This window comes from Thioalkalivibrio sp. ALJ2 (genome assembly GCF_000378325.1).
Lineage (GTDB): Bacteria > Pseudomonadota > Gammaproteobacteria > Ectothiorhodospirales > Ectothiorhodospiraceae > Thioalkalivibrio.
This window is the reverse complement of sequence record NZ_KB899554.1, coordinates 113,827-341,437: the sequence shown is the minus strand read 5'-3', so window position 1 is coordinate 341,437 and position 227,611 is coordinate 113,827. Positions and strand designations below refer to the sequence as shown.

The 227,611-nt window shown below is 66.4% G+C and carries 212 protein-coding genes, 5 pseudogenes and 1 riboswitch (2 of these 218 running past the window's edge); of the genes and pseudogenes, 121 read left to right on the top strand and 96 right to left on the bottom strand.

The genetic code is table 11. The features are described 5' to 3' along the window. Positions 1 to 300 carry the 5' end (the start) of an inorganic phosphate transporter gene (locus F468_RS0101585; protein WP_012981557.1) on the bottom strand. Its footprint begins 957 nt before the window's first position, so the window shows 300 of its 1,257 coding nt (coding positions 1–300); its start codon is at positions 298 to 300; the stop codon falls past the left edge of the window. A gap of 27 nt (positions 301 to 327) precedes the next feature. Then, complete coding sequence (locus F468_RS0101580) at positions 328 to 1,008, bottom strand: TIGR00153 family protein (protein ID WP_012981556.1); 681 nt, start codon at positions 1,006 to 1,008, stop codon at positions 328 to 330. A 100-nt stretch (positions 1,009 to 1,108) separates the two neighbouring features. Beyond that, positions 1,109 to 1,207, top strand: a riboswitch (TPP riboswitch). A gap of 77 nt (positions 1,208 to 1,284) precedes the next feature. Between F468_RS0101580 and thiC the strand changes: the two genes are divergently transcribed. Next, positions 1,285 to 3,174, top strand: a complete 1,890-nt coding sequence (gene thiC, locus F468_RS0101575; RefSeq protein WP_018994496.1) for a phosphomethylpyrimidine synthase ThiC — start codon at positions 1,285 to 1,287, stop codon at positions 3,172 to 3,174. Positions 3,175 to 3,327: 153 nt separating this feature from the next. Beyond that, the gene (locus tag F468_RS0101570) at positions 3,328 to 3,987 is read left to right on the top strand and encodes a hypothetical protein (RefSeq protein ID WP_018994495.1); all 660 of its coding nucleotides are present in this window, start codon (positions 3,328 to 3,330) and stop codon (positions 3,985 to 3,987) included. A 59-nt stretch (positions 3,988 to 4,046) separates the two neighbouring features. Here the strand turns inward: F468_RS0101570 and F468_RS0101565 are convergent, their stop codons facing one another. Both F468_RS0101565 and F468_RS14615 read right to left on the bottom strand, forming a co-directional pair. Further along, positions 4,047 to 5,114 carry a diguanylate cyclase gene (locus tag F468_RS0101565; RefSeq protein ID WP_012981553.1) on the bottom strand — a complete coding sequence of 356 codons (1,068 nt, stop codon included), beginning with the start codon at positions 5,112 to 5,114 and terminating at the stop codon, positions 4,047 to 4,049. A 111-nt stretch (positions 5,115 to 5,225) separates the two neighbouring features. Further along, positions 5,226 to 5,513 (bottom strand): annotated as a pseudogene (locus tag F468_RS14615) (DUF5362 family protein); the annotation flags it as partial. A gap of 268 nt (positions 5,514 to 5,781) precedes the next feature. On the opposite strand from F468_RS14615, the gene F468_RS0101550 reads away from it, so the two are divergent. Further along, on the top strand, positions 5,782 to 9,813 hold the full coding sequence (locus tag F468_RS0101550) for an autotransporter outer membrane beta-barrel domain-containing protein (RefSeq protein WP_026296483.1): 4,032 nt from the start codon (positions 5,782 to 5,784) through the stop codon (positions 9,811 to 9,813). 34 nt (positions 9,814 to 9,847) lie between these two features. Here the strand turns inward: F468_RS0101550 and F468_RS0101545 are convergent, their stop codons facing one another. Then, positions 9,848 to 10,225 carry a DUF5362 family protein gene (locus tag F468_RS0101545; RefSeq protein ID WP_018994493.1) on the bottom strand — a complete coding sequence of 126 codons (378 nt, stop codon included), beginning with the start codon at positions 10,223 to 10,225 and terminating at the stop codon, positions 9,848 to 9,850. 131 nt (positions 10,226 to 10,356) lie between these two features. Here F468_RS0101545 and F468_RS0101540 point away from each other — a divergent pair, with 131 nt between their 5' ends. Then, complete coding sequence (locus F468_RS0101540) at positions 10,357 to 10,890, top strand: FHA domain-containing protein (RefSeq protein ID WP_012981551.1); 534 nt, start codon at positions 10,357 to 10,359, stop codon at positions 10,888 to 10,890. Between the two features lie 14 nt (positions 10,891 to 10,904). Further along, the gene (locus F468_RS0101535) at positions 10,905 to 12,593 is read left to right on the top strand and encodes a serine/threonine-protein kinase (protein ID WP_012981550.1); all 1,689 of its coding nucleotides are present in this window, start codon (positions 10,905 to 10,907) and stop codon (positions 12,591 to 12,593) included. Positions 12,594 to 12,609: 16 nt separating this feature from the next. Here the strand turns inward: F468_RS0101535 and F468_RS0101530 are convergent, their stop codons facing one another. From F468_RS0101530 to soxY, 12 genes are all read right to left on the bottom strand, one after another. Then, complete coding sequence (locus F468_RS0101530; RefSeq protein WP_018139867.1) at positions 12,610 to 12,966, bottom strand: cupin domain-containing protein; 357 nt, start codon at positions 12,964 to 12,966, stop codon at positions 12,610 to 12,612. 8 nt (positions 12,967 to 12,974) lie between these two features. Then, entirely contained in the window at positions 12,975 to 14,525 is a 1,551-nt protein-coding gene (gene gpmI, locus F468_RS0101525; RefSeq protein WP_018139866.1) for a 2,3-bisphosphoglycerate-independent phosphoglycerate mutase, read from the bottom strand. A gap of 138 nt (positions 14,526 to 14,663) precedes the next feature. Next, entirely contained in the window at positions 14,664 to 15,860 is a 1,197-nt protein-coding gene (gene tatC, locus F468_RS0101520) for a twin-arginine translocase subunit TatC (RefSeq protein WP_012981547.1), read from the bottom strand. Then, entirely contained in the window at positions 15,857 to 16,561 is a 705-nt protein-coding gene (tatB, locus tag F468_RS0101515) for a Sec-independent protein translocase protein TatB (protein ID WP_018994492.1), read from the bottom strand. The genes tatC and tatB overlap by 4 nt, the downstream gene beginning before the upstream one ends. Before the next feature lie 44 nt (positions 16,562 to 16,605). Next, positions 16,606 to 16,908, bottom strand: a complete 303-nt coding sequence (gene tatA, locus F468_RS0101510; RefSeq protein WP_012981545.1) for a twin-arginine translocase TatA/TatE family subunit — start codon at positions 16,906 to 16,908, stop codon at positions 16,606 to 16,608. 73 nt (positions 16,909 to 16,981) lie between these two features. Continuing rightward, entirely contained in the window at positions 16,982 to 17,359 is a 378-nt protein-coding gene (locus F468_RS0101505) for a phosphoribosyl-ATP diphosphatase (protein ID WP_018139864.1), read from the bottom strand. After that, entirely contained in the window at positions 17,359 to 18,150 is a 792-nt protein-coding gene (hisF, locus tag F468_RS0101500) for an imidazole glycerol phosphate synthase subunit HisF (protein WP_018994491.1), read from the bottom strand. Before hisF ends, F468_RS0101505 begins: the two co-directional genes overlap by 1 nt. A gap of 1 nt (position 18,151) precedes the next feature. Further along, positions 18,152 to 18,883 carry a 1-(5-phosphoribosyl)-5-[(5-phosphoribosylamino)methylideneamino]imidazole-4-carboxamide isomerase gene (hisA, locus tag F468_RS0101495; protein WP_012981542.1) on the bottom strand — a complete coding sequence of 244 codons (732 nt, stop codon included), beginning with the start codon at positions 18,881 to 18,883 and terminating at the stop codon, positions 18,152 to 18,154. A gap of 10 nt (positions 18,884 to 18,893) precedes the next feature. Beyond that, positions 18,894 to 19,550, bottom strand: a complete 657-nt coding sequence (gene hisH, locus F468_RS0101490) for an imidazole glycerol phosphate synthase subunit HisH (RefSeq protein WP_018139862.1) — start codon at positions 19,548 to 19,550, stop codon at positions 18,894 to 18,896. 15 nt (positions 19,551 to 19,565) lie between these two features. Then, on the bottom strand, positions 19,566 to 20,159 hold the full coding sequence (hisB, locus tag F468_RS0101485; protein WP_018994490.1) for an imidazoleglycerol-phosphate dehydratase HisB: 594 nt from the start codon (positions 20,157 to 20,159) through the stop codon (positions 19,566 to 19,568). Between the two features lie 150 nt (positions 20,160 to 20,309). Further along, positions 20,310 to 20,594 (bottom strand): thiosulfate oxidation carrier complex protein SoxZ, encoded by a 285-nt coding sequence (gene soxZ / locus F468_RS13705; protein ID WP_012981539.1) that lies wholly within the window; start codon positions 20,592 to 20,594, stop codon positions 20,310 to 20,312. Positions 20,595 to 20,640: 46 nt separating this feature from the next. Continuing rightward, positions 20,641 to 21,114 (bottom strand): thiosulfate oxidation carrier protein SoxY, encoded by a 474-nt coding sequence (gene soxY, locus F468_RS0101475; RefSeq protein WP_012981538.1) that lies wholly within the window; start codon positions 21,112 to 21,114, stop codon positions 20,641 to 20,643. A 312-nt stretch (positions 21,115 to 21,426) separates the two neighbouring features. On the opposite strand from soxY, the gene F468_RS14005 reads away from it, so the two are divergent. The 8 genes from F468_RS14005 to hslU all read left to right on the top strand — a co-directional run bounded on the left by F468_RS14005 (position 21,427) and on the right by hslU (position 28,120). Then, positions 21,427 to 21,561: a lipoprotein gene (locus F468_RS14005; protein ID WP_012981537.1), complete on the top strand. Its 135-nt coding sequence runs from the start codon at positions 21,427 to 21,429 to the stop codon at positions 21,559 to 21,561. Continuing rightward, positions 21,562 to 22,851: a diaminopimelate decarboxylase gene (gene lysA, locus F468_RS0101465; protein WP_018994489.1), complete on the top strand. Its 1,290-nt coding sequence runs from the start codon at positions 21,562 to 21,564 to the stop codon at positions 22,849 to 22,851. Beyond that, on the top strand, positions 22,848 to 23,522 hold the full coding sequence (locus F468_RS0101460) for a trans-aconitate 2-methyltransferase (protein WP_018994488.1): 675 nt from the start codon (positions 22,848 to 22,850) through the stop codon (positions 23,520 to 23,522). Before lysA ends, F468_RS0101460 begins: the two co-directional genes overlap by 4 nt. Continuing rightward, positions 23,522 to 24,358: a diaminopimelate epimerase gene (dapF, locus tag F468_RS0101455; protein ID WP_018175129.1), complete on the top strand. Its 837-nt coding sequence runs from the start codon at positions 23,522 to 23,524 to the stop codon at positions 24,356 to 24,358. The genes F468_RS0101460 and dapF overlap by 1 nt, the downstream gene beginning before the upstream one ends. Next, complete coding sequence (locus F468_RS0101450; protein WP_018139856.1) at positions 24,355 to 25,092, top strand: DUF484 family protein; 738 nt, start codon at positions 24,355 to 24,357, stop codon at positions 25,090 to 25,092. The genes dapF and F468_RS0101450 overlap by 4 nt, the downstream gene beginning before the upstream one ends. Beyond that, positions 25,064 to 26,017: a tyrosine recombinase XerC gene (gene xerC, locus F468_RS0101445; protein ID WP_018139855.1), complete on the top strand. Its 954-nt coding sequence runs from the start codon at positions 25,064 to 25,066 to the stop codon at positions 26,015 to 26,017. Before F468_RS0101450 ends, xerC begins: the two co-directional genes overlap by 29 nt. Positions 26,018 to 26,197: 180 nt before the next feature. After that, a complete protein-coding gene (gene hslV / locus F468_RS0101440; protein WP_018139854.1) occupies positions 26,198 to 26,740 on the top strand; it encodes an ATP-dependent protease subunit HslV in 543 nt (180 codons plus the stop codon). A 45-nt stretch (positions 26,741 to 26,785) separates the two neighbouring features. After that, on the top strand, positions 26,786 to 28,120 hold the full coding sequence (gene hslU, locus F468_RS0101435; protein WP_018994487.1) for an ATP-dependent protease ATPase subunit HslU: 1,335 nt from the start codon (positions 26,786 to 26,788) through the stop codon (positions 28,118 to 28,120). A gap of 103 nt (positions 28,121 to 28,223) precedes the next feature. Here the strand turns inward: hslU and F468_RS14720 are convergent, their stop codons facing one another. Then, positions 28,224 to 28,358: a hypothetical protein gene (locus tag F468_RS14720; RefSeq protein WP_019592270.1), complete on the bottom strand. Its 135-nt coding sequence runs from the start codon at positions 28,356 to 28,358 to the stop codon at positions 28,224 to 28,226. Between the two features lie 397 nt (positions 28,359 to 28,755). On the opposite strand from F468_RS14720, the gene F468_RS0101425 reads away from it, so the two are divergent. The 4 genes from F468_RS0101425 to ubiB are packed head-to-tail and all read left to right on the top strand — an operon-like array spanning position 28,756 to position 32,200. Continuing rightward, entirely contained in the window at positions 28,756 to 29,121 is a 366-nt protein-coding gene (locus tag F468_RS0101425) for a gamma-butyrobetaine hydroxylase-like domain-containing protein (RefSeq protein ID WP_018139842.1), read from the top strand. 2 nt (positions 29,122 to 29,123) lie between these two features. After that, positions 29,124 to 29,873, top strand: a complete 750-nt coding sequence (gene ubiE, locus F468_RS0101420; RefSeq protein WP_018139841.1) for a bifunctional demethylmenaquinone methyltransferase/2-methoxy-6-polyprenyl-1,4-benzoquinol methylase UbiE — start codon at positions 29,124 to 29,126, stop codon at positions 29,871 to 29,873. An 18-nt stretch (positions 29,874 to 29,891) separates the two neighbouring features. Continuing rightward, a complete protein-coding gene (locus F468_RS0101415; RefSeq protein ID WP_018139840.1) occupies positions 29,892 to 30,515 on the top strand; it encodes an SCP2 domain-containing protein in 624 nt (207 codons plus the stop codon). Next, a complete protein-coding gene (gene ubiB, locus F468_RS0101410) occupies positions 30,515 to 32,200 on the top strand; it encodes a ubiquinone biosynthesis regulatory protein kinase UbiB (protein WP_018994486.1) in 1,686 nt (561 codons plus the stop codon). The genes F468_RS0101415 and ubiB overlap by 1 nt, the downstream gene beginning before the upstream one ends. 142 nt (positions 32,201 to 32,342) lie before the next feature. Here ubiB and odhB read toward each other — a convergent pair whose 3' ends face one another. Together odhB and F468_RS0101400 are read right to left on the bottom strand one after the other, a co-directional pair. Then, a complete protein-coding gene (gene odhB / locus F468_RS0101405; protein WP_018994485.1) occupies positions 32,343 to 33,686 on the bottom strand; it encodes a 2-oxoglutarate dehydrogenase complex dihydrolipoyllysine-residue succinyltransferase in 1,344 nt (447 codons plus the stop codon). Between the two features lie 28 nt (positions 33,687 to 33,714). Continuing rightward, positions 33,715 to 36,513 carry a 2-oxoglutarate dehydrogenase E1 component gene (locus F468_RS0101400; RefSeq protein WP_018994484.1) on the bottom strand — a complete coding sequence of 933 codons (2,799 nt, stop codon included), beginning with the start codon at positions 36,511 to 36,513 and terminating at the stop codon, positions 33,715 to 33,717. A 177-nt stretch (positions 36,514 to 36,690) separates the two neighbouring features. On the opposite strand from F468_RS0101400, the gene uvrD reads away from it, so the two are divergent. Then, entirely contained in the window at positions 36,691 to 38,904 is a 2,214-nt protein-coding gene (uvrD, locus tag F468_RS0101395; protein WP_018139836.1) for a DNA helicase II, read from the top strand. A 46-nt stretch (positions 38,905 to 38,950) separates the two neighbouring features. Here the strand turns inward: uvrD and F468_RS0101390 are convergent, their stop codons facing one another. Next, complete coding sequence (locus F468_RS0101390; protein ID WP_038048854.1) at positions 38,951 to 39,481, bottom strand: DsrE family protein; 531 nt, start codon at positions 39,479 to 39,481, stop codon at positions 38,951 to 38,953. A gap of 160 nt (positions 39,482 to 39,641) precedes the next feature. Here F468_RS0101390 and rpsT point away from each other — a divergent pair, with 160 nt between their 5' ends. Then, positions 39,642 to 39,911, top strand: a complete 270-nt coding sequence (gene rpsT / locus F468_RS0101385; protein ID WP_018863226.1) for a 30S ribosomal protein S20 — start codon at positions 39,642 to 39,644, stop codon at positions 39,909 to 39,911. Between the two features lie 141 nt (positions 39,912 to 40,052). On the opposite strand, the gene ggt is transcribed toward rpsT, so the two are convergent. From ggt to coaD, 3 genes are read right to left on the bottom strand one after another with little or no spacing between them, the layout of a single operon-like run. Beyond that, a complete protein-coding gene (gene ggt / locus F468_RS0101380; RefSeq protein WP_018994483.1) occupies positions 40,053 to 41,756 on the bottom strand; it encodes a gamma-glutamyltransferase in 1,704 nt (567 codons plus the stop codon). A gap of 2 nt (positions 41,757 to 41,758) precedes the next feature. Further along, a complete protein-coding gene (locus tag F468_RS0101375; protein WP_012981508.1) occupies positions 41,759 to 42,007 on the bottom strand; it encodes a YfhL family 4Fe-4S dicluster ferredoxin in 249 nt (82 codons plus the stop codon). Between the two features lie 33 nt (positions 42,008 to 42,040). Next, a complete protein-coding gene (coaD, locus tag F468_RS0101370; protein ID WP_018139832.1) occupies positions 42,041 to 42,532 on the bottom strand; it encodes a pantetheine-phosphate adenylyltransferase in 492 nt (163 codons plus the stop codon). Positions 42,533 to 42,674: 142 nt separating this feature from the next. Between coaD and F468_RS0101365 the strand changes: the two genes are divergently transcribed. Continuing rightward, positions 42,675 to 42,902, top strand: a complete 228-nt coding sequence (locus F468_RS0101365; protein WP_018139831.1) for a hypothetical protein — start codon at positions 42,675 to 42,677, stop codon at positions 42,900 to 42,902. Positions 42,903 to 42,913: 11 nt separating this feature from the next. Here the strand turns inward: F468_RS0101365 and F468_RS0101360 are convergent, their stop codons facing one another. From F468_RS0101360 to F468_RS0101350, 3 genes are all read right to left on the bottom strand, one after another. Continuing rightward, positions 42,914 to 43,942 carry a PA2778 family cysteine peptidase gene (locus tag F468_RS0101360; RefSeq protein WP_038048851.1) on the bottom strand — a complete coding sequence of 343 codons (1,029 nt, stop codon included), beginning with the start codon at positions 43,940 to 43,942 and terminating at the stop codon, positions 42,914 to 42,916. Between the two features lie 7 nt (positions 43,943 to 43,949). Beyond that, positions 43,950 to 44,369, bottom strand: coding sequence for a PA2779 family protein (locus F468_RS0101355; RefSeq protein WP_018139829.1), 420 nt, complete (start codon positions 44,367 to 44,369; stop codon positions 43,950 to 43,952). 169 nt (positions 44,370 to 44,538) lie between these two features. After that, positions 44,539 to 44,976 (bottom strand): hypothetical protein, encoded by a 438-nt coding sequence (locus tag F468_RS0101350; RefSeq protein WP_018994481.1) that lies wholly within the window; start codon positions 44,974 to 44,976, stop codon positions 44,539 to 44,541. A gap of 156 nt (positions 44,977 to 45,132) precedes the next feature. On the opposite strand from F468_RS0101350, the gene F468_RS14000 reads away from it, so the two are divergent. After that, on the top strand, positions 45,133 to 45,396 hold the full coding sequence (locus tag F468_RS14000) for a GDCCVxC domain-containing (seleno)protein (RefSeq protein ID WP_081616835.1): 264 nt from the start codon (positions 45,133 to 45,135) through the stop codon (positions 45,394 to 45,396). Here F468_RS14000 and F468_RS0101345 read toward each other — a convergent pair. Further along, positions 45,383 to 46,648 carry a 6-phosphofructokinase gene (locus F468_RS0101345; RefSeq protein ID WP_018139827.1) on the bottom strand — a complete coding sequence of 422 codons (1,266 nt, stop codon included), beginning with the start codon at positions 46,646 to 46,648 and terminating at the stop codon, positions 45,383 to 45,385. The genes F468_RS14000 and F468_RS0101345 overlap by 14 nt on opposite strands. A gap of 220 nt (positions 46,649 to 46,868) precedes the next feature. Between F468_RS0101345 and F468_RS0101340 the strand changes: the two genes are divergently transcribed. Next, positions 46,869 to 47,882, top strand: coding sequence for a class 1 fructose-bisphosphatase (locus F468_RS0101340; RefSeq protein ID WP_018139826.1), 1,014 nt, complete (start codon positions 46,869 to 46,871; stop codon positions 47,880 to 47,882). A 71-nt stretch (positions 47,883 to 47,953) separates the two neighbouring features. After that, a complete protein-coding gene (gene chrA, locus F468_RS0101335; RefSeq protein WP_018994480.1) occupies positions 47,954 to 49,315 on the top strand; it encodes a chromate efflux transporter in 1,362 nt (453 codons plus the stop codon). Positions 49,316 to 49,330: 15 nt separating this feature from the next. Here chrA and F468_RS0101330 read toward each other — a convergent pair whose 3' ends face one another. Next, positions 49,331 to 50,326 carry a 2-hydroxyacid dehydrogenase gene (locus F468_RS0101330; RefSeq protein ID WP_018139822.1) on the bottom strand — a complete coding sequence of 332 codons (996 nt, stop codon included), beginning with the start codon at positions 50,324 to 50,326 and terminating at the stop codon, positions 49,331 to 49,333. Positions 50,327 to 50,485: 159 nt separating this feature from the next. On the opposite strand from F468_RS0101330, the gene F468_RS0101325 reads away from it, so the two are divergent. The 6 genes from F468_RS0101325 to F468_RS0101300 are packed head-to-tail and all read left to right on the top strand — an operon-like array spanning position 50,486 to position 55,528. After that, positions 50,486 to 51,598 (top strand): sulfite reductase subunit A, encoded by a 1,113-nt coding sequence (locus tag F468_RS0101325; RefSeq protein ID WP_018994479.1) that lies wholly within the window; start codon positions 50,486 to 50,488, stop codon positions 51,596 to 51,598. Continuing rightward, entirely contained in the window at positions 51,595 to 52,068 is a 474-nt protein-coding gene (locus F468_RS0101320; protein WP_018994478.1) for a cyclic nucleotide-binding domain-containing protein, read from the top strand. The genes F468_RS0101325 and F468_RS0101320 overlap by 4 nt, the downstream gene beginning before the upstream one ends. Beyond that, positions 52,058 to 52,933 carry an FAD/NAD(P)-binding protein gene (locus F468_RS0101315; protein WP_018994477.1) on the top strand — a complete coding sequence of 292 codons (876 nt, stop codon included), beginning with the start codon at positions 52,058 to 52,060 and terminating at the stop codon, positions 52,931 to 52,933. Before F468_RS0101320 ends, F468_RS0101315 begins: the two co-directional genes overlap by 11 nt. Further along, entirely contained in the window at positions 52,930 to 53,718 is a 789-nt protein-coding gene (locus F468_RS0101310; protein ID WP_018994476.1) for an oxidoreductase, read from the top strand. Before F468_RS0101315 ends, F468_RS0101310 begins: the two co-directional genes overlap by 4 nt. Next, positions 53,715 to 55,013 carry a Ni/Fe hydrogenase subunit alpha gene (locus F468_RS0101305; protein ID WP_018994475.1) on the top strand — a complete coding sequence of 433 codons (1,299 nt, stop codon included), beginning with the start codon at positions 53,715 to 53,717 and terminating at the stop codon, positions 55,011 to 55,013. The genes F468_RS0101310 and F468_RS0101305 overlap by 4 nt, the downstream gene beginning before the upstream one ends. Before the next feature lie 8 nt (positions 55,014 to 55,021). After that, positions 55,022 to 55,528, top strand: a complete 507-nt coding sequence (locus F468_RS0101300; protein ID WP_018994474.1) for a hydrogenase maturation protease — start codon at positions 55,022 to 55,024, stop codon at positions 55,526 to 55,528. Between the two features lie 120 nt (positions 55,529 to 55,648). Here the strand turns inward: F468_RS0101300 and F468_RS0101295 are convergent, their stop codons facing one another. The 5 genes from F468_RS0101295 to F468_RS0101275 all read right to left on the bottom strand — a co-directional run bounded on the left by F468_RS0101295 (position 55,649) and on the right by F468_RS0101275 (position 60,659). Further along, a complete protein-coding gene (locus F468_RS0101295) occupies positions 55,649 to 56,659 on the bottom strand; it encodes an MBL fold metallo-hydrolase (protein ID WP_018994473.1) in 1,011 nt (336 codons plus the stop codon). A 358-nt stretch (positions 56,660 to 57,017) separates the two neighbouring features. Continuing rightward, complete coding sequence (locus tag F468_RS0101290) at positions 57,018 to 57,434, bottom strand: CBS domain-containing protein (protein WP_018994472.1); 417 nt, start codon at positions 57,432 to 57,434, stop codon at positions 57,018 to 57,020. 270 nt (positions 57,435 to 57,704) lie between these two features. Continuing rightward, positions 57,705 to 59,054 carry an NADP-specific glutamate dehydrogenase gene (gene gdhA, locus F468_RS0101285; protein ID WP_018175114.1) on the bottom strand — a complete coding sequence of 450 codons (1,350 nt, stop codon included), beginning with the start codon at positions 59,052 to 59,054 and terminating at the stop codon, positions 57,705 to 57,707. 175 nt (positions 59,055 to 59,229) lie between these two features. Continuing rightward, on the bottom strand, positions 59,230 to 60,132 hold the full coding sequence (locus F468_RS0101280; protein ID WP_018139812.1) for a DMT family transporter: 903 nt from the start codon (positions 60,130 to 60,132) through the stop codon (positions 59,230 to 59,232). Positions 60,133 to 60,341: 209 nt separating this feature from the next. After that, entirely contained in the window at positions 60,342 to 60,659 is a 318-nt protein-coding gene (locus F468_RS0101275; RefSeq protein ID WP_018994471.1) for a hypothetical protein, read from the bottom strand. Between the two features lie 331 nt (positions 60,660 to 60,990). On the opposite strand from F468_RS0101275, the gene F468_RS0101270 reads away from it, so the two are divergent. From F468_RS0101270 to F468_RS0101245, 6 genes and pseudogenes are all read left to right on the top strand, one after another. Continuing rightward, positions 60,991 to 61,251 carry a hydrogenase maturation nickel metallochaperone HypA gene (locus F468_RS0101270; RefSeq protein ID WP_018139810.1) on the top strand — a complete coding sequence of 87 codons (261 nt, stop codon included), beginning with the start codon at positions 60,991 to 60,993 and terminating at the stop codon, positions 61,249 to 61,251. Next, positions 61,248 to 63,563 carry a carbamoyltransferase HypF gene (gene hypF, locus F468_RS0101265; RefSeq protein ID WP_018994470.1) on the top strand — a complete coding sequence of 772 codons (2,316 nt, stop codon included), beginning with the start codon at positions 61,248 to 61,250 and terminating at the stop codon, positions 63,561 to 63,563. The genes F468_RS0101270 and hypF overlap by 4 nt, the downstream gene beginning before the upstream one ends. A gap of 3 nt (positions 63,564 to 63,566) precedes the next feature. Then, positions 63,567 to 63,821, top strand: coding sequence for a HypC/HybG/HupF family hydrogenase formation chaperone (locus F468_RS0101260; protein WP_018175108.1), 255 nt, complete (start codon positions 63,567 to 63,569; stop codon positions 63,819 to 63,821). Then, a complete protein-coding gene (gene hypD / locus F468_RS0101255) occupies positions 63,818 to 64,906 on the top strand; it encodes a hydrogenase formation protein HypD (RefSeq protein ID WP_018994469.1) in 1,089 nt (362 codons plus the stop codon). The genes F468_RS0101260 and hypD overlap by 4 nt, the downstream gene beginning before the upstream one ends. Beyond that, positions 64,903 to 65,965 (top strand): annotated as a pseudogene (locus tag F468_RS13700) (AIR synthase related protein). Before hypD ends, F468_RS13700 begins: the two are co-directional and overlap by 4 nt. Before the next feature lie 141 nt (positions 65,966 to 66,106). Then, positions 66,107 to 66,319, top strand: a complete 213-nt coding sequence (locus F468_RS0101245) for a hypothetical protein (protein ID WP_018175105.1) — start codon at positions 66,107 to 66,109, stop codon at positions 66,317 to 66,319. A gap of 18 nt (positions 66,320 to 66,337) precedes the next feature. Here F468_RS0101245 and F468_RS0101240 read toward each other — a convergent pair whose 3' ends face one another. Further along, positions 66,338 to 66,841 (bottom strand): GNAT family N-acetyltransferase, encoded by a 504-nt coding sequence (locus F468_RS0101240; protein ID WP_018175104.1) that lies wholly within the window; start codon positions 66,839 to 66,841, stop codon positions 66,338 to 66,340. A gap of 136 nt (positions 66,842 to 66,977) precedes the next feature. Between F468_RS0101240 and F468_RS0101235 the strand changes: the two genes are divergently transcribed. From F468_RS0101235 to F468_RS0101225, 3 genes are all read left to right on the top strand, one after another. After that, complete coding sequence (locus F468_RS0101235) at positions 66,978 to 67,928, top strand: PDC sensor domain-containing protein (RefSeq protein ID WP_018139803.1); 951 nt, start codon at positions 66,978 to 66,980, stop codon at positions 67,926 to 67,928. 72 nt (positions 67,929 to 68,000) lie between these two features. Then, entirely contained in the window at positions 68,001 to 68,831 is an 831-nt protein-coding gene (locus tag F468_RS0101230; RefSeq protein ID WP_018139802.1) for a PP2C family serine/threonine-protein phosphatase, read from the top strand. 2 nt (positions 68,832 to 68,833) lie between these two features. Then, positions 68,834 to 69,850 carry a LysM domain-containing protein gene (locus F468_RS0101225; protein ID WP_038048847.1) on the top strand — a complete coding sequence of 339 codons (1,017 nt, stop codon included), beginning with the start codon at positions 68,834 to 68,836 and terminating at the stop codon, positions 69,848 to 69,850. Between the two features lie 5 nt (positions 69,851 to 69,855). Here F468_RS0101225 and pyrE read toward each other — a convergent pair whose 3' ends face one another. Then, positions 69,856 to 70,491 (bottom strand): orotate phosphoribosyltransferase, encoded by a 636-nt coding sequence (gene pyrE, locus F468_RS0101220; RefSeq protein WP_018139800.1) that lies wholly within the window; start codon positions 70,489 to 70,491, stop codon positions 69,856 to 69,858. Positions 70,492 to 70,594: 103 nt separating this feature from the next. On the opposite strand from pyrE, the gene F468_RS0101215 reads away from it, so the two are divergent. Next, positions 70,595 to 71,368 (top strand): exodeoxyribonuclease III, encoded by a 774-nt coding sequence (locus F468_RS0101215; RefSeq protein ID WP_018994465.1) that lies wholly within the window; start codon positions 70,595 to 70,597, stop codon positions 71,366 to 71,368. Between the two features lie 21 nt (positions 71,369 to 71,389). Then, positions 71,390 to 72,817, top strand: a complete 1,428-nt coding sequence (locus F468_RS0101210; RefSeq protein WP_018175099.1) for an AmpG family muropeptide MFS transporter — start codon at positions 71,390 to 71,392, stop codon at positions 72,815 to 72,817. Positions 72,818 to 72,958: 141 nt separating this feature from the next. Here F468_RS0101210 and F468_RS14540 read toward each other — a convergent pair whose 3' ends face one another. The 6 genes from F468_RS14540 to F468_RS0101180 form a co-directional block, all read right to left on the bottom strand. After that, positions 72,959 to 73,123, bottom strand: a complete 165-nt coding sequence (locus tag F468_RS14540; RefSeq protein ID WP_018139797.1) for a hypothetical protein — start codon at positions 73,121 to 73,123, stop codon at positions 72,959 to 72,961. Positions 73,124 to 73,214: 91 nt separating this feature from the next. After that, on the bottom strand, positions 73,215 to 73,727 hold the full coding sequence (locus F468_RS0101200; RefSeq protein ID WP_018139796.1) for a peptidylprolyl isomerase: 513 nt from the start codon (positions 73,725 to 73,727) through the stop codon (positions 73,215 to 73,217). A 16-nt stretch (positions 73,728 to 73,743) separates the two neighbouring features. Beyond that, the gene (locus tag F468_RS0101195) at positions 73,744 to 74,094 is read right to left on the bottom strand and encodes a hypothetical protein (RefSeq protein WP_018139795.1); all 351 of its coding nucleotides are present in this window, start codon (positions 74,092 to 74,094) and stop codon (positions 73,744 to 73,746) included. A 157-nt stretch (positions 74,095 to 74,251) separates the two neighbouring features. Beyond that, positions 74,252 to 76,150 carry an adenylyl-sulfate reductase subunit alpha gene (gene aprA / locus F468_RS0101190; RefSeq protein ID WP_018139794.1) on the bottom strand — a complete coding sequence of 633 codons (1,899 nt, stop codon included), beginning with the start codon at positions 76,148 to 76,150 and terminating at the stop codon, positions 74,252 to 74,254. Continuing rightward, on the bottom strand, positions 76,150 to 76,629 hold the full coding sequence (gene aprB, locus F468_RS0101185; RefSeq protein ID WP_038038494.1) for an adenylyl-sulfate reductase subunit beta: 480 nt from the start codon (positions 76,627 to 76,629) through the stop codon (positions 76,150 to 76,152). The genes aprA and aprB overlap by 1 nt, the downstream gene beginning before the upstream one ends. Positions 76,630 to 76,668: 39 nt before the next feature. After that, on the bottom strand, positions 76,669 to 77,445 hold the full coding sequence (locus F468_RS0101180; RefSeq protein ID WP_018139792.1) for a hypothetical protein: 777 nt from the start codon (positions 77,443 to 77,445) through the stop codon (positions 76,669 to 76,671). 524 nt (positions 77,446 to 77,969) lie between these two features. Here F468_RS0101180 and sat point away from each other — a divergent pair. Next, positions 77,970 to 79,160, top strand: a complete 1,191-nt coding sequence (gene sat, locus F468_RS0101175; RefSeq protein ID WP_018175097.1) for a sulfate adenylyltransferase — start codon at positions 77,970 to 77,972, stop codon at positions 79,158 to 79,160. 69 nt (positions 79,161 to 79,229) lie between these two features. On the opposite strand, the gene F468_RS0101170 is transcribed toward sat, so the two are convergent. Together F468_RS0101170 and F468_RS0101165 are read right to left on the bottom strand one after the other, a co-directional pair. Next, positions 79,230 to 79,835, bottom strand: coding sequence for a CBS domain-containing protein (locus F468_RS0101170; protein ID WP_012981477.1), 606 nt, complete (start codon positions 79,833 to 79,835; stop codon positions 79,230 to 79,232). Between the two features lie 126 nt (positions 79,836 to 79,961). Further along, positions 79,962 to 80,498 (bottom strand): metallophosphoesterase family protein, encoded by a 537-nt coding sequence (locus tag F468_RS0101165; RefSeq protein WP_012981476.1) that lies wholly within the window; start codon positions 80,496 to 80,498, stop codon positions 79,962 to 79,964. A gap of 225 nt (positions 80,499 to 80,723) precedes the next feature. On the opposite strand from F468_RS0101165, the gene F468_RS0101160 reads away from it, so the two are divergent. From F468_RS0101160 to F468_RS0101150, 3 genes are read left to right on the top strand one after another with little or no spacing between them, the layout of a single operon-like run. Beyond that, complete coding sequence (locus F468_RS0101160) at positions 80,724 to 83,588, top strand: molybdopterin oxidoreductase family protein (protein ID WP_018139790.1); 2,865 nt, start codon at positions 80,724 to 80,726, stop codon at positions 83,586 to 83,588. Next, positions 83,585 to 84,316, top strand: coding sequence for a 4Fe-4S dicluster domain-containing protein (locus F468_RS0101155; protein ID WP_012981474.1), 732 nt, complete (start codon positions 83,585 to 83,587; stop codon positions 84,314 to 84,316). Before F468_RS0101160 ends, F468_RS0101155 begins: the two co-directional genes overlap by 4 nt. Before the next feature lie 17 nt (positions 84,317 to 84,333). Then, entirely contained in the window at positions 84,334 to 85,317 is a 984-nt protein-coding gene (locus F468_RS0101150; RefSeq protein ID WP_012981473.1) for a DmsC/YnfH family molybdoenzyme membrane anchor subunit, read from the top strand. 71 nt (positions 85,318 to 85,388) lie between these two features. Here the strand turns inward: F468_RS0101150 and F468_RS0101145 are convergent, their stop codons facing one another. After that, complete coding sequence (locus F468_RS0101145; RefSeq protein ID WP_018139788.1) at positions 85,389 to 86,555, bottom strand: hypothetical protein; 1,167 nt, start codon at positions 86,553 to 86,555, stop codon at positions 85,389 to 85,391. A 151-nt stretch (positions 86,556 to 86,706) separates the two neighbouring features. Here F468_RS0101145 and adk point away from each other — a divergent pair, with 151 nt between their 5' ends. After that, positions 86,707 to 87,363, top strand: coding sequence for an adenylate kinase (adk, locus tag F468_RS0101140; protein WP_018649153.1), 657 nt, complete (start codon positions 86,707 to 86,709; stop codon positions 87,361 to 87,363). Between the two features lie 102 nt (positions 87,364 to 87,465). On the opposite strand, the gene F468_RS0101135 is transcribed toward adk, so the two are convergent. The 3 genes from F468_RS0101135 to F468_RS0101125 form a co-directional block, all read right to left on the bottom strand. Then, a complete protein-coding gene (locus F468_RS0101135) occupies positions 87,466 to 88,674 on the bottom strand; it encodes a 6-phosphofructokinase (protein ID WP_012981470.1) in 1,209 nt (402 codons plus the stop codon). Between the two features lie 237 nt (positions 88,675 to 88,911). Next, a complete protein-coding gene (locus tag F468_RS0101130) occupies positions 88,912 to 89,784 on the bottom strand; it encodes a dienelactone hydrolase family protein (RefSeq protein ID WP_018994464.1) in 873 nt (290 codons plus the stop codon). A gap of 118 nt (positions 89,785 to 89,902) precedes the next feature. Continuing rightward, positions 89,903 to 90,367, bottom strand: coding sequence for a tRNA (cytidine(34)-2'-O)-methyltransferase (locus tag F468_RS0101125; protein ID WP_018649151.1), 465 nt, complete (start codon positions 90,365 to 90,367; stop codon positions 89,903 to 89,905). Here F468_RS0101125 and F468_RS0101120 point away from each other — a divergent pair. Next, positions 90,366 to 91,358, top strand: coding sequence for a dihydroorotate dehydrogenase (locus tag F468_RS0101120; protein ID WP_018994463.1), 993 nt, complete (start codon positions 90,366 to 90,368; stop codon positions 91,356 to 91,358). The two genes, F468_RS0101125 and F468_RS0101120, sit on opposite strands and share 2 nt — an antisense overlap. A 6-nt stretch (positions 91,359 to 91,364) precedes the next feature. Here F468_RS0101120 and ntrC read toward each other — a convergent pair whose 3' ends face one another. From ntrC to F468_RS0101090, 6 genes are all read right to left on the bottom strand, one after another. Further along, positions 91,365 to 92,801, bottom strand: coding sequence for a nitrogen regulation protein NR(I) (ntrC, locus tag F468_RS0101115; RefSeq protein ID WP_018649149.1), 1,437 nt, complete (start codon positions 92,799 to 92,801; stop codon positions 91,365 to 91,367). Next, positions 92,801 to 93,898 carry a nitrogen regulation protein NR(II) gene (gene glnL, locus F468_RS0101110; protein WP_012981465.1) on the bottom strand — a complete coding sequence of 366 codons (1,098 nt, stop codon included), beginning with the start codon at positions 93,896 to 93,898 and terminating at the stop codon, positions 92,801 to 92,803. Before glnL ends, ntrC begins: the two co-directional genes overlap by 1 nt. A 176-nt stretch (positions 93,899 to 94,074) precedes the next feature. After that, positions 94,075 to 94,728: a DUF4124 domain-containing protein gene (locus F468_RS0101105; protein WP_012981464.1), complete on the bottom strand. Its 654-nt coding sequence runs from the start codon at positions 94,726 to 94,728 to the stop codon at positions 94,075 to 94,077. Between the two features lie 34 nt (positions 94,729 to 94,762). After that, positions 94,763 to 95,599 (bottom strand): hypothetical protein, encoded by an 837-nt coding sequence (locus F468_RS0101100; RefSeq protein ID WP_018139785.1) that lies wholly within the window; start codon positions 95,597 to 95,599, stop codon positions 94,763 to 94,765. After that, a complete protein-coding gene (locus F468_RS0101095; protein WP_012981462.1) occupies positions 95,599 to 95,997 on the bottom strand; it encodes a DUF2782 domain-containing protein in 399 nt (132 codons plus the stop codon). Before F468_RS0101095 ends, F468_RS0101100 begins: the two co-directional genes overlap by 1 nt. Positions 95,998 to 95,999: 2 nt before the next feature. Further along, positions 96,000 to 96,725: a TIGR00730 family Rossman fold protein gene (locus F468_RS0101090; RefSeq protein ID WP_012981461.1), complete on the bottom strand. Its 726-nt coding sequence runs from the start codon at positions 96,723 to 96,725 to the stop codon at positions 96,000 to 96,002. 118 nt (positions 96,726 to 96,843) lie between these two features. Between F468_RS0101090 and polA the strand changes: the two genes are divergently transcribed. Genes polA through F468_RS0101075 form a run of 3 tightly spaced genes read left to right on the top strand, consistent with a single transcriptional unit; the run spans position 96,844 to position 100,704 of the window. Beyond that, positions 96,844 to 99,546, top strand: a complete 2,703-nt coding sequence (polA, locus tag F468_RS0101085) for a DNA polymerase I (protein WP_026182239.1) — start codon at positions 96,844 to 96,846, stop codon at positions 99,544 to 99,546. Positions 99,547 to 99,551: 5 nt separating this feature from the next. Further along, positions 99,552 to 100,046 (top strand): hypothetical protein, encoded by a 495-nt coding sequence (locus F468_RS0101080; protein ID WP_018175092.1) that lies wholly within the window; start codon positions 99,552 to 99,554, stop codon positions 100,044 to 100,046. A gap of 10 nt (positions 100,047 to 100,056) precedes the next feature. Further along, on the top strand, positions 100,057 to 100,704 hold the full coding sequence (locus F468_RS0101075) for an SCO family protein (protein ID WP_018139782.1): 648 nt from the start codon (positions 100,057 to 100,059) through the stop codon (positions 100,702 to 100,704). Positions 100,705 to 100,958: 254 nt separating this feature from the next. Here the strand turns inward: F468_RS0101075 and yihA are convergent, their stop codons facing one another. After that, positions 100,959 to 101,570, bottom strand: a complete 612-nt coding sequence (yihA, locus tag F468_RS0101070; protein ID WP_012981457.1) for a ribosome biogenesis GTP-binding protein YihA/YsxC — start codon at positions 101,568 to 101,570, stop codon at positions 100,959 to 100,961. Between the two features lie 448 nt (positions 101,571 to 102,018). Here yihA and F468_RS0101065 point away from each other — a divergent pair, with 448 nt between their 5' ends. From F468_RS0101065 to F468_RS0101030, 8 genes and pseudogenes are all read left to right on the top strand, one after another. Then, a complete protein-coding gene (locus F468_RS0101065; RefSeq protein ID WP_012981456.1) occupies positions 102,019 to 102,642 on the top strand; it encodes a cytochrome c in 624 nt (207 codons plus the stop codon). A gap of 264 nt (positions 102,643 to 102,906) precedes the next feature. Beyond that, positions 102,907 to 104,965: pseudogene (locus tag F468_RS0101060) on the top strand (cytochrome c biogenesis protein ResB). A 25-nt stretch (positions 104,966 to 104,990) separates the two neighbouring features. After that, entirely contained in the window at positions 104,991 to 106,163 is a 1,173-nt protein-coding gene (gene ccsB, locus F468_RS0101055) for a c-type cytochrome biogenesis protein CcsB (RefSeq protein ID WP_012981454.1), read from the top strand. After that, complete coding sequence (locus tag F468_RS0101050) at positions 106,164 to 106,796, top strand: thiol:disulfide interchange protein DsbA/DsbL (protein WP_018994462.1); 633 nt, start codon at positions 106,164 to 106,166, stop codon at positions 106,794 to 106,796. A gap of 41 nt (positions 106,797 to 106,837) precedes the next feature. Then, entirely contained in the window at positions 106,838 to 108,481 is a 1,644-nt protein-coding gene (locus F468_RS0101045; protein WP_012981452.1) for an acetolactate synthase large subunit, read from the top strand. A gap of 47 nt (positions 108,482 to 108,528) precedes the next feature. Then, positions 108,529 to 109,401 carry an endonuclease/exonuclease/phosphatase family protein gene (locus F468_RS0101040; protein ID WP_012981451.1) on the top strand — a complete coding sequence of 291 codons (873 nt, stop codon included), beginning with the start codon at positions 108,529 to 108,531 and terminating at the stop codon, positions 109,399 to 109,401. A gap of 81 nt (positions 109,402 to 109,482) precedes the next feature. Beyond that, on the top strand, positions 109,483 to 110,784 hold the full coding sequence (locus tag F468_RS0101035) for a GGDEF domain-containing protein (RefSeq protein ID WP_018139780.1): 1,302 nt from the start codon (positions 109,483 to 109,485) through the stop codon (positions 110,782 to 110,784). Between the two features lie 34 nt (positions 110,785 to 110,818). Further along, positions 110,819 to 111,703 (top strand): carbohydrate kinase, encoded by an 885-nt coding sequence (locus tag F468_RS0101030; RefSeq protein ID WP_018139779.1) that lies wholly within the window; start codon positions 110,819 to 110,821, stop codon positions 111,701 to 111,703. A 58-nt stretch (positions 111,704 to 111,761) separates the two neighbouring features. On the opposite strand, the gene asnB is transcribed toward F468_RS0101030, so the two are convergent. From asnB to F468_RS0100990, 8 genes are all read right to left on the bottom strand, one after another. Further along, complete coding sequence (gene asnB / locus F468_RS0101025) at positions 111,762 to 113,780, bottom strand: asparagine synthase (glutamine-hydrolyzing) (protein WP_018139778.1); 2,019 nt, start codon at positions 113,778 to 113,780, stop codon at positions 111,762 to 111,764. Positions 113,781 to 113,869: 89 nt separating this feature from the next. Continuing rightward, a complete protein-coding gene (locus F468_RS0101020; RefSeq protein ID WP_012981447.1) occupies positions 113,870 to 114,952 on the bottom strand; it encodes an aspartate carbamoyltransferase in 1,083 nt (360 codons plus the stop codon). Next, the gene (locus F468_RS14715; protein WP_012981446.1) at positions 114,940 to 115,062 is read right to left on the bottom strand and encodes a hypothetical protein; all 123 of its coding nucleotides are present in this window, start codon (positions 115,060 to 115,062) and stop codon (positions 114,940 to 114,942) included. Before F468_RS14715 ends, F468_RS0101020 begins: the two co-directional genes overlap by 13 nt. After that, positions 115,059 to 116,525, bottom strand: a complete 1,467-nt coding sequence (locus F468_RS0101010; RefSeq protein WP_018994461.1) for a sodium:solute symporter family protein — start codon at positions 116,523 to 116,525, stop codon at positions 115,059 to 115,061. Before F468_RS0101010 ends, F468_RS14715 begins: the two co-directional genes overlap by 4 nt. Continuing rightward, positions 116,522 to 117,265, bottom strand: coding sequence for a cysteine hydrolase family protein (locus F468_RS0101005; protein WP_012981444.1), 744 nt, complete (start codon positions 117,263 to 117,265; stop codon positions 116,522 to 116,524). The genes F468_RS0101010 and F468_RS0101005 overlap by 4 nt, the downstream gene beginning before the upstream one ends. Before the next feature lie 36 nt (positions 117,266 to 117,301). Next, a complete protein-coding gene (locus F468_RS0101000; RefSeq protein ID WP_012981443.1) occupies positions 117,302 to 118,543 on the bottom strand; it encodes a Zn-dependent hydrolase in 1,242 nt (413 codons plus the stop codon). Between the two features lie 69 nt (positions 118,544 to 118,612). Next, positions 118,613 to 119,014: a hypothetical protein gene (locus F468_RS0100995; protein WP_018175089.1), complete on the bottom strand. Its 402-nt coding sequence runs from the start codon at positions 119,012 to 119,014 to the stop codon at positions 118,613 to 118,615. A gap of 26 nt (positions 119,015 to 119,040) precedes the next feature. Next, positions 119,041 to 119,559 (bottom strand): MarR family winged helix-turn-helix transcriptional regulator, encoded by a 519-nt coding sequence (locus tag F468_RS0100990; protein ID WP_012981441.1) that lies wholly within the window; start codon positions 119,557 to 119,559, stop codon positions 119,041 to 119,043. Between the two features lie 287 nt (positions 119,560 to 119,846). Between F468_RS0100990 and F468_RS0100985 the strand changes: the two genes are divergently transcribed. Together F468_RS0100985 and F468_RS0100980 are read left to right on the top strand one after the other, a co-directional pair. Next, positions 119,847 to 120,899, top strand: coding sequence for a porin (locus F468_RS0100985; RefSeq protein ID WP_012981440.1), 1,053 nt, complete (start codon positions 119,847 to 119,849; stop codon positions 120,897 to 120,899). A gap of 240 nt (positions 120,900 to 121,139) precedes the next feature. Continuing rightward, positions 121,140 to 122,759, top strand: a complete 1,620-nt coding sequence (locus tag F468_RS0100980; protein WP_012981439.1) for a BCCT family transporter — start codon at positions 121,140 to 121,142, stop codon at positions 122,757 to 122,759. Positions 122,760 to 122,869: 110 nt separating this feature from the next. On the opposite strand, the gene phnE is transcribed toward F468_RS0100980, so the two are convergent. The 3 genes from phnE to F468_RS0100965 form a co-directional block, all read right to left on the bottom strand. Beyond that, the gene (gene phnE, locus F468_RS0100975; protein WP_018175088.1) at positions 122,870 to 123,676 is read right to left on the bottom strand and encodes a phosphonate ABC transporter, permease protein PhnE; all 807 of its coding nucleotides are present in this window, start codon (positions 123,674 to 123,676) and stop codon (positions 122,870 to 122,872) included. A 30-nt stretch (positions 123,677 to 123,706) separates the two neighbouring features. Beyond that, positions 123,707 to 124,513 (bottom strand): phosphonate ABC transporter ATP-binding protein, encoded by an 807-nt coding sequence (gene phnC, locus F468_RS0100970; protein WP_018175087.1) that lies wholly within the window; start codon positions 124,511 to 124,513, stop codon positions 123,707 to 123,709. A 74-nt stretch (positions 124,514 to 124,587) separates the two neighbouring features. Further along, positions 124,588 to 125,442, bottom strand: coding sequence for a phosphate/phosphite/phosphonate ABC transporter substrate-binding protein (locus tag F468_RS0100965; RefSeq protein WP_231362268.1), 855 nt, complete (start codon positions 125,440 to 125,442; stop codon positions 124,588 to 124,590). A gap of 284 nt (positions 125,443 to 125,726) precedes the next feature. On the opposite strand from F468_RS0100965, the gene F468_RS0100960 reads away from it, so the two are divergent. Then, positions 125,727 to 126,878, top strand: coding sequence for an OprO/OprP family phosphate-selective porin (locus F468_RS0100960; RefSeq protein WP_018139771.1), 1,152 nt, complete (start codon positions 125,727 to 125,729; stop codon positions 126,876 to 126,878). 204 nt (positions 126,879 to 127,082) lie between these two features. On the opposite strand, the gene F468_RS0100955 is transcribed toward F468_RS0100960, so the two are convergent. The 3 genes from F468_RS0100955 to F468_RS0100945 all read right to left on the bottom strand — a co-directional run bounded on the left by F468_RS0100955 (position 127,083) and on the right by F468_RS0100945 (position 131,119). After that, on the bottom strand, positions 127,083 to 128,162 hold the full coding sequence (locus F468_RS0100955; RefSeq protein ID WP_020614806.1) for an ABC transporter ATP-binding protein: 1,080 nt from the start codon (positions 128,160 to 128,162) through the stop codon (positions 127,083 to 127,085). Further along, a complete protein-coding gene (locus tag F468_RS0100950; protein WP_018994457.1) occupies positions 128,159 to 129,925 on the bottom strand; it encodes an iron ABC transporter permease in 1,767 nt (588 codons plus the stop codon). The genes F468_RS0100955 and F468_RS0100950 overlap by 4 nt, the downstream gene beginning before the upstream one ends. Positions 129,926 to 130,033: 108 nt before the next feature. Then, on the bottom strand, positions 130,034 to 131,119 hold the full coding sequence (locus tag F468_RS0100945) for an ABC transporter substrate-binding protein (RefSeq protein WP_018994456.1): 1,086 nt from the start codon (positions 131,117 to 131,119) through the stop codon (positions 130,034 to 130,036). 213 nt (positions 131,120 to 131,332) lie between these two features. Here F468_RS0100945 and F468_RS0100940 point away from each other — a divergent pair, with 213 nt between their 5' ends. Both F468_RS0100940 and F468_RS0100935 read left to right on the top strand, forming a co-directional pair. Next, positions 131,333 to 132,742 (top strand): hypothetical protein, encoded by a 1,410-nt coding sequence (locus F468_RS0100940; RefSeq protein ID WP_018139767.1) that lies wholly within the window; start codon positions 131,333 to 131,335, stop codon positions 132,740 to 132,742. Between the two features lie 6 nt (positions 132,743 to 132,748). Further along, the gene (locus F468_RS0100935) at positions 132,749 to 134,863 is read left to right on the top strand and encodes a TonB-dependent receptor family protein (protein WP_369773892.1); all 2,115 of its coding nucleotides are present in this window, start codon (positions 132,749 to 132,751) and stop codon (positions 134,861 to 134,863) included. A 205-nt stretch (positions 134,864 to 135,068) separates the two neighbouring features. Here the strand turns inward: F468_RS0100935 and F468_RS0100930 are convergent, their stop codons facing one another. After that, positions 135,069 to 135,797 (bottom strand): rhomboid family intramembrane serine protease, encoded by a 729-nt coding sequence (locus F468_RS0100930; protein WP_018649136.1) that lies wholly within the window; start codon positions 135,795 to 135,797, stop codon positions 135,069 to 135,071. Between the two features lie 188 nt (positions 135,798 to 135,985). Continuing rightward, on the bottom strand, positions 135,986 to 137,491 hold the full coding sequence (locus F468_RS0100925; RefSeq protein WP_018994454.1) for a SulP family inorganic anion transporter: 1,506 nt from the start codon (positions 137,489 to 137,491) through the stop codon (positions 135,986 to 135,988). Between the two features lie 247 nt (positions 137,492 to 137,738). Between F468_RS0100925 and F468_RS0100920 the strand changes: the two genes are divergently transcribed. Further along, complete coding sequence (locus F468_RS0100920) at positions 137,739 to 138,227, top strand: universal stress protein (protein WP_018175079.1); 489 nt, start codon at positions 137,739 to 137,741, stop codon at positions 138,225 to 138,227. A gap of 42 nt (positions 138,228 to 138,269) precedes the next feature. On the opposite strand, the gene F468_RS0100915 is transcribed toward F468_RS0100920, so the two are convergent. Then, positions 138,270 to 139,772, bottom strand: coding sequence for a YdiU family protein (locus tag F468_RS0100915; protein WP_018175078.1), 1,503 nt, complete (start codon positions 139,770 to 139,772; stop codon positions 138,270 to 138,272). 139 nt (positions 139,773 to 139,911) lie between these two features. Between F468_RS0100915 and F468_RS0100910 the strand changes: the two genes are divergently transcribed. Beyond that, positions 139,912 to 140,415 (top strand): hypothetical protein, encoded by a 504-nt coding sequence (locus F468_RS0100910; RefSeq protein ID WP_018994453.1) that lies wholly within the window; start codon positions 139,912 to 139,914, stop codon positions 140,413 to 140,415. A gap of 49 nt (positions 140,416 to 140,464) precedes the next feature. Here the strand turns inward: F468_RS0100910 and argH are convergent, their stop codons facing one another. Continuing rightward, positions 140,465 to 141,901 carry an argininosuccinate lyase gene (gene argH / locus F468_RS0100905; protein ID WP_018139760.1) on the bottom strand — a complete coding sequence of 479 codons (1,437 nt, stop codon included), beginning with the start codon at positions 141,899 to 141,901 and terminating at the stop codon, positions 140,465 to 140,467. Between the two features lie 107 nt (positions 141,902 to 142,008). Between argH and F468_RS0100900 the strand changes: the two genes are divergently transcribed. The 4 genes from F468_RS0100900 (at position 142,009) to F468_RS0100885 (ending at position 145,624) form a co-directional block, all read left to right on the top strand. Continuing rightward, positions 142,009 to 143,049, top strand: a complete 1,041-nt coding sequence (locus F468_RS0100900; RefSeq protein WP_018994452.1) for a sensor histidine kinase — start codon at positions 142,009 to 142,011, stop codon at positions 143,047 to 143,049. Continuing rightward, positions 143,039 to 143,764: a LytTR family DNA-binding domain-containing protein gene (locus F468_RS0100895; RefSeq protein WP_018994451.1), complete on the top strand. Its 726-nt coding sequence runs from the start codon at positions 143,039 to 143,041 to the stop codon at positions 143,762 to 143,764. Before F468_RS0100900 ends, F468_RS0100895 begins: the two co-directional genes overlap by 11 nt. Positions 143,765 to 143,858: 94 nt before the next feature. Further along, positions 143,859 to 144,806 carry a hydroxymethylbilane synthase gene (gene hemC / locus F468_RS0100890; RefSeq protein WP_081616949.1) on the top strand — a complete coding sequence of 316 codons (948 nt, stop codon included), beginning with the start codon at positions 143,859 to 143,861 and terminating at the stop codon, positions 144,804 to 144,806. Between the two features lie 2 nt (positions 144,807 to 144,808). Beyond that, entirely contained in the window at positions 144,809 to 145,624 is an 816-nt protein-coding gene (locus F468_RS0100885; protein WP_018994449.1) for a uroporphyrinogen-III synthase, read from the top strand. A gap of 19 nt (positions 145,625 to 145,643) precedes the next feature. On the opposite strand, the gene F468_RS0100880 is transcribed toward F468_RS0100885, so the two are convergent. Then, on the bottom strand, positions 145,644 to 146,672 hold the full coding sequence (locus F468_RS0100880) for a CDP-6-deoxy-delta-3,4-glucoseen reductase (protein WP_018994448.1): 1,029 nt from the start codon (positions 146,670 to 146,672) through the stop codon (positions 145,644 to 145,646). 158 nt (positions 146,673 to 146,830) lie between these two features. Between F468_RS0100880 and F468_RS0100875 the strand changes: the two genes are divergently transcribed. Further along, positions 146,831 to 147,403, top strand: a complete 573-nt coding sequence (locus F468_RS0100875) for a hypothetical protein (protein ID WP_026296479.1) — start codon at positions 146,831 to 146,833, stop codon at positions 147,401 to 147,403. Between the two features lie 25 nt (positions 147,404 to 147,428). On the opposite strand, the gene ubiD is transcribed toward F468_RS0100875, so the two are convergent. The 8 genes from ubiD to dnaA all read right to left on the bottom strand — a co-directional run bounded on the left by ubiD (position 147,429) and on the right by dnaA (position 158,709). Next, positions 147,429 to 148,892, bottom strand: coding sequence for a 4-hydroxy-3-polyprenylbenzoate decarboxylase (gene ubiD / locus F468_RS0100870; protein WP_018139754.1), 1,464 nt, complete (start codon positions 148,890 to 148,892; stop codon positions 147,429 to 147,431). A gap of 33 nt (positions 148,893 to 148,925) precedes the next feature. Next, the gene (gene xth / locus F468_RS0100865) at positions 148,926 to 149,693 is read right to left on the bottom strand and encodes an exodeoxyribonuclease III (protein ID WP_018139753.1); all 768 of its coding nucleotides are present in this window, start codon (positions 149,691 to 149,693) and stop codon (positions 148,926 to 148,928) included. Then, a complete protein-coding gene (locus F468_RS0100860) occupies positions 149,690 to 151,738 on the bottom strand; it encodes a M3 family metallopeptidase (protein ID WP_026296478.1) in 2,049 nt (682 codons plus the stop codon). Before F468_RS0100860 ends, xth begins: the two co-directional genes overlap by 4 nt. A gap of 114 nt (positions 151,739 to 151,852) precedes the next feature. After that, entirely contained in the window at positions 151,853 to 152,383 is a 531-nt protein-coding gene (locus F468_RS0100855) for a hypothetical protein (RefSeq protein WP_018994444.1), read from the bottom strand. A gap of 6 nt (positions 152,384 to 152,389) precedes the next feature. After that, complete coding sequence (gene gyrB / locus F468_RS0100850; protein WP_018139749.1) at positions 152,390 to 154,822, bottom strand: DNA topoisomerase (ATP-hydrolyzing) subunit B; 2,433 nt, start codon at positions 154,820 to 154,822, stop codon at positions 152,390 to 152,392. Between the two features lie 66 nt (positions 154,823 to 154,888). Continuing rightward, the gene (locus tag F468_RS0100845; RefSeq protein ID WP_081616948.1) at positions 154,889 to 155,962 is read right to left on the bottom strand and encodes a DNA replication/repair protein RecF; all 1,074 of its coding nucleotides are present in this window, start codon (positions 155,960 to 155,962) and stop codon (positions 154,889 to 154,891) included. Between the two features lie 23 nt (positions 155,963 to 155,985). Further along, entirely contained in the window at positions 155,986 to 157,089 is a 1,104-nt protein-coding gene (dnaN, locus tag F468_RS0100840; RefSeq protein WP_018994442.1) for a DNA polymerase III subunit beta, read from the bottom strand. Positions 157,090 to 157,341: 252 nt separating this feature from the next. Beyond that, positions 157,342 to 158,709: a chromosomal replication initiator protein DnaA gene (gene dnaA / locus F468_RS0100835; RefSeq protein WP_012981417.1), complete on the bottom strand. Its 1,368-nt coding sequence runs from the start codon at positions 158,707 to 158,709 to the stop codon at positions 157,342 to 157,344. Between the two features lie 151 nt (positions 158,710 to 158,860). On the opposite strand from dnaA, the gene rpmH reads away from it, so the two are divergent. From rpmH to F468_RS0100735, 21 genes are all read left to right on the top strand, one after another. Beyond that, a complete protein-coding gene (rpmH, locus tag F468_RS0100830; protein ID WP_012983964.1) occupies positions 158,861 to 159,001 on the top strand; it encodes a 50S ribosomal protein L34 in 141 nt (46 codons plus the stop codon). Positions 159,002 to 159,023: 22 nt separating this feature from the next. Beyond that, entirely contained in the window at positions 159,024 to 159,374 is a 351-nt protein-coding gene (gene rnpA, locus F468_RS0100825; RefSeq protein WP_018994441.1) for a ribonuclease P protein component, read from the top strand. Then, complete coding sequence (yidD, locus tag F468_RS13990) at positions 159,371 to 159,628, top strand: membrane protein insertion efficiency factor YidD (protein ID WP_018649133.1); 258 nt, start codon at positions 159,371 to 159,373, stop codon at positions 159,626 to 159,628. The genes rnpA and yidD overlap by 4 nt, the downstream gene beginning before the upstream one ends. Before the next feature lie 8 nt (positions 159,629 to 159,636). Next, positions 159,637 to 161,340: a membrane protein insertase YidC gene (yidC, locus tag F468_RS0100820; RefSeq protein WP_018649132.1), complete on the top strand. Its 1,704-nt coding sequence runs from the start codon at positions 159,637 to 159,639 to the stop codon at positions 161,338 to 161,340. A gap of 7 nt (positions 161,341 to 161,347) precedes the next feature. Then, positions 161,348 to 162,661, top strand: coding sequence for a tRNA uridine-5-carboxymethylaminomethyl(34) synthesis GTPase MnmE (gene mnmE / locus F468_RS0100815; protein ID WP_018139743.1), 1,314 nt, complete (start codon positions 161,348 to 161,350; stop codon positions 162,659 to 162,661). Positions 162,662 to 162,772: 111 nt separating this feature from the next. Then, positions 162,773 to 164,647 (top strand): tRNA uridine-5-carboxymethylaminomethyl(34) synthesis enzyme MnmG, encoded by a 1,875-nt coding sequence (mnmG, locus tag F468_RS0100810; protein ID WP_018994440.1) that lies wholly within the window; start codon positions 162,773 to 162,775, stop codon positions 164,645 to 164,647. Continuing rightward, entirely contained in the window at positions 164,637 to 165,266 is a 630-nt protein-coding gene (rsmG, locus tag F468_RS0100805; RefSeq protein WP_018139741.1) for a 16S rRNA (guanine(527)-N(7))-methyltransferase RsmG, read from the top strand. The genes mnmG and rsmG overlap by 11 nt, the downstream gene beginning before the upstream one ends. Next, positions 165,263 to 166,018: a ParA family protein gene (locus F468_RS0100800; protein ID WP_018139740.1), complete on the top strand. Its 756-nt coding sequence runs from the start codon at positions 165,263 to 165,265 to the stop codon at positions 166,016 to 166,018. Before rsmG ends, F468_RS0100800 begins: the two co-directional genes overlap by 4 nt. A gap of 298 nt (positions 166,019 to 166,316) precedes the next feature. Beyond that, positions 166,317 to 167,159: a ParB/RepB/Spo0J family partition protein gene (locus tag F468_RS0100795; protein ID WP_018139739.1), complete on the top strand. Its 843-nt coding sequence runs from the start codon at positions 166,317 to 166,319 to the stop codon at positions 167,157 to 167,159. 132 nt (positions 167,160 to 167,291) lie between these two features. Then, on the top strand, positions 167,292 to 167,678 hold the full coding sequence (locus F468_RS0100790; protein WP_012983955.1) for an ATP synthase subunit I: 387 nt from the start codon (positions 167,292 to 167,294) through the stop codon (positions 167,676 to 167,678). 31 nt (positions 167,679 to 167,709) lie between these two features. Continuing rightward, a complete protein-coding gene (gene atpB, locus F468_RS0100785) occupies positions 167,710 to 168,552 on the top strand; it encodes a F0F1 ATP synthase subunit A (RefSeq protein WP_018139738.1) in 843 nt (280 codons plus the stop codon). A 51-nt stretch (positions 168,553 to 168,603) separates the two neighbouring features. Next, complete coding sequence (atpE, locus tag F468_RS0100780) at positions 168,604 to 168,840, top strand: F0F1 ATP synthase subunit C (RefSeq protein ID WP_012983953.1); 237 nt, start codon at positions 168,604 to 168,606, stop codon at positions 168,838 to 168,840. A gap of 53 nt (positions 168,841 to 168,893) precedes the next feature. Next, a complete protein-coding gene (locus F468_RS0100775; RefSeq protein ID WP_012983952.1) occupies positions 168,894 to 169,364 on the top strand; it encodes a F0F1 ATP synthase subunit B in 471 nt (156 codons plus the stop codon). A gap of 9 nt (positions 169,365 to 169,373) precedes the next feature. Continuing rightward, positions 169,374 to 169,910, top strand: a complete 537-nt coding sequence (locus tag F468_RS0100770; RefSeq protein ID WP_012983951.1) for a F0F1 ATP synthase subunit delta — start codon at positions 169,374 to 169,376, stop codon at positions 169,908 to 169,910. A 13-nt stretch (positions 169,911 to 169,923) separates the two neighbouring features. Then, positions 169,924 to 171,465: a F0F1 ATP synthase subunit alpha gene (atpA, locus tag F468_RS0100765; protein WP_018139737.1), complete on the top strand. Its 1,542-nt coding sequence runs from the start codon at positions 169,924 to 169,926 to the stop codon at positions 171,463 to 171,465. Between the two features lie 12 nt (positions 171,466 to 171,477). Next, positions 171,478 to 172,338, top strand: coding sequence for a F0F1 ATP synthase subunit gamma (gene atpG / locus F468_RS0100760; RefSeq protein ID WP_018139736.1), 861 nt, complete (start codon positions 171,478 to 171,480; stop codon positions 172,336 to 172,338). A gap of 58 nt (positions 172,339 to 172,396) precedes the next feature. Continuing rightward, complete coding sequence (gene atpD, locus F468_RS0100755) at positions 172,397 to 173,773, top strand: F0F1 ATP synthase subunit beta (protein ID WP_012983948.1); 1,377 nt, start codon at positions 172,397 to 172,399, stop codon at positions 173,771 to 173,773. A gap of 12 nt (positions 173,774 to 173,785) precedes the next feature. Beyond that, entirely contained in the window at positions 173,786 to 174,205 is a 420-nt protein-coding gene (locus tag F468_RS0100750; protein WP_018139735.1) for a F0F1 ATP synthase subunit epsilon, read from the top strand. 70 nt (positions 174,206 to 174,275) lie between these two features. Next, positions 174,276 to 175,655 (top strand): bifunctional UDP-N-acetylglucosamine diphosphorylase/glucosamine-1-phosphate N-acetyltransferase GlmU, encoded by a 1,380-nt coding sequence (glmU, locus tag F468_RS0100745; RefSeq protein ID WP_081616947.1) that lies wholly within the window; start codon positions 174,276 to 174,278, stop codon positions 175,653 to 175,655. A 33-nt stretch (positions 175,656 to 175,688) separates the two neighbouring features. Beyond that, a complete protein-coding gene (gene glmS / locus F468_RS0100740) occupies positions 175,689 to 177,539 on the top strand; it encodes a glutamine--fructose-6-phosphate transaminase (isomerizing) (RefSeq protein ID WP_018993355.1) in 1,851 nt (616 codons plus the stop codon). 109 nt (positions 177,540 to 177,648) lie between these two features. Then, complete coding sequence (locus F468_RS0100735) at positions 177,649 to 177,945, top strand: hypothetical protein (protein WP_018139732.1); 297 nt, start codon at positions 177,649 to 177,651, stop codon at positions 177,943 to 177,945. 77 nt (positions 177,946 to 178,022) lie between these two features. Here the strand turns inward: F468_RS0100735 and dtd are convergent, their stop codons facing one another. The 3 genes from dtd to F468_RS0100720 all read right to left on the bottom strand — a co-directional run bounded on the left by dtd (position 178,023) and on the right by F468_RS0100720 (position 179,812). Continuing rightward, the gene (gene dtd / locus F468_RS0100730) at positions 178,023 to 178,466 is read right to left on the bottom strand and encodes a D-aminoacyl-tRNA deacylase (protein ID WP_018994438.1); all 444 of its coding nucleotides are present in this window, start codon (positions 178,464 to 178,466) and stop codon (positions 178,023 to 178,025) included. Then, positions 178,463 to 179,449, bottom strand: a complete 987-nt coding sequence (pip, locus tag F468_RS0100725; RefSeq protein WP_018139730.1) for a prolyl aminopeptidase — start codon at positions 179,447 to 179,449, stop codon at positions 178,463 to 178,465. The genes dtd and pip overlap by 4 nt, the downstream gene beginning before the upstream one ends. A 72-nt stretch (positions 179,450 to 179,521) precedes the next feature. Further along, complete coding sequence (locus F468_RS0100720; RefSeq protein ID WP_018139729.1) at positions 179,522 to 179,812, bottom strand: hypothetical protein; 291 nt, start codon at positions 179,810 to 179,812, stop codon at positions 179,522 to 179,524. A gap of 210 nt (positions 179,813 to 180,022) precedes the next feature. Here F468_RS0100720 and F468_RS0100715 point away from each other — a divergent pair, with 210 nt between their 5' ends. Both F468_RS0100715 and F468_RS0100710 read left to right on the top strand, forming a co-directional pair. Beyond that, positions 180,023 to 180,817 carry an ATP-binding protein gene (locus F468_RS0100715; protein ID WP_026296476.1) on the top strand — a complete coding sequence of 265 codons (795 nt, stop codon included), beginning with the start codon at positions 180,023 to 180,025 and terminating at the stop codon, positions 180,815 to 180,817. Continuing rightward, the gene (locus F468_RS0100710) at positions 180,792 to 181,688 is read left to right on the top strand and encodes a lysophospholipid acyltransferase family protein (RefSeq protein WP_018139727.1); all 897 of its coding nucleotides are present in this window, start codon (positions 180,792 to 180,794) and stop codon (positions 181,686 to 181,688) included. Before F468_RS0100715 ends, F468_RS0100710 begins: the two co-directional genes overlap by 26 nt. A 98-nt stretch (positions 181,689 to 181,786) precedes the next feature. On the opposite strand, the gene glnA is transcribed toward F468_RS0100710, so the two are convergent. Then, positions 181,787 to 183,196 (bottom strand): glutamate--ammonia ligase, encoded by a 1,410-nt coding sequence (glnA, locus tag F468_RS0100705; protein ID WP_018175062.1) that lies wholly within the window; start codon positions 183,194 to 183,196, stop codon positions 181,787 to 181,789. Positions 183,197 to 183,392: 196 nt separating this feature from the next. After that, positions 183,393 to 184,667, bottom strand: a complete 1,275-nt coding sequence (locus F468_RS0100700) for a cation diffusion facilitator family transporter (protein WP_018994436.1) — start codon at positions 184,665 to 184,667, stop codon at positions 183,393 to 183,395. 86 nt (positions 184,668 to 184,753) lie between these two features. Here F468_RS0100700 and glyQ point away from each other — a divergent pair, with 86 nt between their 5' ends. Genes glyQ through F468_RS0100680 form a run of 4 tightly spaced genes read left to right on the top strand, consistent with a single transcriptional unit; the run spans position 184,754 to position 189,235 of the window. Beyond that, on the top strand, positions 184,754 to 185,698 hold the full coding sequence (gene glyQ, locus F468_RS0100695; RefSeq protein ID WP_018994435.1) for a glycine--tRNA ligase subunit alpha: 945 nt from the start codon (positions 184,754 to 184,756) through the stop codon (positions 185,696 to 185,698). Positions 185,699 to 185,757: 59 nt separating this feature from the next. Further along, positions 185,758 to 187,839 (top strand): glycine--tRNA ligase subunit beta, encoded by a 2,082-nt coding sequence (gene glyS / locus F468_RS0100690; RefSeq protein ID WP_018994434.1) that lies wholly within the window; start codon positions 185,758 to 185,760, stop codon positions 187,837 to 187,839. A 9-nt stretch (positions 187,840 to 187,848) separates the two neighbouring features. Then, positions 187,849 to 188,604, top strand: a complete 756-nt coding sequence (locus tag F468_RS0100685; RefSeq protein ID WP_018175061.1) for a 1-acyl-sn-glycerol-3-phosphate acyltransferase — start codon at positions 187,849 to 187,851, stop codon at positions 188,602 to 188,604. Further along, on the top strand, positions 188,594 to 189,235 hold the full coding sequence (locus F468_RS0100680; protein ID WP_018139721.1) for a hypothetical protein: 642 nt from the start codon (positions 188,594 to 188,596) through the stop codon (positions 189,233 to 189,235). The genes F468_RS0100685 and F468_RS0100680 overlap by 11 nt, the downstream gene beginning before the upstream one ends. A gap of 71 nt (positions 189,236 to 189,306) precedes the next feature. Here the strand turns inward: F468_RS0100680 and F468_RS0100675 are convergent, their stop codons facing one another. The 7 genes from F468_RS0100675 to F468_RS0100645 form a co-directional block, all read right to left on the bottom strand. After that, positions 189,307 to 190,038, bottom strand: coding sequence for a ThiF family adenylyltransferase (locus tag F468_RS0100675; protein ID WP_018139720.1), 732 nt, complete (start codon positions 190,036 to 190,038; stop codon positions 189,307 to 189,309). Next, on the bottom strand, positions 190,035 to 190,817 hold the full coding sequence (locus F468_RS0100670; RefSeq protein ID WP_018993349.1) for a TatD family hydrolase: 783 nt from the start codon (positions 190,815 to 190,817) through the stop codon (positions 190,035 to 190,037). The genes F468_RS0100675 and F468_RS0100670 overlap by 4 nt, the downstream gene beginning before the upstream one ends. 11 nt (positions 190,818 to 190,828) lie before the next feature. Further along, positions 190,829 to 191,863 (bottom strand): NADP(H)-dependent aldo-keto reductase, encoded by a 1,035-nt coding sequence (locus F468_RS0100665; RefSeq protein ID WP_018139718.1) that lies wholly within the window; start codon positions 191,861 to 191,863, stop codon positions 190,829 to 190,831. Positions 191,864 to 191,877: 14 nt separating this feature from the next. Then, positions 191,878 to 193,005, bottom strand: coding sequence for an FIST C-terminal domain-containing protein (locus tag F468_RS0100660; RefSeq protein WP_018994433.1), 1,128 nt, complete (start codon positions 193,003 to 193,005; stop codon positions 191,878 to 191,880). Between the two features lie 284 nt (positions 193,006 to 193,289). Beyond that, complete coding sequence (locus F468_RS0100655) at positions 193,290 to 193,751, bottom strand: hypothetical protein (RefSeq protein WP_018993347.1); 462 nt, start codon at positions 193,749 to 193,751, stop codon at positions 193,290 to 193,292. A gap of 109 nt (positions 193,752 to 193,860) precedes the next feature. Continuing rightward, the gene (locus tag F468_RS0100650; protein ID WP_018137575.1) at positions 193,861 to 194,751 is read right to left on the bottom strand and encodes a phosphoribulokinase; all 891 of its coding nucleotides are present in this window, start codon (positions 194,749 to 194,751) and stop codon (positions 193,861 to 193,863) included. 49 nt (positions 194,752 to 194,800) lie between these two features. Further along, complete coding sequence (locus F468_RS0100645) at positions 194,801 to 196,639, bottom strand: SLC13 family permease (RefSeq protein ID WP_018137576.1); 1,839 nt, start codon at positions 196,637 to 196,639, stop codon at positions 194,801 to 194,803. 250 nt (positions 196,640 to 196,889) lie between these two features. Between F468_RS0100645 and F468_RS0100640 the strand changes: the two genes are divergently transcribed. The 3 genes from F468_RS0100640 to F468_RS0100630 all read left to right on the top strand — a co-directional run bounded on the left by F468_RS0100640 (position 196,890) and on the right by F468_RS0100630 (position 201,939). Beyond that, complete coding sequence (locus F468_RS0100640) at positions 196,890 to 197,738, top strand: universal stress protein (protein ID WP_018175057.1); 849 nt, start codon at positions 196,890 to 196,892, stop codon at positions 197,736 to 197,738. A gap of 104 nt (positions 197,739 to 197,842) precedes the next feature. Further along, a complete protein-coding gene (locus F468_RS0100635) occupies positions 197,843 to 199,756 on the top strand; it encodes an ATP-binding cassette domain-containing protein (protein WP_018994432.1) in 1,914 nt (637 codons plus the stop codon). A 167-nt stretch (positions 199,757 to 199,923) separates the two neighbouring features. Beyond that, on the top strand, positions 199,924 to 201,939 hold the full coding sequence (locus F468_RS0100630) for a methyl-accepting chemotaxis protein (RefSeq protein WP_018139567.1): 2,016 nt from the start codon (positions 199,924 to 199,926) through the stop codon (positions 201,937 to 201,939). A gap of 11 nt (positions 201,940 to 201,950) precedes the next feature. On the opposite strand, the gene F468_RS0100625 is transcribed toward F468_RS0100630, so the two are convergent. After that, complete coding sequence (locus F468_RS0100625; RefSeq protein WP_018994431.1) at positions 201,951 to 203,918, bottom strand: GNAT family N-acetyltransferase; 1,968 nt, start codon at positions 203,916 to 203,918, stop codon at positions 201,951 to 201,953. Positions 203,919 to 204,142: 224 nt separating this feature from the next. On the opposite strand from F468_RS0100625, the gene F468_RS0100620 reads away from it, so the two are divergent. From F468_RS0100620 to purU, 22 genes and pseudogenes are all read left to right on the top strand, one after another. Further along, the gene (locus F468_RS0100620) at positions 204,143 to 204,442 is read left to right on the top strand and encodes an STAS domain-containing protein (protein ID WP_018994430.1); all 300 of its coding nucleotides are present in this window, start codon (positions 204,143 to 204,145) and stop codon (positions 204,440 to 204,442) included. Positions 204,443 to 204,453: 11 nt separating this feature from the next. Beyond that, on the top strand, positions 204,454 to 204,816 hold the full coding sequence (locus F468_RS0100615; protein ID WP_018139564.1) for a response regulator: 363 nt from the start codon (positions 204,454 to 204,456) through the stop codon (positions 204,814 to 204,816). A 2-nt stretch (positions 204,817 to 204,818) separates the two neighbouring features. After that, positions 204,819 to 205,536 (top strand): annotated as a pseudogene (locus tag F468_RS14760) (Hpt domain-containing protein); the annotation flags it as partial. 92 nt (positions 205,537 to 205,628) lie between these two features. Beyond that, positions 205,629 to 206,840, top strand: a pseudogene (locus F468_RS14755) (chemotaxis protein CheA); the annotation flags it as partial. A gap of 20 nt (positions 206,841 to 206,860) precedes the next feature. Continuing rightward, complete coding sequence (locus F468_RS0100605) at positions 206,861 to 207,382, top strand: chemotaxis protein CheW (RefSeq protein ID WP_018139562.1); 522 nt, start codon at positions 206,861 to 206,863, stop codon at positions 207,380 to 207,382. A gap of 19 nt (positions 207,383 to 207,401) precedes the next feature. Continuing rightward, positions 207,402 to 208,181 (top strand): ParA family protein, encoded by a 780-nt coding sequence (locus tag F468_RS0100600; RefSeq protein WP_018994428.1) that lies wholly within the window; start codon positions 207,402 to 207,404, stop codon positions 208,179 to 208,181. 17 nt (positions 208,182 to 208,198) lie between these two features. Beyond that, positions 208,199 to 210,433: a methyl-accepting chemotaxis protein gene (locus F468_RS0100595; RefSeq protein WP_018994427.1), complete on the top strand. Its 2,235-nt coding sequence runs from the start codon at positions 208,199 to 208,201 to the stop codon at positions 210,431 to 210,433. Between the two features lie 20 nt (positions 210,434 to 210,453). Beyond that, positions 210,454 to 211,275 carry a protein-glutamate O-methyltransferase CheR gene (locus tag F468_RS0100590; protein WP_018139559.1) on the top strand — a complete coding sequence of 274 codons (822 nt, stop codon included), beginning with the start codon at positions 210,454 to 210,456 and terminating at the stop codon, positions 211,273 to 211,275. Continuing rightward, the gene (cheD, locus tag F468_RS0100585; protein ID WP_018139558.1) at positions 211,275 to 211,898 is read left to right on the top strand and encodes a chemoreceptor glutamine deamidase CheD; all 624 of its coding nucleotides are present in this window, start codon (positions 211,275 to 211,277) and stop codon (positions 211,896 to 211,898) included. The genes F468_RS0100590 and cheD overlap by 1 nt, the downstream gene beginning before the upstream one ends. Further along, positions 211,899 to 212,972 (top strand): chemotaxis response regulator protein-glutamate methylesterase, encoded by a 1,074-nt coding sequence (locus tag F468_RS0100580; protein WP_018994426.1) that lies wholly within the window; start codon positions 211,899 to 211,901, stop codon positions 212,970 to 212,972. Between the two features lie 13 nt (positions 212,973 to 212,985). After that, the gene (locus F468_RS0100575; RefSeq protein WP_018994425.1) at positions 212,986 to 214,185 is read left to right on the top strand and encodes a methyl-accepting chemotaxis protein; all 1,200 of its coding nucleotides are present in this window, start codon (positions 212,986 to 212,988) and stop codon (positions 214,183 to 214,185) included. A 43-nt stretch (positions 214,186 to 214,228) separates the two neighbouring features. Continuing rightward, positions 214,229 to 214,534, top strand: coding sequence for an STAS domain-containing protein (locus F468_RS0100570; RefSeq protein ID WP_018139555.1), 306 nt, complete (start codon positions 214,229 to 214,231; stop codon positions 214,532 to 214,534). Continuing rightward, a complete protein-coding gene (locus tag F468_RS0100565) occupies positions 214,531 to 216,258 on the top strand; it encodes a SpoIIE family protein phosphatase (RefSeq protein ID WP_018994424.1) in 1,728 nt (575 codons plus the stop codon). Before F468_RS0100570 ends, F468_RS0100565 begins: the two co-directional genes overlap by 4 nt. Before the next feature lie 72 nt (positions 216,259 to 216,330). Further along, complete coding sequence (locus F468_RS0100560) at positions 216,331 to 217,056, top strand: SDR family NAD(P)-dependent oxidoreductase (RefSeq protein WP_018994423.1); 726 nt, start codon at positions 216,331 to 216,333, stop codon at positions 217,054 to 217,056. 257 nt (positions 217,057 to 217,313) lie between these two features. Then, entirely contained in the window at positions 217,314 to 217,517 is a 204-nt protein-coding gene (locus F468_RS0100555; protein ID WP_012983920.1) for a cold-shock protein, read from the top strand. Between the two features lie 212 nt (positions 217,518 to 217,729). Further along, on the top strand, positions 217,730 to 219,298 hold the full coding sequence (gene murJ / locus F468_RS0100550) for a murein biosynthesis integral membrane protein MurJ (protein WP_026296475.1): 1,569 nt from the start codon (positions 217,730 to 217,732) through the stop codon (positions 219,296 to 219,298). Between the two features lie 54 nt (positions 219,299 to 219,352). Then, the gene (locus tag F468_RS0100545; protein WP_018175044.1) at positions 219,353 to 220,315 is read left to right on the top strand and encodes a bifunctional riboflavin kinase/FAD synthetase; all 963 of its coding nucleotides are present in this window, start codon (positions 219,353 to 219,355) and stop codon (positions 220,313 to 220,315) included. 32 nt (positions 220,316 to 220,347) lie between these two features. Then, on the top strand, positions 220,348 to 223,194 hold the full coding sequence (gene ileS, locus F468_RS0100540; RefSeq protein WP_018139550.1) for an isoleucine--tRNA ligase: 2,847 nt from the start codon (positions 220,348 to 220,350) through the stop codon (positions 223,192 to 223,194). Continuing rightward, positions 223,194 to 223,703: a signal peptidase II gene (gene lspA / locus F468_RS0100535; protein WP_018139549.1), complete on the top strand. Its 510-nt coding sequence runs from the start codon at positions 223,194 to 223,196 to the stop codon at positions 223,701 to 223,703. Before ileS ends, lspA begins: the two co-directional genes overlap by 1 nt. A 3-nt stretch (positions 223,704 to 223,706) precedes the next feature. Continuing rightward, entirely contained in the window at positions 223,707 to 224,141 is a 435-nt protein-coding gene (locus F468_RS0100530) for a peptidylprolyl isomerase (protein WP_018139548.1), read from the top strand. A 15-nt stretch (positions 224,142 to 224,156) separates the two neighbouring features. Continuing rightward, a complete protein-coding gene (gene ispH / locus F468_RS0100525; protein ID WP_026296474.1) occupies positions 224,157 to 225,107 on the top strand; it encodes a 4-hydroxy-3-methylbut-2-enyl diphosphate reductase in 951 nt (316 codons plus the stop codon). Positions 225,108 to 225,224: 117 nt separating this feature from the next. Beyond that, positions 225,225 to 226,079 carry a formyltetrahydrofolate deformylase gene (gene purU, locus F468_RS0100520; RefSeq protein WP_026296473.1) on the top strand — a complete coding sequence of 285 codons (855 nt, stop codon included), beginning with the start codon at positions 225,225 to 225,227 and terminating at the stop codon, positions 226,077 to 226,079. A 773-nt stretch (positions 226,080 to 226,852) separates the two neighbouring features. Here purU and F468_RS0100515 read toward each other — a convergent pair. Beyond that, a protein-coding gene (locus F468_RS0100515) for a toxin-antitoxin system YwqK family antitoxin (protein ID WP_018994419.1) crosses the window boundary here: on the bottom strand, positions 226,853 to 227,611 show its 3' portion. Its footprint extends 219 nt past the window's final position; the window shows 759 of its 978 coding nt (coding positions 220–978); its start codon lies beyond the right edge, outside the window; the stop codon is at positions 226,853 to 226,855.

The following is a 227,611-nucleotide window of genomic DNA, read 5'->3' as shown; positions in this document are numbered from 1 at the left end:
TAGCCAGGTGCCCGCCGCCGCCAGCGCCGCGAGCATGCCGTAGACCAGCAGCGAAGGACTGTCCGCGAGCAGTGCCGAGTCCACCATCCCGCTGCGGATGGTCTGCGTCACCTCGCCGCCCGCCAGCCACGCCCCGGCAAACACGAACACCGCGGCCACAAAGACCGCCTGGCGAATGTTGAGGGCCCGCGAGCCGACCGAGGTACCCATTGCGTTGGCGACATCGTTGGCGCCAATACCCCAGGCCATGAAGAGCCCGAAGATGACTGCAAGGCCGAGCAACAGGGTGCCGTATTCCATGCGGTCCTCGGTACGTGGTGCGAGTGGTTACTTGGCCAGCATCAGCTGCAGGCGGCTGCCCACGCGCTGGGCCAGATCGGCCAGCTCGCCTATGGAATCAATCACGCGATACATGAAGATCACGTTCACCGGGGGCAGCTCCGCCTCCTGGGCAAACAGGATCTCGCGTACCTCGCGCTGGGCCTCGTCGGATTCGTGCTCGATCTGGTCCAGCTCGGTCAGGATGTCGTTGACCACCTCGACCTCGTGTCCGCGAAAGCCCGCCTCGACCAGCTCGTCCAGCTCGTTGACCGCGCGCCCGGCCTGATTGACCGCATCCACACTGCGATCCAGAAAGCGCTGCAATGGACCCTGCATATTGGCCGGGAACTGCATCTGGCGGCCCAGCATCAGCCCCGCGATGTCCTTGGCCATGTTTGCGATGCGGTCCTGGATCAGCAGGGTGTCGAGCACGTCGCGGCGCGACATCGCCAGCATCATGCCCTTGGGCAGGTGCAGCCGCAGGTCCTTCTTCAGGCGGTCGGCTTCGTGCTCGAGCTTGACGATCTTCTTCTGCTGAACGCGCGCGGTGTCCCAGTCGTCCCGGGCCATGGCCTCGATGAACGGCGGGAGCTCGGCGATGCAGGCGCGCACCTTCTCCATGTGCGCCTGCAGGGGGCGCACCGGCGAACGGCCAAACAGTTCGAAGACGAAGTTCTTGGGGCTCATGGCGGCGCGAAGAATGTCACAAAGGCGCAATGTACCGCAAAACAACCCTCGATACCCTGTCGCCTGCAGGCGAATGTGTGCCGCGTGCGCTACAATCGTGGCCCAGAGCTGGGGGTGCCCGTACCACATGTCGGGCTGAGAGAGTCCCCTTGAACCTGAACCGGTTAACACCGGCGGAGGGAAGCTCGGTCAACGGTCTGCTGTACCTGGGGTTCCTGCCCCCGCGATCGCCCTGCCCGCGCTCCCTTCGCCCCACGCGTCAGCAGAGGTCCGATCATGAGCGCCATCCCCGAGTCGTTTGCCCGCAAGACCGCCGAGGTCTCCGCGGAGGTCACCCGCCCGTTCCCGAACTCCGAGAAGCGTTACGTCGAGGGTTCGCGCGCGGACATCCGCGTGCCGTATCGCGAGGTCGCGCAGACGCCGACGATGACCTCCGGCACCCCCGAAGAGAACCCGCCGATCCCGGTCTACGACACCTCCGGCCCCTACACCGACCCCGACGCAAGCATCGACCTGCACCGGGGGCTGGCGGACCTGCGCGGCCCCTGGATCGACGAACGCGCGGACACCGAGTGGCTGGACGGCCCGAGCTCCGAGTACGGCCGCGCCCGCGCCGCCGATCCGGAACTGGCCCGCCTGCGCTTCGGGCACATCCGCCCGCCGCGCCGCGCGCAGGCCGGCGCGAACGTCTCGCAGATGCACTACGCCCGGAAGGGCATCATCACCCCGGAGATGGAGTACGTCGCGATCCGCGAGAACAACCGCCTGCAGGAGCTGCGCGCCGACCCGCGCTACCAGAAGCTGCTGCGCCAGCACGCCGGCGAGTCGTTCGGCGCCTCCATCCCGGATGAAATCACCCCCGAGTTCGTGCGTGACGAGATTGCCCGCGGTCGCGCGATCATCCCCGCCAACATCAACCACCCCGAGCTCGAGCCGATGATCATCGGCCGCAACTTCCGGGTGAAGGTGAACACCAACATCGGCAACTCCGCGGTCACCTCGTCGATCGAGGAGGAGGTAGAAAAGCTTGTCTGGTCCGCGCGCTGGGGCGGCGACACCCTGATGGACCTGTCCACCGGCAAGAACATCCACGAGACCCGCGAGTGGATCCTGCGCAACTCGCCGGTACCGATCGGCACCGTGCCGATCTACCAGGCGCTGGAGAAGGTCGACGGCAAGCCCGAGGACCTGACCTGGGAGCTGTTCCGCGACACCCTGATCGAGCAGGCCGAGCAGGGCGTGGATTACTTCACCATCCACGCCGGCGTGCGGTTGCAGTACGTGCCGCTGACTGCTGACCGCGTGACCGGCATCGTCTCCCGCGGCGGTTCGATCATGGCCAAGTGGTGCCTGGCGCATCACCAGGAGAACTTCCTCTACACCCACTTTGACGAGATCTGCGAGATCATGAAGGCCTTCGACGTCTCGTTCTCGCTGGGGGACGGCCTGCGCCCCGGCTGCCTGGCCGATGCCAACGACGCCGCCCAGTTCGGCGAGCTGGAGACCCTGGGCGAGCTGACGCAGAAGGCCTGGGCGCACGACGTGCAGGTGATGATCGAGGGCCCCGGCCACGTCCCGCTGCAGAAGGTGAAGGAGAACGTCGACAAGGAGCTGGAGGACTGCTTCGAGGCGCCGTTCTACACCCTTGGCCCGCTGGTGACCGACATCGCCCCGGCCTACGACCACATCACCTCCGGTATCGGCGCGGCCAACATCGGCTGGTACGGCACCGCGATGCTCTGCTACGTGACGCCGAAAGAACATCTGGGCCTGCCCAACAAGCAGGACGTGCGCGACGGCATCATCACCTACAAGATCGCCGCCCACGCCGCCGACCTGGCCAAGGGCTTCCCCGGCGCGCAGCTGCAGGACAACGCCCTGTCCAAGGCACGCTTCGAGTTCCGCTGGGAGGACCAGTTCAACCTGGCACTGGACCCGGAGCGCGCGCGCGAATTCCACGACGAGACCCTGCCGAAGGAGGCGCACAAGGTCGCCCACTTCTGCTCCATGTGCGGCCCGAACTTCTGCTCCATGAAGATCACCCAGGACGTGCGCGACTATGCCGCGGCCCAGGGCATCAGCGCTGACGAGGCCCTGCAGAAGGGCATGCAGGAGAAGGCGGTGGAATTCGTCGAGAAGGGCGCGGAGATCTACCGCAAGACCTGAGGCCCCAACAACGAAACCCGGGTGGCAGCCCGGGACACGCTGATTCAATCGCAATAGGCGATCATGGCGGCGTTATCGGCTGACGGGGAGGCGGGTTCTGTGACGAGCCACTAACCGATCGCTCGCCCCGCGCAGAATGGGCGTCTACGCTTGTTGTACTGCGCCCAGCACAAGTACCGCCAGGAGGACCACGGCATCGCGACCGCCAGCCGCTATCGCAGCGCCAGCGCCCTCGCCGCGTTGCTGGCCGCCTGTCAGATTGGGGCGGCCACAGCCCGAGACGACGGAGCGGCCGTGCAGCAGCGGCCAGACATCTCGGTCTTCGCCTATGGCGCTCGCTGGACCGACACCCGCTTCGTCGAGATCCTCCAGTTCCAGACCGCGATGCAGGACTCGCACCTGGCGGCCGTGGGCATCTCTCGCCGCCTCCACCGCTTCAGTGACCATCTGCATCTCGAAGGCGAGATCAATGTCGCCCGGCACTGGGGTCAGCAGGATCACTTCGAACTAAACGCGGCCGCCAACCTGCGCTGGACCCGCTTCCCCTGGGACCACCTGGTGGACACCTCGGCCGCTTGGGGCATCGGCCCCTCGCGTGCCTTCGGCGATCCGGTCATCGAGGATCGCCGCCCCAGCCGCACCCAGGCGTTCATGATGGCCGAAGTCACCTTCGCGCCGTCCGCGTCACGAGACAGTTCCTGGGAGGCCTTCCTGCGTATCCATCACCGCTCCGGCGTCTTTGGTGTGGTCAGCGATGCCAGCGGTTCCAATTTCATCGGCACCGGTGTCCGCTTTCACTTCGGCCCTCGATAACACGCTAACCGGCCACACCAGCGGCCGTCGGAAAACCACTACTGTGCCCTTGTCCGGGCTCAACGCACCTCGATGCGGTTGCGTCCGTTCTTCTTGGCCGCGTACAGGGCCTGGTCGGCCCGGTCGAAGGTATCGACCCGGCGCTCGCCCGGGCGGTATTCGGTCACACCGAAGCTCGCGGTGCGCCGCCCGACGGCGTCAAAGTCAAAGGCGTTGATCCGGGCCTGCAGGTCGCGGGCCGCCGCCTGCGCCTGCTCGGCGTCGGTCTGTGGCAGCAGCACGAAGAATTCCTCGCCGCCAATACGCCCAATGGCATCCACCTTGCGCAGGTTCTGGCGCAGAAGCTCGGCGAACTGTTTGAGGACCGTGTCACCGGTCCTGTGGCCCCAGGTATCGTTCACGGCCTTGAAGTAGTCGATGTCGATCAGGATCACAGAAAATGGCTGGCCATAGCGCTCGGTGCGCGCACACTCCTCCTCGAACAACTGCTCGATATGCGCACGATTCGACAATGAGGTCAGCTCGTCGACCTGCGCCGAATGCGCCAGCTCCCGTTGCTGCAGGAAGGTAAGTTTCAGGGCCCGTTCCAGCACGAAGGCACTCAGGCAACCAAACGAAAACGCCGCCAGCACCCACAGCAGGTGCAGCTGTAGCAAGCCGGTCTCCAGGGTCTGGAGGAGACTGGCCGCCACGACCAGCACCACGATCCCGGTAGCGGCCAGTGCGGCCTGACGCAGGGCCAGGCCCGAGATCGCAAAGGTCCACATGATGCTCAGATAGATCTCGGGGGCGAACACCAGAAACTGTGGCGAACCGGCATTCAGGTAGAGGTTGGCGGCATTCGCGACCACTGGCGCGATAATCAGCAAGGCCCACATCGGACGCTGGAGCGACGCGCGGAAAGTCATCGCCGCCACGGCCAGCAACATGCCGGGCACCAGCAAGCCATGGGCCAGCAGCCGCTGGCCCGACGCATCGACGGCTACCGTCTGCTCGATGGCGGCATACAACAGATATAGCGCAGCGGTCAGAAACGCGATGTAGCGCACCTGCGGAATGCGCGTGGCACGCAGCCAGGCCGCAAACCCTCGCCGTGTGTCCTCGCCCTCCGCGTATAGCGGATCCATCCGTCCCCGCAGTCGCCTTGCTATATCCAAGATCCTGTTCCTTGCTTGCCAGGGTCGGCCGTTATGACCCCGGCTTGCGGAAGCCGTTCCGGGCGGGAGATGGCCCTGCGGTTACTGCATGTGTTCGCCCATGGCGCCGAGGCCCATCATGCCAGCGCCAATGCCGAACAGCATGCCGACGATCATCAGGGCCAGGTAGATCAGCAGCAGCACGCCGAAGATGGTGAAGTAGATGCGCAGTCGGCTCAGCGCGTATTAAATCTCTAACGGGTCCTTGCTGTCGAATGCGCACTGCCAGACACCCGCCGCCCGCATGAGCATCACACCGGCCCAGATCGGGGTCCAGGCGATGATGATGCCGACAATGGACAGGGCGGTGAGCACGTCCGAGCGGATCAGCCTTTCGCACCGTGCTACGGCTCGCCCACGCGTACGGGGGGTACCCCAACGAGCGGTCGCTGCGAAACCTAACGCCGGACTCACGCGTCACCTTTCACTCGAATACCTATTTATGGGACTTGTAGGCTCGAGAACCCGCCTCAAGCGGGCCGGGCCGACTGTCACAAATAGGGGGACCAGCATGCGCGTCATTTCCGAACAAGGGTTCGCATGTTGTCGGACATCATTTCAGCGAGTCCTTGGCGCTTACCCGCAGCCCCGGACGCTCGTGCTTGCGGTTGCTGCCGCGCTTGGTGCCAGTATCGCAGCCCCACTGCATGCCGATGACGAGACGATCGAGATGGTCCTCCAGATTAACGATGACCGGATGGAAGCCCGGATCGTCGAACAGTCGGAGGGGTGGCTGACCCGCCGCAACAGCCTGCCTCTCACCCGTGAAGCCACAGGCATCGAGCTCGTGCACGACTGGATCGAGTCGCAGGAGGACCACGAGCCCCAGCAAGAGAACGCGGCCTTCATGGTGGGGATGGCATCCACCGTGTCCGAGGTGGATGCGACGGCGCTGGTCATTCAGGACGTGGATCAGGAAAACCACATTGAACGCGACCTGATGGTCGTGCAAAGCCAAGCCGGCTGGACGTCCCTGGAAAACACCGGGCATGCCGTAGCGGGTGACGACGGCCTGCGGCTGATCTCCCGCGCACGGGCCCTGCAGACGCAGGGCGCCGGTCAGGTCAACGTTGCGGAACTCGAAGCGCAGGCCGAGGCGGGCGAGAACAGCCTCTCTGCAGGCATTCAGTCCAGCCTGCAGCGAAATACCCTGAGGCAGCACCGGGTGGTGTCGGAAAGCACGGTCGGGCGCTCCCGCCTGGTGAATAAGGGCCGTATAACGGCCGGAGGTGCCGGACTGCGCGCCGACCATTCGGCGTCTCGGGTCCAGGTCTTCGACACGGACCAGGTCAATACTTCGGGGCAGGACTTCGTGGGAACGGGCACCGAAATCACCGGGGACGGCTCGGGAGTGATCCTGGGTGATGTCTCAGTCGAGCAGGCCAACGAGCTGGGCCAGACCCATGTGGCCGCGGATTCTCGGTTGGGCGAACTTGCGATCGAGAACCACGGCGATATAACCAGCGGCGATCACGGAGTCGCAGCAATCCTGACCACCCCCGACACTCAGATCATGGATGCCATCCAGGAAAATACCTGGCAGGGCACGGCCGAACTGAGCGCGCCCTCGGGCGAGGTGGATGATTCGGGCAGCACGGGCACGCCTGGCGGTCTTGCCCTTTCCACTCGGTATGTTGAGCAATCGAGCGAGGCCAGCCAGACCGACATCGCGACCGCGACCAGCGTGGGCCATGGAAGGATCCACAATACCGGAAGCGTATCCGCAGAAGGATACGGGCTGGCCCTAGAGGTCGATGCGAGCCGGGTCCAGGTGCAACAGGTCGAACAGATCAACGACGTGACAGGCGACGCCAGCTCGGTGGCCGGGTCGGGCGGTGACGGTGGTGCCGGCGATCCAGACACGGGTGCAGACGGTGGCGCCGGGGGCAATGCGCTGGCAGAGCTGCGCCTGAATCAGTCCAACGAGCTGGCTCAAACCCTTGTACTGACTGATTCGCGTATCGGCCAGGCCGAGGTACGCAACGCGGGATCGGTCCAGGCGGGAGGGGGCGGCATCGTCGCACGCGTCTCTACCGACATCGTACAGGTGCAGGAAGGGGAGCAGGCCAATCAGGCAATGGATGCGTTTGACGCGACCGCGGGCGATGCTGGTGCCGGAGGCGCCGGGGATGTCGACGGTGGCGCCGGTGCGGATGGTGGGGACACTCTGGCAGAGCTCATCTGGTCGCAATCCAACGAGGCAGGCCAGATCGTGTTGTTGTCGCATAGCCGTCTTGCCGAAGTCGAAGTGGAGAACTCCGGTCGCGTGTTTGCCGGCGGCCGCGGCATCACCGCCGAAAGTGGGGTGTCACTGGTACAGGTACAGATTCTCGATCAGACCAACTCGGCAGAAGTCGAAACCAGACTTGTGGGCGGAGACGGAGGCGAAGGAGGCATCGGGTCGGACGGCAACGATGGTGACGGAGGAGCCGGAGGCTCCGCCGAATACCACCATCGGTTGGGTCAAGAGAACGAAAGCGAGCAGATCCTCCTGATATCCGGGGGATCGCTGGCCAGCACGAAAGTTTCGAATCACGGGGACATCCGTGCCGGGGGTGACGGCATCGTGGCGCGTGCGAACGCCGAGGTCGTCCAGAAGGAGCATGTCAATCAGGCCAATACCGATGAGATGCAGGAAGCAGGAGACGGCGCAGGCGGCGAGCCCGATGGGGAGGCCATAAACGACATATCGGTCGATCAATCCAATCACCGGGCCGGGATCATGGTGATCGATGCAGTGGAGGTCGCGCGGGTCCGGGTGGAACACCACGGCGAGATTGACGCGGACGGCCGAGGTATCGTCGCCCATTCCTCGATCAGCGGGGTGTCGGATTCCGCGACTGCCGTGTCTGTCCTGAGCTCCGGCCACATCCGGGCCGGGCAACAGGCGATCCATGCCATCAGCGACGGCGGGTCGGCGCGCGATATCGAGGTACGGATCACGGATGGGTCGGTGATCGGGGGGCCGGGATACTATGGGCTACAACTCGAGGGGTCGGGCAGCAACACGGTCTGGAACGACGGGGTGCTGACCTCGATGTCGCGGCGCGCCGTACTCGGTGGTGATGGCGACGACACGATTTACAACACGGGGTTGCTGGCAGGGGACGTGGACCTCGGAACTGGCAGTAACGCCCTGTTCAATCAGGAGGCCGGCCGGTTCGAGAGCGAGGCCATCGTCGACCTAAACGGCGGCACGCTGGAGAACCGCGGTTGGCTCAACCCGGGTGGCACAAATCGGATCGTGACCACCCAGGTCGCCGGTGACTGGACCAACACCGCTACTGGGCGCTATCAGGTTTCCCTGGACATGGTTTCCGGCGATTCCGATTTCCTGGATATCTCCGGAACCGCCTCCCTGAATGGCGAGGTCGTCCCCCGAATCCTGGTTCCGGACGATTCCGGAAGCTTCACCATCGCCGCGGCAACGGGCGGGGTCACGGACGAGGGGATGAATGTTCAAGATACGCTCTTCGTGGACTACAAACTGGACTTCTCCTCGGCCAGCGAGCTGGGCCTGAGCGCGGAAATCGACATCCCCGAAACGGTAACCGGACTGAACTCCAACCAGCAGTCCGTGCACGGGGTTATCGAAGGGCTGTGGGCGACGGGGTCAACAGGAGACCTCGACACCGTGTTCGGCGCCCTGCTCTCTGTCTCGGATGTTGCCGAATTGGCACAGGCCTACGAACAGCTCAGCCCCGAGCCCCATATGAACAGCGCCGCCAGCGCGACCCACGCGGCCGGCGTGTTCGCCAGTGACCTGCTTAGCTGCAGCGTGGACTCCGGCGCACATGTCCATGTGCGCCAGGGCGAGTGCGCCTGGGTACGGCTCGGACGGCGGAATCTGGACCAGGATTCCACCTCGCGCCAGGCTGGATTCGAGGAAAACAGCATCTCGGTATCCACCGGCGTGCAACGCGCACTTGCCAACGACTGGCATCTCGGAGGCGGAGTGGGATTCGAACGCGGCGATGTACAGTCGGATTCCGGCGCGCAGACAGAAGTGGACCGCATGCATGCCGGCGCTGTACTCAAATATGCTCCAGGGCCGTGGATGGTTTCTGGGTCAGTGTCGGGCGGTTACGGCTGGCATGACAGCACGCGCGTCGTCGACTTCACCGGCGAACCATCCGAACTCACTGCCGACTATCGCGTACGCCACCTGGGGATCGACCTCCATGCGCAGTACGAGATCGATCTAGGTGGGTCCTACCTCAAGCCCTATGCCGGGCTTGGCTACCGGCAGGTCCGCCTGGGTGGATTCTCCGAAAGCGGTGGGCCCGAGGCACTGGACGTGGACAGCGAGCGCGACCGCGCCGGCAGTATCGCGCTGGGTACACGCTGGGGTACCGAATTCGAGACCGGAAATGACACACTTGTACGCCCCTATCTCTCGGCGGGCGCCACTCGGTATACCTCGGACGAGACCCAACTTACAGCCTCGTTCCAGGGGGGCGGCGATTCGTTTCGAATCAGCCGAAGCCGTGACCGCACAGTGGCGGACATGGGCGCTGGTCTGGAAATTCTCGCTGGGGACTCCGGTTCGGTTCGCGTGGACTACCGCGGCCGCTTCTCCAACAACATGACGGATCACGCCATCGGGATGCGGGTGCAGATCCCGTTCTAGCCGCCGACCAAATGACCGGGGGCCTGCTGCGCACCTACATGTGTTCGCCCATGGCGCCGAGGCCCATCATGCCAGCGCCAATGCCGAACAGCATGCCGACGATCATCAGGGCCAGGTAGATCAGCAGCAGCACGCCGAAGATGGTGAAGTAGATGCGCAGTCGGCTTAGTGCGTACTTGATCTCCAGCGGGTCGGCGCTGTCGAAGGCGCGCTGCGAGGCGCCCGCCGCCTGCATCAGCACCACCCCGGCCCAGATCGGGATCCAGGCAATCAGGATGCCGACAATGGACAGGGCAGTGAGCACGCCCGAGATGACCAGCATGATACCGATCAGCTGCATCCAGAACTTGCCGCGCACCAGTGGTTCGATCAGTTCGCGAAGCTGCGGGTTGCCTGTCGATTCTGCTTCCATGCGAATACTCCTGTCCGTTGGGTTGGGAACGGTTCCGAGCATAGCAGCCTGACCGGGGCACCGTGCATTGTTCGCCATTGGGGCGAAAGGCATACTCGGGCGGTACACCGCAGCTGCGCAATGGAGGCCGCATGAGCGATCAGGGACGAGACAGTGAACGCGAGCGTAGTGGGCCGCAAGGGACCATGCTGTTCCAGGGCGCGACTTTGCCCGAGACGGAAGCCACCGCAGAGCAGTCGCGAACGCCCCCCGGTGGACACCCCGTCCTGGTGGGCGTCGCCGAACCCTTCCGCCAGCAACGCCTGACCCTCAAACCCGGCAAGCAGTCCGTCGGCCGACAGGGCGACAATGACATCGTGCTGCAGGAAGGCAGTGTCTCGTCGCAACACGCCTGGCTGGTCAACGACGGCGGGGCCTGCCGCGTGGTCAACCTTCTCTCGACGAACGGCACCTGGGTGAACGAGCGCAAGGTGCACGAGGCCACGCTGAATGACGGCGACCATGTCCGTTTCGGGCGCGCGGAGTTCATCTTCCGGCGCCGGGATGACGGCTCCGAGGCCGTGCCCGTCGGTGGCGTCCGGCGGTCCTCCTGGCGCTGGATCGGCGTGGCAGTGGCGATTCTGGTGCTCGCCGCGGTCGCGCGCATCCTGCTCGAAAACACCTGAACGAGCCGTCCGGCGTGCAGCGCATCGGTCGCTATGGCGTAGGCGAGGAGATCGGTCGCGGGGCGATGGCCGTAATCTATCGCGGCTTCGACCCGGAGATTCGCCGCGAACTTGCGATCAAGTGCCTGCAGGATGACTACGCACGCCGGCCCGAGTATCGCCGCCGGTTTCTGGTGGAGGCGCGCGCAGCCGGCACACTGACCCACCCGGGGATCGTGACGATCTTCGACGTCGGCGAATCCGGGGACCGCCCGTTTATCGCGATGGAACTGCTGGACGGGATTACGCTCGCCGCCTTCGCCGAGCAGTTCCGCCCGCTGCTATTGCGCAACGTACTCAAGATCGCGATCCAGCTGACCGAGGCGCTCGATTACGCCCACCGCAATGGTGTGGTGCATCGCGATATCAAGCCGGAGAACATCATCGTCACCAGCGCCACGGTGAACATCAAGGTGATGGACTTCGGCATCGCCCAGACCCTGAATGATCCTGCCTGGCGGGCCGATTCGGATGGCTACGTCGCCGGCTCGCCCCACTACATGGCTCCGGAACAGATTCGTGGCCTGTCCACCGACGCCCGAGCGGACCTCTACTCGGTGGGGGTCGTCCTGTATGAACTGCTCACCGGCTCGACACCCTTTCGCGGGCACGAGGTCGAAGGGCTGCTGACCCGAGTGGTGCGCGACCCGCCACCGCCCTTGCGCCCGATCGTCCGGGATTGCCCCCCGGAGCTGATCGAGCTGGTCGAACGGCTGCTGGAGAAACAACCGGACCAGCGCTACCAGTCAGCCGGAGAGCTGCTAGTAGAGCTGCAACGGATCGACGAAGAGCGCATGGAACGCGAACGCGCCGGCGCCGGACGGCGGATCATCCCGCTGCGGTGGCGCTGGCCGGCAATCCTCGGAGCGACCGTGGCCATCACGCTGGCAGCCGCCGGCGCCCTGGTGCAGAAAAAACAGAACGAGGTGATCACGGACCTGGCCTTCGACTACGGGTCCACGCTGGCGCAGATCATCTCGGTGGAGAGCGCGGAGGACCTGCTGCTGGAGGACACCATCGCCGTACAGGGGCGGCTGCAGGACATGCAGGACAATCGCGAGATCGCGCTATTGAGCGTGGCGGACCACCAGGGGCGCGTGGTGGCGAGCAGCGATCGCGCATCGCTTGGCAGCCCATTTGAATCGCCCCCGGAGGAGCACCTGCTGACCCGTCGCGGGGGCCAGGCGATCTGGTCTCTGGAGGACCCGGACGGGCGCGAGATGTTCCTGTTCGAGGCACCCGTGCGCTTTCAGGAGATCGAGATCGGGCGGCTGCAGGTGGGCCTCTCGACCCGCTCGCTGCGTGCCGCCAATCAGACCACACTGCTGGCCCTGACGCTGCTCGCGTTGGTGACGTTGCTCGCCGTTTCGCTGGGTGCTTACGTACTCGCACGACGGCTGCAGGCGCCACTGGACACTCTGCGCGGGGCCCTCGATCAGATCGGACAAGGCCGGCTGGACACGCGCATCCGCGCCCGGCGACGCGATGATTTCGAACGGGTATATGCCGCCTACAACGCGATGGCGGACTCGCTGGAGGCGCGCATGAAGCAGCGCCCGGCACCCCAACAGCAAGCCCCGCAAGCGGAATCCGACAGCGAGCGGACGCTGATACTGGAGGAGGATACGGAGGCGGACCGCCCGGAACGGACGCCCCCCGCCTGAGCAAGCCGAGCCCCGGCTACAAGAGCTCGGTGTCGCCGTGCGAATAGGGTGGCGCGCAACTGCACAGGATATGCAGCGGCTCGGTCCCGGTATTGCGGATGTTATGCGGGGTACCGGGGTGGATGCAGACGGTATCCCCGACCGTCACCTCGAAGGTCTCCCCCCCGAGCCGCATCTCTCCGCGCCCGCGGGTGATGTGGTAGAGCTCCTCGGTCTGCGCATGGCGATGCAGGTGCGTGGTCGCGCCCGGGGCGACCACTGCCTCGGCGAGGCTCTGGGCCGCATTGCCATGGGAATCCGGGTGCATCAGCTCGCGGATTTCGGAGCCGTCCTTGGTGTCATAGGCCGGGATGTCGTCGTAGCGCGTATACATGATCGGCCTCATGCCGGCTCGGGGACTTCCTCGAGCAACAGGCTGCAGCCACCCATTGCGGCGGGCTTGGGTACCCCCATCAATTCCAGCACCGTCGGGGCCACATCGGCCAGACCGCCGCCGGTACGCAGACGCCAGCGCTGCGAGTCGGTAATCATGCACATCACCGGGTAGATCGTGTGCTGGGTGTGCGGGTCGCCGGTCACCGGGTCGATGTACTCGTCGCAGTTGCCGTGGTCAGCGGTCACGATCACGGAATAACCCGCATCCTTCGCGGCATCCAGCACGCGTCCGACCTCGCGATCCAGCACCTCGACCGCCTGGAGCAGGGCCTCGCGCTTGGCCGTGTGGCCCACCATGTCGCCATTGGCAAAGTTCACCAGGATGAACCCGTAGCGCCCGCCTTCCATGGCTTTGATGGTCTCGTCGGCCACCTCAACCGCGCTCATCTCCGGCTGTTCGTCGTAGGTATCCACTGGCGGCGAGGGCACCATCACGCGCTGTTCTCCGGCGTAGGGCTCTTCCTTCCCGCCATTGAAGAAAAAGGTGACGTGGGCGTACTTCTCGGTCTCCGCGCAGTGGAACTGCGGGATACCGGCAGAGGCGATCGTGCTCCCCAGGGTGGTCGAGGGGCGCTCGGGCGGGAAGGCGATCGGCGACAGGAAGCGCGGGTCGTACTCGGTCAGACAGGTCTCGGCCACCGGGCGGAATTCACCACGGTCAAAGCCGTCGAAGTCGTCCAGCCCCAGCGCGGCCGTCAGTTGACGCGGCCGGTCGTTGCGGAAGTTGAACAGCACGCAGACCGCGTCCTGCCCGAGCGGGGCACCGCCGTTGATGATGCGGGGATTGATGAACTCGTCGTCCTCGCCGGCGGCGTAGGCGGCCTCGATGGCCTCGCGCGCCGACCCTGCGGGCTCGCCCTCGGCGTAGGCAATCGCGCGGAAGGCCTTTTCGGTGCGGCTCCAGCGCTTGTCGCGATCCATGGCGTAATAACGACCGCATACCGTGGCAATGGCGCCGCCGGCGCTGGCCAGCTCCTCTTCCAGCGGGTCGAGGTAGTTGAGCGCGGAACGCGGGGCCGTGTCGCGACCGTCGGTGATCATGTGCACCATCGGCCGGGCGCCTTCGCGCTGGCAGATCTCGACCAGCGCGCGCAGGTGGCGGATATGCGAATGAACGCCACCATCGGACACCAGGCCAATCAGGTGCAGCGGCAGGTCATTATTCGCGGCCGCGCGGGCGGCACTGACCAGGGCGTCGTTCTCGTAAAAACTGCCATCGGCGATGGAGTCGTCGATGCGCACCAGATCCTGGTTGATCACGGTCCCCGCACCCAGGGTCAAATGGCCCACCTCGGAGTTGCCCATCTGGCCATCCGGCAGGCCAACGGCGCGGCCACAGGCATCCAGCGTGGTATGCGCATGGGTAGACAGGTACTCGTCAAGGCGCGGCGTGTTGGCCTCGGCGTAGGCGTTGTTCACCTTGGAGGGGTTTACTCCGACCCCGTCCATAACGATCAGCAGGACGGGGCGGCGGGGGGTCGGACGCGGGTCGGCCATCGCGGGTTCATTACCTGGGTCAATGGGTTATCCGGGCATTTTAGCAAGTTCCAATGCGCAGATGGACACCGCGGGGATCCAGTAGACGCTGGCGTGTGAAACAGTCAGCGTCTACCGGGAAACACCGATCAATGTTTCCTAGCGAAAACGCCCCTCGTCATAGTCTTCCTGCGAGGGCCCCTCGTCGGCCCGGGCATCGTCACGGGCAGGTTCCTGAGGCGTGTCATCTTGCGACAGATCGGTGCCTGGAGTTTCGTCCGTCTGCGATTCCGAGGACTTGCGCGCCTCTTTCTGGCGCTGGAGCTCGGCCTGTTCCGCCTCGATGCGGTCGAGTTCGGCATCCATCTCCTCGTCGGTCATCGGGGTGTAGCCCGCGCGCGCGGAGGCCGGGGTCTCCCGAGCCCCGGCGCTGGAGCTGGAGCTGGCCGCTCCAGCCGTGGCCGTGGCGGCTGCGGCCTTGCGGCTAGAGGTGCCAGACGCACCCTTGCCGCCACCACCAGGCCCACCGTCCGGGTCGTCGGGCCCATCGCCGGAGTCATCGCTCAGGTCATCGGGCTCATCGCCCCCTTGCGCGCGACGCTTCTCGGCCTTCTTGCGCTCCATGATGCGCGAGAGGATCAGGCCAATCTCGAACAGCAGCCACATCGGCAAGGCCAGCAGCGTCTGCGAGATGATATCCGGCGGCGTGAGCACCATGCCGATCAGGAACACCCCCACGATCACGTAGGGGCGCTTCTTGGCCAGCTTGTCGGGTGTGGTCGCCCCCAGCGAGACCAGAAGAATCGTCGCCACCGGCACCTCGAATGCGATGCCGAACGCGATGAACAGCATGATCACGAACGAGAGATAGCGCGAGATGTCGGTCATCACCGAGACCCCCTCGGGGGCGGTCGCGGTGAAGAAGGCGAAGATCAGCGGAAAAACCACGAAATACGCGAAGGCCATCCCGAGGTAGAACAGGATGGTGGACGAGGCCACCAGCGGAAGGGCCATGTTCTTTTCGTGGCTGTACAGCCCCGGCGCAACAAACGACCAGACCTGATAGAGCAGGTACGGGATGCTGATCACCACCGCCAACAGCAGGACCAGCTTGAACGGGATCAGGAACGGCGCGGCGACGTCGATCGCGATCATGCTGGTGCCTTCCGGCAGGTGCTGCATCAGCGGATCCGCCAGCCACGTGTATATCGGGTTGGCGAACGGGAACAGCACCAGGAACACCACCAGAATGGCGATGAACATCCTGAGGACACGATCACGCAGCTCGATCAGGTGCGTGAGCAGGGTTTCGGTGGCCTCCGGACTCGGTTCGACCTCCGGCTTGGTCTTGCTCATGAGTGCTTGTCGGGGGCCTGGTCGTCGTGAGTGGAGTCGCTTGACAGGTCCGGGGCGGCATCCTGGCGGTCCGCGGACTCGGGGGTATCCGACTTCGCGGTGCGACGCGGGCGCACAGCCGGCTTCTTGCGCTTGGGTCGATCCGCCTCTCCAGCGCGTGCCTTGCGTTCGGCTTCCAGCGCCGGGTCGTCGGTCATCAGGTTGCCGTCTATACCCGAGCGGGTCGGCACCCGACGCACTTCAGCCTGCTCGGGATCGGCCTCGTCCTGGGCGTCGTCCGCATCCGCCGGGCGGCGCTCACGCACGGCCGGCTTCTTCGTCTGTTTATCCGTTGCAGCGCGCTTGTCGTCCAGGGCCTTCAGGTGGTCCTGCGTCAGGCCCTTGCGGGCGGCGGGCTTCCCCTCGATGTCCTCGCGCAGATCCTTTTCGGTTTCCTCGATGTCCTCGCGGAGATCCTTCTCGGTCTCCTCCATGGTGCCCTTGAGCTGACGGATCTCGCGCTCCTGGCTCTGGAGCATCTTGCGCAGCTCGTCGGTCTGTAGTTCCTGCTCGAAATCCGAACGCACGCTGTGCACGAAACGCCGGGTCTTGCCCACCCAGCGGCCGATCTCGCGCGCAAGGCCGGGCAGCCGCTCCGGTCCGACGACCAGGAGCGCGACCAGCACGATGATGATGATCTCCCAGAAACCGATGTCGAACATGCGCTAGCGCCGCCCGAGTCCGGCCGTTCCGCGCGGGGCGCGGATCAGGATTTCTTGTCCGACTGCGAGGTCTCGGTTTCCTGCTCCGAGCTGTTCTTCACCTCGCCGTCGACCACACGCCCCTTGTCGCCGGTCTGGTCCTCGACCTCAGGGGTCTCGCCATCCTGGCCTTCCGCGTTGTCATCCTGCTTGTTCTGGCCGTCCGGGTCCTTGACCGCCTGACGGAAGTTCTTCAGCGCGGAGCCGACGTCACCGCCCATGTTGCGCAGTTTCTTCGTGCCGAACAGCAGCACGACGATGAGCAGGATAATAAGAAGTTGCCAGATGCTGATGCCACCAATACCCATGGACTCTCTCCAAGATCATTCAACTTTGGGATAAGCCTGAACGGCGCCAGGCCCATAATCAATACGCAGCGTTTTATTTATCGTTTTTATCAGAGCGCTGCCCACTGGCCCGGCGCGCGGCCTTTTCCGCGATACCGGACAACCCGAAGCGCCGAGCCAGCTCGTCGAGGACGTCGTCGGGGTGGCGGCCCCGGGCCGCGAGCACAATCAGGCTATGAAACCACAGGTCCGCCATCTCCGACACCAGCGCGTCGCTGTCGTCGTTCTTGCCGGCGATAATGGTCTCCGCCGACTCCTCGCCGAGCTTCTTCAGCATTTCGTCGAGCCCCCGGGCGTGCAGCTTCGCCACGTAGGACTGCTCCGGGTCGGCCTGGCGCCGCTGTTCGATCACCTCGGCCAGCGCGCTCAGGAGTTCGGCACCCGCCAGGGCATCTGACGCACGCCCGGCCATCAGGCGGCCACCCCGGCGTCGTTCGGCCGTACGGGCACACCTGCCGCGGCCATCGCGTCCTTGGCCTCGCCCACCGTGTGCTGACCGAAATGGAAGATGCTGGCCGCCAGCACTGCGTCGGCATGGCCTTCGGTCACGCCCTCGACCAGGTGCTGCAACTCGCCCACGCCGCCGGAGGCAATGACCGGGATACCCACCGCATCGCTGACCGCCCGGGTCAGTTCCAGATCGAACCCGATCCGGGTGCCATCACGGTCCATGCTGGTCAGCAGGATCTCGCCGGCCCCGAGGGACTCCATCCGCTGCGCCCACTCGACGACTTCCAGATCGGTCTCGTGGCGCCCACCGTGGGTGAACACCTCCCAGCGAGGGGACTCGCCTTCCGCGCTGACGCGCTTGGCGTCGATCGCGACCACGATGCACTGGCTGCCGACCCAGTCGGCCGCCTCGCGCACCAGCTCCGGGCGGTGCACGGCGGCGGTATTAATAGAGACCTTGTCGGCCCCGGCATTCAGCAGGCGGCGGATATCCTCCACCGCCCGCACGCCGCCACCCACGGTCAGCGGGATAAAGACCTCGCGCGCGACCTCCTCGACCACATGCAGGATGGTGTCGCGATCATCACTGGAGGCCGTGATATCGAGAAAGGTGATCTCGTCCGCGCCCTGCGCGTTGTAGCGCCGCGCGATCTCCACCGGGTCGCCGGCATCGCGGATGCCGACAAAGTTCACGCCCTTGACGACGCGGCCGGCATCGACATCCAGGCAGGGGATGATGCGCTTGGCCAGCATCTCAGCCCCCGGACGCCGCCTTGCGCGCCTCTTCGAGCGTGAACGCGCCCTCGTACAGCGCGCGTCCGACGATGGCCCCCGTGATGCCCTCTTCCTCGTTCTCGGCGAGCTGGCGCAGGTCATCCAGCGAGCTGATCCCGCCAGAGGCGATCACCGGCACGCGCACGTTGCTGGCCAGGCGGGCGGTGGCCTCGACATTGGGGCCCTTCATCATCCCGTCGCGGGCGATATCGGTATAGACGAAGGCCACCACACCATCGGCCTCGAAATGCTGGGCCAGATCAATCACATCGTGGTGCGACAGCTTCGACCAGCCATCCACCGCCAGTTTGCCGTCCTTCGCGTCCAGCCCGACGATAATGCGCCCGGGAAACTCCAGGCACAGGTCATTGACGAAGTGCGGCGCGCTCACCGCGCGGGTGCCGATGATCACGAACTCCACCCCGGCATCCAGATAGGCCTGCACGGTGTCCTCGTCGCGGATTCCGCCGCCGATCTGGATCGGCAGGTCGGGGAAGGCCTCGGCGATCGCATGCACGGCCTCGGCATTACGCGGATGGCCCGCGAAGGCGCCATCCAGGTCGACGATGTGCAGGCGCTCCGCCCCGGCATCCACCCAGCGCTTCGCCATCTCGACCGGGTCTTCGCCGAACACGGTGGAATCCTCCATCTTGCCCTGGCGCAGGCGCACGCATTTGCCTTCCTTCAGATCGATTGCAGGAATGACCAGCATCTTGGACTCCTCACGCAGCCCCGGGACCCTCACCGTCCCAGCGCAGAAAGTTATGCAACAGGCGCAGCCCGCAGGCGGCGCTCTTCTCCGGGTGGCACTGCATGGTGAACAGCGAGCCGCGCGCCAGTGCCGAGGCAAAGGTCTCGCCATAATCGGTGCGCCCGGCGATATCCGCCTCATTCTCCGGCAACACGCGATAGCTGTGTACAAAATAGAACCACGGCGTCTCGGGCAGGCCGTGCCACAGGGGGTGCTCGCCCGTCGGCAGGACCCGGTTCCACCCCATGTGCGGGATCTTCAGGCGCCGGCCGTCCGGGCCATCGCATTCCGGGAAACGTGCGACCCGCCCCGGCAGTATGCCCAGAAGATCGACCCCGCCGCTCTCTTCGCTGTGCTGCATCAGGATCTGCTGCCCCAGGCACAGGCCAAGGAAGGGCCGATCCGCAGTCAGCTCGGGCAACAGGCGATCGAGCCCCCGCGAGGCCAGCGCGCGCATCGCATCACCGGCCGCCCCCTGCCCCGGGAAGACCAGGCGATCGGCCTCACGCAGGGTGTCGGGATCGTCCGTCAGCAGGATGCGCTGGCCGGCACCGGACTCGTGTTCGAGCGCGCGAACGACCGAGTGCAGGTTACCCATGCCGTAGTCAATGACGGCAACTGTTTCCATGGCCGGGAAATCCCTTTAAAGACTGCCCTTGGTCGACGGGGTAACCCCCTGCGCGCGCGGGTCGGCCTCGGCCGCCATGCGCAGCGCGCGCCCAAAGGCCTTGAAGATGGTCTCGGCCACGTGGTGCGCGTTGTCTCCGCGAAGACTGTCGATGTGCAGGGTCATCCAGGCGTGGTTGACCAGCCCCTGGAAGAACTCGTGAAAGAGATCCACATCGAACTCGCCGATGTGCGAACGCCGAAAGTCCGCGTGCATCTCCAGCCCCGGGCGCCCTGAAAAATCGATCACTACCCGCGCCAGGGCCTCGTCCAGCGGGACGTAGGCATGGCCGTAGCGGCGGATGCCCTTCTTGTCCCCCAAGGCCTTGGCCAGCGCCTGCCCGAGCGTGATGCCGACATCCTCGACCGTGTGATGCGCGTCGATATGCAGGTCGCCCTGCGCACGCACCGAGAGATCGACCATGCCGTGGCGGGCCACCTGGTCGAGCATGTGATCGAGGAACGGGACACCGGTCTCCAGCTGGCTTGTGCCCTTGCCATCAAGGTTGAGCTCGACGGTGATCTGGGTCTCGAGGGTGTCGCGGCGGATGCTAGCAGTACGTTCAGTCATGATTCCGATTCAAGACGACAAAGGCTCAGTGTAGCAAGGCTGGCCACGGCCCGGTACGCACACCGGATCGGGGCACTCGCCTGCCATGCAATTGGCAAAAAAAAGCCGGGACCCGAGGGCCCCGGCTGGACGTCAGGAAGCGAGGCTTCCTTAGCCGACTTCGACTTCGGTCGAATCGGATTCGCCCTTGTTGTCCGTCCAGGAGACGGACACGGTGTCGCCGGCGGAACCGTCGAACTCGACCTGCAGGAACGGGTTACGAGAGACAGTGAAGTTCCAGTAGGCGGTAATGGCGTCTTCGCCGTTACGCTTGATTTCCACGGTTTCGATGAAGTGCGGACCACCATCATCATCCGGGACCAGCATGTCGTGGCTCATCAGAGCGCGGACGTTAACAACGCCGTTGCTTTCTTGGGCGCGAACTCGAATAGACATATCTTATTCCTCCAATAGGGTTCGATCAGCGATTGGGGCGCGCGGCTTAACCGCCGCAGCCACCGACCGTGACCTTCACTTCGCGGACCGTCTTGTACCAGCTGTCGCCAGACTTCACGGCGGCCACGACGTTCGAGGACTCACCCAGACGGATGCGGCTGGACACTTTCGGCTTGGTGCCGGAGGCCAGGATGTAGTGGGCGGTCGCGGCGAAGTCGTTTTCCTCGGCGAACAGGGCGATCTCGGTGACGTCGTCCAGGCTGGTTTCGATCGAAACCGGGACCACGGCGCCGTTCTCGGCGATTTCCGGGGCGCTCAGATCGATGTCGTCGCTATCCGGGATGTCGGTGGAGCCGAGCGCAGCTTCCATCGCGGCGTCCAGGCCCTCGGCCTCGAACGTGGAGGACGGCCAGGCGGCCAGCAGCTTGCTCGGAGCCAGCAGGCCAGCCCCAACGGCCACGCCGACGGTGCCGGCGGCGAGAGTGCCTTTCAGGAAGACACGACGCTTGGTGCTAATCATGGAGATCTCCTCTCATCTTTTTGGGTCAGTTCCGGGTTATCCGGCGGCGTTTTAGCGGTTGCCCGCGTTTACGCCTGTTGCTTTGGACGGCGACCCCCGGGGATCTATTCCTTGGGGTCGGGCTCCATCGCTGACCAGCTTCAGTGGTCTTCTGCTGGTCTGGCAGGTTCATCCTCCCAAAGTTCGCTGAATCGATGATGAACAGATCACCAAGGGTTCAAAATCGGGTGAATGACAACGGATGGACCTGAAGCCAGCGCCGTATCAATGGCACACTATTGCCCTTCATTGCAACGACACCCCGGAACGAACATGCGTTCATGCAAGGCCCAGTGGCTCCTGATTGCGGTCGTGGTCGTGCTCGGCACGATGCAGATGCTCGCCTCCTGCGGACAGAAGGGTGATCTCTACCTGCCCGATGACGACGAAACCGAGGAGCGCCGCTGAATGGACTACTTCGACTACCACGGCAACACGCTGCATGCCGAAGGCGTGGCGCTGGACCACCTCGCCCAGCTGGTGGGTACGCCCGCCTACGTGTATTCGCGCGCCACCCTTGAGCGCCACTACCGCGCGTTCAGCGAGGCCCTGATCGGCACGCCGCACCAGGTCTGCTTCGCGGTGAAGGCGAACTCCGCGCTGGGGGTGCTGAACGTGCTCGCGCGCCTGGGCGCCGGCTTCGACATCGTCTCCGGCGGCGAACTGGAACGTGTACTGCGCGCCGGCGGCGACCCGGCGAAGGTCGTGTTCTCGGGCGTCGGCAAGACCGCGGCCGAGATGCGCCGGGCACTCCAGGTCGGCATCCATTGCTTCAACGTCGAGTCCGCCCCGGAGCTGGAGCGGCTGGAGTCCGTTGCGGCCGAGATAGGCGTGACCGCACCGGTCTCGATCCGCGTGAATCCGGACGTCGATGCCGAGACCCATCCCTATATCGCCACCGGCCTGCGCGAGAACAAGTTCGGCGTTGCCATCGAGGAGGCGCCGGCGCTGTATGCCCGGGTACGCGACAGCCAGCACCTGGAGGCCACCGGCGTCGATTTCCACATCGGCTCGCAGCTGACCCGGATCGACCCGTTCACCGATGCCCTGAAACGCGTGCTGACGCTGGTCGACCAGCTGGCCGCAGACGGCATCGAACTCGAACACATCGATGTCGGCGGCGGACTGGGCGTGCGCTACCGCGACGAGACGCCGCCGGAGCCGGACGCCTGGGCCAGCGCCCTGCGCGAGGTGATGGGCGAGCGCACACTAAAGGTTCTGCTCGAACCGGGGCGCGCGATCGCGGCCAACGCCGGCGTGTTCCTGACCCGGGTGGAATACCTCAAGCACACCGAGGCCCACGACTTCGCGATCGTCGACGGGGCGATGAACGACCTGCTGCGCCCGGCCCTGTACGGCGCCTGGCAGGAGATCATCCCGGTCGTGCGGCGCAAGGACACCGAGCCCCGCACCTACGACATCGTCGGCCCGGTCTGCGAGACCGGCGACTTCCTCGGCCGCGAGCGCGAACTGGCGCTGGCCGCGGGCGACGTGCTCGCCGTGCGCTCGGCCGGGGCCTACGGCTATGTGATGGCGGGCAACTACAACTCGCGCCCGCGCCCACCGGAGATCATGGTCGACGGCGACCACTTCCAGATCATCAACCGCCGCGAGCAGGTCGATCACCTGATGATGCGCGAGAGCATGCTGCCGCAAGACCCGGACGATAGCGATCCGCCCGGAAGCGTGGACCCATGATCCCGCGCCGCCCCGAACCGGAGCTTATGCTGGAGCCTGCGCAGGCCCGCGCCTATGCCGAGGCCGACTTCGCCGCGCCGCACGAGGGCTTCGTGGACGCCTTCGCCGAGGCCTTCCCCGGCCCGGTCAGCGGACCCGTGCTCGACCTCGGCTGCGGGCCGGGCGATGTCTCGCTGCGCTTCGCCGCACGCTATCCGGCCTGCGAGGTCGACGGGCTCGACGGCGCGCCCGCGATGCTGGCCGCCGGTGACGCGCTGATGGCCGGCCACCCGGCCGCGCCGCGCGTGCATCTGACCGAGGGCTGCCTGCCCGAAGCGCGCGGCCCGCGCGCCCCGTACGCCGCGATCATCAGCAATTCCCTGCTGCATCACCTGCATGAGCCCGCGGTGCTTTGGCAGGCCATCGTGCGCGATGGCGCGCCCGGCGCGGCCGTGTTCGTGATGGACCTGCGGCGCCCGGACTCGGAGCAAACGCTCAAGGCCCTGGTCGCGCAGTACGCGGCCAACGACCCGGACGTGCTGCGCCGCGACTTCGAACACTCCCTGCATGCCGCCTTCACACCCGACGAGGTGCGCGCGCAGCTGGCCGATGCCGGACTCGACGGCTTCACCGTCCGCGCCACCTCGGACCGGCACATGGTCATCTTCGGGCAGCTGCCGGAGGCCACCTGATGCGCCTGGAATTCACCAAGATGCACGGGCTGGGCAACGACTTCGTGGTCATCGACGGCACGCGCCAGACCGTCCGGCTCGACGAGGCGACGCTGCGCCATCTGGCGGATCGCCACTTCGGCATCGGCTGCGACCAGATCCTGCTGGTGGAGCCCCCGGGCGACCCGACGCAGGCCCTGTTCCGCTACCGCATCTTCAACGCCGATGGCTCCGAGGTGGAGCAGTGCGGCAACGGTGCGCGCTGCTTCGCCCGCTTCGTGCGGGAGCAGGGCCTGACCGAGGCCCGCGAGATCCCGGTCGAGACCCTGGGCGGACGCATCGTGCTGCATGTCGAGGACGACGAGCGCGTGCGGGTCAACATGGGGCGGCCGGTGTTCACGCCCGAACAGATCCCGCTGGTCGCCGAACACGAGGCCGACGCCTACACCCTGGACGTGCAGGGCCATGCGCTCACGCTGGGCGCGGTGTCCATGGGCAACCCGCATGCCGTGCTGCTGGTCGACGACGTCGCGAGTGCGCCCGTGGCCGAGGTCGGGCCGCTGATCGAGCGGCACGAGTGCTTCCCACGCCGCGTGAATGTCGGCTTTGCCGCGCTGCGCAACCGCGGCCATGTGAACCTGCGGGTCTTCGAGCGCGGGGTCGGCGAGACGCTGGCCTGTGGCAGCGGCGCGGCCGCCGCGATGGCCATTCTGCGCCGCCGCAACCTGGTCGACGACGAGGTTGAAGTCTCGCTGCCGGGCGGTACCCTTGTGCTAAGCTGGAACGCACAGGCCGAGGCCCCGGTTTGGCTAACCGGACCGGCCACCACGGTTTTCAACGGCTGGATCGATCTATGACTGGGCAATCCTCCAACGCCTCTGCTGCAAACACCCCCAAGCCGCAGGCGACGGACGACAAGAACAACAAAACGCTTACTGCGGCCGACGTCGAGGCCTATCTGCGCGATCACCCGGATTTCTTCCAGGACCACCTGCCGCTGCTGGACATCCTGCGCCTGCCACACCCGGCCGGCGGGGCGGTGTCGCTGCTGGAGCGCCAGGTCGCCCTGCTGCGCGAGAAACACCGCGCGATGGAGCAGCACATGGGCGAGCTGGTCGAACGCGCCCGCGACAACGAGCGCATGGGCCAGCACCTGCACGAACTGGCCAAAACCCTGATGCGCGCCGAAAACCTGGATGCCGTACTGGCGCTGACCCAGGACGCCCTGCGCAACGAGCTGGGTGCCGAGCGCGTCAGCATCCGCCTGGCCGACCGCGAGGTGGACGACCTGCACGCCCTGGAGTCCGGCGAGCTGAGCACGTTCGATCCGCTGTTCGCGCGCGGCAAGGCCCAGTGCGGCCGTGTGCCGGGCGAGATGCTGGACGTACTGTTCGATTCGGCCGACGACATCGGTTCCGCGATCCTGATGCCACTGGGTGACGAGTCCGACCGCATCGGGGTGCTGGGCCTGGCCAGCGACTCTCCGGACCGTTTCCAGCCCGACATGGGCATCTATTTCGTCACCCATATCGGCGACCTGCTGGCCGAATCGATCCGCTGCCATGTCGAGCGGACCCACGCCGCCGCCTGAGGCGGCGACTGATTCCAGCCCGCCGCAGGATGCGGATATCGCGGCCTTTCTCGGGCATTTAAGCGATGTTCGCGGCCATTCACCGCATACCGTCAACGCCTACCGGCGCGACCTGAACCGCCTGCGCGGCCTGCACACGGGCCCGTGGGCCGATCTCCGGGCCGCGGACATGCGCCGCATCGCCGGGCAGCTCGCCCGCCAGGGCCGCCACCCGCGCTCCATCCAGCGCTTTCTGTCCGCCGCGCGCGGCTTCTTCGCCTTTCAGGTCGAGCACCGCCGCATGCCGGCCAACCCCGCCGCCGGCCTGCGCGGACCGCGCGCGGGGCGCGCCCTGCCACGCGATCTCGACGTCGACCAGACCCAACAGGCCCTCACCCCGGCCGAGGACCTCGATCCGACCCTGGCCGCCCGCGACCAGGCCATGCTGGAGCTGCTGTACTCCTCCGGGCTGCGCCTGTCCGAGCTGACCGGGCTGGACCTGACGGATCTCGACCTCGATACCGGGCTGGTGCGGGTACTCGGCAAGGGCCGGCGCGAGCGCAGCGTCCCGGTGGGGCGGGTCGCGCGTGATGCGATCCGCAGCTGGCTTGAGCGCCGTGGGGACTGGGCCGCGCCCGGGGAACGTGCCCTGTTCGTGACCCGCCGCGGCGCCCGCATCGGCAACCGCGCAGTCCAGCGCCGCGTGGCCGAGGCCGGCCGGCGCGCCGGGCTGGACGTGCGCCTGCATCCGCACCGGTTGCGCCATGCCTTCGCCAGTCACCTGCTGGAATCGAGTGGCGATTTGCGAGCCATTCAGGAACTTCTTGGTCACGCCAACCTTGAAACCACCCAGATCTATACCCATCTCGACTATCAGCACCTGGCACAGGTGTATGATGCCGCCCACCCGCGTGCCCGGAGAGACCGTTCGCCAGGCAAACGCTGAATCCAGCTTTCTCCGGGCGGGGAACCAACAGCAACGACCGGGACCCAACCGCTTCCGGACCGCAAAAACCTCGGACGTCGGCACAACCTGACCCCCTAGTGCCTGCGAGCAGCCCCTGGCGGTCTCGCAATGCAGCAAGGCGGGCGGCCGGCCCCGACCGCAGCACAAAGGAGAGCGCCCGTGGAACAGTTTCGCGGCACCACCATCGTCTGCGTCCGCAAGGACGGCGCCGTCACCCTCGGAGGCGACGGCCAGGTATCGCTTGGCAACACCGTGATGAAGGGCAACGCGCGCAAGGTGCGCCGCGTCTACCACGACCGCATCCTGGCTGGCTTTGCCGGCGGGACGGCCGATGCCTTCACCCTGTTCGAGCGCTTCGAGGGCATGCTGGAGAAACACTCCGGCAACCTCACCCGCTCCGCGGTCGAGCTGGCCAAGGACTGGCGAACCGACCGCGCCCTGCGCCGGCTGGAGGCCCTGCTGGCCGTGTCCGACCGCGAGAACTCCTTCGTGATCTCCGGCAACGGCGACGTAATCGAACCGGAAAACGCGCTGATCGCGATCGGCTCCGGCGGCCCCTATGCCCAGGCCTCCGCCCAGGCCCTGCTGCAGAATACCGACCTGTCGGCCCGCGACATCGTGGAGAAGTCGCTGAACATCGCCGCCGACATCTGCGTGTACACCAATCACAACCTCACGCTGGAGAGCCTGGACGCGGAATAACGCGCCCGGCCCCGCACGAACGATTCGACCAAGGCCCCTTTTGCCATGACCGACATGACCCCCCGCGAGATCGTCCAGGAACTGGACCGTTACATCATCGGCCAGGACGAGGCCAAGCGCTCCGTCGCCATTGCCCTGCGCAACCGCTGGCGCCGCCGCCAGCTCCCCCCGGAGCTGCAGCCGGAGGTCACCCCCAAGAACATCCTGATGATCGGCCCGACCGGCGTCGGCAAGACCGAGATCGCCCGGCGCCTGGCCAAGCTCGCCCGCGCGCCGTTCATCAAGATCGAGGCGACCAAGTTCACCGAGGTCGGTTATGTCGGCCGCGATGTCGAATCGATCATCCGTGACCTCGCCGAGGCCGCGGTCAAGCAGCTGCGCGACGAGGCCATCAAGGAGAACCGCGTCAAGGCCGAAGACGCGGCGGAGGAGCGCATCCTCGATGCCCTGCTGCCCCGCCCGCGCAACGCCGGCTTCACCGAATCCGCGCAGGACGATTCCAACAGCGACACCCGCCAGAAGCTGCGCAAGCGCCTGCGCGAGGGCGACCTGGACGAGCGCGAGATCGACATCGAGGTGCAGCAGAACCCGCACGGCGTGGAGATCATGACCCCGCCGGGCATGGAGGAGATGGCCAGTCAGCTGCAGTCGATGTTCCAGAACATTGGCGGCCAGAAGACCCGCTCGCGCCGGCTGCAGATCGCCGAGGCACGCAAGCTGCTGGTCGAGGAAGAGGCCGCACGCCTGATCAACGAAGAAGAGCTGAAGCTGCAGGCGATCGACCGCGTCGAACAAAGCGGCATCGTCTTTCTCGACGAGATCGACAAGGTCGCCAAGGGCAGCGACAAGGGCAGCAGCGGCGAGGTCTCGCGCGAGGGCGTGCAGCGCGACCTGCTGCCTCTGATCGAGGGCACCACCGTCTCCACCAAGCTGGGCATGGTGCGCACCGACCACATCCTGTTCATCGCCTCCGGCGCCTTCCACCTGTCCAAGCCGTCCGACCTCGTGCCGGAGCTGCAGGGCCGACTCCCGATCCGCGTCGAACTGGGCCCGCTGTCGGTGGACGCCTTCGTGCGCATCCTGACAGAACCCACCGCCTCGCTGACCGAGCAGTACACCGAGTTGATGAAGACCGAAGGCGTGGAACTGCGCTTCGAGGAAGACGGCGTGCGCCGCCTCGCCGAGATCGCCCATGACGTGAACGCGCGCACCGAGAACATCGGCGCCCGCCGCCTGCACACCGTGCTGGAACGCCTGCTGCAGGACGTCGCCTACCGCGCCCCGGACGTCGACGGCGCCGTCGTAGTCGACCGCAGCTTCGTCGACGAACGCCTCGGCGACCTGGTCGAAAACGAAGACCTCTCCCGCTACATCCTCTAAAGCCGGCCCTGCCGCCTGCCACCCCGCGTACCGGTTGCAGAAGGCCTTCTTCAAGGAGCACGCGGGTGAACCGTGCGGCCGTTTGTCGGGGAATCCGGGTGCTTCAAGTGAGGCGACTGTTGGGAAATACCGTCCAGGTAACCAGATAGTCCAGGGCGAGGACGAAATACCGCGAGCCGAGCACCTCGGCAAAACGCACCTTCATCGCCTCGTAGTGATCGCGGATGGAGCGAGCCACGTGCATGCTGCTTTGGGCCTGTTCGCTTACGGCATCCAGGAAGAAACAGGACCATCCGTCCCAAGTGCCGTTGGCGTCAACAAATCGCCCCAAATGGTGGCACTTGTGTTCAAAAAATCCCCGCAAATTAACACCAAGGTTCCTTGCATTTGTTCCGTTAACATCAACCCAGCTTGTTTCCCATTCACCCGGAACTACGGGTAACAAGCAGCGCTGGCCTCAGTGTTCGTTCAGGCTTTCGCGCGCGACCGGCCGTTCCGTCAGGCCCGCGCTGCGCGTGGGAGATGCCACGCTAGCGTGCTGGGCTGGTATCCTCGCAGTCCTTTGACGATGGCCGCCTTGGGCGGTTGCGCAAGATCTTTCCGGGCTCGCCCCGACCGAGGATTCTGGAGGCCGCATGAGCAGTAAGCACCGACCCACCGATATCCAGTTGCATCAGAAGTCGCGCATCCTGGAGCTGACCTACTCCGATGGCTCGCATTTCGAGCTGCCCTGCGAGTTTCTGCGCGTGTACTCGCCCTCCGCCGAGGTGCGCGGGCACGGGCCGGGCCAGGAGGTGCTGCAGGTGGACAAGGAGGATGTGAACATCACCGGCATCGAGCCGGTCGGTAACTATGCAGTGAAGCTGGAGTTCTCCGACGGCCACGACACCGGCATCTACGACTGGGATTACCTGCACAAGCTCGGCACGGAGCAGGAAAGTCTGTGGCAGGATTACCTGGATCGGCTGAAAGAGGCCGGCCACGAGCGCAAGACGCACTGACAATGAAAGAAGAACCCGGCAAGACCCACTTCGGCTACCAGAGCGTCCCCGAGTCCGAAAAGGCCTCACGGGTCGGCGAGGTCTTCCACTCGGTCGCCTCGCGCTACGACGTGATGAACGACCTGATGTCGATGGGCGTCCATCGCATCTGGAAGCGCTACACGCTGGAGCGCACCGGCGTGCGCCCGGGCATGAAGATCCTGGACCTGGCCGGGGGTACCGGGGACCTGGCCGGGGCCTTTGCCCCACGCGTCGGGCCGAAGGGGCAGATCGTGGTCTGCGACATCAACGCCTCGATGCTGGAGGCCGGGCGCGACCGCATGCTGGACGAGGGCCACGTGGGCAACCTCGACTTCGTGCAGGCGGACGCGGAACAGCTCCCCTATCCGGATGACTACTTCGACCGCGTGACCATCGCCTTCGGCCTGCGCAACGTGACCCGCAAGGAACGCGCGCTGGCCGAGATGCGCCGGGTGATCAAGCCCGGCGGGCGCGTGCTGGTGCTGGAGTTCTCGCAGCCGATGGCACCGCTGCGCCCGATCTACGATATCTATTCGTTCAAGATGCTGCCGCTGATGGGCAAGCTGGTCGCCAACGATGCCGACAGCTACCGCTACCTGGCGGAGTCCATCCGCATGCACCCGGATCAGGAGACCCTGGCCGGCATGATGCGCGACGCCGGTCTGGAGCGCGTCGAGTACGACAACCTGACCGGCGGAATCGTCGCCCTGCATCGCGGCACAAAACTCTAGGGAGATGCGGGCCTCACCATGACCGAACCCCTCGCCCTGCCCAGCCCGCTCACGGCCTTGATCGAGGCCACGCTCAACGAGCACCTGGCGAGCGCGCCGGAGAAGGACCGCGCACGCCTGGCCGGGCGTGCAATCGCCATCGTGATCGAGCCCCCGGGGCTGGCCTTTTCGCTGGTCGGGGCCGCCGACCGGCTGCAGGTCATCGGCGGTGTCGAGGAACCGGTGGATGTGCAGCTGGCGGGATCGCCGCTGTCGCTCGCCGCGGCCATGGGCCGGGACGACCGCTCCGGGCTGACCATCACCGGTGAGGCCACCGTGCTCTCCGATCTGCAGCATGCGCTGCGCGACTCCGGGGTCGACTGGGAGGGGCTGTTCGAGCGCTTTGCCGGCGTCGGGGCCGCTGGGCCGCTGCGCCACCTGCTCGATCAGGCTCGTGGCAGTCTGCGTCACCTCGGCCGCCGCTCCGCCGAGGACACGGCCGACTATCTGCGTGACGAGCTCGAGTGGCTGCCAGCAGGCGGGGCCTTCGAGGCCTTTGCCGAGGACGTCTCCGACCTGCGCGACGGCGTCGCGCGACTGGATGCACGCCTGCACCGGCTGGAGGCCGGGGCCGCCTCCGATACCGACGACCGGCAGGCCTGATGCGCCGCGCGCTGTACCGGGGGCTGCGGCTGTGGACCATCGCGCGGGTCCTGGTGCGCTATCGCCTCGATGTCATCCTGTTTACGCTGAAGCCGCTGCGCCCGCTTAGCTTCCTGCTCTATCTCGCACCCTGGAATTGGTTTCGCCGCACCGAAGGCACACGCGGCGAGCGCATCCGCCGCGCGCTGGAAGACCTGGGGCCGATCTTCATTAAATTCGGGCAGATGTTGTCCACCCGGCGCGATCTGCTGCCGGACGACATCGCGGTGGAGCTGGCGCGGCTGCAGGACCGGGTACCCCCGTTCCCGTTCGAGCAGGCGCGCGCCCTGATCGAGGCCGAGCTGGAACGTCCGATCGAGATCGCCTTCGCCACGTTCGAGGACACGCCGATCGCCTCGGCCTCCATCGCACAGGTGCATGCGGCCACGCTGCAGGACGGGCGCGAGGTCGTGGTCAAGGTCGTGCGCCCCGGCATCCTCAAGACCATCCGTGCGGATCTCGAGGTGATGCACCTGATCGCGGATCTGGCCGATCGCTACTGGTCCGAGGCCAAGCGCCTGCGTCCGCGCGAGGTGGTGGACGAATACGAAAAGACCGTCACCGACGAGCTGGACCTGATCCGCGAGGGCGCGAACGCCGCCGCGATCCACCGCAACTTCGAGGACAGCCACCTGCTGTACATCCCGGAGATCATCTGGGACTACACGCGCCGCAGCGTGCTGGTGATGGAGCGCATCGGCGGCATCCCGGTGGCGGATATCGCGGCACTGCGTGAACGCAACGTGGACCTGAGGCTGCTGGCCGAACGCGGAGTGGAGATCTTCTTCACGCAAGTGTTCCAGCACAACTTCTTCCACGCCGACATGCACCCGGGCAACATCTTTGTGGACGCCACCCACCCGGACAACCCGACTTATCTGGCGGTGGACTTCGGCATCGTCGGCTCGCTGCTCGACTCCGACCAGCGCTACCTGGCAGAGAATTTCCACGCGTTCTTCAACCGCGACTACCGCCGCGTGGCCGAGTTGCACGTGGAATCCGGCTGGGTGCCGAAGGACACCCGCGTGGACGAGTTCGAGGCGGCGATCCGCACCGTCTGCGAGCCGATCTTCCAGCGCCCGCTCGAGGAGATCTCCTTCGGTCAGGTCCTCCTGCGCCTGTTCCAGACGGCCCGGCGCTTCAACATGGAGGTCCAGCCGCAGCTGGTGCTGCTGCAGAAGACCCTGCTGAACATCGAGGGTCTGGGCCGCCAGCTCTATCCGCAGCTGGACCTGTGGACAACCGCCAAGCCGTTCATCGAGGACTGGATGCACGAGCGCATGGGCGTGCGCGCATTCATCCGCAATGCGCAGCAGCACCTGCCGCGCCTGCTCGCCCAGCTGCCCGAAATGCCCATGCACCTGGAAAAGGCCCTCACGGTGGAGGAACAGCGCGCCGAGCGCGACGCCGCCCTGCGCCAGCAGATCCGCGATCTTGAAGAGGGGCTGCGCCGCCAGAACCGCAGGCGGCACGAGGCCTGGGGAGGCGCGGGTCTGCTCGCCCTGGCGGGGCTGGCCACCCAGCTCGACGTGTCCACCTGGCTCGGACTGGCCTGGCCGTCCTGGCCGCTCGGCCTGGTCGGCGCCGCCATGCTGCTATTCGGGCTGCGCCCGGGCCCGTACCGCCGCCCCGTCGATCCCACCTGAACACCACAGGCAGCGTCGCCCGTTCATTCATGGGCCGTGTCGCCGCAGACAGCAGGAGACCAGCCCTCTGGCCGATGGGGACCTGTCCATCGGCCAGAGGGCTGGCCTCCTACAGAGGGCGGGGTTCGGGGCCGACGCGGGGTCAGACGTCGAGGAGCAGGCGTGCCGGGTCCTCGATTGCGTCCTTGATCGCGACGAGGAAGCGTACGGCATCGGCGCCGTCGACCAGGCGGTGGTCGTAGGAGAGGGCGATATACATCATCGGCCGGATCACCACCTCGCCGTCCACCGCAACGGGGCGCTCCTTGATCGCGTGCATGCCGAGGATGGCGCTTTGTGGCGGGTTCACGATCGGGGTGGAAAACAGCGAGCCGAATACACCGCCGTTGGTGATCGTGAAGGTGCCGCCGCGCAGCTCGTCGATGTCCAGCTTGCCGTCGCTGGCGCGTTCCGCGAAGTCGCGGATGCGTCGCTCGATGTCGGCGACGCTGGCGTTGCCGGTATCACGCAGCACCGGCACCACCAGCCCGCGCGGCGAGGACACGGCGATGCCGATGTCGCTGAAATGGTGATAGACGATCTCCTCGCCATCCAGCGCGGCATTGATGATCGGGAAGCGCTCCAGCGCACGACTGGCAGCGGCCACGAACAAGCCCATGAAGCCCAACTTGATCGAGTGGCGCTTCTCGAAGGTCTCCTTGTAGCGCGCGCGCAGGTCCATCGCCGCGGACATGTCGATCTCGTTGAAGGTCGTCAGCATCGCGGTGGACTGCTTGGCCTCCAGCAGCCGCTCGGCGATGCGCGCACGCAGGCGCGTCATCGGGACGCGTTCGATACTGCCGGCGGACGGCGCCCGCTCGCGCTCCGGGGCACGCCCCTGAGGCGACGCCGAAGAAGGCGCCTCGCTGCGGCGCGATCGGTCCGTCTGCACTCGCTCAACGTCCTCGCGCAGGATACGGCCGTCCTCGCCCGTGCCCTCGACGTCCTCGGCCTTGAGCCCGGCCTCCTGCAACAAGCGCCGCACGGACGGGCTGGGGGGCGGGGCGGCGCCACCGGAGCCGCCTTCGGGCACAACGTTCGCGGTGTCCCGGGCCTTGCCCCTGTCCTCGGCACGGGGTGACGAGGTCTTGTCATCGGACGATTCCCGAGCAGCCGGCTGTGAAGGTATCGAGGCCTCCTCCCCTTCCGCCTCGGAGTCTTCCTCGGCCGCTTCATCGGCCGCTTCATCGGCCGCTTCATCGGCCGCGCCCAGGTAGGCGATCACCGCGTCGGTCTTCACGGTATCGCCCTCGCTGACCTCCAGCGCTGTCAGGGCCCCCGCAGACGGGGCGGAGACCTCGAGCACGACCTTGTCGGTCTCGAGCTCGGCGATCAGTTCATCGCGCTTGACCGTGTCGCCTGCCTTTTTGTGCAGGGCGACCACGGTCGCATCGGCAACGGACTCCGGGAGTTCGGGGACCTTGATCGGGGTGGGGTCGGGTGCCATCTCGCTTCCTTGTGCTGTGCGTCAGTGTTCAGGGCGTGGGGTGCGGGGTGTCGCGCGAGCTGATCGGGCCGAATGCCCGCTCGAGCAGATCCTTCAACTGCGCCTTGTGGACCTCCGGGTAGCCGACCGCCGGCGCGGCGGCCGGGGGTCGTGCGACCGCGTGCAGCGTCTGACCACGCACCGTCAGCAGTGGATTGATGCGCGGCGCCAGGAATCCCAGATAGCCCTGATTCTCCGGCTCGTCCTGCACCCAGACGAACTCCTCCGCGTGTGGGTAGCGCCCCAGCAGTTCGGTCAGGCGCTCCTCGGGGAACGGGTAGCTCTGCTCCAGGCGCAGGATCGCGACACCCCAGTGCTGGCCCTCGGACTGGCTTGCAGCCAGGTCATAGTAGATGCGGCCACTGGTCAGCAGCACCCGCTTGACGGCCTTGGGGTCCTCAATGCGCGCATCGTCGATCACCGTCTGGTACTGCCCGTGCGCCAGCGCCTCGAGATCGGAGACCGCATCCTGGTGCCGCAGCAGGCTCTTCGGCGTCATCACGATGAGCGGCTTGCGATAGGGGCGCACCATCTGCCGACGCAGCAGATGGAAGATCTGCGCGGGCGTGGTCGGCACGCAGACCTGCATGTTCTCCTGAGCCGCCAGTTGCAGGAAGCGCTCGGGCCGGGCCGAGGAGTGCTCCGGGCCCTGACCCTCGTAACCATGCGGCAATAGCAGCGTCAGCCCGCACAAACGGCCCCATTTCTGTTCGCCGGAGGAGATGAACTGGTCGATCACCACCTGCGCGCCGTTGACGAAGTCACCAAACTGCGCCTCCCAGACCACCAGGGCCTCCGGCGCGGCCGTTGCATAGCCGTACTCGAATGCGAGCACGCCTTCCTCGGACAGCAGCGAATCGATGACCAGGAAGCGCGGATGATCCGGGTCCAGCCGACGCAGCGGCACCAGCGCCTTCCCTGTCTCCTGGTCGTGCAACACCGCGTGGCGGTGGAAGAATGTGCCGCGCCCGGAGTCCTGGCCGGACAGGCGAATACGGTAGCCATCCTGGATCAGCGTGCCGTAGGCCAGCGTCTCGGCCGCGCCCCAGTCCAGCAGCTGATCGCCCGCGGCCATCGCCCGGCGGGCGTCGAGGATCTTCTGCACGCGCGGGTGGACCTGAAAGCCCTCCGGCGGTGTCGAGAGCTGGTCGAGCATACGCGACAGGCGCGCGCTCTCCACGCCCGTCTCCACGTCCTGATCCCAGGTCTGGTTCACATAGGGCGCCCAGTTGGTCGTGGTGCCATGCCCGTCGTCGTGCAGCGACAGGGCCACGGGCTCGCCGGCATCCAGGCGGCCGCGATAGGCCTCGACCGCCTCGTCCTGGGCCTTCTCTTCGGTCAGCCCGGCCTCGATCAGTGAGCGCGCGTATAGCTCGCGGGTGGTCGGCAGGTCGCGGATACGGCGGTACATGTGCGGCTGCGTGGCGGCCGGCTCGTCGGCCTCGTTGTGTCCTTGGCGGCGGTAGCAGACCAGGTCGATCACCACGTCCTTGCAGAAGCGCATGCGGTAATCCAGCGCGACCTGGGTGACAAACACCACAGCCTCGGGATCGTCGCCGTTCACGTGCAGGATCGGCGCGTTCACCATTTTGGCGACATCGGTCGCGTAATGCGTCGAGCGGGCGTCTTTCAGGGTCGAAGTGGTAAACCCGACCTGGTTGTTCACCACCACGTGCACCGTGCCCTTGGTGGAAAACCCCCGGGTCTGGGACATGTTCAGGGTTTCCATGACCACGCCCTGGCCGGCGAACGCGGCATCGCCATGGATCACCACGGGCATCACCCGGTTGCCCTTCCGATCGGCTATGCGGACCTGGCGGGCGCGCACCGAGCCCTCGACGACGGGCGTCACGATCTCCAGATGCGAGGGGTTGAACGCCAGCGCCAGATGGACCGGACCGCCGGGCGTCTCGACATTCGAGGAGAAGCCCATGTGGTACTTGACGTCCCCGGTGCCACGATCGTCGCGCGGGCGGCCCTCGAACTCGCCGGCCAGATCCGCGGGGGCCTTGCCGAACAGGTTGACCAGCACGTTCAGGCGCCCGCGATGCGCCATGCCCAGCACGACCTCCTGCAGCCCGCGCGCACCGCCGCGCTGGACCAGGGCATTCAATAGCGGAATCAGGCTCTCCGCGCCTTCCAGGGAGAAGCGCTTCTGTCCGACATAGCGCCGGTGCAGATAGCGCTCCAGCCCCTCGGCCGCCGTCAGGCGCTCGAGGATGGCCAGCCGCGTCTCGTCGCCAAAGCCGAAGTGACCATGGGCCGACTCCAGCCGCTCCTGCAGCCAGCGTTTTTCCTCGGTCGCCGCGATGTGCATGTATTCGGCACCGATGCTCGCGCAGTAGGTCTCGCGCAGCACCCGCTCGATCGTGTCCAGCGACACCGGGCCCTCGATGAACAGGGAACCGGGATCGAACAGGATCTCCGGGCCGACCCGGTCCAGCCCGTGATACCCCCGACTCAGCTCCACCGGCGGCTCGGGGGCCTCCCGCTCCAGCGGATCCAGACGCGCCCCGAAGTGGCCCAGATAGCGATAGGAGTTGATGAACTGAAGCACCCGGATCTGCAACTGCTCATGGGCCAGGTCCGGGCGATCGGTCGAACGACGCCGTTCCAGCCGCGGCGCACCCTCCAGCGAGCGGAAGTAGTCGGCCCAGGCCGGCGGCACCGACTCCGGGTCCTCGCGGTAGCGTTCCAGCAGGGTCTCGGCGAAAAGCAGGTTGTCCGGGTGCAGCTCCTGTCCGGAGACCGGCGTATCCAGCCGGTGCAGCGAGGGCATGTCATTCATTCGCGATGTTCCGATTGCGCGTGCGCGGTGTTGTTACTTGGGACCGTTCTCGGCTGCGAGGTTCCCCGCGCGGGGCCGATGAGGACTTTGCCCGAGAGTAGCGCGTTTGCGCGGCGGAAGGCACACGCCCCGCGTGCACAACGTGCGATTCCGGCCGGGTTTCCCTACCATTCACGCATGGATGTCTCCCCCCTGCTCGATTCCCTGAACCCGGCCCAGCGCGAGGCCGTGGCGGCCCCGCCACAACCCCTGCTGGTGCTGGCCGGCGCCGGCTCCGGCAAGACCCGCGTGCTGGTGCACCGCATCGCCTGGCTGATCGGTGTGGAGGGCGTGGCCCCGCACAGCCTGCTGGCGGTTACCTTCACCAACAAGGCGGCGGCCGAGATGCGCGGGCGCATCGAGGCGCTGCTGGGCCACCCGGCGACCGGGCTGTGGGTCGGCACCTTCCACGGGCTGGCCCACCGTCTGCTGCGCCAGCACTGGCAGGACGCGCGGCTGCCGCAGGGCTTCCAGATCCTCGACTCCGACGACCAGCTGCGCATGGTCAAGCGCGTGCTGCGCGGCCTGGAGCTGGACGAGGCGCGCTGGCCGCCGAAACAGGCGCAGTGGTACATCAATGCGCGCAAGGACGAGGGCTCGCGCCCGGAACACCTGCCGGATACCGGCGACCCGGTCGCCCGCCAGTGGGTGCGCGTCTACACCACCTACCAGCAGGCCTGCGAGCGTGCCGGGGTGGTGGATTTCGCCGAACTGATGCTGCGCTCGCTGGAGCTGCTGCGCGACAACAAGGCGCTGCTGGAGCACTACCGCACGCGCTTTCGCCATGTGCTGGTCGACGAGTTCCAGGACACCAACGACATCCAGTACGCCTGGCTGCGCCTGCTGGCCGGCGACAGCCCCGTGTTCGCGGTCGGCGACGACGACCAGTCCATCTACGGCTGGCGCGGCGCGAAGATCGAGAACATCCAGCACTTCCAGCAGGACTACCCGGGCACCCAGGTCGTGCGCCTGGAGCAGAACTACCGCTCCAGCGCCAACATCCTGAACGCCGCCAACGCACTGATCCGCCACAACTCCGGGCGTCTCGGCAAGGAGCTTTGGACCGAGGACAAGGAAGGCGCCCCGGTGCGCCTGTACACCGCGCTGAACGAGCAGGAAGAGGCGCGCTTCATCGCCGAGACCATCGCCCGCCATGTGGACCAGGGCGGGCTGCATCGCGAGTGCGCGGTGCTGTATCGCTCCAACGCCCAGTCACGTGTACTGGAGGAGACCTTCATCGGTCGGCGTATGCCCTACCGGGTCTACGGCGGCCTGCGCTTCTTCGAGCGCCAGGAGATCCGCGACGCCCTGGCCTACCTGCGCCTGGCCGGCAACGGCGATGACGACGCCGCCTTCCTGCGCGTGGTCAATCAGCCGCCGCGCGGGATCGGCGAAAAGACCCTGGAGGGCCTGCGCGGGGCGGCCCAGGCGGCGGACACCAGCCTGCTGAAGGCGGCTGTCCATGCGGTCGACGCCGACGCGCTACCCGGCCGCGCGCGCAACGCGGTCGCCGGCTTCATCCAGCTGATCCACAGCCTGCAGCAGGAGCTGCCGCGCCAGCCGCTGGCCGATCAGGTGGAACAGGCGATCGAGCGCGCGCAGCTGCGCGAGCACTACAAGAAGGAGAAGGGCGAGCGCGGCGAGGCCCGCCTGGAGAACCTGGACGAACTGGTAGGCGCGGCGCGCGCCTTCGACATGGAGCCCACCGCCGAGAGCGAGGAAGGCGAAGGCAACCGCCTGACCGAGTTCCTCGCCCACGCCGCGCTGGAGGCCGGCGAGGGCGCAGCCGACCCGCACGAGGACGCGGTGCAGATGATGACCCTGCACTCCGCCAAGGGCCTCGAGTTCCCGCTGGTCTTCCTTACCGGCCTGGAAGAGGGCCTGTTCCCCAACTCGCGCTCGCTGGAGGAGCCGGGGCGACTGGAGGAGGAGCGCCGCCTGGCCTACGTCGGCATGACCCGCGCGGAGCAGGAGCTGTACCTGATCCACGCCGAGACCCGGCGCCTGTACGGGCGCGAGTCCTACAACGTTGCCTCGCGCTTTATCAACGAGATCCCGGAAGAGGCCCTGGAGGTGCTGCGCCCGCAGGCCTCGCCGTTTGGTGCGGGGCGCTTTGCCGCCAGCCGCCAGCGCACCGCGGGCTTTGGGTCGCTGGATACCTCAGATGCCGCGGCCCGCGACAATGGTCTGTCGATCGGAGCCCGCGTGCACCATGCGAAATTCGGCGAGGGCCTGATCACCCAGTTCGAGGGCTCGGGCAACTCGGCACGGGTGCAGGTGAACTTCGCCCACGCGGGTTCCAAATGGCTGGTACTCGGATTCGCCAAGCTCGAGGTCCTGGGCCAGCACTAAAAAGCCCCGCCGAGGCGGGGCTTGAGACTGCCTTCAGCGGCGCCGGTTACTCGATCTTGATGTAGGCGAATCCCTTCTCGTTCTGCAGCTCGGCGATACGTACCACGCCCGAGGGCACCATCTCGACGTTGTCGTACACCAGGTCTTCGTCGAGATTGATCTGACTACGGGTGATCTCGCACAGCTCCAGTTTCACTCCGTGAGAACTGACCAGGCTGGACAGGCGACCACGCAGCTCATCGCGCTGCTCCTGGAGCTCCTCATCAGCCTCGAAGGGCGAGCCGTCGAGGTCGTCATCGGTCAGGAAACGGATGCCGTGTGCGACGAACACGATGCGCACATCCACGTCCATGAACTCGTCCTGGTAGTGCGTCATCATATTGTTGATGCTGGTCAGCATCGCGGAGAAACGCCGGGGATCGGCGAAATCGGCGTGATATACCACCTTGGCCTCGGGCTCCATGGCCTCGGCACGGGGCGTGAACGCCAACGCGGCGAACAGCAGACCCGTCAGCATCAGGGCCATCGCAAAACCGGGCAGGCGTGCCATTCGAGCGGCGCGGGGGAGCGGAAACATCGTGGTTCTCCTTGTGGGGTTGTCGTGTCTTATACAGTAGACGCCACGACCCCGCGACGCCATCCAGAACCCCAGCGGCACAAGGTTGACGCGAACCGGGGCCAGCGGTATGCTCTGCCGCCTTTTCCAGAACCTAGCGCATCAACGCGAGGGAAGTACTTTGGCGAATATTGCTTCTGCCCGTAAACGGGCCCGTCAGGCGGTCAAAAATCGCGCTCACAACGTGGCGCTTCGCTCCCGTTTCCGTACGGCCATGAAGGCCGTACTGAAGCCGCTGCAGCAGGGCGATGCCCAGGCAGCCAGCGAGGCCTACAAGAAGGCCGTGCCGGTCATCGACGCGACCGTGAGCAAGGGGCTGATCCACCGGAACAAGGCGGCGCGCCACAAGAGCCGCCTGAACGCCCGCATCCGCGACCTGGCCCAGGGCTAAATGCCCCGGCCGTTCGGGGCCCAGCCCCGAACGGGATTGCCTGCCAAGCCGCGCCCGGACATGATCCGGGCGCGGCTTTTTGCGTGGCTCGCTTCAGGAAAACATGGCAGCCGCGGCAGCTGGGCGCGAACCGCGAACTGGTTACTCGGAGAGCACGCGGGCGCCACCCTCGCCACGCGGGTCGGAGGCTGCCTCCAGCCGCCCTTCCCCGCGCTCCCACAGGATCGCCTGCATGTCGCCGAAGGGGCGCACCTGAGGCACCAGGCGGTGGCCGCGCGACACCAGTTGCCCGCGCGTTTCCATATCGAATGCACTGGTCTCGTGTTCCACGCGATCCGGCAGGTACTGGTGGTGATAGCGCGGCTGCTCCACGATCGCCTCCGCATCCAAGCCCTCCACCACACCCAGGATGCCGTGCAGCACCATGGTGATGATACGGCTGCCGCCCGGGGTGCCCAGGATCGCAACGCGATCATCGGTCTCGACAAAGGTCGGGCTCATGCTCGACAAGGGCCGCCGATACGGGGCAATCGCATTCGCCTCAAAACCGATCAGCCCATAGGCATTGGGCTCGCCCGGCTTGGCCGAGAAGTCGTCCATCTCGTTGTTCAGCAGGACCCCGGTGCCGGGCACCACATAGCCGGAGCCGAACGGGTAGTTCAACGTCAGCGTGGCGGCCACGCGGTTACCGTCGGCGTCGATCACGGAGAAATGGGTCGTCTCCGGGCTCTCGTTGGCCTGCGCCGGGTCCGGGACATCCGCCTGCGGGTCCACCGATAGCGGCAGGTAGCGGCTGGGCGTGGCCTCGTCCGGGTGGATGGTCGCGCGCAACCCTGCCGCGTAGTCGCGCGACAACAACCGCTCCAGCGGCATGTCGACATGGTCCGGATCGCCCAGGTACTCGGCACGATCACGGTAGGCGCGGCGCATCGCCTCGATGGTCAGATGCGCGCGCAGGTCCGGGGCCAGCTCTTCGAGGTCGTAGAACGAGAGGATGTTCAGGATTTGCCCCAGGGCGACGCCGCCCGAGGACGGCGGCGAGGCCGTGGTAATCCGTGCACCCCGATATTCGATGTGGATCGGGTCGCGCTCGACGGCCTCGTAGCCCTCAAGGTCTTCCAGCGTCCAGATGCCGCCGGCCTCGCGCACCCCTTCGACCAGGCGCCCGGCCAGGGCGCCGGTATAGAAACCGTCGCGACCCTCTTCGGCCAAGAGACGCAGGGTGTCGGCCAGATCCGGCTGCACCAGGCGCATGCCCGCGTCGGGCACGCCGCCGTTGTCGAGGAAAATCTGCGCCGCATCGGCGCCGTCCCGCAGCGCCTGGTGGCGGAAGCTGGCCATCTGGTTGTAACGGCTGCCCACCTCGACCCCGTCCTCGGCCAGGCGGATGGCCGGCTCCAGCGCATCGCCAAGCGGGAGGCTGCCGTAGTGGCGGGACAGGTGGTCGATCCCGGCGGGCATGCCGGGGATCCCGGCGGCGAGGACCCCGTCGAGCGAAAGACCCTCGACCACCTCGCCATCGTCGTCCAGGTACATGTCGCGATGCGCCTCGCCCGGAGCGGTCTCGCGGGCGTCCAGCATCACGCTGCGATCATTCGCCGCGTCGTAGAGCAGAAAGAACCCACCGCCGCCGAGGCCGGAACCATAGGGCTCGGCCACGCCCAGGGCCGCTGTTACAGCGACGGCGGCATCGAACGCGTTGCCCCCGGCGGCGAGGATACGCTCGCCCGCCGCAGTGGCCTCCGGGTGGGCGGAGGCCACCGCCCCCTGGCCGGGCCCCTCGGCCTGAACGGGTGCCGCCAGCAGGGTGGCAGCCAGGGCGGCGGGGAGCAGGCGCGCGAGCATCGTTACGCGCCCATCAGCTTCTCGTACTTCGCCTGTAGCTGCTCGCGTGTTTCCTTGCGGTCAGGGTCCAGCGGGATGCAATCGACCGGGCAGACATCCTGGCACTGCGGTTCGTCGTAATGCCCGACGCACTCGGTGCAGCGCTCCGGGTCGATCTCGTAGATCTCGTCACCGGGATAGATGGCCTCGTTCGGGCACTCGGGCTCGCAGACATCGCAGTTGATGCATTCGTCGGTGATCATCAGAGCCATGGGGTTGTCCTCGTATCCAGTCGCAGGGCCCGGCTAGCGGGTCTCGCCGTTTTGTTCGGCCAGCATGCGCGCCACGCCGGGGCTTACGAATTTTGAGACGTCACCGCCCAAACGGGCGATTTCCCGTACCAGACTGGAGGAGACAAAGCTGTATTCCTCCGCCGGCGTCAGGAACAGCGTTTCGACCTCGGGGGCCAGCTGACGGTTCATGGCCGCCAGCTGAAATTCGTGCTCGAAATCGGATACCGCGCGCAGGCCGCGCAGGATCACGTTGGCCCCCTGGGCATGAACGAACTTGGCCAGCAGCACGTTGAAGCCCTGAACCTCGACCCCGTCGATCCCCTTCACTGCCTCTTCGGCCAGCGCGACGCGCGTCTCCAGCGGAAAGGCTGGCCCCTTGTTCGGGTTGGCGGCCACCGCGATCACCACACGATCGAACAGACGCGCGGCTCGGCGCACGATATCCGTGTGCCCGTGGGTGATTGGGTCGAAGGTGCCGGGGTAGATCGCAGTGACTTGGGACATGCCAACAGCCAGCAGGGAACAAGGCCCGTATTAGACCGCAAGGGGTGGGGGCAAACCAAACACCCCCACCCGGGCATGTTCGGAAATCGCCGGGCCAGGCTTTACACTGCCCCGTCTCGTCCACCGCCGCCAAGGGCTACCGATGACCGATGACTACCGTCCGCCGCTCGCCGATTACTGGGACCAGCTCGAGGCCCGCTACGGGGGCGGGTTCAACTTCCACCAGATCTCGCGCGAGGAACTGGCGCAACTGGTCGAGCACCTGCGCCACGCCGTGAAGGAAGACCCGCAAGTCACGGACGTCGAGAAACAGAACCTCGGGCTGGTCCTCAAGCACGCCGAACAGACCCTGGAGAAGCGCAAGGCCTGACGGGCCGCCCGCTACTCCTGCGGCGCGCGTGCTTCCAGCGCCGCGGGGCAGGGCGGAAGGGCGCGACACTGATCGCCGTCGTCAGGCGCCCCGGCCGCCGCCCCCAGGGTAGGCGCATAGCTCCCGGGACCGGCCAGTTCACCCGCGCAACTGGCAGCCTCGCGGGCCTGCTCGCCGCACTGGCGGGCAATCAGCACATGGGCCAGGTTGTTCCAGCCCTCGTGCCGTTGCGGGTCCCGTTCGATCAACTGGCGCAGCGTGTCCTCCGCCGTTAGCAGGTCGCCCTGGGCGAAGGCCACATTCGCCCGCCCGACATAGCCGATCGGGTGTTCCGGCCAGCGCTCCATCGCGGTCTGATATCCCGCGGCGGCCGGGCCCAGACGCCCCACCTGCTCCAGTTCGTTCACGGCACGCAGCCAGCGCAGCGGCTCGGCCGTGGCCGGCAGCTGATCCGGCTCGGTCACCAGGAAGGCCCAGCGATCGCCGCGCGCCCAGGTGCGCTCGAAGCGGGCGAACGAATTCACGTGGCGCTCGATAGGCCCGCTGCGCAGATACACCTCGCGCTCCTCCAGGTCGTAACCCATCACCACGGCAAAGTGCCATTCGGGGAACATCGCGACCCCGAGGTTCTGGAACACCACCACCGGGTTACCCTCGGCCACCTCGCGCAGGATGGACTCCAGCTGCGGCTCGACGCGGTAGGCGACCAGGTCACGGGCACGCGCGGCGGCACGCATCTCGGCCTGCAGACTGCCCTCGCGAGCCGGTATGTAGACCTCGTCGATCAGTTCTTCCAGCGAGGCGTCGATCCCGCGCGCACCCAGTACGGTGGCCAGCGCCGCCGGACCACACTGGTAATCCTCCTGCGGGAAGAACGGGGTGTCTTCCAGCTCCACGCGGGTCGGGATGTCTTCCGGGACCTGACTGGAGAGCTGCGCACTCTGTGGCGCCGTGGCGCAGCCACTGAGCCAGAGCACGGCCACCAGGCCGCAAACGAGTGCGGCGAGCCCGGGGGCTCGCCGCCAGTAAACAGGTGCCATAAGAGACCTAGCGTTCGCGGGCGGGGCCAACGAACGAGAAGATGTCGGTCACGCCGACCGCGTCCAGAATCACGAGCACGACGAACACGATGGCAACCACGCCGACCACGCCGGCGGCACCGGCCGGATCGGTTTCCATGCGGGCCTCGAGGTGGGCCAGCTCTTCAGGGGTCAGGCGGGCGACGCGCTCCTGGGCCCGGTCGGGGTCCACGCCCATCTCGACCAGCTTCTCGCGAACGGCCTGATCATCCAGCTGCTTGAGCAGCTGTGCGCGGGTGTCATCCGCGCTGGCCTGCTGGATCATGGAGCCGGTGTCCAGCATTCCCGCACCGGCAAAGGCCGGGGTCGCGGGCAGCAGGGCCAGCGCCATTGCGATCAGGAAAGCGGCCGGGGCGGACAACCAACGACGATGCGGTGCGTGGGACATGGTCGAACTCCTTTTTCGATTGAACAGGGCCGGCAATCCGCCGGGGTGACACCACTTAAGTGTACCCGCCGGCACCTGCTCGCCAAGCCCCGGGCTGCTCTTTTTTTCGCGCCCGGTCACGCTATCAAGCCCCGGTCAGGGAAACGCGGACCACTAAACGCGAGCTGGCTCAACTCTCTTCGGGCGGATCGACCTGTTCGATCTCGTACTCGAGCACTTCGACCGAACGCGCCCAGGCCCCGCCGCAGACGCTGTCGTCACGCGTGCGCTCACGCATGTCGCCCGGCGCAATCGTGCCGAAGCGACGCACCGTGGTGCGTACGTCATCGTCGAGCTCGCCGGGGCAGGTGTAGGCCGTCTTGGTCACGGTTACATCGACGTAGTCATCGCTCTCGTTCACGACGCGCCACTCACCGCGGACGTTGTCGCAGCCATGATCGCGCAGCCGGTATTCGACCTTGATGTCGTCGGGCGAACCGTCGGCCGCCAGCCAGTAAGCACCTTGGGCCGACACCGTGCCCGGGGCGGCGAAAGCCCCCATCAAGGCGACGGCCGCACAGCCCGCCAGCGTCCGGTTCAGGGTTTGGCTCTTCATGATCTCCTCCACAGTCTCTGGACTTCGGCTGGCCCTCTTGCGTGGCCTTTATCACAGATTAGACGCCCGGCTTGCACTGGCTACTCCGTTTCCGGGTAGCACACGGGGTTTTTCCGCCCACAGGCGCCTTGTACATTGCTCATCATGCCGCCTTCGCCTGAAACGCAGATGAATGAAGTCGTCCTGGAGTCGACCCTGACCTGCCCCGAATGCGGGCACGAGAAAGGGGAAATCATGCCTACCGATGCCTGCCAGTGGTTCTACGAGTGCACCGGCTGCGGTGCCCTGCTGAGGCCGTTGCCGGGCGATTGCTGCGTCTTCTGTTCCTACGGAACCGTGCCCTGCCCACCCATCCAGCAAGAAGGCCCCGGCGGCTGCTGCGGGCCGAACAAAGCACCCGAGCAGCAGGCAGGCGACACTAGTCGGTGTTGACCTCGTACGGCGGGCAGCGCTTGGGCAAGAGCTCACCGCGGATGCGCGGGTAGCAGGGCAGGCCGCGCTCGAACGGCGGGGCGTCCTCGCCCTGGATCAGCGGGCGCAGGTAGTCGCGTGCGTCCTGAGTAATGCCGTAGCCATCCGGGGTGATGTAGTTGCGCGGCATGCCCTGCTCGATATCGGCGACGGTCTCCAGCGGGGTAAAACCGATGCTCCAGCGATAGGGCTTGCTGGAATCACGCCGGATGATCGGCATGAAGGCATCCTCGCCGGCGACCACCCCCTCCACCGCCGCGCGGCCACAGGCATAGGCCTGCTCCACGTCCACCTTCGACGCGATATGGCGCGCGGCACGCTGGATGTAGTCCACCACCGCCCAGTGCAGCTTGTGCCCGGTCTTTTCGCGGATCAGCTCGGCAAGGCGCGGGGCGGCACCGCCGAGCTGGGTGTAGGCATAGACATCGTGGCTCTGCGCGACCGAGAACAAGCCACCGTCGGGATTCTTCAGCCCCTCGGAAACGACCACCACACAATACCCGTGACGTTCGATGGTGCGGTTCAGATGATCCAGGAAGTCGTCCTGATCGAACGGGACCTCGGCGAACAGGATCAGCATCGGCGGCTGGCCGTCGAACTCCTGCGCCAGCGCCGCCGCGGCCGCCAGCCAGCCAGCATGGCGCCCCATCACCTCCATCACGAACACCTTGGTGGAACTGGTGTGCATGGACTCGACGTCCAGGCTGGCCTCGCGCACCACGGTGGCGATGAACTTGGCGGCGGAACCAAAGCCCGGGCTGGAGTCGGTCACGGCAAGGTCGTTGTCGATCGTCTTGGGCACGCCAATCGCCTTGATCGGAAAGCCCATGCGCTCGCCCATCTTCGCGATCTTCAAGGCGGTATCCATGGAGCCGCCACCGCCGTTGTAGAAGAAGGTGCCGATGTCATGGGCGCGGAAGACCTCGACCAGGCGCTCGTATTGTTGCGGGTCCTTGTCGGGGTCACCCAGATCGAAGCGGCAGGAACCGAACGCACCGCCCGGCGTATGGCGCAGGGCGGCCAGGGTCAGCGGGTCCTCGTGGTCGAGGTCGATGATCTCTTCGCGCAGGACGCCCAGGATGCCGTCCCGCGCCGCATAGATCTTGCCGAAATGGGCCGGGTGGGCGCGGACCGCCTCGATTACCCCCCAGGCGCTGGCGTTAATGACAGCGGTGACCCCGCCCGACTGGGCGTACAGCGCGTTCTGGGGCATGCGAATCCTCCATGTTTTTGTTGGACCCCGAAGGCCGAGCAAGCACAGTGCCAGGCCGGTCACGCCACGATCAGTGCTGCGGATCGGCCCCTCCGGGTGCTTTTGCTACACTATGCCGCCTTTGACACCCGGCGCGCCGGGGCCGTTCGCCCCGCGACGGGGCTGCTGTGCCCCATTTCGCGCCGTGTCGCCCGATTCACAACAGCATCAGGATTGCATCATGCATATCGGCACCACTCTGACCAACTGCATCATCGAAACCCAGCGCGGCATCCAGGGCGCAACCGGCGAATTCACCGGTCTGCTGAACGACATCTCCGTGGCGTGCAAGAAGATCTCCGACCTCGTCGACAAGGGTGATCTGGTCGGCGTGCTCGGCTCCGCCGGCTCCGAGAACGTGCAGGGCGAGACGCAGAAGAAGCTCGACATCATCACCAACGAGGTGTTCATCGAGAGCCTGAGCCACAACGGCCACGCCGCCGGCCTGGCCTCCGAGGAGATGGACGAGATCTGCGAGATGCCGGCCAACGAGCCGCGCGGCCACTACCTGGTCCTGTTCGATCCGCTGGACGGCTCCTCGAACATCGACGTGAACGTCTCCGTCGGCACGATCTTCTCCATCCTGAAGGCCCCGGAAGGCGTCACCGATCCCAAGACCGAGGACTTCCTGCAGCCGGGCACCAAGCAGGTCGCCGCCGGCTACTGCCTGTACGGCCCGTCCACCATGATGGTGATGACCACCGGCCAGGGCGTGAAGATGTTCACCCTGGACAAGGACTTCGGCGAGTTCCTGCTGACCAAGGACAGCGTGCAGATCCCGGAAGACACCCAGGAGTTCGCGATCAACATGTCCAACAGCCGCTTCTGGGAGGCCCCGGTCAAGCGCTACATCGACGAATGCCTGGCCGGCAAGGAAGGCGAGCGCGGCAAGGACTTCAACATGCGTTGGGTAGCCTCCATGGTCGCCGAGGTGCACCGCATCCTGTGCCGCGGCGGGGTGTTCATGTACCCGATGGATACGAAGATGCAGGCCAAGGGCACGACCGGCAAGCTGCGCCTGATGTACGAGGCCAACCCGATGAGCTTCATCGTCGAACAGGCCGGCGGTGCCGCCACCACCGGGCGCGAGCGCATCATGGACATCAGCCCCGAGGGCATCCACCAGCGCGTGCCGGTGGTCCTGGGCGCGAAGAACGAAGTGGAGCGCATCACCGGCTACCACAACGAGGGCTGATCTCCACGCCCTTTGTAGTCCGAGGCCCGGCCCCGCAAGGCGCCGGGCCTTTTTGATGAAGGCAATCGACCATGACCGACTATCGTAGCCGGCAAGACGTCCAGCCCGGGCCGCCGCCTGCACCGAGCCGGGGCGAGGCCTTTCGCTACTGGCTGAAACTCGGTTTCATTTCGTTCGGTGGCGCCGCCGGGCAGATCGGGATGATGCACGAGGATCTGGTCGAGCGGCGGCGCTGGGTCTCGGAGAAGCGTTTTCTGCATGCGCTGAACTACGCCATGGTCCTGCCGGGTCCCGAGGCGCAGCAGCTGGCAACCTATCTGGGCTGGCTGCTGCATGGCACCTTGGGCGGCTTGATGGCCGGACTGCTGTTCATCCTGCCTTCGCTGTTCCTGATCGCCGGGCTGTCATGGGTCTACCTGGCCTTTGGCGATGTACCTGCGGTGGAAGCGGTGTTCTACGGTATCAAGCCGGCGGTGGTCGCGATCATCGCCTATGCCGGCTGGCGCATCGGTGGACGGGTGCTCAATAACGGCCTGCTGTGGCTAATGGCGATCGCCGCCTTCCTGGCCATCTTCGCGCTCAACATCCCGTTTCCCTACATCATCATTACGGCAGGAATCCTCGGCTGGCTGGGCAGCCGCGTCTGGCCGGAACGCTTCCAGAATGGCGGATCTCACGGGGCCGGCAATGTTGAATCGCGTGGCCCGGCAGTGGTGAATGACGACACGCCGCCCGCCCCCTGGATGCAGTTTCGCTGGTCGCGGGTGATTCGCTTTCTGGTGGTGGGTCTGGGGCTGTGGGCCGCCGTGTTCGGGGTCCTGCTCACGGTGTTCGGCTGGGACGCCACGTTGACCCGCATGGGGCAATTCTTTACCCAAACGGCGCTCGTGACCTTCGGTGGGGCCTACGCGGTCCTGCCCTATGTCTACCAGGGCGGGGTGGAGACCTATGGGTGGCTGAGTCCCACGCAGATGATCGACGGGATCGCACTGGGGGAGGCCACGCCCGGGCCGCTAATCATGGTGGTCACGTTCGTGGGCTTCATTGGCGGCTGGACCCAGGCCTTCCTGGGTCCGGATCAGGTCTTTCTGGCGGCCGTGCTGGGTGCGTTGGTCGCGACCTTCTTCACCTTCCTGCCATCATTCCTGTTCATCCTGGTCGGCGCACCGCTAGTCGAACGCACGCGCGGGGATCTGCACTTCACGGGACCGCTGACCGGCATCACCGCCGCAGTGGTCGGGGTGATCGTGAACCTCGCGGTGTTCTTCACCTGGCACGTGCTGTGGCCGGGCGGCTTTGACGGCGCCTTCGAATGGTTCTCCGCCCTGCTGGGCATCGCCGCCTTCATCGCCCTGGCCCGCTTCCGGGTCGGGATCATCCCGCTGATCCTCGCCTGTGCGGGGCTGGGGGCGGGCTTCCAGCTCGCGTTCTGATCGCGGGCAGACGCCTCAGACGACGCGGCCTTCGGGTTGCGCGTCCGGATCCCGGTGCAGGGTGGTCAGGTTGGCCACGGTGGTGTCGGCGATGTTGGTAAGCGCCTCGTGGGTCAGGAATGCCTGGTGGCCGGTGACCAGCACATCGTCGCGCTGCATCAGCCGCGCCAGGCGCCGGTCTGGCAGACCGGCCAGCGACCAGTCGTGGAAGAACAGCCCCGCCTCGGCCTCGTAGACGTCCAGCGCAAATCCGCCCAGCTGACCCGAGTCCAGCGCGACCTCGGCGGCATTGGTATCCACCAGCGCCCCGCGCGCGGTATTGATCAGAAAGGCCCCGCGCGGCATCCGCGCCAGGGTGTCGGCATTGATCATGTGCCGGTTCTCCGGCGTCATCGGACAGCTCAGGCTCAGCACCCAGGACTCGGCCAGCAGCGTATCCAGGTCCCGATACTCCACCCCCGCCGCCTGCAGTTCCGCATTCGGGTAGGGGTCGTGCGCGAGGACGCGGCAGCCAAAGCCGAGCATGATCCGCGCGAAGGCCTGGCCGATGCGTCCAGTGCCGACCACCCCCACGGTGCGCCCGACGAGATCGAAGCCTGTCAGGTGGTCAAGGCGAAAATCGCCGCGCCGAGTCCGGTCCCAGGCCCGGTGCACCTGACGGTTCAGGGTCATCAGCAGGGCGACCGCATGCTCCGCGATCGCGTTCGGCGAGTAGGCCGGCACCCGCCCCACGCGCACCCCGCGCTCGCGGGCCCGCGCGACATCCAGGTTGTCGTAGCCGGAGCAGCGCAGCGCCACCACATGGACACCCTGGTCCGCCAGCCCGTCGATCACCCGCCGGTGCAGGTCGTCGTTGGTGAACACGCAGACCGCATCCGCGCCCCGCGCCAGGTGCACCGTCTCCGCAGTCAGGCGCTCGGCGTACACCACCGGCACCATTCCGGCGGACACCAGAGCGGGTACCAGGGACTCGCGATCATGCTGCTGGATACTAAAGACGGCGACCTTCATCGGTTCTCCCGGGTGTTGTCTGGATTCCGTCCCAGCATAACCGGGAAGGGGCCCCTTCGGGATGGATCACGATCCAGGGTTGGCGCACTATAATTTCAGCCACGGTCGCCCATCGAACGAAGGTCGATGCAGGTTGCGGCGAGCGTTCGAGGATGACCCATGCACGTGATCGCACCACAAGTCGTGGATACGCTGATCCGCCTGCTGGCCGGCGACGGCTACGAGGTGGTGGGTCCGACGCGGCGCGACGGGGCGATCGTCTACGATCGCGTGCACGGTCTCGACGACCTGCCGGCGGGCTGGACCGACGAGCACGCCCCCGGCCACTACCGCCTGCGCGCGCGTGACGACGCGGCCCTGTTCGGCTACGTGGTCGGGCCGCACTCCTGGAAGAAGCACCTGTTCCCGCCCGAGGAGACCCTGTTCCGGCTGACCCGTCAGCCGGACGGCAGCTTCGTGACCGAGCCGGGCGAGCCGGCACCGCCCCGGCGCGCGTTCATCGGCATGCGTGCCTGCGAGCTGGCGGCGATCGGCGTGCAGGACCGGGTGTTCCTCGGCCAGGTGGTGCAGGATCGCGGCTATGCGGCGCGGCGTCGGGACGTGTTCATGGTCGCGGCCCACTGCGCCGAGCCCGGCGGCACCTGCTTCTGCGCCTCGATGGACACCGGGCCGCGCGCGCGGGAGGGCTTCGACCTGGCCCTGACCGAGGTGATCGACGGCGCCACGCACTTCCTGGTCGTCGAGGCCGGGAGCGAGGCGGGACGCGCGATGTTCGAGCGGCTGGAACCGCGCCCCGCCAGCGCTGCCGAACAGGCGGCGGCCGAACGCGTCTGGGCCGAGGCCCCAGACAAGATGGGCCGGCAGATGCCGGGCGACGCGCGCGAGGTGCTGAACCGGGCCTTCGAGCACCCGCGCTGGGAGGAGACGGCCGAGCGCTGCCTGTCCTGCTCCAACTGTACGCTGGTCTGCCCCACCTGCTTCTGCTCGCAGGTCGAGGAGGTGCCCGATCTGGAGGGCCAGCGCACCGAGCGCGTGCGGCGCTGGGATTCCTGTTTCAACCAGGAGCACTCGCACCTGGTCGGCGGGCCGCACCGCGACTCGGTGGCCGCGCGCTACCGCCAGTGGATCACCCACAAGCTGGCCACCTGGCACGACCAGTTCGGCACTTCCGGCTGCGTCGGCTGCGGACGCTGCATCACCTGGTGCCCGGTGGGGATCGACATCACCGAGGAGGTGACCGCGGTGCGCCCTGATGCGGGGGACTCGCCATGAAGGAACTGCTGGCCATCCTCGAAGACCAGCCGTTCTTCGAGGACTTCGACCCGAAGCATCTGCACCTGCTGGCGGCCTGCGCCGCGAAGCTCAGCTACCCGGCGGACACGCGGCTGATGCGCGACCACGAGCCGACGGAGACCTTCTGGCTGATCCGCGAGGGCCAGGTCGCGCTGGAGAGCCCGCTGCGCGAAGGCTGCGTGACCTTTCAGACCCTGGGGCCCGGGGACATCCTCGGCTGGTCGTGGCTGCTGCCGCCGTATCGTGCCAGTTACGACGCCCGCGCCCTGACCGAGCTGCATACCCTGCGCTTTGATGCCGGCGTGCTGCGCGAACACATGGAGGCCGATCCGGCCTTCGGCTACATGCTGATGAAACACTTCTCCGCGCTGATCGTGCAGCGGCTGCAGGCCGCGCGATTGCAGGCGCTGGACATCTACAGCCACGGAGGGCCCGGGCATGGCACCTGAGACCCTGCAGCCCCGCACCGACAGCGCCCTGCCGGAACAGGCGATGGCGCCGCAGCCCTGGCGCATCCGTTCGGTGCGGCCGGATGTCGCCAGCAACGAGGTGTTCAGCTGGACGCTGTACCCCGAACCGGGGGTGGAGCCGGGGCCGCTGCCGACCCCCGGGCAGTTCAACATGCTCTACCTGTTCGGCGTGGGCGAGGTGCCGATCTCGGTGTCCGCGATCACCGCGGACGGCGGCATCGTGCACACCACCCGCGCGGTGGGCAGCGTGACCCGCACGATGCAGGATCTGGGGCCTGGCGCGGTGGTCGGCCTGCGCGGCCCGTTCGGTACCGCGTGGCCGGTGGAGCAGGCCCGAGGCCGCGACCTGGTGCTGGTGGCCGGCGGCATCGGTCTGGCCCCGCTACGCCCGGTGATCCATGCGGCGCTGGAACGGCGCGACGACTTCGGCCATATGGTGATCTGCTACGGCGCCCGCTCGCCCGGGGACATGATCTTTCGTGACGAGCTGGAGGCCTGGGGCGCGCGCGACGATCTCGACCTGCGCATTACCGTAGACCGCGGCACCGCCGCATGGCGCGGCGATGTTGGCGTGGTCACCCAGCTCGTTGATCGCGGCGGCTTCGACCGCCGCAACACGCTGGCGATGACCTGCGGCCCGGAGGTGATGATGCGCTTCGCCGCCGCCGCGCTGGAGCGCCGCGGGCTGAAGCCGGGAGACATCTTTGTCTCCATGGAGCGCAACATGCGCTGTGCGGTGGGCTTTTGCGGGCACTGCCAGATCGGGTCGCAGTTGGTCTGCCGCGACGGACCCGTGTTTCCCTACCCGGTGATGGAGCCGGCCTTCCGGATACGCGAGCTATGAGACGGGAACAACCCACCCTGGCGGTGTTCAAGTTCGCCTCCTGCGATGGCTGCCAACTCTCGCTGCTCGACTGCGAGGACGAGCTGCTGGCGGTGACCGACCGGATTCAGCTCGCGCACTTTCCCGAGGCCACGCGCACTCGCATCGACGGGCCCTGGGACCTGACGCTGGTGGAGGGCTCGATCACCACGCCGGAGGCGGCCAAAGAGATCCGCGAGATCCGCCGCGCTTCGAAGTTCCTGGTGACCATCGGCGCCTGTGCCACCACCGGCGGCATCCAGGCCCTGCGCAACTTTGCCGACGTCGAAGAGTTTACCCGCCAGGTCTACGCCCACCCGGAGTACATCTCGACCCTGGCCACCTCGGATGCGATCAGCCAGCACGTGCCGGTGGACTTCGAACTGCGCGGCTGCCCGATCGACAAATACCAGCTGCTGGAGGTCATCAGCGCGTTCCTCTACGGCCGCCGCCCGCAGGTCTCCAGCGCCAGCGTCTGCGAGGAGTGCAAGCGGGCGGGACAGGTCTGCGTGATGGTCGCCCACGGCACGCCCTGCCTGGGTCCGGTCACCCATGCCGGCTGCGGCGCGCTGTGCCCCGGCTGCCACCGCGGCTGCTACGGCTGCTTCGGCCCCAAGGAGACGCCCAACGCGCCCGGTCTGTCCGGGCAGCTGGAGGCCCTCGGCATGGAGCGCGCCACCCGCGTGCGCTTCTACCGCACCTTCAATGCCGGCGCCGACGCCTTCCGCGAGGAGAGCGAGCGCGAAGAATCAGGAAACGGACCATGAGCGAGACCCGCACCATCGAAGTCGACTACCTGGCGCGCGTGGAGGGCGAGGGCGCGATGTACGTGCGCACCGAAGGCGACCGTGTGGAGGAGGTGAAGCTGTCGATCTTCGAGGCCCCGCGTTTCTTCGAGGGCTTCCTGCGCGGGCGCGACTTCCGCGAGGCACCCGACATCACCGCGCGCATCTGCGGCATCTGCCCGATCGCCTACCAGCTGGGCGCCTCGCTGGCGATGGAGGACGTCTGCGGCGTGACCGTGGATGGCGTGCTGCAGGACTTGCGCCGGCTGGCCTACTGCGGCGAATGGATCGAGAGCCACGCCCTGCACGTGTTCATGCTCCACCTGCCGGACTTCCTCGGCTATCCCGACGCGGTCACCGCCGCGAAGGACCACCCGGACATGGTGCGTAACGGCCTGCGCATCAAGAAGACCGGCAACTCCATCCTGCGCCTTCTGGGCGGGCGCGAGATCCACCCGGTCAACCTGCGGGTCGGCGGCTTCTACCGCACGCCAACGCCCGACGAGGTCGCCGGGCTGCGCGAGGAGCTGGCCTGGGGCCTGGAGGCTGCCTCCGAGGTGGCCGAATTCCTCGCCACCCTCGACTACCCGAACCTGGAGCGCGACTACGAGTTCGTGTCGCTGGTGCACCCGGACGAATACCCGATCACCCACGGCCGGCTCGGCTCGAGCAGTGGTCTGGACGCCGTCATCCGCGACTACGACGACGTCTTCACCGAGGAGCACGTGGCCCACTCCAACGCCCTGCACAGCCACCGCTCCGACAGTGGCGAACCGGTGTTCATGGGCCCGCTGGCGCGCTTCGCCCTGAACCGCGAACGCCTCACCCCGCGCGCCGCCGAGCTGGCCGAGCGCGCCGGGCTGGGCGCGGCCTGCCGCAACCCGTTCCGCAGCATCCAGGTGCGCATGCTCGAGATCGTGCTCGCCTTCGAGGAGGCCCTGCGTCTGGTCGACGGCTACCGGGCCGCACCGGCCGAACCCGCGCGGCCGGTCACCCCGCGCGCCGGCACCGGCTTCGGCGCCACCGAGGCCCCGCGCGGCATCTGCTACCACCGCTACCGCATCGACGACGCAGGCATCATCACCGACGCCAAGATCGTCCCGCCCACCTCGGTCAACCAGCCCACCATCGAGGCCGACCTGCGCGAACTGGTGCAGACCCACCTCCACCTGCCGGACGACGAACTGCGCCACCACTGCGAGGTCGCCATCCGCAACTACGACCCCTGCATCTCCTGCGCCACCCACTTCCTCGACCTCACCGTCGAGCGCCAGTGAGCGGGGGCATGGATCGCGCGCACAAGGGGCCGCTGGTCATCGGCATCGGCAACCCCTGGCGCGGCGACGACGGCATCGGCCACGCGGTGGTGGACGCGCTGGTCGACACCCCGGGCCTCGCCACCGCGAAAAGCCACGGCGAACCCGCCGAACTGATGGCGCTGTGGCAGGGTCATGATCCGGTGATCCTCGTGGACGCCATCGTCACCGGCGCCGCCCCCGGCACACTCCACCGCCTGGACGCCCGCGAGCCGCTGCCGCGCGGCGCCCGCTACTCCTCCCACGGCATCGGCCTCGCCGAGGCCGTCGAACTGGCCCGCTCCCTGGGCGAGCTGCCGGACACCCTCATTGTCCACGGCATCGAACCGACGTGCCTCAAGGACGCCGCCGATCTCTCGCACGAGGTCCGCGAGTCCATTGCCTCAGCCGTCTCCCGAATCACCGACGACCTCGCGGCGGCCATGCACGGGCAACCTCCGTGCACCAACAGAGCAGGGGCACAGCACTCGAACTGATTGAACGTGCTGGCGAAAGACGCGATATGGAGACCGCTCAGGACCTTGGAGGGCCGGCTATGGTGGCCAAATGGCGGGTCAAGGTGACCTGCCGGCGACAGTCTGGAGCCCGAGGCACTGTCAGCGTCCCTCGAACGCGGCGAGGATTTCGGCCTCCAGCAGGGATTCATCGCCGCTGTGGCGAGGGGAGAAGTGGAACGGGATGACCCGCCGCGCACCGGCCTCGCGGGCCAGCTGACCCGCCTGACGCGCGGTCAGATGGGCCGTGGTGGCGGCACGCTGTCCCGCGGCGTGGAGGAACGGGGCCTCGATGTAGAACAGGTCCGCGTCCCGGGCCAGTTCCACAATGGCGCGGCGGTTGGCCTCGTGGAAGGCGACATCGGTCACGTAGGCGATCTTCTGCCCGCGAGTCTCTTGCAGTACCTCCCGGCGCAGGCGCCCGAGCGGGAGTTCGCGCCGGTGCTCGCCGTGGCGGTCGTGCCAGGCGACCTCCACCGGGGTGTCGTCCGCCGCCTGCTCCCGCACCAGGCGCTTCAGGTGCGCGAGCCACGGACCGGTCGGCAGGCCGAGGGCCTCGAGTCGGTTGCGCCAGACGTTGATGTGGGTCTTCTCCTCCAGCACAAAACCGAGACAGGGGATGCCGTGATCCAGGTGCACCGCACGGATGCGGAAGCCGGGTTCGTCGAGCAGTACGCCATCGTCGGGTGCCGGCGGAGTGGCGTCCTCGCGGCGAAAGCTGTCGCCGGAACGAAACCGTGCGCGGGCATGGCGACCATCGGCGCCGAACTCGGTTACCTCGAACACCAGTTCGGTCGCGTAGTGGTGCAGCAGATTCCAGGTGTAACCCTGCAGGTGGTGGCCGGCACGTTCGATCAGACCCGGCGGTCCGTACAGCCGCAGGTGCGCATCGCGGCCCAGTAGCAGCCGTAACAGGGTGTCGAAGCCGATGAAATGGTCCATATGGGCATGCGAGACGAACACGTCCGACAGGCGCAGGACCCGGCGCGGAGGCAGGCGACTCATCTCGCCAAGGTCGAACAACAGCGCGCGGCGCTGGAACAGGCAGTCGATATAGAGCGCCGGGTCGCCGCAGGGTCCGTTGACCAGATGGGGGTGGAACAGTGGCGTCACCAGCGAACCCCCTCGCGAATGGCCCCGACATGGCCTTCGGGGCCTTTTGCTCCAGTGTCGCAGGAACCGCTAACCGGACGAACCGGGGTTGGAGTTCGGCAACCGGCTGAACGGGGACGAGAATGCACAGCCACGACGACGTTCAGGCGCTTGGAGGCGCGGTTTCGGCGTTGCAATGGGGCTCCACGATGCCCTGCGAACGAGAGGCCGGACCCGGGCTCACGGGCCTGGCAGGCGGTAGCCCAAGAGGATCCGCCAGCACAACGGAACCGCAGCATCGGGCGCGCCCGTTTTCGTCAACAACGGGCGGCCGGGCGCCTGCTGGCAATGGCTTGTGGGGTTGGCACCCCAGGTTTCCCTAATGGTGTGCGGAAACCGCAGCCGCAAACTCGCCGCAAAGCTCGTGGGTGGCCGAGTGGGAAATGTCTCCGAGGGACAGCATGCCCACCATCCGCTTGTCCTTGTTCATAACCGGCAGACGGCGGATCTGGCGCTCTTCCATAAGGTGTACGGCGTGTTCGAGGTCATCGTCCTCGAAGCAGTAGACGACCCCCGCTGTCATGACATCACGCGCCGTTAGGGACGCCATCTCTTTGCCCTCGGCGATGCCACGGCAGACGATGTCGCGATCGGTCAGCATGCCGATCAGGCGATCGTTCTCGCCAATCGGGACTGCGCCAATATCCTTCTCGCGCAGGAGCTTTGCGATTTCGATGATGGACGTGTCCGGAGCGCACCACTCCACTCCGCGGTGCATGGCTGATTTGATGTCCATGGCCCTGACCTCGCTGTATGAGTAATTACTCTTGTATAGCCAAGGCTTAGGGCACTGGCCAGGCGAATAATTTCATCATGCGGGCGAAGCGGAGGAATGGGCTCCGAACGACGAGGTCGATTGAGAAGGCCACAGCCATTCGACCGAGGACGGACCCGGGGGAGACACTGAATTAATCGCGCGTGCCCGCTCGGACGGCTCGGCGCACCCCTCACGACCGCACCAGGACTCCGCGGCGTGAAGCCCCGGGCGGTACTGGCATTCCCTGGCTCAGATGTGACCCAGCGCCTCCATGGCGCGCGCCACCTTGACGAAACCGGCGATGTTGGCACCCACCGTGTAGTTGCCGGGTGCGCCGTACTCCTCGGCCGTCTCGTGGCAGGTCCGGTGGATGTTGGACATGATCTCCTGCAGGCGGGCCTCGGTGTGTTCGAAGGTCCAGGAATCCCGGCTGGCGTTTTGCTGCATCTCCAGGGCGCTGGTGGCCACACCGCCGGCGTTGGCCGCCTTGCCGGGCCCGAAGGCGATTCCGGCCTCGCGGAAGGTCTGGATGCCCTCCGGCGTGACCGGCATGTTGGCGCCCTCGGCCACCGCAATGCAGCCGTTCTCGACCAGCGTCTTGGCATTCTTGCCGGTCAGTTCGTTCTGCGTGGCACAGGGCAGGGCCACTTCGCAGGGGATATCCCAGATACAGCCGTTCTCGGTGTACTTCGCGCTCTTCTTGCGCTCGGCATAAGCACTGATCGGGCCACGCTCGCGTTCCTTGATCTGGCGGACCAGCTCCAGGTCCAGACCGTTCTCATCGAGCAGCACCCCACGCGAGTCGGAACAGGCAACCACCCGGGCGCCCAGTTGCTGGGCCTTCTGGGTCGCATAGATGGCCACGTTGCCGGCCCCGGAGATCACCATGCGTTTGCCGTCCAGCGAGTCATTGCGGGCCTTGAGCATGTCCTCGGTGAAGAATACGGCCCCGTAGCCGGTGGCCTCGGTGCGAGCACGGCTGCCGCCCCAGTCCAGACCCTTGCCGGTGAATACGCCGGACTCGAAGCGGTTGGTCAGGCGCTTGTACTGCCCGAACATGTAGCCAACCTCGCGCTGGCCCACACCGATGTCGCCCGCGGGGACGTCTGTGTATTCGCCCAGGTGGCGGTACATCTCGGTCATCAGGCTCTGACAAAAGCGCATGATCTCCGCGTCGGAGCGGCCCTTGGGATCGAAGTCGCTGCCACCCTTGCCGCCACCAATCGGCAGTCCGGACAGGGCATTCTTGAACACCTGCGAGAAGCCCAGAAACTTGATGATCCCCAGGTATACCGACGGGTGAAAACGAATGCCTCCCTTGTACGGCCCCAGGGCACTGTTGAACTGCACGCGGAACGCACGATTGATGTGCAGCTCGCCGCGGTCGTCCTGCCAGGGGACACGAAAGATGATCTGGCGCTCGGGCTCGCAGATCCGCTGAATGATCTTCAGCTCGGCGAATTCCGGGTACTTCACCAGGACCGGGCCCAGCGTATCCAGCACGCCGTGTACCGACTGGTGGAACTCCGTCTCGCCCGGGTTGCGGTGCAGGACTTCCTGATAAATGGGTTCAAGCTTCTCGTCGAGACTTCCGTTCATTGGGTCGTATCCTGATGGTCAGATTCACGCGAATTTAGGCGCGGAGCAGCAGGAAAACAATCCCGACCGCCCCATGCCGGGGCTGCGCGGCTGTCGCGCCACCCGCTTGACCGACTCTCGGGCCGATGGGCGTCTGCGGGAACCCTGGAGGCGCCCGTGGGGCGCGGAAGCGGACTCACTCCGAGACGCGGTCCCGTTCGGGCGCGGGCGGGGTCGCGCGGGAGGAGACGCTGAGGGCGGTGACCGTGACGAGGATGAGGGCCATCCCGATGATCTGAACGATTGCCAGGCTTTCGTGCAGGATCACGACCCCGAACAGCGTGGCGGTGACCGGCTCGATCATCGCCACGATAGAGGCCACGGCGGGCGCGGTCGTCCGGAGCCCGTTGATGTAGAACGCGAACGACAGGCCCGCTCCAAACACGCCCAGCGCGGCGAACAGCGGCCAGTCCGTGGTAGTCAGGACTGCGGCCATCTGCGTGTTGTCGCCCGGCAGCATCAGCAGGATCACCAGCACGCCGAAGGCAATCGTAAGGATCGCCTGCGGGCTGCCATGCTGGCCCGCGTACTTGAAGCCAAAAATGAAGATCGCGTAGGACAGGCCCGCCAGCAGGCCGGCACCGGCACCGATGAGCGTCACGCCGCCGGCTCCGGTGTCGTAGATCTGGGTGAGCAGGACGATGCCGACCATGACCATCGCGATGGCCACCAGCTTGAGCGTGGTGGGGGTTTCCAGCTTCAGAGCGAAAGAGATGATGTAGACAAACACCGGGGCGCAGTACATCAGCGTGGCGGCAACCGCCACACTGCCATGCGCGATGCTGAGAAAGTAGAACGCGAAGTTACCGGCCACGCCCAGACCGGCCACGGCCGACCAGAACCACATCCGGCCACTCCCCAGCCCGCTGCCACCCGGGCGCCAGGCCAGCCACACCAGCACAAACAAGAGACCAATGGCCCCGCGGTAGAACGAGACCACAAAGGCATCCCATCCCTCGGCCATGAGGATGCCGCCAATCCCGCCGGACAGCCCCCAGAAGAAGGCCGCCAGCACCACCAGTCCCACACCCAGGCCCATCAATAGCTCCCTTTGTTTCGTTGTATGCAACGGGCCGTCATCGGGGACGGAACAAGGCCGAGGTTCTCGGGCAACCTGCCCGTCCGCTGGCTGGGAAGGCGCCGGCATCCCGCTTGGAGCCCCAGCAGGATACGTGCCCTGAAGGGCGCGTCCAGAACCACGGTACCCTGCCAGGCCTTTGGCTGCTCTGCTGGCGGGGCATGAGGCGGCTACGACATGGCTTCGTCGATCCGCTGGCTCACGCGGTCGGCGACCTTGCCTCTCACCACGACCGCGTCGGCTCCCGCCTGGCGCGCGGCCTTCAGCATCGCGCCTTCGACGTGGGGGCCAAAGGCCAGGATGGAGGCATCGGGACAGCGTTCGCGCCAGTTGGCCACGGTGTCCACGTCGCGGGTCGCCAGGTCGACCACCACCAGATCGGGGCGCTCGGCCCCATCGCCACTGGTGACCGTGGCCCCGGCCGAGCGCCAGCGGGATTCGAGGCGCACGCGGGTCATCAGGTCCGGGGTATCGAGGTGGATGTGCATGGGCGTCTCCGGCGGAAGGGGTCTGTGACCTGGATGCACAGCCTCGCGCACGACGGGCAGGCGCACCAGAGACGCCATACGGGACAGCGAAAATTCAGTCCCGGAAAACATCCGCGCCTGTGCGGTTGAGCGCACCCCCGGGTTGGAGGAAGCTTGAGGTTGACACCGACTGCGCTGGCGCACCGAACCCAAGGGAAACACTGATTAATGGACACACTGTTGCGGTTCCCTTGTGCAGAATGACTGCACAGCAGTCACCGCGCCTTGTTCGCACGCAAAAGCGACTCGAGCGCGAGTGTGTCCATTAATCCGTGTTTCCCAAGGAGTCGAGATGCACGAGTTTTCGTTGATGGCCGACCTGATGCGCAAGATCGAGCATGTGGCGGCGGACAATAACGCCGAGCGGGTGACCCGGGTGCGGGTGTGGCTGGGCGCGCTGTCGCACATCACGCCGGAGCACTTCCGCGAGCACTTCGAGGATGGCACCCGCGGCACGCTGGCCGAGGGCGCCGAGCTGGAGGTGGAGACCTCGGATGACGAGACCCACCCCGAGGCGCAACAGATCCTGCTGCGGAGCCTGGACGTGGCGTGAACACGGCCACGACACGCACCCCGGCGCGGGAGCACTGGCGCCTGGTCGTCACCGGCCGGGTGCAGGGCGTGGGATTCCGGCCATTCGTCGCGGCGCTGGCAAAACGCCTGGCGCTGACCGGGACGGTCGGCAACACGCCCGCGGGCGTGGTGATCGAGGCCGAGGGGGACGCGGCCAGCCTGGATGCGTTTCGTACGGCACTGGTGCAGGAGGCGCCGGTGGCCGCGCGGATCGATGGCATCTCTGTCAGCCCCGTAATCCCGACTGGCGCGGCCAGTTTCCGGGTCACCGCGGGGCCGAACCGGGGCGGTGCCCCCGCCCTGGCCCCGGACCGTGCCCCCTGCCCTGACTGCCTGGCCGAGATCCGCGATCCGGGATCGCGGCGCTACCGCTATCCGTTCATCGCCTGCACTGCCTGCGGCCCGCGCTGGAGCATCACGACCGCGCTGCCCTGGGATCGTGTCCACACCACCCTGGCTGACTTCCCGCTATGCCCGGCCTGTCGGGCGGAGTTCGAGAACCCCGGGGATCGGCGCTTCCATGCCGAGGCGATGGCCTGCCCGGACTGCGGACCCCGGCTCGTGCTGCGCGGGCCGGACGGCGCCGAACAGGTCACCGGTGATGCGGCACTGGATGCCGCTGTGGCGGCCCTGCGTGCGGGGCAGATCCTGGCTCTGAAGGGCCCAGGCGGGTTCCAGTTGCTGGCGGACGCCACCCGCGAAGAGGCCATCGCCCGCCTGCGCGCGCTCAAGCAACGCCCGGAAAAGCCGCTGGCGGTGCTGCTGCCGGACGGCGACTGGCTGGGGCGTCTGGCCCATGTATGCGCTGCGGAACGGGCACTGCTGGACAGCCCGGAGTCCCCGATCGTGCTGGTGGATCGCGAGCCGGGCGCGCCACTGGCCGGGAACATCGCCCCGGGGCTGAATCGCCTCGGCCTGATGCGGGCAGCCACACCTTTGCACCACCTACTGCTGTACGCGCTGGGCACCCCGCTGGTCTGCACCTCCGGCAACCGCAGCGGCGAACCGCTTTGTATCGACGGCGAGGAGGCGGTGGCCCGGCTGGGCGGGATCGCGGATGCCATCCTCGACCATAACCGGCCCATTGCGCGGCCGCTGGACGACAGCGTGTTCCAGTTCGCGGCCGGACAGCCGCAGTGTCTGCGCCTGGGACGGGGAGCCCTGCCCCTGCGCATCCCGCTGCCGCAGCCCGGCCCGGTCACGCTGGCGCTGGGCGGCCACCTGAAGGCGGCACCGGCGCTGGCCCTGGACCGCGAGGCCGTGGTCGGCGCCCATGTCGGCGACCTCGACAGCGATGCGGCCCTGCGCCGCCTCGACAGCGAGGCCCGCGCGCTGGCCGGGCTCTGCGGCGCGCAGATCGAACGCATCGCCTGCGACCGGCACCCGGACTATGCCTCCACGGCACTGGCAGAGCGCTCGGGCGCGCCGGTCTTCCCCGTGCAGCACCACCACGCCCATGCCGTGGCCTGTCTGGCCGAGCACGGGGTACAGGACCCGGCCCTGGCGCTGGTCTGGGACGGCGCGGGGCTGGGTGCCGACGGGACGCTCTGGGGGGGCGAGTGCCTGACCGTGGGCGCCGATGGCGACTGGCAGCGTCTGGGTCACCTGCGCCCGTTCCGCCTGCCGGGGAGCGAGGCCGCGATCCGCGAGCCGCGACGCGCGCTGCTCGGGCTGCTGCATGCGCACTTCGCGGGCGATACGGCGGCCCTGGCGGCCAGCCCGGTCCGGGCGCTGTTTAGCGATGCCGAGTGGGCACCCCTGCTCCGCGCCCTGGATCGCGGGGTCAATGCGCCCTGGACCAGCAGCGTCGGGCGGCTGTTCGATGCGGTGGCGGCCCTGACCGGGCTGCGCACCGGTGCCGGCTTCGAGGGGCAGGCCGCGATGCTCGTGCAGCAGGCGGCGGAGGCCTCACCGAGAGCAGCGGATGCCCCGGATCTGGTGCTGGATAACGCGATGCCCTGGCAGGCGGACTGGGGCCCGCTGATCGCCGCCCTGCTGGCCGCGCAGGCGGCCGGTGCCCACCCTGAGGCGATCGCCGCCCGGCTGCATGTCGCGCTGGCGCGGTTCGCGGTCGCCGCCGCCCGGGTGGGCGGGCGCGAGACCGTGGCATTGACCGGCGGATGCTTCCAGAATCGGCATCTGCTGCAATGCTGCGTGGCGGCCCTGCGCGACGCCGGCTTTCGCCCGCTGTGGCCACAGGCCGTTCCGCCCAACGATGGCGGACTGGCGCTGGGCCAGGCGGTGGTCGCGCGCCGCGCCGCACACCCGGCCCGACCGGAAGGAGGAGACTGACCCATGTGCCTTGCGATCCCCGGCCTTATCGACGCGGTAGAGGGCGACGACCCGCTGTTCCGCCAGGCGCGGGTCCGCTTCGGTGGCGTGGCGCGCACGGTGTCGCTCGCCTGCACCCCGGAGGCCGGGCCCGGCGACTACGTGCTGGTGCATGCCGGCATCGCGATCGCCACCATCGACGAGGCCGCGGCCGAACGCACCCTGGCGGCGCTGCGCGCGATCCCCGAACACGAGCCGCCCACCCCGGAGGGCCCGTGAGGCACCTGGACGAATACCGCGACCCGGCGCTGATCCTGCAGCAGGCGGAGGCGATCCGCGCGGCCTGCACCCGGCGCTGGACGCTGATGGAGGTCTGCGGCGGCCAGACCCACGCGATCCTGCGCCACGGGCTGGACGACCTGCTGGCGGGCTCGGTCGAGCTGCTCCACGGGCCCGGCTGCCCGGTCTGCGTGACCCCGACCGAGACCCTGGACCAGGCCGTACTGCTGACCCGCCGCCGGGAGGTGATGCTGTGCACCTTCGGCGACATGCTGCGCGTGCCCGGTGCGCTGGGCGACCTGAACGCCGCGCGCGCGGCCGGCGGGGACGTGCGCGTGATCTACTCGCCGCTGGATGCGGTCGCCCTGGCGCGCGAACACCCGCAGCGCGAGGTGGTGCTGCTGGCGGTGGGCTTCGAGACCACCGCCCCGGCCGCCGCGATCACGGTACTGCAGGCCGAGGCCCTGGGGCTGTCCAACCTGTCGCTGCTGGTCTCGCACTCGCTGGTGCCGCCGGCGATGGAGGCCCTGCTGACGGACCCGGCCCACCGCATCCAGGGCTTTCTGGCCGCCGGGCATGTCTGCACCGTGGAGGGGGCCGCGGCCTATCAGGCGATGGCCGAACGTTTCCGGGTGCCCATCGTGGTGACGGGCTTCGAGCCGGTGGACCTGCTGGCCGGGATCCGGGCCTGCGTGGAACAGCTGGAACGCGACGAGGCCCGGGTCGAGAACCGCTACGACCGGGCCGCCCGCGATGACGGCAACGCGGCCGCCCGCGATGCGGTCGCCCGCGTATTCGAGCCGGTGGAACGCGAGTGGCGCGGCATGGGCCGCCTGCCCACCAGCGGGCTGGGCCTGCGTCCGGCCTACGCCGGCTTCGATGCCGTCGCGCGTTTCGGGATCGCCTCCCCCGCGACCGACGAGGACGGCCCCTGCATTGCTGGCGAGGTCCTGCGCGGGCTGCGTCGGCCGACCGACTGCCCCGCCTTCGGCCGCGAGTGCACCCCGGACACCCCGCTGGGCGCACCGATGGTGTCCTCCGAAGGGGCCTGCGCCGCCTATCTGCACTACCGGGGCGGGGCATGACCACGGAGGTGGTCCGCCTCGCGCATGGGGGCGGCGGCCGGCTGCAGTCGAAGTTGCTGGACGAGGTGATCCTGCCGGCGCTGGGCACCCCGGCCCGCGGCGCCCCCGATGCCGCCGTGCTCGATGCACCGGACGGACGCCTGGCCCTGACCACCGACAGCTTCGTGGTGCGGCCGCTGTTCTTCCCCGGCGGCAACATCGGCCGCCTCGCGGTACACGGCACGGTCAACGACCTGGCAATGGCCGGCGCACGGCCTTTGTGGCTGATGCTGGGCCTGGTCCTCGAGGAGGGGCTCCCAGTGGAGGATCTGCGGCGCATCCTCGCCTCCGTAAGCGCGGCTGCCGAAGAATGTGGTGTGCAGGTGGTGGCCGGCGACACCAAGGTAGTCGAGGCCGGACGCGGCGACGGGGCCTATCTCAACACCAGCGGCGTGGGCGTCGTGCCGGAGGGGGTGCGGATCGCACCGGATGCGATACGGCCGGGAGACGTGCTGCTGGCCAGCGGCGATCTGGGCCGGCATGGCGTCGCCATCCTGGCCGCGCGCGAGGATCTAGGGCTGGACCCGCCGATCCCCAGCGACAGCGCCCCGGTCGCCGGGGCAGTGGCCGCGCTGCTGGCAGCCGCCGATCCCCAGCGACAGCGCCCCGGTCGCCGGGGCAGTGGCCGCGCTGCTGGCAGCCGACGTGCCCGTGCATGCCCTGCGCGACCCCACCCGCGGCGGCACAGTGGCTGCGCTGCAGGAACTGGCGGACGCCTCCGGCTGCCGCCTGGTGCTGGACGACGCAGCCATCCCGGTGCGCGAGGACGTGCGCGGGGCCTGCGAGATCCTCGGGCTGGACCCGCTGCACAGCGCCTCGGAGGGCCGCTTCCTGGCCGCCGTGCCGGAACCCACGGCCGAACACGCCCTGAGCGTACTGCGATCACGACCGGAGACGGCCGGTGCCGTCGCCATCGGCCAGGCCGAGGCGGGCGAGCCCGCGGTCATCCGACGCCTCGCGACCGGCGTGGAACGCCGGGTGATCCTGCCAGCCGGCGAGCAGTTGCCCCGCATCTGCTGAGGGACCACTGAAACCGCCCGATGGAGTCTGACAGAGACACGGGCCCGATGGAGTCTGACAGAGACACGGGATGACGGGCATGACGGCGGCGCCCGCCGGACGTTATGGTGAAACTCACGGTTCAGTCAGGAGAAACCCACGATGTCGATGCGCCCGTTGATTCCCGCATTCCTCGCGCTCGCCAGCAGCCCCGCCCTCGCCCACCCGGGGCACGGCCATGGCGACGGCTTCTCTCTGCTGCACTACCTGAGCGCCCCGGAACATGTGGCAGGACTGGTGTTGCTCGCTATGGTCGGCGGGGGCATTGTCGGCTGGTGGCTGCGCCGCCGAAGCCGTGACAACCGCCAGGACTGATCCAGGCGCCCCGCGCGTTCATGCGCCGGCTTCGAGCGGCCACCAGTAGCGCTGCTCGAAGTCCCGGTCCCGATCGCGTACCGGCACCGACTGGAAGCCGACCCGGGCGAAAAAGCCGGCCGCCGACGTCTGCGCCTTGACCAGCACCCCGTCTACATCCGCAGCGCGGGCGGCCTCCTGGCAGGCCACTACCAGTTGCCGTCCGACACCCGTACCACGGGCGGTGCGGGCCACGTACAGGCCGTGCAGCAACAGACCCGCCGTCACGCCCTCGGGCAGGTCGCGGGCACCTACCGATTCCCAGGTCGCCACACCGACCACCTGTCCGGCCTCCTCCCGCACGACGGCGTCCAGGAACATCAGATCGGCCTCGGTGTAGCGATAGGCCGGCAGTGCCAGCCGGCGTACCCGCTCCGGCAAGGGCCAGTCCTCGATCGCCTCGGCGACCAGCTGATTGATCGCCCCCAGGTCCTCACGGCAGGCGGGGCGCAGGCCCGAACTCTGGACAACGCTGGCGGCCATCGGACACCCCTTATTCGGCACGGTTCCTGCTGGGACCACGAGAGGGGTCAGGAGTGCCCCATGCCGAGGGCTTCACGACAGCGACATGTTCGATCAGAGATAATCACGCCGCACCGAAAAGAGACGACAGCGCACCATGACGGAACTGAAAAAAGCCATCGAGCACCAGCGCGAATATCTGGAAGCCCGGCTACAGGAGCCGCTGGCCGAAATCGCAGCCCGTATAAGCAAGGCCTGGCCGCGACGCGAGGCACTGGATTCGATCCTGGAAGAGGCGATCCGGCAGATCCCGGAAGCCACGTTTGTCTATGCCCTGAACACCGAGGGCATCCAGCTATCCGACAACATCTCGCGCAGCGGCGTGCTGCCGGAGCACTTCGGTCGCGACCGCTCGCAGCGCCCCTACATGAAGGAGGCGGTGCCAGCCGAGGGCTTCCTGCTGTCGGAGGCCTACATCAGCCTGCTCGGACGCCGCCCTTCGCTCACCTCGCTACAGCTGGTGCGCGACGAGAACGGCACGGCTCTCGGGTTCCTCGGCGCGGATTTCGACCTGCGCAACCTGCCGGATCTGTCGGAGGATCTCTACGAGGAACCGAACGAGTGGCGCCAGATCAAGGGCGACCCGTCCATCCGCGGCACCCTGTTCCTGCAGAGCCGCACCGAGAGCCTGATGGACCAGCACATCGACACCGCGCTGGCCATCCTGGAAGAGCTGTTCACCGAGCGCGGCGTATTCCAGGGCGTGTTCCACTTCTCCAGCTCGCGGGCGACGCTCTGGACTACGGAGGACCCCTACCGCTACCGCATCCTGACCCATGAATCCCTGGCCGACCCCGATGTCTGCCTCGCCTTTCCCCACGAGCCTTACCCGGAGGAAGCGCTGATCCCGAAAGAGTCCGTGGGCCGCGTGCTCGAAGGGCTCAAGGCCCTGCGCTTTGCCGACGAGACCATCTACCTGCGCTCGGCCTCGGTGAACCTGTTCAACGGCATGGTCAGCCTGACTTTCTCCTGCGACGGCTCCCACTACATGACCTGGGACGACTTCCTCGGCCGCTCCATCGACTTCTGGATCGGCGCCACCGGGTAAACGCCCTCGCGCGCTGACAGCGACCCGTCGCCTGGGCCATGATGGTCTCGGAGCCAGGTGCGGGGACAGGGGATGGAGACCGCGGTAGCCAAGGAAATCGGCGGGCGGCGCGAGCAGCAGGACGCAGCCGGTGTATGGACCTGCCCGAATACCCGGTGCGCGTTGCTGGTCGTCGCGGACGGCATGGGCGGGCACGCGGACGGCGCTCAAGCAGCCCGGATGGCCATCGCCACCGCCGAGCGCCTGTGGCACGACTGCGACGGTCGCCCGGAGGACCCGGCGGCACTCCTGGAGCGCCTCTTTCGCGAGGCCCAGGCCGCCCTGCACAACCCCGGCGCGGCACCCGGCGAACAATCCGGGACCACGCTGGTGGCGCTGTATGTCGGGCCGGAGCGGGCCTGGTGGGCCCACTGCGGCGACAGCCGTCTGTATCACTTCGAGGGGGAGCGCCTGATCGCCCGCACGCGGGACCACACGCGGGTGCAGGCGCTGGCGGATGCCGGCGAGATCCGCGAAGAAGACATGGCAACCCACCCGGAACAGAACCAGCTCCTGCAGGCCCTGGGCGTGGTCGATCCGATCCGGGTGAAACATGGCGAGGCCTCGCTAACGCCCGATAGCCGCTTCCTGCTGTGCTCCGATGGGTACTGGGAACAGCTGGACCCCGAGGAAAGTGCTCAATGGATGAGTCAGCCGGATCTTCAGGCCGCCTGTACGCAGACGGCCGCCCGCGCGGCACAGCGCGGCGGCGTGCATGGCGACAATGTGGCCATCGCCGCCTGGCGTGCACAGGCCATGACCACCCCGGCTCGGCGCCACCTGCGTGCCGCCATCCGGCCGCTACTGCTGGGGGCCCTGCTCCTGCTCGCCGTCCTTGCAATCCTCTTCTGGCCTCTGGACTGAACATGACGCGTCTTGCTGTCGGGGCAGCATTGCCCCTCGTCGCCCTGCTGACCGGCTGTGCAATGCTGGGAGTCGAAGGAGATGAACCGGCCACCGAGGCGCCCGAGGTGTCCGAAGAGGCCGCTGCAGAAGGCCCCGTGGCGGCGGAAGACCTGACCATCGCGGAGATCATCGAGGCCCTGCAGGAAGGGGACATCGAACGGGCGGACCCGGCGCTGGACCGATTCCTGAAGGGCGAGCCCGGGCACCGGGTCGCGCGCAGCCTGCGCGCGCAGCTGGATGCGGACCCGCGCGAGGAACTGGGCTCGGCCTACTTCACGCACACTGTCGAGCCGGGCGAGACACTGGGCCAGCTGGCCCGGCAGTACCTGGGCGATGCCAACCGCTTCCTGATCCTCGCGCGTTACAACGACATCGAGCGCCCGTCGCGGCTACTGGCCGGCCAGCGCCTGCGCATACCGCAGAGCGCCGCGCGCGAGGTACCGGCCGCCAATGCGGAGGGACTCGAAGACCAGCTGACCGCCCTGGGCGGACAGGACGACGAAGAGGCCTACCTGCGCGCGATCGAGGCCGACCTGGAGGCGGGGCGTTACGAAGAGGCGCGCGACGGGGTGCGACAGGCGCGTGCACAGGCCGGCAATGGCCTTCGGGGGCAACGACTCGACGAGCTGGAACGCACGGTGGACGGCCGCTACTGGGAGCGGCACGGGCACGCGGCGCGGGATGCGGGTGACCCCGAGGCCGCGCTGGCCGCCTACGACCGGGCGTTGGAGGCCGACTCCGGGCGCGCCAAGGCCCGGGAGGCGCGCGAGGAACTGCGCGAACAGCGCAAGGACGAGCTGCATTCGGCCGCCATCCAGCGTTATCGCAACCAGGACCTGGACGAGGCGATTGCCCTGTGGGACAAGGCGCTGGAGCTCGACCCCGAATTCGAGGCCGCACGCGGATACCGCTTGCGGGCTCTGGAACTGCAGCGCCGCCTGGAGCGTCTGGGACGCTCGGAAGAAGGCGCTTCCTGAGCCGGTCAGACCCCGTATTCGGCGCGGTAGGCGCGCAGGGCCTCGAGGTGCTCAGGGGCGCGGCCGGTCTGCTCCAGCATCTGCACCAGGTCCCCCAGCCGAGCCACGCGCACGACCTCCAGGCCCAACTCGTCCTCGACCTCCTGGATTGCCGAACGCTCGCCGCGGCCGCGCTCTTCGCGATCCAGGGCAATGGCCACCGCCACCGGCGTGGCGCCCGCCGCGCGGATCAGCTCCACCGATTCGCGGATGGCAGTGCCGGCGGTGATCACGTCGTCCACAATCAGCACACGCCCAGCCAGCGGTGCCCCCACAATGTTGCCGCCCTCGCCATGGTCCTTGGCCTCCTTGCGGTTGAAGGCCCAGGGCCGGTCCATCTCGTGGTCGCGGTACAGCGCCTCGGTGACGGCCGCAGCCAGCGGGATGCCCTTGTACGCCGGACCAAAGACCAGGTCGAAGGAGACGCCGGAATCGACGATCGCCTGTGCATAGAACTCGCCCAGGCGTACGAGATCGGAGCCGCGGTTGAACAGGCCGGCATTGAAGAAATACGGGCTTACCCGCCCCGACTTCAGTGTGAACTCGCCAAAGCGCAGGACATCGCGTTCCAGGGCATAGTCGAGAAAGGCATGGGCGGTCATCGTGGGGCTCCGGTCGGAAAACGCCGTATTCTGACACAGGCGGGGCTGGATTCATCATGCCAGCCCTTTCCTGCACGCGCGCGCGCCGGTATCGTTCCCGGCCATGCGCATACTCTCGATGAACGCCAACGGCATCCGTGCCGCCGCCCGAAAGGGCTTCTTCGACTGGCTCCCGACGACCGCGGCCGACGTGGTCTGCATCCAGGAGACCAAGGCCCAGATTCACCAGATTCAGGGCGAGCCTTTCCATCCCCCCGGCTACCACTGCGCCTATGTGGATGCGGTCAAGCCCGGCTACAGTGGCGTGGCCCTGTACAGCCGGCGTCAGCCGGACGAGGTGATCACGCGCATTGGCTTCGAGGAGGCGGACAACGAGGGCCGCTACGTGGAGATGCGCTTCGGGGACCTGTCCGTGGTGTCGCTCTACCTGCCCTCGGGTTCCTCGGGGGACCACCGGCAGGATTCGAAGTGGCGGTTTCTGGACTTCTTCCGGCCCTGGCTGGCGGAGCGCATGCAGGACGGGCGCGAGTGGGTGATCTGCGGCGACTGGAACATCGCCCACAAGGAGATCGACCTGCGCAACTGGAAATCCAATCAGAAGAACTCGGGCTTCCTGCCCGAGGAGCGGGCCTGGCTGGATCACCTGTTCGACGAGATCGGGATGGTGGATGTATTCCGGCGGCTGGACGACCGACCCGAGCAGTACACCTGGTGGTCCAATCGCGGCCAGGCCTGGGCGAAGAACGTGGGCTGGCGCATCGACTACCAGATTGCCACCCCCGGCATCGCGGAGACCGCGCGGGCCCCGTACATCCATACGGACGACCGCTACTCCGATCACGCCCCGTTCTGGATCGACTATGACTACACCCCCTGATCGTCGTTCGCGGGCCTCTTCGTGAGCACGGCTGCCGAGTCGCAGAACCGGCCAAACCGCGACTGGCGCGAGGCGCTGGCCGTCTACCGCCACCCGCGGGTGGTGGGCATGCTGTTCCTCGGTTTTGCCGCCGGACTCCCGCTACTGCTGACCGGCGGCACCTTCACCGCCTGGCTGCGCGACCTCGGGGTCGAACTGGCCTCCATCGGTTTCCTCTCCTGGGTGGGCATGGCCTACAGCATCAAGGTGCTGTGGGCTCCCATCGTGGACCGGATGCGGCTACCGCTGCTGACCCGGATCTTCGGGCGACGGCGGGCCTGGATGCTGGCGGCGCAGGCGACCATCATGCTGGGGCTGTTCGGAATCGCCTTTACCGACCCCACCGAACAGCTCTGGCTGGTCGCGGTCTGGGCGGTACTGACCGCCTTTGGTGCCGCGACCCAGGACATCGCGATCGACGCCTACCGCATCGAGGCGGTCAGCCAGGAGCGCCAGGGCGCGATGGCCGCAGCCTATGTCTTCGGCTATCGCGTGGCATTGCTGACGGCCGGGGCGGGGGCGCTGCATATTGCGGCCGCCGGCAGCTGGAGCCTGTCCTATATGGCGATGGCGGCGCTGATGCTGGTCGGGGTCGTATGCACCCTGATCGTGCGCGAACCCGAGGTGGCCACCCGCGACGCGCAGACCGCCCGGCTCGAACAACGCGTGGTTCATTACATCAACAACACCGCCGACACCGGCCTCTGGCGGGACTTCAAGGCCTGGTTCATCGGCGCGGTGGTATGCCCGTTCGTGGAGTTCTGGCAGCGCTTCGGACGAATCGCCCTGCTGGTGATCGCGTTCATCGCGATCTTCCGCATCAGCGACATCTTCATGGGGGTGATGGCCAACCCATTCTATCTCGACCTGGGCTTCACCAAGGACGAGATCGCCAACATCGCCGCGGCCTTCGGGCTGGCGATGACGCTGACGGGGGCCGCCCTGGGCGGACTGCTGGTCGTGCGTTTCGGGATCATGCGCATGCTGATCGCCACCGCCATCCTGGCGCCGGCTACCAACCTGACCTTCTCCTGGCTGGCGACCCTGGGCCCGGAAACCTACGGTCTGGTGTTCGCAATCATGGCCGACAATCTCTCCGGCGGGATGGCGATCTCGGTGTTCATCGCCTATCTCTCCAGCCTGACCAACTCGGCCTACACCGCGACCCAGTACGCCCTGTTCAGCTCGATCATGACCCTCCCGGGTCAGTTCCTGGCCGGATTTACCGGCGTATTCGCCGAGCACCTGGGCTGGTTCTGGTTCTTTGCCAGCTCCGCGCTCATTGGCATCCCCACCATCCTGCTGGCCCTCGCCCTGATGCGCTGGGCCAATCCGGACCGCATGGCCCAGCCGGGCCGACCGTCGGAGTTGCAGGCGCCGCCGGAGGGACCGGAACGCGCCCCCTCGTAAGAGGCGGGCCCGGGTTCCGAACGTCGGCCCGTCCGTCCGGGGCCTACCAAAACAAAAACGTCCGCCGGCGATGACGATCGCAAGCGGACGGCAGGGCAGCGCCCCCGGTATCGAAGGGGCGGCTATCGACTACTCCCGGCTTCAGGGGCGCTTCGGCGTCTGGTATTCCGCCTCTTTCTGGAAAGACTCCCAGATCGTCTCGTAACCGACGAAGCCCTTTTCGTTGGGCGGCATCTGGCGGGTCACCAGGTAACGGGACTTGCCGTCCGGGACCTGCGGGTGTTTCTTCTCGGTATCCTGGCTCATGGTTCATTCACCTCGCTTCGATGAAAAAGAGGGGATGGGACATTAACGTCTCGCCCCCAGACATACTGAAAGGCTGGGCAAACCGGCCCCATCACTCGATGGGCACCGCTCGTCCGCTGTCGATTTCCGGGCCCGACTCCACCTTGCCACCATGCTCGATTTCGTCCGCAGTGGCATCACGCACCAACAACACATTCAGTTTGAAAATCACCTGCCGACCACACAGCGGGTTATTGCCATCAATGGTGATCGTCTTGTCGTCGAGCCGCGTAACCAGAAAATTCTTGGTCTGGCCACGATCGTTTTCCATCAGGATCGCCGTACCGAGCTCGCGGTACTCCTCCGGCACGTTTTCGATCGCTTCCGTGATCACCAGGGACTCGTCGCGCGGGCCGTACAGCGCATTGCAATCGATGGGGACCTCGATGGTTTCGCCCTGCGCCTTGCCCTCAAGCTCGCCCATCACCTTGGGCGACAGGACCTCATTGACGCCGTGCACGTATCCCAGGGGGAACTCCACCTCGGTCAGGACCTGGCCGGATTTCTCGTCGATGACCTGGTAATTCAGCTCGACGTACTTGTTATCCTTGATTACATCTGTCATTCAAAGTCCCGCTGTCTTAGAAAATGGACGCACCGAAGATTCGCACTTCGCCTTCCTCGTAGCCGAGGACCATGCGGCCGAGCCACTCCCCTTCTTTCTTCGTGCTGCGCACCCGATACAGGACCGTGACATGTTCGCCGCGGCGAATGATGCCGAGGTAATCCCAGTCATCTTTCAGGTTGCGGGTCAGCTCGCTCTGGGCGAACTGCTTGCCCACCTCGACCTCGTTAAGGCCGAACAGCAGGTGGTAGGAGAACCGGCGGACGAACTTGCCGTACTGGCCCTTGTTCGAGTACTTGATCAGATCGCTCCACATGGGATGGGCGATCTCCAGGATCTCCTCGTCGGAGTGATCGATGATGTTCATCGAGGTCTCCGGCATTGGCTGTGCTTCAGCTGCACTGGTCATGTTGAAACCCCCGGGGGTGACGGTTGAAAGAGAAGACCAACGCGCGAACGCGTTGGCCATCGCTGCTTGCCAGCCGTGGTGACGGGGCCACACCCGACCCCGTCACGTTAGCACCCTAGGCTTCCGCCTTCTCGGGCTCGGCCGGGGCCTCGTCCTTGTCGACCAGGTGATAGCACGGCGCCTTCTCCATGGTGTACTCGCCCGTCTTCGGGTCACGACGAGAGACGGTCAGGTGATGCCAGTTCTTGTCGTCGAGCTTCATGTAGTCGCCTCGGTAGTAGTAACCCGGCCAGCGGGTTTCCTTGCGGAACAGCGTGTGTTGGAAGACGCTCTCGGCCGTGCGCACGCGGTGCTTCAGCTCCCAGGCACGCAGCAGCTCGTGGATGTCCTCCGCCGCCAGCTTGTCCAGATCCTCTTCGAGGATGTGCATCTTCTTCAGGCCGATATTGAGCAGCTTCTCGTTGGTCATGTAGCTGACCGTCACGCCGCCGCAGTATTCGTCCATCAGCTTCTGCAGGCGGTCAAGACCCTGGCGCGGGTTGATGAAGTTCGGATTGACCGAACCGGCCACAACCTCGTTGCTATAGATCTTGTAGTGCTCGAGCGGCTTGTAGATCTCCTCTTTGCGCTTGTTGATCTGCGAATCGGAGACGCGGATGCCGTCGGCCTTGCCATCGTCGATGTACTTGCAGGCAGCCTTCGCGGCCAGCCGGCCCTCGGTGAAGGAACCGGAGGAGAACGCATGTGGCGTCCCGCCCACGGCGTCGCCGGCACCAAACAGGCCTTCGACGCTGGTCATGCGGTTATAGCCCCAGAAGTACTCGGGCGGGGAAACATCTTCCGGACCGGAGCACCAGGCTCCGCAGCCCGTGGCATGCGAGCCCATCACGTAGGGCTCCGAGGTGGTCAGCTCGGGGTTCTCGTTCTTGGGGTCCACGTCGGTGGCGGCCCAGAGCACGGCCTGGCCGACGGTCATACCCAGGAAGTTCTCCCAGCCCACCTCTTCGAGGTGCGGATCCTGGAAGGCCTCCATGGTGACCATGTGGATCGGGCCACGGCCGGCATTCACCTCGTTCAGGAACGCGTGGTTGCGCAGGCAGGTCGGGATCGGGCGATGGGTCCGGTGGGAGACCTCCGGATCCAGGTACTCCTTGCCGACCATCTCCTGCAGCTGCGGCCACCACTTGGACTCGTACTCTTCGCCGTTGCAGTTCTGCGTGCGGGTCTTCAGATGCAGGAAGTAGGCACCGACCGGGCCGTAACCATCCTTGAAGCGGGCCAGCACGATGCGGTTTTCCATCTGGGTCATCTTGGCACCGGCATTGATCAGCAGACCGTAGGCCGAGCCGGAAGACCAGGGCGCGTACCAGACACGGCCCGCCCCTTCACCGACCGAGCGCGGCTTGAAGATCATCGATGCGCCGCCGGCAGCAACGATTACCGTCTTCGACTTGAAGACGTGATAGTTGCCGGTGCGCACATTGAAGCCCACGGCGCCGGCCACCCGGTTCTCCTTGGACTCGTCCATCAGCAGATGGGTGACGCAGATGCGGTTGTAGATCGTATCGGCCGACTTCTTGGCGGCCTCGGCCACGATCGGCTTGTAGGACTCGCCGTGGATCATGATCTGCCAGCGGCCTTCCCGCTGGTAGGCGCCCGTCTTCGGGTCGCGCATCAGCGGGAGACCCCATTCCTCGAACTGGTGCACGGTGGAATCCACGTGGCGCGCCATGTCGAACAGCAGATCCTCGCGCACCATGCCCATCAGGTCGATACGCGCGTAGCGAACATGGTCCTCGGGGTTGTTCTCGCCCCAGCGGGTGCCCATGTAGCAGTTGATCGCGTACAGGCCCTGGGCCACGGCGCCGGAGCGGTCGATGTTGGCCTTCTCCGCAATCACGACCTTCTTGTCCTGGCCCCAGAACCGGGCTTCCCAGGCGGCGCCCGTGCCGCCCAGGCCGGCGCCACAGACCAAGATGTCGATGTTGTCTTCGACGATTGTCTTGTAGGCCATCAGTAGTACACCCCTTCTTTCAGTTTGAGACCGGCGGCCTCAAGCGTGTGCAGATCCCCCTCATCCATACGGATGTACTTGGGCTCGTTGAACAGCAGCTGGCTGTCCCTCATCGACTTGTCCGGCGCAGGAACGTCGGCCAGCTGCGGGATGTGCTTGCCCCAGGGTTTGGTGGTAATGGGCGACAGGAACTCCTTTTCGCGACCATCGCGGAACTTGATCTTCCAGGCGATAGTTCCCCGCTCTTCGTCGCGGTCGACGCGTACGCTGTGCCCAAGCGGCGCGAAGTCCGCATAGCCGCGCACGTCGATGGCGTGGTGCGGGCAGGCTTTCACGCAGGAGAAGCACTCCCAGCACATATTGGGCTCGATGTTGTAGGCACGACGGGTGGTTTCGTCGATATGCATGATGTCTGACGGGCAGATATCCACGCAGTATCCACAGCCATCGCAACGGGTCATGTATACGAAAGTTGGCATGGTAGTCCTCGATCGATGCTGATGTTCGGGTAAATGGCTTTAGTAGTGGTTGGGCGCTTCACGCTGGATACCCTTCCCCATCTCCATCGGCGCGTCGCGCAGCAACTCCATGGAATGGCGCTGCTGCTGCTCGGGGTCATCACGCGTAAGGGTCGGAAGGTTCTCGGCGGAGCCGTCGGCCCGGGTAAGGCGCTTCTGGTAGGCCGCGGCGGGCTTGAAGAACATGTGCGCGAATTTCGACCAGTAGACGGTTGCGAACAGGGTCGTGGTAGCCGCGAGGAAGAGCACGAAGAAGAGCCAGCCGAGGGCACCTGCGCCCTGGGTCAGCGACCACAGAATGGCGAACGTCGACATCGCCAGCAGCGACACGATGAACAGGTCCGCGCGGACCAGCTGGTACCAGCGACGGCCTTCGGAATTGACATCGACACGAATGAAAAACCAGAACCAGTAGCCGCCAAAGGCGAGCGACAAGGCGCCCAGGTGCCACAGGAGCGGCCACACGCCGGCGGCCGGCTCGGCCGCGTAGCCAAAGATCAGCACGGCGGAGGAGACGACGAAAACGATAAAGCCCCACATGGTGAAGAGGTGGGAGGCACGACGCGTCGGATTCTTGAATTCGCCGGAGGTGATGACCTCTTTCCCGATGGTCTGCATCGCCAGCGAGAATTTCTCGCCACCGCTCACGCTTCGGCTCGCATTCTTCTCGGCTTTCTTGGCGTTCTCGAAAAAGTACTTGGCACTCCTCTTGTGCATCATGTCGAGGATCGTGCCGCCGGCCACGAGAATGACCATGAGCACGACATACCACTGCATTGCGGCTGGTGGAATAAACGCAGCCAGTTCGGCAAAGGGATTACTAGTGATCACGGCGTCAGGCCTCCTCAGAGTGTCCAATTGGCCCACCGAGTCTGTGCCAACTCCATCTTGTGCTTCAAATCAAACTTGCTTGCCGAGACATAAGTTCAATGTATGGGGTCATATGCTTATTTAGGGAAACGCTAATCTATGGAGCTGCTTTCACGGGCTTTGCGCGCCACAAGCCGGTCGCGCGACTGGAAAGTAATGTGGCGACCAGCACAAGAACCTTTAATCAACCACGAAACCCGCATTGGGACCGAACGGCAGCCGATTGATGAACCGCGCCGCTCCAGACGCGGCCGACAAGGGGTCAAGTAACCCGGCGCTTTATGGACTATCTTGTGCTACGTTCAGGGTCGACTTGCAGCACGGCCGGCGACCAGACCGGCTGGCCACGTACGGCCCGAGCACGACACTCGGCGGGATAATCCGCCCAATCCATGCAGTCCACATCCAGCGTCGGCAGGAGATAAAGCCCCATGATCAAACCGCACGGTGCAGACACCCTGAAGCCCCTGTTTGTCTACGACCCCGAACAACACCATGCCTTGTTGAAAGAGGCCGAAAGCCTCCCCTCCGTGGTGATCAGCTCTGCGGCCGCCGGCAACGCCGTGATGATGGGAGGGGGCTATTTCACACCCCTGACCGGCTTCATGAATGTCGCAGACGCAATGGGCTGCGCGGAGGACATGCGAACCACCAGCGGTCTGTTTTTCCCGGTCCCGGTGGTAAACCTGTTGGAGAATGCCGACGCCATCCGCGGGGCCAAGCGAATCGCCCTGCGCGATCCCAACATGGAGGGGAACCCGGTACTCGCCATCCAGGAAGTCGAGGCCATCGAGGAGTTCACCCCCGAACAGATGGAGACCATGACGCAGAAGGTCTACGGCACGACCGACATGGAACACCCCGGGGTGGCCGCCTTCAACAGCGAGGGCCGCGTCTGCGTGTCGGGCCCCATTCAGGTGCTCCACTTCTCCTATTTCCAGGATGACTTCCCCGACACCTTCCGCACTGCGGTCGAGATCCGCAACGAGATTGCGGAACGCGGCTGGAACAAGGTGGTGGCCTTCCAGACCCGCAACCCGATGCACCGCGCTCACGAGGAGCTATGCCGCATGGCACTGGACCAGCTGGGCGCCGATGGCCTGGTGATCCACATGCTGCTGGGCAAGCTGAAGCCCGGCGATATCCCGGCCCCGGTGCGCGACGCCGCCATTCGCAAGATGGCCGAGATCTACTTCCCCCCGAACACCGTGATGATCACCGGGTACGGCTTCGACATGCTTTATGCCGGGCCGCGGGAGGCCGTGCTCCATGCGCTGTTCCGGCAGAACATGGGGGCGACCCACTTCATCATCGGGCGCGATCACGCCGGGGTTGGGGACTACTACGGACCGTTCGACGCCCAGACCATCTTCGACACGGAGGTCCCGAGCGACGCACTGGAGATCGAGATCTTCCGAGCGGACCACACCGCCTTCTCGAAGAAGCTCGGCCGCGTGGTCATGATGTGTGATGCGCCCGACCACACGAAGGAGGACTTCGTGCTCCTGTCCGGCACCAAGGTGCGCGAGATGCTGGGCCGCGGCGAGGCACCCCCGCCCGAGTTTTCCCGCCCGGAGGTGGCCGAGATCCTGATGGACTACTACCAGAGCATCAATCAGTAACCGGGCTCGACTGCGTCAAAGCCCGGAAACAGAAAAGGTGGCGGGAGATCCCGCCACCTTTTTGCGTTCTCAGTAGGTCTTCGACAATGCCGCCTGGATCTCGGCGAAGGTCCGCGCGACATCAAAGGTCTGCACCGACACGCCCAGTTGGCGGCCAATCTGCGTGGCCGAGAACATGCCCCGGATGCGGGTCTCGCCGGTCGCCGGATCCGTCTGGCCCACGAGCGCATGCTGACGCCCCCAGTCCTTCAGGGTTGCGATGATGTCGCCAACGTCCGCCTGCATCACCCGTTGCATGTCCAGAAGATCCACATCATCCAGGGGCGCCATCAGGTCACGGACCCGGAGGTCCTCATGCCGCAGACCACGCTCATTCACCATCTGGATCGGGCGCTCCCCCTGCGTATCGCGAGCCGTAATCAACCCGCGCACCTGCCGCGCGTCGTCGACCACGATCAGCAACCGCACACCCCTGGCAATCATCTGCTCCGTCGCCTGACCGAGGGTCGCGTCGGGACCAATTGTGGCCACCGGCACTCGGCGGAAGTCGGTCAGCACACACAACGCGGAGGAGGCCAGCGTAACCCGCGGTTCCTCGTCGGTTACCTGCTGAAGCCCGGTTCCGGGAGCTGCCTTGCTCGATGGCAGGGGCTTGTGCGGGAATTCTGCGGTCATCGCATTTCTCCATCCAGGGTGGGAACCTAGACGATGCCCTGAGATGGGCGCGCTGACAAGCGGGTCCCGTCTGACGAAACCGCGGGGCGGCGCAGCGCCGGGGAGGCGCCAGGGAACCCCGATGGGTCACTCGATTCCGGCTGCTGCCTCTTCCGGCGTTGGCCGGATCTCGAACGACATGCGGTCGAGATCCCCCAGCGCCCAGGTCGCCTCGGGCGCGCCGAGACCCGCGACCGTGCCGGGATTCACGACCCAAGTGGAGCCATCCTGCACATGCGGCTGCTGACGGATCTCGGTCTCGTGGCTGTGGCCGCAGCAGACCAGGTCGTAGTCACCCGTGCATGCCATCGCATGGGCGTAATGGGGGTAGTGCGTGACGAAGATGCGGCGCCCCCCCAGGGTGATCGTGGCATCCAGCCCGTAGTAGTGCAGCAGGCCGTTGGACTGATGGGCGATGCGCGAGATCGCGACCGGGTCCCCCAGGTTGTTGCCATGCACCGCGTGTATCGGCACACCCAGCTTCAGCGAGGCCCGCAGCGTATTGCCGCCGATCACGTCGCCACAGTGGATGACCGCCTCGGCGCCCTCGACAATACCGGCCTCGATCGCGCGGGCCAGCATCGGGCCGCGGTCATGGCTGTCGGAAACAATGCATACCTTCATGGGTTCGCAGGCCTCTGTTGCCAAATTCCAGTGCCGGGACGATAACACTGCCGCGCCCCGCCCTGCCCCCGGGCCCAATTCGAGGCATCCGAACGGGCACGCAGAATCCATCTTTGACTCCCTTGTGGTGGGCACCCCGGAACTGCATAGTGGGGGTAACCCCGACCGAAGTAAGGGGTATTGCAGTATATCGCGATTGTCTAACTTACAAGGCGTTGACGATTTATGGCACAGACCCCGTCGCACGAAATCAAGAACACCACCTGTTACATGTGCGCCTGCCGCTGCGGCATCCGGGTGCACCTGCGCGACGGGGAGGTACGGTACATCGACGGCAACCCCGAGCACCCGATCAACGAGGGCGTGATCTGCGCCAAGGGCGCCTCCGGGATCATGAAACAGCACTCCCCGGCGCGGCTGACCCAGCCCCTGCGGCGCAAGCCCGGCGCCGAGCGGGGCGACGGCGAGTTCGAGCCGATCTCCTGGGAGGAGACCTTCGAGATCCTCGCCGAGCGCCTCGGGCACATCCGCGAGACCGACCCGAAGCGCTTCGCGCTGTTCACCGGGCGTGACCAGATGCAGGCCCTGACCGGGCTGTTCGCCAAGCAGTTCGGCACCCCCAACTACGCCGCGCACGGCGGTTTCTGCTCGGTGAACATGGCCGCCGGCATGATCTACACGATCGGCGGCTCGTTCTGGGAGTTCGGTGGTCCCGACCTGGAACGCTCGAAGCTGTTCGTGATGATCGGCACCGCGGAGGACCACCACTCCAACCCGCTGAAGGTGGCGATCTCCAAGTTCAAGCGCCAGGGCGGGCGCTTTATCTCCATCAATCCGGTGCGCACCGGCTACTCCGCGATCGCCGACGAATGGGTCCCGATCCGTCCGGGGACCGATGGCGCCCTGCTGCTGGCCCTGATCCACGAGATCATCAACAAGGGCCTGTACGACCGCGACTTCCTGGTCCGCTACAGCAATGCCGGCCAGCTGGTGAACATGGACGAGGACCAGGACGAGTTCGGCATGTTCCTGCGCACCGAGGATCCGCCGGAAGAAGGCTGCTACGACGCGCAGAACCAGCTCTGGTGGGATCGCAAGACCGGGCGCCCGGTCGCCACCCACACCCCGGGCGCCGACCCCTACCTGCTCGGAGAATTCACACTCGACGACGGGACACGGGCGAAGCCCTCGTTCCAGCTGCTGCAGGACCGGGTCGCGGAGTACACCCCGGAATGGGCCGAGCGCGTCACCGGCATAGCGGCCAAGGATATCCGCCGCCTGGCCCACGAGATGGGCGTGACCGCGCGCGATCAGCGCATCGAGCTGCCGATCGCCTGGACCGATTCCTGGGGTGTGGAGCACGAGTCGGTGACCGGCAACCCGGTCTCCTTCCATGCGATGCGCGGGCTGGCCGCACACTCGAACGGCTTCCACACCATCCGTTCGCTGTCGATCCTGATGTCGCTGCTGGGCACGATCGATCGCCCCGGTGGCTTCCGCCACAAGGCCCCGTTCCCGCGTCCGATCCCGCCTTGCGCCCGCACGCCGAAGGGGCCGGAGGGCGTTCAGCCCGGCAAGCCGCTGGACGGCATGGTGCTCGGCTGGCCGGCCAGCCCGGACGACCTGTTCGTGGACGACAAGGGCGAGCCGGTGCGACTCGACAAGGCCTTCTCCTGGGAGTACCCGCTGGCCGTGCACGGCATGATGCACAACGCGATCACCAATGCCTGGCGCGGCGACCCCTACCCGATCGACACCCTGCTGATCTTCATGGCCAACATGGCGTGGAACTCGACCATGAACACGGAAGAGGTCCGCAAGATGTTGAACGACAAGGACGACAACGGGGAATACAAGATCCCGTTCCTCGTCGTGGCGGATGCCTTCCAGTCCGAGATGACCGCGTTTGCCGACCTGGTGCTGCCGGATACCACCTATCTGGAACGCCACGACGTAATGTCGATGCTGGATCGCCCGATCTCCGAGTTCACCGGCCCGGTGGACTCGGTGCGCATCCCGGTGGTGCCGCCCAAGGGCGAGTGCAAGCCCTTCCAGGATGTACTGATCGAGCTCGGGTCGCGCCTGAAGCTACCGGCCTTCGTGAACGAGAAGGGCGATCGCAAGTTCCGCGACTACCCGGACTTCGTGGTCAACTACGAGACCGAGCCGGGCTCCGGCATCGGTTTCCTGGCCGGCTGGCGCGGCAAGGGCGGCGAAAAGTCCCTGCGTGGCGAACCCAACCCCAACCAGTGGGAGATGTACGCGAAGAACAACTGCGTCTTCCAGTACGAACTGCCGCGCAGCTACCAGTACATGCGTAACTGGAACAAGGGCTATCTGGAGTGGTCGCAGCGCAACCGCATCACGCGCTATGGCGAGCCCGTGCTGATCCACCTCTACTCCGAGGTGCTGATGAAGTTCCGCGCCGCCGCCCAGGGCAAGGGGCCCACGCGCAAGGCGCCGGCGCACCTGGCCAAGCGCGTCGAGACCTTCTTCGACCCGCTGCCCTTCTACTATGACCCGCTGGAACACCAGTCCACGGACAAGCACACCTACCCGCTGGCGGCCGTCACCCAGCGGCCGATGGCGATGTACCACTCCTGGGACTCCCAGAACGCCTGGCTGCGCCAGATCCACGCCCACAACCTGCTGTACGTGAACGCGCGCACCGCGCGGGCCGCCGGCATCGAAGACGAGGACTGGATCTGGGCGGAAAGCCCCTGGGGCCGGGTGCGCTGCATGGCCAAGTACTCGGAGGCTGTCGAGCCCGGCACCGTCTGGACCTGGAATGCGATCGGCAAGGCCGCGGGGGCCTGGAACCTGACCCCGGGCGCCAACGAGTCACGCAAGGGCTTTCTGCTGAACCACCTGATCTCCGAGGAGCTGCCGGGGCAGAGCGGCCCGATCTCGAACTCCGATCCGGTGACTGGTCAGGCGGCCTGGTATGACGTCCGCGTACGAATCTACAAGGCCGAAGAAGGGGAGCCGCAGGAGACCTCTCCCCAGTTCAAGCCGCTCAAACCGTACCCCGGCCAGTCCACACGGGCACGTGTTTTGAACTTCTTTGCGGGCATAGGAGGCAAGAAATGACCCAACTCGCCCTCGTCATCGATCTCAACGTCTGCGTGGGTTGCCACGCCTGCGTGACCAGTTGCAAGGAATGGAACACCTCCGGCGATGCCGGCCCACTGGTCGACCAGAACCCCTACGACGCGGACCCCACCGGCACCTTCTTCAACCGGGTGCAAAGTTTCGAGGTGGGTGAATACCCGAACACCGAGACGGTGCACTTTCCAAAGTCCTGCCTGCACTGCGAAGAGCCGCCCTGCGTGCCGGTCTGCCCGACCGGGGCGTCCTACAAGCGCGAGTCGGACGGCATCGTGCTGGTCGATTACGACAAGTGCATCGGCTGTAAGTACTGCTCCTGGGCCTGCCCCTATGGCGTGCGCGAGGTGGATGCCGAACGCAAGGTGATGACCAAGTGCACCCTGTGCGTGGACCGCATCTACAACGAGGAGCTGCCGGAATGGGATCGCAAGCCGGCCTGCGTGCGGGCCTGCCCGACCAATGCGCGGCTCTACGGCGATATCCATGACCCCGAGTCGGTCGTCTCGAAGGCCATCCGCGAGGCCGGTGGTTACCAGCTGATGCCGGAATGGGGGTCCAAGCCGGCCAACCACTACCTGCCGCGGCGCAAGACCCAGCTCACCATCCGCGAAGACGAGGTCGAACGCGCGGACAACCCGCTGAAGATCGACAGTCAGTTGCCGAAGCCCGGGCAGGACGAACCCTCGCTCGACGACGTCACCAGCTGGTAAACAGGGACGAAGACACTATGCATCCAGCCTTCTCGGTCATTTTCCTCACCACCCTGATCGGCGCCGGCCAGGGCCTGTTTCTCGGCCTGTTCGGTGCCGAGGCACTGAGCCTGCTGGGCGTGCTGCCGCCCCCGGGTTCGGACTTCCTGGCCCTGGGCTCCGCGCTCGCGCTGGCCTTCCTGGTGCTGGGGCTGATCGCCTCGTTCTTTCACCTGGGGCGGCCGGAACGCGCCTGGCGCACCGCCACCAAGTGGCGCACCTCTTGGCTCTCGCGCGAGGTGATCGTACTCCCGGCGTTCATGGGCGTCGTGTTCCTGTACGGCGCGGCCCATGCGTTCGGGTTCAACCCGGCCCTGGGTACGCTGGCCGGGGATGTCCCCGTCCTGCTGACCGTCGTGCTTGGCGCCATCGGGGCGCTGCTGGCCATCGTGCTGTATGTAACGACCGCGATGATCTACGCCTGCATCAAGTTCCTGCAGGAATGGCACTCCCCGCTGACCGTGGTCAACTACACCGTGCTGGGGGCCGCCAACGGCTTCACCCTGGCGGCCGCCTATGCGGCCTGGGCCGGTGTCCCGCTGGTCGCCTTCCTGGCGACGGTCGCGATCGTCCTGACGCTTCTGGGACTGGGTACCCGCAGCGCATCGCTGGTGCGCAACTCCCGTATCAAGTCGAAGTCCACGCTGCAGACCGCGATCGGGGTGAAGCACCCGAAGATCCAGCAGAAGTCCCAGGGCTTCATGGGCGGGTCATTCAATACGCGGGAATTCTTCCACCACATGTCGGCCGCGTTCCTGCGCGGGATGAAGTGGATCTTCCTGCTGGGTGCATTCGTGGTCCCGGCGATCCTGCTGCTGGTCGTGCTGGTCGCCCGCATCGACCCGGTCAACCTGCTGATCGCCGCGTTCGTGATCCAGTATCTGGGCATGGTCGCCGAGCGCTGGTTCTTCTTCGCCCAGGCCAACCACCCGCAGAACATCTACTACCAGTCGGTGGCCTGAGGACACAGCCGGGGGCGGCCTGACCGCTCCCGGCCCATCCAGGTTCGGGGCCCAGCCCCAAATCGCTCCGATCAGACCGCCGACCAGCCCTCGGTCGTGATCCCCTCACCCAGATCGAGCTCTACCAGGCGGCGGCGCACCTCCAGCAACTTCTCGACCAGGGCCGGTTCGACGTGCTCGTAGGCCTCCGCGTCCGGTACCCGGTTGACCACCACCCCCAGCAGCTCAGTGATCGCGTTGCCGATCGAATTCTGACTGATCGTGACGATCAAGCGGCCCTCGTCGTTGCGGTAAATCAGCTGCTTGAAGGCCGGCTGCCAACGGATCGCATGGGCGTACTTGGCGTCGGTGAAGCAGCGATCGCGCACCTTCTTGGCGGTCTTGAGGAAGTCGTTGTTGAACAGCAGGACCTCCTCCACCGCATCGGGGAAGTGCACGCCCTCGGGCATCGGGGCATTGCGGGTGGAGACCTGCGAGAAGAAGGTGCGGTAGAAGTCCAGAAAGCCCTGCAGGACCGCGTCGTATTCGCGCCAGAAGCGGATGTCCTTCAACGCCTCGACCCCACCCTGGATCTCCCAGCTCGGGAGGCCGTGCGGGTAGCCGGTCAGCGCGAGTCGAGCCTCGTGATCGGGCGCGGGCCGCAGGATCTGCAGGTCCAGGGCGCGGGTAAAGAAGGCCCGGTAGACATCGCGCATATAGGCCTGGAACAGGCTGTGCTGGCCGCCATCGGTCAGGTTGGGGTTACCGGGATCGGCCAGCGGCGCTTCAGCCAGCGTCGCCATCGGAAAGACGATGAAATGGTTGTGCAGCATGCGGATACTGGGCACCCCGGGCGCGGTCAGCGGCCAGGTCGCGTCCAGGCTGGCCTCGCCCGCCAGCACCAGGGCCTCGGCCGGGTCCGGGTACTGCTCCAGCATGTACTCGATGATCACTCCGTTCATCCGGTTCCAGACATGCCGCACCGGCTCCGGCACCTGGGTGCGCCGCACCGGGCGCCCCATCGGGTCGAGGATGGTCTGCGAGGTGTTGTAGATGATAGAGCAGTCGAACTCGTTGCTGTGCCCCAGCGCCTTGCGGTAGAGCAGGAGGTTTTCCGGATTGACCAGCAGCCCGTTGTTGTTCACCAGGTCGGCGAGGTTCTCGGTGCTATTGAAGAACTCGTTGGGTTTCATGCCCTCCGGGATATCCAGGGGGATGGGCCGAAACGGCGTGGTGATCTCGCGGGGGCCGGCTTGCATAACGGTCGGTGACTCCTTGCAGGGGGCGGGTGTCACATAAGGAAGGGCAGGGTTGTACCGACAACCACAACCCCTGTACTGTAACTTGCGCGGATCGGGAGTGTCTGCAGCGACCATAGCACAACCACCCACTCCTCATAGGAGCGAGAGCATGCGACTGATTCTGTTGGGGGCGCCTGGCGCCGGCAAGGGCACCCAGGCCCAGTACATCTGCGAGAAGTACAACATCCCGCAGATCTCCACCGGCGATATGCTGCGTGCAGCCGTCAAGGCAGGCACCCCACTGGGTCTGAAGGCCAAAGAGGTCATGGATGCTGGCGGCCTGGTCTCCGACGACATCATCCTGGGCCTGGTGAAGGAACGCGTGGAGCAGCCCGATTGCTGCGACACCGGCTTCCTGTTCGATGGCTTCCCGCGCACCATCCCGCAGGCCGAGGCCCTGAAGGAGCAGAACGTGCCGCTCGACTTTGTCGTGGAGGTGGATGTCCCCGACGAAGAGGTGATCCGCCGCATGAGCGGACGGCGGGTACATCCGGGCTCCGGCCGCACCTATCACGTCGAATTCAATCCGCCGAAGGTCGAAGGCAAGGACGACGTCACCGGCGAGGACCTGATCCAGCGCGAAGACGACAACGAAGAAACGGTGCGCAAGCGCCTCGAGGCCTACCACAGCCAGACGCGCCCGCTGGTGGACTTCTACTCGAAGTGGGCGGACAGCGGCGAGCCCGACGCGCCGAAATATGTCCACATCAAGGGAACCGGGTCGGTGGAAGACATCCGCGACCAGATCTTCAAGGCCCTGGGCTAAAAAACGACCCGCCAGGTATTCCGGGCGGGTCGTCTTGATTGGGCCACGGCCCCGCGCCTGCCGCCCCTGGGCCCGGACACGGGACCAGGGGCTTTCTTGCTACTAGCGACCGAGCACCTTGGTCACCTTGTTCTGACGCAGGCGGTAGGCATCCGGCATGCCCGAGCCCAGCAGCGGACGCAGATACATCCGGAAGGCGTCGGTGACGTCGGTGCCCGAGGCATCGATGAACTCGTCCGGCATGACCTTGGTCTTGCCAGCGACGGCCTCCAGCGGCACGTACTCGTAGTCCACCGAATAAAAGCCGGTACGCTTGATCGCGACCGAGCCGTCGCGGCCCTGCCACATCGCAAACTGCACGGCCTTCTCGCCCACTTCCCGGGCCTCGCGCTGGTCGACGTCCGAGACACAGCCAATAAAGGCACGCTGCAGATAGCCGAAGGTGTCGCCGCGTACGCGCTTGACCCCCAGCTTGTCCCGGATCTCGCCACAGAGCATGTCGGCCAGGGCGCCGGTGCCCGAGAGCTGAACATTACCGTGGGCATCCTTCTCCACGTCCTTGGCGAGCTTGGTCGCGATCGGCTCACCGTCCGCGTCATGGATCCCCTCGCTGACCGCGATCACGCAGCGCCCGTAACGGTCCATGGTCGCCTTGACGTCCGACAGGAAGCGGTCGACTTCGAATACGCGTTCGGGCACGTAGATCAGGTGGGGCCCGTCGTCCGGGAATTTCTTCCCGAGGGCGGAGGCCGCGGTCAGGAACCCGGCATGGCGGCCCATGACCACCGCCAGATAGATTCCCGGCAGGGCATAGTTGTCGAGGTTGGCGCCGACGAAGGCCTGGGCCACGAAACGCGCTGCGGACGGGAAGCCCGGCGTATGGTCGTTCTCCACCAGGTCGTTGTCGATCGTCTTCGGGATATGCACGCAACGCATCGGATAGTTGGCCTTGCGCGCCTCCTCGCTGACGATACGCACCGTGTCGGAGGAGTCGTTGCCGCCGATATAGAAGAAGTAGGTGATCTCGTGGGCCTTCAGGACCTTGAAGATCTCCTTGCAGTAGTCGAGATCCGGCTTGTCACGCGTAGAGCCCAGCGCCGAGGAGGGCGTCCGCGCGACCATCTCCAGATTGTGGGTGGTCTCCTGGGTCAGGTCCAGGAACTCCTCGTCGATGATCCCGCGGACCCCGTGGAAGGCCCCGTATACCAGCTCGACGTCGGTAAATTTCCGGGCTTCCAGGACTGCGCCCACCATGGATTGATTGATTACCGCCGTCGGGCCTCCACCCTGGGCGATCAGAACCTTGGCCATCTTCGTCCTCCTTCTGCGACTTTAGTGCGTTCCAACCGTGAATCGGCCGCGCAACGACCGGGCATCTCAGTGACATAAGGCCCGAAGATAGCAAATTCCGCACTCTCCGCACGGAAACGTTTAATTGTATTATCAAAGACTTATTGACCTGAGAGGACCTGAAGGCACAACGGCACCACCAACCCGATGGGTCGGTGGTGCCGGCTCGCAGGCCAGGGGAGGAAGTCGAGGGAGAACTCAGTCGCGCAGATGCTGGTTCACAAAGCGGGTGACCCGGATCATCGCGTCACGAGAGGCGAGATCGTCGGCGAAGGTGCGGTTGCTGCCATTGCGAAAATCGAAGCCGCGGCCAACGCCTGGATATTCGATCCAGGTCACATCACCGCCGCGGCTTTCCAGACCGTCCGCGGCCATCTTCGCGGTCCGGTGGCGCTGATACTGCTCTTCGTCGCCGATCAGGATCATCATCGGGATCTCGAGCTGATTGACCTCGTTGGCGTAGCGATACACCTGGTGCGGCTCGCCGAGGTTCGGGTCCTGCAGGTGCGGGTAGTAGCCGGCCCAGCAGGCAACATCCTCGACCTGCCGCTCAAAGGTCACGGCCACCTTAAGCGTCTTGTAGCCCCCGCGCGTGATGGAGACCAGGCAGGCCCGGTCACCGACGATGTCGTCACGCTCGAGCAGGACATCCAATCCCTTGTTCAGGTCGCCCTCCAGCTCGTAGTCATGATCCAGCGGATGGCTTTCCATGAAACGGCCGGTGTACATGTCCGGCGCCATCACCACGAAGCCGCGCGCGGCCAGGCGCTTCACATGCAGGATCGCCAGATCGTCCAGCCCGCGCCGGCCATGGGCCCAGAGGATCGCGGGATAGGCCTCGCCATCGGCGGGGCGCGCCACCAGCGCCGGGATGCCCACGCCGTCGCGCTCATACTCGAATCGCTCGATCTCGACCTCGTGATTCTCGAGATCGGAATACAGCACGCCGTCTTCCCACCAGTCGTCATCCCACCACCAGTTGTCAGAACCGGCGGGTTCATCCGCGGCGAGCGGCGAGACGAGGAGGCTGGTGGCGGCCAGCAGGCAGAACGATCGAAAAGCAGAAACCATGAATCCCGAACCCCTTCTTGTTGGAGCCGCGCAGAAGACCCAACTGGGGGTCCCGCAGCCGTGAGCCACGCCTTCGAGCTTAGAGCAAGTCACGGCGTCCTGCCCAGCACATCGGACCCTAGACCCCGCCCGGAAAACCGAGTTGGCGCCAGGCCTCGTAGACGACCACGGCCACCGCGTTGGAGAGGTTCAGGCTGCGGCTATCGGGCTGCATGGGCAGACGCAATCGCTGTTCGGGAGGCAGTGCGTCGAGTACCGCTTGGGGCAGTCCGCGGGTCTCCGGCCCAAACAACAGGGCATCACCGGACTGGTACCCGGCCTGGTCGTAACGGGCCTGCCCGCGCGTGGTCAGGGCGAACTCGCGCTGCGGCCGGATCGATTCCCGCCACCGTTCGAGGCTGTCATACTCTTGCACCCGGGCCAGCTCGTGATAGTCGAGCCCGGCGCGGCGCGCCCGGGCGCTATCCAGCTCGAAGCCGAGCGGATGGATCAGGTGCAACGCCGCCCCGGTGTTGGCCGCCAGACGAATAATATTGCCCGTGTTCGGCGGGATTTCCGGTTCATAAAGGACGATGTGAAGCATGAGTGATTCGCGCACCGATCCGCGGCTGGCCGTTGATTTCTGCGGGCTGCATTTGAACACGCCGCTGGTGCTGCTGTCCGGCTGTGTCGGCTTTGGCGAGGAATACACCCGGGTCGCCGGGTTCTCCAACCGCGACGCGGGTGCGATCTGCCTGAAGGGCACGACCGGCCAGGCACGACTGGGCAACCCGCCGCACCGCGTCTACGAGACGCCCGACGGCATGCTGAATGCGATCGGCCTGCAGAATCCGGGCGTGGACCGGGTGGTGGACGAGATCCTGCCCGCACTGGATTTCGAGGAGACGCGCTTTTTCGCCAACGTCTCGGGCTCCACGATCGAGGAGTACATCGAGGTCACCCGGCGTTTCGACGACTCGCCGATCGATGCCATCGAGATCAATATCTCCTGCCCCAACGTGAAAGAAGGCGGCGTGGCGTTCGGCAACGACCCGGAGATGTCGGCGCGCGTGGTCGAGGCCTGCCGCTCCGTGACCTCCAAGCCGTTGATCACCAAGCTGTCGCCCAACCAGACCGACATCGCCGAGAATGCCCGCCGCTGCATCGATGCCGGGACCGACGGGTTTGCCGTGATCAACACCCTGATGGGGATGGCCGTCGACGTGGAAAACCGCCGCGCGGTGATCGGCAACAACCAGGGCGGACTCTCCGGCCCGGCGATCAAGCCGATCGCGCTGTTGAAAGTACAGCAGGTCTATCAGGTGGCCGCACCGCATAATGTCCCGATCATCGGCCAGGGCGGCGTGATGAATGCGCGCGACGCGCTGGAATTCCTGATCGCGGGCGCCAGCACCGTGGGCGTGGGTACCGGGCTGTTCTACGATCCGCTGTGCCTGCCGAAGATCCTGGACGGCATCTGCGACTACATGGATCGCCACGGCATCCAGCAGGTCAGCGAGCTGACCGGGAGCCTGCAGCTCAACAGCCCGATCTCCGCCTGCGCCGCCCCGGCCCCGGAAGACCCCACGACCTGACCTGCCCTACTCGTCGTCGATGCCCAGCTCCTGAATCTTGCGAGTCAGGGTGTTGCGGCCCCAGCCCAGCAGGGCAGCGGCCTGCTGGCGATGCCCACCGGTCACATTCAGCGCCTCGCGAATCACCGTACGCTCCAGTTGTGGCAGAACCCGGCCGAGCAGGTCGCGCTCGCCCTGTTGCCAGTGCTGCCGAGCGACCTGGGCCAGCTCGCTGGTCCAGTCACGCGGCGTGGCCATCTGCGCGTCCGACAGGCCTCCGTGGGCCTCCATGGGCGGCGCATCCTGATGCAGCTCGGCCGGAAGGTCGTCCAGGTGCACCTCGCGTCCCGAGGCCATGACCGTCAGCCAGCGACAGGTGTTCTCCAGCTGGCGAACATTACCCGGCCAGGGCAGACGCTGCAGCTCGCGCACCACCTCCGGCCGCATGGTCTTCGCCTCGACCCCCAGTTCGCACGCCACCTCGGCCATGAAGTGCTGCACCAGCAGCGGGATGTCCTCCGGGCGCTCGCGCAACGACGGCACATGGATACGGATCACGTTCAGGCGATGGAACAGATCCTCGCGGAACAGCCCGGCGCGCACGCGCTCCTCGAGGTCCTGGTGGGTGGCGGCGATGATGCGCACATCCACCCGGATCGGGGTATGCCCACCGACGCGATAGAAGGTTCCGTCCGCCAGCACCCGCAGCAAACGCGTCTGCAGGTCGAACGGCATGTCGCCGATCTCGTCGAGGAACAGTGTGCCGCCATCGGCCTGCTCAAAGCGGCCCTTGCGGCTCTGGCTGGCGCCGGTAAAGGCGCCACGCTCATGACCGAACAGCTCGCTCTCCAGCAGGTCTTTCGGGATCGCGGCGGTGTTCAACGCGATCAATGGCTGATCGGCCCGCGGGCTGTGCTGGTGCAGGGCCCTCGCGACCAGCTCCTTGCCAGTGCCGGACTCGCCGTTGATCAGTACGGTGATATTGCTGCGCGACAGACGCCCGATCGCGCGGAACATCTCCTGCATCGCCGGCGCCTCGCCGATGATGGGGGTGTCCTCGATCCTGGCGCCACCCTCGGCATTTTGCTGCGCAGTCGCCCGCGCCTCCAGCGCACGCTGAACAAGGGCCACGGCCTCGTCGACATCGAACGGCTTGGGCAGATACTCGAAAGCCCCGGTCTGGTAAGCGCCGACCGCGCTCTCGAGATCCGAAAACGCCGTCATGATGATGACCGGTGGCGGATCCGGGCGGGTCTGCATACGGGCGAGAAAATCGAGGCCGTTCAGCCCCGGCATGCGGATGTCGGCCACCACCGTATCCGGGGCCTCGTCAGTCTCCAGCGCAGCCCAGGCCGCGTCGGCCGTCTCGAACCCGCGCACATTGATACCGGCGCGCTGCAGGGCGCGATCCAGCACCCAGCGGATCGAGTCGTCGTCGTCAATGATCCAGACGATGGGGTCCATCAGTTGCCGGCCTCCTTGGCATTTTGGGGTTCGATCGGCAGCAGGATGTCGAACGAGGTGCTGCCCGGTCGCGAACGGCATTCAATGAGTCCGTTGTGCAACTGGATCAGGCTCTGGGCGATGGGCAGGCCCAGGCCGGTGCCCGCGGCGCGGCCGGTCACCATCGGGAAGAAGATGCGCTCGCGGATCTCCTCCGGGATGCCCGGGCCGTTGTCGCGCACGCTCAGGCGTGCCACCAGGCGGTGGCGGTGACCGGAAATGGTGTACTGGCGCAGTACGCGCGAGACCAGGGTGATCTCGCCGCCCTCGCTCAACGCCTGCACCGCGTTCTGCACCAGATTCAGGATGGCCTGCACCAGCATGTCGCGGTCGGCCTGCACATCCGGGATGCTCGGGTCGTAGTCGCCGCGGATCTTCAGACCCAGCGGCAGTTGCACACTGACCAGGCCGCGCACGTGCTCCAGCACCTCGTGGAGGTTTACGGCCTCGAGGCGGGGCAGGTTGTTCGGGCCCAGCATGCGATCCACCAGGCTGCGCAGCCGGTCCGCCTCGCGAATGATGATGCCGGTGTATTCCTTCAGCCCGTCGTCATCCAGCTCGCTGGCCAATAGCTGCGCCGCCCCGCGCAGGCCGCCCAGCGGGTTCTTGATCTCGTGGGCCAGCCCCCGGGTCACCGCACGCGTGATCGCCTGCTGCTTTTGCAGCTGTTCCTCGCGACTGATCCGTTCATGGCGATCAATGGCGTTAAGTTCAAACAAGAGTTGTGGCTCGCGGCCATCGTCACCGCGCAGAGGCGTGATGGTGATGTCCGCCAGGAAGGGCTCGGCGCGCAGTGGCTCCATCTGTCGGGCGCGCAGGGTAATCGGCTGATCGAGTGACAACACCGACCGCAGCCGATTGGACAGGCTGCGGTCGAGCCTGAGGCACTGCCCCAGTCCGTGGCCGACGATACGCTCGCGGCTAAGCCCCAGCAGGACCTCGGCCGCACTGTTCAGGCTGACCAGGCGCAGCTCGCCATCCGTCACCAGCACGGCAGTTGACAGGTCGTCCCACCAGGGCCATGGCGCTGGGGCGGGCTTGGCAACAGGATTGTTCATCAACGGGCCTCAAGCAGGAATCGCGCCAAACAGGGGCACAGCACAGGGTGGATCATCCGCGGGCAGGAGAGCGCCCAGGCAAGGCGGCCGTGGCGGCAATCACCAAGCGCCGCCCCATTATAGTGCAAATACGGCACCATATTGGGGCAGAATGCGCACGGAGTTGGTGCGGCCGACTAGTTCTGCGGAATCTGCTGGACCTGGGGCTGAGGTGCGCGCGGGGCCTGGGGGGCCCGAGGGGCCTGCGGGGCGCCGCCCTGGGGGAATTGCTGCGGGCGCTGTTGTTGCTGCTGTTCGCGCGGGATCGCGATGCGCAGCACGTTGAACTGGATGGTGTCGCTGCTGGCGAGCTCCTGCCCGGCGTCGTCTTCTACTCGCGCCTGCAGGCTGTATTCGCCGCGGTTGAGCCCCTCGAAGGTGATACTGGAGCCGGTGCTGTCGCCAGCCTCCTCGCCGTTCAGCAGCCAGACGACGCGATGGCCGGCCTCGGTATCCAGGGCGGGCTCCAGCGCCACCTCGGCGGTGACATTGCCGTCATTGGCACGCACGCCGGCCCCGTCCTCCGGCTGCGTAATCGCGACGCGTTCGTAGCCACTGGCATCGGCCTCCTCTTGCTGAGGCCGCACCGGACGTTCAAGGATCTCTCGGGCACCCTCGAGCGGCACCCCGCGCATGGGCTCACGTACATCGACCGACTCGCTGGCGCTGCCCTCGGGAGGACGGTCGCCAAAGTGCACATTGCCCTGGTCGTCAGTCCAGCGATAGACCTCGGCCTGGGTGAGCGCCGGCAGGCACATCGCGACTAGAAACAGCACCCAGACCTTGTTCATCGTCGATCTCCTTGGGCCGAAACCCCCGAGCCACCTACGCGGCACGTACCCACATGCCCTGCACACGGGCGGCGTGCCCCTGCAGCGCAACGAGCCGCTGGCGTTCGGCCTCGCCCGTCGCGCCGGATTCGCGACGACCGATCCAGTCGTCCAGTGCGGCCAGGCGCAGCAATGTCGGTGCGGCCCCGCGCTCGATCGCGGCCAACGGGCGTCTGGCATGGTAGCCCGCAAGCAACGCGCGGTAGGCATCGGCTCGAATCTCGCCGGCCTCGTCCACCGCAATCGCCAATGCGATGCGCGCGAGCTGCCAGAAAGCGGGCACCGGCGCCGGCGGCATCACCAGATCCGCGAGCCCGGCCCCTTCCGAATAGACCCGCACCGAGTGCCAGTAGCTCCCGGCCAGCGGCAGATCCTCGAAACGATAGAGGCTCTGGTGGTGGAGTTCGGCGTCCAGCGTCTCCCGCTCGTCGGCCAACAGCGTCTGGCCCAGGGCATCGGCGCGTTCGCGCAATAGCTGCTGCAGCACCCCGCGGCGATAGCCCGTGGCCTCCGGCATCGCACTCGCCGGGTGCAGGGCCTGCCAGCTCGCGGCCCGCTCCCCCAGGGCGTTGAGGCTTCCGGGGCCCTCGGCCGACAGGGGTTCGCGCAATGCCTGACCTTGATCCAGGAAAAGAATCCGCGTCCCGTCGGCATCAGCGGTGGCCAGCGGGCTGATGCCTGCACCCTTCAGGGCCGCCTCGATACCGGAGGCGGCATCCGCCGACAGACGCAGGCACTGCACGGGCTGCCCCGCCAGCAAGGCCTCGCCCTCGCGAAACTCGATGCTCACCCCGCAGGCCTCGGCACAGGCCTGGCAGTCGTGTTCGTTCATTACCATTGGAAAATCACCCAGGACGGCGGTACGAAATCGGGTTCCAGCTCACGCTGACGGCGATCGAGCAGGCCGTCGCCGGTGCTGTCGATCAGGTAGTAGGAGGGACCGGCCGCGGGGATCACCTCCACCATCACCAGTTGCCCGCCCATGCGGTACTCGCGCCGGGTCTCCCCGTCGCGTTCGATGATCACAATGTCAGCCTCTTCCAGGCCCCGCTGCTCGCGCGCGCGTTCGTCGAGCACGGGCGGCGCGGGGTCGGCCTCGGCCTCGTCCGGCATCTCGGGCGGCGGCGGGGCATCGTCCCACTCGCGCTCCTGCTGGGCAATGGCCAGAGCCGGCGCGAGAAGCAGACCGACCAGGAGGGCGGCGGGATAATGGGTGCACTTAGCGGCCATGCTCACAGCTCCATCATGCGTTTCTTTTCTTCCGCGGAAGGCTCGAAGCTGCGCGCCTCGTAATGCTCGAAGATCACGTCCACCACGTCTTCCGGGGCATCCACCAACGAGTATAGCTTCAGGTCCTCGGCATCGATTGTGCCTTCGGACACAAGAGTGTCGTCGAACCAGTGCAGCAGCCCCTTCCAGAATTCGGAGCCGACCAGCACGATCGGGATGCGCCGGGTCTTGCCGGTCTGCACCAGCGTCAGAATCTCCGCCAGTTCGTCCAGCGTGCCAAAACCGCCCGGCAGGACCACATAGGCGGAGGCGTATTTCACGAACATCACCTTGCGCGAGAAGAAGTGGCGAAACCCCAGGCTGATGTCCTGATACGGGTTGGCGCTTTGCTCGTGGGGGAGCTGGATATTCAGGCCGATGCTGGGGGAGCGCCCGGCGAAGGCGCCCTTGTTGGCAGCCTCCATGATGCCCGGGCCGCCGCCACTCACCACCGCGAAGCCGGCATCCGACAGCTGGCGGGCGACTTCTTCGCCCAGCTGGTAATGCGGATGTCCGGGTGGAAAGCGCGCGGAGCCAAAGATGCTCACGGATGGCTTGATGTGCGCCAGGCGCTCGAAGCCCTCCACGAACTCCGCCATGATCTGGAAGATCTTCCAGCTTTCGCGGGTCAGAGCGGAGTCGTCAATCGGGCGCAGGCCGGGGTGTTCGGCGCGTTCGCGGTCGTTCATGCGGAGGGTTCCTCGTGTCGAAGGCCAAGCGTAACGGGCGCCCCGGGTCGGTACAAATGGTCGCGGCACAAAACGGGGCTGTAGAATGGCGCGCACCTTCCGCACGGATACCGCATTGATGTCACAAGCCCCCCTCGTTCTGGTCGACGGTTCGTCGTATCTGTTTCGGGCCTTCCATGCCCTGCCGCCGCTGACCGCGCCGGATGGCGCCCCGACCGGGGCGATGATTGGTGTGGCGAACATGCTGCGCAAGCTGCGCGCGGACTACGGCCCGGAACACATGGCGGTGGTGTTCGACGCGAAGGGCAAGACCTTCCGCGACGACATCTACCCGGAATACAAGGCCACCCGCCCGCCGATGCCGGACGAGCTGGCCGCCCAGATCGAGCCGCTGCACGAACTCGTGCGGGCGATGGGCCTGCCACTTTTGTGCGTCGAGGGCGTGGAGGCCGACGACGTGATCGCGACCCTGGCCGATCAGGCCGCCGCAGCCGGGCATGACGTGGTGATCTCCACCGGCGACAAGGACCTCGCCCAGCTGGTGAATGACCGCATCACCCTGGTCAACACCATGAGCGGGGTCACGCTGGACCGCGAGGGCGTACAGGAAAAATTCGGCGTGGCCCCGGAGCAGATCGTCGACTACCTCGCGCTGATGGGCGACAGCGTCGACAACATCCCGGGCGTGGACAAGGTCGGCCCCAAGACCGCGGCCAAGTGGATCGCGAAGTACGGCGATCTCGACACCATCCTCGAGCAGGCCGACGACATCGGCGGCAAGATCGGCGAGAACCTGCGCGCCGCGGCCGAGCGCCTGCCCACCTCGCGCGAACTGATCACGGTCAAGCGCGATGTCGAGCTGGATGCCGGCCCCAACGACCTGAACATCCGCGAGCCGGATCACGAGCGCCTGCTGGAGATGGTGCGCCGCTACGGCTTCACCCGCTGGCGCGCGGAGCTGGAGGGTAGCGAGGACGAGGCCGCTGACGGCAATCCGGGCCCGTCGCAGGCGAAGGGCGACTACCGGACGCTGCGCGAGGAGGCCGAACTGGCCGAGCTGCTGGAGCGTCTGGACAAGGCCGACCGAGTCGCCTTCGACACCGAGACCACCAGCCTGGATGCGATGCGCGCCGAGATCGTCGGCATGTCCTTCGCCTTCGAGCCGGGCACCGCGTACTACCTGCCGCTGGCACACACCGGGCCGGATGCCGAGCCGCAGCTGCCGCGCTCGGAGACGCTCGAGCGCCTGAAACCGTGGCTGGAGTCGGAGCGCCACGGCAAGCTGGGCCATCACCTGAAGTACGACCGCAACGTGCTGGGCAATCACGACATCACCCTGCGCGGGATCGTCGACGACACCCTGCTCGAGTCGTTCTGCCTGGACGCCGGGGCCAACCGCCACGACCTCGACTCCCTGGCCGAGCGCCACCTGGACTACAAGACCACGCACTACGAGGACGTGGCCGGCAAGGGGGCGAAGCAGATCCCGTTCGCCGAGGTGGATATCGGCATCGCCACCGATTACGCCGGCGAGGACGCTGATATCTGCCTGCAGCTGGATGCGGTGTTCCAGCCACGTCTGCAGGCGGCCGAAGGCCCCGCGTTTGTCTACCGCGAGATCGAGATGCCGCTGGTCCCGGTGCTGGCGGATATCGAACGCGTCGGCGTAAAGGTGGACCCGGATCGGCTCGGCGAGCAGAGCCAGGAGCTGCTGGCCGAGATGGAGCGCATCGAGCGCGAGGCCTTCGAGGAGGCCGGCGGCGAGTTCAACCTCGGCTCGCCCAAACAGATCCAGGAGATCCTGTTCGAACGCCTGGGCCTGCCGGTACTGCGGCGCACACCCAAGGGCCAGCCCTCCACCGCCGAGGACGTGCTGGAGCAGATGGCGGACGACTACGCCCTGCCGCGCCTGATCCTCGAGCACCGCGGCCTGTCCAAGCTGCGCAGCACCTACACCGAGACCCTGCCCCGGCGCATCCACCCGGAGACCGGTCGGGTGCACACTTCCTATCACCAGGCGGGGGCGGCCACCGGGCGGCTGTCATCCTCGGAGCCGAACCTGCAGAACATCCCGGTGCGCACCGAGGCCGGCCGGCGCATCCGCCGCGCGTTCATCGCGGATGAGGGCCACCAGCTACTGGCGGCAGACTACTCGCAGATCGAGCTGCGCATCATGGCTCACCTGTCGCAGGATGCCGGCCTGCTGAAGGCCTTTGCCGAGGGTCAGGACATCCACCGCGCAACCGCCGCCGAGGTCTTCGGGCTGGACCCGGAGCAGGTCTCCGGCGATCAGCGCCGCGCGGCCAAGGCGATCAACTTCGGCCTGATCTACGGCATGTCCGCCTGGGGCCTGGCGCGCAACCTCGGCATCGAGCAGGGCGAGGCGCGCGAATACATCGACCGCTACTTCAGCCGCTATCCCGGCGTGCACGACTACATGGAACGGGCGCGCGCCTCCGGGCGCGAGAACGGCTACGTCGAGACCCTGTTCGGCCGCCGCCTGTACCTGCCGGAGATCAACAGCCGCAACGGGGCGCGGCGCCAGCAGTCCGAGCGTGTCGCGATCAACGCCCCGATGCAGGGCACGGCCGCCGACATCATCAAGCGCGCGATGGTACGGGTCGCGCACGACCTCGAGGACACCGGGATTGACGCGCGCATGATCATGCAGGTGCACGACGAACTGGTGTTCGAGGTGGCCGACGCGGCGGTGGAGGACCTGAACACGCTGGTGCGCAAGGCCATGAGCGGGGCCGCCGACCTGGACGTGGAACTGGTCGTAGACGTCGGCGTCGGCGCCAACTGGGACGACGCCCACTAGCCCCCATGCTGGCCCATCGCTTCAACCGAATCGCCGCCTGGCTGGTCGCGCTGCTGCTACTCGCGAGCGCCTGGATGCTGGCCGAACGCTACCTGGACAGTGGCGCCGCCGAGGTGCCGATCGTCCAGCCACAGGCCTGCGACCTGAATGCCGGCCCCTGCAGCACCGCCCTGGCACAGGGCGGCGAGGTGCGCCTGGAGATCACGCCGCGCCCGGTACCGATGCTGCGGGAGCTGACGCTGGACCTGCAGCTGGATGCCGCGGCGCAGACCGCGCTGAACAACCCTGAGGCCCTGGACCTGGACCTGGCCGGAGTCGAAATGTATATGGGCTACCAGCGCCCGCGCCTGGAACACACGGGTGATGGCCGCTACCGCGGCACGACCACGCTGCCGATCTGTACCACCGAATCCATGACCTGGGCAGCCACCGCGATGCCGGCAGGCAAATCCGAGGCCGCCTTCGTACAATTCCGCTTTGTCACTGCCCGCGATCACTGATGAACCCCTTATGAACCGTATCCCCGTCAGCAGTCTCTTCTGGGCCTTCGCGGTGGTCGCCGCAGGTGCTCTGCTGGTGTATGTCACTCTGGAGCCGGGCGAGCCGCCGCCGCGCGATCTTGCAGGTCATGCGCAACTGCCCATCGCCGACGAGGTACAGGGCGGACCGATCGAGCTGCCGGTCGCCACGCACGCGGAGCGCTTCGACCTGGGCGATTACACGGACCAGTACGTCTGGCTGTATTTCGGCTATACGAGCTGCCCGGATGCCTGCCCGACCAGCCTGGGGTGGATTGGCGGGGCGCTGAACCGCTTGCCGGAAGAGTTGCAGGGCCAGGTGAACGGTGTGTTTATCAGCGTCGATCCGGAACGAGATACCGAGGACCGCCTGGCCGATTACGTGGCCCATTTTCATGCCGACATTCACGCGGCCACCGGATCCGAAGAAGACTTGAAGCCCGCCGCTAAGCGCTATGGTGTCTTCTACGAACGCCGCGCAACGGATTCGGCGATGGGCGACATCATCGACCACAGTTCATCGACCTATCTGATCGGGCCCGAAGGCGACTTGCTGGAGATTCACCCTCACGGGACCAGCGCGGCCGATCTGGTCGAGACCCTGAGGGCACACGCCCAGTCCCAGGGAACCGATGACTGACGGGGCAACAGCCACAGGAGCGCTGCATTCAGGAGTGTGAAGCCAATCACGTTCATTTTCGGGAACGGATGGAACTCAAGGCAACTGACGCTTTCTTACGTTACAAGCGCTCTAGCCCAGCGCGAGCCCGCTTCTCTCCCTGAGCGGGCAGGCCTCGCTCCCCCCTGTCGAGGCCGAATCTTGCCCCGGCCCTCCCCAAGGCCGGGGCATTTTTTTGTCTGGGGTTCATAGTTCGCGCCCGGGGCGGGCCACGGTCAGTCTTCGACCGGCTGGAGCCACTCGGTCAACAGGCCGCGCAGGTCATCGACCCCCTGATTTTTCAATGAAGAAAAGGTCTGCAGGGTCGCCTCGATCCCCAAGCCTTCCAGCTCACGCTGGGTCGCGTGCAATTGCTTGTCGGCCGCCTGCCGCGAGAGCTTGTCGGCCTTGGTCAGCAGGCAGTGCAACTGGCAACGCTCCAGCGGCACCCACTCCAGCAGCTGACGGTCGAGCTCGGTCAGGGGACGACGGATGTCCATGATCAGCACCAGCCCTGCCAGGCACTCGCGCGACTGCAGGTAATCCCCCAGCAGCCGATCCCAATGCTGGCGCTGGCCGGCGGACACCTTCGCGTAACCATAGCCGGGCAGATCCACCAGCCGCCATGCCTCGTCCGGCGGCAGGGCGAACAGGTTGATTTCCTGGGTGCGCCCGGGCGTGCGGCCCACCCGGGCCAGGGCCTTGCGCCCGCACAGGGCATTCAGGGCGCTGGATTTGCCGGCATTCGAGCGCCCGGCGAAGGCAATCTCGATGCCGTCATCCTCCGGGAGCTGCTCGACCTGGGCCACGCCCTTGATAAAGGCGGTCTCGCGAAAACGGGGTTCCATGGGGCGGGGGACGTCCTTGGCCGAGTGCGGAGCTCGGAATATTTTTGAGCGCAATTTAGCATTGTGCTATAAACTGCGCCGCTCAAGGAAACACTGGTCAATGTACACCCTCGCGTTGGTACCCCAGGTTTTCCGAGACAAGGCGCGCCGTGCAGCGGGTAGTGGTTCTACCCGCAAGCGGCGCAACGCAGGATCGGGAAACTGGGGTACCAACCCCATAACCCATTACAATGCAGGGGCTCGGCCGCTTTTGCGCGCGAACGGCGTTGCGGCTCCCTTGTGCAGAGTGACTGCACGGCAGTCGCCGCGCCTTGTTCGCATGCAAAAGCGACTCGAGCGCGAGGGTGTACATTGACCAGTGTTTCCTTCATGTTGATCGCCCTGCCAAGGGGCACAAGGAACGCGGGTCCGACCCGGCACGCATTTACATGCAGGAGAATCTTCGATCATGAACCACAAGCTTTCCGCTCTCTTTGCTGCCCTGTCCGTCTCCCTGCTGCTCCCGCTGTCGGCGGCTCAGGCGGGCGATCCTCAGCGCGGCCAGGAAATCTCCCAGTCCTGCGCGGCCTGCCACCAGGCGGACGGCAACTCGACCAACCCGGAGTGGCCGAAGCTCGCGGGCCAGCACCCGAAATACACCGTCAAGCAGCTGCGTGACTTCAAGGAAGGCGAGACCCGCTATGATTCGCTGATGGCGGGCGAAGTCGCGGATCTGGACGAGCAGGATATGCGCGACCTGGCGGCTTACTTCGCCGAGCAGTCCATCACCACCGAAACCGCCGACGAAGACGTCGTCGAACGCGGCGAGCGCATCTACCGTGGCGGCATCCCCTCCCAGAACGTCGCCGCCTGCATCGCATGCCACGGCCCGAATGGCCAGGGCAACCCGGAGGCGATGTTCCCGAAGGTTGCGGGGCAGCACGCCACCTACAGCGCGGACCAGCTTTACAAATTCCGTGACGGAGAGCGTTCCAACGACGCGGGTCGGATGATGCGCAATGTGGTTCAGCGCATGTCCGACGAAGACATCGAGGCCGTGTCACAGTACATGGCCGGGCTGTCGTCCGACTGATCGTGCCGGAGCGCCGTGCAGTCCGGGCGGCGAACCTCCCAGGGAAGGGGCGGCCATAGGCCGCCCCTTTTTTGCTGTCCGGGGCAGACAAATTTTCCGCCACCGGGAATGGAGCGGGGGCTCGGCACGTCAGACAGGTCGGATCAGAGAAACTGGCCAGCTCCAGTAACAGGGTTTGCACGAAACTTCCGTGCAGTTTGTCTAGGAAATTGAACCCCGACAGGGGTGCTTCGCATAGTCGCGAAGGTCAACGCAGGTTTCAGCATGTCGAATAACGAACAGGTGGCCGGGTCTGCTCCCGCGACCGGTGCCCGCAGCAAGTCCGCCCGCGCCCCGCGGCGCAGCCGCATCCTGGTCGAGTTCATGGGTTCCATGAGCCTGGCGATCACCCTGCTGGTGGCACTGGCCATCGCCTCCGTAATCGGTACAGTGCTCGTCCAGAACCAGCCCTATACCGACTACCTGATCGACTACGGTCCCTTCTGGCATGAGATCTTTGCCGGCATGGGGCTTTATCAGGTCTATTCCGCCACGTGGTTCCTGCTGATCGTCACCTTCCTGGTGGTCTCCACCTCGTTCTGCGTCTACCGTCAGAGCCCGGGCATCCTGAAGGACCTGCGGCGCTACAACCTGCAGGTGAAGGAAAAGTCCCTGCGCTCGTTCCACTCGAGCGCGACCGGGGAGCTGGACCAGTCGCAGCAAGAATTCATTGATCATGCCCGGCGTGTGCTGAAGGCCCAGGGCTTCAAGGCACGCGAGAAGGAATCCGAGGGCCAGACGGTGATCGCGGCCATGAAGGGCCGCTGGAACCGCCTCGGCTATCTGCTGACCCACGTCGGGATCGTGGTGATCTGCGTGGGCGCGCTGGCAGACGGCTCGACGCTGCTCAAGGCCAAAGAGTGGCTGGGCATCATCGAGATCGAGACCCGGGGCGTCCCGGTGTCCGAAGTACCGCGCTCGGCCTGGGTGCCGGTCTCCAATCCCTCGTTCCGCGGCATGGTCGAAATCCCGGAGGGCTCCTCCGCGGACGTGGTGTTCCTGCCGATGCGCGAGGGCTATTTCGTCCAGCAACTGCCGTTTCGTATCGAGCTGGAAGAGTTCCGAATCGAGCGCTTCTCGACCGGCGCGGAAAGCTCCTACGAGTCGGATCTCGTGATCCATGACCCCAACCGCGACGAGCCGCTGCGGCATACCATCTCGGTCAACCACCCGCTGATCTACAACGGGTACGCGATCTACCAGGCCAGCTTCGCCGATGGCGGCACCCGCCTCGATATCGAGGCGATCCCGCTCGGCGGCGAAGCCCTGCGCTCGCTGGAAGTCCCCGGGCGCGTATTCCAGGAGCAGGAAATCCCGACCCCGCAGGGTGACACGCGCATCATCGAGTTCATCGACTTCAAGGACCAGAATGTCGTACCGCTGCTGAATGAAGAAGGCCAGCGCGAGAACCGTCAGCTGGGCCCGAGCTTCGATTTCCGCCTGATGGATCGCACCGGGCACGGGCTTTACTACCGCAACTACATGCGGCCTGCACTGCAGGAAGGGGCGATGTACTTCCTCAGTGGCGTACGCGAGAGCCCGAGTGACGAGTTCGTGTACCTGTTCCTGCCGGCGGATGCCGATGACTCGCTGGACCGTTTCCGCACCTACCTGGCAATGCTGCACAACGCCGAGGTGCGCAACACCATCGCGCGCGAAGTCGCGGCCGACGATCCCTCCGGCACCGCGATCGCCCAGACGACCTCGGAGCTGATGCGCCTGTTCGCCGAGGGCGGATACGGCGCGGTGCACGCGGAGATTGACCGCCGCGTGCCGGAAGAACAGCGCGAGCAGGTCGGCCAGCTCCTGATGCGGGTGCTGCACGCCGGACTACAGGGCCTGTACATGGAGGTCCTGGAAGACGAGGGTGTGGTCTCGATCCAGGAAGAGGAGCAGCGCTGGCTGGAAGACGCTGTCTCCGCAATCAACGCGATCAGCCTCTACGAGTCACCGTTCTATTTCCACCTGAGCGACTTCGAGCACCGCGAGGCCTCCGGTCTCCAGATTGCGCGCGCCCCGGGGCAAAGCACGGTGTACACCGGCAGCGTGATGCTGATCATCGGGATTTTCCTGATGTTTTACGTGTCGTATCAGCGTCTGTGGATCATCGCCCGACGCCGTGAAGACGGCAGCGGAACGCAGGTGACCATGGCCGGAACCAGTAACCGGCACAAGGTAGAATTCGAGAACCGTTTCGCGCATCTTAAGCGTTGGATCATCGATCAGAAGCCGGCCAACGGCTCGGGCGATGGCCAGAAGTGAATCAACTAATAAGAACGACTAACCGGTAGCAGTCGGAGGAGCGATCCATGTCAGTACCCCATGAGGCCCTGGATTTTGAACGGCCCAGTATCTTCCGGCGCATCCGGCCGCTCGACTGGGCATACTTTGCGCTGGTGCTCGCCGTTGCGGTGATCGCTCACTGGCAGTATGGCCACCTGATGGATCGCTACGACACCGGCGGCCTGATCCTCGCCGCCGGCATGAGTGCCTGGTTGGGCTGGTTCTGGCGCCCCTGGCAGCTCTTTTCGATCATCGTCGCCGCGCTCTCGCTGTTCGGGGTCTGGTTGTACGGTGACGATCTGGCCCGGGGCAGCACCAACTTCTGGCTGAACTACATTGGCTCCGGCCAGGCCGGTGTGATGTGGATGAGCGTGATGCTCTACATGGCCACCGCGACCTACATCCTCGGCCTGTTCAGCAAATCCGACTTCCCGTCGCGCCTCGGGGCCGCTTTCGCCTGGATCGGCTCGGGCGCCGGCATGATGGCGCTGATGGTGCGCTGGCGCGAGATCTACCTGACCGACCCCAGCTGGGGCTACATCCCGGTGTCCAACCTCTACGAGGTGTTCATCCTGCTGGCGGTAATGACCACGCTCATGTACCTGTACTACGAGCAGCGCACCGGTCAGCGCACCATGGGCGCCTTCGTGATGCTGGTGATCGCCGCCTCGGTGACTTTCCTGCTGTGGTACATGTGGGACCGCCAGGCGCACGAGATCGAACCGCTGGTGCCGGCCCTCAACTCCTGGTGGATGAAGATCCACGTACCGACCAACTTCGTCGGCTACGGCGGCTTTGCCATCGCGGCCATGCTGGGTGTGGCCTACCTGATCAAGCACCGTTTCGAGCGCACCCGGCCGGATGCCGCGATCACCCATCGGCTGCCCAGCAAGGATGCGCTGGACAGTGTGATGTACAAGGCCATCGCGATCGGTTTCGCCTTCTTCACCATCGCCACCGTACTGGGCGCGATGTGGGCGGCCGAGGCCTGGGGCGGCTACTGGACCTGGGATCCGAAGGAGACCTGGAGCCTGATTCTGTGGCTGACCTACGCGTCCTGGCTGCATATGCGCTTCACCAAGGGTTGGCGCGGCCCGGTCATGGCCTGGTGGGCCATCATCGGTCTGTTCGTGACCACCTTCACCTTCCTGGGCGTGAATATGTTCCTGTCCGGGCTGCATTCCTACGGAGAGCTGTAAATGAGGCGTCGTGATTTCCTGGGTGCCATGGGCGGTGCCGGATTGCTGCTGGCAACCGGCACCAGCCTGGCCCGCGAATACCGGGATGGTCAGAACTTCCGCACCATCCAGCCGCCGGTCGACACCGGCCTGGAGGATGGCAAGATCCAGGTGGTCGAGGTCTTCTGGTATGGCTGCCCGCACTGCTACTCGTTCGAGCCCTATGTGCAGGAGTGGCAGAAGGGGCTGGATGACGATGTCGAGTTCGTCTATCTGCCCGCGCCGATGAACGATGTCTGGGCCCTGCATGCGCGCGTCTTCTACACCGCACAGAAGCTGGAAGTGCTGAACGAGGTCCATCAACCGTTCTACGACGCCATCCATGACCAGGGTCGCGAGCTGCGCTCGGAAAGCGCCATCCTGCGCTTTATCAACCAGCGCGGCCTCGACGCCGACGAGTTCCGCGAGGTGATGCGCTCCGAGGAGATCCGCCGCAAGGTCACCGAGGCCGGCCAGGACGTTCAGGAGTACGGCGTCGAGGGTGTGCCTACCCTGATCATCGACGGCGAGGCCGTGGTCTCGGCCAGCATGACGCGCAGCCACGAGGAGATGCTCGACGTCGCCGATTTCCTGATCGAACGGGCCCGGGGCTGACCCCGCCCGTGTCCAGGGTCCAGCGTCGGGTGGCGTAACGCGTGAGCACAACCGTCACTACGGCCCAGCGACTGGTCGAATGCCTGGAACAGGAACAGGTCGAGCGCGTGTTCGGCCTGCCGGGCGAAGAGAACATGGCCGTTCTCGACGCCCTGGCCGATTCCCCCATCGAGTTCATCACTACGCGCCACGAGCAGGGCGCGGCCTTCATGGCCGACGTCCATGGTCGCCTGTCCGGCCGTGCCGGGGTCTGCCTGGCGACCCTTGGCCCGGGGGCGACCAACCTGATCACCGGTGTCGCCGATGCCAACATGGATCACGCCCCGCTGGTCGCGATCGCGGGCCAGGCCAGCACTCACCGGCTGCACAAGGAGTCGCACCAGGTCCTTGATCTGAAGGGCCTGTTCCAGCCGATCACCAAGTACAGCTCCAGCGTGGTCGAGCCCGAGATACTGCCGGAGGTTGTCCGCAAAGCCTTCAAGTGGGCCGAGGGCGGCAAGCCCGGCGCCAGCTTCATTGAACTTCCGGAAAACGTGGCCGCCCTGCCATGCCCCAACCCGCCACTCCCGGTCCATGCCGGACCCGAGGCGGTGCCGGCCGAGGCCTCCCTGGAGGCCGCGGCGAAGTTGCTCAACGAGGCCCAGCATCCGCTGATCCTGGCGGGCAACGGCGTCATCCGCTCGGGAGCCAGCGGAGCCCTTTCGCAGCTGGCCTCCGCGCTGAATATCCCGGTCGCGAACACCTTCATGGCCAAGGGCGTGTTGCCGTTCCGCCACCCGCTGGCCCTGGGCTCGGTGGGCCTGCAAAGCCAGGATTTCGTCAATTTCGGCTTTCACAAGGCCGACGTCATCGTCTGTATCGGCTACGACCTGGTGGAATATCCACCCAGGCTCTGGCACCCGACCGGCGACCGCACGCTGATCCACATCGACTCCGCCCCGGCCGAGGTCGATGGCCACTACAATGTCTCATCCGAGGTGATCGGCGACCTAAATACCTGCCTCGCCCGCCTCACGGATCTCGTGGACCCGCGCGAGGAGACCATCCTGCGCCCGCTGCGCCAGAACCTGATCGACGACATGAACGAGCATCGCGAGGACACCCAGTTCCCGCTGAAGCCGCAGAAGTTGATCTGGGACCTTCGCACCGCGGCCGAGCTCGACGCCGTGGTGATTACCGATGTCGGGGCGCACAAGCTCTGGATGGCGCGCATGTTCCGCTGCGAGCTCCCCAACACCTGCCTGATCTCGAACGGGTTCGCCAGCATGGGCATCGCGCTGCCGGGAGCGATCGCGGCGGCGGCGCTCTACCCCGAACGCCAGGTGATCGCGGTCACCGGAGACGCCGGCTTCCTGATGAATGTGCAGGAACTGGAAACGGCGGTGCGCCTGAACCAGAGCTTTGTCGTGCTGATCTGGAACGATAATGCGTACGGCCTGATCGAGTGGAAGCAGGTGCGCGAGTACGGGCGCAAGGCCTTCGTCGATTTCGGCAACCCGGATTTTGTCCAGCTGGCGCACTCGTTCGGCGCCAGCGGTGTGCGCATCGGCCCGGGCGACAGCCTGGAGGCCGCCCTGCGCGAGGCCCTCGCCACCCCCGGTGTCACCATCATCGACTGCCCGGTCGACTACAGCGAAAACCTGAAGCTGACGGAACGTTTGGGCGAGTTGGTCTGTCCATTCTAGGTAGTATCCGGGCGGACCTTCCGCCGTTCTCTGGGGAACAAAGCAGTATGACGGCCACGGCCAGCGGCAAGCATGCCGAACCCGTTCGCGCACAACCGGCCTCGCCGGAGGTACGCGGACTGACCTATCAGCACGACCAGGGCGCGCAGCGCCTGCGCCTGTTGAGTTTCAATGCCCAGGTGGGCATCCCCTCGTCGCGCCTGCACCACTATCTGACCAACTCCTGGAAGCACGTCCTTCCCTATAAGGGGCGGATCGGCAACCTGGATCGCGTGGCGCGTTTCATCTCCGACTTCGACATCGTCGGCGTCCAGGAGCTGGACGGTGGCAGCCTGCGCTCGAACTTCGTGGACCTGGCCTCCTATCTGTCGGAAAAGGCCCGCTTCCCGCATACCTACAATCGCATCAACCGCAATCTCGGCCAGTTCGCCAAACACTCGCTGGCCTTGTTTTCGCGGCTTGAGCCGGAACGGGTCGAGATGCACCGCCTGCCCGGGCCGCTGCCGGGGCGCGGGGCCATCGAGGCCCGTTACGCAATGGAAAATGGCGAGGAGCTGGTGCTGTTTCTGCTGCACCTGGCACTCGGCCGGCGCGCACGCCAGGCCCAGCTGGACTACGTCGCCGAACGGATCCAGTCGGAACGCCACGCCGTGGTGATGGGGGATCTCAACTGCCAGCAGGACAGCCTGGAGATCCGGCGTTTGGTCGCCCGTACCGGGCTGCTGGAGCCGATCAGCTGCCCGGCCACCTACCCCTCCTGGGATCCGCGCCTCGTGTTCGACCACATCCTGCTGACCCCGGACCTGCATGTCAGCGACATGCGCGTGTACAACGTGGCCCTGTCCGACCACCTCCCGGTCGGTATCGAGATCGAGCTGCCAGCCGCCCAGTCGCTGCACGGAACCCGCCACACCGCCTGAGTCCCATCGCTGGCGTCCGCGTCGCGGACGCGGTTAAATGATCCCGGCACGTCCAGACCCCACAGCCCTTTCGGGAGCCCCATGTCCGCCAGCGAGATGCGCAGGACCATCATCGACCTCGAGCGCCGCCTGGAGCGCGAGCAGGTCCAGCAGGATGCACTGAGGCGGGTGGCCCTGAGGGCACTGGCGGTGGTCAGCGCCCGCGTGCCGGCACTGGATGGCGCGGTTCAGGACCTGTCCCGCGCGGTGGAGTCCAGCCCGCCCGACTCTGCCTGGATGGATCGGCTGGGTGCACAGCTGGCCGACGCGGTCCGCAGCTCCGATCACCACGAGGACCTGGCCAGCGCTGTGCTCGAGGTCGTGCGCCGCGGACTGAACGGGTTCGATTTCCTGGACCCCGGCCTGGATGACCTGCATCGCGCGACCGAACGGCGCGACCGCTCGGAGATCGAACGAACGCTTTCTCAGCTCTTCCGGGTGCTGCACGACAAGTGCGAGCGCGCCATGCACGAGCGCGACGAGCTGTCGGACGTCGTGGGCGAGATCTGGCATCGCCTGGAAGACGTCGACTCGGCCCTGTCGGAAGACGAGAAACGCAGCGAACGTACACGCGCCTCGGTTGCCACCCTGCACGATGGCATCTCGGACAATGTCCGGGCCATGAAGGGCCGCATGGACGACCTGGAGGACATCGCCACCCTGCGCCAGGAGATCAGCCGGGGTCTGGATCGCGTGGTCGAACATGTGGCGGCCTTTCGCAATCAGCAGGAGAACGATCTGCTCGAGGCCCTGGAGCGCAACCGCCTGCTGCGAGCGAAGGGCCGTACGCTGGAGTCGCAGGTCAGTGCCCTGCGCAAGCGGCTGGACCAGGCGCGGGCGGAGGCCTACCGCGACAGCCTGACCGGGCTGCCCAATCGCACGGCTTTCGAGCGCTACCTTGATGGCCTGCGGGAGGACCTGGGGGCGGAGCAACCGGCCTGCCTGCTGGTCTGGGACATCGACCGCTTCAAGGCGATCAACGACGAATACGGCCACAGTGCCGGCGACAAGGTGCTGAAGGCCGTCGCAGAGATCCTGGCCGAGGGCGTGCGCAGCGAGGACTTCGTTGCGCGCTACGGGGGCGAGGAATTCGTGATGATCCTCACCTCCGACCCGGACACCTGCCAGCGCCGTGCCGATTCGATCCGCGAGGCCGTGGATCGCCTGATCGTACGGGCCGGCAAGACGCGGCTGCGCGTGACCATTTCGGCGGGCATGTGCCCGATCGCGGCCGGACAGTCCACCGCGGCCATCTTCGACGCCGCGGATCACGCCCTGCTACAGGCGAAGAAGCTCGGGCGCGATCGCGTGGAGCGGGCCGACCGCGAGCCACACCCTTCCTGATCCCCCGGGAGAATTTCCCTGATAGGAGGCCGTTGTGATTGCCGAGCCATCCCCCCAGCTGATCTTTGGCGAGGTCCTGTTCGATGTCTTTCCCGATGGACAGCGCGTCCTGGGCGGAGCGCCGTTCAATGTCGCCTGGAACCTGCATCAGCTCGGGGAGCCGGTCTGTTTCGTCGGCGGCATAGGCAACGACCCAGCGGGCGCCGCGGTGCAGGCCCGCATGGATGCGATCGGCATGGACGCCCGCGGGCTGTATCGGCACCCCGAAGCCCCGACCGGCGAAGTCCGGGTCGAACTCGCCCGCGGCGAGCCCAGCTACACCATCGTGCCGGACCAGGCCTACGACGACGTACCCGCAGCCTGGGCCGATGCGCTGCCCGCCTCCACGCCACTGCTCTACCACGGCACCCTGGCCCTGCGCCGGGGGAATCACGACCTGCTGGCACGCCTGCGCGAACGCGCCGGGCACCGCTTCGTGGACGTGAACCTGCGCGACCCCTGGTATACCCGGGACACGACGCTGGACCTGATACGGGACGCCGACGTGGTGAAGCTGAACCAGGACGAGCTGGCCACCCTGGTCCCCGGGGCTGCGGACGACGAGGCGGAGACCGCCCTGCTCGAGCAGGCGGGCATCCGTCAGGCCCTGGTCGTCACCGCCGGGGCCGGCGGGGCGATCATTCGTACCGTCAACGGCGAGCGCTTTGCGGCCCCGGCCCCGCCGGTACCCGAGCTGCGCGATGCGGTCGGGGCCGGCGATGCCTTTGCCAGTGTCGTCCTGCTCGGCATGCGACAGGACTGGGGCTGGCCGACCACCCTCGAACGCGCGCTGGCGTTCGCGGCGGCGGTCTGCACCCTGCAGGGCGCCACCAGCGACGACCCCGGCTTTTACCAGGACGCCCGCAACAGCTGGGATTGAGCACCGGACCACCCGGTCCCCTCTTGCGAGGCAGTTCCTGGCCGTCCGTAACCCGGGTTTACGGCCGCCAGCCGAACTCGTCGGCCTTCTGGCGAGCCAGCGCCGGGATGTCAGTGGCGACGAACTTCTCGTGCAGGACCTGCACCCCGATCATGTGGTTGATCACCGCGTCCAGCTGGACCTGGGTGGCCGCCGGGGTGGTCTCGTCCTCGTGGATCTCGAACACGCGGCGCACGCCTTCCGGGTCCAGCAGACCCGCCTCGGCCACCTTCTCCGGCGACAGGTAGCGGTCGGCCAGGGCCTTCATCGCTGCCCACTTGACCGGGTCGGTGTGCGCCGGCGGGGCCATGAACGCGAACTTCTCGCGCTCGTAGAGCACCTTCGGGAGCAGGCCCTTCATCGATTCGCGCAGCACGTACTTCTCGGTGCGGCCCTTGATGCGCAGGGTCGGCGGCAGGTGGGCGCAGAACTCGGCCAGGTGGTGGTCGAGAAACGGCGGGCGCGCCTCCATGGAGTTGGCCATGTCCATGCGGTCGCCACCCCAGGTCAGGATCTGGCCCTCCAGCATGGTCTTGATCCAGACGTACTGGGCCTTGTCCAGCGGATGCCGGCCATCCAGCATGTCGTCGTCCAGGGCGTTGGCGATCGCCTTGCCGGGCTGGTAGTCCTGCATGCGTTCGCGGCGCTCCGGCGCCAGCAGGCCGGGCACGTGCTCGGCTGCCGCCAGCCAGGGCTGCAGACAGGACGGCGTAAAGCCCATCATCTTCGTGAACTCGGGGTCGTCGACCTCGTCCTCGGCCAGCATCGCGCCGGAGAACAGCTCGTTGGACTCGTTCAGCATCTGCTGCCAGGCGGCGCGGTCAGCCTCCGGCAGGGTGTCCAGGCCGTGCAGGAACATGTCGCGGCGGAAGGCCGGGTAGCCACCGAACAGCTCGTCCGAGCCCTCGCCGGTCACCACCACCTTGTAGCCCGCCTCGTTCACGTGCCGGCTCATCAACAGCTTGGCCACCCCCAGCGTGTTGTAGATGGTGCGCTCGGCGTGCCACAGGGCCTCTTCGAAGTTGTCGTAGAGGTGATCCGCATTCAGCTTCAGGATGTCCTGGTCGGCGCCGACGCTCTCGGCCATCTCGCGGGCAATCGCCGTTTCGTCGTAGTCGTCGTTGTCGAAGCCGATGGTGAAGGCCTTGACCGGCGACTGCTGGCTGGCCGAAGCCAGGCCCAGGGTGATGCAGGAGTCGATCCCGCCGGAGAGGTAGCAGGCGACCGGCACGTCGGCCTCCAGGCGCAGCTGGACGGCCTCCATCAACTGTTCCCGCACGCCCTCGATCCAGTAGTTCTCGTCGGCATCCTCCTCCGGCGGGCGCTCGGAGGCCAGCGGGAAGTCCATGTCCCAGTACTTCTCCTGGCGCACCTTCAGCTTGCCGTGGGCCCGTTCGACGATGACCATGTGGCCGGGCTTCACTTGGTGGATGCCCTCGAACGCAGTGGTGCCCGGGACCATGGTCTGCATCAGCTGGTGGTACAGGCCGTCATCGGCAAACTGGCGCGGGACGTCGGGATTGGCGAACAGCACCTTCAGCTCGGAGCCGAACACGAAGCTGCCATTGGCCTCGGTGAAATACAGCGGCTTGATGCCGAAGCGGTCGCGGATCAGCACCAGGCGATCATGCTCGCGGTCATACAGCGAGATCGCGAACTCGCCGCGGAAGTGCTTGATCGCATCCTCCAGCCCCTCGCGCCGGTACAGGTGCATGACCATCTCGGAGTCGCTCTTGGTGCGGAACTGCACGCCGCGCGAGGTCAGGTCGGTACGGATGCGCTTGTAGTCGTACAGCTCGCCGTTGACCGCGGTCATGATCGATCCGTCGGTCATACAGAACGGCTGGCGGCCGCGGTTTTCGTCCAGGTCGATGATCGACAGGCGGGCATGGGAGAAGCCCACGCCGCGGTCGTCCAGCGTCTTGTAGCCGAAGCCGTCGGGGCCGCGGTGATACTGGATCGCGGCCATGTTGACCAGGGTCTGCGGGTCCACCTTGCGGTTGGGGTCGGCGTGAAAGATTCCGGCGATGCCACACATGGCATGTCTCCTTGGTTCGATTCCGTGGGTGCGAGCGGGGCGCGGTTTACGGCGCGCCACACCGCTCGCGGTTCAAGTTCGACTTTGGCTCAGTCTTCCGGGGTATCCATGACCGCGCTGATCCGGCGGACCACCGTGGTCAGCAGCGCCATGCGCACGAACACGGCCCCGCGGGCCTGGGCGAAGTACCAGTTGTGCGGGGTGTCGTCGAGGTCCGTGGACAGCTCGTCACCGCGTGCCAGCGGGTGCAGGATGACCGCGCCCTTCTTGAGCGGGGAGTTGCGATCCAGCTTCAGGCCCTCGCCCATGGACTCGAACGTGTCGCCCACCCAGGCAATGGCGTTGATGTAGACGACGTCCAGTTCCGGCAGCAGCGGGTCCAGTTCGTGCACCACGCGCAGCTTCAGGCCGGCCTCTTCCAGCTCCTCGCGCTGACCCGGGTCAAAGTTCTCGTCCTCGCGCGAGATGATCACGACCTCTTCGATTGCCTCCGGGAACAGGCTTAGCAGGCGCAGCAGCGAACGCACCGTGCGCATGCGCGAGGGCACCCCGATGATACCGACCTTGATGCGGTCCTCCGGCGCCACCGGGCCGGTGAACAGCTCCGGTCGCCACTTGGCCAGGGTGTAGACGTCCGCCAGCGCCTGGGTCGGATGCTCGTCGATCCCGTTGCCCGCGTTGACCAGCGGGATGCGCAGGTTCTCCAGCATGTTGTGCGCCGCCTCGCCATCCGAGGAGCGCAGCACCAGCACGTCGCCGTAGTTGTTGAACATCTCGGCGATGTCCGCCAGCGACTCGCCCTTGGCGATGCCGGTGCTCTTGGGGTCGGTGATCGACATCACCGCCCCGCCAAGCCGGTGCCAGGCGCTCTCGAAGGACAGCCGCGTGCGCGTGGACGGCTCGTAGAACGCACTGATCAGAATCTTGCCGGCCAGCGGCAGGTGCATCAGCGCCGGAGTGGTCTCGTACTGCGCCGCCAGACGGAACAGCTGCAGCAGTTCATCGCGCGAGAACTGCTGACTGGAAACCACATGCGCGGCCGCCAGCTTCAGGAGCGGGTCCGGGTCTTCCTCCACGGCCTCAAGGAGCGCCTTCGGGCGGTCGGTGCCGGCGGCGCCGTCTTTCGGGTGGAGCACGTGCAGGGGATCTTCGGTGTAGTTCACCAGAGGCATCCTTTTTTCCAGTCGCGAATGAACAGGGCCAGCAGCAGGATCGGGGTCAGGGTGGCGACCAGCGTGGCAACCACAACGATCACGGACAAGGCAGTCGACGAGATCATCATGCGGTCCGGACCTCCTCGGCCGCGGCGTCGCGGGACAGGCGACCCCAGTCGAACGGCCGCGGCGCCAGCCAGGTACTCAGCACCATCACGGCCAGGGAGACGGCCGCGCCCACCAGTGCCGCGACATAGAAGCCGATCAGGAAATAGCTGGCCAGCCCAATGCCCGACCCCAGTATCATCGACCAGGCCGCGCCCTGAGGGTTCGCCCGCCGCCAGTACAGCCCGGCGACGATCGGCCAGATCGCCGAGGCCACGAAGGCCCCCGTAAAGTACAGCAGTTCGGCCAGCGAGCCGATGATCGGCAGCGAGCCGCGATAGCTCGCGGCCAGCCAGGTCAGCAGACCGAGCAGCACCACGATCACCTTGGTCGCGCGGAACTGGCTCTGCTCGCTGGCCTGCGGGCGGATATGGCCCCGGTAGATATCGCGGGTGACCAGGTCCGAGGTGGCCGCCAGCAGCGAGTCGAGGCTCGAGGCCAAGGCGGCGAAGACGACGATGAAGACCACGATCGCGCCGGTAAGGCCGAGGACCTCGGCCGCGACCAGCGGCCCGACCATGTCCGCGGCGGGCACGTTGATGCCCAGCGCCGGCGTGGCCAGGGCGATGAAGCCGGCGACGATCGGGATCGGCAGCCACAGCAGCCCGCCCAGCAGGTAGGCGCGGAAGCCGACGTTGCGGCCGAACGCGAAGGCGCGCGACCACCAGACGTTGGAGTGGAAGATCTCGCCCACCCCGAACAGCAGGTTGTTGAACAGGAACATGATCGCGGCCGGGAACAACAGGCTCAGCAGTTCCGGGCGCTCTTCCATCAGGTTGAAGTGGATCGCCTCGAAACCGACCTTGTCGATGGTCAGCCAGGCGATGAACGCCGCGCCGGCGATGATGATGATGGTCTGGATGAAGTCCGTGCCGATGACCGCGCGCAGACCGCCCAGCAGGGTGTAGATCACGCAGACTGTGAGGATCACGCTCATGCCCACGCGGTAGTCGATGCCGGCCAGGGCATTGATCAGCACCCCGCCGGCCATCGCCATCGAGACCAGCCAGCCGAAGGCATAGATCAGCGAGACCACCAGGAATACGCGCCAGGTGAAGGTGCCGAAGCGCAGGCGGATGAAGTCGCCGGACGTAAACCCGCGCGGCATCAGCTCGCGGATACGGCGCGCCAGCGGCGCGAACAGGATCAGCCCCAGCGCCCCCAGCGAATACCCGAGCATGCCCCATACACCGAGCTGCAGCGCCAGCTGCGGGGCGGTCATCGTGGTGTTGGCGGTAACCCAAGTGGCCATCGCGGTCGCGGTGGCCAGCGCCAGCCCGACGTTGCGCCCGGCCAGCATGTGGTCTTCGGCGGTCTTGTTGTGACGACCCAGCCACCAGCCGAGCGCCACCCAGAGGATGCTGAATGCGATCAGCAGCCCCCAGGCGATCGAACTCGGGAGGATCGGGTCGTCGAGGCCGGTCACGAGGCCTCCTTCACCTTCTTGATCTCGCGGATCGCCTCGTCGGTGGTCATCACGCGGGCGTAGCGATCCTTGATGGTGGTGATCGTCGCCTTCTGCATCTCCGGGGTCACCGTCGCGGTGGCGTCGTCCATCAGCGTGACATAGAAACCCAGGTCACAGGCATCGCGCACGGCCGTGGATACGCACTCGTTCGAGTACACACCCACGATGAACAGTGCCGAGATGTTCAGGTTGCGCAGGATGTAGTGCAGGTTGGTCGAATTGAAGACGCCGCTGGCGGTCTTGTCCAGCACGATCTCGTCGCCCACCGGTGCGACCTGCTCGACGAACTCCGCATCCTTGGAGCCGGGCGCGGCATGCAGGTTCAGGCGCTTGTGGCCCGGGCTGCGGTCGCGCCCGTCGTGGGTCAGCGAACGGATACGCGTGTGGATGACCTCCAGCCCCTGCTCGCGGAATGCATCCTGCAGCCGGCGCACGTTCGGCAGCACCGTCTGCTCCAGGCGGTTGAAGTAGTACTCCTGTGCCTCGGGCGGCACGCCGGACTGCACCGAGTCGGCGAACACCCCATGACCGCGCGCGGCATCCAGGTACTGCAGGTCAATGCACAGCAGAGCGACGTGGTGCTCGCGCAGTTCCTGACGCAGCACCGGGGTCGTGATCAGGCTCTCCTGGTACTGCTCGCGCAGCGGGTCCAGAGAGTCGTAGTCAGTGAGCTGGGAGACGTTGTCGTTATTGGCCATGCCGGGCGGTCCTTGGGTCGCGGTGATCGGGGATGCTCACGAACGGGCGGCCAGGGCCAAGGCGCTTTGCAGCGTCAGGTTGGCGCCGGTCTCGATGTCCTCCCAGTTTGTCCATTCCGCCGCGGAATGGCTACGCCCCTGCAGGCTCGGTACGAAGATCATGCCGGTACGCGTGATTGCACTCATGCTCTGGGTGTCGTGCGCAGCGCCGCTGGGCATGGTCAGGTACTCCAGCCCCATGCGTTCGGCGGTCGCCTCGATGGTCTGCACGATGCCCGTGTCGCAGCGCACCGGATCGATCTCCGAGAGCACGTCGAACTCGAACATCAGGTCACGCCGGCGCGCGAGGCTGGACAGCGTGCGGCGGGCCGCGTGGGCCAGCGCGGTCAATACCTTCTCGTCGGTATCGCGCACCTCGAAGGAGAAAGTCGCCATGCCCGGCACGGTGTTCGCCGCGCCCGGCGAGAGCTCCACGCGGCCGATAGTCGCGCGCGAGTTCGGGCTGCCGTGCTCCTCCAGCAGGCGATTGATCTCGCCGCCGAATTCGGCCAGCCCCTGGAAGGCGTCGATGCGCATGTCCATCGGCGTGGTGCCCGCATGGTTCGGCTGGCCCTTCAGGCGCACCTCCCACTTGAACAGGCCGGTGATGGCCTCGACCACGCCCACGCTCAGGCCGCGGCGATCCAGCACCGGGCCCTGCTCGATATGGGTCTCGATGAAGGCATGCAGGGTGTGCGGGTCGCGTCGCGCGCTCAGGGCGTCGTCGGCATTCAGGCCCCAGTTGGCCATCGCCTCGACCAGGGTGATGCCCTCGAGGTCACGGGCATGGCTGATGCTCTCCGGGGTCAGCTTTCCGGCCATCGCCTGGGAGCCGAACATGCCGCCGAAGCGGCCCTCCTCGTCAGTGAAGTCGATGACCTCCAGCGGGTACTGCAAGTCGACCTCATGTTCCTTGGCCGTGCGCAGCACCTCCAGCCCGATCAGCACCCCCAGGGCACCATCCAGCGGGCCACCACCGGGGACGGTATCGAGATGCGAGCCCATGGCGACCACCGGGCGCTTGCCGTCGTAGTCCAGGCGACCGTGCAGGTTGGCGGCGCCATCCTGCCAGACGTCGAGGCCCGCGGCCTCCAGGCGGCCGCGAAACCACTCGCGCCCCGCGCGGTCGCCCTCGCTGAACGCCCGGCGGTGCAAGCCACGGTCGGCATCGCGTCCAATCTGCCCCAGCTCGGTAATGTCCTGCTGCAGGCGCTGCATGTTGATCTTGAGTTCGTGCATCGTGTTCTCCGATAGGGCCGCCGGCCCCGGTCGCGGTACACGCGGATCGACGGGGCGGGGCAGGTGAATTCAGTCGCGCGGGCGACCGCGCAGGATGGCCACGATCAGGACCAGAAAGACGACGCCTCCCAGCGCGAAGAAGCCAAACGCGCGGGCCAGGCTGTGGTGCGCCACATCGATCCGGGCCTCGTCGGCCCAGTCGTCCGCGCCATCGGCCCGCAGGCGAAAGCGATATTCGCCGTCCGGGAGGCCGCTGATTACGCTGCTGGTGTCGCCACCGCGATAGATCACGCGGGCGTCGTCGAAGTCCGGACCGCTCGCCTGTTCGAGTTCGACGGGCCCCTCGGCGTTCCATTCGAGGGTTAGACCGCCATCACGCGAGTCCGTGGGCGGGTCGTCGAATCGGGGCTCGGCCAGTACAACCAGCGGCAGCAGCAGAAGCAGCAGGCTGGCGGGCAGGAGGGAGCGCATGGCGCGTTACCTGGCGGCCACGCCGCTCAGGTTTTCACCTCGAACGGCTGCAGACCGGCACGAGGCTCGGTGGTGTTCATCGCCTCGACCAGGAGGGTAAGCCCTTCGTCCAGATCCGCCAGCCGCTCGGGCGGGAGAGCGTGCAACGCGCGGTTCAACTCGCCCTGGGGGGCTGCCGGGGCGTCGGACAGGAGCGCCTCCCCCTTGGGCGTGACATACAGCCGCACGATGCGCTGGTCCTTCTCCGGGCGGCGGCGCTCGACGAGCCCGCTGTATTCCAGCTTGTCCAGCAGGTTCGAGGTGGTCGAGGCATGCACCGACAGCCGGCGCGAAAGGTCGCTGACATTCAGCCCGGGCGTGCGCTGCAGCTCCCACAGGGCCCACAACTGCGAGGCACTGATCCCGCAGGCACGCTCCACTGCCCGCGAATGCCCCTGCAGGGCGCGGATGATCACGCGCAGCTGACGGATCACGGAACGCGACAGATCCGGTTCCCCTTCCGTCGCGGGGCGATGAGGTTCGTTCTGGGCAGAAACAGCTGACATCACAGTCGGACTCAGTATGGCAAATGCCATATAGTTTTGTACAAAAATAATGGAGTTGCAACTTGTCCTTTGCTGGCGAAAGCGGCGAGCGCGTTCTATTAATGGGGTTTCCGGCTAGCCGAGGTCACCAGGATCCGGTCTCTGGGCAACAAAACGGGCCTCTCGTTAGCCATACGCGACAGAAACGGTTGTGGCGGTTCCTCGGGAGCTCGCCATCGGTCCCCCGGGGGTACAGGGGCCTGTTTCTCTTTCGGATTCCAGGATCGAACTGCCAAAAGGAACGAATAATGAAAAACAACATTTCGTGGAGTCTCACTCCACTGGCCGGGGCCGTTGCCACGGCGCTTCTTCTGGCGCCAGCGGTCAGCCCCGCAGAACAGGAGGGTGCAGGGGGCGTCGAGTTCGATTTCTACGGGTCACTGAGACTGCAGTACGAAACGGCGGACCCGGATGGCGAGGACAGCTATGACGGCTTCCGGGATGCCTATTCACGCATCGGCTTCAACGCCAACTATGAGATCAATGAAAGCCTGAACGCGTTTGCGCAGCTGGAAATCCCGCTCGACCTGGCCAACGGCCGAGTACAGGACCCCTTCAGTGGCGAAGACGAGGACGTCCGCATCGGCAAGGTCGGGCTCGACGGCGCATTCGGTACCGTGGCGTATGGCCGCGATTGGCTGCCGTATTACAACGCGATCGCCTTCCCGGTGGACATGTTCTACTCCTACCAGAGCGGCTTCGCGACCTATACGACCTTCCGTGAGAGCAACAGCCTCATGTACTACTCTCCGGACTTCAACGGCTTCTCGTTCGCGGCCTCCTACAGCGCGAACGGCGGCTACGACGATGCATCGGGCTCTCCAGATGATCGCTACCAGGTGACCGGTTCGTACGCCTTCGGCGACACGACTCTTTCCGTCGGGGTCGATGATGCCAATGGCGAGCAGAACACTCGGATCTGGGGGGTGTCCGCGATGCACAGCATGGGCCCATGGTCGATGGGTGCCAAGGTCGAATACATTGAAAGCGACCAGGACGCCGGGGCCTTCGGGGACGACGGCGACGTCGCCGCGAACATCTACGCCGCCTACGCCGTGGGGCAACATATATTCCACGGAACCTACGCCAACGTCGACAACTACGGCGGAGACGTCTTCCACCTGGGCTACGCGTTCAACTGGATGGACGGGCTGTCCCTGTTTGCCGAGTACTACTACGAAGAAGAAGCAACCGGTGCGGTACCGGCATCAAGGGCCCGAGACACCGGCCGGGCCGGGGCTGACTTTCCCGAGGATGGAAGCAACAACGTGTTCATGGTCGGCATGCACTACAGCTTCTAGAAGCCAATCCGCCGCGCACGTTTGTTGCTCACCCGCTAGCGGGTGAGCAATGGAAGTCAGCCATGAAGGTCCCGAATTTTTCGTTTCGGATTCCGACGGCCGGATGCCAGAACGAAACGACTCGTACCTCGGGAGACGCGGTCTCAATCGAAGACTACCGCCCTGGCGGTCAGACAGTTCCAGGCGATGGACCGGAGAACGTCTGGACCAGCGTCCCCCAATCACACCAAGGAGGTGAGCGTGAGCGACAACGCACAAGACCCGAAACGGGAGATCGAGGAGCTCGAGGCCCGTTACGAGACCGATCACGAGATCGGGGAACAGAACATCAACCCGCTGGGGCTGGATCTGCACAACCCGGTATTCGCCGTCAGCGCCCTGCTGATCCTCGCGTTCGTGATCCTGTCCCTGATGTTCCCGGAACAGGCCGACGAGGGCCTGGGCGCCACGCGTGCCTGGATCGGCGAGACCTTTGACTGGCTGTTCTTGTCGGCCGGCAACCTGTTCGTGCTGTTCTGTCTGGCCCTGATCCTGCTGCCGGTCGGGAGCATCCGGATTGGCGGCCAGGATGCGAAGCCGGACTTCAGCGTGCTGTCCTGGTTCTCGATGCTGTTCGCCGCCGGCATGGGCATCGGCCTGATGTTCTGGGCCGTGGCCGAACCGGTAGGCTACTTCACCGAGTGGTTCGGGACGCCTTTGGGCATCGAGGGCGGCACCGAGGAAGCGAAGCACGCGGCCCTGGGTGCGACGATGTATCACTGGGGCCTGCACCCATGGGCGATCTATGCCGTGGTAGGCCTGGCGCTGGCGTTCTTTGCCTTTAACAAGGGCCTGCCGCTGACCATTCGCTCCGCGTTCTACCCGATCTTCGGCGAGCGGATCTGGGGCCCGCTCGGGCATGTGATCGACACCCTGGCGGTACTGGCCACCCTGTTCGGCCTGGCCACCTCCCTGGGTCTTGGGGCGCAGCAGGCGGCATCGGGGCTGGAGTCGGTGTTCGGCATCGAAGCCGGCCTGAACACCCAGGTCGCGATCATCATCGGCGTCACGGTAATTGCCCTGTTGTCGATCATGCGCGGCATCCATGGCGGGGTGCGCGTGCTCAGCAACATCAACCTGACGCTGGCGGTGGTACTGCTACTGTTCGTGGCCCTGTTCGGCGGCTTTATCGCCTTCCTCTCCAATACCGGCATCACGCTGAGCGCCTACGCCCAGTACATGTGGCCGCTCAGCAACCCGGTGGGTCGTGACGACCAGACCTTCTATCACGAGTGGACGATCTTCTTCTGGGCCTGGTGGATCTCCTGGTCGCCGTTTGTCGGCATGTTCATCGCACGGGTCTCGCGCGGGCGCACGGTACGCCAGTTCGTGACCGCGGTGCTGCTGGTGCCAACGGCCGTGACCGTGATCTGGATGAGTGCCTTTGGCGGGACCGGCCTGGATCAGGCCCGCGACGGGGTCGGTGCACTGGCCGACGGCATCAGTGACTCCTCGCTGGCGCTGTTCCAGATGCTCGAGCACCTGCCGCTGACCACGATCACCTCACTGCTGGCAATCACCCTGGTCCTGGTTTTCTTCATCACCTCGTCAGACTCCGGCTCGCTGGTGATCGACTCGATCACCTCCGGCGGCAAGACCGACGCCCCGCAGTCCCAGCGCCTGTTCTGGGCCACGGTCGAGGGCGTGATCGCCGGTGTGCTGCTGGCGGTGGGTGGCGCGGCCGCGCTGCAGGCCCTGCAGGCCGGTGCCGTCAGCGCCGGCCTGCCCTTCGTGATCGTGCTGCTGTTCATGTGCGTCAGCCTGATGATGGGGCTGTTCCACGAGCTCAAGCTGATCCGTCTGAAGGAGGCAACCGGGTAAGCCGTCGGCAAAAGTTACCCCAGGCGACCCAGACCCCGCCGGTCCCTCGACCGGCGGGGTTTTTTCTGCGCCGTGCTCACCCTTCTCATATCGACACAGTCCCTGACCGTCTAGATCACTCGACGACGGATTGCTGAGGAGATCTGTTCGAAACCAATGACGACGACCAGGATCACCAGGATGATCGTCAACGCCTGATCGAACTGGAACATGCGCATTGCGGTGGACAGTTCGACCCCGATGCCGCCGGCCCCGACCAGCCCCAGCACCACGGCCGAGCGGATCGCCTTTTCGACCCCGTACAGGCTGGTGGCGGTCATCGAGGCCGTCGACTCGGGGAGGATGGCCCCGAAGATCACCGAGAGCCGGCCCCCGCCGGTGGAGGCCAGGGCCTCGGATGGCCCCTTCGAGACCTCCTCGATACGTTCGGAGAAGAAGCGTGCGCAAAAACCGATGGTGTCCATGATGATGGCCAGGATTCCGGCCAGCGGCCCAAGCCCCACCGCAACCACGAAGATCAGCGCCCAGATCAGATCGGGGATGGTGCGCATGGTGGCCACGATGGTCCGGCTGAGGGTCCGCACCAGGCGATTGGGGGCGGTGTTCGAGGCGCACAGCAGGGCCATCGGCACGCTCAGGATTACGCCGACCGTCACGCCCACAATGGCCATGTTCAGGGTTTCCAGCATGGACCAGGCAATCGGCTCCAGCCGGCTGGTCTCGGGCGGCCAGGCCTGAGCGAAGAATCCCCCGAGATTGCCGAATCCCTGAACCAGACGGGCCAGGGTGACATCAACGGACAGAAAGCCCTGTATGAAGAAGGCAGCGAAACCTACAAGAATCACCCAGGTAAAGACCGAGGGCGAGGTGAATCGGGCGGGCGCAAGCGCCGCCACTCGTTGATCGACTGGATGCATTGGGTTGGTTCCGTGAAAGGTCTGGGCGCGTCAGGAGGCAGAGGCAGCGGTTGCGAGAGGCACTTCCTCCCGCGGGTCACCATCCACCCGGACCTCGCCGTGGTAAAGCGATTCGAGGCTGGTGGTATCGAAATCGGAGATACGCCCCTGGAGCTGGATCTTGCCGGCCTTCATGCCAAGCAGGCGGTCGCCGTACTCACGAGCAAGGTCCAGCTGATGCAGGGTGCATACCACGGTCATGCCCTCTTCCCGCACGATCTCCCAGAGCAGGTCCATCACCTCGCGCCCGGATCTCGGGTCGAGGCTGGCGACGGGTTCGTCCGCCAGGACCAATCGCGGGGCCTGCATCAGCATGCGTGCAATGGCTACTCGCTGCTGCTGGCCGCCGGAGAGCGTGTCGGCACGCTGGCCGGCCCGATCGGCGAGCCCTACTCGGTGCAGGCAGTGCATCGCGCGGTCGCGCTCTTCCTGCGGTGCCCAGGGGGAGGCCAGTGCCATCACGCCCAGTGGCTGGCGTCCCAGCGCACCGAACAGGACGTTCTGCAGGACCGACAGATTGGCGACCAGGTTGAACCGCTGGAAAACCATCCCGACGGAGCGGCGTACTTCCCGCAAACGGCGTCGGCCAGCGGTGGCGATGTCGATGCCAGCGACCTCGGCGGTGCCGGCATCCGGCCGCTCGAGGCCAATCAGGCAGCGCATCAGGGTCGACTTGCCGCAGCCGTTCGCCCCGAGAAGGACGGTACCTTCTCCGGGGGCGACCTCGAAATCGAGACCGCGCAATACATGGATCGAGCCAAAGTGCTTGTGCAGATCCTTGACTACAATGGGGTTCATCACATCACTCCACGGAGCGAGGACCCGATGCCCAAGGGCACCGGGTCTCCTGCTGCAAATGTTGCTGCCGGGGCTTAGTTCAGGCGAATGCCAACGAGATCATAGGCCTCGGTGATGAGGTCGAATTCCTCTTCGGTGAGGTCATTGACGAAGCGGGCATTGGTGTACTTGTCACGACGACCCGGCCCGAGTATGGCCTCCATCAGATTTTCGGCATCGGCCATGATCTGCTCGTTGACATGGGCCACACAGGCCTGGTCGAGGCCGCCGCGGGCGACAAAGGCATCGCGGGGCATGGTGTCGCTCTCGGCAATGACGCGGTAGTCGCCATTCGGGTCGCGCTCCTTCAGACGCGCAACATCACGCACACCGGATCCCATGGCATCCACGTCGCGGTTGATCAGGGCCTCGAAGCGCGCGCCATCCAGCAGGTGTGTGTTCACGTCACGATCAAGGTCCAGACCCGCATTCACCAGCATCCAGGACGGCACGATGTGGCCGGTGGTCGATCCCGCATCTTTCAGCGCGATGTCCTTGCCGCGCAGGTCTTCCAGCGAATGGATATCGCTGTCGGCATGGACCACGAAGGCGGTGCCGTACTCGGCGCGCTCGAGACCGACCATCAACTGCACATCCTGACGTGAGCGCATCACCGCGTACTCGGACGGGCCGGCCAGGATGATGTCGACCTGGTCGAACTGCAGTGCATTGACCGCGGCGGTGCGGTCACTAACCGGGAAGAACTCGATCCTGGATCCCACGGCATCGCCCAGGGCCTCGCCGAACGGGCCAAAGGTGCGAACCATCTCTTCCATACCCTCGATGCCGGTATCGGCAAAGCGCAGAGTGTCGGGACAGGGGTCAGCCTGAGCGGAGGCCGAGACACCGAGGGTCAGGCTCATCGTCAATGCAAGTGCAGTCTTTTTCATGGTCTCTCCATGCAGGTCACGAGGGGGCGGTGTGCCGACCATCAGGGTCCGGCGATTCGAGGCGCTACCCTGCCTGCCCCACGTTGCGCTCACGTGGCTTCCGCATGACAAGACCGTGACAAATGAGCCGCGCGCCCCCCCTGGCCGGATGTCACCAAATCGAAGCCCGCATGTAACCGCCCTGCCATACCCCACCACTAGGGTGGCATCCCTCCTGCCCGGCGCCGGTCTTCGGCTACCGGTCCGGAATATCCGAACAAGCTTTCGATTACAGGAGGGAGTACATGAAAGCCGTCAGATACACCGTAAATACTTCGCTGATCCTTGGGCTGGGGATCGCGATCAGCGCCCCGGCCTCGGCCGATCTGACATTCGATCCGCGCGGACGCCTGCACCTCGATGCCGCCTTCCACGACACCGACAACCTTGAAGACGAGGCCTTCCAGGACGGTTTTCTTGTGCGTCGGGCACGCCTGGGCGGCAGCGGTTCTCTCATCGGGAACTGGGGCTACCAGCTGGAGTTCGATTTCTCCGGTGGAAGCATCAGCTACAACGACCTGAAGGTCACCTACGACACTGATGCCGGCACCTGGCAGTTCGGTCAGTTCAAGGTGCCCCAGGGCATGGAGCAGCTGACCAGCTCCAATCGCATGACCTTCATCGAGCGCGCATCCTCGCAGGTCTTCACGGATTCCCGCCGCATCGGCCTGGGTTACGGCCAGTCCGGCGACAACTACCACTTCTCGGTGATGGGCTACTCCCACTCCATCGAGGGTGATCCCGATGGCGACGCCCCCCTGGGCATGGCCGGCCGTGTCACGTTCAACCCGATCCGGGGTGACCAGACGATCCATCTCGGCGCCTCGCTCTCTCACGAGGCCTTCTCCAGCAACGCGCGCGAAGGCAGCGTGCGCTTCCGGGATCGCCCGGAGTCGCGTCCGACCGAAGGCACCCGCCTGATCGATACGAGCTCGCTGGACGCGCGCTCCACCACCAAGGCCGGGCTGGAGTTCGGTTTCCTCAGCGGCCCGTTCCATGCCAGTGCCGAGTACCTGCAGGCCGAGGTGGATCGCGATTCGGGCTCCGACCTCACCTTCAACGGCTGGCATGTCCAGGCCGGCTACGTCCTGACCGGCGAGACCCGCGGCTACCGACCCACCGGCTTCCGGACCATTGATCCGCAGCGCCCCTCCGGTGCCTGGGAGATCGCCGCGCGCTACAGCTCGGTGGACCTCGGCGATGCCGACATCCTGGGCGGCGAGCAGAACAACTTCACGCTGGGCCTGAACTACTACGTCAGCTCCAACCTGCGCTTCATGGCCAACTACGTGATGGTGGACGTGAAGGACAGCGACGCGGTGGACAGTCTGTCGAACGGTGCCTTCCGTGATGACAGCCCGAACATCTTCCTCGCCCGCATGCAGTACAACTTCTGATCTCCCCGTAGCCTCCTCGGGGGCCTTCGGCCACCGGACATCCCGTCCGGTGGCCTTTTTTGTGCGCTTGTCGAAACCACTCCACTGGCGAGTGGAAGATTGGATGGCCCACGGGGCTGAACAATGGCGACACCTTGATAGTGGGACAGGCGAGCCTGTTCACGGCGCTTGCCAAACGCCGTCAAGGGATCCGGGAAAGCGGAATCAGGCCGCCGTTCGGGAATAGGCGCGCGCGCTATCCGCCGGAACCTCGATAGTCACCACCTTGCCTTCGTCGAAAGGGTTTTCTGTATGAACGGTCAAGGGTGCGGCCTCGCTCTGACAGCGCAGGCGCCAGCCAGTGCCCTCGAAGTGGCAGCTCTGGACGCGGGCCCGCAGCCGATTGGCCCCATCGCCAGTGGTCAGGGTTAGCGCCTGAGGCTGGGCCAGCAGGAGTGCCTCGTCACCGACTTTTAACGCCTCGCCGCTGCTGGCCTCGAGCAGATGGCTGCCGCTGCGCACGCGGACCCGCCCGCCGTTCACGTCTTCCACGACCACGGGAATCCGGTTGGAGAAACCGACCAGACCAGCGACCCAGGGGCTCCCCGGATTGCGGAAGATCTCGCCCGAAGTCCCGCTCTGCTCGATGCGGCCGTTGCGCATGACCACCAGCCGGTGGCCCAGGGTCATGGCCTCGTGGAGGTCATGGGTCACATACAGCGCGGTGGTACCGATCCGGCGCAACAGGGCCGCGAGTTCGTCGCGCATCTGCAGGCGCAGCTGCGAATCGAGGTTGGACAGCGGCTCGTCGAGTAGCAGCAGCCGGGGCCGCGTGGCCAGGGCCCGCGCGATGGCGACCCGCTGCTGCTGCCCCCCGGATAGCTGGCGCGGGAGCCGATCTTCCAGCCCGCCAAGCTCCAGCAGCGCGAGCAGGTCCCGTAGCCGCGTGTTCCATTCCGCACGGGGAATGCGCCGGTGACGCATCCCGAACTCGATGATCTTGCGCACGTTCATGTGCGGCCATAACGCGAAGTCCTGGAAGACCATGTTCACCGGGCGCCGCTCCGGCGGGATGTGGAAACCGGGCCCGTTCACTTGGTGGCCCCCAATCGCGATCGTACCCTCGCTGGGGGTATCGAGCCCCGCCAGCAGTCGCAGCAGGGTGGACTTGCCGCAGCCCGAGGCACCAAGCACGGCGATCACCTCGCCGGAGGCGATATCCAGGTCCACCGAGTCCAGCGCGATGCTGTCCTGGTAGCGGCGGGTCAAGCCGCGGATACTGACGTCTACGCTGTCTTGGTTCATTTCGCGTGGTCCTCGCTGACAAGGAAATAGGACGGGAAGGCGCGTCGCACGGCCCAGCGGGCGGCGACGATAATCAGGGCGGTCAGGCTGCAGACGATCACGGTGGCGGCGGTGGCCCAGCCGTACTCCACGGTGCGGAAGGCTTCGTCGATGATCACCGGAATGGTCGGGTAGCCCGGGGGCTGCAGCATGATGGTGATCGCCAGGTCGAAGACGCTGGTCGCGAATACCGCCAGCGTGGCCGAGAGGAGGCCGGCCAGGACCATGGGCATCAGGATGCTGCGCAGGCGCGTGAACAGCCCGGCACCCTGCAGGGCGGCGCTGGCCATGAACGAGCCCGGCGTCTGCGCCATCGCACCGAGCACGATCCGTACGGCGATCGGGACCGAGGCCGCGGCCGAACACAGGATGATCGCCCAGGGACTGCCGTAGACCTGGATCCCGAGATCGGCCAGCCAGCGCTGATTCCACATGAAGATGTAGCCCACCGCCAGGACGATCCCCGGCACCGCCAGCGTAACCGTGGAGGCGACGTCGATGAACTGCTTCATGCGGTTGCTGCTGAAGGCCAGCAGGTAGGCGGCGAGAAAACCGACCACCATCGAGATGCCCGCGGCCGTGAAGGCGATGAAGAAGGAATTCCGCAGCGCCGGCAGCAGGGAGGATCCCTCGGACAGGACGTCGATGTAGTTGTTCAGCGTCAGATTGCCCAGGGTCAGGCCCTGACTGTAGCGGTCCATGAACGAGACCGAGAGGCTGGTTCCCAGCGGGGCAAAGATGGCCAGCGTCAGGAACACCAGGTTGATTGCGGTCAGCAGCGGCCACAGCCGCGGCTTCGGGCGGTTGCGCGGCGCCGCTGCCGCGGTCAGAAAGTCGCGACCGCCGTTGCGGAGCACCCGGATCTGCAGGGCAATGGCCGCCCCGACCAGGCTCACCAGCACGAAGGACAGTACAGCAGCACCTTCGAAGGATACGGGAACCGTCGCGACCTCCGCCCGAATGTTGTAAGGGATCAGCGGAAAGCTGAATACCGAGAGAAAGGCCGCCGGCAACCCGAAGTCGCCGATGCTGTCGACGAATACCAGGATCGCGGCGGAGGCGAAGGCCGGAATCAGCAGTGGCAGACGCACCCGCCACAGGGTCTGGACAGCGTTCGCGCCGCACAGCCGCGCTGCCTGTTCATAGCGCGAGACATCCCATTGCAGGGCCGCGCTGGTCGCCAGATAGGCGAGCGGAAAGTTGGTCAGCGCCATCACCGTGATCAGCCCCGGCAGGGAGAACACGAAGTCGTTCACCCAGTGCATGCCGAGCTGGGCGGCCGTGCCACTGCTGCGCGAAAACAGCACCCAGCCCTGGGCGATGATGAACGACGGCATCACCAGCACGAACCAAGCGGCGAAATCGATCAGGCTGGCGGTGGGGAAGCGGTAGTTGTGGCGGATCCAGGCGAGACCGGCGCCGATGATAGTCCCGAGCACCATGGTCCCGGTCGCCAGCAACAGGGAGTTGGTCACCGAGGTACGCCAGAGCCGGCGTTCCCAGAGATCCCGGAAGAGCTGAAAATCCCCGAGGGTGAAATCGCCGAGATAGAGGCGCGGGAACGCCAGGTGCAACAGCATCGCGGTCAGCGGCAGGGCGACCAGAATCAGCAGCGCGCCGGTCACCAGCCAGACGACCAGGGAATCACTGGCCGGCAGGCGGCCCATCAGACGGGCAAGCGGCGACGGTGTCGGGGCGATCGAACGCACGGGGACTGAGGTCATCGGATTTCCTTGGGCGTATGGAGCCACGCCCGGGTCGCTACAAGAAGAAGGGGCCCTGCCGTGTCCCAGCAGAGCCCCATTACTGCATCCGGCAGTGGAGGGGCCGGGTTACATCACCTGGTCAGCGAACCAGCGCTTGATCTCGGCTTCTACCTCGCCCATCCAGACGTAGTCGCTGAAGACGTACGGAGTTTCCCCTTCCAGGAAATCGTTCGGCGGCAGCAGTTCGTTCGGCGAGGCGTTGCGATTCACCGGCTGGAAGAACTTGTTGCGATGCTCGATCTCGGTCAGGTAGTCCTGCGTCTCGGCGGAAAGCAGCCACTCGACGAAGGCACGGGCGTCGTCCCTAACGCTCGTGTCGGCGGAGATGCCAACGCCACGGGCCGCGCCCGGCACACCCTCTTCCGGGTATACGATGCCAATGTCCTCGCCCTTCTCCACCTCGCCGTAGGTGTTGGGCTCTTCCAGACCGGCCACGCAAAGCTCGCCGGTCATCAGGGCCTCGGCCACCGGGCTGTTGGAGCGGTACATCCGCACACCGTTGTCGAAGACGTCCTGCCAGAATTCGTAGCCGGCATCCATGTCATCCTCGAAGAACGAGGCCACGTAGGGATAGGCCGGGCCGGAGATGTTCGGGTTGGGCATCCCGATGCGGCCCTCGAACTGTGGATCGCGCAGGGCGTCCCAGCCGGTGATGTCCTCGGTCCCCTCGCAGCTCGGGTTGTACGCGAGAAGGGCCGGGGCACTGATGGTGACCGGCCACCACGAGGCATCGGGGTGACGCTCGTAGATCTTCTGGGCCTGCTCGGTATAGTCGCTGACGGCCTCGGGCTGCCAGTCGTCCTTCAGGAGGATGCCGTCCTCGTGGAGCCGATGGACACTGCCGTGACCCATCACGTAGACCACATCCCACTGAGGGTTCACGCGCTCGGCCTCGATGCGGGCGAGGATCTCGCCGCCACTCATGTCGACGATCTGCACGTCGATGCCGGTATCCTCGGTGAAACGAGCGGCGATCGAATCACCATGGTCATGCAGATAGACCGTCAGGACGTCGTCGGAGAGCGCGACTTCGCCGGCATCGACATCATCGGCATCGATCGCCTGCCCAGCCATGGCGGTACCACCGCTGAATGCAGCACTGATGGCCAGCACCAAGGGGGCCAGACGAGCGGAAGGCTTCAAATCTTGCATGTCGGGTTGCTCCTGTCTTGCACGAATGGCGCACCCACGCTAGGCGGAGCGGATGACGAACCCGTTGCACTCGTATGAAGTTTTGTTAACGCACGCGGGAGGCCCGAGACCCCCTCCGATTGAACCGCTACCCGTGTGCGGAGTCAGGAGTTTCAGTAGGGTTTGGTCCATACAGTTCGGGCCGGAACATTCGCGAGAAGGGGATACAAGACCATGAAGGCAGCCTTTGCACCGCTGACAGCGGCCATCGCTGTGACACTGGCCACGACAGCACAGGCCGCTCCTCTCGGAATTGCTCACGGGCTCGATGGCGAGGACCGCGTGCTGGTGCATGCCGACGGGATGACCGCCGATGATGCGTTCATGACGCTGGGGGCACTGACGGTCAAGGGCCGCCTGATGCGCGACAGTGAGTTGGGGCATGACGACTACCGTCCGGAACTCGCCGATGGCCCGATGCGGGAGATCGGCGAGACCTGGCTCGGCCTGCTGGATACGGTGCACGGCAAGCTGGTAGATGAAGGGCGCATCCGCGCACAGTCCGGCAGTGACGACGAGGCTGCTCCGGCGGCCTATGCCGATGCCGCGTATCTCTACCATATGCATCACAGCGGGGGTCGCTTCGAACACCTGGGCCTGTACGACGAGATCACCCACAACCCGGCACCGCTGATGTCGGCGCTGGCGGACCACCTGGTCAACGAACGCTACGCCGACGGCGAGGTGGCAGCGGCGAATGACTCGGGCACCGATGCCCTCGCCTTCGGCCTCGACGCCCTGCACGGCCCCGCATACGCCTGGGTGCGCCAGCACAAGCCGGGTGGCGAGGACGACATGGGGCAGCTGGAGCATGAGACCCTCGCGGGCTGGCTGGGCCACTCGCGCGACGACATGGTCGAGATCGCCCGGGCCATGGCGGACACCGCCGACGCGGCCTGGGATGATGATGCCGGGATGTTTGTCCGCGACCAGGGCGCGGAGTGGTCGGTGGATCAGGTCGGGGCGCTGCTGCGTGGCCTCAAGGGGGTCTACGAGACGCTCTACCTGTTCGGGGATGCGGACGATCAGGGGCGCGCCGAGACGCTGGCGGACCGCACTGCGTCCATCACCCGCGCCATCGTGTCCGAAGACGGGCCGATCCGCGACTGGGGCCTGCCCGCACACATCGCGTTCGAGGACGGCGAGGCCCGTGCGGCCTCCGACCACGTCGACGTCGCCGCGCAATGGCGGTTCGTCCACCAGGTCACCGGCGGCTTTTCCCTGCTGCGCGAACGCGAGGGGACCGCAAAGCTGCTGAGCGAGCGGGCGCCGGAGCTGGAAGGCGAACTGGGTGCGGCGATTGACCGCCTGCTCGAGGGCGCGCTCGAATACCAGCTCGAGTCCACCATCGTCCCCACACGCCTGGCCTACGAGGATGGGTCGGTGACCGACCCGACCGTGACCACCCGGTCCGTCGCGGCCTTCATGATGGCCGTGGCCAATGGCTACCGTACGGGCGAGGTCTTCGACCGCCCAGGGTCCTGGGGCGACGACGAGGCGCTGGCGGAACGCAGCCGGGCGCTGTACGACGCCTTCCTCGATCATGGCGAGCTCCTGACCCAGCAGCTGATCCTCCGGGACTAACGCGCGATGCCCAGGCGACCGGCAGACGGGCAGACCCGGAGCCTCAGGGGACCGGTCGCTCTGCTGCCGCTGTCCCTGCCGGTGCTGGGCCTGGCCGCTCCGACGGCCATCGCCGAGGACGACGTACCCGTGCTCGACCCGGTCGAGATCACGGTGACCGCGCCCAGGCTGGCCACGCCGCTGGCGGACCTGCCGGCGGCGGTATCACGGGTGGACGAGCGCCAGGCCACCGAGGGGCGTCAGGGCCTGCAGCTGGACGAGTCGCTGAATCGCGTACCAGGGCTGTTCGCCCAGAACCGCTACAACTTTGCGCAGGACGCGCGCATCTCCATCCGCGGTTTCGGCTCGCGCGCGCCGTTCGGGGTACGCGGGCTGCGCATCCTGCAGGACGGCATCCCCGAGACCACCCCGGACGGCCAGTCACAGGTGGACGCCATCGACCTGCTGAACCTGCGCGACATCGAGGTCCTGCGCGGGCCCAGCGCCGCGCTGTACGGCAATGCCTCCGGTGGCGTGATCTCGGCGCGCACCCGCGACGGGCGCGACGCGCGTGGCTTTGGCGGCGGAGTCATGCTGGGCAGCTACGGCTATCGCCGCGCCGAGGCGATCGCCGAGCAGGATCACGGGACCCATCGCTACTCCCTGACGGCACACGACTTCGCCATCGACGGCTACCGCGACCAGTCCACCGCCGAGAAGCGCTACCTGCGCCTGCACACCGCCTCGGAGCTGGAGGCCGGCACGCTGAACTTCCACCTGCGCTACCTCGATGCCCCGCGCACCGACGACCCCGGCGGGCTCACGCGCGAGGAGATGCGCCAGAACCGGCGCGCGGCCGCCCCGCTGGCCACGGCCCTCGACAGCACCCAGGAGGCCGAGCAGCTGACCACGGGATTGAAGTGGGAGCAGTCGCTCGGCCCCGGCGAACTGCGCCTCGGCGGGTTCTGGACCCAGCGCGACTACGCGCAGCAACTGCCATTTCCCGGCGACTCGCGGGTAGCCTACGAGCGCGACTTCTACGGGCTCAACGCCCAGTACGAACAGGACATCGGCCCGACCCGGGTGCTGACCGGGATCGACCTGGAGGAACAGCGCGACGACCGCACCCGCCGCTGTACCGATATCCAGGGACAGGCGAACTGTCCGGGCGGCACCCCCTCGATCGACGACCTTGCGCTGGACCAACGCGAGCGCGCCCGCTCACGCGGGGTGTTCGTGCAGACCGACACCGCGCTGGGGTCGGACTGGAACGTGGTGCTCGGCGCACGCCACGACCGCATCCGCATGTCCATCGATGACCACTTCTCCGACCGGGTGGGCGAACCGGATCGTTCGGATGCGCGGACCTTCCGCGAGACCAGCGCGATGGCGGGGCTGATCTGGCACTTCCAGCCGGACTACCGGGCCTACGTGAACGTGGCCACCAACTTCGAGACGCCGACCTTCACCGAGTTCGCGAACCCCGAGGGCGGGGGCGGATTCAACGCCGATCTCGACCCTCAGCGGGCACGCAGCATCGAGGTCGGGATCCGCCGCGAGACCGGTCGCCTGGCCTGGGATGCCTCGGTCTACGCGACCCGCGTACGCGACGAGATCGCCCCGTTCGAGGAGCCCAACGTGGACGGTCGCACGTTCTACACCAACGCCGGCCGGACCGCGCGTAACGGCTTCGAGCTGGCGGTCGACTGGTCCGCGACGGAGCAGTGGACGCTGTCCAGCGCGCTCAGCCTGAACGATTTCCGCTATCGGGATTTCGTGGACCAGCAGGGCGAACGGCGCGACGGCAATCGCCTGCCCGGGCTGCCGCGCGAGCAGCTGTTCGTGGAGGCCGACTGGCGTCAGGGACCTTACTTTTTCACCATCGATGCGCTGTACACAGGCGGGCGCTACGTGAACGACGCCAACGACGAACGAGTGGGCGGACAGACCACGCTGAACCTGCGCGCGGGCCGCCACTGGCAGGATGGCAACGCCCATGTCGAGGCCTTCGTGGCCGCGAACAACCTGCTGGACGCAGACAACGTCGACAACATCCGCATCAACGACGGCAACCGCCGCTATTACGAGCCGGCCCCCGGCCTGACCCTGATGGCCGGCATGCGCATGACCTTCGGGCGCTAGAGCGCCACCACGCCGGACCCTGAGCCGTCATTGCGAGGAGGCGAAGCCGACGTGGCAATCTCCGAACGCTGGCAATGCGGTGCTTCCTGAGGGAGATTGCTTCGTCGGCTTCGCCTCCTCGCAATGACGGTGCGACGAAGCGCCGTCGCCGCTACGTCGCGGGATGCACCGAGCGCGACGAACGGCATCCAGAAAGGGTGCCCGGCTAATCGCGCCGCCCAGGCCCCTCCGGCGGTTCCTTCGGCTCGATCTCGTCGAGCCGCCCCTGTTCGATCTTGCGCAGGGTCTCGGGGTCGGTGGGGTCGTCGTCCTCCCAGTCGTGCCGCCGATACACCGGGAACGGATCTCGACGATAGAGGAACCAGCCACAGACCGCACCCACGACCGCGCCGAACAGGTGCGCTTCGAACGAGACCTTGGGGCCGCTGGGGAAGACACCCCAGAGCATGCTGCCATAGAGGAACAGGATGATGATGGCCACCGCGATGGACAGCGCATCGCGCCGGCGGATCCCGATCACCACGGCAAAGAACATCAGCCCGTGGGTCAGGCCCGAGGCGCCAATGTGCAGCCCCTCGCGGGCGAACAGCCAGACACCCAGCCCCCCCATCAGCCAGATCAGCGGGACTGCAACGCGCGTGGCACGCGGAAAGCCGTAGAGCGTGAGCATGCCGAGCACCCACAAGGTCGGCACATTGGCGAGCAGGTGACCCCAGGAGCCGTGGATCAACGGCGAGGTGATGATGCCCAGCGCCCCGACCGCGTCGCGCGGCAGAATACCCAGCCGCGACCAGTCCCCGCCCAGCAGGTCGTGCAGGGCGTGGATCACGATCAGGACGGCGGCCCCCAGCATCGGCCAGAGCAGCGCACGCCGAATCCGCTCCTGCTCGGCCCGGGGGTCGGCCGGAGGCGCCGGCCGGCGAAGATTCATCATCCGCCTAGCCTGCCATGCCTGGACAAGAGGTCCAATCTCTCCCATCCCCCGGCGCCGCCACGGGCACCGTCATTGCGAGGCCCCGCAGGGGCCGCGGCAACCTCCCGAAGCTTGCGCAGTGTCGGGGTCCGAGGGTTTCGGAGGGAGGTTGCTTCGTCGCTGCACTCCTCGCAATGACGGTGGCGGCATTAGTGCCCGCCCGGCCCCAGGTCGGCGCCCTTGTCGTGTTGCGCGAGCTTGTCGTGGAGTTCGCCGCTCTCGCCACGCGGCGTCCTGACTTCGACCTCCATGCCGTTGCGGCGGAACTTGCCGACGACCTTGTCGATGGCAGCCACCGCCGAGCTGTCCCATAGCGAGGCGCGCGTCAGGTCGATCTCGATGTGGTGGATGCCCTCGCGGTAGTCGAAGCTGTCGATGAACTTGTCCACGGCGACGAAGAACAGCTGGCCGCGCACGGTGTAGATGCGAGTCCGGCCGTCCTCCGACAGCGCACTGGTGACTTCGACGGCCTTGACCATCTTGCGCGCGAAGAAGATCGCCGAGAGCAGCACGCCGGCGAATACGCCCAGCGACAGGTCGTGGGTGATCACGGTGGTGCCGACGGTCACGATCAGCACGGTGGCGTCGGTGCGCGGCAGCTTGTGCAGGGTGGTCAGCGAGCCCCAGTCGAAGGTGGCGATGGAGACCATGATCATCACCGCGACCAGCGCGGCCATCGGGATCATCGAGACCAGGTCGCCGAGAAACACGATGAAGATCAGCAAGAAGATCCCCGCCGACAGCGTGGACAGCCGCCCCAGCCCCCCGGATTTGATGTTGATCACCGACTGGCCAATCATCGCGCAGCCCGCCATACCGCCGAAGCAGCCGGTGACGACATTGGCGATGCCCTGGCCCTGGGCCTCGCGGTTCTTGCCGGAGGGCGTGTCGGTCAGGTCGTCGAGGATGGAGGCGGTCAGCAGCGACTCCAGCAGGCCGACGATCGCCAGCGCGAAGGCGGTCGGGAAGATGATCTGCAGCGTCTCCCAGTTCAGCGGGATGTCCGGGAACAGGAACACCGGCAGGCCGTCCGGCAGCTCGCCCATGTCGCCGACCTCCAGCGTCGGCAGGCCCATGAAGTAGACCAGGACGCTGAGCACCACGATCGCGACGAGCGGCGGCGGCAGCAGCTTCGGATAGCCCGGGATCATCGGCAGGCCATAGAGGATGATCAGGCCGGCCGTGACCAGCGCCCACATGGTGGTGTCGCCATCCACCAGGTAGGGCACCTGCGACAGGAAGATCAGGATCGCCAGCGCATTCACGAAGCCGACCAGCACCGTGCGCGGGATGAACATCATGTAGCGCGCGAGCTTGGCCCAGGCGAACAGGATCTGGATGATCCCGGTCAGGATGGTCGCGGCCAGCAGGTACTGCAGTCCGTGCTCGGCGATGAGTGTCACCATCAGCAGGGCCATGGCCCCGGTCGCGGCCGAGATCATCCCGGGGCGCCCTCCGGCGAAGGCGATCACCACCGCCATGGTGAACGAGGCGTACAGGCCCACGCTCGGGTCGACCCCGGCGATGATCGAGAACGCGATCGCCTCGGGGATCAGGGCCAGCGCGACCACGATCCCGGCGATCAGGTCCGCGCGCACATTGAACAACCAGATCTTGCGCTGGCGTTGCAGGAAGTCGGTCAGGGTCTGCTGCACGTGGGAATCCCCAATACGGATGCGCGCCGCTGTATCGACCGGGGCCGGGACTGGCGGGCGGACAGGTGCGAGGGGAGGCTCACCGGTGTTCCACCTCTCGCAGGCGCGGTTGCAAGCGGTCTGGTGCCAGTACAGACTGAAACCGCCGAAAGGGGGCGAAGTCTAGCACCTCGCACCAAGACGCTGAACCGCGCGCCCCCTGTGGGGTCTCGCCGAGGCCCTTCCCACGACCAGCCCGAGGATCCCCATGCTGCAGCGCGTCATCATCGCCGTCGACTTCTCGCCTGCCTCCGCCGCGGCCCTGGCCGTCGCGCGGCAGCACTGCCCGGGGGCGAAGAAGCGCTTGCTCTACGTGATGAAGCCCTCTGATGTGGCCGGGCCCAGCGCCGCTGGCGCCTTCAGTGGCGCCGGCACCTCGCCGCTGAACGCGAAGGACATGCGTCACTCCGCGGAAGACAAGGTCCGCGCACAGCTCGAGGCGTGGGCCGAGGCGGACGACGAGGTCGCCGTGGCCATTGGCAGTGCGCCGGAGGAGATCTCCCGCCATGCCGAGGAATGGGGTGCGGACATGATCGTGATGGGCACGCGCGGTCGCAGCCAGATCGCCAGCATGCTCTCCGGGTCCGCGACCGAATGGCTGGTGCGCAACGCCCGCCTGCCGGTGCTGGTCGTGCACGACGTGCCACTGTCCGACTCGATGAAGGAGAAGCTGCCACCCGAGGGCGCGGTCAACTAAGCCCTCCCAGGGGCCGTAGCGCAAAGGCCGATCAGGGCACCGTCAGGAGGAGCAGCTCAGCTGGATGCCGGCGGCCCAGGCGGGCGGCAGGTCCGCGTAGGCCTCGTGCTCGGGCTGCTCGTCGAACGGACGCTCAAGAATGGCCTGCAGCCGCAGCAGCTCGGAGGTATCGCCCGCCTCGGCCTGCTCGATCGCGGCCTGCGCCAGGTGGTTGCGCAGGATGTACTTCGGATTGACCGCGTTCATCGCCGCCCGGCGTGCCTCGAACGGGCGGGCCTCCGTCTCCAGGCGCGCCTGATAGCGCGACCACCATCCGCGCCAGGCGGTCGCGTCCTCCAGCTCGGCCTCGAGCTGTTCGCGGATCTCGGGCTGCTCCAGATCCGGCAGCTGGCGGAAGAAGCGCGTGTAGTCGACGCCCTCCGCGGCCATGCGTGCCAGCAGGTCGTGGATCAGCTCCAGATCCCCTTCGCGTTCCTCCACCAGCCCCAGCTTCCCGCGCATGCGCGTCAGCCAGGCCTGCTCGAACCGGGGCATGAAGTCCACCAGAAGTGCCTTGGCCCGCTCGATCGCGGCTTCGCGGGTGGCGTCCTGGAAATGGATTACCAGGGTCTCGGCCAGACGGATCAGGTTCCACTGCGCGATCGCCGGCTGCTGGTCGAAGGCGTAGCGGCCGCCCTGGTCGGTGTGGTTGCAGATGTAGCCCGGGTCGTAGGCATCCAGGAACGCGAACGGGCCATAGTCGATGGTCAGCCCCAGCAGGCTCATGTTGTCGGTATTCATCACCCCGTGGCAAAACCCGACGGCCTGCCAGTCGGCGATCATCTCGGCGGTGTTCGCGATCACCTGTTCGAGCATCGCGGCCACCGGGTCGTCGGCGTCCGCCAGCTCGGGATAGTCGTGCGCCAGCGCATAGTCGATCAGTTCGCGCAGGCGTTCGCTGTAGCCGCTGTAGTGGAAATACTCGAAGTGCCCGAAGCGCAGGAAGCTGGGTGCCGCGCGCAGCACGATCGCCCCCGGTTCCACGCGCTCGCGCAGGACCTGCAGGCTGGAGCCGAACAGGGCCACCGCGCGGGTGGTCGGCACGCCCAGTGCGGCCATCGCCTCGGAGATCAGGTACTCGCGGATCGAGGAACGCAGTACCGCGCGGCCGTCGGCGCCGCGCGAATAGCGCGTGCGGCCAGCCCCTTTCACCTGCAGTTCCCAGTGCTCACCGGAGGTGGTTCGAACCTCGCCCAGCAGCTTTGCGCGTCCGTCCCCCAACTGCGGGACAAAGACGCCGAACTGATGCCCGGCATAGACACTGGCCAGCGGGTCGGGGCCCTCCATCGGGTGTCCTTCGGTGCAGGCCCCCAGCCAGGGCTGGCGGGCCAGGTCGGTCGCGGCCAGCCCCAGGCGCCGGCACATCTCGGCGCTGGTCGCCAGGCACGTGGCATCCGGGAACGGGGCCGGCGCCGGACGGTCATAAAAGGCCTCCGGCAGACTCGCAAAGCGGTTCACCCATTGCAGTTCGGGTGTGCTGGGCGCTGGGGCTTCGGCGCGGGACATCGATACCTCGGCAGATCGCGGCTTCAGGCGTTATGATGCGCGACGATTCGATTTTGCACCTTTGGGCCCACAGTGCCCGGGTGTTCCGTCACGCGGGCACGGCGACCATGTCGTACGCCCCATTTCCGGGAGGAGACTCGTGACCGAAGAGCAGGACAACAAGAATCAGAGTGGCCTGAAGAACAGCGAGCGCCTGGCCTGGCTGGGCTTCATGCTGTTTTTCGTCATCATCCTCGCCATCTACATCGCCCGTGCCACCGGGCTGGAGCAGGATGTGACCGAGGCCCAGCGCGAGCTGTACCAGACGCAGGTGCAGCTACAGGAATACACCCGGCACGAGATTCCGCGCCCGGTCGAACTGGGCCTGACGAACGCGCACATCCAGGACCTGCAACGCCGCGGCATGGCACGCGCCGAGGAGCGCCTGCGTGCAGATCTGATGGAACATCCGGAGCTGATCCCGCACGAGGCGGAGGGTGACGAGGGCTTTGCGTTCCGGCCCGACGGCATCCACGTGCTGAACCACCGCTGGGTACTGGCGAACTTCGAGGGCGACGATGCCCATGGCCAGGTCCTGCTCGGCTACGAGGTGGTGCACGGTAACGTGATGTGGGAAGTGATCGACTCGACGCTGGCCTACTGACGATCCTGGTAAATCAGGTGGTGCGCCTTCGCACCACCTCGATCGTGTCTCAGCCCATCGTGCCCGCAAGGTGCTCGCGGGCGACCGCGACCTGGCGCCGGACCTGCTCCGGGGCGGTGCCGCCGGTCAGGTTGCGAGCAGCGGCCGACCCCTCCGGCGTCAGCACCGTGTAAACATCGTCGCCCACCGCGTCGCTGATAGCCTGCAGGTCGGCCAGCGGCAGTTCCGCCAGATCGACCCCACGATCCTGCGCCACCCGTACCGCACGACCCACGACCTCGTGGGCATCACGGAAGGCCACACCCCGCCCGACCAGGTAGTCGGCAAGATCCGTTGCCGTGGCAAAGCCCTTGCGCGTGGCGGCCAGGGTGTTCTCCGCACGCACCTCCAGGTTGGGCACCATGTCGGCAAACGCGCGCAGCGAGCCGAGCAAGGTATCCACGGTGTCGAACAGCGGTTCCTTGTCCTCCTGATTGTCCTTGTTGTAGGCGAGCGGCTGGCCCTTCATCAGGGTCAGCAAGGACATCAGGTGGCCATAGACCCGGCCGGTCTTGCCACGCACCAGCTCGGGCACGTCCGGGTTCTTCTTCTGCGGCATGATCGACGAACCGGTGCAGTAGCGGTCCGGCAGGTCGATGAACGCGAACTGCGCACTGGTCCAGAGGATCAGTTCCTCGGCCTGGCGCGACAGGTGCATCATCAGCGTCGCCGCGGCGGCGGTGAATTCGATCGCGAAGTCGCGATCCGAGACCGCGTCCAGCGAGTTGCGCGTCACCCCGTCAAAGCCCAGCAGCTCGGCGGTGTACTCGCGATCCAGCGGATACGGTGTCCCGGCCAGCGCGGCCGCGCCCAGCGGGAGGACATTGACCCGCGCGCGGCAGTCGACCAGGCGCTGGGCATCGCGCTCCAGCATCTCGTACCAGGCCAGCATGTGGTGCCCGAAGGTGACCGGCTGCGCGGTCTGCAGATGGGTAAAGCCGGGCATCACCGTCTCGGCCTCGCGCTCGGCCAGATCCACCAGCCCGCGCTGGTAGGCCCGGACAAGGCTCAGGATGTCGTCGATGGCGGCGCGCAGCCACAGGCGGATGTCGGTCGCCACCTGGTCGTTGCGCGAACGGCCGGTGTGCAGCTTCTTGCCGACGTCACCGATCCGCTCGATCAGCCGCGCCTCGATGTTCATGTGCACATCTTCGCGGCCGATCTGCCAGTCGAACTTGCCGGCGGCGATCTCGTCGCGGATGGCGTCCAGCCCCTGCAGGATCTGTTCGGCCTCGGCGTCGGTCAGGACGCCGACCTTGGCCAGCATGCGCGCATGCGCCTGCGATCCCTGGATATCCTCCCGGTACAGGCGCTGGTCGAACTCGACCGAGGCGGTAAAGCGTTCGACAAAGGCATCGGTGGGTTCGGAGAAACGGCCGCCCCAGAGCTTGGCCTCGCCCTCGGGGGCCGGGGCCTGTGGCTTGTCGCGTGCGGAATCCTGCGTCATGGTGCACCCTGAACCGGGTTGGAAAGACACGGAAGTATAAGGGAGACGCGGCACAGTGTCCCCCGACCAAATACAAGGATGGACGGCACCCGGAGGGGAGACGGGTCGTGAAGGCACCTGCGCCGGACGACGAGACCACCGAACTGGCGAAACAATCGCCGCTGCCGGATTTCTGCAGCGCCGAGACGCTGTTGCGCGTGCTGATGGTCGCGGTACTGCTGGCCCTAGCGGTGACCCTGCTGCGCGGGGGCGGGCAGGACTGGGTACCGGGGCTCGCCCTGCATGCGCTGTTCATCTTCTGGGTCGCGCTGACCAGCCTGCTGATCCTGTGCGCCGGCAAGCGGCTGCTGGTGCGCCTGCCCCTGTGGGGCCAGATCGTCCTGCCCCCGCTGGTGCCAATCGCCAACACGGCGGCGGTCTTTCTGGGGGCCGAGGGCCTGCAGCTGGCCGATCCGGCCTGGCGCTGGCCGGCGATCGCGGTGGCCACGATCCTGAGCCTGGTGGCGATGCATTACCTCTACCTGCAGGCGGCCTGGCAGCGCGAGACCCGGGCCGTCTCCCGCGCCCGCGAGCAGGCGATGCGCGCGCGGCTGCGGCCGCACTTTCTCTACAACAGCATGAACACCATTGCCGGGCTGTGCCGCAGCGAACCCGCGCGCGCGGAGCAGATCACGCTGGATCTGGCCGATCTCTTTCGCGCCACCTTCGCGACCGCGGATCGCCAGTCCCTGCGCGCGGAGCTGGAGCTGGTGCGAGCTTTCCTGAATATCGAGCAGACGCGTTTTGGCGAGCGCCTGGAGGTGGAATGGGACTGCCCGGATCAGGCCGGTCTGGACGTCAGTGTGCCCACCCTGATCCTGCAACCGCTGGCGGAAAACGCGATCCAGCACGGGATCGGACCGGCCCGGGGTCCCGGCTTCGTGCGCGTTCGCTGTCGGCTCGACTCCGGCACGGTAATGCTGTCGCTGACCAACAGCGTCGACCCGGAGGCGCACAGCGAGGGGACCGGCACCGCCAGCGAGGCCGTACGCCTGCGCCTGCGCCATGCCTTTGGCGATCGGTGCCGCTTCGAGATCGAGGCCCGGGAGCGCGAGTTCGAGGTCCGCATTCGCCTGCCACTGGAACGGGGGAATCAACATGTCGAGTGAAGCCTTGCGCGTCCTGATCGTGGATGACGAACCGATCGCGCGCCAGCGCCTGGCCGCGATGGTCAGCGACGCCGGACATCAGGTGATTGGCCAGGCGGCCGAGGCGATCAGCGCACGCGACGCCATTAATCGCGAAGGGCCAGACCTGATCCTGCTGGATGTCGAGATGCCCGGCGAGTCGGGCATGGATCTGGCCGCCGAGATCGGTTCCAGGCAGCCCGACCTGATGGTGATCCTGGTCACCGCACACGAGCAGTTCAGCCTGGACGCCTTCGAGGCCGGCGTGCGCGACTACGTGCTCAAGCCCGTGCGAGGGGAGCGCCTGACCCAGGCTCTGGAGCGCGCGGCCCGGCACAAGGCCGGATCTTCGGCGCCCGCTCCACGGACGGTTCGTCTATCCATCGGGCGGCGCGAGGAACGCGTGGCCCTGGACCGTATCGCCTACTTCACGGCCGAAGACGGCTATGTGATTGCGCGCGGTGAACAGCTCGAGGGGTTTGTGGATACGCGACTGCACGAACTGGAATCCCGGTTCGGCGATGCCCTCCTGTGCGTGCGCCGCGGCTGTCTGGTGGTACGCACGGCGATCCGGGGGCTGGAGACGCGCGGCCCGGCCGATCACCGCCTGCTGTTTCATGGTCAGCTCGATCCGGTCGCCGTCAGCCGCCGCCAGCTGCCGCAGGTACGGGCCTTCCTGCGCGGCGATCTCCCATAACGGAACCCGGTAGCCCCGCGATCCGGGAGGGTTCGGGCCGCTACGCCGAAACCGTTATACTACGGCGCTTTATTCTCCAGCCGCCGGACCCCGCATGAAACCCCTGCGTATCGCCACTCGAAAAAGCCCGCTCGCCATGTGGCAGGCGGAACATGTCGCCGCGCGCCTGCGGGACCTGCACCCGGATCTTCCGGTGGAACTGGTCGGCATGACGACCCAGGGCGATCGCGTGCTCGACTCCCCGCTGGCCCGTATCGGCGGCAAGGGGCTGTTCGTGAAGGAGCTGGAGGTCGCGATGCTGGAGGATCGTGCGGATATCGCGGTGCATTCGGTCAAGGACGTGCCGATGGAGCTTCCGGCGGACCTGGTGCTGCCGGTGATCCTCGACCGGGAGGATCCGCTGGATGCGTTCGTCTCCAATACCTATGCCCATGTCGACGAACTGCCCGAGGGGGCGCGCGTGGGTTCGTCCAGCCTGCGCCGGCAGTGCCAGCTGCGGGCGCGGCGGCCGGACCTGCACATCACCGATCTGCGCGGCAACGTGAACACGCGGCTGGGCAAGCTGGATGCCGGCGAATATGACGCGATCCTGCTGGCGGCAGCCGGGCTGAAACGCCTCGGGTTCGACGAGCGCATCCGCGCCCGGCTGGAACCGGCGGTCAGCCTGCCCGCGGTGGGCCAGGGGGCAATCGCCATCGAGTGCCGCGAGAACGACCCGGACATCGCGGCACTGATTGCACCCCTGAACGACCGCGACACCTCCGACCGCGTGCGCGCCGAACGCGCGTTCAATCGCCGCCTGGAAGGCGGCTGCCAGGTACCGCTGGCCGCCCACGCGACCCTGGATGGCGACCGACTGTACCTGGACGGTCTGGTCGGTGCGGTCGATGGCAGCCAGCTCCTGCGACGCCAGGTGGAAGGGCCGCGCAGCGACGCGCAGGCCCTCGGGGTGCAGCTGGCCGAACAACTGCTGGAACTGGGGGCCGGCGAGCTGCTGGCCGCCGCCCACGCCGCGAACGCAGCCTCCACGAAGGGATCCTGAAGATGGCCGATCTGGATATCATGAAGCCCACCGCCGACGGCCCCCTGAACGGCTGCGGGATCCTGGTCACGCGGCCGGCGGCGCAGGCAGAGGAGTTCTGCACCTTGCTGGCTGGCGATGGCGCCGAGGTGATCCGCTTTCCGGTGCTGGAGATCCTCGCGCCCAGCGACCCGACCAATCTGCGCGCGGTGCTGGATCAGCTGGACTCCTTCGACATCGCGGTCTTCATCAGTCCGAACGCGGTACAGCGGGTGCTGAACCTGGCGCTGGCTGACCGCACCTGGCCCGAAGAGACGCGGATCGCGGCCATCGGCAACCGGACCGCGAAGGAACTGAAGGGCTTCGGCCTGAACGTGGACATCGCCCCGCCGCGGCGCTTCGACAGCGAGGCGCTGCTAGAACAGCCGGCGATGCAGGACGTGGCCGGCCAGCGCGTGGTGATCTTTCGCGGCGACGGCGGGCGCGAATACCTCGGCGATACGCTGAAGTCGCGTGGTGCGGAGGTCACCTTTGCCGAGGCCTATCGACGCGGGCGCCCGGAGGGCGATACCGGCGCGCTGATGTATGCGTTCTCGCGCGACCAGATCGACATCATCACGATCACCAGTGGCGAGGGGCTGCGCAATCTCTACGAGATGGTCGGCAAGCTCGGGCGCATGTGGCTGCGCAAGACACCGCTGGTGGTGGGTTCCGAACGGATCGGCGAGATCGCCCACGAGCTGGGGTTCAAGGCCGCCGTAGAGGTCGCAGAGGACCCGACTGACGCCGCGATGCAGCAGGCGGTGCACCGCCTGGCCGCGCAACTCGCGACCAGCTGATCAGCGGGGTCGCGCGCCACTATTCGTGGGGCGCGGCCGGCTCGAAGCTGTCGTAGTAGAGCTGTTCGGTCGGCAGGCCCGCGGCGAGGAAGGCATTGGTCGCCGCCTCGATCATCGCCGGCGGACCGGCCATGTAGACATCGAAGCCGGACAGGTCGGGGTATTCGGCCAGTACCGCATCGTGTAGCCAGCCCGCGACAGCCGGGAACCCGCCCGCCGTGTCCGCCGGCACATCGGAGAGCACCGGCGTAAAGCGAAAATGCTCACCGTGTTCGGCGCTCATGCGGCCGAGCCAATCGGGGGCGTAAATTCCTACTGCACTGCGCGCGCCCCAGAACAGGTGGTGCGGGCGGTCGAAGCCCTCGACCGCCAGATGGTCCAGCATCCCCTTGAGCGGGCCGAAGCCCGTGCCACCACCAACGAACAGGCGCGGCCGCTCCGATTCCTCGTCGACAAAGAACGTGCCGAGCGGCCCCTCGATCCGTAACAGCGCCTTGGGCTGCATCTCCTCGAACACCATCTTCGAGAAGCGCCCACCCTCCAGGTTGCGCACATGCAGGACCAGCTGTTCGTCGTCATGCGGGGCATTGGCCAGCGAGTAGCTACGGCGCCCGCCGCCCTTGAGCAGGACATCCAGGTACTGTCCGGCGAGGAACTGCATGCGCTCGGTTGCGGGGAGCTGAAGACGCAGCTCCATGACATCGTCGGCCAGGCGGTTCAGGTGGGCGACACGACAGGGCAGCGTCTTCACGACGATATCCTTGGCCGCGCCGATCTCGCGCACCTCGATCTCCAGGTCATCCACCGGGACCGCCTGGCAGAACAGGGCCCAGCCATCGGCCAGTTCGGCCTCGGTAATGCCCGGCGGCTTTTTCGGCCCGTGGTCCACTTCGCCCGCGAGGACGCGCCCCTTGCAGGATCCGCAGGCGCCGTTACGGCAGCCATAGGGAAACGCAAACCCCTGGCGCAACGCGGCCTCGAGTACGGTCTCGTCGTCTTCGACCTCGAGTTGCTGCCCGCTGGGCTGGATGATCACGTCAAAGGCCATGCGCTGCTCCCGCTGCTGGTCCAACAAGGGGGCCTATTGTCTCCACGGTCCGGGCGAACGCAAGCAACCCCGGAAGCCGCATGTAGCGGTCCCGGGGTGCATTCCATGGACGGGATGGGGCAGACTCGGGGGCGCCAATCACAGGCAGGGAGAAAGGAATGCAAGGAGAAAAATGGACAGCCGCACTGGCCGCCGTCGGGGTAATGATTCTGGGCGGATGTGCAGCCAACGAAACCCGTGACACGACGACCGATGCAGGGGCCGAAGCCGCTGCGGAGGTCACCGATCCGGAGGTGATCGTCGCGGTCCCGGAGCGGTTCGCCTACAGCGACGATGCAACGGTGTCCGAAGCCATTCGCCGCGAATGCGAGCTGGAGGAGCGCTTCCCCGGCTTCGTGCAGGAGTTCGGGGCTCGCCATGATGTCCGCGTGGAATCCGGCGCGGACGTGAGCCCCGGGGATGCTGGAAAGGTACTGGTGGTGGAGATCACCCAGGCCCGCAATGACGGCAGCGCCTGGTCCGGACACCGGTCCCTGGCGGAGGCCGAGGGCACGCTGTACGAGAACGGCGAGGCGGTGGCTGACTTCACCTCACGCCGGGTGTCTGGCGGCGGGGCATTCGGCGGGTTCAAGGGCAGCTGCGCGGTGATGGGTCGCACGGTACGGGCCATGGGCGCCGACATCGCGGCCTGGGTGCGGCTACCCGAGGACGGCGCACACCTGGGCAACTAGGGGCCGGGCGGGGCTGTGGCGACGGCTACAGCCCCAGCTCGTCCCAGAGGGCATCCACCCGCTCACGTACGGCCGGATCCATGGTGATCGGTCGGCCCCACTCGCGATCGGTCTCGCCCGGCCACTTGGAGGTCGCGTCCATACCCATCTTGGAGCCCAGCCCCGAGACGGGTGAGGCGAAATCCAGGTAGTCGATCGGCGTGTTCTCCACCAGCGTCGTGTCACGCGCAGGGTCCATGCGCGTGGTAATCGCCCAGATTACATCGTTCCACTCGCGCGTGTTCACGTCATCATCGACGACGATCACGAATTTTGTATACATGAACTGGCGCAGGAACGACCACACCCCCATCATCACGCGCTTCGCGTGGCCCGGGTACTGCTTGCGCATGGAAACCACCGCCATACGGTAGGAGCAACCCTCAGGCGGCAGGTAGAAGTCCACAATCTCCGGAAACTGCTTCTGCAGGATCGGGATGAAGACCTCGTTCAGGGCAACCCCCAGGACCGCCGGTTCATCGGGCGGACGCCCGGTATAGGTGGAGTGATAGATCGGCTGTTCACGGTGGGTGATACGGTCGATGGTGAACACCGGGAACTCGTCCACCTCGTTGTAGTACCCCGTGTGATCGCCGAACGGGCCCTCGGGCGCGGTTTCGCCGGGGTGGATATGGCCCTCCAGCACGAACTCGGCGGATGCCGGGACCTCGAGATCGGAGCCGATGCAGCGGGTGACCTCCGTGCGGCTGCCGCGCAGCAGCCCGGCAAAGGCGTATTCCGACAGCGTATCCGGCACGGGTGTGACCGCGCCGAGGATGGTCGCAGGATCGGCCCCCAGGGCCACCGCAATGGGGAACGGCTCACCTGGATGGGCCTGGCACCATTCCCGGTAGTCCAGCGCGCCCCCGCGATGCGACAGCCAGCGCATGATCACACGGTTGCGGCCGATCACCTGCTGACGGTAGATGCCGAGGTTCTGCCGCGACTTCTCCGGCCCGCGGGTCACGACCAGGCCCCAGGTGATCAGCGGCCCGGCATCCCCCGGCCAGCAGGTCTGCACCGGCAGGGTGGACAGGTCCACGTCGTCGCCTTCGATCACATGACGCTGGCAGGCGGCCCCGCGCGTCTTCTTGGGCGCCATGTCGAGCACCTTGCGAAACACAGGCAGCTGTTCCCAGGCCGCCTTCAGGCCCTTGGGCGGGTCCGGCTGCTTGAGAAAGGCCAGCAGCCGGCCGACCTCGCGCAGGGCCTCGACCGAGTCCTCGCCCATGCCCATGGCCACCCGTTCCGGCGTGCCGAACAGGTTAGCCAGGACCGGGATATCGGAACCCTTGGGGTTCTCGAACAGCAACGCGGGTCCGCCGGCGCGCAGGACACGATCGGCGATCTCGGTCATCTCGAGGTTCGGGTCGATCTCGGTGGTGATGCGCTTGAGCTCGCCGCGGGCCTCTAGCCCGTCGATGAAGTCACGCAGGTCCCTGTATTTCAAAGGTGTCTCCCAGGGCGCGGCCGTCGGCCGGGCCTAGTCGCTGAATTCGGCCCAGACGGGGGCATGGTCGGAGGGCCGTTCCCAGCCGCGGGGCTCGCGGTCGATCCCGGCAGCGGTCAGGCGTTTTTGCAGTGCGGGGCTGGCGAGGACCAGGTCAATCCGAAGGCCGCGGTTGCGCCGGAAGGAAGCGGCGCGGTAATCGAACCAGGAGAATTCCTCTTCCGGCTGCTCGAACGCACGGAAGGTGTCCGCGAGACCAAGGTCCGTGAGGGCCGCCAGGGCCTCCCGTTCCGGGGTCGAGCACAGGATACGCTCGTGCCAGGCCTCGGGGTCGTGCACGTCGCGGTCTTCCGGGGCGATGTTGAAATCGCCCAGCACCACGAGGTTCGGGTAGGTCTCGATCTCGGCGGCCAGCCAGGCGCGCATGCGTGCCAGCCAGTCGAGCTTGTAGGCGTACTTTTCGGTCCCGACATTTTCGCCGTTCACCACATAGAGGTTCACGATACGGATATCGCCGATCGTGGCCGCCAGGATGCGGCGCTGGGCGTCCTCCAGCCCCGGCGGATCAGTGACGACGTCCGTTGCCTGTGTACGCGAGAGTATGGCCACGCCGTTGTAGGTCTTCTGGCCGGAGTAGACCACCTCGTAACCGGCATCCTGGATCGCACTGACCGGGAAGTTCTCGTCGGTTAGCTTGGTTTCCTGCAAGGCGAGGATGTCCGTGCGCGAGCTACCCAGCCAGTCGAGGACCTGGGGCAGGCGGACCTTCAGGGAGTTGACGTTCCAGCTGGCAATCTTCACGCGGCGTTCTCCAGTCCGCTGTGCCGCAGCAGGGCGTCGATCTCGGGGTCACGGCCGCGGAAGGCCCGGAAGGAATCGGCGGCGGGCCGCGAGGCACCGACCTCCAGGATCTCGCGCAGATAGGCTGCACCGACCTCGGGCGAGAACAGACCCTCTTCCTCGAATCGTGCAAAGGCATCGGCGGACAGGACCTCCGCCCACTTGTAGCTGTAATAGCCCGCCGCATAGCCTCCGGCAAAGATATGGGCAAAGCCATGGGGGAAGCGGTTGAACGCCGGCGGACGGACCACCGCGACCTCGTCACGCACCGTCTCCAGGAGATCGAGGATGGCCTGGGCGCTGTCGGGTGCGGGCCCCGCGTGCAGGCGCATATCGAACAGGGAGAACTCGACCTGTCGCAGGAGCTGCAGCGCGGCATGGAAGTGGCGGGTATCGACGAGGCGCTGATAGAGGTCATCCGGCATGGGCTCGCCGGTCTCGTAATGAAGGGCGAACAGATCCAGGGCCTCGCGCTCCCAGCACCAGTTCTCCATGAACTGGCTTGGCAGTTCGACGGCGTCCCACTCGACGCCATTGATCCCGGCGATCTCGGGCTCGTTCACGCGTGTGAGCATGTGGTGGAGGCCATGGCCGAACTCGTGGAACAGGGTAATCACCTCGTCGTGGGTAAACAGCGCAGGCTTGCCATCCACGGGCGGGGTGGAGTTGCAGGTCATGAAGGCGACCGGGACCTGCTGGGCCTCTGCCGAGACAAAACGCTGGCGGCAGACATCCATCCAGGCACCGCCTCGCTTGTTCTTGCGGGCGTAGAGATCAAAGTAGAAACCCGCACGTTCGACGCCGTTCGCGTCAACGACTCGATAGTAGCGAACGTCGTCATGCCAGCTTTCGACAGTCGGGTCGGCCTCGAAATGCACGCCGAACAGGCGCTCGACCAGGCGAAACAGGCCTTCCACCGCCTGGCTGGCGGGGAAATAGGGCTTCAGCATTTCCTGGCTCAGTCCAAGACGCCGCTCACGCATCTTCTCGGCGGCATAAGCCATATCCCAGGCTTCCAGGGAGTCGAGCCCGAGCTCATCGCGGGCGAAGGCACGCAGCCCGGCCAGATCCTGTTCGGCCCGGGGACGTGCCCGCTGGGCGAGGTCCTGCAGAAAGGTATCGACCTGACCGGCGTTCTCGGCCATCTTGGTCGCCAGTGAGCGCTCCGCGTAGTGCGCAAACCCCGTGATGCGCGCCTTCTCCTCCCGCAGCTGGAGGATTTCGACCATGACGTCGCTATTGTCGAAGCGACCTTCATCGGGGCCCTGGTCAGATGCGCGGGTCGCGAAGGCCTCGTAGACGCGGCGGCGAAGCTCGCGGTTGTCAGCATGGCTCATCACCGCGAAATAGCTCGGGAAATCCAGTGTGACGACGTAACCGGTCTGCTCGTGGGCGCGGGCGTTCTGGGCCAACATGGCCTGTTCTGCTGTGGGAATGCCGACAAGTTCGTCCTGGTTGTCGGTCTGCCAGGTCCAGGACTGGGTCGCATCAAGGACGTTCTCCTCGAATCGCGCCGTGAGTGCGGACAGACGGGCATCGATTTCCCGCAAGCGGGCGCGCGCATCCTCGGGGAGATCGACACCACTGAGGTGGAAATCACGCAGGGCGTCATCAATTACCTTGCGTCGCTCGGGCGCGAGCTGGGGGTATTCCGGGCCATCGGCCAGGCGGCGAAAGGCGGCATACAGCCCCTGATGCTGCGACACCCAGCTCCCAAACTCGGACAACTTGGGCAGGCAGGCATTGTATGCCTGGCGCAGCTCCGGACTGTTCATCACCGCATTAAGATGTCCGACCGGTGCCCATACCTGAGAGAGACGGGCATCCAGGTGCTGCAAAGGCGCCACAAGTCCGTCCCAGGTCGGGGCGTCGCCAGCCTGGGCGACGAGCTGTTCGATCCCGTCGCGATTCTCCTGAAGGACGGTGTCGATAGCGGGGAGAACGTGTGCCGGGACGATGGATCGAAACGCGGGCAGGCGATCCGTTTGCAGCAGAAGGTTGGTCACGTGGACTCCAGATTCGAGTAGGACGGGAATTATGCCATTCGGACCACAGGCCCGGGAGGGTGTTCCGCCGTTGCGAGACTCCATCGAACCGGTCGCTGGAGGGTGCTGGAAAGGCTAGGCAGGATTGTCCGGATCGGAGGATGGGGGTTGCAAGGGTGTGTAACGGCCCATTCCGGCGAGCCAGGCGAGCGGTGCGTAGAAGGGCGAGCGGCAGGTGTGCCGATACGTCTGCAGGGCGGCGTTATAGCGAATCAGGGTGTCGCGAATGGCCTGATCCAGAGCGACGACCCGTCGCGTCGACTCGTCCAAACTTTCTCTATTAATATCAATAGGTTGTTGGTATATCGAGTCCCACAGGGCGCGGATTTCGCGCTCCGCTTCGGCGACGGTGGTCAGGTCGCCCCGGCGACGAGCCGTCTCCTGACGCTGCAAGGATCGGTGCAGATCCTGGGCGGCCGGTGGTCCGCTGTCAGCTTGGATGCAGACCTTCTGCAAGTGGCCGTTGCGCTGCACAAGAAGGCGCTCCAGTTGATCCCAGGTGCCGACCACTTGGCGTTCCTGGACGGCCAGATGGGAGTACAAGCGCGCAATGCCCAGAGTCAGACCCACGAGCCCGGCGATCGTGACGATGACGAAGATCGCCATCCGGGATCAGACGTCAACGTTCTCCGCGCTCAGAGCTCGGCTTTCGATGAAGTCCCGGCGCGGTTCGACCTGATCCCCCATCAGGGTGGTGAAGATTTCGTCCGCGCGGATCGCATCCTCTACCCGGACCTGGAGCAGGCGACGGGTTTCGGGATTCATCGTCGTTTCCCAGAGCTGATCCGGATTCATCTCGCCCAGGCCCTTGTAACGCTGGGTGGCCAGGCCCCGGCGGCCCTCCTGGAGCAGCCATTCCATGGCCTCGGAAAAGCCCTGGATGCGGTGAACGCGTTCGCCTCGCTTGATGTAGGCACCAGACTCAAGCAGGGCATTGAGGCGGGCAGAGAGGTCCAGGATCGTCTGGAAATCGCGCGAGGCGAGCGTATCGTCGGTGATGTACTGCGACAACGCGGCGCCGTGCTCGAGACGATCCAGGCTCAGCTGGGCGTGACCGTCGACATTGTTAACCGGACCCAGGCTGTAGCGGGTAGCACCGGCGCGATCACTGGAGATAGACTCCAGGATGCGCGAGAACCAGGCTTGAACTTCTGGGTTGGTGACGCTGCGCGGCTCGGGAATCGCGTCGGCCTCGAGCATGGCCCAGAGGATGCGCGAGTCGTACAGACGTCCGAGCCGCTCGACCGCGCGGGCGGCCTTCTGGTAGCCCTTCACCAGTTCTTCGAAGGCCTCGCCCGTGACGGGCGGGGCGTCCGGACCCGGATGCAGCGCGGCGCCGTCCAGGGCAAGCGAGACCACGATTTCGCCCATCTCGGCTTCGTCGCGGACGTATTGCTCGCGCTTGCCGCGCTTGATCTTGTATAGCGGCGGCTGCGCGATATAGACGTGGCCACGCTCGATCAGCTCGGGCATCTGACGGAAGAAGAAAGTCAGCAGCAGGGTGCGGATGTGCGATCCGTCCACGTCCGCGTCGGTCATGATGATGATGCGGTGGTAGCGCAGCTTGTCCGGATCGTATTCGTCCTTCCCGATCCCGCAACCCAGCGCCGTAATCAGGGTCCCGACCTCGGCGGATCCGAGCATGCGATCAAAGCGTGCTCGCTCGACATTGAGGATCTTCCCCTTCAACGGCAGGATCGCCTGGAAATGCCGATCCCGTCCCTGTTTGGCAGAACCGCCCGCTGAGTCGCCCTCCACCAGGTAGAGTTCCGAATGCGCCGGATCCTTTTCCTGGCAATCGGCCAGCTTGCCGGGCAAGCCGGCGATGTCCAGCGCACCCTTGCGGCGCGTCACCTCGCGCGCCTTGCGAGCCGCCTCGCGCGCACGCGCCGCCTCGAGAACCTTGTCGGTGATCGCCTTGGCCTCGGGAGGGTTCTCCAGCAGGAAGTTGGTCAGTGCATCGGACAAGACGCTCTCGACGATCGGCTTGACCTCTGAGGAGACCAGCTTGTCCTTGGTCTGGGATGAAAACTTCGGGTCCGGGACCTTGACCGAGAGTACAGCGGTCAAGCCCTCACGCATATCATCCCCGGCGGTGGCGACCTTGGCCTTCTTGATCAGCCCCTCTTTCTCCAGGTACTGATTGACCGTACGCGTGAGCGCCGCGCGGAAACCGGCCATATGGGTGCCGCCATCGCGCTGCGGAATGTTATTGGTGTAGCAGAAGATGTTCTCCTGATAGGAGTCGTTCCACTGCAGCGCGACCTCGACGACGTAGTCATCCTCGCGTGTCTGGTTCGCGTAGATCACGGTGGGATGCAACGCCGTCTTCTTCTGATTCAGGTGCTCGACAAACGCACGAATACCGCCCTCGAACAGGAAGGTCTCTTCGCGGTTGTCGCGTTGGTCGCGCAGGGTAATCCGGACACCGGAATTCAGGAATGAGAGCTCGCGAAGGCGTTTGGCGAGGATCTCGTAGTGGAATTCGATGTCGGTGAAGATTTCGTCACTGGGGCGGAACCAGATCCTGGTGCCAGTCCGATCGGTGGGGCCTGCGACCGCCAATGGGGCATCAGGTACACCGAGATGATAGATCTGCTCGTGACGCTGGCCGGCACGATGGATCTCCAATCGGAGCTCTTCCGACAGGGCATTCACGACCGATACCCCGACGCCGTGCAGGCCCCCGGACACCTTGTAGGAGTTGTTATCGAACTTACCGCCGGCGTGGAGGACCGTCAGGATCACTTCTGCGGCGGACGTGCCCTCTTCCTCATGGATATCCACCGGGATACCGCGCCCGTTATCCGAGACCGACACCGCGTTGTCTTCGTGGATCGTGACCTCGATGGTGTCGCAATGGCCGGCAAGGGCCTCGTCAATCGAGTTATCGACGACCTCGAACACCATGTGGTGGAGACCGGTCCCGTCATCGGTATCCCCGATGTACATGCCAGGGCGCTTGCGCACGGCATCCAGGCCCTTGAGCACACGGATCTGGGAAGAATCGTAGGTTTCGGGGTCGAGCGGTTCAGATTCGGACATGGATTACGGCATCCGGCGGGTAACAGACACTGCAGTATAACGCAAAGACGGGGGCCGGGGCGCGGCTCATTCCGGGGTCACCACACCATGTTCCACGTGAAACAATCGCGTGGATCGCCCACCCTCCAGCCCGGGGATACGCGACTCGACTGCGGTGACCAGTACCTGCCACCCGAAGTTCTGGAGGCCGCACATCAACCCTTCCACCGCATCCACATCCAGTTCCGAAACCACATCATCCAGTAGCACGACCGGTGCCCTACCGGCCTCACGTTCGAGCATCCTGGCCTGCCCGCCGGTCAACGCCGTGATCAGCCTTTTTTGTTCACCCCGCGACGCCTCCGCCGCCACACGACCATCAAAGCGGAGGTCGATGTCTGCGCGTTGCGGCCCGACCTGTCCGAAGCCCCTCTCTTCGTCCGAGGCCCGGCTGCGTGCAATTGCGTCCGAGAGCGGACGATCCCGTTCCCAGCCAACACGAAGGTGCACCTGGAAGCCTTCCAGGCGCTGCGAAAATCCGAAGGCCCGCGCCGCCTCCGCAGTGCTGCTCTCCCAGCGATCGATATAGGCCTGTCGCGCCTGCGTGATGATCTCACCGGCGGCGACTAGCGGGCGTTCAAATTCTCGCGCCGCACGACGATCGCCCTTGCGCAAAGCGGCGTTGCGTTGCTCGTGCGCCCGCCTCCATTGCTGCCAGTGCCACCGATACCCCTGCACGGAATGAAAGCAACCCCAATCGAGCAAACGGCGCCGTTCCTCCGGCGATCCCGTGAGCAGCTCAAAGGATCCCGCATGCAGCACCCGGACCGGCAGCCACTCCGCAACGCTGGCATGCCCTTCCATCCATCGCCCGTCGACCCGCGACCGCCGTGTGCCTTCCCAGCTCACGCCCAGGCGATGCTCACCTCCACGCAGGTCACGCACCCGCCCCCCGATCCACAGGCCCTTCTCGCCTGACCGAACGACCCGACGAAGCTGCGGCGTCCGGAACGATCGTCCCGCGGCAAGCACATGACAGGCCTCCAGCACCGACGTCTTGCCTGCGCCATTTGGACCCACGAGCCGGTTGATACCTTTGCCCGGCTCGAACGTCTGCTCCGAGAGATTTCGCACCCCCCTCCACCACAGGGCTTCCAGCACGGCGTCTGTTCGCCCGGTCGCGACTACAGGCGCATCGGCATCACGACGTAACGCGCGCCACCCGGAGGATCGGCCTGCACCAGGATCGAGGAGTTCCCGTCCCGCAGCCCGATCCGGACCTGTTCGGTTTCAATGGCATTGAGGACATCGACCAGGTATCCGAGGTTGAATCCGATCTCCATCGGCGGGCCCTGATACTCGGCTTCGACTGACTCCTGGGCCTCTTCACGATCCGCGTTGTGGGTCATGACCTGACAGCCCTGATCGCCAAGCGTCATCCGCACCCCGCGGTACTTGTCCGACGCGACGATGGATACGCGTGCCAGTGCCTGCTTGAGACGCTCGCGTTCCACCGTCAGGGTCGCCGGAAGGTCCGCTGGAATCACGCGCTCGTAATCCGGGAACCGCCCTTCGATCACCTTGCTGCGCAGCACCGCATTCCCAAGATCGAACAGCACCTGATCCTCACTGAACCCGACGCGAACTGGTACATCGTCGTCCGACAGGTTGCGGCGCAGCTCCGCGATCGTCTTGCGCGGCACGATCTTCTCGATCCGTCCATCGATCGCCTGGTCAAGCTCGGCCTCGGCCAGTGCCAGTCGATGCCCGTCGGTTGCCACCGCGCGCAGGCTGTGACCACTGGCTACCAACAGCAATCCCTGAAGGTAATAGCGAACGTCCTGCTGCGCCATCGAGAACATCGTGGCCTCAAGCAACCGACGCAGCCGGTTCTGCGGGATGTCCAGGGTCCACTCCGAGCTCTTGCTCTCCCAGTCGGGGAAATCCGCACCCGGCAACGTGGCCAGACTGAAACGCGAGCCAGCGAACCCCACGGACATCCGTTCTCCATCGATCGTCGCCCGGATCTCGCTCTCTTCCGGTGCCGCCTTTACCACATCCAGCAGCTTGCGTACCGATACTGTCACGTCGCACTCGCCGGGGATGGTTCCCGTCGCCTCACCTTGCCAGGCCAGTTCCAGGTCGGTGGTATCCATGCGAATGCCGCCCCGTTCATCCGGTCGCAAGCGCACGTTGCCGAGGATCGGCATCGTCAAACGTTTCTCGGCCGCCCCGACAATCCGTTGCAGGGCGTCAGTCATCGCTTCGCGCTGGAAAGAGAGTTCCATGGCGGTGTCCTGTAATTGGGTTTAAGTAATTTAAAACTGATGATAATAAGGTCCGCTTCTCCCTGTGCGGAAAACCTTTAACTTCTTGATTTTTCGACGTTTATTATTCAAAAAACGGCTTTCAAACCTCTGTATCGCCTGTGTCTATCCTGTGGATGAAATCAGGCACCAAAAATTTACGCTGACTGCGCACGACTTCCCCCCATCTTATCCACAGCTTGTTCGGTCAACCTGCAGGGATGTGCGTCAGCGTCAGCTGCTCAGGGTCCGCAGCAGATTTGCATAGTCTTCATCCAGGCTCGCATCCGCCTCGCGCAACTCGACGATCTTGCGACAGGCATGAATGACCGTCGTATGGTCCCGTCCGCCGAAGGCCTGGCCGATCTCCGGCAGGCTGTGCTGCGTGAGTTCCTTCGCGAGTGCCATCGCCATCTGGCGCGGTCGAGCCACCGAGCGGCTGCGGCGAGTGGAGAGCAGATCCGCCACCTTGATGCGGTAGTAATCGGCCACGGTCTTCTGGATGTTCTCCAAGGTGATCAGCTTGTTCTGGACGGCGAGCAGGTCGCGCAGCGCCTCTTTGGCGAAGTCCAGGGTGATCGGTTTGCCGGTGAAATGCGCGTTCGCGATGACCCGGCGAAGCGACCCCTCCAGCTCCCGGATGTTGGACCGGATGCGCTTGCCCATGAAAAAGGCGACCTCGGTTGGCAACTCGATCCCGGCCTGTTCCGCCTTGCGCTGCAGGATGGCCACGCGCGTCTCCAGCTCCGGGGGTTCGATGGCGATGGTCAGGCCCCAGCCAAAACGTGATTTCAGCCGTTCCTCAAGCCCCTCGACCTCCTTCGGATAACGGTCCGAGGTCAGGATGATCTGCTGCTGACCTTCAAGCAACGCGTTGAATGTATGAAAAAATTCTTCCTGGGAACGTTCCTTGTTCGCAAAGAACTGGATGTCGTCGATCAGGAGGGCATCGGCCGTGCGATAGTGCTGCTTGAAGTCGTCGATCGCGTTGTGCTGCAGCGCCTTGATCATGTCGGCGACGAAGCGCTCGGAGTGCAGGTAGATGATCCGGCCTTCCGGCAGCCGGCTCAGGATGCTGTTGCCGATCGCGTGCATCAGATGGGTCTTGCCCAGGCCCACGCCGCCATAGATGAACAGCGGGTTGTACGCGACCCCCGGGTTTTCGGCCACCTGCAGACTGGCCGCGCGCGCCAGTTGATTCGATTTGCCCTCGACGAAGGTGTCGAAGGTGAAGGCCGGGTTCAGGTTGCTGACCGGCCCCTTGGGGACCGCTGCTCGCCGCGCTGGCGCGCTCGCGGGTGCCCGTGAAGGTGCGGAGCCTTCGGGCTCCGCGGCGGTCCACTCCGTGCCCCCGATCCCCAGGCGAACGCGTTGCCTATCGGTCTCTTCGGTGCCGGGGCGCAGTTCGCTGACGGCCTCTTCGATGGAACTCAGGAGATGGTCGCGGACATGTTCGAAGACAAACTGGTTGGGTGCCAGCAGGCGCAAGGCCCCGGCTTCCTCCTCGGCGTGCAGGGGTCGCAGCCAGGTGTTCAGCTGCTGCTCACTCACACGACCCTGCAGGCGATCCAGACAGGCTGTCCACAGGGTATTGGCAGTCACACGCGGGTCTCCGGGATCACGAGGGTTCGGGGGCCCCTGAGTCTACGCCGATGGTGACCCCGTGCGCTAGCCAAGTCTCGCCCGCTGATTGACTTCGCGCACGGTTGACGGTAGTTTTCTCCGCCCTTTATCCCATTGTCCGAGATTCGTCATGAAGCGCACCTTTCAACCGAGTCGGCTTGTCCGCGCCCGTACCCACGGCTTCCGTGCCCGCATGGCCACCCGTGGCGGTCGCAAGGTCCTGAACGCCCGTCGCGCCAAAGGCCGCAAGCGTCTCTGCCCGACCAACTGATCGCGCTGTCCGGCTGGCCATCATGACCGCCGGGGCGCAGGGCTTCCCGCGCCAGGCGCGTTTGCTGGTCGGTGCTGATTACCGGCACGTCTTCGCCGACGCGCGTCCGATCCGTGGCCGCTATTTGACGCTGCTGTACCGTGCCCGCGAGGGCGGCGGCGAGCCCCGGTTGGGGCTCGCGATCGCCAAGCGCCATGTGCGCAACGCTACGGATCGCAACCGGGTCAAGCGCATCGCGCGCGAGGCCTTCCGCCAACGCCGCGCGGCGCTGCCACCTGTGGACCTGATTGTCCTGGCCCGCGCCGGTGCGGGCACCTGTGACCGACGGGCCCTGCGCTCGGAGATGGAAACGCTGCTGGATCGCCTGCAATGACCCTTGTACGCAAGATTGCCCTGTTGCCGGTTCGGGCCTATCAGTACGGCATCTCCCCGTTCATGGCGCCACATTGCCGGCATTACCCGACGTGCTCGGCCTACACCGTCGAGGCGGTGGAAAAACACGGCGTCGCACGCGGCTTCTGGCTCGGACTGCGGCGCATTCTGCGTTGCCACCCGTGGTCCCCCGGGGGCTATGACCCCGTGCCGGAACCCCATCTGTCCGCCCACTCGCATCGATCCCGGAAATAGTCGCGCTCATGGATAACTTGCGTCCCCTTTTGTGGCTCAGCCTGGCCTTTGTCCTGTTCCTGATGTGGCAGGCCTGGAACCAGGACTACGGCACCCCTGCCCAGCCGGAAACGGCCGAGCAAGAGGCGGAGGATCCCGATGCCCGCCCGGAGGATGTCCCCGACGCGCCCCAGTTCGAGGACGAGGACGATCCACGTGCCGCCGCGGATGTGTCCGAGATCAGCCCGATCCAGGAGCCGGATCGTCGCCAGTTCACCGTCCGCACCGACAAGCACGAGCTGCTGATCGACACCCGTGGCGGCACCATCCTGCGCGCAGACCTGCTGCAGTATCCGCGCGATCTGCAGGATGACCCGCTGGTTCCGGTTCGCCTGTTTGACCACCGCGTGCGCGGCTACGTGGCTCAGAGTGGCCTGACGCACGACCGCGTCAACGACCGCGCGATGGAGGGGCGGGCCCCCTCGCACCACGCCAATTTCGAGGTTGACGGCGACCACTTCGAGATGGCCGAGGGCGACGATACCCTTCAGGTCCCGATGCGCTGGGTCTCGGACGATGGCGAGATCGAGGTCATCAAGACCTACACCTTTACCCGCGGGACTCATCTGATCGAGGTGGGTTACGAGGTCCGCAACCAGGGCGATTCCACCTGGAGTGGGCGCCAGTATCGACAGTTGCGCCACGGGCCGACCCCGGACCGCGAGTCCTGGTGGTTGTATACGTTCACGGGGGCCGCGTATTTCGACGGCAGTTACCAGCGGGAGCGTTTCGAGTCGCTCGCCGACGACCCCATCCAGCAACGCCTGCATGGCGGCTGGGTCGCGATGATCCAGCACTATTTCGTCTCTGCCTGGGTCCCGGGCGATGACGAGGTGAACGCGCTGTATGCCCGCGCCGTGCCTGGCGAGGTTGGCGAGGAATACCTGATCGGCCTGCACTCGGCCGAGCCCCTGACCGTGCGCCCGGGCGAGAGCGGGCAGCTTCAGACCCGACTGTGGGTTGGACCGAAGCTCCAGGACGAGCTTTCCCAGATCGCCCAGGGCCTGGAACTGACCGTCGACTACGGGATGTTCACCTTCCTGGCCAAGCCGCTGTTCTGGCTGCTGGATCTGATCCACAGCGTCGTCGGCAACTGGGGCTGGTCGATCGTGCTGCTCACCATCCTGATCAAGCTCGCGTTCTTCAAGCTGTCCGCCACTAGCTATCGCTCGATGGCGCGCATGCGCAAGGTTGCGCCCAAGCTGCAGGCCCTGAAGGAACGCTACAAGGACGACAAGCAGCGCATGAACCAGGCGCTGATGGAGTTGTACAAGAAGGAGAAGATCAACCCGCTGGGTGGCTGTCTCCCGATCCTGGTGCAGATCCCGGTGTTCATCGCCCTGTACTGGGTGCTGCTGGAGAGCGTGGAACTGCGTCAGGCCCCCTGGTGGCTGTGGATCCAGGATCTGTCCTCGCGTGATCCGTACTTCATCCTGCCGATCCTGATGGGCGTGTCCATGTTCGTGCAGTACAAGCTGAACCCGCCGCCGATGGACCCGGTGCAGCAGAAGATCTTCATGGCGCTGCCATTCGTGTTCACGATCTTCTTCGCCTTCTTCCCGGCGGGCCTGGTGCTGTACTGGTTCACCAACAACCTGTTCTCCATCGCCCAGCAGTGGTACATCACGCGCAAGATCGAGGGCGGCGAGGACCCGGACAAGCAGAAGAGCTGACCGGGCCGTGACCGTGGCGGATACCATCGTCGCGGTCGCCACCCCGCCGGGGGTCGGCGGCATTGGCGTGGTCCGTCTGTCGGGCCCCCAGTCGCTGGTGATCGCACGGCGCCTGACCGGGCGCGACCGCCTGCGACCACGCCAAGCTCATTACGGCCGCCTCACTGATCCGGCCAGCGGCGAGACCATCGACGATGGCCTGATCCTCTATTTCCCCGCGCCCCATTCGTATACCGGTGAAGACGTGGTCGAACTGCAAGGCCACGGCAGCCCGGTGCTCCTGGAGGCGCTCGTCGCGGCGGCGGTCGGCCTCGGTGCGCGCCGCGCGCGGCCGGGCGAATTCACCGAACAGGCCTTTCTGAACGGCCGCCTCGACCTCGCGCAGGCCGAGGCCGTCGCCGATCTGATCCATGCCCAGACGGCCCAGGCCGCGCGCCTGGCCCGCTCCAGCCTCGACGGGGCGCTGGCCGCCGAGCTGGAGCCGGTCTCCCGGGCCATCCGCGACATGCGCGTGGTCATCGAGGCCGAGATCGACTTCGGCGAGACTGACCTCGAATCCGAGGCCGCCCCGGACATCGCCCGGCGGGCGGAGGTCCTGCACACGACCATCCTCGCGCTCCTCGAGCGCCTGCGCCCGGCCCGCTATTTCGCCCAGGGCCTGCGTCTGGCCCTGGTCGGTGCCCCCAATGTCGGCAAGTCCAGCCTGATGAATCGATTGGCCGAGAGCGAGGTGGCGATCGTCACCGACCGCCCCGGGACCACCCGGGACGTACTGCGCTCGCCGATCGCCATCCACGGGATCCCGGTGGAACTGATCGACACCGCCGGGCTGCACGCCAGCGACGACCCTGTGGAAAAGATCGGGATGCAGCGCGCCCGCGAGGCTGCGACCGGGGCCGACCTGATCCTGGACCTTCGGGATCTGACCCGGCCGGAGGCCGTCCCCGAGCTGGAGGCCCCGCCCGAGATCCCGCGGCTCACGGTCTGGAACAAGCAGGATTGCGTCGCGGATTCCCGATCTACAGAGGGGATCGTCATCTCGGCGCGCACCGGTGCGGGCATTGATGAACTCAAGCAGGCCATCGTCGAGCGGCTGGGTGCCAGCGAGGGCGGGCAGCAGCGCTTCAGCGTGCGTGCGCGCCACCTCGATGGCCTGCGCCTGGCGGCGCTGCATCTGGGCCGCATTGAGGCCAGCGCCGCGCCCGACCTGATCGCCGAGGAGCTGCGCCTGGCCGAGGCGGCGCTGGACGCCCTGCTGGGTCGCCAGGACCACGAGGCCCTGCTCGGCGAGATCTTCGCCGGTTTCTGCATCGGCAAGTGATGGCGTAGGGAAACATGGATCCCCATGCGGCCGCTTCGACGCCACCGCCACTCCTGCTAAACTGCTGATTTTACTTTTTCGGGCCGCCCAGCGGCCGGGTTTCAAGAGGTCATGGCAGAAGAATTTCATGTCATCGTGATTGGCGGCGGACACGCCGGCACCGAGGCCGCTCTGGCCGCGGCACGCGCGGGTGCGCGCACGCTGCTGCTGACCCATAACATCGAGACCATTGGCCAGATGAGCTGCAATCCGGCGATCGGCGGCATTGGCAAGGGCCACCTGGTCAAGGAGATCGATGCCCTGGGGGGCGTGATGGCGCGCGCGGCGGATGCCGCCGGCATCCATTTCCGCATCCTCAATAGGCGCAAGGGTCCGGCGGTGCGCGCGACCCGCGCCCAGTCCGACCGGCAGCTCTACCGCCAGGCCATTCGCCAGTTCGTGGAGGCCGAGCCCAATCTGCAGATCTTCCAGCAGCCGGTGGCCGACATCACCATGGACGGTGATCGTGTGACCGGTGTGGTCACCGAGGCGGGCATTGCGTTTACGGCTCGCGCCGTCGTGCTGACGGTGGGGACCTTCCTCAACGGCCAGATGCATACCGGGCTGACCCAGCAGCCGGGCGGGCGCGCGGGCGATCCGCCGAGCGTGCGCCTGGCCGCGCGCCTGCGCGATATGGCCTTTGCGGTCGGGCGCCTGAAGACCGGCACCCCGCCGCGCATCGACGGGCGCAGTGTCGACTTCTCGCGCCTCGAGGTGCAGCCGGGCGATGACCCGCGCCCGGTGTTCTCGTTCACCGGCTCGCCCGGCGACCACCCGGAACAGCGCCCCTGTCATATCGCGCGTACGAGCGAGCGGACCCATGACCTGATCCGGGCGAACCTCGATCAGGCGCCGATGTATTCCGGCCAGATCGACAGCACCGGACCGCGGTACTGCCCCTCGATCGAGGACAAGGTCGTGCGCTTTGCCGACAAGACCAGCCACCAGGTCTTCGTCGAGCCGGAGGGGCTGACCACCCACGAGCTCTACCCAAACGGCATCTCCACCTCCCTGCCCTATGCGATCCAGGTGCCGCTGGTGCAGAGCATCGAGGGCTTCGAGCACGCGCGCATTACCCGTCCGGGCTACGCGATCGAGTACGACTACTTCGACCCGCGCGGCCTGCGCCCGTCGTTGGCCACGCGCGAGGTGGGCAACCTGTTATTCGCTGGGCAGATCAACGGCACCACCGGATACGAAGAGGCCGCCGCCCAGGGCCTCGTCGCCGGACTCAATGCCGCCTGCCTGACCCGGGACGCCGAACCCTGGATCCCGCAGCGTTCCGAGGCCTATATCGGCGTGCTGATCGACGACCTGGTCACCCGCGGCACGCAGGAGCCCTACCGCATGTTCACCTCGCGAGCCGAGTACCGGCTGCTGTTGCGCGAGGACAACGCGGATCTGCGCCTGACCCCGGTCGGGCGCGAACATGGCCTGGTCGACGATGCCCGCTGGGCACGGTTCGAGCGCCGCGCCGCCGCGATCGAGTCGGAAATGAGCAGGCTTGCACAGACGCGACCAGATCGGGATCAGCGCAGCCGCCCGGCCCTGGTCGAGCTCCTCGGCAAGGCCCCGGAGCCGGATGCCACACTGCTCGACCTGCTGCGCCGACCGGAGGCCGACTATGACGCCCTGATGCAGGCTCTCCCGGAACTGGATGCGGGCTGCACGCCGGACGTGCGCGAGCAGGCCGAGATTCAGGCCAGATACGCCGGGTACATCGAACGCCAGCAGGCCGAGGTCGCGCGCCAGGCGAAGGCCGATCAGACGGCGCTGCCGGACAACCTCGACTACACGCGGGTGCATGGTCTGTCCAACGAGATCCGCCAGAAACTCGCCGAATTCCGTCCGCACACGCTGGGTCAGGCCCAGCGCATCCCGGGCGTGACCCCGGCCGCGCTTTCGGCTCTGGCTGTTCACCTGAAGCAGCGCGCCAGTGGCGAGTAACGACTGGCGGGCGGCCCTGGGCGCCGTCGCCGACGAGTGGGCGCTGGACGCAGCCGCCATCGAGGCCCTGGCGATCTATCTCGAGCAGCTCGGGCGCTGGAACCGGGTGCACAATCTGACCGCCGTGCGCGACCCCGCGCAGTGGATCCCCCGGCACATCCTCGACAGCCTGACCCTGCGCCCGTATCTTCACGGGGACCGCATCCTGGATGTCGGGACGGGCGCCGGCCTGCCGGGCTTCATACTGGCTGCCTGCGAGCGCGAGCGCGATTTCTGCCTGCTGGACAGCGCGGCCAAGCGCATCCGCTTCCTGCGCAACGTGATCGGGCTGGCCGGGCTGACCCGGGTCGAGGCCGTGCATATGCGGATCGAGGATTTCGGACCCGCCGCGCCCTACACCACGGTCCTGGCGCGGGCATTCAAGGCACCGGCGGACATGGTCGCGCGCGTCGCACCGCAGGTGGCCACGGGCGGGCGGGTGCTGGCCATGCTCGGGCAGCGCTCGGTGGCGGACGCGCCGCTGCCCGCCCCGTGGTCGTACCGGGCTGTGGACCCGGTTACCATTCCCGGCGAGGCCGCCCAGCGGCACATCGCCATTATCGAGAGAGCCGAGACGTGACCGATACGCTGGCCATCACCAATCAGAAGGGCGGGGTGGGCAAGACCACGACCTGCGTGAATCTCGCCGCCTCGCTCGCCCGGCTGGGCAAGCGCGTGCTGGTCGTGGACCTGGACCCACAGGGGAATGCCACCACCGGTTCCGGCGTGGACAAGCACGCCGACGACCCGACCTCCTGCGAGGTGCTGCTGGGCCAGGCCACGGTTCCGGAGGCCGCTCACCGTGTGGAGGGCGGTTTCGATCTGGTGCCGGCGAACGGGGACCTGACCGTGGCCGAGGTGCGCCTGATGGATCAGGAGCGACGCGAATATCGGTTGCGCGACGCCCTGGGCCCGGTGGCCGCCGACTACGACCACATCCTGATCGACTGCCCGCCGTCGCTGAACCTGTTGACGGTCAACGGGCTGGTGGCCGCCGACGGGGTCGTGATCCCGATGCAGTGCGAGTACTACGCGCTCGAGGGCCTGACCGCGCTGATGCGCACGATCGAGAGCATCCAGAAGGGCCCCAACCCGCAGCTGCGCATCGCCGGGTTGCTGCGCACAATGTTTGACCCGCGCAACCGGCTGTCCGGTGACGTCTCCGACCAGCTCACCGGGCACTTCGGCGAACGCGTGTTCCGGACTGTGATCCCGCGCAACATCCGCCTGGCCGAGGCCCCCAGCTTTGGTCAGCCGGCCTTGTTGTATGATGCCTCCTCGCGCGGGGCGGTGGCCTACCTCGCGCTGGCCGGCGAGATGCTGCGCCGCTGATCGCGCCCAGGGAAACACTGATTAATGCACACGCTCGCGTTGGCACCCCAGGTTTTCCGAGACAAGGCGCGTCGTGCAGCGGGTAGTGGTTCTACCCGCAAGCGGCGCAACGCAGGATCGGGGAACCTGGGGTGCCAACCCCGAAGGGGCTCGGCCGCTTTTGCGCGCGCACGGCGTTGCTGTTCCCTTGTGCAGAATGACTGCACGGCAGTCACCGCGCCTTGTTCGCACGCAAAAGCGACTCGAGCGCGAGCGCGTGCATTAATCAGTGTTTCCCTAGACGAGCAGGACTGAAACGATGGCAAAACGTGGACTGGGCCGCGGGCTCGATGCCCTCCTGTCGGGGGCACAAAGCGGCGGCAACGAGAGTGACTCCCTGGCGCAGCTGCCGATCGAACAGATCCGCCGCGGTCAGTATCAGCCGCGCGTGCACATGTCCGAGCCCGCGCTCGCGGAGCTGGCCGAGTCGATTCGTGCCCAGGGCATTGTTCAGCCGGTTGTCGTGCGCCGGGTCGAGGGCGGCTTCGAACTGATTGCTGGCGAACGCCGCTGGCGAGCCGCCCAAATTGCGGGGCTGGAGAGCGTGCCGGCGGTGGTGCGCGACATCCCCGATCAGGCCGCGGCCGCGATGTCGCTGATCGAGAACATCCAGCGCGAGGACCTGAACCCGCTGGAAGAGGCGCAGGCCATCCGGCGCCTGATCGACGAATTCGAGATGACCCATCAGGCGGCGGCGGATGCGGTCGGCCGTTCGCGCACCTCCGTCACCAACCTGCTGCGTCTGCTGGAGTTGCACGACGTGGTCAAGGAACATGTGAACGAGGGCCGGCTGGAGATGGGCCATGCCCGCTCTCTGCTGGCCCTGCCGCTGGACGACCAGCCGGGGGTGGCCGCGACGGTCGTCAAGCGTGACATGACCGTCCGCGCCACCGAGCAACTGGTCAAGAAGGTCCTCTCGGCGCAGCCGGAGCCGCGCAAGGAGGCCGGCCCCTCGCCAGAGGTCCGGCAACTCGAAAGCCGCCTGTCTGATCGCCTCGGGGCCCCCGTCCAGGTCCGCTACAACCGCCAGGGCAAGGGCCGACTGGTCATCGAATACAACAGCCTCGACGAGCTCGACGGCATCCTCGAACACATCCAGTAAAAAGCCCGTCTGCCTCGCCCAAAGCCTCTCCCCACGCCCCTTTGGCCACCCCATAACGGTTTGACCTAATAGAAGGGTGCTCTTATAATGCGCGCACTTTTTGGGAGAGGGGTGGGTGTGCCCATCCGCTGAATGACACCGCGACGCTTCAGACACGCCTTACAATCGATCGGTCTGCAGCTCGCCCTAACGCTGATACTGTCGGGCCTACTACTGGCCCTGTTCCCCCCGATCGTGGCGATCTCGGCCATGGTCGGCGGCTTGACCGCGACCCTCGGCAATGCCGTGGCCGCGGTCGTTGTGTTTCGAGCCTACCGCTCTGATCAGGTGGGCTCGCTCACGGCGCGAATGATGGGCGCCGAGCTGGGACGACTCGTAATCATCGCGGTGGCATTCGGGGTGGCGTTCGCTTACCTGGACGAGCCGAACTTGCTGGCTTTGTTCGGCATCTTCCTCCTGGTGCATCTGGCCCCGCTCTGGTGGCTGCACCGGGTTTCTGATCAAGCAATGACGAGATAACTGCATGGCTTCAGAAAGCGAACTGCCCACGATGGAAGAGCACATTGCTCACCATCTCACGAACCTCACCTTTGGGCTCCACCCCGAGAACGGGTTGAGCTTCGCCACGACCAGCACCCAGGCCGCCGAAATGGGCTTCTGGGCGATCCATGTCGACTCCATGCTGTGGTCGATTGGTCTTGGCCTCCTGTTTATCCTCACGTTTCGCGCTGCCGCCAAGAAGGTCACCGCTGGCGTCCCGGGTGGCTGGCAGAACTTTGTCGAAATGACGATGGACTTTGTTAACGACAACGTCCGTGGCTCGTTCAAGCACAAGAACGACATGGTCGCGCCACTCGCGCTGACCATCTTTGTCTGGATCTTCCTGCTCAACCTGATGGACCTGGTGCCGGTGGATCTGCTGCCGCACATCGCCTATCTGCTGGGTATCCCCTACTTCAAGATCGTGCCGACCACAGACATCAACGTGACCGCGGGTCTGGCGCTGGGCGTGTTCGTCCTGATCATCTACTACTCGCTGAAGATCAAGGGCCCGGTGGGCTTTATCAAGGAACTGACGGGCATCCCGTTCCAGACCAACATCGTGTTCCTGAAGCCGATCTTCTGGGTGATCAACTTCGCGCTGGAGTTCATCAACCTGCTGGCCAAGCCCGCATCGCTCGCCCTGCGACTGTTCGGCAACCTGTACGCGGCGGAGATGATCTTCATCCTGATCGGCGTTATGTACTCCGCGGGCCTGATCCTGGGTCTGGCCGGTGGTGTGCTGCATGTCGGCTGGGCGATCTTCCACATTCTCGTGGTGCCGCTGCAGGCCTTCATCTTCATGGTGCTGACCGTCGTCTATCTGGACATGGCGTACAGCGAAGACCACTGATTCGATTCACCTTCAAACTGACCGTTTCAACACTCGACTGGAGATACAAAAATGGAAATGGCTAACGCTCTGATCGTCCTGGCTGGCTCTCTGCTTCTGGGTCTGGCCGCTGTCGGCGCCGCCATCGGCGTGGGTACCCTGGGTGGTCGCTTCCTGGAAGGCGCCGCGCGTCAGCCGGAACTGATCCCGATGCTGCGTACTCAGTTCTTTATCGTGATGGGTCTGACCGACGCCGTGCCGATGATCGGCGTGGGTATCGGCCTGTACGTTCTGTTCGCCCTGGGTTAACAAGGCTGAGCGAGTCCCGAGGTCCCCTCCACTCGTCAACCTGAGGTAGCAGGATGAATATCAATCTGACCATCATCGGCCAGCTCCTGGCGTTTGCCGTATTCGTGTGGTTCACGATGCGCTACGTTTGGCCGCCCATGTCCGCCGCCCTGGAAGAGCGCCGCAAGAAGATTGCGGACGGCCTGGCCGCCGCCGAGCGTGGCGAAAAGGAACAGGAGCTCGCCCAGGAGCGCGCGACCGCGGTGATCAAGGAGGCCAAGCAGCAGGCCAACGAGATCATGGCCTCTGCGCAGAAGCGTGCGACAGAGCTGGTCGAGGAAAGCAAGACCACCGCGCGCGAGGAAGGCGAGCGTATCAAGGAACAGGCGCACTCCGAGATTGAGCAGGAGATCAACCGTGCGAAGGAAGAACTGCGCAAGCAGGTCTCCCAGCTGGCGGTTGCCGGTGCCGAGCAGATCCTGGCCAAGGAGATCGATGCCAAGGCCCACGGCGATCTGCTGAAGAAGCTCGCGGCCAAGCTCTAAGGAGACGTTATGTCAGACCTGATTTCGGTCGCCCGACCCTACGCCCGCGCCGCTTTCGAGCGGGCCCAGGAGAAAAACGATCTCGCTGGCTGGGCCGAGCAGCTCGAGTTGCTGGCGGCCATCGCCGCCGACTCGCAGATGCACAGTCTCCTCTCCAACCCGCGGCTCCCGCGTGCCGATCGCGCGCAGCTCGTGCTGGACGTGGCCGGCGACAAGGTCGGCCCCGAGGCCGGCAACCTGGTTCGGCTGCTGGCCGAAAATGGTCGCCTGCCCGCGCTGCCCGCCGTCTACGACGCGTTCTCCGCGATGAAGGCCGAGGCCGAAAAGCGCGTCCACGCCGACGTAATCGCCTTCCGCAAGCTCACGCAGGCGCAGGAGAAAGAGATCCACGATGCCCTGGCCAAAGGCCTGGGCTGCGAAGTCGATCTCGAGTGTTCAGTCGACAGCTCCCTGCTCGGCGGGGCCATCATCCGCGCCGGCGACCTGGTAATCGACGGCTCCGTGCGAGGCCAGCTGAACCGCCTGGCTGCCAATTTGAGTCGCTAAGAGGATATTTAACATGCAACTGAATCCCTCCGAGATCAGTGATCTGATCAAACAGCGCATCGAGAAATTCGATGCCTCCTCCGAGGCCGCCAACGAGGGCTCCGTGGTCAGCCTGACCGACGGTATCGCTCGCGTGCACGGCCTTGGCGATGTCATGCAGGGCGAAATGATCGAGTTCCCCGGCGACACCTTCGGCATGGCGCTCAACCTCGAGCGTGACTCTGTCGGCGTCGTGATCCTGGGTGACTACAAGCACATTAAAGAAGGCGATACCGCCAAGTGCACCGGTCGCATCCTTGAGGTGCCGGTGGGCGAGGGCCTGCTGGGCCGCGTGGTCGACTCCCTCGGCCGCCCGATCGACGGCAAGGGTCCGGTGGAAACCGGAGTCTCCAGCCCGATCGAGAAGATTGCCCCCGGTGTTATCGACCGGCAGTCGGTTGACCAGCCGCTGCAGTCCGGCATCAAGGCGATCGACGCGATGGTCCCCGTGGGCCGTGGCCAGCGCGAGCTGATCATCGGTGACCGCCAGACCGGTAAGACCGCGGTGGCGATCGACGCGATCATCAACCAGAAGGACTCCGGCGTTAAGTGTATCTACGTCGCCGTGGGTCAGAAGGCCTCGTCGGTTGCCTCTGTGGTGGCCAAGCTGGAAGAGGCCGGTGCGATGGATAACACCATCATTGTGGCCGCCAACGCCTCCGAGTCGGCCGCGATGCAGTTCATCGCCCCGTACGCCGGCTGCGCGATGGGCGAGTACTTCCGCGATCGTGGTGAAGACGCCCTGATCGTCTACGACGATCTGACCAAGCAGGCCTGGGCCTACCGTCAGGTGTCGCTGCTACTGCGTCGTCCGCCCGGCCGCGAAGCCTATCCGGGTGACGTCTTCTATCTGCACTCGCGCCTGCTGGAGCGCGCCTCCCGCGTGAACGCCGACTACGTCGAGCAGATGACCAACGGCGAAGTGAAGGGCCAGACCGGCTCGCTGACCGCGCTGCCGATCATCGAGACCCAGGCGGGCGACGTGTCCGCGTTCGTGCCGACCAACGTGATCTCGATAACCGACGGCCAGATCTTCCTCGAGACCGACCTGTTCAACTCGGGCATCCGCCCGGCGATCAACGCTGGTCTGTCGGTCTCCCGAGTCGGTGGGGCCGCGCAGACCAAGATCATCAAGAAGCTTGGTGGTGGTGTGCGTCTGGCGCTGGCGCAGTACCGTGAACTGGCGGCGTTCTCGCAGTTCGCCTCCGATCTCGACGAGCTGACCCGCAAGCAGCTTGACCGCGGCAAGCGCGTCACCGAACTGATGAAGCAGGGCCAGTACCAGCCGATGTCCATCGGCGAGATGGCGTTCTCGCTGTACGCCGCCAACGAGGGCTACCTCGATGACGTCGAGGCGGACAAGGTCGTGAGCTTCGAAAAGGAACTGATGGCCTACGCGCGTTCCTCGCAGAAGGAGCTCCTGGACGAAATCAACAGCTCTGGCGACTACAACGACTCCATCCAGGAAAAGCTGAAGAAGGCCCTGGAAGAGTTCAAGGCCAAGCACAGCTGGTAACGGGAGCACGCAATGGCGGGCACTAAGGAGATCCGGACGCAGATCAAGAGTATCCAGAATACTCAGAAGATCACCAAGGCCATGGAGATGGTCGCAGCGTCCAAGATGCGCAAGGCCCAGGACCGTATGGAAGAGTCCCGGCCTTACGCCCAGAAGATCCACGACGTGATCGGTCACGTCGCGATGGCCAACGCGGAGTACAAGCATCCGTTCATGGTCGAGCGCGAAGTGAAGCGTGTGGCGCTGATCATCGTCTCGACCGATCGTGGCCTATGCGGCGGGTTGAACACCAACCTGTTCAAGAAGGCCGTCGGCGAGATGCGGCGTTACCGCGAAGAGGGCGTCGAGGTGGACCTGTGCGTCGTCGGCAACAAGGCGCTGCAGTTCTTCAAGCGCCTGGGTGGCAACATCGTGGCCGAGGCGCGCGATCTGGGTGATCGCCCGCACATCACGGACCTGATTGGCTCCATCAAGGTGGTGCTGGACAACTTCCGCGATGGCAAGGTCGACCGCGTCGTGCTGCTGGAGAACAAGTTCGTCAACACGATGACCCAGCAGCCGGAGGCGACCCAGCTTCTGCCGACCGCGCCGAGCAAGGACGAGTCTCTGAAGCATCACTGGGACTACATCTACGAGCCCGATACGGTTCCGGTGATGGATACCCTGCTCGAGCGCTATGTCGAGTCGCTGATCTACCAGGCGGTGGTCGAGAACGTGGCCTGCGAAATGGCCGCGCGCATGGTCGCGATGAAGTCGGCCTCCGACAACGCCGGCACGATGATCAAGGACCTGCAGCTCGTCTACAACAAGGCGCGCCAGGCCGCGATCACCCAGGAGATCTCCGAGATCGTCAGCGGCGCGGCTGCGGTCTAGCGCCCGCCGGCACGAATCGATCGGCTCGGCACGAATTACGACTTACGAGGATGAACAAATGAGTTCCGGAAAAATTGTCGAAATCATCGGCGCCGTCGTGGACGTGGAGTTCCCCCACGGCGAAGTGCCCAAGGTCTACGACGCCCTGACCCTGGAAAACGGCCTGACCCTGGAAGTCCAGCAGCAGCTGGGTGACGGCGTCGTGCGCACGATCGCCATGGGGACCACAGAGGGTGTGAAGCGTCAGACCCCGGTCACCGCGACCGGCAAGCCGATCTCCGTGCCGGTCGGCAAGGGGACCCTGGGCCGCGTGATGGACGTGCTCGGCCGCCCGGTGGACAACGCCGGCGACGTGGAGGCCCAGGAAACCTGGTCGATCCACCGTGCCGCCCCGACCTTCGACGAGCAGGCGGGCTCCACCGAGCTGCTGGAAACCGGAATCAAGGTGATCGATCTCCTGTGCCCGTTCGCGAAGGGCGGCAAGGTCGGCCTGTTCGGCGGTGCCGGCGTGGGCAAGACCGTGAACATGATGGAGCTGATCCGCAACATCGCGATCGAGCATTCCGGTTACTCCGTGTTCGCCGGTGTGGGCGAGCGTACCCGTGAAGGGAACGACTTCTACCACGAGATGAAGGACTCCAACGTCCTCGACAAGGTGGCCCTGGTCTACGGCCAGATGAACGAGCCGCCGGGTAACCGCCTGCGTGTCGCGCTGACCGGCCTGACGATGGCCGAGTTCTTCCGTGACGAAGGCCGCGACGTGCTGATGTTCATCGACAACATCTACCGTTACACCCTGGCCGGGACCGAGGTCTCCGCGCTGCTGGGGCGCATGCCGTCCGCGGTGGGCTACCAGCCGACCCTGGCGGAAGAGATGGGTGTGCTGCAGGAGCGCATCACCTCGACCAAGAAGGGCTCGATCACCTCCATCCAGGCGGTCTACGTGCCGGCGGATGACTTGACCGACCCGTCGCCGGCCACGACCTTTGCGCACCTGGATGCGACCGTCGTGCTCTCGCGCCAGATCGCCGAGCTGGGCATCTACCCGGCCGTGGATCCGCTGGACTCGACCTCGCGCCAGCTGGACCCGCAGATCATCGGGCAGGAACACTACGACACCGCCCGTGCGGTGCAGAACACTCTGCAGCGTTACAAGGAGCTGAAGGACATCATCGCGATCCTCGGCATGGACGAGCTGTCGGAAGACGACAAGCTGGTCGTGGCCCGTGCGCGAAAGATCCAGCGCTACCTGTCGCAGCCGTTCTTCGTGGCCGAGGTGTTCACCGGGGCGCCGGGCAAGTACGTGTCTCTGAAGGACACCATCCGCGCGTTCAAGGCCATCGTGGCTGGCGAGTATGACCATCTGCCCGAACAGGCCTTCTACATGGTCGGCACCATCGAGGAAGCCGTCGAGAAGGCCGAGAAGCTCGGCTAAGGAGTGAGCAACATGCCCATGACGATGCACGTGGATGTGGTCAGTGCCGAGGAGTCCATCTACTCCGGGACCGCGCTGATGATCGCGGCCCCGGCCGAGGGTGGCGAGGTCGGTGTCTATGCGGGCCACACCCAGATGCTGGCGCGCCTGAACCCGGGCGAGCTGCGCATCCTGGAAAAGGAAGGCGCCGATCCGCAGCCGGTGTTCGTCTCGGGCGGTATCCTCGAGGTCCAGCCGTATCATGTGACGGTCCTGGCGGATACGGCGGTGCGGGCCAAGGATCTCGACGAGGCCGAGGCCCTGGAGGCGAAGAAACGTGCGGAGGAGGCCCTGGAGAACTCCAAGGCCGATTTCGACTACGCCAAGGCGCAGGCGGAACTCGTGGAGGCCGCCGCCCGCCTGCAGATGATCCAGAAGTTGCGCCGGAAATAATCCGGCAAACTGCGACGAATGACCGACCCCAAGGGCCAACCGATTCGGTTGGCCCTTTATGATTGCACCCATGCCTGAGACGACACCCCTTCATATCGCGGTCCTCGCGGCCGGCAAGGGGACGCGCATGCGGTCGCGCCTCCCCAAGGTCCTGCAATCTCTAGCCGGACGCCCCCTGCTGGACCATGTCCTCCAACGCGTGGCGCCGCTGGAAGCCGACGCGCTCCACGTCGTGGTGAGCCACGAACAGGAACGTGTGCGAGCCGCATTTGCCGAGCACGTCCCCGCACTTGACTGGATCGACCAGGGCGAGCCGCGGGGGACCGGGCATGCGGTTTATCAGGCCCTGCAGCACATCCCCGACCATGCGCGTGTCCTGGTGACCTATGGGGACGTCCCGCGGATCCCGGTCGCGGACCTGGAGGCCTGTGCTCGCGGCACTGGCGTAACCGTCCTGGCCGCTCAGGTTCCCGACCCCACCGGATACGGTCGCCTGATCCTCGATGCCGCGGGCCAGCTGGAGCGGATCGTCGAGCACAAGGAGGCCACCAGCGGGGAACGTGCGGTCGACCTGATCAATACCGGCGTGCTCGCCGCACCGGCCGGGGACTTGCGTGGTTGGCTAGCTTCCTGCGAGCCCGATCCGGCAGGGCCGCGCGAGTGGTATCTGACCGACATTGTGGCCGTGGCACGAGGTCAAGGACGGGTGATCGATGTCGTGCGCAGTTCCGATCCCGTCGCCGTGCTGGGTGTGAACGACCGCGAGCAGCTGGCCGTCCAGGAGCGCCTGCACCAGGCGGAGCAGTGCTCCCGGATGATGCGGGATGGTCTCGCAGTGGCGGACCCCGCGCGCCTGGATGTGCGCGGCGTCCTGAAATTCGGACACGACTGTTCGATCGACGTGAACGTCGTGATCGAGGGCACGGTGACGCTGGCGGACGATGTCTATATTGGCCCCGGCTGCGTGTTGCGCGATTGCGAGATTGGATCCGGCACGCAGGTCGCGGCACACAGTGTCCTGGAAGGTGTAAGGATCGGCGAGGGGGCCAATGTTGGGCCGTTCGCCCGTCTGCGCCCGGGGACCGAGCTCGGCCCCGGTGCCCGCGTCGGCAACTTTGTCGAGATCAAGAACGCCACGCTGGGTCCGGGCGCGAAGGCGAACCACCTGACCTACGTCGGGGATGCCAGCGTCGGGGCCGGCGCCAATCTGGGCGCAGGGACGATTACCTGCAACTATGATGGTGCCAACAAGCATCGCACCGAGATCGGCGAGCGAGCGTTCATCGGCTCCAACACGGCCCTGGTGGCGCCCATCCGCATCGGCGATGACGCGACGGTGGGGGCGGGCTCGACCTTGTCCGACGATGTCGACCCGCGTGCGCTGGCGCTGACCCGTGCACGCCCGCGCGTTATCCAGGACTGGCCGCGCCCCAAGAAGAAGTCCGACTAGACACAAAAGTCCGACTCGACATAAGGAGTTTGCATGTGCGGTCTGCTGGCAGGTATTGGTGAGCGCAACCTGGTCCCGATCTTCGTCGAGGGTCTGCATCGACTGGAATACCGCGGGTACGACTCCGCCGGTGTAGCGGTCATCGAGAACCGCGCGTTACGCGACGTCCGTGCGGTCGGCAAGGTCGCCACCCTGGAGGAACAGATCGACACGATCGGCCTGCAAGGGCCGGTGGGGATTGCCCATACGCGCTGGGCGACCCACGGGCCGCCCACCGAGGTGAATGCCCACCCCCACCGTTCCCGTGACGGCCGGGTCGCGATTGTCCATAACGGCATTATCGAAAACCATGCCCGGCTGCGAGACGAGCTGGCCGCTGCCGGCTGGCACTGCGTGTCGGCAACCGACAGCGAGGTCATTGCCCACCGGATCGAGCAGGCCCTGGTCGACGGGGCCTCGCCCCTCGAGTCCATGCGCCGCGCCTGTGCCGACCTTGAAGGGGCCTATGCCATCGCGGCGGTCTTTGCCGACTATCCCGACGAGCTGATCGTCGCGCGTTTCGGAAGCCCCCTGATCCTCGGGCTCGGAATCGGCGAGTTCTTTGCCGCCTCGGACGTCCAGGCCCTGCTGCCGGTGACCCAGCGATTCGTCGACCTCGAGGACGGGGATATCGCCCGCCTGACGCGCAAGGGCGTGGAGGTCCAGGACCTGCACGGCCAGGCGGTCGAGCGCAGTGTCCGCGAGACCCGCTGCCAGGCAAGCGTTGCCGATCGTGGCGAGTATCGCCACTTCATGCTGAAGGAGATCTACGAGCAACCGCACGCACTGGCGGAGACCTTGTCCGGCCGTCTGGGCGAGGACGCCGTCCTGGAAAACATCCTCGGGCCCGGTACCAGCGAGCGCCTGGCCGAGGTCAGCGCCGTGCAAATCGTGGCATGCGGCACCAGCTATCACGCCGGAATGGTGGCCGCCCACTGGATCGAGGAGCACCTGGGCCTGCCCGCCCGCGTCGATGTGGCAAGCGAATACCGGTATCGCCGTCACGTGCTGGCCCCGGCCACGCTGCTGGTGGTGATCTCCCAGTCGGGGGAGACCGCCGATACCCTCGCGGTGCTGCGCCAGTCCCAGGACGAGCCGTTCCTGGCCCGTCTGGCCATCTGCAATGTCCCCGAGAGCACCATGGCGCGGGCTGCCGATCTGGTCCTGATGACCCATGCCGGACCCGAGATCGGCGTCGCCTCGACCAAGGCGTTCACGACCCAGCTGGCCGCCCTCGCCACCCTCGTACTCCTGCTGGGCCAGACCGCTACGGCCGCCCGTATGACCGCCGAGGAACGCGTCGCTGCGGTGACGGCCCTGCGCAGCCTCCCCGATCAGGTGGCGCGCATCCTGGCCCTGGACAACCCGATTGCGCGCGTCGCCGAGGATCTGATGGAGCGGCACCACGCCCTGTTCCTCGGGCGCGGGGCGCACTTCCCGATCGCCCTGGAGGGCGCGCTCAAGCTGAAGGAGATCTCCTACATCCATGCCGAGGCGTATCCCTCGGGCGAGCTGAAGCACGGACCGCTCGCGCTCGTGGACACCGAGATGCCGGTAGTCGCCGTGGCCCCCGACGACGCGCAGCTGGAGAAACTCTCCAGCAACCTCCAGGAGGTGCGCGCCCGGGGCGGGCAGCTGATCGTGATTGGCGAGTCCAGTGCGGCGCGTACCCTGGCCCCGGAGGACATCTGGATCGGCCTGCCGCAGAGCGAGCCGCTGAGCCCCTGGCTGGCGCCGATCCTGCTGACCGTGCCGTTGCAGTTGCTGGCCTACCATACGGCGGTGCTCAAGGGCACGGACGTTGATCAGCCGCGCAATCTGGCGAAATCGGTGACCGTGGAATAGCCCCTTGCACGCGGTACTCCCGGAGTTTCTATCAGGAAACGCTTGTATTCGCCGGGCGGGTCGGCTAGATTCGGGCGCGCTCGAATAACCGTACGATCAGGAGTATCCCATGGATCAGCAAGAGCTCAACAACCGCTGCGTCACCCTGTTTCAGTCCCCGCGTATCCAGACCAAGCTCTGGAACCCGCGCATGTTCTGGAACGTCGGCCGCAAGCTGAACGTGACCCCCGAAGAGCTGACCGAGCCCAAGGTCGACCTCTGCGAGCTCGAGGTGATGCTGTCCGCGGCTGCCTACGAGCCGTCTCAGTGCGCCGACAACCTGAATGGTCGCGATGCCGGCCGCGCCGACTTCATCCGTCGTGCCGTGCAGTCCGGCCAGCGTCCGTTCCTGCGTCGCGCCGCCTGATCCGGTCTCCAGACTGGTGATGTCGAGGACCCGGCCTTTGCGCCGGGTCTTTTGTTTGGGCCCTCGGTCAGGCCTCCTCAGCCGCGCGTCTCCAGCCAGAAGGTCACTGGGCCGTCGTTCACCAGGCTGACCTGCATGTCCGCGCCAAAGCGCCCGCTAGCGACTTGCGGATGCGATGCCTGCGCCTGCTTCGCCAGATAGTCGAACAGCGCCTGGCCGTGCTCCGGGCTCGCGGCGCTGGTAAAGCTTGGGCGCATCCCCTTGCGCGTATCCGCGGCCAGCGTGAACTGCGGCACTAGCAAGAGCCCCCCGCCGGTATCCTGAAGGCTCAGGTTCATGCGGCCTTCGGCATCCGCGAATACGCGGTAGCCGAGCAGCCGCTCCAGCAGCCGCCTGGCCGCCGCTTCGCTGTCATCGGGCTGCACCGCGACCAGCGCCAGCAGCCCTGGCCCGATCGCACCGGCGCGCTCGCCGCCGATGTTCACCGCGGCCTCGGTCACCCGCTGGATCAGCGCGATCACGTCGAGGCAGCCCCGGTCCCGCCCGAGACCTGCCCCTCGAGATCATCGGCCAGGGTGTCGGTCGCCGCGATCAGCTTGCGCACGATGCCTGGCTCGGCCGCCGAGTGCCCGGCGTCCGCGATGATCGCCATGCGCGCCTGCGGCCAGACCCGATGCAGTTCCACCGCTTGCTCCACCGGACACACCACGTCGTAGCGTCCGTGCACGATCCAGCCCGGTATGTCGCGCAGGCGTGGTGCGTCCCGCAGCAGCTGGTCCGGTTCCAGGAAGGTGTCGTGCATGAAGTAGTGGCACTCCAGCCGCGCCAGGCTTACGGCCACCTCCGGATCGTCGAAATGCGCGATCACGTCATCGTTCGGGATCAGGCAGGAGGTGTGTCCTTCCCAGCCTGACCAGGCGCGAGCCGCGGTGTGCCGGATCTCCGGATCCGGGTCGGTCAGCCGACGGTAGTAGGCCCCGACCAGGTCGTCGCGCTCCTCCGCTGGAATCGGCCGTAGGTAGTGCGCCCAGGCCTCGGGAAACAGGCGGTCGGCCCCCGACTGGTAGAACCACTGGATGTCCCGCGGCCGGCACAGGAATACCCCGCGCAGGATCAGTCCCAGCACGCGATCGGGATGGGTCTGTGCGTAGGCCAGCCCCAGCGTCGAGCCCCAGGAACCACCGAACACCGCCCAGCGCTCGATGCCCAGGTGCTCGCGCAGGCGCTCGATATCGGCCACTGCATGCCAGGTGGTGTTGGCCTCCAGACTCGCGTGAGGCGTCGAGCGCCCGCAGCCGCGCTGGTCGAACAGCACGATGCGGTAGCGCTGCGGGTCGTAGAAGCGCCGATGCCACGGCTCGCAGCCCGAGCCCGGCCCGCCATGCAGAAACACGACCGGAATCCCGTCGGGTGTGCCGCATTCTTCAAAGTAGAGCTCGTGGCCGTCACCGACCGCGAGCCTTCCTGTGCTGTGCGGTTCGATCTCCGGGTAAAGGGTGTCCATTGATCAGTGTTTCCTAGATTGCGGGCCCCGAGTGTCGCCAAAACGTTCGCGCAGGGAAAGTCCGCAGTCCGTCTATTCGTCGATGATCTGCCCCCGATAGACCCGGCGCCGTTGCGGCTCCACGTGGCGTTCCGACGAGTCCGGCCCAGCTTCCGGCGGTGCCAGGTGCCCCGAACGCTGCAATTCGCTGCGCAGCGAGAGCGCGGCGGCCTGGGCGGCGCTCGACTGCGAGCGTGAGGCGTAGTCCAGGATGGCCTCCATGAAGTCGGGGTTGGTGACCGACAGCCGCGCCACCGCCGGGAACTCTGCGCGCAGGTTCCGGCGCAGCTCGGCGGCCAGGCTCAAGCTCTTGCGATCGTGCATACCGGTCCCCCACCGTTGAAGCGCCTGTCCAACCCGTATGCAAGCGCGGTGCCATGCGTGTGGCCCGCGTCCGGCGCTGGGCGCCGGGGCTTCTTGCCTCCACCGGGTGCATAACGGCGCATGGCTGCACCGACAATGGGCGCCATCCGGCAACCGCTGCGGGTATGGCGGCGCTTGCGAAGCGGGCCTCGCCGCCCTATGTTGCGGGCCATGGAAACGCCCGCCGTCCCCACCTCCATCCGCCGCCTGGCCGGCCGCGCCATCGCGGACTTCGACATGATCCGCGAGGGCGACCGGATCCTGGTCGGGCTGTCCGGTGGCAAGGATTCGCTGACGTTGCTGTGGCTGCTGCATGGCCTGGCGCGGCGGGCGCCCGTGCGCTTCGAGGTCGGCGCGGTCACGATCAATCCGGAGATCGAGGGCTTCGAGCCACAGCGGCTGATGGACTATCTCGGTGGTTACGGCATCCCGTATCACTTCGTCTCCGAGCCAATCGCGGAGCTGGCCGGCGAGCACATGGACAACGACTCGTTCTGCTCCTTCTGCTCGCGAATGAAACGCGGCCTGATGTATCGCACCGCGCGCGACCACGGCTACAACGTGCTGGCGCTGGGCCAGCACCTGGATGACCTGGCCGAGAGCTTCATGATGAGTGCCTTCCACGGTGGCCAGCTGCGTACGATGAAGGCCCACTACGCGATCGACGCAGGCGACCTGCGGGTGATCCGCCCGCTGGTCTATGTGCGCGAACGCCAGACCCGCGATTTCGCCGAGGCCGCCGGGCTGCCGGTGATCCTGGACAACTGCCCGGCCTGCTTCGCGATGCCCACCCAGCGCGAACACATGAAGCAGCTGCTCGCGCAGGAGGAGGCCCAGCACCCGCGGTTGTTCCGCAACCTGCGCACAACCCTGAAGCCGCTGATGACCGAGGGCGGCATCCCGCCTCGGACCCCGGCCGATCCACCCGAATCCCGCGATCATGGCCGAACGCCGGCATCTGCGTGACCGGTTGATCGCCGGCGGTCTGCGCCTGCTCGCCCGCCTCCCTCTGCGCGTAAATCATGCGCTGGGCGGGTTGCTCGGCGCGCTGGCCTGGTACTGGCCGACGCGCTCCGCCCGCATCACCCGCCGCAACCTCGAACTCTGTTTCCCGGACAAGGACACCGCCTGGCGCCGCCGGGTCGGGCGTGGATCGCTGATGGCGATGGGCCGGGCACTGACCGAGTCCCCCTGGCTCTGGCAGGCTACGCCGCAAACCCTCGAGCGACTGGCGGTCGAGCCGCCCCGCTACGCCCGCCTGCGCGAACGCGAGGGCGGGCGGGCGCTGTTCCTGTGTGCCCCGCATCTGGGTTCCTGGGAGTTCGCCGGGCTGCAGGCCGCCTGCCACGGGCCGATGGCCACCCTGTACAGCCCGTTCAAGACCCCCGAGATCGACCGCTGGGTGCGCGACGCCCGCGCCTCCACCGGCGCGACCCTGGCCCCGGCCGACCGCTCCGGGCTGCGCGTGCTGCAGCAGTCACGTGATCGCGGCGAGATCATCGGCATCCTGCCGGATCAGAGCCCGAAGGGCGCCTCGGGTACGCATGCGCCGTTCTTCGGCCACCCGGCGCTGACCATGACCCTGCTGCCGCGCCTGCTGCGTGGGCGCGAGGACCATGTCGTGTTCTTGTTCGCCGAGCGCCTGCCGAAGGGGCGCGGGTTTCGCTATCACGAGATCGAGGCCGGGCCGGAGGTTGCCGACCGCGACTTCGCCCGCGCCGCTGCCGCGATCAACGCCCATGTGGAGGCCCTGGTCCGGCGCTGCCCCGAGCAGTACAACTGGGCCTACAAGCGTTTCCACCCGGCCCCCGAGGGCCAGCCCAACCCCTATCGCTGACACCCGGTCGAGCCAGGTTCCGAGCACAAAAAAAGCCGCCGGACCCGAAGGTCGCGGCGGCCGGTGCATCTGGCCCCGAGGGGCCGGATGCGGATGCCTTACAGGCTGTAGTACATGTCGAATTCGACCGGATGGGTGGTCATGCGCATGCGCGTGACTTCTTCCATCTTCAGGTCGATGTAGGCATCGATCATGTCGTCGGTGAACACGCCACCCTGGGTCAGGTATTCGCGATCCTGGTTCAGGGCTTCCAGCGCCTGGTCCAGCGAATGGCAGACCTGCGGGATGCCCTTTTCCTCTTCCGGCGGCAGGTCGTAGAGGTTCTTGTCCATCGCGTCGCCCGGGTGGATCTTGTTCTGGATGCCGTCCAGGCCGGCCATCAGCATCGCGGCGAACGCCAGATACGGGTTGGCGGTGGAGTCCGGGAAGCGCAGCTCGATGCGGCGGGCCTTCGGGCTCATCACGAACGGGATGCGCAGCGACGCGGAGCGGTTGCGCGCGGAGTAGGCCAGCATCACCGGCGCCTCGAAGCCCGGCACCAGACGCTTGTAGCTGTTGGTGGACGGGTTGGTGAAGGCGTTCAGCGAGCGGGCGTGCTTGATGATACCGCCGATGTAGTACAGCGCGGTCTCGGACAGGCCGCCGTACAGGTCACCGGAGAACAGGTTCTTGCCGTCCTTGGACAGCGACTGGTGCACGTGCATGCCGGAGCCGTTGTCGCCGACGATCGGCTTGGGCATGAAGGTCGCGGTCTTGCCGTGCATGTGGGCCACGTTCTGCACCACGTACTTCAGTACCTGCACCTCGTCAGCCTTCTGGGTCAGCGTCGCGGGGCCGACACCGATCTCGCACTGGCCGGCGGTGGCCACCTCGTGGTGGTGCACCTCGGTGGTCAGGCCCATCTCGGTCATCACTTCGCACATGGTCGAGCGGATGTCGTGCAGGCTGTCGACCGGCGGCACTGGGAAGTAGCCACCCTTCACGCCCGGGCGGTGCCCGATGTTGCCGTCTTCGTAGACGCGCTCGGAATTCCAGGAGGCCTCGGAGGAGTCCACGCGGCAGTAGGAGCCGGAGAGGTCCGAGCCCCATTTCACATCGTCGAACACGAAGAATTCATTTTCCGGCCCGAACAGCGCGGTGTCGGCAATGCCGGTGCTCTGCAGATAGGCCTCGGCACGGCGCGCCAGGGAGCGCGGGCAGCGGTCGTAGCCCTGCATGGTGGCCGGCTCGACCACGTCGCAGCGGATGTTCATGGTCATGTCCTCGAAGAACGGATCGATGACCGCGGACTCCGCATCCGGCATCAGGATCATGTCGGACTCGTTGATGCCCTTCCAGCCGGAGATCGACGACCCGTCGAACATCTTGCCTTCCTCGAACGACTCTTCGTCGAGGTCATGGGCTGGAACGGTTACATGCTGTTCCTTGCCCTTGGAGTCGGTGAAACGGAAGTCGACAAAGCGGACTTCCTTTTCCTGGATCTGCTTCAGCACGTCGGCTGCGGACATGGGAGTCTCCTTAGGTTTGCTCTTGGTCTTTGGGTTCGCCGCGCCGATTCGAGCCCGGCCGGCGTTGAATCGGTTCTATGCAGGCATCATGCCAGTTCGTTCGATTGGCCCTGTGACGGTCGTTCAGGACTCATCAGGCCCGTACCACGCGGCGGGCTGCACAATATCCGTGCGCCATCGGCACCACAGTAGTGCATCAAGTCTTTTGTTGCACGCCAGTGGTGCATGGGCGATAGAGGATCTTCACCTCACCCAGCCGGTCCTTCAGGCGCGGATGGCCCTGCAGCGACTGTGACAGGCCCTCGCCCCGCGCGTTCAGGTCCGCGGGCGTGCATGCCCCGTCAAGGCGCAGCGTCAGGGTCAGGTGGATGCGCCCGTTCAGATAGTGCATGGAAAGCTGCTCCAGGCGATCCAGTTCCGGGGTGTCGGCCCAGGCCTCGCGCACCGCTTCGGCGATCTCCGGACGCAGGGGCAGGTTCGAGCTTCGAGCCTGATCTTGGTCGTTTTCCGGATCGACATGGACCGTAAAATCGCGCAGCCGCTCGTGGCGCTGGGTGACGGCCCCGTACACCGCATCGGCAATCCGGTGTCCCTCGGAAACCGAAATCATCGGGGCGACCTGGATATGCACATCGGCGACCACGTCGCTCCCATGCCGCCGCGTGCGCAGCATGTGCGCATCCTTCACCCCGGGCACTTCCATGATCGTGCGGTGGATGCGCGCGACCTCCTCCGGATCCAGTGCCGTGTCAATCAGTTCGGCCGCGCTGCGCACGATCAGGCGCCCGGCGATATGCAGGATGAACAGGGCAACGATCAGCGCCGCCAGGGCATCCGCCCACGGGAAGCCCGCCACCGCGGCCCCGACCCCGACCAGCACGAACAGCGAGGAGATCGCATCCGTGCGGTGATGCCAGGCGTTCGCATCCAGCATCCGCGAGCCGATCCGTTTCGCCACACGGTGGGTGTACTGATAGAGCCCCTCCTTGGCCACCAGCGTCAGCACCGCAAAGGCGAGCGCGGCCGGCGCCGGCCCTGCGGTCGCGGCGTTGGTATCCATCAGCCGCTGTCCGGCGGCCCAGGCGATCCCGAGGCCGGCCAGTGCGAGGAACACACCGACGACCACGGTGGCCAGGGTCTCGATACGCCCGTGTCCGTAGGGGTGGTCATGATCGGGCGAGGCCGCGGCCTTGCCAGCGGCGAACAGCACCACACCATCGGTGATCAGGTCCGACAGGGTGTGCACGCCGTCGGCGATCAGCGCCTGCGAGTTCAGCAGCCATCCGCTCAGCAGCTGTGCCAGGGCAAGAAAGGCATTCACCACCGCGCCCACGACCGTTACCCGGCGCGTGGCACGGTAGCGCCGGCCGTTTTCGGGCGAGATCGTGGCCTCGGAGTTGGCGCGGGGGTCGCTCAGGACATCCCTCCCGAACAGGGTCAGGCCCTCAGTATGGGCGTGCCTCCGCCACATGCAAGACGCTTGCACTGCCTTCACCGGTGGCCGCAGCCGGAGCCCGGCCGATATACTGTCCGCTTTGCCCTGACCCGGGATCCCGCATGGCGCACGAACGCACCCCGTCCAGCAGCAGCCCCACCTTCCAGGACCTGATTCGCCGGTTGCAGGACTACTGGAACGACCACGGTTGCGTGGTCCTGCAGCCCTACGACATGGAGATGGGGGCCGGTACCTTCCATCCGGCGACCTTCCTGCGTTCGATCGGGCCGGAGCCGTGGCGCGCGGCCTATGTGCAGCCCAGCCGCCGTCCCACCGACGGTCGCTATGGCGACAACCCCAACCGCCTGCAGCACTACTACCAGTTCCAGGTGTTGCTGAAGCCGTCGCCGCCGGACATCCAGGATCTCTACCTGGGCTCCCTGGAGGCCCTGGGCTTCGACACGCTCACCCATGATGTGCGCTTCGTCGAGGACAACTGGGAGTCCCCGACCCTCGGCGCCTGGGGCCTGGGCTGGGAGGTCTGGCTGAACGGCATGGAGGTCACCCAGTTCACCTACTTCCAGCAGGTCGGCGGGCTGGACTGCCACCCGGTCTCCGGCGAGATCACCTACGGGCTGGAACGCCTGGCGATGTACCTGCAGGGGGTGGAGAGCGTATTCGATCTGGTCTGGACCGTCGGGCCCGACGGCCGCCCGGTGACCTATGGCGACGTCTATCACCAGAACGAGGTGGAGCAGTCCACCTACAACTTCGAGCATGCCGATCGCGATGCCCTGTTCGCCGCCTTCGACCAGCACGCAAACGAGAGCGACCGCATGATCGAGCGGGGCCTGCCGCTGCCGGCCTACGAGCAGATGCTGCGCGCCTCCCACAGCTTCAACCTGCTGGATGCCCGCGGCGCGATCTCGGTCACCGAGCGCCAGCGCTACATCCTGCGCGTGCGCGAGCTGTCGCGAAACGTCGCCCAGAAGTACTACGAGTCGCGCGAGGCCCTGGGCTTCCCGCTGTGCGCCGACGACGATACGAACAAGCCCGACGCCGCCTGAACCCAATTTCCAGACCGCGCCCTGGCGCGCGGTTGCGATGGACCCGACACGGACCCGACATGGCTGAAGCCCGCGAACTCCTGATCGAACTGGGCACCGAGGAGCTGCCCCCCACCGCCCTGCCGCGCCTGCGTGACGCCTTGGCCGAGGGCCTGGCCACGCGCCTGCGCGAGGCCGGGCTGGAGCCGGGCGCGCCCGAGGCCTTCGCCACCCCGCGGCGGCTGGCCGTGCTGTTCCCCGATGTGCCCGCGCGCCAGCCCGACCAGCTCCAGGAGCGCCGCGGCCCGGCCGTGGCCGCCGCCTTCGACGCCGCCGGCGAGCCGACCAAGGCGGTGCTGGGCTTTGCCCGCTCCTGCGGAGTGGAGGTCGAGCGCCTGGAACGCGAGACCACCGACAAGGGCGAATACCTGGTCTTCCGCCAGATGCAGCCGGGCCGCGCCCTCGGCGAGCTGCTGCCGGAGATGCTGGAGGCCGCGCTGGAGGCCCTGCCCACGCCCAAGCGCATGCGCTGGGGCAGCAGCCGCACCGAGTTCGTGCGCCCCGCGCACTGGCTGGTCGTCCTGCACGGGACCGAGGTGCTGGAGATGACGGTGCTGGAGCAGACCGCCGGGCGGGCCACGCATGGTCACCGCTTCCACCAGCCCGGTGCGCTGGAGCTGAAGCGCGGCAACGACTACGCCGAGCGGCTGCGCAGCCCCGGCTTTGTCGAGCCGTCGTTCGAGGCGCGGCGCGAGAACATCCTGGCGCAGGTGCACGAGCAGGCCAAGGCCCTGGGCGGGCGCGCACTGGTCGATGCCGACCTGCTGGACGAGGTGACCGCGCTGGTGGAGTGGCCGGTGGCCCTGACCGGCGGTTTCGATCCGCGTTTCCTGGATGTCCCGCAGGAGGCGCTGATCTCTACCATGCAGGACAACCAGAAATACTTCCCGGTGGTCGACGAGGCCGGGCGCATGCAGCCGCACTTCATCGTGATCAGCAACATCGAGTCGCGCGACCCGCACGCGGTGCGCGACGGCAACGAGCGCGTCCTGCGCCCGCGCTTCGCCGATGCCGAATTCTTCTGGCAGCAGGACCGCAAGAAGCGCCTGGAGGAGCGGCTGGACGCGCTGGACTCGGTGGTATTCGAGAAGCGCTTGGGCACGCTGCGCGACAAGTCCGTGCGTCTGGAGGCCTTGATGCAGCGCCTGGCCGGCCTGATGGGGCTGGATGCCGGGCTGGCCGCGCGCGCCGCGCGCCTGGCCAAGTGCGACCTGGTCACCCAGATGGTGTTCGAGTTCACCGAGCTGCAGGGCACGATGGGCCGCTACTACGCCCTGCACGACCGCGAGGACGAAGCGGTCGCGGCCGCGATCGAACAGCATTACTGGCCGCGCCAGTCCGGCTCCGAGCTGCCGGATGTCCCGCTGGCCCAGGCACTGGCGCTGGCGGACCGACTGGACACGCTGGTCGGGATCTTCGCGATCGGCAAGCAGCCCACGGGCACCAAGGACCCGTTCGCCCTGCGCCGCGCCGCGCTGGGACTGGTGCGCATCCTGGTCGAGCGCGAACTGCCGCTGGCCCTGACCCCGCTGCTGCAAGCCGCGGCCGAGCCGATCCGCGAACGGGTGCCGGAGGCCGACCAGGCGGTGGAACCGGTGCGCGAGTACATCCTGGAGCGCCTGCGCGGCTACCTGCTGGAGCAGGGCCAGGCGCACGAGACCATCGAGGCGGTGGCCGCGGTCGTGCCCGATACCCCGCTGGACTTCGTCCGCCGCGTGCGCGCGGTCAGCCTGTTCCGCGAGCGCCCGGAGGCCGAGGCCCTGGCCGCGGCGAACAAGCGCATCCACAACCTGCTGCGCAAGGCCGGCGAGGAGGCCGAGGCCGACCTCGACCCCGAGGCCCTGGCGCTGGACGAGGAGCGCCAGCTCTACCAGGGTCTGCAGGCGGTGCGTCCCGGCGTCGAGCAGGCGGTGGCCGATGGCGACTACCTGCACGCACTGGGCGAGCTGGCGGGCCTGCGTGATCGTGTCGATACCTTCTTCGACCAGGTGATGGTGATGGCCGAGGATGCCGCCGAGCGGCGCAACCGCCTGGCGCTGCTGCGCGAACTGCGCCGCGCGTTCGAGACCGTGGCCGACATCGGCCGCCTGGCCACGGGATAGCGCCGCCGCATGCTCCCCCTGATCCGAGGCCTCCTGTTCCAACTGGGGTTTATCGGCTCCACGCTGGTGTTCGGCCTGCTGGTCCCGCCGCTGATCTGGCCGCTTTCGCGCCCGGCGCGCTATCGCGTCCTGACCCAGTGGGGGCGCTTCAACGTCTGGTGGCTGCGCATCACCTGCGGGCTGGACTACCGGGTGCGCGGTGCCGAGCACATTGACCCCTCGCGGCCGCATGTGGTGCTCTCCAAGCACCAGTCCGCGTGGGAGACGGTCGCCTATGTGGCGATCTTTCCGATGCAGACCTGGGTGCTCAAGCGCGAGCTGATGCGCATCCCCCTGTTCGGCTGGACCCTGTCCATGCTGGACCCGGTCCCGATCGACCGCGAGGCCGGGCGTCAGGCGCTGGAGAACCTGGTCGCGGAGGGTCAGCAGCGCCTGGACCAGGGCCGCTGGGTGATCGTCTTTCCCGAGGGGACGCGCGTGGCACCGGGCGAGCACGGGCGCTACCGCCAGGGCGGCGCAATACTGGCGGCACGCACCGGATACCCGGTGCTGCCGGTGGCGCTGAACAGCGGGAGCTTCTGGCCGAAAAAGGGCCTCCGGCGCTACCCCGGCACCATCGAGGTGGTGGTCGGCCCGCCAGTCGAGACCGCCGGGCGCAAGCCCGTCGAGGTACTAAGCGAAGCCGAAGAATGGATCGAGACCACCATGGCCGAGATCGAGCCGCGTCCCGCGAAATCGCCGTCGGAGGAGCCGCATGGGCAGTGAACCGCTGATCAGTGCCCCACTGGTCGAATTGCGTGACCGCAGCATCTACCGCGTGGGCGCCTCGGACCCGACCGTCTGGCTGATCGACGACCGCGAGCTGGGGGGCGTGCTGGTCAACGCCCCGGCGTATTCCGAATCCCTGCTGGAGGCGATTCGGGCGATCACAAAGCCCGCCTACCTGTTTTTGCCCAGTCGCCATGGCGCGCAGGACCTGGATGCCTGGCGGGCGGCTGGGCTGGAGACCCTGGCGTTCGAGGCCGAGGCACCGGCAATCCGTGCGGCCGGCGGCGAGATCGACATCGCCTTCAACCGCAAGCAGCGCCTGTCGCGCACCATCGATTTCCTGCCGATGGCCGGGGTGACCGAGGGCACCTGTGCCCTGCGGCTGAAGAACCTGCCGGGCGTCGTGTTCTTCGGGCCCGCGCTGGCGCCGGGGGCGGATGGCTGGCCCACGCTGATCCAGACGCCGGACGATCATTCCTTCGAGGCGCGCCTGTTCGGCGCCCTGGGCGTGAAGGACCTGAAGTTCGCCTACGCCTTCTGCGACCGCTTCGACCCGGCCGGCACGCAGTACGGCCCCGACGCCGACCAGCACATCCAGGCCCGCATCGAGGCCGTGTTCGACGAATAGCAGGACCGCTGGGGGAGCTCCTCGGCGATTGCCGCGGCGCTTTGCGCCTCGCAATGACGGGGCTGGGCGAGTCAGGCGCGGGCGATCAGGGTCTGGATCACGTGGCCGGCGGCGGTCAGGCCGAAGATCGCGGGCAGGTAGGAGATCGTGCCGTTGACCGAGCGTGGCCGGCCGCCCTCGACCGGCCGGTGTTCGGTGCCCTTGCGCGGCTGCTCGATCGAGAACACCACGGGGTAGTCGAGCCGCGCGTCCATGCGGCGCAGGTTCTTGCGCATCTGCCGCGCCAGCGGGCAGACGCGGGTGGACTCCAGCGGGCCGACCCGTACGGCCGTGGGGTCGATGCGCCCGCCGGCCCCCATGCTCGAGATCACCGCCTGGCCGCGGCGCTGGGCCCCGGCGACCAGCGCCGCCTTGCAAGCAATGGAGTCGATTGCGTCGAGCACGAAGTCGGCGTCTTCCGGCACTAGGTCGGCAATGCTGTCCGGACGCAGGAACTCGCGCTGGATGTTCAGTTCGATCTCCGGGTCGATATCGCGGATGCGTGCCTCCATCACCGCGGTCTTGGGCTGGTCCACGGTGGAGCGCAGTGCGACCAGCTGGCGGTTCAGGTTGGAGGCGGCGACCACATCGTGATCCACCAGCGTCATGCGTCCGACCCCGGCGCGTGCGATCGCCTCGGCGGCAAAACTCCCGACCCCGCCCAGCCCGGCGATGAATACATGCCGGTCGCGCAGGCCGGCGGTGACGTCGGGACCCAGCAGGAGGTCGGTGCGTTCGCTGTAGGGATTGTGGGGCGTGCTCATGGATCCGGGTCGTTCGGGAGCCGGAGGACCCGGCGTGCATTTTGTGACGTGATTATAGCCATCTCGGCCGGGTCGATGTCCCGCAGGCGGGCCAGATGGCGGTTCACCTCGGCGGTCATCATCGGTTCGTTGCGCTCGCCCTGGTGCCCGGCCAGTGGCTGGTCCGGGGCATCGGTCTCCACGACCAGCGCCTCCAGCGGGGCCTCGCGCACCACGCGGTGCAGTCGTTTCGCCCGTTCGTAGGTCACCGGCCCGCCGATGCCCAGACAGCAGCCGAGATCCGCCGCTTGTCGGGCCTGCTGCGGCGAGCCGATAAAGGCATGCAGGATCCCGGTCACGCCGGGCTGCTGGCGCAGGCCTTTCAGCACTGCGTCCAGCGCGCGCCGGCTGTGGATGATCACCGGCAGGTCGCGCTCCCGCGCGATGGCCAGCTGCCGCGTGTAGAAGCGCCACTGGCGGTCCCAGTCGAGCCCCTCTTGATAGCCATCGAGCCCGATCTCGCCGACCGCGATGGTCTCCGGGTGCGTATCCAGCCAGGCCTCCAGGGCGTCAAGGTCCGCGTCCGCATGCGCCTGCAGAAAGGTCGGGTGCAGGCCGTAGGCGACATGCAGACCCGCGTGCTGGCGGTACAAGGCGTCGAGGTCCGGCCAGCGTGCGCGGGTGACGCCGGGCAGGACGAGTTCCTGAACCCCGGCGGCGCGGGCGCGGTCCAGCACCGCCGGGCGATCCGGATCGAACGCGTCCAGGTCCAGGTGGACATGCGTATCGATCAGGTGCACCGGCGGTGGTCCTACGGACAGGGGTAGGTATAGCGGGCGTGGATGGCCTCGATGGCCTCCAGCACGGCATCGGACAGGGTGATGTTGACGGTGGCGATGTTCTCGCGCAGCTGCTCCATCGTGGTTGCCCCGATCAGGTTGCTGGTCACGAAGGGCTGCTGGTTGATGAAGGCCAGCGCCAGCTGTGACGGGGTCAGGCCGTGTTCGCGGGCCAGGCGCGCGTACTCCGCGGTCGCGGCCAGGCCGGATTCGTTGCTGTAGCGCTGGAAGCGCTCGAACAGCGTCAGGCGCGCCCCCGCGGGCTTTGCCCCGTCCAGGTACTTGCCGGAGAGCATGCCGAAGGCCAGCGGCGAATAGGCCAGCAGGCCGGCGTCCTCGCGGATGGCCATCTCCGCCAGCCCCGCCTCGAAGCTGCGGTTGAGCAGGTTGTAGGGGTTCTGGATGGAGACGATGCGCTCGGACAGGCCGCGGTCATGGGCGCGTATCCACTCCATGAACCCCCACGGGGTCTCGTTGGAGATGCCGATGGCGCGCACGCGGCCGCTCTCGACCACGGCCTTCAGCGCCGCCGCGGTCTCTTCGATCGAGGTCGCGCTCTCGTCCGGCTTGTGAACGTAGCCGAGCTGGCCAAAGAAGTTGGTGGCGCGCGCCGGCCAGTGGACCTGGTAGAGGTCCAGGTAGTCGGTCTGCAGGCGCCGGAGGCTGTCGTTCAGGGCCTGCTCGATGTGTTCGCGGTTCAGCTGCGGGCCACCGCGGAGGTAGTCGATCATCCCGGGGCCGGCGACCTTGCTGGCCAGCACCACGCGGTCGCGGTTGCCGCGCTTCGCCAGCCAGTTGCCGATGTAGGTCTCGGTCAGCCCCTGAGTCTCCTCGCGCGGCGGGACCGGGTACATCTCGGCCGCATCGATCAGGTTCACGCCCTGGTCGAGCGCGTAGTCCAGCTGCTCGTGTGCCTCGGCCTCGGTGTTCTGCTCGCCCCAGGTCATGGTGCCCAGGCCGATCAGGCTGACCTCGATATCGGTGCGTCCCAGTTTGCGGTATTGCATGCCAGTCCCTTGGTTCAGGTGAATAGGGTAAGGACCCCGGTGTAGCCGTACAGGCGGTTGGCGAAGATCTCGCCATTGGCGAAAAAGCCGATCAGGGGTACATCCCCCAGACCCTGCTGCACGATTGCCAGTTCCGCGCCCTCCTGGCCGAACTGGTGGCGCCCGCGTCCGATGCAGGAGACATAGATCGCCCCGCGGATCCCGTTCGGGGCCTGGGCGCGAATCTGCTCCAGCATGCGCTCGAGGTCGTCGCGAGCGGCCTGGCCGTCGCGGCGTACGAACAGGATCTTCTGCCCGGGCTCCAGCAGTTCGCCGACCGCGAGCACCTGCTGATCGAGGTCCACGCCGATGATATTGCGGACCCGGTAGTCGCCGGTGTCCGAGCCGGCGATCGGGAAGCCGACCAGGATGTAGCCCAGTGCCCGCTCCAGGTCGCGCGACAGGACGTCGCCGATGATGCCCTTGAATGCCGGCAGTGCTCGCTGACCATCCAGCTGCACGATGATGTTGCGCCAGGTCTCGGTCAGCTCGTGCTGGCCGGGCAGCGGGGTGCAGCCCTGGCTGTGGCGTGCGGCGATCGCGACATCGTCGCGCAGCGCGAGCCCGGTGATGCCCGAGGCGACCACACCATCGGCGATCTGCCCGGCCCCATTCTCGCCGGAGTGTATGCCGCCGGTGGCGAACCAGGCGGTCTGGTCGCCAATTTCGGTCAGCACGGCCTCGACACCCTCCGTGCGTGGATCGGCGTTCAGCAGCAGGCGCCCCGGGGTGGCGGGGTCGAGGAAGCCGTCCAGGGCCTGCTTCAGCTCGTCCAGGCTGTGGACCGGACGCTGAATCACGCGCGCGGAACCGGCCGGCAGGTCGCCGATCATCAGGGTAATCGCCGGGTCTTCGTAGAATTCGCGGTCTGGCCCGATCACGGCCATGCCCATGCCGCCGACGAAATGGTCCACCCCGAGTGCCTTGCGCAGCGTGTCCATGACCAGGCGGGCATTGCGGCTCAGCGCGTCGGAGACGTAGATAAAGCCCACGCGCACGGTCTCCGGATCCCGGGGCGGCAACGGGCCCAGCCCCTGGATCAGTTCGGCGGCGAGGGTGCGCGGATCATTGCCGCTGGCGGCGGTACTGACAAAGCGTTCCATCAACGTTCAGGACTCCATCAAAGCCCCAGGGAAACACTGATCAATGTACACGCTCGCGCTCGAGTCGCTTTTGCGTGCGAACAAGGCGCGGTGACTGCCGTGCAGTCATTCTGCACAAGGGAGCCGCAACGCCGTGCGCGTGCAAAAGCGGCCGAGCCCCTTCGGGGTTGGCACCCCAGGTTCCCCGATCCTGCGTTGCGCCGCTTGCGGGTAGAACCACTACCCGCTGCACGGCGCGCCTTGTCTCGGAAAACCTGGGGTACCAACGCGAGTGTGTACATTGATCAGTGCTTCCCTAGCTGTTCCAGCATGCTGAGGGCCTCGTTGTCGGTTTCGGGGATGCCGCGCCGGATGGTCATCTGGTCGTTTTCTGTGAACTCCAGGCGGGCATGGTGGCGGGTGTCCAGCTCCTCCAGGAACCAGGCGATCTCGGAGGGGTGGACCGCCCGTTCGCCCCGTATCAGGTGCCGCGCGAGGATCGCATCCTCGCGGATGTCCAGGTAAAGCGGCTGGGGCAGCGCCAGGGGCAGCACATGGGTCTGTACCAGCCACTCGATCGGCGTGGGGCGCCGCGTCGGCAGACGGCGGCTGTCGATACGGAAGTGCCCGCCGCCGCCGGGCTGCTTCAGCAGTTCCTCCAGCCAGTCGCCCTCGAAGCCCTGGTGCACGATCAGCGAGCGGCCGGTATAGCGGCTGCGAAAGCGTTCCATCTGTTGCGCGGGGCGTGGCCCGAACAGTCCGAACACGGCAACTCCATGGGTCAAGGTGGGATCGCCGGAATGCTAGCCCAAACGCCTGTCACCACAAAAAAGCCCCGCCGGAGCGGGGCTAGGGGAACTTCCGGAGCGCTTGCGCTCAGCCGCGACGCGACAGCATGTCGTGGATGATCGGCGCGAGGATGACCTCCATCGCGAAGCTCATCTTGCCGCCGGGCACCACGATGGTGTTCGGCCGGGACATGAAGGAGTCGGGCAGCATGTTCAGCAGGTAGGGGAAGTCCACACCGAACTTCTTCGGCTCCCTGAAGCGGATGACCACCATGCTCTCGTCGGGGGTGGGGATGTCCCGGGCGATGAACGGGTTGGAGGTGTCCACCGTCGGCACGCGCTGGAAGTTGATGTCGGTGTGGCCAAACTGCGGGGTGATGTAGTTCACGTAATCCGGCATGCGGCGCAGGATCGTGTCCACAATCGCCTCGGCGGAATAACCACGCTCGGCATTGTCGCGGAAGATCTTCTGGATCCACTCGAGGTTTACGATCGGCACCACGCCGATGCCCAGGTCCACGTGCTGCGCGGCATTTACTTCACCGTTCACGACCAGGCCGTGCAGGCCTTCGTAGAACATCAGATCGGTGCCCGGCTGGATCTCTTCCCAGGGGGTGAACTCGCCCGGGCCGAGGTTGGTGCCGAGACGCTCGTTGTGAGCGGCGGCTTCCTCGTCGGAGTGCAGGTAGTAGCGCTTCTGGCCCTGGCCGGTCTCGCCGTAGGTCTTGAACAGATCCTCGATGCGATCGAACAGGTTGGCCTCGGGGCCGAAATGGGAGAAGTGCTGATTGCCTTCGTCGGCGGCCTTCTGCATGGCCTCCTTCATCGCCTTGCGGTCATAGCGATGGAAGCTGTCGCCCTCGATGACGACCGGGTTGATCTGCTCGCGGCGGAAGATCGACTCGAACGAGCGCTTCACGGTGGAGGTGCCGGCTCCCGAGGAGCCGGTGACCGCGATCACGGGATGTTTTTGCGACATGGGGTTTCTCCTTGCATAGCTTCTTGCGACGAATAGTGTACGGACGAGTTTAGAAAATGAGATTGAGCATCAGCATGGCCACGATACCGAACAGCAGCGTCATGATGCCGCCGGCCTTCATGTAGTCCTTCACCCGGTAGCCGCCGGGGCCCATGATCAGGGCGTTCACCTGGTGGGTCGGGATCAGGAAGGAATTCGAGGTGGCGATCGCCACGGTCAGCGCGAACACGCGCGGGTCGGCGTCCATCCCCGCGGCCTGGGCGGCGATCGCGAAGTTGATCGCCAGCGGCACCAGCAGCACGGTCGCACCGACATTGGACATGACCAGCGTAAAGAACGTGGCCAGCGCGAAGATCGTCGCCTGCAGCACCCAGGGCGGGACGGTCCCCAGCAGTTCCAGCGTGTTCTGCGCAATCCACGCGGCGGTGCCCGTGTTCTCCACCGCCATCCCCAGCGGTATTAGTGAGGCCAGCAGGAACACCGTCTTCCAGCTCACCGAGCGATAGGCGTCGTCGAGGCTGATCACGCCGGTCAGGATCATGCCCAGCGCGCCGGTCAGCAGCGCGACCGACAGCATCAGGTCGGTGAACAGGATCAAGCCCACCGTCAGCGCCAGGAAGAACAGCGCATGCGGGACCTTGGAGGGGCGCAGCTCCTCGCGCGGGTAGTCGGAGGTAATCACGACAAAGTCGCGATCCTTGTCCAGGCGCGCCAGCGACTCCCAGGTGCAGTGCACAACCAGGATGTCGCCGATCTCCAGCGGGATGTCACGCAGGCCCTCGCCGAAGGTCTCGCTGCCGCGCTGGATGCGCATCACCGACAGGCCGTAGGTCTGGCGCATGGCCAGTTCGGTCACGGTCTTGCCGGCGAGGTTGGAGCCAGGCGCGATGGCGACCTCGGCGACCCCCGAGCGGCTGGTGTCCAGCGCGTTCGCAAACACGTCCAGGCGCGTGGTGGGGCGCTTGCGCGTGCCCTCGCACAGCTTTTCCATGCGCGCGGGGCTGGCGAGCACCGCCAGGTGCGAGTTGGCCTGGATCTCGTAGCCGGTCCAGGGGGCCATGCGCAGCTCGTCGCGCACGTAGGTGCCGACGATGGCGATCCCGGTCTCGCGTTCGATCTCGGCCACGGTGCGGCCCACCAGCGGGTCCTTCTCGGGAACGAATACTTCGTGGATCTCGTAGGACAGGCCGTATACCCGCTGGAAATACTCCTGTGCACTCTCGCGCTGCGCGGACTTGGACTTGACCGAAGGCAGTACGAAACGGCCCAGCACCACGAAGTAGACGATGGTAGTGGCCAGCAGCGCGAGGCCGATCGGGGTGACGTCGAACAGCTGGAAGGGCTCCATGTTCGACGGCAGCAGGTCATTCAGCAGGATCAGCGGGCTGGAACCGACCAGGGTGATGGTGCCGCCGACGATCGCGGCGAAGCCCATCGGCATCAGCAGGCGCGACAGCGGGATCCCGAGGCGGCTGGAGATCCGGCTCATCACCGGCATGAACAGCGCGGCGGCGCCGATGTTCTGCATGAAGCTCGAGATGACGCCGACGGTGCCGGAGACCGTCGGGATGATGCTCTTCTCGGTGGTGCCGCCCACGCGCATGATGAAGGCGGCCACCTTGTGCATCACGCCGGTCTTGTCGAGACCGGCGCCGATGATCATCACCGCGATGATCGCGATCACCGCATTGGAGGCAAAACCGCTGAACAGTTCGTCCTGCGCGACCAGCAGCCCGAGCCCGGGCACCAGCGTCAGCAGGCCGAGCAGCACCATCACCGAGATGGCAGCCAGGTCCACACGGATGACCTCCGTCACAAACAGGAAGATGGTGAACGCCAGTAGCGCGAGCACCACGATCATCTCGGTGGTCAGCGTAAGGTTTTCCATGTATCGATTTCGTATCCTGAAGACCCGCACCGGACGGTGCAGAGCCGGGGCTGAGGGGGGTGGCGAGTGGCCCTGGCCGGTGGCCAGTGGCGTGGGAGGCGTCGCCGGTGCTTCCCCTTGAAAGCGCGCGATTATTTCATCCCGGGCGGTTGGACGCAAAAAGCGGGCCGTTCGGACCTTTCGCGAGACGTTGGCTGTCGTGCGCCGGCCGGTCGGTTATGCTGGTCGAAAACTGTCAGGGAGACGCCCCATGTCCGATGCCCCGCTTTGCCGTTTCGAGACGATCGTGCTCGCGACTGACGGCTCCGAGTTCAGCGAGTCGGCCGAGGCTGTCGGCCTGGATCTGGCCCAGCGTTGCGGGGCCCGGCTCATCCTCGCGCGTATCATTCCTACCGATACGCAGCACGACGCACTGTCGCCCCGGCGCAGCCACGATGCGAGCGTGACCGCGCAGGGCGACCTGGACGTGCTCGAGAAAAAGGCGCGCGAGCAGGGCCTCGATGCCCTGCCCATCCTGCGCCACGGAGTGGACCGGCATCAGGAGATCGTCAAGATCGCCGAGGAGTACAAGGCCGGCCTGATCGTGATCGGGCGCCGCGACCGCAACGATCTCGCGCGTCTGATGGTCGGCGACGCGACGCGCAAGGTGGTGGGCACGGCGCCGTGTAACGTCATGGTCGTTCCGCGTGGCGCGCAGGCGCCGCACCGGGGGCTGCTGGTCGGGACCGATGGCTCCGAGCTGGGCGATCAGGCGGCGCGTGCGGCGATCGAACTGGCCGGCTATTGTCAGCTGCCGATCACCATCGCCTCGGTCGCCGTGCCCGGCCAGAGTGACGAACGCCGCCAGGAGGGCGTCGATGCGATCCAGCGCCTGCAGGGCGAGGCCCGGGAGCAGGGCCTTCAGGCGGACGCGACCTTCGAGGAAGGCCGCGCCGAGGTCACCCTGATTGACGTGGCGCGGCGCGACAATCGCGACCTGATCGTCGTGGGCAGCCACGGACGTACCGGCCTCAAGCGTCTGCTGATGGGTTCGGTGTCCGAGCGCGTGATTGGCGGTGCTGACTGCCCGGTGCTGGTGGTCAAGGGCCTGAACGTCTAGGGAAACATTTGTTTCCCTGGTCGCACTCCCTGGTTCACGATTCCCCCTGAACCCCTTCTGCCCGGCGTTTGCCGGGTTCCCCAACTGGATTCCTCTCGATCTCGATGGCTCTGCTGACCCTGCGCGATATCCACCTGGCCTATGGCATGGCGCCGTTGCTGGATGGCCTGAATCTGAGCCTGGAGCCCGGCGAACGCGTGGCGGTAGCCGGGCGTAACGGCGAGGGCAAGTCGACCTTGCTCAAGGTGATTGCGGGTGCAATCCAGCCGGACTCGGGCGAGGTGGTCCGCCAGGACGGCCTGGCGACCGCATACCTGACCCAGGAGCTGCCGCCCGGGGTCGAGGGCACGGTGTTCGATGTGGTCGCCGAGGGGCTGGGCGAGGCCGGGCAACTGCTGGAGCGTTTCCATCACCTGAGCCAGGCCGCCGCCAGTGGTGACGCCGAGGCCCTGGAGAAGATGGGCCCGGTCCAGGCCCGGCTGGAGGCGATCGACGGCTGGAGCCTGCAAAACCGGGTCGAAACGACGCTTTCGCGCCTGGAGCTCAACCCCGAGGCCGGATTCGCTGCGCTCTCCGGCGGGCTCAAGCGTCGCGTCTGGCTGGCGCGCGAGCTGGTGCGCGAGCCGCAGCTGTTGCTGCTGGACGAGCCGACCAACCACCTGGATGTGGCTGCGATCCGCTGGCTGGAGGAGTTCCTGCGCGGGAGCGGGCTCACGGTGGTGTTCATCAGCCATGACCGCCAGTTCATGGAACAGGTCGCCACTCGCATCCTGGAGCTGGATCGTGGCCAGGTGTACGAACACCCGCCCTCGATCGAGGCCTTCCGCACGCGCCAGGCCGAGCGCCTGGAGGTCGAGGCGCGTCAGCGCGCCGAGTTCGATCGCAAGCTGGCGCAGGAGGAGACCTGGATCCGCCAGGGCATCAAGGCCCGGCGTACCCGCAACGAGGGGCGGGTGCGCGCCCTGCAGGCCCTGCGCAAGAAGCGCGCCGAACGACGCGAGCTGGGGGGGCAGGTACGCATGCAGCTGTCCCCCGAGCAGCGTTCCGGCCGTTTGGTGATCGAGGCTGAGCATGCGGACTTCGGCTACGGCGACACGCCGGTGGTGCGCGACGTGAACCTGCTGCTCCAGCGTGGCGACGCCCTGGGCATCATCGGCCCCAATGGCGCCGGCAAGACCACGCTGCTGCGCGGGCTGCTGGGCCAGGTGGAGCCACTTTCCGGAACGGTCAAGCTGGGCACCCAGCTCGAGATCGCCTATTTCGACCAGGCACGGGCGCGTCTCGACGAGACGACCACCGTGCAGGATGCGGTCGGCGAGGGCCGTGACCGCGTCACCGTGAATGGCGAGACCCGACATGTGCTGAGCTATCTCGGGGATTTCCTGTTCCCGCCGGAACGCGCGCGCCAGCCCGTATCGGCCCTGTCCGGTGGCGAGCGCAACCGGTTGCTGCTGGCCAAGCTGTTTCTGCGCCCGGCCAATTTGCTGGTACTCGACGAGCCCACCAACGACCTGGATGTCGAGACCCTCGAGCTGCTGGAACAGCTTCTGATCGAGTACACCGGCACGGTGATCGTGGTCAGCCACGACCGCGCGTTCCTCGACAACGTTGCGACCAGCACGCTGGTGCTGCCCGGCGATGGCACGGTCGAGGAATTCGTCGGCGGTTGGTCGGACCTGCCCGCACGCGTCACGCAACGCCTGCTCACGCGCGAAGCGGATACCGGGGCCCAGGAGGCGCCCGCCGCACCCGAGGCCCGCTCCGAGCCGACGTCCGCGGTCGCGGAACCGCCGCCCCGCGCCCGCAAACTCTCCTACAAGGAGGCTCGCGAGCTGGAGGCCCTGCCAGGCCAGATCGAGGCGCTGGAAAACGAGCACCAGTCGCTGGCCGAGGCCCTGTCGGATCCAGAGGTATTGCGCGATGGGGAGCGCGTGCGCGAGTTGCAGGCCCGGCTCGAACAGGTCGAACGAGACCTGGCGGTGGCTTACGAGCGCTGGGAGGCGCTGGAATCACCCTGACTCTTTCCGCGTCATTCGGTGTGATGTGATTCTCAAAACGGCCAGGGCTCAACTTCAGGGGAAGGCGGCCGTAACAGGGGATGAATCGTCTCTACAGGCAGCGGAATGATCCGTTTGCACGTGATGGCATGCGCCCGGCAGAAGGCGCTGAGGAAGGAGTCAACACCATGCTGGACAAACTCTCCATTCGGGGGCTGCTGATCGCCGGCTTCGGGCTGGTCGTCGCGATCCTGATCATCAATTCGCTGCTGGCACTGCGTGCCCTGAATGTGGGTGGACAGGGCGTGGCTGAACTGACCCAGTCCGACTATCCGGCGGTGGCACGCGTCAACGACGTGGAGCAGCTGTTGCAGGAGAGCGCCGCCTTCCTAGGCTTCTACCTGATGAGCGAGGAGGACGAACACCGCGACGCCTGGCTGAATGCGATGGACGAGCTGGACGTCGCCATGGATGCCCTGGTCAACGATCCGGTCGTGCAGGGCTCGGATGATCTGACTGCCTCCGCGGAACAGGTGCGCGCGAACATTGACGGCTTCGCCGCGCACCGTGAGCGCCTGATCGAGGTGGCCGAGGACGTGGCCCAGAACATGCCGGCCCAGGGTGTCGCCAACTCGCGCGCCAACCCGGCGACCATGCAGATGACCCAGTTGACCAGCACCATGATCGACGAGGAGATGGCGCGGGCACGCTTCCAGCGCTCGTTCGAGCGTCTCGGCGATTTCTACAGCCTGCGCACCAACCTTCTGCAGATCACCTCGAACCTCCGCGGTTTCATCGCGTTTCGTGATGACTCCTTCGAGCAGAACCTGCGTCTGTACCTTGGCCAGACCCACGACGTGCTGGCGCGGTTGCTGGAACAGTACGACGAGCTCGATTTCGAGCAGCAGATCGCGGTCGAGGACTTCGAAGGGCTCCTGAACGAGCTGGACAGCGCGATCCAGGACATCGTTCGCATCCACGGCAGCGAGGAGGCCCTGCAGGACGCCTTCCTGATCCGTACCGAGGTCGGCCCGGTGATCTTCGAGGCACGAAATGAACTGCAGCAGTTGTCCGAGCGCATCACCGGCCGTGCTGAAGTGTCCGCCGCCGAGCTGACCGCGACCATGCGCAATACCCAGGTGACGCAGGGCGTCCTGGCGCTGATCGGCGTGATCCTGGGAGTGGTCGGCGCGGTCTTCATCATCCTGGTGGTGCGCCGTGCGCTGGCTCACTCGACCGAGGCGCTGGAAGAGATCGCCGACGGCGATGGCGACCTCAGCCGCCGTCTGGACGAAAACGGTCTGATGGAGACGGCCCAGCTGGGGCGTGCGTTCAACCGCTTTACCGACAAGATCGCGCAGGCGATCGGCAACGCCCGTAGCGGTACCGAGACCCTGAACCGTGCGACCGAGAACCTGAATCAGGAGGCCTATCAGGCCCGCGAGGTGGTCTCGCGTCAGCGCGACGAGACCGAGCGCGTCGCCACGGCGATCAACGAGCTGCAAAGCAGCGCCGAGGAGATCGCGCGTAATACCGACGCCACCTCCCAGGCCGGACAGGAGGCCAGCGGTGCGGTGAACAACGGCGCCGACGTGATGGAGAAGAACATCGAGTCCATGTCCTCCCTGCTGGGCACGGTCGAGCAGGCCGCCGGCACCGTGGCCAAGCTGGGTGAAGACTCGAAGCAGATCGGCACCATCCTTGAAGTCATCCGCGGCGTGGCGGAGCAGACCAACCTGCTGGCCCTCAACGCGGCGATCGAGGCCGCCCGTGCCGGGGAACATGGCCGCGGGTTTGCCGTGGTGGCCGACGAGGTTCGCAAGCTGGCGACCCGCACGCAGGAGTCCACCGACGAGATCGAGAGCATGATCTCGCGTCTGCAGACCGCCACAGGTTCTGCGGTGAAGGCGATGCAGCACGGCCAGGAAGAGGCCGAGACCACCATGGAGCACACCGCCGAGGTGAACGGCGCCCTGCAGCAGATCCGCCAGTCGGTGACCACGATCGTGGAGATGACCGATCAGATCGCGGTTGCCGCGCGTCAGCAGAGCACCGTGGTCGAGGACATCAACCGCAACATCGTGCAGATCTCCGACGGGGCCGATCAGTCTGCCAACACCGCCGATCGGGTCAGCGCGGCCTCCGACGAGCTCAAGCAGGTCGAGCGCGAGATCCAGCAGGCGCTGGCCCAGTTCCGGCTCTGATGACGGCTGGATCAGCCCGGGGGCTGCCCCCCGGACTCGACCCGGGTGCGCCAGGCCTGCGCGGCCTGACGCAAACGCCGTACCACGCCGCGGCGTCCGGAGACCCCCAGACGGACAGCCAGGTCGTCCCAGTCGATCGGTGGCTCCAGGGCGGTGGCCAGCACCGTTCCTTCTGTATCGGTCGGCGGCTGCGCGCGTAGCTGGCGGACCAGGGCCGGGAGTACCCATTCCAGTGGCCGGGCGCGCTCGGCGAAGGCCTTGAGCTCCGCCAAGTCCTTTGTCATCGCCGGATCAGGTCCGGCCTCCGGAAAAAGGGCTTCCAGCGCCCGTGCCAGGGCCGTTTCGTGCCAGGGCCACAGACGATCCCGCCATGCGGGCCAGTCCCGGGCCTGTGCGGCTGCCAGGCATCGTGTCGGCCCGGCGAGCGCGTCATCGACCGCCTTCAGGACTACACCCCCTGGGCGGCCGCTGTAGGGATCCGGGCGCAGGCCGGCACGTAGCAGGTCGAAGCCCCCGCGTTTCCACAGCCCGAGCAGGTCGGGATCCAGGCCAAAGCTGGCCCCGACCATGCCGATACCCTCGGCCCGAGCGCGTTCGGTGATCTGGTGCAGCAGCCGCTGTCCCAGCCCGCGACCCTGCCAGTGCGGATGCACCGCGATGCGCTGGATGCGCCAGACCGGGTGCCGGGCCAGGTCGAACGCCCCCTGGGCTGCCAGCACGCAGGGCAGAAAATGCCCCTGGGGTCGGCGCTCTCCTGCCCAGACCGCTTCGGCCATGCTGGCGTCCAGTCCCGGTTCCACGCCCACCAGCACCACGCCGAACAGGGCCCCGTCGCGGATGCCCTCGAGCGTCAGCAGGTGGATCGCGGCGTCGTCCAGCCAGCGCTGCAGATCCGAGGGCCGGGTGCGGTAGTGCGCATCGGCCAGCAGGCCGGCCACGGCCTCCAGTCGCCCGGGCTGCGTCGCCAGCTCGGATGCATGGCTCCAGTGCCATCGCACCGCCTGCGGCTCTGGCGCGGCACTGCGGGCCCCCAACAGGAACAGGTCATCGATCCAGCGCTCCAGCGGGTCGCCGGGTTCCCAGCGCACTGGCGTCTCCAGGCGCGCGTGGCGCATGCGAAGACCCGCCTGTTCCAGCGCGGGCAAGGCGCGCAGCCGAAAACCCTGCCCGCTCCCCTCGAAGCCACCCGTCGTAGTCGCCAGCACCAGTCGTTGCCCCCGCCGTGCCAGCCGCAGGAGGTGCTCGACCGGGAGTGCGGCGGCCTCGTCCACCACCAGGGTTTCCGATTGGGCGGCCGCCGCCTCCAGCGCGGCAGGGGCGTGGTAGCGCAGCTCTTCGGGGACACGGCCCAGGTGCGCTTGTATGGCCTTGTGTACCGCCTGGACAGCCGCCTCGGTCGGGGCTGTCAGGGCCATGCCCCTGGGCGTGGGGGTCGGAGAGGATCCGGCCATCCAGTCCCCCAGCAGGGTCGATTTGCCGCGGCCGCGGGCTGCGGTCAGGACGCCGCATTCGCCGGGTGCCAGTGCATCCAGCAGTCTGCGGGCCGCCTGCTGGTCCGGCGTCCACTCAAAGGGTGTTCTCTCGCTACGCGGGAGTGGCCAGCGATCCGGTCCTTCCTGGACCCATTCCACCAGTGGCGCCCGCAGCGCTGTGCGCCAGCGCCTGGACCAGGCCCCGTGGCCGGGTTCGTCCACCAGCAACAGCAGAATCCCACCACCGCGCAGGAGCCCGGCGGCGATCGCAAGGGCATCACCGGGAAGGGGTGTGGTGGCCTCGAACACCACTGCATCACACTCGTGGCCCAGCCAGTGGCCGGCCTGGGCCGGCCGGGTACGGGGCACGCCTTCTGGTGGATGGCTGCCCACCCAGAGCGGTTGGCAGTTGTCCGGCATGCGCGCCAGCCAGCGCGTCGCCTGGTCCCGACCCTGGTTCGACCCGCGGAGCGCGAGCACGCGCCGAAAAAGGGTGTTCACCGCCATCCCCATTCGCCTTTCGGCGTGCCCGGCAAAATATCCGGGTAATCGTGCAGAGGCCCGCGCGGCCCCACGCTGCCAGCAGATTGTTGAGAACGGGTTCTCAAGTTTTCGACTCGGAGGCCGTACAAGTATTCTACAGGGACCCTGTATTTTCTTGTACAGATCCTGTACAAAAGAGTCCGGAGCATGGGGATCCGTCGCTTCGTCACTCACAAAGGGTACTGCACATGAACAAGGTTCCGCTGCCGGAAAGGCTGCGCATCGACACGGTGGGCGAATGCTGGGAGAGCCTGCGAGGGGCGATCGAGGCAGGCCAGCCGGTCGCGCTGGAGGCAGCGGGTGTGCGGGATGTCGACGCTGCGGGCGCCCAGATGCTGCTGATGGCAGAACAGGCCGCTCGCCACCAGGGTCAGGCCCTGGTCTACGAGTCCTGCAACAACACCCTTGAACAGGCGCTGGCCGCACTGGGTCTGGCTGAACTGCATGCCCGGACGCAGGCCGCGCCTGCCACTCACGACCCGATTTGAGGACATAACGTATGGCGAAGGTACTGGTGGTGGACGACTCGGCCTCGATGCGCCAGATGGTCGCATTCACGCTCAAGCAGGCGGGCCACGAGGTCACCGAGGGCCGCGACGGCAATGATGGGCTGAGCAAGGCCCAGGGCCAGAAGGCGGATCTCGTGATCACCGACGTGAACATGCCGGGTATGGACGGCCTGCAGATGACGCGCGAGCTGCGCAAGCTCGGCGACTACAAGTTCACCCCGATCCTGGTGCTGACTACCGAGGCCGGCCCGGAGAAGAAGCAGGAAGGCAAGGCGGCCGGCGCGACCGGCTGGCTGGTCAAGCCGTTCGACCCGGACCAGCTGATGAACACCGTGAACCGGGTGCTGCGCTAGCCATGTCCATCGACATGTCCCAGTTCGTCGACGCCTTTCTCGAGGAGAGCTTCGAGGGGCTGGAGCGCATGGAGACCGAGCTGCTGGCGCTCGAGGGCGGTGGCGATCCGGAGACGTTGAATACCATCTTTCGTTCCGCGCACTCCATCAAGGGCGGGGCCGGGACCTTCGGCTTTGCCGCGATCTCCGAATTCACCCATGGCGTGGAGACCCTGCTCGACCGCCTGCGTAATGGCGAACAGGCCGCCGACCGTGACACGGTCAACCTGCTTTTGCGCGCGGTGGACATCCTGCGCGCGCAGCTGGAGGCCGCGCGCGACGGCGGCGAGGCGGACCCGGCCGAGGTGGCCGAGGTGCGCACCCTGATCGAGGCCCATCTGGGCGAGCCGTCATCGGCCGAGCCGGCACCCGGGAGTGCCGGTGGGGAGTCGCGCGCCGGCTCGGGCTGGCGCATCCACTTCCGGCCGCACCGCGACCTGATGCGTACCGGCAATGACCCGCTGCGTATGTTCGAGGTGCTGGAGGAGCTCGGCGAGCTGCGGGTGACCTGCGAGACCGGTGATCTGCCGGATACCGCCGCCGGCTTCGACCCGGAGGACTGCTACCTTGCCTGGACCCTGGAATTGGAGGGTGACGCGACCGAGGATCAGCTGCGCGAGGTCTTCGAGTGGGTCGAGGATGAGTGCGACCTGAGCATTGAGCCGCTGCCATCCCCCTCCGCGCCCAGCGACCAGGACGTGCCGGTTGTGGAGGAAAGCTCAACCGGGGAGCGAGAGCCCGCCGAAGGTGGCGCCCGTCAGCCCGCCGCCAGTCGGGGGGCCGAGTCCAGCTCCATGCGCGTCAATACCGGCAAGATCGACGCCCTGATCGACATGGTCGGCGAACTGGTGATCACCCAGTCCATGCTGACCGATATCAGCGAGCAGCTGGAGGACGACCCGTCGCAGGTGGAGGCACAGATCGAACGCCTGCGCACCGGCCTGGCCGACCTGGAGCGCAACACCCGCGAGTTGCAGGAGAGCGTGATGGGCATCCGCATGGTGCCGATCGCGCAGATCTTCAATCGCTTTCCGCGGCTGGTGCACGACATCTCCGGCAAGCTCGGCAAGCAGATCGAGCTGACGCTCAAGGGTGAATACACCGAGATCGACAAGACCGTGATGGAGCACCTGGGCGACCCGCTGGTCCACCTGGTGCGCAATGCGGTGGACCACGGCATCGAGCTGCCCGAGGCCCGTCGCGCGGCCGGGAAGCCGGAGACCGGCCAGGTCACGCTGGAGGCCTACCATCGCGGCGGCAACGTGATCATCGAGATCCGCGACGATGGCAAGGGCATGGATGCCGAACGCATCCTCGCCAAGGCGCGCGATGCCGGCCTGGTCGGCCCGAATCAGCACCTGGAACGCCACGAGGTCCTGCAGTTGATCTTCGAGCCCGGGTTGTCCACTGCCGACCAGGTGAGCGACCTCTCCGGGCGCGGCGTTGGCATGGACGTGGTCCGCAAGAACATCCGCGGGCTCGGCGGCAACGTGGAGCTGGAGTCTCAACCCGGTAAGGGCTCGCGCCTGACCATCCGCCTGCCGCTGACGCTCTCAATCATGGACGGCCAGCTACTGAAGGTGGGCGAGGAGACCTTCGTGATCCCCCTGATCGCGATTGTCGAGTCGCTGCAGACGCAGGCCGGCAGCGTGCAGCAGGCCTTCGGCAAGCTGCCGCTCTACCGGCTGCGCGACGAGTACATCCCGATCGTGGACCTGGCCGCCCTGTTCGGGCGCGCCGAGCCCAGCCCGCTGCCGGACCCGGCCCTGCTGGTGGTAGCCGAGGCCGACGACCAGCGCGTGGCCTTGCGGGTGGATGACCTGCTCGGCCAGCAGCAGGTCGTGATCAAGACACTGGAAACCAACTTCCGCAAGGTCCCCGGTACCGCTGGCGCCACCATCCTCGGGGATGGTCAGGTCGCCCTGATTCTGGATGCGGCGGGCATCGCGCGAATGGCCGCCGGGCGCGATACCCGCGCGGCCTGACCTACAAGGAGCCAAGCATCATGGCGAACGACGCAACCCAGTCCATCCACGACCCGGCCACGGCCGGCGAAGACCAGTACCTGACCTTCATCCTCGCCGAGGAGGAATACGGCGTGGACATCCTGCGGGTGCAGGAGATCAAGGGCTGGGAACGCCCCACACCCCTGCCGAACACGCCCGACTATATCCGTGGCGTGATCAACGTGCGCGGAATGATCGTTCCGATCATCGACCTGCGCCTGCGTTTCGGCATGGAACCGCTGGACTACGGTCCCACCACCGTGGTGATCATGCTGCGCGCGATCAACGAGGACCGCGAGCGCGTGATGGGGGTGGTGGTCGACGCCGTCTCCGAGGTCTACAACGTCGGCGCCGAGGACCTGCAGCCGGCGCCGGACTTCAACACCCGTATCGGAGTCGACTTCGTGCGTGGCCTGGCGACGCTGGACGAAAAGATGATCCTGATGCTGGATATCGACACCCTGCTCGGCGCCGGCCTGATCGCCAGCGCCGATGCCATCGAAGCGGGGGCTACGGCCTGAGGCCGGCCCGACAAGGACGATGCGGACGATCGCGGTGATCAACCAGAAGGGCGGGGTCGGCAAGACGACCGTGACCCTGAACCTGTCGCATGCCCTGGCGCTGGCCGGGTATCGCGTGCTGGCGATCGACGCCGATCCGCAGGGTCACCTGTCCATGGCCTTCGGCCTGGAGGACCCCGCCGGGCTGGACCGCGTCCTGCACGGCGGGGCGCGCCTGGCGGACGCTTTCAGCGAGGCCGGCAACGGCCTGCAGATCGTCGCCGCCGGGGAGCAGCTGCAGGAGGTGGAAAACCTGAACGCGGGAGGGGCCGAGCGGGGCTGGCGCCTCAAGCGTGCGCTCGACGATTTGCCGGAACCGTTCGATTTCGTATTGATCGACTGCCCGCCCTCGGCCGGGTTGCTGGGGATGAACGCGATCATTGCCGCCGACGAATTGCTGATCCCGGTCGCCGGCGACTTCCTGGCCTTGAACGGGCTGTCGCGGCTGATGCGCATCCTGCAGGGCATCGAACAGCGCCTGGGCCGGGCGCGCACCAAGTGGATCGTGCTGTCGCGCTTTGTCGAGCAGCGCCGTCACGCCCGCGAGGTGCGCGAGCGCATACGCGAACACTTCGCCGCTGCCCTGCTGCCCACCACCATCCGCGAAACGGTGGTGCTGGCCGAGAGCCCGAGCTTCGGGCAGACGATCTTCGAGTACCAGCCGCGCCATCGCGCGGCCAGGGATTTCCAGCAGCTGGCCGCCGACCTGGTCGCCGCCGGGGCACAACCGACGACCCGCCCACCGGCGGCACACGCCTGAGCCGGGGAGAACGGACCATGACCACACGCAAGCGCAACAAGCTGGGCACCGACCCGCTGGGCTGGATGGACACCGCTGACGCGGCGTCCGACGCGAGTCACGACGACAGCGCCACCGAGGTCGCGACTGCCGCGCCCGAACCCGGCCCGGAAGCGGTTCCGACACAGAAGACACGCCAATCCACGCGCCGCCGGAAACCGGCTGCGCGACAGACGAACACGCCAAGCGAGGACACAGCAATGGCCGCCAATCCGAAACCGAACGTCGCCGGCACTGCCCCGGACGAACTGATGGACAACCGCTTCATGCAGGCCGCCTGCGAAGGCTCGAAGATGGCCGTGATGATGTGCGACGCGGACATGAACATCATCTATGCCAACCCGTCCGTGCTGTCCTTCCTGCGCGAGCGGCGCGATGCAATCCGCCGGGTATTTCCGAACTTCGATCCGGAAAACCTGATCGGCCAGTCCATCGACCAGTTCCACAAGGATCCGTCGCACCAGCGCGTGATCCTGAGCAACCCCGCCATGCTGCCTTACACCGCGGAGATCGAGGTCGGCGGCATCGAGTTCAGGCTGCTGGCCTCCGGCGTCACGGACGACAGCGGTCAGATTATCGGCAACATGGTCGAGTGGCAGGACATCACCGAGGTCAACACGCTGGAGCGCGAGCGCGCACGCTTCAAGGCCGCGATTGATGGCGCGACCACCCCGCTCATGATGTGCGACGAGAACATGACCATCACCTTCGCCAACACATCGCTGACGGCCATGTTCCAGAAGCATCTTGCGGCCTTCACCCAGGCCTTCCCGGGCTTCAACCCCCACAACCTGGTCGGTCAGTCCATCGACCAGTTTCACTCGGTTCCGTCGCATCAGCATTCGATCCTTAAGGACCCGTCCAGGCTGCCGTACGAAACCGAAATCAGCCTGGGCGACCTGCGCTTCTGGATTAACGCGACCGCGATCATCGACGACGAAGGCAATTATGCCGGCAACATGCTGGAGTGGCGGGATGTCACGGAGATGCGGACCGCCGAGGCCGAGATCGATGCCCTGATCCGCGACGCGGCGAGCGGCAATCTGGGCGAACGCCTGGAGACCGAGCGCTACAGCGGATTCACCCAAAGTATCGCCGAGAGCCTGAACGAGCTGCTCGACGCCGTCGTCCCGCCGGTGCGCGAGGGCTCGCGGGTGATGCAGGCCATGGCCGAGGGCGATCTGAGCGTGCGCATGCAAGGCGAGTTCCGGGGCGAATTCGCCGAGTTCCGCGACGCCATCCACACCTCGCTGGAGAACCTCGACCAGCTGGTCGGGCAGATCCTCGAGGGCGCCGGCAACGTGCGCTCGGCCTCGGCCGAGATCGCCCAGGGCAATACCGACCTGTCCCAGCGCACCGAGGAACAGGCCTCCTCGCTGGAGGAGACCGCCTCGTCAATGGAAGAGATGACCTCCACGGTCAAGTCCAACGCGGACAACGCAAAGCAAGCCAATCAGCTCGCCAGCGCCGCCCGCGACAAGGCCCAGGAAGGCGGCGAGGTGGTCGACAAGGCCGTGACCGCGATGGGCGAGATCAACCAGTCCTCGAAGAAGATCGCCGACATCATCGGCGTGATCGACGAGATCGCGTTCCAGACCAACCTGCTGGCACTGAACGCGGCGGTCGAGGCGGCGCGGGCCGGCGAACAGGGCCGCGGCTTCGCGGTGGTCGCCACCGAGGTACGCAACCTGGCGCAGCGCAGCGCTCAGGCCGCCAAGGAGATCAAGACCCTGATCAACGACTCGGTGGAGCGCATCGGCGAGGGCAGCAAGCTGGTCGACAACTCCGGCAAGGCCCTGGAGGACATCGTCGACTCGGTGAAGAAGGTTTCCGACATCATCGCCGAGATCGCCGCGGCCAGCGAGGAGCAGTCCACCGGCCTCGACGAGATCAACAAGGCCGTGACCCAGCTCGACGAGGTCACCCAGCAGAACGCCGCCCTGGTCGAGGAGGCCGCGGCCGCCAGCGAATCGCTGGACGACCAGTCGCGCGAGCTGTTGGACCTGATGAGCTTCTTCAAGGGCGAGCAGGCCGCGGCCGCCGGGCAGGCTATGAGGCAACCGAGTGCCCGTTCGGCCCCGGCGGGCGCCCGCGCCCAGAGCGGCGCCTCTGCGCTGAAGCGGCCGGCCTCTGCCAGTGGCAACGCCGGCAGCAAGCGCCCGACCCCGGCCCCGTCGCGCCAGGAGGCCTCCGAAGAATGGGAGGAGTTCTGAGGATGGGGGCTCGATGCTAGATGGCCGCCTCCGATCGCCTGAGCGAACGCGACTTCCGGCGCGTGGCGCGCCTGACGCAGGAACGCACCGGGATCATGCTCAACGAGAGCAAGAAGGAGCTGGTCTTCAGCCGGCTCTCGCGGCGGCTGCGCGTGCTCGGCCTGGATGCCTTCGACACCTACCTGGACCGGGTCGAGGGCGGCGACGAGGGCGAGCTGGAGGAGTTCATCAATGCGCTGACGACCAACCTGACCGCGTTCTTCCGCGAACCGCACCACTTCGAGATGCTGGGCGGTCCGGTGCTGGAGGAGCTCCGGCGGGCTAACCCGACCGGCCCGCTTAAGGTCTGGTCGGCCGGATGCTCCACCGGCGAGGAGCCCTACTCCATCGCGATGACGCTGGCCGAGGCCCTGCCGTCGCCGGAGGATGTGCGCATCCTCGCCACCGATATCGACTCGCGCGTGGTCGCCCATGCCGATGCCGGGGTGTATGACGCCAAGCGCGTCACCGGCATCCCGCAGGCGCGCCAGAAGCGCTGGCTGCTGCGCGGGACCGGCGCCAACGAGGGCCGGGTCAAGATCCGCGACGAGCTGCGCGCCATGCTGAACTTCCGCCAGCTGAACCTGTTCGACCCGTGGCCCATGAAGGGCCCGCTGGACGTGATCTTCTGCCGCAACACGCTGATCTATTTCGACAAGCCGACGCAGAAGCAGCTGGTGGAACGCTTTGCGCGCCTGCTGCGCCCGGAGGGCTACCTGTTCATCGGGCATTCCGAGTCGCTGTTCCGCGTGACCGAGGACTTCCGGCTGCTGGAGCAGACGCTGTACCGGAGAGCGGCCTGATGTCCGCCCTGCCGCAGCTGCACGATGGGGCCTTCGCGCACATCAACCGCTACTGGGACCGGGTGCACGCCTGCCCGGCCGCGAAGCTGCTGCCGGGGGAGTGCTACGTATCGGTCTCGCCGACCGAACTGATCACCACGGTGCTGGGCTCCTGCGTGTCCGCCTGCGTGTGGTCGCCCACGGCCGGCGTTGGCGGCATGAACCACTTCATGCTGCCGGACGGCGCCCGTGACAGCGGTTGGGGACCGGCGGTCTCCAATGCCACGCGCTACGGCACCCATGCGATGGAGTTCCTGATCAACGAACTGCTGAAGCTGGGCGCGGAGCGAACCGACCTGCGCGTAAAGATGTTCGGCGGCGGCCGCGTAATGGCCGGGATGACCGATGTCGGCGCCGGCAACATCACCTTCCTGCGCCGCTTCCTGCGCGAGGAGAACCTGGACCTGGTCGCCGAGGACGTCGGCGGACACTGGCCGCGCAAGGTCGTGTTCTTCCCCGCCACCGGGCGCGTGCGCATCAAGAAGCTCGTGTCCCTGCACAACAACACCCTGCTCGAGCGCGAGCAGGACTACCGCCGCCGGCTGCAGGACGATCCCCTGCGGGGCGACGTGGAGCTGTTCTAGATGCCCGCCACCGCCAAGCCCGTTCGCGTCCTGGTCGTCGATGACTCGGCCCTGATCCGCAAGCTGCTGACCGAGATCCTCGGCGCGCAGGACGGGATCGAGGTCGTGGGTGCCGCGACTGACCCCTATGATGCCCGCGAGAAGATCAAGCAGCTGGAACCGGGCGTGCTGACCCTGGACGTGGAGATGCCGAAGATGGATGGCATCACCTTCCTGCGCAACCTGATGCGCTTGCGCCCGATGCCGGTGGTGATGGTCTCCTCGCTGACCGAGGCCGGGGCCGAGGTGACCCTGGAGGCGCTGGAGATTGGCGCGGTGGACTTTGTCACCAAGCCGAAGGTCGATGTGTCGCACGAGCTGCAGGCCTACAGCGACGTGCTGGCCGAGAAGGTGCGCGCGGCCGCGCGGATGCGCCTGCAGGCCCGCAGTGCCGCCACGCCAGCCCCGCAGCGGCTGGCCGCCGTGGGCGGTCGCCTGAAGACCACGGATCGGGTCATCGTGCTGGGGGCCTCTACCGGGGGCACCGAGGCCCTGCGCGAGGTCCTGACCGCGCTGCCGCCGGACGCCCCCGGCATCCTGATTACCCAGCATATCCCGGCGGGCTTCAGCAAGGCCTTCGCCGAGCGCATGGACCGCAACACCGCGCTCAGCGTGAAGGAGGCCGCCGATGGCGATGTCGTGATGTCCGGTCACGCCTATGTCGCCCCGGGCACCGACTACCATCTGCGCCTTGCTCGCGACGGTGCCCGCTATGTCTGCCGCCTCGACACCTCGGCGCCGGTCAACCGGCACCGGCCGAGTGTGGATGTGCTGTTCCGCTCGGCCGCCGAACAGGCGGGGGCCAACGTGGTCGCCGCCCTGCTGACCGGAATGGGGGATGATGGCGCCGAGGGTCTGCTGGCCCTGCGCGAGGCGGGCGCCCACACCGTTGCCCAGGACGAGGCCACCAGCCTCGTCTGGGGCATGCCCGGGGAGGCCGTGAAGCGGGATGCAGCCGTGCAGGTATTGCCACTGAACCGTATCGCCGCCGCCCTGATCCGCGACCACCGCGAATCCGCCCGAACGGGCATCTGAACAGGAGGTCGTCATGCAAACTCTCAAGGACTGGATTGTGCGTAGTGGCACGCTGCGGGGGCTGGCGTTGGCCCTGGTCGGCGTATTGTTCCTTCTGGCCCTCGCGATCGCGGCCAGCGGACATCCTGGCCAGGCCGCGCTGATGGTGCTGCCCCTGGTGCTGGCTGGGCTCCTCGTCGTTGGCTTTGGCCTGCGCGAGGCCGCGACTTCCGGTGAACCATCGGGGACTGACTCCCATGCTCCCCGCGTGACCGGGGGCGCCGAATTCTCGGAGGAGCTCGATCAGGCCATGCAGTTCGAGCTCGGGCAGCTGGAAGAAGAACTGACGCGACAAAAGGGACTGATCGCGGATGCGGTCGGGGACCTCAACGACAGTTTTGCCAGCATGCACCAGATCACCGAGCGCCAGATGCAGCTGATGAACAGCAACCTGCAGGCGGAAGGTGGCGACGAAGGCATGAGCCAGACCCAGATCATCGCGGAGCTTACGCGGCGCTCCGACGAGACCCTGCAGATGTTCATTGACACCCTGGTGGAGATCTCGCGCCAGAGTGTCGAGAGTGCGCACCACATGGAAGACATGGGCCAGCACATGGACGGGGTGTTCAAGCTGCTCGACTCGGCCGGGGCGATCGCCGGCCAGACCAATCTGCTCGCGCTGAATGCCAGCATCGAGGCGGCGCGGGCCGGCGAGGCCGGGCGCGGGTTTTCCGTCGTCGCCGACGAGGTGCGCGCCCTGTCGCAGCGTTCGGCGACCTTCCACGAGGACATTCGCGGCCAGATCGATGCCGCCCGTGAGGCGATCGCCAAGGTGACGGGCACTGTCCACGACATGGCCTCGCGCGACATGAACCAGAGCCTGGAGGAGAAGGAGCGCATCCAGGAGCTGTTCGGCTACGTGCAGCGTGCCACCGACGAGCTGGACACGCGCATGCAGGAGGAGGCGGAACTCAGCGAGCGCATGCACCAGGCGGTGGCCACCGCCGTGCGCTCATTGCAGTTCGAGGATATCGCCCGGCAGTCTCTCGGCACGGCCGAGGATGCCCTTGCCCACCTGCACGAGTTGCAGGGCATCCTGCAGGAGGCGCGAGCCACCGACGATGCCCATGCGATGGCCGGGCGCGTGCGGGCATGGCGCGAGGAGCGACAGAACACGCATCACCGTGCAGTCAGCCAGGAAGGGCTGAGTGCCGGCGAGGTGGAACTGTTCTGAACCGTCGAAGACCCATTCCCCGACAACCAACAGCGAGGAACGCATGAGTATCGAATCCCACTCCAGCGCCGACGGCAAGGAAGTTCGCATTCGCGTCCGCGGCCGTTTCGATTTCGAGTCCCATCAGGAATTCCGCGCGGCCTATCGTAATACGCCCGGCACGGGTATTCGCTACGTAGTCGACCTTTCGCAGACGGAATATATGGACAGCTCCGCCCTTGGAATGCTGCTCCTGCTGCGCGAACACGCCGGGGGCGAGTTTGCCGAAGTAACGATTGCCGGCCCGTCCGAGGGCGTGCGCAAGGTGCTGGATATCGCAAACTTCGGCCGCCTGTTCACCATCCAGTGACGTACGCCTCCGACGCATTCTCGCGGCAGGAGGCGGCTGAAGATCCCCTCAGCGGCGAGGGCCGCGTGCTGGTTGTCGATGATGACAAGCACAATCGCCGTCTGCTGCACATGATGCTGGAAGGCTGCGGCTATGCCACCGTAGAGGCGGAGAATGGCCTCGAGGCCATCGCGATCTGTCGGGACGATCCACCGGATCTGATCTTGATGGACGTGATGATGCCGGAGATGGATGGCCTGGAGGCGACTCGCCGCATCAAGGCCGACTGCGACGGGCGGTTTGTCCCGGTCATCTTCCTGACGGCCCTGGACGACGAGCACACGCTGCTGCGGGCCATCGCCGCCGGGGGCGACGACTTTCTTGCCAAGCCACTCAATCTTTCCGTACTCAAGGCCAAGATCCACGCCATGGAGCGCCTGCGCGATCTGCAGGCCGACCTGCGAAGCCGCAACGACCAGCTGCTACGCGCTTCGGCGCGTCAGGCCTGGGAAGAGGAGACCGCCGAAAGCCTGTTCTCGCGGGCCATTACACGCCGCAATCGCGGGCACGAGCGCCTGGGGGTTGGCCACCTGTCCGCGGCCACCTTCAGCGGTGACGTCGTGCTGTCGGACTACACCCCGGAGGGCAGTCTGCGCGTCCTGCTCGGGGATTTCACCGGCCACGGGCTGTCGGCCGCGATCGGCGCCTATCCGGTCAGCGAGACCTTTCACACCCTGACCCGGGAGGGCGCCGCAGACGCCGAGCTGATCCATCAGCTGAACCACACCCTGCATACCTTTCTGCCTCCGACCATGTTCATGGGGGCGGTGCTGATCGGCTTCAGCCCGGATGGACGCCAGGCGCGCATCTGGAATGGAGGCATGCCGGATGTGCGTATTTGTTCCGCTCGGGAGGTGCGCCACGTGGCCTCTCAGGCCATGCCGCTCGGGATCCTGCCGCGTCTGGAGCGCGGGCTGCTGCCAGAGGAACATGCTGTCGGGCCGGACGACACCATCATCGCCAGCAGCGACGGGGTGATCGAGGCGGTGAATGCCGCGGGCGAGGCGCTGGGTGACGAGGCCCTCGACCGGGCCTGCTGCGGCCAGCGCGCCGATTCGATATACGACACCGTCTGGGGTGTCGTGCAGCGGCATGCCGAGGGCACCACGCCGGATGACGACATGACCCTCGTCTGCATCCCTTGTACCTCGGAGGTTCTGCTCGACAGCCCGGTCACAACGGGTGCCGAGAACACCGGAAACCTGCGCTGGTCGCTCGAGCTCGGCGGTCCACAGCTCGCTCGGGCCGACCTGACCCAGGAGGCCCGGAACCAGTTGCGGCACTGGTTCCCGGATCTGGGCGAACACGCCGAAGCCCTGCATACGGTGATCGCGGAGTTGTGCAACAACGCGTTCGAGCATGGTGTGCTGGGCCTGGATTCCTCGATGAAGACCACCGTGGAGGGCTTCGAGGCCTATTACCGTGCCCGCAGCGAGGGCCTGGCCTGCCCGCGTGGCCGGATCGGGATTTCGCTGCATTATCGTCGGCGGGGCGATGCCCACTGCATGCGTATCCGCGTCCGCGACAGCGGTGCGGGCTTCGACCACGAGGCCGTTCGCGCCGCGATCGAGGGCGCGGGGGCCGAGCGGCTGTGGGGCCGCGGCCTGAATCTCGTGCACCGGCTCTGCACCCGCGTGCGGCACGTTGGCCGCGGCAACCTCGTCGAGGCCGAATACTGCTGGTAATCTTCGGGCCGTTTTCGGTCCCGTCGGCATCCACACGGGACGGCCCTGCAGCGTATTCGAGGAGACGGGAGCATGAACGAGACCAACCCCATTCGATCCGCCCTGATCACCGGTAATTCCAGTGGTTTTGGTCTTGGCCTGACGCGTGTCCTGATGCAGCGCGGCGCGAGCGTGCGCGGGATGAGCCGCAGGGGATGTCCGGAATCGGGTGTGGCGGCTGACGAGCGAGCGGATCTGTCCGATTTCGATGCCACCGCCGCTGCGATGGAGCGTCTGCTCGAAGGGGTCGACGAGCTGGATCTGGTGATCCTGAACGCCGGGTTGCTCGGCCATATGCAGCGCATGCAGGACGCCTCGATGGACGAGCTGCGCCTGCTGATGGATGTGAACACGTTCGCCAACAAGATCATTCTGGACGCCCTGCTGCGTCGCAACGTGCGCGTGGGGCAGATCGTGGCAATCTCGTCCGGGGCCTCGGTGTCGGGCCACGCGGGCTGGAGCGGCTACTCGCTGTCCAAGGCCGCGCTGAACATGATGATGCAGTTGTACGTCCACGAGTTTCCCGAGGACACCGCGATCAACGCTCTGGCCCCCGGGCTGATCGACACCGCGATGCAGGACTATCTATGCGATGAGGCCGACCGCGAAGCCTTCCCGGTGCTCCAGCGGTTGAAGGCAGCGCGTGGCACCGAGACCATGCCAACGCCGGAGAAGGCCGCCGAGGCCGTGCTGGCGGTGCTGCCGCGCCTGCGCCAGACGACGCGCGGGAGTTTTGTGGACATCCGGCAGCTGGACTGAGGTAGCCGCAACGCCGTGCGCGCGGTTCAGTCAGCGTCTCCCTGGCAGGAGGTATTCCAGCCGAACCTCCTGAATGTCACGTAAATTTCTCGGAGGGTGGTTGGCTTTTGCCGGAATGCAGGCGTATAGTCGTGATCGTGGTCTGCGGATGAACGGCAACACTAGGAAGTTTCTAGTTTCTGAACCAGTGCTCCCGTTGATCTGTTGGCAGCATCCCGCGACCACATTTGTTAGTTACATTTAAGAGGTTACAAGTTGTGAATACTGGTGTTGTTAAGTGGTTCAACGAGAGCAAGGGTTTCGGTTTCATCACCCCCGATGATGGCGGCAAGGACGTGTTTGTGCACTTCTCCGCGATCAGCGGTTCGGGTTTCAAGACCCTGGCCGAAGGCCAGAAGGTCTCCTTCGAAATCCAGGAAACCGCCAAGGGCCTGGCCGCCGGTGAAGTGACCGCCCTGTAAGGCGCACTTCCCAAGGCTGACGACCCCTCGCGGGTCGTCCAGGAAAGGTCGCCTCCGGGCGGCCTTTTTTGTGTCTGCGTTTCCGTTATTGCGAGGCGTCGAATAACTCCCAAACAGGGCCGGCGCACGCCCTTTTGAACGCTGCGCACGGCCGGGCGTATTCGATGTGCAGTACACTGCCGGCCTTTGTGCATGGACCCGCGCTGCCCGCGATGAACCGCCTGTTCCGCTCCACCGCCGTTGTCAGTGGCATGACCATGATCTCGCGGATCATGGGCTATCTGCGCGACATGGTGCTGGCGGTTACCTTCGGCGCCGGGGCCGCGACCGACGCCTTCTTCGTCGCCTTCCGCATCCCCAACTTCCTGCGCCGGCTGTTCGCGGAAGGCGCGTTCAACCAGGCCTTTGTACCGGTGTTCGCGGAGTTTCGCGAGAAGCGCGGTCGCGAGGCCCTGCGCGACTTGCTGGATCACACCGCCGGCACGCTGATGGCTGTGGTTTCGGTGGTCACGCTGATCGGCATCCTGGCCGCGCCGCTGCTCATCTGGGTGTTCGCCCCGGGGCTCGCCACGCAGGAAGAGGGGCGCCAGGATCTCGCCGGGCAGATGCTTCGCATCACCTTCCCCTACCTGCTGTTTATATCGCTGACCGCGATGGCTGCGGGGATCCTGAACAGCATCGGGCGCTTCGCGGTCCCCGCCTTTACCCCGGTGTTCCTGAACCTGGCGCTGATTGTCGCCGCACTGTGGCTGGCGCCGAGGTTCGCGGAGCCGATCGTCGCGCTGGCCTGGGGCGTGTTCATCGCGGGTGCCTTGCAGCTCGCCTTCCAGATCCCGTTCCTTTTGCGCGCGGGGCTGTTGCCGCGGCCGCGTTTCCGTCGTGCACACGAGGGGGTGCGGCGCATCGTCAAGTTGATGCTGCCGGCCATCCTCGGGACCTCGGTCGTGCAGATCAACCTGCTGGTGGACACCCTGGTGGCCTCGTTCCTGGTGGCCGGCTCGATCTCCTGGCTGTATTTCGGCGACCGCTTCGTGGAGCTGCCGCTCGCGCTGTTCGGCATCGCGATCGGTACCGTGATCCTTCCGCGCCTGGCGCGGCAGTACAACCAGGCCGATCCGGCCGCGTTCGGGCGCACGCTGGACTGGGCGCTGCGCCTGGCGATGCTGGTGGCCCTGCCCTCGATGGTCGGCCTGATCGTGCTCGCCGTCCCGATCCTGGCCACCTTGATCCAGTATCAGGCCTTTACCCAGTGGGACACCTACATGGCCGCGATGGCACTGGCCGCGTATGCGCTGGGTCTGCCGGGCTTCATCCTGATCAAGGTGCTCGCCCCGGGGTTCTTCGCCCGCCAGGACACCAAGACCCCGGTGAAGATCGCGATCATCGCGATGCTCGCCAACATCGTCCTCAACGGTGCATTTGTGCTGCCCTGGTACCTGTCCGGTATCCCGGGCGCGCACGCCGGACTGGCGCTGGCTACCTCGGCCTCCGCCTACATCAATGCGGGTCTGCTCTATCGCGGGTTGATCCGCGAGGGGATCTATCAGCCGGGGCCCGCGTTGAGGCGTCTGCGTGCGGGGCTGCCCGTCGCGCTCGGGGTGATGGTGCTGGTGCTGGCTGTTCTCTCGCCGTCATTCGGGCAGTGGACGGACTGGACGGTGAGCACGCGCCTGTTCGCACTGACCGGCCTGATCATGGCCGGGGCCAGTGCGCTGGTCCTGACGCTGCTGGCCGCAGGGCTTCGGCCCCGACACTTCCTGTTACGGGAGGCGAGCGAATGATGCCGGGACTTTGCCTGGCGGGTTATACTTGCGGTTTTGCTCGGGATCGGGGCGATGCGGCTGATTCGCGGCCTGGGGCCGTCCGACAGCAGGGCTTCCACGGCAGCGGCCGTGCATGGCGCGGTGGTGACCATTGGCAACTTTGATGGTCTGCATCGTGGCCATCAGGCTGTTCTGGGGCGCCTGCTCGAGGCGGCGCAGGATCGCCAGGCGCCGTCAGTCCTGATGACCTTCGAGCCGCTGCCGCGCGAGTACTTCGGCAGCCGGCCCGAGGCCCCGGACCCGCCCGGGCGCCTGCAGCGCCTGCGCGACCGCCTGATCACGCTGGGGGATACCGCGCTCGAGGCCGTCTGGATCCTGCGCTTCGATGCGAAACTGGCCGGCCTGTCGGCGACCGCCTTCATCGAGGAGGTGCTGCACCAGCGCCTCGGCGCGCAGCATGTACTCGTTGGGGACGACTTTCGCTTCGGCCGCGGCCGCGAGGGGGACCAGGCCCTGCTGCGCCGCGAGGGCGAGCGCCTCGGCTTCAGTGTCGAGGGCACCCCGACGGTCGCGGATGCCGAGGGCCGGATCAGCAGCACCCGGGTACGCGCGGCGGCGCTGGACGGCGACTTCGCGCGCATGGCCGAACTGCTGGGGCGGCCCTACCGGTTGCACGGGCGGGTCGCACATGGCGACAAGCGCGGCCGCACGATCGGTTTCCCCACCGCGAACCTGCGCATGGGGCCCTGGCCTCTGGCGCTGCGCGGGGTCTACTCCGGCTGGCTGCGCCGTGCCTCGGGCGAGGCCCTGCCGGCGGTCGCCAATATTGGCTGGCGTCCGACGGTGGCGGGCACCGAGCAGCGTCTGGAGGCGCATGTGCTTGAGGGCAGCCCCGACCTCTACGGCGAGGCCGTGTGCTTCGAACCGATCGCGCGGGTCCGCGGCGAACAGCGCTTCGAGGGGCTGGACGCCCTGTGCGCGCAGATCGCACTCGATGTCGAGACCGCCCGCGCGCAACTCTCCGAACACGACTGAAACCGGCCCGCAGGGCCGATCCGGAAAACATCATGGCACGCAAACCGGCACCGCCGAATCCCTACAAGGACACCCTCAACCTGCCCGAGACCGCCTTTCCGATGCGCGCCGGCCTCGCCCAGCGCGAGCCGGAGTGGCTGGAGGCGTGGAAGGCGGAGGATCGCTACCACCGTCTGCGCGAGCACTGCGCCGGGCGCCCCCGCTTCGTGCTGGCCGATGGCCCGCCCTATGCGAACGGTTCGATCCATGTCGGTCACGCGGTCAACAAGGTCCTCAAGGACATTATCGTCAAGAGCCGCACCCTGTCGGGCTTCGACGCCCCCTACGTGCCGGGCTGGGACTGCCACGGCCTGCCGATCGAGCTGAAGGTCGAGCAGAATCTGGGCAAGGCCGGCCGCGACGTGGACGCCGCGACCTTCCGCAAGGCCTGCCGCGAGTATGCGCAGGAGCAGGTCGACGGCCAGAGCACGGACTTCCAGCGCCTCGGCGTGCTGGGCGACTGGGACCATCCCTACCTGACGATGGATTACCAGGTCGAGGCGGACACCGTCCGCGCGCTGGGTCGCATCTTCAAGCGCGGCCATGTGCAGATGGGCGAGAAGCCGGTGCACTGGTGCGTGGACTGCGGCTCGGCCCTGGCCGAGGCCGAGGTGGAGTACGAGGACAAGATCTCGCAGGCGATCGATGTGCGCTTCCGCGTGGTCGACGACATCGACTTCCTGCGCCGCTTCGAGGGGGCCAAGGACTCGCGCGGCCCGATCAGCGTGGTCATCTGGACCACCACGCCCTGGACGCTGCCGGCCAACCAGGCCGTGGCCCTGCACCCGGAGCTGGACTACGCGCTGGTACAGCTGGACAACGAGCGCCTGTTGCTGGCCGAGGCCCTGGTCGAGGACTGCCTGGCGCGCTACTCGCTGGGCGAGGGGGCCGTGGTCGCGCGGGTCAAGGGTCAGGCCCTGGAGGGCCTGATGCTGCAGCACCCGTTCCTGGAGCGCGAAGTGCCGCTGATCCTGGGTGACCACGTAACCACCGAGACGGGTACGGGCGCGGTGCACACCGCCCCCGGACACGGCCAGGAGGACTACGCGGTCGGCCTGAAGTACAGCCTGCCCGTGCACAACCCGGTCGGTCCGGATGGCCGCTTCCTGCCGGATACCCCGCTGTTCGCCGGCGAGAACGTGCACCAGGCGAACGGCCATGTGATTGACGTGCTGAAAGAGCACGGCGCGCTGGTCGTGGCGGTGAAGTTCGAGCACAGCTATCCGCATTGCTGGCGGCACAAGACGCCGATCATCTTTCGTGCCACCCCGCAGTGGTTCATCAGCATGGAGCGCGCCGAGCTGCGCGCGGACGCGCTGAAGGCGATCGCCGAGACCCGATGGATGCCGAACTGGGGCGAGGCCCGCATCCACGGCATGGTGGTGAACCGTCCGGACTGGTGCATCTCGCGCCAGCGCAACTGGGGTGTGCCGATCCCGTTTTTCGTTCACCGCGAGACCGGACGGCTCCACCCGCACACCCCGGAACTGATCGAGATGGTGGCGCAGCGCATCGAACAGGCGGGTATCGAGGCCTGGTTCCAGCTCGATCCGAAGGAGCTCCTGGGCGACAAGGCCGATGACTACATCAAGCTGAACGACACCCTGGATGTCTGGTTCGACTCCGGTGTGCTGCACAGCACGGTGGTGGAGAAGCGCCCGGAACTGGGCGGGTTGCCGGTGGACCTGTTCCTGGAGGGCTCGGATCAGCACCGCGGCTGGTTCCAGTCGAGCCTGCTGACCAGTGTCGCGATGCGTGGCGAGGCCCCGTACCGGGCAGTGCTCACCCACGGCTTCACCGTGGACGAGAAGGGCGAGAAGATGTCCAAGTCGCGCGGCAATGTGGTCGCGCCGCAGGAGGTCGTCTCCACCCTGGGCGCGGACATCCTGCGCTTGTGGGTCGCCGCGACCGACTTCTCCGGCGAGATGGCGATCTCCAAGGACATCCTCGACCGCACGGCCGACGCCTACCGCCGTATCCGCAACACCACGCGCTTCCTGCTGGGCAACCTGAACGGCTTCGATCCCGCCGAGCATGCGCTGGAGCTGGACGAGCTACTGCCGCTGGATCGCTGGATCGTCGCGCGGGCCCTGCAGGTGCAGGAGCAGGTGACGAAGGCCTACGACGACTACCTGTTCCACCAGATCTACCAGCGCGTGCACAACTTCTGCTCGGTGGAGCTGGGGTCGTTCTACCTGGACGTGATCAAGGACCGCCAGTACACCACGCAGGCGGACTCGCGCGCGCGGCGCTCCGCGCAGACCGCGCTGTACCACGTGGCCGAGGCCCTGACCCGCTGGGTCGCCCCGATCCTCACCTTCACCGCCGAGGAGATCTGGCAGCTGCTGCCGGGCGAGCGTCCGGACAGCGTGCTGTTCGCCACCTGGTACGAGGGCCTCGCCCCGTTGCCAGAGGGTGCCGAGTTCTCCAGCGCGGACTGGGACGGCATCCTCGAGGTGCGCACGCATGTCGCCCGCGCGCTGGAGATTGCGCGCAACGAGCACGGCATCGGGGCCTCGCTGAATGCCGCGATCGAGGTCTACCTGCCGGCGGGTTCCGCCGCCCATGGGCGCCTCGCGCGTCTGGAGGACGAACTGCGCTTTGTGCTGATCACCTCCGAGGCCCGGCTGGTGGACGGAGCCGCCCCCGAGGGGGCGCATACCGCCGAGCTGGAGGATGGCACCGCGATTGGCGTGGTCGTCCACAAGAGCGAACACGCCAAGTGCGTACGCTGCTGGCACCGCCGGCCGGACGTCGGCCAGCATGACGCCCACCCCGAGTTGTGCGGGCGCTGTGTAACCAATGTGGAGGGCCCGGGCGAGACCCGGCGCTTCGCCTGATGGGGCTGGCGCAATCGGGTCTGCGACCGGGGCTGTTGATTGCGGTCGTGGTTGCGCTGCTGGACCAGGTCACCAAGTGGTGGGCGGAGAATGCCCTGACCCTGTACGCGCCGGTCGAGGTGACCTCGTTTTTCAATCTCTCCCTGGTCTATAACCCGGGCGCTGCGTTCAGTTTCCTGGCCGGTGCAGGGGACTGGGGGCGCTGGTTCCTGTCCGGCGTGGCGGTCGTGATCGGGTTGCTGATCCTCTGGTGGCTGGCACGGCTGCCGCGCCAGGCGCGCTGGTCGGTCACCGCCCTGGGGCTGGTGCTGGGCGGCGCGGTCGGCAACCTGATCGATCGCATCGCCCATGGCCGGGTGATTGATTTTCTCGATTTCCACTGGGCCGGTTATCACTGGCCGGCGTTCAATGTGGCCGATATGGCCATCGTCGTCGGCGCGATCACTCTGATCGTGGCAACTTTTATTGAAGGCGACCACAGCGGCTCGCCGACGGATTCGCGGGGGTAAGGCATGACAACGGTAACCAAGGGCGCGACGGTGGAGATGCACTACCGCCTGATCCTGGACAGCGGCTTTGTCGTGGATGGCACCGACGAAGAGACCATCCGCCTCGAGGTCGGGGCGGGCGAGATCCTGCCGGGGCTGGAGGACCTGCTGGTGGGTCTGGAGCCTGGCGATCACCGGGAATTTGCGATCGAGGCCGGGGCCATGTTCCCGTTGCGGGACAATGCGGCGGTGCAGACGATGCCCCGTTCACAGTTTCCGGCGGACATGCCGCTGCAGAAAGACTACATTTACGAATTCACCAGCCCGTCGGGGGATGCGGTCCCGGGCCGCATCGAAGAGGTCGGCGACGAGAGCGTCACCGTGGACTTCAATCACCCCCTGGCCGGGCAGTCGTTCACCTTCGAGGTGGATGTGGTATCGGTTAGCGAACCTCAATAGTTCGCGGGAGCCACTATGAGTATGCAGGTCCAGCTCGCCAATCCGCGCGGTTTCTGCGCCGGGGTCGAGCGCGCCATCGAGATCGTCGAACGCGCGCTGGAGATCTACGGCGCCCCGCTCTATGTCCGTCACGAGGTGGTGCACAACCGCCATGTGGTCGGGCGCCTGGAAGGGGCCGGCGTGAAGTTCGTCGAGGAGCTGGACGAGGTCCCTGACGGCCAGGTGGTGATTTTCTCCGCCCACGGCGTGCCCAAGCGCGTGCAGCAGGAGGCGGAAAACCGCGGCCTGACGGTGTTCGACGCGACCTGCCCGCTGGTGACCAAGGTCCACCTCGAGGTGGCGCGCTATGCCCGCGAGGGTCGAGAAGTGGTGCTGATCGGCCACGCCGGCCACCCCGAGGTCGAGGGGACGCTCGGCCAGTTCGATGACTCCCAGGGCGGGCGCATGATGCTGGTCGAGACCGTCAAGGATGTCGCCAGCCTCGAGGTCGCCAACCCCGAACGCCTGGCCTTCGTCAGCCAGACCACGTTGTCGATGGACGATACCGCCGAGATCATCGACGCCCTGACCGCGCGCTTCCCGAAGATCGAGGGGCCGCGCAAGATGGACATCTGCTACGCGACCCAGAATCGCCAGGACGCCGTGAAGGATCTGGCGAAACAGTGCGACCTGCTGCTGGTCGTCGGCTCGAAGAACAGCTCGAACTCCAATCGCCTGGCCGAAATCGGTGCCCGCCTCGGCATCGAATCCTATCTGGTCGACGGCGCGTCGGACATCGACACCGACTGGCTTCAGGGCAAGCAGCGTATCGGCGTGACCGCCGGCGCCTCCGCCCCCGAGGTCCTGGTCAACGAGGTGCTGGACTTCCTGCGTACCCAAGGGGTCGAGGCGGTCTCCGAGCTGTCCGGTCGCGAGGAGACCGTCACCTTCTCCATTCCCTCCGCCCTGCGCCGCGAATCCGCCTGACCCGGGACCGTTATCGCGGGGCGTGCCGCGCCGTGGCGATTTCCGCATGGGGTCCCAGTGCCGGATCGGCTATGCTCGGCGCTGCACCCCGCTACCCTTCGTGATCCCGAGACACGCATAATGGAACGCCCCCGCTTTCGCCTCAGCATTCGCTGTCCTGACCAGCACGGGATCGTCTCGCGCATCGCGGCGGCCATTGCCGATACCGATGGCTGGATCACCGAGGCTGCGCAGCACACCGACGACGAGGCGGGCTGGTTCTTCATGCGCTGGGTATTCTCGCTGCCGGCCGAAGGCGAGGCCCTGCTCGAGCAGCGGCTGGCCTCCCTGGCACCCGAGCTGCGCATGGACTGGTGGCTGAACAACGCCGACACGCGCCCACGGGTCGTGCTGCTGGCCTCGCGCGAGCCGCATTGCCTGAGTGACCTGCTCGCGCGCTGGAGCGCGGGTGAGCTGGCGATGGAGATCCCCGGGATCCTCTCCAACCACCGCGACCTGGAGCCGCTGGCCACCTGCCACGGCATCCCGTTCGAGCACATCCCGGTGCCGAAGGTCGATCGCGAGGCCGCCTTCGCTACGCTCCAGGAACGCCTGGCGGCCCTGGCACCGGAGACCATCGTGCTCGCCCGCTATATGCAGATCCTCCCGCCGGGACTGTGCGCGGAATACCCCGAGCGCATCCTCAACATCCACCACAGCTTCCTGCCCTCGTTCGTCGGCGCCCGCCCCTATCACCAGGCCTTCGCCCGCGGGGTCAAGCTGATCGGCGCGACCTGCCACTATGTGACCGACGAGCTGGACGCCGGCCCCATCATCGAGCAGGACGTCACCCGCATCCGCCACGACGACGGTGTGCAGGATCTGATCCGCAAGGGACGCGACGTCGAACGCTGGGTCCTCGCGCGCGGCCTGCGTTATCACCTCGAGGGCCGCGTCCTCACCCACGGCAACAAGACCGTCGTCTTCGACTGACGACCGCCGGCCGGACCCTTCCTGTGCCGGTATCCGGCTGTTCAATCCAGCGGCTTGTTCACGAAGATTGAACAGACCCAACGCCGTCCTCTGCACCGCAGCGCCCCCGGCGCGACGCCGGGTGGAAACCTCGCGCGCGGCCGGAAGCCGTGCGGGCCTTCCCACCGACCGAAACGGCCCGGAAGCACTGCAAAACTTGGCACCATGCTCATCAGGGAGCCGGGCCGGAGGGCCTGGAAGCATGGTCGCCGGCGTCCCGCGCGGAGGCTGGTCATGCACAATAGCGCCCGGCAAGCCGTATCCAGTCCGGCAACCCACTGAAGGTCGTGCTCGACTGTCCGGCCCTTGAGCCCGCACTCCCAGAGCAAGAGGATCCCCCAGCCGGCATTCAGCGGCGCTTCGCGGGTGCGGCGATCGCGTTCAACGTTGGCGGCGCATCTCCCAAAAGCGCCCGATCTGCTCGGCGCCCGCCGTCAGGGTCGGTTCGTTACGCAACTGGGTGTCCCGGCCCGGGGCACATCGGAACCGATCAACCGGTGCACCTCCTTAACAGCAAATGAGAACCGCCCTTGGTCGCGAGGTAAACCGGCCATGAAGGTGGTCTACTTGCCCCCGCGTATAGTCAAATTGAAGCGCTGCAAAAGAGAGCCCCGCCGGCCGGCTCGGCGAAATGCGGCTCAATGCTCATAGCATTATGGATCGAAAGAAGACTGTTTCAATTCCGACAGCATCGGTCGCTATTGCCACTGAGCACTGACCTTCGGCCAGGATGATCACCAGTAGCCCTTACGGCCATCGCGATCACCCGGTTCGAAGTGGGTGTATGGCCCGACCTGCTCGCCGCCCGAGTAGTCCGCATATCGCTCCAGGCTGCCATCGTCACGGAAGTGATACCGCCGACCCTCAATGCGACCCTCCCGATAGGACTCTTTTCGCCGAACGTAACCGTGCTCGTTCAAGACCCGCCATTCACCAACCCGGTTACCCGCATCATCAAACCGACCCTCGCCAAGTTCCTGGGCCCAACCGTCTCTGTAGCGCCACTCGCCCACCGAAACACCGCGATCGTAGGCCCCCCACTGCAGGCGTTCGCCCGATTTGCTTTCGAGAACCCACTGGCCATGCCGATGCCCCTGATCGTCGTAGCGGCGGGTCAACACGCCCCCTTCTTTCGGCTTCTGCCAGGTCCCCACCCGCTGTCCGTCCAGCCGCTCTCCCCGGGTTTTAACGGCTCCTTCGCCATCGAACAGCCTGATCGAAGCCCAGTTGCCGGTGTAGGTCTCGATCACCTCTTCCACCAGTTCCTGCTCGCTAAACCGGCGAATGCGGCTGCCCGGGCCATGGGGCGTATCCCAGGGTTCCACCTTACGGGTCAATTCACCGCTATCGTCATAACGGCGCTCCACCACAAGACGGCCCTGGTCGTAAAGCCGGAAGGCCACCTTGTCACCGTCTTCGTTATAGCTTCGCCACTCACCTACACGTTGGTCCGCCTCGTACTGCCCCTCCTCGGCGAGTACGCCATTGTCATG

Coding starts and splice junctions, on each gene's coding strand:
- phnC (WP_018175087.1), bottom strand. CDS start 124,513: ATGAACCCCATTGTAGTCAAGGATCTGCACAAGCACTTTGGCTCGATC.
- glyQ (WP_018994435.1), top strand. CDS start 184,754: ATGGCGCACGAACGCACCCCGTCCAGCAGCAGCCCCACCTTCCAGGAC.
- F468_RS0100855 (WP_018994444.1), bottom strand. CDS start 152,383: ATGGCGATCTTCGTCATCGTCACGATCGCCGGGCTCGTGGGTCTGACT.
- F468_RS0101155 (WP_012981474.1), top strand. CDS start 83,585: ATGACCCAACTCGCCCTCGTCATCGATCTCAACGTCTGCGTGGGTTGC.
- F468_RS0101240 (WP_018175104.1), bottom strand. CDS start 66,841: ATGGCCGCCAGCGTTGTCCAGAGTTCGGGCCTGCGCCCCGCCTGCCGT.
- lspA (WP_018139549.1), top strand. CDS start 223,194: ATGGGGCTGGCGCAATCGGGTCTGCGACCGGGGCTGTTGATTGCGGTC.
- F468_RS0100615 (WP_018139564.1), top strand. CDS start 204,454: ATGGCGAAGGTACTGGTGGTGGACGACTCGGCCTCGATGCGCCAGATG.
- F468_RS0101225 (WP_038048847.1), top strand. CDS start 68,834: ATGACGCGTCTTGCTGTCGGGGCAGCATTGCCCCTCGTCGCCCTGCTG.
- F468_RS0100560 (WP_018994423.1), top strand. CDS start 216,331: ATGAACGAGACCAACCCCATTCGATCCGCCCTGATCACCGGTAATTCC.
- F468_RS0100965 (WP_231362268.1), bottom strand. CDS start 125,442: ATGAAAAAGACTGCACTTGCATTGACGATGAGCCTGACCCTCGGTGTC.
- F468_RS0101135 (WP_012981470.1), bottom strand. CDS start 88,674: ATGGCCAAGGTTCTGATCGCCCAGGGTGGAGGCCCGACGGCGGTAATC.
- F468_RS0101035 (WP_018139780.1), top strand. CDS start 109,483: ATGTCCGCCAGCGAGATGCGCAGGACCATCATCGACCTCGAGCGCCGC.
- sat (WP_018175097.1), top strand. CDS start 77,970: ATGATCAAACCGCACGGTGCAGACACCCTGAAGCCCCTGTTTGTCTAC.
- F468_RS0101275 (WP_018994471.1), bottom strand. CDS start 60,659: ATGCACATCCACCTCGATACCCCGGACCTGATGACCCGCGTGCGCCTC.
- F468_RS0101105 (WP_012981464.1), bottom strand. CDS start 94,728: ATGAACAAGGTCTGGGTGCTGTTTCTAGTCGCGATGTGCCTGCCGGCG.
- F468_RS0101215 (WP_018994465.1), top strand. CDS start 70,595: ATGCGCATACTCTCGATGAACGCCAACGGCATCCGTGCCGCCGCCCGA.
- F468_RS0101005 (WP_012981444.1), bottom strand. CDS start 117,265: ATGGCCAATAACGACAACGTCTCCCAGCTCACTGACTACGACTCTCTG.
- ispH (WP_026296474.1), top strand. CDS start 224,157: ATGAGTATGCAGGTCCAGCTCGCCAATCCGCGCGGTTTCTGCGCCGGG.
- cheD (WP_018139558.1), top strand. CDS start 211,275: ATGTCCGCCCTGCCGCAGCTGCACGATGGGGCCTTCGCGCACATCAAC.
- F468_RS0100570 (WP_018139555.1), top strand. CDS start 214,229: ATGAGTATCGAATCCCACTCCAGCGCCGACGGCAAGGAAGTTCGCATT.
- gpmI (WP_018139866.1), bottom strand. CDS start 14,525: ATGGCCGACCCGCGTCCGACCCCCCGCCGCCCCGTCCTGCTGATCGTT.
- F468_RS0100770 (WP_012983951.1), top strand. CDS start 169,374: ATGTCAGACCTGATTTCGGTCGCCCGACCCTACGCCCGCGCCGCTTTC.
- F468_RS0100595 (WP_018994427.1), top strand. CDS start 208,199: ATGACCACACGCAAGCGCAACAAGCTGGGCACCGACCCGCTGGGCTGG.
- F468_RS0101130 (WP_018994464.1), bottom strand. CDS start 89,784: ATGGTTTCTGCTTTTCGATCGTTCTGCCTGCTGGCCGCCACCAGCCTC.
- F468_RS0101400 (WP_018994484.1), bottom strand. CDS start 36,513: ATGAATGACATGCCCTCGCTGCACCGGCTGGATACGCCGGTCTCCGGA.
- F468_RS0100940 (WP_018139767.1), top strand. CDS start 131,333: ATGAAGGCAGCCTTTGCACCGCTGACAGCGGCCATCGCTGTGACACTG.
- soxZ (WP_012981539.1), bottom strand. CDS start 20,594: ATGTCTATTCGAGTTCGCGCCCAAGAAAGCAACGGCGTTGTTAACGTC.
- atpG (WP_018139736.1), top strand. CDS start 171,478: ATGGCGGGCACTAAGGAGATCCGGACGCAGATCAAGAGTATCCAGAAT.
- mnmG (WP_018994440.1), top strand. CDS start 162,773: ATGGCAGAAGAATTTCATGTCATCGTGATTGGCGGCGGACACGCCGGC.
- F468_RS0100715 (WP_026296476.1), top strand. CDS start 180,023: ATGGAAACGCCCGCCGTCCCCACCTCCATCCGCCGCCTGGCCGGCCGC.
- polA (WP_026182239.1), top strand. CDS start 96,844: ATGTCACAAGCCCCCCTCGTTCTGGTCGACGGTTCGTCGTATCTGTTT.
- F468_RS0100580 (WP_018994426.1), top strand. CDS start 211,899: ATGCCCGCCACCGCCAAGCCCGTTCGCGTCCTGGTCGTCGATGACTCG.
- atpB (WP_018139738.1), top strand. CDS start 167,710: ATGGAAGAGCACATTGCTCACCATCTCACGAACCTCACCTTTGGGCTC.
- F468_RS0101230 (WP_018139802.1), top strand. CDS start 68,001: ATGGAGACCGCGGTAGCCAAGGAAATCGGCGGGCGGCGCGAGCAGCAG.
- F468_RS0101450 (WP_018139856.1), top strand. CDS start 24,355: ATGACTGGGCAATCCTCCAACGCCTCTGCTGCAAACACCCCCAAGCCG.
- F468_RS0100955 (WP_020614806.1), bottom strand. CDS start 128,162: ATGAACCAAGACAGCGTAGACGTCAGTATCCGCGGCTTGACCCGCCGC.
- F468_RS0100985 (WP_012981440.1), top strand. CDS start 119,847: ATGAAAAACAACATTTCGTGGAGTCTCACTCCACTGGCCGGGGCCGTT.
- F468_RS0100990 (WP_012981441.1), bottom strand. CDS start 119,559: ATGTCAGCTGTTTCTGCCCAGAACGAACCTCATCGCCCCGCGACGGAA.
- F468_RS0101075 (WP_018139782.1), top strand. CDS start 100,057: ATGAACCGTATCCCCGTCAGCAGTCTCTTCTGGGCCTTCGCGGTGGTC.
- F468_RS0101100 (WP_018139785.1), bottom strand. CDS start 95,599: ATGAACGAACACGACTGCCAGGCCTGTGCCGAGGCCTGCGGGGTGAGC.
- F468_RS0101530 (WP_018139867.1), bottom strand. CDS start 12,966: ATGTATACGCGCTACGACGACATCCCGGCCTATGACACCAAGGACGGC.
- F468_RS0100545 (WP_018175044.1), top strand. CDS start 219,353: ATGCGGCTGATTCGCGGCCTGGGGCCGTCCGACAGCAGGGCTTCCACG.
- hisH (WP_018139862.1), bottom strand. CDS start 19,550: ATGGAAACAGTTGCCGTCATTGACTACGGCATGGGTAACCTGCACTCG.
- hemC (WP_081616949.1), top strand. CDS start 143,859: ATGAAACCCCTGCGTATCGCCACTCGAAAAAGCCCGCTCGCCATGTGG.
- F468_RS0100790 (WP_012983955.1), top strand. CDS start 167,292: ATGACACCGCGACGCTTCAGACACGCCTTACAATCGATCGGTCTGCAG.
- atpE (WP_012983953.1), top strand. CDS start 168,604: ATGGAAATGGCTAACGCTCTGATCGTCCTGGCTGGCTCTCTGCTTCTG.
- F468_RS0100880 (WP_018994448.1), bottom strand. CDS start 146,672: ATGGCCTTTGACGTGATCATCCAGCCCAGCGGGCAGCAACTCGAGGTC.
- F468_RS0101460 (WP_018994488.1), top strand. CDS start 22,848: ATGATCCCGCGCCGCCCCGAACCGGAGCTTATGCTGGAGCCTGCGCAG.
- glnA (WP_018175062.1), bottom strand. CDS start 183,196: ATGTCCGCAGCCGACGTGCTGAAGCAGATCCAGGAAAAGGAAGTCCGC.
- F468_RS0100700 (WP_018994436.1), bottom strand. CDS start 184,667: ATGTGGCGGAGGCACGCCCATACTGAGGGCCTGACCCTGTTCGGGAGG.
- rpmH (WP_012983964.1), top strand. CDS start 158,861: ATGAAGCGCACCTTTCAACCGAGTCGGCTTGTCCGCGCCCGTACCCAC.
- F468_RS0101090 (WP_012981461.1), bottom strand. CDS start 96,725: ATGAACGACCGCGAACGCGCCGAACACCCCGGCCTGCGCCCGATTGAC.
- F468_RS0101040 (WP_012981451.1), top strand. CDS start 108,529: ATGACGGCCACGGCCAGCGGCAAGCATGCCGAACCCGTTCGCGCACAA.
- F468_RS0100930 (WP_018649136.1), bottom strand. CDS start 135,797: ATGATGAATCTTCGCCGGCCGGCGCCTCCGGCCGACCCCCGGGCCGAG.
- F468_RS0101365 (WP_018139831.1), top strand. CDS start 42,675: ATGACCGATGACTACCGTCCGCCGCTCGCCGATTACTGGGACCAGCTC.
- F468_RS0101260 (WP_018175108.1), top strand. CDS start 63,567: ATGTGCCTTGCGATCCCCGGCCTTATCGACGCGGTAGAGGGCGACGAC.
- F468_RS0100720 (WP_018139729.1), bottom strand. CDS start 179,812: ATGCACGATCGCAAGAGCTTGAGCCTGGCCGCCGAGCTGCGCCGGAAC.
- F468_RS0101065 (WP_012981456.1), top strand. CDS start 102,019: ATGAACCACAAGCTTTCCGCTCTCTTTGCTGCCCTGTCCGTCTCCCTG.
- F468_RS0101235 (WP_018139803.1), top strand. CDS start 66,978: ATGACGGAACTGAAAAAAGCCATCGAGCACCAGCGCGAATATCTGGAA.
- F468_RS0100645 (WP_018137576.1), bottom strand. CDS start 196,639: ATGGAAAACCTTACGCTGACCACCGAGATGATCGTGGTGCTCGCGCTA.
- rnpA (WP_018994441.1), top strand. CDS start 159,024: ATGACCGCCGGGGCGCAGGGCTTCCCGCGCCAGGCGCGTTTGCTGGTC.
- phnE (WP_018175088.1), bottom strand. CDS start 123,676: ATGCATCCAGTCGATCAACGAGTGGCGGCGCTTGCGCCCGCCCGATTC.
- F468_RS0100605 (WP_018139562.1), top strand. CDS start 206,861: ATGGCGAACGACGCAACCCAGTCCATCCACGACCCGGCCACGGCCGGC.
- F468_RS0100895 (WP_018994451.1), top strand. CDS start 143,039: ATGTCGAGTGAAGCCTTGCGCGTCCTGATCGTGGATGACGAACCGATC.
- F468_RS0101305 (WP_018994475.1), top strand. CDS start 53,715: ATGAGCGAGACCCGCACCATCGAAGTCGACTACCTGGCGCGCGTGGAG.
- F468_RS0101280 (WP_018139812.1), bottom strand. CDS start 60,132: ATGGGCCTGGGTGTGGGACTGGTGGTGCTGGCGGCCTTCTTCTGGGGG.
- argH (WP_018139760.1), bottom strand. CDS start 141,901: ATGACGCAGGATTCCGCACGCGACAAGCCACAGGCCCCGGCCCCCGAG.
- F468_RS0101150 (WP_012981473.1), top strand. CDS start 84,334: ATGCATCCAGCCTTCTCGGTCATTTTCCTCACCACCCTGATCGGCGCC.
- F468_RS0101245 (WP_018175105.1), top strand. CDS start 66,107: ATGTCGATGCGCCCGTTGATTCCCGCATTCCTCGCGCTCGCCAGCAGC.
- glnL (WP_012981465.1), bottom strand. CDS start 93,898: ATGAACAATCCTGTTGCCAAGCCCGCCCCAGCGCCATGGCCCTGGTGG.
- F468_RS0101145 (WP_018139788.1), bottom strand. CDS start 86,555: ATGCAAGCCGGCCCCCGCGAGATCACCACGCCGTTTCGGCCCATCCCC.
- F468_RS14000 (WP_081616835.1), top strand. CDS start 45,133: ATGAATGAAGTCGTCCTGGAGTCGACCCTGACCTGCCCCGAATGCGGG.
- F468_RS0101270 (WP_018139810.1), top strand. CDS start 60,991: ATGCACGAGTTTTCGTTGATGGCCGACCTGATGCGCAAGATCGAGCAT.
- F468_RS0100795 (WP_018139739.1), top strand. CDS start 166,317: ATGGCAAAACGTGGACTGGGCCGCGGGCTCGATGCCCTCCTGTCGGGG.
- F468_RS0101325 (WP_018994479.1), top strand. CDS start 50,486: ATGCACGTGATCGCACCACAAGTCGTGGATACGCTGATCCGCCTGCTG.
- gyrB (WP_018139749.1), bottom strand. CDS start 154,822: ATGTCCGAATCTGAACCGCTCGACCCCGAAACCTACGATTCTTCCCAG.
- F468_RS0100775 (WP_012983952.1), top strand. CDS start 168,894: ATGAATATCAATCTGACCATCATCGGCCAGCTCCTGGCGTTTGCCGTA.
- F468_RS0101080 (WP_018175092.1), top strand. CDS start 99,552: ATGCTGGCCCATCGCTTCAACCGAATCGCCGCCTGGCTGGTCGCGCTG.
- F468_RS0100675 (WP_018139720.1), bottom strand. CDS start 190,038: ATGAGCACGCCCCACAATCCCTACAGCGAACGCACCGACCTCCTGCTG.
- yidD (WP_018649133.1), top strand. CDS start 159,371: ATGACCCTTGTACGCAAGATTGCCCTGTTGCCGGTTCGGGCCTATCAG.
- F468_RS0100590 (WP_018139559.1), top strand. CDS start 210,454: ATGGCCGCCTCCGATCGCCTGAGCGAACGCGACTTCCGGCGCGTGGCG.
- dnaN (WP_018994442.1), bottom strand. CDS start 157,089: ATGGAACTCTCTTTCCAGCGCGAAGCGATGACTGACGCCCTGCAACGG.
- F468_RS0101170 (WP_012981477.1), bottom strand. CDS start 79,835: ATGACCGCAGAATTCCCGCACAAGCCCCTGCCATCGAGCAAGGCAGCT.
- F468_RS0101120 (WP_018994463.1), top strand. CDS start 90,366: ATGAGTGATTCGCGCACCGATCCGCGGCTGGCCGTTGATTTCTGCGGG.
- F468_RS0100920 (WP_018175079.1), top strand. CDS start 137,739: ATGCTGCAGCGCGTCATCATCGCCGTCGACTTCTCGCCTGCCTCCGCC.
- F468_RS0100945 (WP_018994456.1), bottom strand. CDS start 131,119: ATGCAAGATTTGAAGCCTTCCGCTCGTCTGGCCCCCTTGGTGCTGGCC.
- F468_RS0101300 (WP_018994474.1), top strand. CDS start 55,022: ATGGATCGCGCGCACAAGGGGCCGCTGGTCATCGGCATCGGCAACCCC.
- atpD (WP_012983948.1), top strand. CDS start 172,397: ATGAGTTCCGGAAAAATTGTCGAAATCATCGGCGCCGTCGTGGACGTG.
- pyrE (WP_018139800.1), bottom strand. CDS start 70,491: ATGACCGCCCATGCCTTTCTCGACTATGCCCTGGAACGCGATGTCCTG.
- aprA (WP_018139794.1), bottom strand. CDS start 76,150: ATGGCCTACAAGACAATCGTCGAAGACAACATCGACATCTTGGTCTGT.
- F468_RS0100960 (WP_018139771.1), top strand. CDS start 125,727: ATGAAAGCCGTCAGATACACCGTAAATACTTCGCTGATCCTTGGGCTG.
- F468_RS0101545 (WP_018994493.1), bottom strand. CDS start 10,225: ATGGAAGCAGAATCGACAGGCAACCCGCAGCTTCGCGAACTGATCGAA.
- F468_RS0101020 (WP_012981447.1), bottom strand. CDS start 114,952: ATGCCTCTGGTGAACTACACCGAAGATCCCCTGCACGTGCTCCACCCG.
- adk (WP_018649153.1), top strand. CDS start 86,707: ATGCGACTGATTCTGTTGGGGGCGCCTGGCGCCGGCAAGGGCACCCAG.
- F468_RS0100995 (WP_018175089.1), bottom strand. CDS start 119,014: ATGCGCTCCCTCCTGCCCGCCAGCCTGCTGCTTCTGCTGCTGCCGCTG.
- F468_RS0100530 (WP_018139548.1), top strand. CDS start 223,707: ATGACAACGGTAACCAAGGGCGCGACGGTGGAGATGCACTACCGCCTG.
- F468_RS0100630 (WP_018139567.1), top strand. CDS start 199,924: ATGCTGGACAAACTCTCCATTCGGGGGCTGCTGATCGCCGGCTTCGGG.
- chrA (WP_018994480.1), top strand. CDS start 47,954: ATGACCGACTATCGTAGCCGGCAAGACGTCCAGCCCGGGCCGCCGCCT.
- F468_RS0100650 (WP_018137575.1), bottom strand. CDS start 194,751: ATGTCGCAAAAACATCCCGTGATCGCGGTCACCGGCTCCTCGGGAGCC.
- F468_RS0100885 (WP_018994449.1), top strand. CDS start 144,809: ATGGCCGATCTGGATATCATGAAGCCCACCGCCGACGGCCCCCTGAAC.
- dapF (WP_018175129.1), top strand. CDS start 23,522: ATGCGCCTGGAATTCACCAAGATGCACGGGCTGGGCAACGACTTCGTG.
- F468_RS0101000 (WP_012981443.1), bottom strand. CDS start 118,543: ATGCACGAACTCAAGATCAACATGCAGCGCCTGCAGCAGGACATTACC.
- F468_RS0101390 (WP_038048854.1), bottom strand. CDS start 39,481: ATGTTTCCGCTCCCCCGCGCCGCTCGAATGGCACGCCTGCCCGGTTTT.
- F468_RS0101540 (WP_012981551.1), top strand. CDS start 10,357: ATGAGCGATCAGGGACGAGACAGTGAACGCGAGCGTAGTGGGCCGCAA.
- F468_RS0101320 (WP_018994478.1), top strand. CDS start 51,595: ATGAAGGAACTGCTGGCCATCCTCGAAGACCAGCCGTTCTTCGAGGAC.
- ubiE (WP_018139841.1), top strand. CDS start 29,124: ATGAAAGAAGAACCCGGCAAGACCCACTTCGGCTACCAGAGCGTCCCC.
- hisB (WP_018994490.1), bottom strand. CDS start 20,159: ATGACTGAACGTACTGCTAGCATCCGCCGCGACACCCTCGAGACCCAG.
- F468_RS0100620 (WP_018994430.1), top strand. CDS start 204,143: ATGAACAAGGTTCCGCTGCCGGAAAGGCTGCGCATCGACACGGTGGGC.
- F468_RS0101375 (WP_012981508.1), bottom strand. CDS start 42,007: ATGGCTCTGATGATCACCGACGAATGCATCAACTGCGATGTCTGCGAG.
- pip (WP_018139730.1), bottom strand. CDS start 179,449: ATGGACACCCTTTACCCGGAGATCGAACCGCACAGCACAGGAAGGCTC.
- F468_RS0101505 (WP_018139864.1), bottom strand. CDS start 17,359: ATGGCCGGGCGTGCGTCAGATGCCCTGGCGGGTGCCGAACTCCTGAGC.
- F468_RS0101125 (WP_018649151.1), bottom strand. CDS start 90,367: ATGCTTCACATCGTCCTTTATGAACCGGAAATCCCGCCGAACACGGGC.
- F468_RS0100640 (WP_018175057.1), top strand. CDS start 196,890: ATGTCCGATGCCCCGCTTTGCCGTTTCGAGACGATCGTGCTCGCGACT.
- F468_RS0101565 (WP_012981553.1), bottom strand. CDS start 5,114: ATGGATCCGCTATACGCGGAGGGCGAGGACACACGGCGAGGGTTTGCG.
- F468_RS0101580 (WP_012981556.1), bottom strand. CDS start 1,008: ATGAGCCCCAAGAACTTCGTCTTCGAACTGTTTGGCCGTTCGCCGGTG.
- F468_RS0101290 (WP_018994472.1), bottom strand. CDS start 57,434: ATGGACATCAAATCAGCCATGCACCGCGGAGTGGAGTGGTGCGCTCCG.
- F468_RS0101165 (WP_012981476.1), bottom strand. CDS start 80,498: ATGAAGGTATGCATTGTTTCCGACAGCCATGACCGCGGCCCGATGCTG.
- soxY (WP_012981538.1), bottom strand. CDS start 21,114: ATGATTAGCACCAAGCGTCGTGTCTTCCTGAAAGGCACTCTCGCCGCC.
- F468_RS0101180 (WP_018139792.1), bottom strand. CDS start 77,445: ATGCAGTGGTATGTCGTGCTCATGGTCATTCTCGTGGCCGGCGGCACG.
- F468_RS0100600 (WP_018994428.1), top strand. CDS start 207,402: ATGCGGACGATCGCGGTGATCAACCAGAAGGGCGGGGTCGGCAAGACG.
- F468_RS0100735 (WP_018139732.1), top strand. CDS start 177,649: ATGGATCAGCAAGAGCTCAACAACCGCTGCGTCACCCTGTTTCAGTCC.
- F468_RS0100660 (WP_018994433.1), bottom strand. CDS start 193,005: ATGGAACGCTTTGTCAGTACCGCCGCCAGCGGCAATGATCCGCGCACC.
- F468_RS0101095 (WP_012981462.1), bottom strand. CDS start 95,997: ATGGCCGCTAAGTGCACCCATTATCCCGCCGCCCTCCTGGTCGGTCTG.
- coaD (WP_018139832.1), bottom strand. CDS start 42,532: ATGTCCCAAGTCACTGCGATCTACCCCGGCACCTTCGACCCAATCACC.
- F468_RS0100575 (WP_018994425.1), top strand. CDS start 212,986: ATGCAAACTCTCAAGGACTGGATTGTGCGTAGTGGCACGCTGCGGGGG.
- glmU (WP_081616947.1), top strand. CDS start 174,276: ATGCCTGAGACGACACCCCTTCATATCGCGGTCCTCGCGGCCGGCAAG.
- glmS (WP_018993355.1), top strand. CDS start 175,689: ATGTGCGGTCTGCTGGCAGGTATTGGTGAGCGCAACCTGGTCCCGATC.
- gdhA (WP_018175114.1), bottom strand. CDS start 59,054: ATGAACGGAAGTCTCGACGAGAAGCTTGAACCCATTTATCAGGAAGTC.
- atpA (WP_018139737.1), top strand. CDS start 169,924: ATGCAACTGAATCCCTCCGAGATCAGTGATCTGATCAAACAGCGCATC.
- F468_RS14540 (WP_018139797.1), bottom strand. CDS start 73,123: ATGAGCCAGGATACCGAGAAGAAACACCCGCAGGTCCCGGACGGCAAG.
- F468_RS0100935 (WP_369773892.1), top strand. CDS start 132,749: ATGCCCAGGCGACCGGCAGACGGGCAGACCCGGAGCCTCAGGGGACCG.
- F468_RS0101310 (WP_018994476.1), top strand. CDS start 52,930: ATGAGACGGGAACAACCCACCCTGGCGGTGTTCAAGTTCGCCTCCTGC.
- yihA (WP_012981457.1), bottom strand. CDS start 101,570: ATGGAACCCCGTTTTCGCGAGACCGCCTTTATCAAGGGCGTGGCCCAG.
- F468_RS0100750 (WP_018139735.1), top strand. CDS start 173,786: ATGCCCATGACGATGCACGTGGATGTGGTCAGTGCCGAGGAGTCCATC.
- F468_RS0100685 (WP_018175061.1), top strand. CDS start 187,849: ATGCTCCCCCTGATCCGAGGCCTCCTGTTCCAACTGGGGTTTATCGGC.
- F468_RS0101050 (WP_018994462.1), top strand. CDS start 106,164: ATGAGGCGTCGTGATTTCCTGGGTGCCATGGGCGGTGCCGGATTGCTG.
- F468_RS0100680 (WP_018139721.1), top strand. CDS start 188,594: ATGGGCAGTGAACCGCTGATCAGTGCCCCACTGGTCGAATTGCGTGAC.
- uvrD (WP_018139836.1), top strand. CDS start 36,691: ATGGATGTCTCCCCCCTGCTCGATTCCCTGAACCCGGCCCAGCGCGAG.
- F468_RS0100915 (WP_018175078.1), bottom strand. CDS start 139,772: ATGTCCCGCGCCGAAGCCCCAGCGCCCAGCACACCCGAACTGCAATGG.
- ggt (WP_018994483.1), bottom strand. CDS start 41,756: ATGCTCGCGCGCCTGCTCCCCGCCGCCCTGGCTGCCACCCTGCTGGCG.
- hisA (WP_012981542.1), bottom strand. CDS start 18,883: ATGCTGGTCATTCCTGCAATCGATCTGAAGGAAGGCAAATGCGTGCGC.
- xerC (WP_018139855.1), top strand. CDS start 25,064: ATGTCGAGCGGACCCACGCCGCCGCCTGAGGCGGCGACTGATTCCAGC.
- F468_RS0101340 (WP_018139826.1), top strand. CDS start 46,869: ATGCATATCGGCACCACTCTGACCAACTGCATCATCGAAACCCAGCGC.
- ileS (WP_018139550.1), top strand. CDS start 220,348: ATGGCACGCAAACCGGCACCGCCGAATCCCTACAAGGACACCCTCAAC.
- F468_RS14715 (WP_012981446.1), bottom strand. CDS start 115,062: ATGATGATCTCGTCGACTGCCTTGTCCGTGATCGTTGTGGTTGCCACG.
- tatB (WP_018994492.1), bottom strand. CDS start 16,561: ATGTTCGACATCGGTTTCTGGGAGATCATCATCATCGTGCTGGTCGCG.
- F468_RS0101355 (WP_018139829.1), bottom strand. CDS start 44,369: ATGTCCCACGCACCGCATCGTCGTTGGTTGTCCGCCCCGGCCGCTTTC.
- F468_RS0100665 (WP_018139718.1), bottom strand. CDS start 191,863: ATGCAATACCGCAAACTGGGACGCACCGATATCGAGGTCAGCCTGATC.
- hisF (WP_018994491.1), bottom strand. CDS start 18,150: ATGCTGGCCAAGCGCATCATCCCCTGCCTGGATGTCGATGCCGGCCGC.
- ntrC (WP_018649149.1), bottom strand. CDS start 92,801: ATGGACCCCATCGTCTGGATCATTGACGACGACGACTCGATCCGCTGG.
- F468_RS0100710 (WP_018139727.1), top strand. CDS start 180,792: ATGGCCGAACGCCGGCATCTGCGTGACCGGTTGATCGCCGGCGGTCTG.
- odhB (WP_018994485.1), bottom strand. CDS start 33,686: ATGGCACCCGACCCCACCCCGATCAAGGTCCCCGAACTCCCGGAGTCC.
- yidC (WP_018649132.1), top strand. CDS start 159,637: ATGGATAACTTGCGTCCCCTTTTGTGGCTCAGCCTGGCCTTTGTCCTG.
- F468_RS0100625 (WP_018994431.1), bottom strand. CDS start 203,918: ATGGCGGTGAACACCCTTTTTCGGCGCGTGCTCGCGCTCCGCGGGTCG.
- F468_RS14005 (WP_012981537.1), top strand. CDS start 21,427: ATGCGTTCATGCAAGGCCCAGTGGCTCCTGATTGCGGTCGTGGTCGTG.
- F468_RS0100635 (WP_018994432.1), top strand. CDS start 197,843: ATGGCTCTGCTGACCCTGCGCGATATCCACCTGGCCTATGGCATGGCG.
- F468_RS0101425 (WP_018139842.1), top strand. CDS start 28,756: ATGAGCAGTAAGCACCGACCCACCGATATCCAGTTGCATCAGAAGTCG.
- F468_RS0101315 (WP_018994477.1), top strand. CDS start 52,058: ATGGCACCTGAGACCCTGCAGCCCCGCACCGACAGCGCCCTGCCGGAA.
- F468_RS0101360 (WP_038048851.1), bottom strand. CDS start 43,942: ATGGCACCTGTTTACTGGCGGCGAGCCCCCGGGCTCGCCGCACTCGTT.
- asnB (WP_018139778.1), bottom strand. CDS start 113,780: ATGTGTGGCATCGCCGGAATCTTTCACGCCGACCCCAACCGCAAGGTG.
- F468_RS0101415 (WP_018139840.1), top strand. CDS start 29,892: ATGACCGAACCCCTCGCCCTGCCCAGCCCGCTCACGGCCTTGATCGAG.
- ccsB (WP_012981454.1), top strand. CDS start 104,991: ATGTCAGTACCCCATGAGGCCCTGGATTTTGAACGGCCCAGTATCTTC.
- hslU (WP_018994487.1), top strand. CDS start 26,786: ATGACCGACATGACCCCCCGCGAGATCGTCCAGGAACTGGACCGTTAC.
- murJ (WP_026296475.1), top strand. CDS start 217,730: ATGAACCGCCTGTTCCGCTCCACCGCCGTTGTCAGTGGCATGACCATG.
- F468_RS0100950 (WP_018994457.1), bottom strand. CDS start 129,925: ATGACCTCAGTCCCCGTGCGTTCGATCGCCCCGACACCGTCGCCGCTT.
- thiC (WP_018994496.1), top strand. CDS start 1,285: ATGAGCGCCATCCCCGAGTCGTTTGCCCGCAAGACCGCCGAGGTCTCC.
- aprB (WP_038038494.1), bottom strand. CDS start 76,629: ATGCCAACTTTCGTATACATGACCCGTTGCGATGGCTGTGGATACTGC.
- lysA (WP_018994489.1), top strand. CDS start 21,562: ATGGACTACTTCGACTACCACGGCAACACGCTGCATGCCGAAGGCGTG.
- F468_RS0101160 (WP_018139790.1), top strand. CDS start 80,724: ATGGCACAGACCCCGTCGCACGAAATCAAGAACACCACCTGTTACATG.
- F468_RS0101345 (WP_018139827.1), bottom strand. CDS start 46,648: ATGCCCCAGAACGCGCTGTACGCCCAGTCGGGCGGGGTCACCGCTGTC.
- F468_RS0101200 (WP_018139796.1), bottom strand. CDS start 73,727: ATGACAGATGTAATCAAGGATAACAAGTACGTCGAGCTGAATTACCAG.
- F468_RS0100875 (WP_026296479.1), top strand. CDS start 146,831: ATGCAAGGAGAAAAATGGACAGCCGCACTGGCCGCCGTCGGGGTAATG.
- F468_RS0101195 (WP_018139795.1), bottom strand. CDS start 74,094: ATGAACATCATCGATCACTCCGACGAGGAGATCCTGGAGATCGCCCAT.
- F468_RS0101330 (WP_018139822.1), bottom strand. CDS start 50,326: ATGAAGGTCGCCGTCTTTAGTATCCAGCAGCATGATCGCGAGTCCCTG.
- tatA (WP_012981545.1), bottom strand. CDS start 16,908: ATGGGTATTGGTGGCATCAGCATCTGGCAACTTCTTATTATCCTGCTC.
- tatC (WP_012981547.1), bottom strand. CDS start 15,860: ATGAGCAAGACCAAGCCGGAGGTCGAACCGAGTCCGGAGGCCACCGAA.
- ubiB (WP_018994486.1), top strand. CDS start 30,515: ATGCGCCGCGCGCTGTACCGGGGGCTGCGGCTGTGGACCATCGCGCGG.
- glyS (WP_018994434.1), top strand. CDS start 185,758: ATGGCTGAAGCCCGCGAACTCCTGATCGAACTGGGCACCGAGGAGCTG.